This is a genomic window from Ruegeria sp. O11 (assembly GCF_056535285.1).
Genome location: NZ_JBQERS010000004.1, coordinates 54,772 through 280,063, shown reverse-complemented (window position 1 = coordinate 280,063; position 225,292 = coordinate 54,772). Strand labels below are relative to the sequence as shown.

At 56.7% G+C, this 225,292-nt stretch carries 234 protein-coding genes, 2 tRNA genes and 1 pseudogene (2 of these 237 running past the window's edge); 140 read left to right on the top strand and 97 right to left on the bottom strand.

The genetic code is table 11. The features are described from left to right. From ACRZ91_RS11470 to ACRZ91_RS11450, 5 genes are all read left to right on the top strand, one after another. A protein-coding gene (locus tag ACRZ91_RS11470) for a hypothetical protein (protein ID WP_480905360.1) crosses the window boundary here: on the top strand, positions 1-59 show its final stretch. The gene continues 616 nt to the left of window position 1, outside the view; the window shows 59 of its 675 coding nt (coding positions 617-675); its start codon lies beyond the left edge, outside the window; it ends in the stop codon at positions 57-59. Further along, the gene (locus ACRZ91_RS11465; RefSeq protein WP_480905357.1) at positions 52-1,242 is read left to right on the top strand and encodes a Gfo/Idh/MocA family protein; all 1,191 of its coding nucleotides are present in this window, start codon (positions 52-54) and stop codon (positions 1,240-1,242) included. Before ACRZ91_RS11470 ends, ACRZ91_RS11465 begins: the two co-directional genes overlap by 8 nt. 154 nt (positions 1,243-1,396) lie before the next feature. Then, positions 1,397-2,311 (top strand): sugar phosphate isomerase/epimerase family protein, encoded by a 915-nt coding sequence (locus ACRZ91_RS11460; protein ID WP_480716928.1) that lies wholly within the window; start codon positions 1,397-1,399, stop codon positions 2,309-2,311. Then, complete coding sequence (locus ACRZ91_RS11455) at positions 2,292-3,701, top strand: aldehyde dehydrogenase family protein (RefSeq protein ID WP_480905354.1); 1,410 nt, start codon at positions 2,292-2,294, stop codon at positions 3,699-3,701. Before ACRZ91_RS11460 ends, ACRZ91_RS11455 begins: the two co-directional genes overlap by 20 nt. After that, positions 3,701-5,482, top strand: coding sequence for a thiamine pyrophosphate-binding protein (locus tag ACRZ91_RS11450; RefSeq protein WP_480652605.1), 1,782 nt, complete (start codon positions 3,701-3,703; stop codon positions 5,480-5,482). The genes ACRZ91_RS11455 and ACRZ91_RS11450 overlap by 1 nt, the downstream gene beginning before the upstream one ends. A gap of 134 nt (positions 5,483-5,616) precedes the next feature. Here the strand turns inward: ACRZ91_RS11450 and ACRZ91_RS11445 are convergent. Further along, positions 5,617-6,324: pseudogene (locus tag ACRZ91_RS11445) on the bottom strand (IS5 family transposase); the annotation flags it as partial. A gap of 396 nt (positions 6,325-6,720) precedes the next feature. On the opposite strand from ACRZ91_RS11445, the gene ACRZ91_RS11440 reads away from it, so the two are divergent. From ACRZ91_RS11440 to ACRZ91_RS11390, 11 genes are all read left to right on the top strand, one after another. Then, positions 6,721-6,894 carry a Flp family type IVb pilin gene (locus ACRZ91_RS11440; protein ID WP_010443521.1) on the top strand — a complete coding sequence of 58 codons (174 nt, stop codon included), beginning with the start codon at positions 6,721-6,723 and terminating at the stop codon, positions 6,892-6,894. A 134-nt stretch (positions 6,895-7,028) separates the two neighbouring features. After that, complete coding sequence (gene cpaB, locus ACRZ91_RS11435; protein WP_170782040.1) at positions 7,029-7,844, top strand: Flp pilus assembly protein CpaB; 816 nt, start codon at positions 7,029-7,031, stop codon at positions 7,842-7,844. Positions 7,845-7,867: 23 nt separating this feature from the next. Beyond that, positions 7,868-9,436: a pilus assembly protein TadG-related protein gene (locus ACRZ91_RS11430; protein WP_480905349.1), complete on the top strand. Its 1,569-nt coding sequence runs from the start codon at positions 7,868-7,870 to the stop codon at positions 9,434-9,436. Between the two features lie 5 nt (positions 9,437-9,441). Then, positions 9,442-9,948: a TadE family protein gene (locus tag ACRZ91_RS11425; protein ID WP_170473871.1), complete on the top strand. Its 507-nt coding sequence runs from the start codon at positions 9,442-9,444 to the stop codon at positions 9,946-9,948. Next, a complete protein-coding gene (locus ACRZ91_RS11420) occupies positions 9,945-10,640 on the top strand; it encodes a TadE/TadG family type IV pilus assembly protein (protein ID WP_480905345.1) in 696 nt (231 codons plus the stop codon). The genes ACRZ91_RS11425 and ACRZ91_RS11420 overlap by 4 nt, the downstream gene beginning before the upstream one ends. Before the next feature lie 24 nt (positions 10,641-10,664). Next, entirely contained in the window at positions 10,665-11,873 is a 1,209-nt protein-coding gene (locus ACRZ91_RS11415; RefSeq protein WP_480905343.1) for a CpaE/TadZ family protein, read from the top strand. Between the two features lie 14 nt (positions 11,874-11,887). Beyond that, the gene (locus ACRZ91_RS11410) at positions 11,888-13,276 is read left to right on the top strand and encodes a TadA family conjugal transfer-associated ATPase (RefSeq protein WP_480905340.1); all 1,389 of its coding nucleotides are present in this window, start codon (positions 11,888-11,890) and stop codon (positions 13,274-13,276) included. A gap of 3 nt (positions 13,277-13,279) precedes the next feature. Beyond that, the gene (locus ACRZ91_RS11405; RefSeq protein WP_170703700.1) at positions 13,280-14,251 is read left to right on the top strand and encodes a type II secretion system F family protein; all 972 of its coding nucleotides are present in this window, start codon (positions 13,280-13,282) and stop codon (positions 14,249-14,251) included. Between the two features lie 10 nt (positions 14,252-14,261). Next, complete coding sequence (locus ACRZ91_RS11400; RefSeq protein ID WP_480905337.1) at positions 14,262-15,263, top strand: type II secretion system F family protein; 1,002 nt, start codon at positions 14,262-14,264, stop codon at positions 15,261-15,263. Between the two features lie 224 nt (positions 15,264-15,487). Then, positions 15,488-16,342 (top strand): helix-turn-helix transcriptional regulator, encoded by an 855-nt coding sequence (locus tag ACRZ91_RS11395; RefSeq protein WP_480905334.1) that lies wholly within the window; start codon positions 15,488-15,490, stop codon positions 16,340-16,342. Next, positions 16,332-16,817 carry a prepilin peptidase gene (locus tag ACRZ91_RS11390; RefSeq protein WP_480905331.1) on the top strand — a complete coding sequence of 162 codons (486 nt, stop codon included), beginning with the start codon at positions 16,332-16,334 and terminating at the stop codon, positions 16,815-16,817. Before ACRZ91_RS11395 ends, ACRZ91_RS11390 begins: the two co-directional genes overlap by 11 nt. 329 nt (positions 16,818-17,146) lie before the next feature. On the opposite strand, the gene ACRZ91_RS11385 is transcribed toward ACRZ91_RS11390, so the two are convergent. Together ACRZ91_RS11385 and ACRZ91_RS11380 are read right to left on the bottom strand one after the other, a co-directional pair. After that, positions 17,147-17,222, bottom strand: a tRNA-Ala gene (locus ACRZ91_RS11385). A 139-nt stretch (positions 17,223-17,361) separates the two neighbouring features. Continuing rightward, positions 17,362-17,685, bottom strand: a complete 324-nt coding sequence (locus tag ACRZ91_RS11380; protein WP_010443532.1) for a TIGR02300 family protein — start codon at positions 17,683-17,685, stop codon at positions 17,362-17,364. A 34-nt stretch (positions 17,686-17,719) separates the two neighbouring features. Between ACRZ91_RS11380 and ACRZ91_RS11375 the strand changes: the two genes are divergently transcribed. The 3 genes from ACRZ91_RS11375 (at position 17,720) to ACRZ91_RS11365 (ending at position 20,399) form a co-directional block, all read left to right on the top strand. Further along, positions 17,720-18,478, top strand: coding sequence for a M48 family metallopeptidase (locus ACRZ91_RS11375; RefSeq protein WP_480905327.1), 759 nt, complete (start codon positions 17,720-17,722; stop codon positions 18,476-18,478). Between the two features lie 30 nt (positions 18,479-18,508). Continuing rightward, positions 18,509-19,156, top strand: a complete 648-nt coding sequence (locus tag ACRZ91_RS11370) for a GntR family transcriptional regulator (protein WP_170547205.1) — start codon at positions 18,509-18,511, stop codon at positions 19,154-19,156. A 112-nt stretch (positions 19,157-19,268) separates the two neighbouring features. Beyond that, positions 19,269-20,399 carry a lytic murein transglycosylase gene (locus ACRZ91_RS11365; protein ID WP_480905324.1) on the top strand — a complete coding sequence of 377 codons (1,131 nt, stop codon included), beginning with the start codon at positions 19,269-19,271 and terminating at the stop codon, positions 20,397-20,399. 4 nt (positions 20,400-20,403) lie between these two features. Here ACRZ91_RS11365 and ACRZ91_RS11360 read toward each other — a convergent pair whose 3' ends face one another. Next, positions 20,404-21,366 carry an acetyl-CoA carboxylase carboxyltransferase subunit alpha gene (locus tag ACRZ91_RS11360; RefSeq protein WP_480905321.1) on the bottom strand — a complete coding sequence of 321 codons (963 nt, stop codon included), beginning with the start codon at positions 21,364-21,366 and terminating at the stop codon, positions 20,404-20,406. A gap of 122 nt (positions 21,367-21,488) precedes the next feature. On the opposite strand from ACRZ91_RS11360, the gene ACRZ91_RS11355 reads away from it, so the two are divergent. Beyond that, positions 21,489-22,322 (top strand): AraC family transcriptional regulator, encoded by an 834-nt coding sequence (locus ACRZ91_RS11355; RefSeq protein ID WP_480905318.1) that lies wholly within the window; start codon positions 21,489-21,491, stop codon positions 22,320-22,322. A 1-nt stretch (position 22,323) separates the two neighbouring features. Here ACRZ91_RS11355 and ACRZ91_RS11350 read toward each other — a convergent pair whose 3' ends face one another. Beyond that, complete coding sequence (locus ACRZ91_RS11350; RefSeq protein ID WP_170772170.1) at positions 22,324-22,920, bottom strand: LysE family translocator; 597 nt, start codon at positions 22,918-22,920, stop codon at positions 22,324-22,326. 73 nt (positions 22,921-22,993) lie between these two features. Between ACRZ91_RS11350 and ACRZ91_RS11345 the strand changes: the two genes are divergently transcribed. Together ACRZ91_RS11345 and ACRZ91_RS11340 are read left to right on the top strand one after the other, a co-directional pair. Then, a complete protein-coding gene (locus ACRZ91_RS11345) occupies positions 22,994-23,446 on the top strand; it encodes an Lrp/AsnC family transcriptional regulator (protein WP_480717104.1) in 453 nt (150 codons plus the stop codon). Between the two features lie 119 nt (positions 23,447-23,565). Further along, positions 23,566-24,144 carry a PA14 domain-containing protein gene (locus ACRZ91_RS11340; protein ID WP_480905313.1) on the top strand — a complete coding sequence of 193 codons (579 nt, stop codon included), beginning with the start codon at positions 23,566-23,568 and terminating at the stop codon, positions 24,142-24,144. A gap of 48 nt (positions 24,145-24,192) precedes the next feature. Here ACRZ91_RS11340 and ACRZ91_RS11335 read toward each other — a convergent pair whose 3' ends face one another. Continuing rightward, entirely contained in the window at positions 24,193-25,155 is a 963-nt protein-coding gene (locus ACRZ91_RS11335; RefSeq protein WP_480905310.1) for an L-malyl-CoA/beta-methylmalyl-CoA lyase, read from the bottom strand. Positions 25,156-25,451: 296 nt separating this feature from the next. Between ACRZ91_RS11335 and dgcN the strand changes: the two genes are divergently transcribed. The 3 genes from dgcN to ACRZ91_RS11320 all read left to right on the top strand — a co-directional run bounded on the left by dgcN (position 25,452) and on the right by ACRZ91_RS11320 (position 28,390). Then, positions 25,452-26,453: an N-acetyltransferase DgcN gene (gene dgcN, locus ACRZ91_RS11330; protein WP_170473935.1), complete on the top strand. Its 1,002-nt coding sequence runs from the start codon at positions 25,452-25,454 to the stop codon at positions 26,451-26,453. A gap of 75 nt (positions 26,454-26,528) precedes the next feature. Next, complete coding sequence (dgcA, locus tag ACRZ91_RS11325) at positions 26,529-27,494, top strand: N-acetyl-D-Glu racemase DgcA (protein ID WP_170473938.1); 966 nt, start codon at positions 26,529-26,531, stop codon at positions 27,492-27,494. A gap of 35 nt (positions 27,495-27,529) precedes the next feature. Beyond that, a complete protein-coding gene (locus ACRZ91_RS11320) occupies positions 27,530-28,390 on the top strand; it encodes a D-amino-acid transaminase (RefSeq protein ID WP_170473940.1) in 861 nt (286 codons plus the stop codon). Between the two features lie 266 nt (positions 28,391-28,656). Here the strand turns inward: ACRZ91_RS11320 and ACRZ91_RS11315 are convergent, their stop codons facing one another. The 3 genes from ACRZ91_RS11315 to ACRZ91_RS11305 all read right to left on the bottom strand — a co-directional run bounded on the left by ACRZ91_RS11315 (position 28,657) and on the right by ACRZ91_RS11305 (position 30,140). Beyond that, entirely contained in the window at positions 28,657-28,971 is a 315-nt protein-coding gene (locus ACRZ91_RS11315; RefSeq protein WP_010443546.1) for a DUF1244 domain-containing protein, read from the bottom strand. Positions 28,972-29,074: 103 nt separating this feature from the next. Further along, entirely contained in the window at positions 29,075-29,314 is a 240-nt protein-coding gene (locus ACRZ91_RS11310) for a DUF6868 family protein (protein WP_010443547.1), read from the bottom strand. Between the two features lie 88 nt (positions 29,315-29,402). Beyond that, a complete protein-coding gene (locus ACRZ91_RS11305; RefSeq protein ID WP_480905305.1) occupies positions 29,403-30,140 on the bottom strand; it encodes an N-formylglutamate amidohydrolase in 738 nt (245 codons plus the stop codon). A 118-nt stretch (positions 30,141-30,258) separates the two neighbouring features. Here ACRZ91_RS11305 and pyk point away from each other — a divergent pair, with 118 nt between their 5' ends. From pyk to rplT, 5 genes are all read left to right on the top strand, one after another. Continuing rightward, the gene (gene pyk, locus ACRZ91_RS11300; protein WP_170547240.1) at positions 30,259-31,704 is read left to right on the top strand and encodes a pyruvate kinase; all 1,446 of its coding nucleotides are present in this window, start codon (positions 30,259-30,261) and stop codon (positions 31,702-31,704) included. Positions 31,705-31,947: 243 nt separating this feature from the next. Then, positions 31,948-32,385, top strand: coding sequence for a universal stress protein (locus tag ACRZ91_RS11295; protein ID WP_010443550.1), 438 nt, complete (start codon positions 31,948-31,950; stop codon positions 32,383-32,385). Positions 32,386-32,399: 14 nt separating this feature from the next. Next, entirely contained in the window at positions 32,400-33,950 is a 1,551-nt protein-coding gene (locus ACRZ91_RS11290; protein WP_480905301.1) for an alanine/glycine:cation symporter family protein, read from the top strand. A 183-nt stretch (positions 33,951-34,133) separates the two neighbouring features. Further along, positions 34,134-34,334, top strand: a complete 201-nt coding sequence (gene rpmI, locus ACRZ91_RS11285) for a 50S ribosomal protein L35 (protein WP_010443552.1) — start codon at positions 34,134-34,136, stop codon at positions 34,332-34,334. Positions 34,335-34,349: 15 nt separating this feature from the next. Next, the gene (rplT, locus tag ACRZ91_RS11280; protein WP_010443553.1) at positions 34,350-34,715 is read left to right on the top strand and encodes a 50S ribosomal protein L20; all 366 of its coding nucleotides are present in this window, start codon (positions 34,350-34,352) and stop codon (positions 34,713-34,715) included. Between the two features lie 88 nt (positions 34,716-34,803). On the opposite strand, the gene ACRZ91_RS11275 is transcribed toward rplT, so the two are convergent. Continuing rightward, positions 34,804-35,718: a LysR family transcriptional regulator gene (locus ACRZ91_RS11275; protein WP_480905297.1), complete on the bottom strand. Its 915-nt coding sequence runs from the start codon at positions 35,716-35,718 to the stop codon at positions 34,804-34,806. A 122-nt stretch (positions 35,719-35,840) separates the two neighbouring features. Here ACRZ91_RS11275 and ACRZ91_RS11270 point away from each other — a divergent pair, with 122 nt between their 5' ends. The 6 genes from ACRZ91_RS11270 to ACRZ91_RS11245 are packed head-to-tail and all read left to right on the top strand — an operon-like array spanning position 35,841 to position 42,090. Continuing rightward, on the top strand, positions 35,841-36,896 hold the full coding sequence (locus tag ACRZ91_RS11270) for a dipeptidase (protein ID WP_480652639.1): 1,056 nt from the start codon (positions 35,841-35,843) through the stop codon (positions 36,894-36,896). Positions 36,897-36,931: 35 nt separating this feature from the next. Continuing rightward, positions 36,932-38,527 (top strand): ABC transporter substrate-binding protein, encoded by a 1,596-nt coding sequence (locus ACRZ91_RS11265; RefSeq protein ID WP_480905294.1) that lies wholly within the window; start codon positions 36,932-36,934, stop codon positions 38,525-38,527. Then, positions 38,528-39,586: an ABC transporter permease gene (locus ACRZ91_RS11260; protein ID WP_170782059.1), complete on the top strand. Its 1,059-nt coding sequence runs from the start codon at positions 38,528-38,530 to the stop codon at positions 39,584-39,586. Next, positions 39,583-40,494 carry an ABC transporter permease gene (locus ACRZ91_RS11255; RefSeq protein WP_010443558.1) on the top strand — a complete coding sequence of 304 codons (912 nt, stop codon included), beginning with the start codon at positions 39,583-39,585 and terminating at the stop codon, positions 40,492-40,494. Before ACRZ91_RS11260 ends, ACRZ91_RS11255 begins: the two co-directional genes overlap by 4 nt. Continuing rightward, positions 40,491-41,339, top strand: coding sequence for an ABC transporter ATP-binding protein (locus ACRZ91_RS11250; RefSeq protein ID WP_480905291.1), 849 nt, complete (start codon positions 40,491-40,493; stop codon positions 41,337-41,339). The genes ACRZ91_RS11255 and ACRZ91_RS11250 overlap by 4 nt, the downstream gene beginning before the upstream one ends. A gap of 1 nt (position 41,340) precedes the next feature. Beyond that, positions 41,341-42,090: an ABC transporter ATP-binding protein gene (locus ACRZ91_RS11245; protein ID WP_170772145.1), complete on the top strand. Its 750-nt coding sequence runs from the start codon at positions 41,341-41,343 to the stop codon at positions 42,088-42,090. 490 nt (positions 42,091-42,580) lie between these two features. Here the strand turns inward: ACRZ91_RS11245 and ACRZ91_RS11240 are convergent, their stop codons facing one another. Further along, the gene (locus tag ACRZ91_RS11240; protein ID WP_480905287.1) at positions 42,581-42,970 is read right to left on the bottom strand and encodes a MerR family transcriptional regulator; all 390 of its coding nucleotides are present in this window, start codon (positions 42,968-42,970) and stop codon (positions 42,581-42,583) included. 89 nt (positions 42,971-43,059) lie between these two features. Here ACRZ91_RS11240 and ACRZ91_RS11235 point away from each other — a divergent pair, with 89 nt between their 5' ends. Both ACRZ91_RS11235 and ACRZ91_RS11230 read left to right on the top strand, forming a co-directional pair. Beyond that, positions 43,060-43,383 carry a hypothetical protein gene (locus ACRZ91_RS11235; RefSeq protein WP_480905284.1) on the top strand — a complete coding sequence of 108 codons (324 nt, stop codon included), beginning with the start codon at positions 43,060-43,062 and terminating at the stop codon, positions 43,381-43,383. Between the two features lie 4 nt (positions 43,384-43,387). Further along, positions 43,388-43,606, top strand: coding sequence for a GDCCVxC domain-containing (seleno)protein (locus ACRZ91_RS11230; RefSeq protein ID WP_480905281.1), 219 nt, complete (start codon positions 43,388-43,390; stop codon positions 43,604-43,606). 515 nt (positions 43,607-44,121) lie between these two features. On the opposite strand, the gene ACRZ91_RS11225 is transcribed toward ACRZ91_RS11230, so the two are convergent. After that, a tRNA-Ser gene (locus tag ACRZ91_RS11225) sits at positions 44,122-44,211 on the bottom strand. A gap of 313 nt (positions 44,212-44,524) precedes the next feature. Between ACRZ91_RS11225 and ACRZ91_RS11220 the strand changes: the two genes are divergently transcribed. Further along, positions 44,525-44,749, top strand: coding sequence for a hypothetical protein (locus ACRZ91_RS11220; protein ID WP_480905435.1), 225 nt, complete (start codon positions 44,525-44,527; stop codon positions 44,747-44,749). Positions 44,750-44,752: 3 nt separating this feature from the next. Continuing rightward, positions 44,753-44,998: an NAD(P)-dependent oxidoreductase gene (locus ACRZ91_RS11215; protein ID WP_480905432.1), complete on the top strand. Its 246-nt coding sequence runs from the start codon at positions 44,753-44,755 to the stop codon at positions 44,996-44,998. A 58-nt stretch (positions 44,999-45,056) separates the two neighbouring features. Here the strand turns inward: ACRZ91_RS11215 and ACRZ91_RS11210 are convergent, their stop codons facing one another. Beyond that, a complete protein-coding gene (locus ACRZ91_RS11210) occupies positions 45,057-46,100 on the bottom strand; it encodes an AbrB family transcriptional regulator (protein ID WP_480905278.1) in 1,044 nt (347 codons plus the stop codon). 99 nt (positions 46,101-46,199) lie between these two features. Between ACRZ91_RS11210 and ACRZ91_RS11205 the strand changes: the two genes are divergently transcribed. The 4 genes from ACRZ91_RS11205 (at position 46,200) to ACRZ91_RS11190 (ending at position 51,350) form a co-directional block, all read left to right on the top strand. Next, entirely contained in the window at positions 46,200-46,880 is a 681-nt protein-coding gene (locus ACRZ91_RS11205) for a GntR family transcriptional regulator (protein ID WP_319546073.1), read from the top strand. Positions 46,881-47,608: 728 nt separating this feature from the next. Further along, entirely contained in the window at positions 47,609-47,791 is a 183-nt protein-coding gene (locus ACRZ91_RS11200; RefSeq protein ID WP_480905275.1) for a hypothetical protein, read from the top strand. A gap of 301 nt (positions 47,792-48,092) precedes the next feature. Further along, complete coding sequence (locus tag ACRZ91_RS11195) at positions 48,093-49,067, top strand: FecR domain-containing protein (protein ID WP_170474632.1); 975 nt, start codon at positions 48,093-48,095, stop codon at positions 49,065-49,067. Positions 49,068-49,115: 48 nt separating this feature from the next. Further along, on the top strand, positions 49,116-51,350 hold the full coding sequence (locus tag ACRZ91_RS11190) for a CHASE2 domain-containing protein (protein ID WP_480905272.1): 2,235 nt from the start codon (positions 49,116-49,118) through the stop codon (positions 51,348-51,350). A 236-nt stretch (positions 51,351-51,586) separates the two neighbouring features. On the opposite strand, the gene hemC is transcribed toward ACRZ91_RS11190, so the two are convergent. Beyond that, positions 51,587-52,543, bottom strand: coding sequence for a hydroxymethylbilane synthase (gene hemC, locus ACRZ91_RS11185; protein WP_170772100.1), 957 nt, complete (start codon positions 52,541-52,543; stop codon positions 51,587-51,589). 107 nt (positions 52,544-52,650) lie between these two features. Between hemC and hemE the strand changes: the two genes are divergently transcribed. Then, complete coding sequence (gene hemE / locus ACRZ91_RS11180) at positions 52,651-53,685, top strand: uroporphyrinogen decarboxylase (RefSeq protein ID WP_480905269.1); 1,035 nt, start codon at positions 52,651-52,653, stop codon at positions 53,683-53,685. A gap of 58 nt (positions 53,686-53,743) precedes the next feature. On the opposite strand, the gene ACRZ91_RS11175 is transcribed toward hemE, so the two are convergent. Continuing rightward, complete coding sequence (locus ACRZ91_RS11175; RefSeq protein WP_480905267.1) at positions 53,744-54,838, bottom strand: CaiB/BaiF CoA transferase family protein; 1,095 nt, start codon at positions 54,836-54,838, stop codon at positions 53,744-53,746. 144 nt (positions 54,839-54,982) lie between these two features. Here ACRZ91_RS11175 and ACRZ91_RS11170 point away from each other — a divergent pair, with 144 nt between their 5' ends. The 7 genes from ACRZ91_RS11170 to uvrC all read left to right on the top strand — a co-directional run bounded on the left by ACRZ91_RS11170 (position 54,983) and on the right by uvrC (position 62,278). Continuing rightward, on the top strand, positions 54,983-55,498 hold the full coding sequence (locus tag ACRZ91_RS11170) for an SRPBCC family protein (RefSeq protein WP_480905264.1): 516 nt from the start codon (positions 54,983-54,985) through the stop codon (positions 55,496-55,498). Positions 55,499-55,591: 93 nt separating this feature from the next. Further along, positions 55,592-56,521, top strand: coding sequence for an ABC transporter ATP-binding protein (locus tag ACRZ91_RS11165; protein ID WP_170474003.1), 930 nt, complete (start codon positions 55,592-55,594; stop codon positions 56,519-56,521). Next, the gene (locus ACRZ91_RS11160; RefSeq protein ID WP_170544834.1) at positions 56,518-57,279 is read left to right on the top strand and encodes an ABC transporter permease; all 762 of its coding nucleotides are present in this window, start codon (positions 56,518-56,520) and stop codon (positions 57,277-57,279) included. The genes ACRZ91_RS11165 and ACRZ91_RS11160 overlap by 4 nt, the downstream gene beginning before the upstream one ends. Before the next feature lie 104 nt (positions 57,280-57,383). After that, on the top strand, positions 57,384-58,181 hold the full coding sequence (locus tag ACRZ91_RS11155) for a S49 family peptidase (RefSeq protein WP_480905261.1): 798 nt from the start codon (positions 57,384-57,386) through the stop codon (positions 58,179-58,181). Between the two features lie 168 nt (positions 58,182-58,349). Beyond that, entirely contained in the window at positions 58,350-59,312 is a 963-nt protein-coding gene (locus ACRZ91_RS11150) for a calcium/sodium antiporter (protein WP_010443576.1), read from the top strand. A gap of 21 nt (positions 59,313-59,333) precedes the next feature. Then, complete coding sequence (locus ACRZ91_RS11145) at positions 59,334-60,113, top strand: SDR family oxidoreductase (RefSeq protein WP_010443577.1); 780 nt, start codon at positions 59,334-59,336, stop codon at positions 60,111-60,113. Between the two features lie 290 nt (positions 60,114-60,403). Continuing rightward, positions 60,404-62,278 (top strand): excinuclease ABC subunit UvrC, encoded by a 1,875-nt coding sequence (gene uvrC, locus ACRZ91_RS11140; RefSeq protein ID WP_480905429.1) that lies wholly within the window; start codon positions 60,404-60,406, stop codon positions 62,276-62,278. Here uvrC and ACRZ91_RS11135 read toward each other — a convergent pair. Beyond that, positions 62,275-63,159: a DMT family transporter gene (locus tag ACRZ91_RS11135; RefSeq protein ID WP_480905257.1), complete on the bottom strand. Its 885-nt coding sequence runs from the start codon at positions 63,157-63,159 to the stop codon at positions 62,275-62,277. The genes uvrC and ACRZ91_RS11135 overlap by 4 nt on opposite strands. Positions 63,160-63,349: 190 nt before the next feature. Here ACRZ91_RS11135 and pgsA point away from each other — a divergent pair, with 190 nt between their 5' ends. Genes pgsA through ACRZ91_RS11120 form a run of 3 tightly spaced genes read left to right on the top strand, consistent with a single transcriptional unit; the run spans position 63,350 to position 64,712 of the window. Beyond that, positions 63,350-64,018 (top strand): CDP-diacylglycerol--glycerol-3-phosphate 3-phosphatidyltransferase, encoded by a 669-nt coding sequence (gene pgsA / locus ACRZ91_RS11130; protein ID WP_170544821.1) that lies wholly within the window; start codon positions 63,350-63,352, stop codon positions 64,016-64,018. Positions 64,019-64,021: 3 nt separating this feature from the next. After that, positions 64,022-64,267 carry a molybdopterin converting factor subunit 1 gene (gene moaD, locus ACRZ91_RS11125; protein WP_010443581.1) on the top strand — a complete coding sequence of 82 codons (246 nt, stop codon included), beginning with the start codon at positions 64,022-64,024 and terminating at the stop codon, positions 64,265-64,267. Between the two features lies 1 nt (position 64,268). Then, complete coding sequence (locus ACRZ91_RS11120) at positions 64,269-64,712, top strand: molybdopterin synthase catalytic subunit (RefSeq protein ID WP_170544819.1); 444 nt, start codon at positions 64,269-64,271, stop codon at positions 64,710-64,712. 49 nt (positions 64,713-64,761) lie between these two features. On the opposite strand, the gene ACRZ91_RS11115 is transcribed toward ACRZ91_RS11120, so the two are convergent. From ACRZ91_RS11115 to ubiA, 4 genes are all read right to left on the bottom strand, one after another. Then, positions 64,762-65,292, bottom strand: a complete 531-nt coding sequence (locus ACRZ91_RS11115; protein WP_170544816.1) for a hypothetical protein — start codon at positions 65,290-65,292, stop codon at positions 64,762-64,764. Positions 65,293-65,455: 163 nt separating this feature from the next. After that, positions 65,456-65,776: a hypothetical protein gene (locus ACRZ91_RS11110; protein ID WP_170544813.1), complete on the bottom strand. Its 321-nt coding sequence runs from the start codon at positions 65,774-65,776 to the stop codon at positions 65,456-65,458. A gap of 1 nt (position 65,777) precedes the next feature. Continuing rightward, the gene (locus ACRZ91_RS11105; RefSeq protein ID WP_480905426.1) at positions 65,778-67,676 is read right to left on the bottom strand and encodes an OmpA family protein; all 1,899 of its coding nucleotides are present in this window, start codon (positions 67,674-67,676) and stop codon (positions 65,778-65,780) included. 66 nt (positions 67,677-67,742) lie between these two features. Next, positions 67,743-68,705, bottom strand: coding sequence for a 4-hydroxybenzoate octaprenyltransferase (gene ubiA, locus ACRZ91_RS11100; protein WP_480905253.1), 963 nt, complete (start codon positions 68,703-68,705; stop codon positions 67,743-67,745). Positions 68,706-68,717: 12 nt separating this feature from the next. Between ubiA and ACRZ91_RS11095 the strand changes: the two genes are divergently transcribed. From ACRZ91_RS11095 to ACRZ91_RS11055, 9 genes are all read left to right on the top strand, one after another. Further along, positions 68,718-69,443 carry a 16S rRNA (uracil(1498)-N(3))-methyltransferase gene (locus tag ACRZ91_RS11095; protein ID WP_480905250.1) on the top strand — a complete coding sequence of 242 codons (726 nt, stop codon included), beginning with the start codon at positions 68,718-68,720 and terminating at the stop codon, positions 69,441-69,443. Then, positions 69,443-70,288: a GNAT family N-acetyltransferase gene (locus ACRZ91_RS11090; RefSeq protein ID WP_480905247.1), complete on the top strand. Its 846-nt coding sequence runs from the start codon at positions 69,443-69,445 to the stop codon at positions 70,286-70,288. Before ACRZ91_RS11095 ends, ACRZ91_RS11090 begins: the two co-directional genes overlap by 1 nt. Continuing rightward, positions 70,285-70,812: a hypothetical protein gene (locus ACRZ91_RS11085; RefSeq protein WP_010443589.1), complete on the top strand. Its 528-nt coding sequence runs from the start codon at positions 70,285-70,287 to the stop codon at positions 70,810-70,812. The genes ACRZ91_RS11090 and ACRZ91_RS11085 overlap by 4 nt, the downstream gene beginning before the upstream one ends. A gap of 67 nt (positions 70,813-70,879) precedes the next feature. Continuing rightward, complete coding sequence (locus ACRZ91_RS11080) at positions 70,880-72,250, top strand: glutamate--cysteine ligase (RefSeq protein WP_480905244.1); 1,371 nt, start codon at positions 70,880-70,882, stop codon at positions 72,248-72,250. 70 nt (positions 72,251-72,320) lie between these two features. Next, on the top strand, positions 72,321-73,394 hold the full coding sequence (pheS, locus tag ACRZ91_RS11075; protein ID WP_010443591.1) for a phenylalanine--tRNA ligase subunit alpha: 1,074 nt from the start codon (positions 72,321-72,323) through the stop codon (positions 73,392-73,394). A 910-nt stretch (positions 73,395-74,304) separates the two neighbouring features. Further along, positions 74,305-75,108: a CE1 family esterase gene (locus tag ACRZ91_RS11070; RefSeq protein WP_480905241.1), complete on the top strand. Its 804-nt coding sequence runs from the start codon at positions 74,305-74,307 to the stop codon at positions 75,106-75,108. Positions 75,109-75,168: 60 nt separating this feature from the next. Further along, the gene (locus ACRZ91_RS11065; RefSeq protein ID WP_170544789.1) at positions 75,169-75,576 is read left to right on the top strand and encodes a cupin domain-containing protein; all 408 of its coding nucleotides are present in this window, start codon (positions 75,169-75,171) and stop codon (positions 75,574-75,576) included. A 77-nt stretch (positions 75,577-75,653) separates the two neighbouring features. Then, positions 75,654-78,050 carry a phenylalanine--tRNA ligase subunit beta gene (pheT, locus tag ACRZ91_RS11060; protein WP_480905238.1) on the top strand — a complete coding sequence of 799 codons (2,397 nt, stop codon included), beginning with the start codon at positions 75,654-75,656 and terminating at the stop codon, positions 78,048-78,050. 79 nt (positions 78,051-78,129) lie between these two features. After that, the gene (locus ACRZ91_RS11055; protein WP_170781289.1) at positions 78,130-78,576 is read left to right on the top strand and encodes a YtoQ family protein; all 447 of its coding nucleotides are present in this window, start codon (positions 78,130-78,132) and stop codon (positions 78,574-78,576) included. 49 nt (positions 78,577-78,625) lie between these two features. Here ACRZ91_RS11055 and ACRZ91_RS11050 read toward each other — a convergent pair whose 3' ends face one another. Further along, positions 78,626-79,324 carry a glutathione S-transferase family protein gene (locus ACRZ91_RS11050; protein WP_480617816.1) on the bottom strand — a complete coding sequence of 233 codons (699 nt, stop codon included), beginning with the start codon at positions 79,322-79,324 and terminating at the stop codon, positions 78,626-78,628. A 215-nt stretch (positions 79,325-79,539) separates the two neighbouring features. On the opposite strand from ACRZ91_RS11050, the gene ACRZ91_RS11045 reads away from it, so the two are divergent. Continuing rightward, a complete protein-coding gene (locus ACRZ91_RS11045; protein WP_170589946.1) occupies positions 79,540-80,346 on the top strand; it encodes a mechanosensitive ion channel domain-containing protein in 807 nt (268 codons plus the stop codon). A gap of 189 nt (positions 80,347-80,535) precedes the next feature. Here the strand turns inward: ACRZ91_RS11045 and ald are convergent, their stop codons facing one another. Continuing rightward, positions 80,536-81,651 (bottom strand): alanine dehydrogenase, encoded by a 1,116-nt coding sequence (gene ald, locus ACRZ91_RS11040; RefSeq protein WP_480905234.1) that lies wholly within the window; start codon positions 81,649-81,651, stop codon positions 80,536-80,538. Positions 81,652-81,786: 135 nt separating this feature from the next. Here ald and ACRZ91_RS11035 point away from each other — a divergent pair, with 135 nt between their 5' ends. Together ACRZ91_RS11035 and ppk2 are read left to right on the top strand one after the other, a co-directional pair. Continuing rightward, positions 81,787-82,245: an Lrp/AsnC family transcriptional regulator gene (locus tag ACRZ91_RS11035; protein ID WP_010443599.1), complete on the top strand. Its 459-nt coding sequence runs from the start codon at positions 81,787-81,789 to the stop codon at positions 82,243-82,245. A 170-nt stretch (positions 82,246-82,415) separates the two neighbouring features. After that, entirely contained in the window at positions 82,416-83,333 is a 918-nt protein-coding gene (ppk2, locus tag ACRZ91_RS11030; RefSeq protein WP_029622264.1) for a polyphosphate kinase 2, read from the top strand. A 52-nt stretch (positions 83,334-83,385) separates the two neighbouring features. Here ppk2 and ACRZ91_RS11025 read toward each other — a convergent pair whose 3' ends face one another. Next, positions 83,386-84,573, bottom strand: a complete 1,188-nt coding sequence (locus ACRZ91_RS11025) for a CAP domain-containing protein (RefSeq protein WP_480905231.1) — start codon at positions 84,571-84,573, stop codon at positions 83,386-83,388. 297 nt (positions 84,574-84,870) lie between these two features. Next, positions 84,871-85,077 (bottom strand): 30S ribosomal protein S21, encoded by a 207-nt coding sequence (gene rpsU, locus ACRZ91_RS11020; RefSeq protein ID WP_005614280.1) that lies wholly within the window; start codon positions 85,075-85,077, stop codon positions 84,871-84,873. A 112-nt stretch (positions 85,078-85,189) separates the two neighbouring features. Here rpsU and ACRZ91_RS11015 point away from each other — a divergent pair, with 112 nt between their 5' ends. After that, positions 85,190-85,882: a COQ9 family protein gene (locus ACRZ91_RS11015; RefSeq protein WP_170772056.1), complete on the top strand. Its 693-nt coding sequence runs from the start codon at positions 85,190-85,192 to the stop codon at positions 85,880-85,882. Positions 85,883-85,954: 72 nt separating this feature from the next. Next, complete coding sequence (locus tag ACRZ91_RS11010; RefSeq protein WP_480905227.1) at positions 85,955-86,941, top strand: NAD(P)H-quinone oxidoreductase; 987 nt, start codon at positions 85,955-85,957, stop codon at positions 86,939-86,941. Positions 86,942-86,956: 15 nt separating this feature from the next. Here ACRZ91_RS11010 and ACRZ91_RS11005 read toward each other — a convergent pair whose 3' ends face one another. Next, complete coding sequence (locus ACRZ91_RS11005) at positions 86,957-87,814, bottom strand: DUF2189 domain-containing protein (RefSeq protein ID WP_029622266.1); 858 nt, start codon at positions 87,812-87,814, stop codon at positions 86,957-86,959. A 215-nt stretch (positions 87,815-88,029) separates the two neighbouring features. Here ACRZ91_RS11005 and ACRZ91_RS11000 point away from each other — a divergent pair, with 215 nt between their 5' ends. Continuing rightward, positions 88,030-89,013, top strand: a complete 984-nt coding sequence (locus ACRZ91_RS11000; protein WP_480905224.1) for a quinone oxidoreductase family protein — start codon at positions 88,030-88,032, stop codon at positions 89,011-89,013. Positions 89,014-89,055: 42 nt separating this feature from the next. Here the strand turns inward: ACRZ91_RS11000 and ACRZ91_RS10995 are convergent, their stop codons facing one another. The 8 genes from ACRZ91_RS10995 to ACRZ91_RS10960 all read right to left on the bottom strand — a co-directional run bounded on the left by ACRZ91_RS10995 (position 89,056) and on the right by ACRZ91_RS10960 (position 94,474). Next, positions 89,056-89,589, bottom strand: coding sequence for an outer membrane protein (locus ACRZ91_RS10995; RefSeq protein WP_480905221.1), 534 nt, complete (start codon positions 89,587-89,589; stop codon positions 89,056-89,058). A 263-nt stretch (positions 89,590-89,852) separates the two neighbouring features. Next, a complete protein-coding gene (locus ACRZ91_RS10990; protein ID WP_010443607.1) occupies positions 89,853-90,326 on the bottom strand; it encodes a YHS domain-containing (seleno)protein in 474 nt (157 codons plus the stop codon). Positions 90,327-90,498: 172 nt separating this feature from the next. Next, positions 90,499-90,774 carry a hypothetical protein gene (locus ACRZ91_RS10985; protein ID WP_170544754.1) on the bottom strand — a complete coding sequence of 92 codons (276 nt, stop codon included), beginning with the start codon at positions 90,772-90,774 and terminating at the stop codon, positions 90,499-90,501. Further along, positions 90,771-91,376, bottom strand: a complete 606-nt coding sequence (plsY, locus tag ACRZ91_RS10980) for a glycerol-3-phosphate 1-O-acyltransferase PlsY (RefSeq protein ID WP_480652707.1) — start codon at positions 91,374-91,376, stop codon at positions 90,771-90,773. Before plsY ends, ACRZ91_RS10985 begins: the two co-directional genes overlap by 4 nt. After that, positions 91,376-92,656 carry a dihydroorotase gene (gene pyrC / locus ACRZ91_RS10975; protein ID WP_480905217.1) on the bottom strand — a complete coding sequence of 427 codons (1,281 nt, stop codon included), beginning with the start codon at positions 92,654-92,656 and terminating at the stop codon, positions 91,376-91,378. Before pyrC ends, plsY begins: the two co-directional genes overlap by 1 nt. After that, complete coding sequence (locus ACRZ91_RS10970) at positions 92,653-93,039, bottom strand: hypothetical protein (protein WP_480905214.1); 387 nt, start codon at positions 93,037-93,039, stop codon at positions 92,653-92,655. Before ACRZ91_RS10970 ends, pyrC begins: the two co-directional genes overlap by 4 nt. Then, the gene (locus ACRZ91_RS10965) at positions 93,024-93,542 is read right to left on the bottom strand and encodes a hypothetical protein (RefSeq protein WP_480905211.1); all 519 of its coding nucleotides are present in this window, start codon (positions 93,540-93,542) and stop codon (positions 93,024-93,026) included. The genes ACRZ91_RS10970 and ACRZ91_RS10965 overlap by 16 nt, the downstream gene beginning before the upstream one ends. Next, entirely contained in the window at positions 93,539-94,474 is a 936-nt protein-coding gene (locus ACRZ91_RS10960) for an aspartate carbamoyltransferase catalytic subunit (RefSeq protein WP_480905208.1), read from the bottom strand. The genes ACRZ91_RS10965 and ACRZ91_RS10960 overlap by 4 nt, the downstream gene beginning before the upstream one ends. A 758-nt stretch (positions 94,475-95,232) precedes the next feature. On the opposite strand from ACRZ91_RS10960, the gene ACRZ91_RS10955 reads away from it, so the two are divergent. From ACRZ91_RS10955 to ACRZ91_RS10930, 6 genes are all read left to right on the top strand, one after another. Beyond that, positions 95,233-95,997, top strand: coding sequence for a uracil-DNA glycosylase (locus ACRZ91_RS10955; RefSeq protein WP_480652719.1), 765 nt, complete (start codon positions 95,233-95,235; stop codon positions 95,995-95,997). Next, positions 95,994-96,593 (top strand): metallophosphoesterase family protein, encoded by a 600-nt coding sequence (locus ACRZ91_RS10950; RefSeq protein WP_480905205.1) that lies wholly within the window; start codon positions 95,994-95,996, stop codon positions 96,591-96,593. Before ACRZ91_RS10955 ends, ACRZ91_RS10950 begins: the two co-directional genes overlap by 4 nt. Next, positions 96,590-97,210, top strand: a complete 621-nt coding sequence (locus tag ACRZ91_RS10945; protein WP_480905202.1) for a LysE family translocator — start codon at positions 96,590-96,592, stop codon at positions 97,208-97,210. Before ACRZ91_RS10950 ends, ACRZ91_RS10945 begins: the two co-directional genes overlap by 4 nt. Before the next feature lie 6 nt (positions 97,211-97,216). Next, positions 97,217-97,759 (top strand): molybdenum cofactor biosynthesis protein B, encoded by a 543-nt coding sequence (gene moaB / locus ACRZ91_RS10940; protein ID WP_480905199.1) that lies wholly within the window; start codon positions 97,217-97,219, stop codon positions 97,757-97,759. A 105-nt stretch (positions 97,760-97,864) separates the two neighbouring features. Next, positions 97,865-99,322, top strand: coding sequence for an efflux RND transporter periplasmic adaptor subunit (locus ACRZ91_RS10935; RefSeq protein ID WP_480905197.1), 1,458 nt, complete (start codon positions 97,865-97,867; stop codon positions 99,320-99,322). A gap of 5 nt (positions 99,323-99,327) precedes the next feature. Next, on the top strand, positions 99,328-102,729 hold the full coding sequence (locus ACRZ91_RS10930; RefSeq protein WP_480905194.1) for an efflux RND transporter permease subunit: 3,402 nt from the start codon (positions 99,328-99,330) through the stop codon (positions 102,727-102,729). Here ACRZ91_RS10930 and ACRZ91_RS10925 read toward each other — a convergent pair. Next, complete coding sequence (locus ACRZ91_RS10925) at positions 102,709-103,143, bottom strand: NUDIX hydrolase (protein WP_480905191.1); 435 nt, start codon at positions 103,141-103,143, stop codon at positions 102,709-102,711. The genes ACRZ91_RS10930 and ACRZ91_RS10925 overlap by 21 nt on opposite strands. A 4-nt stretch (positions 103,144-103,147) precedes the next feature. Next, positions 103,148-103,960: a protein-disulfide reductase DsbD domain-containing protein gene (locus ACRZ91_RS10920; RefSeq protein ID WP_480905188.1), complete on the bottom strand. Its 813-nt coding sequence runs from the start codon at positions 103,958-103,960 to the stop codon at positions 103,148-103,150. Positions 103,961-104,108: 148 nt separating this feature from the next. Here ACRZ91_RS10920 and ACRZ91_RS10915 point away from each other — a divergent pair, with 148 nt between their 5' ends. Beyond that, complete coding sequence (locus ACRZ91_RS10915; RefSeq protein WP_170474645.1) at positions 104,109-104,663, top strand: YqgE/AlgH family protein; 555 nt, start codon at positions 104,109-104,111, stop codon at positions 104,661-104,663. On the opposite strand, the gene ACRZ91_RS10910 is transcribed toward ACRZ91_RS10915, so the two are convergent. Then, on the bottom strand, positions 104,660-105,607 hold the full coding sequence (locus ACRZ91_RS10910; protein ID WP_480905184.1) for an L-threonylcarbamoyladenylate synthase: 948 nt from the start codon (positions 105,605-105,607) through the stop codon (positions 104,660-104,662). The two genes, ACRZ91_RS10915 and ACRZ91_RS10910, sit on opposite strands and share 4 nt — an antisense overlap. Before the next feature lie 132 nt (positions 105,608-105,739). On the opposite strand from ACRZ91_RS10910, the gene ACRZ91_RS10905 reads away from it, so the two are divergent. The 7 genes from ACRZ91_RS10905 (at position 105,740) to ACRZ91_RS10875 (ending at position 112,246) form a co-directional block, all read left to right on the top strand. Continuing rightward, the gene (locus tag ACRZ91_RS10905) at positions 105,740-107,443 is read left to right on the top strand and encodes an acyl-CoA dehydrogenase family protein (RefSeq protein ID WP_480905181.1); all 1,704 of its coding nucleotides are present in this window, start codon (positions 105,740-105,742) and stop codon (positions 107,441-107,443) included. Next, positions 107,443-108,489 carry an MBL fold metallo-hydrolase gene (locus ACRZ91_RS10900; protein ID WP_480905178.1) on the top strand — a complete coding sequence of 349 codons (1,047 nt, stop codon included), beginning with the start codon at positions 107,443-107,445 and terminating at the stop codon, positions 108,487-108,489. The genes ACRZ91_RS10905 and ACRZ91_RS10900 overlap by 1 nt, the downstream gene beginning before the upstream one ends. A 4-nt stretch (positions 108,490-108,493) precedes the next feature. Further along, positions 108,494-108,943, top strand: coding sequence for a DUF6173 family protein (locus tag ACRZ91_RS10895; RefSeq protein ID WP_480905175.1), 450 nt, complete (start codon positions 108,494-108,496; stop codon positions 108,941-108,943). Positions 108,944-109,007: 64 nt separating this feature from the next. Beyond that, positions 109,008-110,846: a glycerophosphodiester phosphodiesterase gene (locus ACRZ91_RS10890; protein WP_480905172.1), complete on the top strand. Its 1,839-nt coding sequence runs from the start codon at positions 109,008-109,010 to the stop codon at positions 110,844-110,846. Further along, entirely contained in the window at positions 110,833-111,387 is a 555-nt protein-coding gene (locus ACRZ91_RS10885) for a hypothetical protein (RefSeq protein ID WP_170544715.1), read from the top strand. The genes ACRZ91_RS10890 and ACRZ91_RS10885 overlap by 14 nt, the downstream gene beginning before the upstream one ends. A 68-nt stretch (positions 111,388-111,455) precedes the next feature. After that, positions 111,456-111,590, top strand: a complete 135-nt coding sequence (locus ACRZ91_RS10880) for an aa3-type cytochrome c oxidase subunit IV (RefSeq protein WP_010443630.1) — start codon at positions 111,456-111,458, stop codon at positions 111,588-111,590. Positions 111,591-111,613: 23 nt separating this feature from the next. Beyond that, on the top strand, positions 111,614-112,246 hold the full coding sequence (locus ACRZ91_RS10875; RefSeq protein ID WP_010443631.1) for a hypothetical protein: 633 nt from the start codon (positions 111,614-111,616) through the stop codon (positions 112,244-112,246). Here ACRZ91_RS10875 and ACRZ91_RS10870 read toward each other — a convergent pair. After that, a complete protein-coding gene (locus ACRZ91_RS10870; RefSeq protein WP_010443632.1) occupies positions 112,235-112,567 on the bottom strand; it encodes an AzlD domain-containing protein in 333 nt (110 codons plus the stop codon). The two genes, ACRZ91_RS10875 and ACRZ91_RS10870, sit on opposite strands and share 12 nt — an antisense overlap. Further along, positions 112,564-113,274, bottom strand: coding sequence for an AzlC family ABC transporter permease (locus ACRZ91_RS10865; protein WP_260023996.1), 711 nt, complete (start codon positions 113,272-113,274; stop codon positions 112,564-112,566). Before ACRZ91_RS10865 ends, ACRZ91_RS10870 begins: the two co-directional genes overlap by 4 nt. Between ACRZ91_RS10865 and ACRZ91_RS10860 the strand changes: the two genes are divergently transcribed. From ACRZ91_RS10860 to ACRZ91_RS10845, 4 genes are read left to right on the top strand one after another with little or no spacing between them, the layout of a single operon-like run. Beyond that, the gene (locus tag ACRZ91_RS10860; protein WP_480716632.1) at positions 113,273-114,214 is read left to right on the top strand and encodes a formate dehydrogenase accessory sulfurtransferase FdhD; all 942 of its coding nucleotides are present in this window, start codon (positions 113,273-113,275) and stop codon (positions 114,212-114,214) included. The genes ACRZ91_RS10865 and ACRZ91_RS10860 overlap by 2 nt on opposite strands. After that, positions 114,207-114,863 carry a molybdenum cofactor guanylyltransferase MobA gene (gene mobA, locus ACRZ91_RS10855; RefSeq protein ID WP_480905166.1) on the top strand — a complete coding sequence of 219 codons (657 nt, stop codon included), beginning with the start codon at positions 114,207-114,209 and terminating at the stop codon, positions 114,861-114,863. Before ACRZ91_RS10860 ends, mobA begins: the two co-directional genes overlap by 8 nt. Beyond that, complete coding sequence (mobB, locus tag ACRZ91_RS10850; protein WP_170772003.1) at positions 114,860-115,351, top strand: molybdopterin-guanine dinucleotide biosynthesis protein B; 492 nt, start codon at positions 114,860-114,862, stop codon at positions 115,349-115,351. Before mobA ends, mobB begins: the two co-directional genes overlap by 4 nt. Continuing rightward, entirely contained in the window at positions 115,348-116,613 is a 1,266-nt protein-coding gene (locus ACRZ91_RS10845) for a molybdopterin-binding protein (protein ID WP_480905162.1), read from the top strand. Before mobB ends, ACRZ91_RS10845 begins: the two co-directional genes overlap by 4 nt. On the opposite strand, the gene ACRZ91_RS10840 is transcribed toward ACRZ91_RS10845, so the two are convergent. From ACRZ91_RS10840 to ACRZ91_RS10830, 3 genes are all read right to left on the bottom strand, one after another. Next, entirely contained in the window at positions 116,614-117,606 is a 993-nt protein-coding gene (locus ACRZ91_RS10840; protein WP_480905159.1) for a hypothetical protein, read from the bottom strand. A gap of 14 nt (positions 117,607-117,620) precedes the next feature. Beyond that, the gene (gene greA / locus ACRZ91_RS10835; protein ID WP_039540543.1) at positions 117,621-118,091 is read right to left on the bottom strand and encodes a transcription elongation factor GreA; all 471 of its coding nucleotides are present in this window, start codon (positions 118,089-118,091) and stop codon (positions 117,621-117,623) included. A 233-nt stretch (positions 118,092-118,324) separates the two neighbouring features. Continuing rightward, the gene (locus ACRZ91_RS10830; protein ID WP_170474136.1) at positions 118,325-118,705 is read right to left on the bottom strand and encodes a VOC family protein; all 381 of its coding nucleotides are present in this window, start codon (positions 118,703-118,705) and stop codon (positions 118,325-118,327) included. Between the two features lie 88 nt (positions 118,706-118,793). Here ACRZ91_RS10830 and soxR point away from each other — a divergent pair, with 88 nt between their 5' ends. The 4 genes from soxR to ACRZ91_RS10810 all read left to right on the top strand — a co-directional run bounded on the left by soxR (position 118,794) and on the right by ACRZ91_RS10810 (position 123,660). After that, positions 118,794-119,249: a redox-sensitive transcriptional activator SoxR gene (gene soxR, locus ACRZ91_RS10825; protein WP_010443641.1), complete on the top strand. Its 456-nt coding sequence runs from the start codon at positions 118,794-118,796 to the stop codon at positions 119,247-119,249. A 136-nt stretch (positions 119,250-119,385) separates the two neighbouring features. Then, entirely contained in the window at positions 119,386-121,032 is a 1,647-nt protein-coding gene (locus ACRZ91_RS10820) for an electron transfer flavoprotein-ubiquinone oxidoreductase (RefSeq protein WP_480905154.1), read from the top strand. Positions 121,033-121,136: 104 nt separating this feature from the next. Continuing rightward, on the top strand, positions 121,137-122,849 hold the full coding sequence (locus ACRZ91_RS10815; RefSeq protein ID WP_480905151.1) for a tetratricopeptide repeat protein: 1,713 nt from the start codon (positions 121,137-121,139) through the stop codon (positions 122,847-122,849). Beyond that, on the top strand, positions 122,839-123,660 hold the full coding sequence (locus ACRZ91_RS10810) for a 4-(cytidine 5'-diphospho)-2-C-methyl-D-erythritol kinase (protein WP_480905149.1): 822 nt from the start codon (positions 122,839-122,841) through the stop codon (positions 123,658-123,660). The genes ACRZ91_RS10815 and ACRZ91_RS10810 overlap by 11 nt, the downstream gene beginning before the upstream one ends. Here the strand turns inward: ACRZ91_RS10810 and ACRZ91_RS10805 are convergent. Then, positions 123,653-124,651 carry a polyprenyl synthetase family protein gene (locus ACRZ91_RS10805; RefSeq protein ID WP_480905146.1) on the bottom strand — a complete coding sequence of 333 codons (999 nt, stop codon included), beginning with the start codon at positions 124,649-124,651 and terminating at the stop codon, positions 123,653-123,655. The genes ACRZ91_RS10810 and ACRZ91_RS10805 overlap by 8 nt on opposite strands. A gap of 56 nt (positions 124,652-124,707) precedes the next feature. Here ACRZ91_RS10805 and ACRZ91_RS10800 point away from each other — a divergent pair, with 56 nt between their 5' ends. From ACRZ91_RS10800 to ACRZ91_RS10790, 3 genes are all read left to right on the top strand, one after another. After that, positions 124,708-124,923: a putative signal transducing protein gene (locus ACRZ91_RS10800; protein ID WP_008755664.1), complete on the top strand. Its 216-nt coding sequence runs from the start codon at positions 124,708-124,710 to the stop codon at positions 124,921-124,923. Then, positions 124,920-125,699: a tRNA1(Val) (adenine(37)-N6)-methyltransferase gene (locus ACRZ91_RS10795; protein WP_480905143.1), complete on the top strand. Its 780-nt coding sequence runs from the start codon at positions 124,920-124,922 to the stop codon at positions 125,697-125,699. Before ACRZ91_RS10800 ends, ACRZ91_RS10795 begins: the two co-directional genes overlap by 4 nt. A 115-nt stretch (positions 125,700-125,814) precedes the next feature. After that, a complete protein-coding gene (locus ACRZ91_RS10790; protein WP_010443648.1) occupies positions 125,815-125,979 on the top strand; it encodes a YdcH family protein in 165 nt (54 codons plus the stop codon). Here the strand turns inward: ACRZ91_RS10790 and yddG are convergent. The 10 genes from yddG to ACRZ91_RS10740 all read right to left on the bottom strand — a co-directional run bounded on the left by yddG (position 125,976) and on the right by ACRZ91_RS10740 (position 133,986). After that, positions 125,976-126,842 carry an aromatic amino acid exporter YddG gene (gene yddG / locus ACRZ91_RS10785; RefSeq protein ID WP_480905141.1) on the bottom strand — a complete coding sequence of 289 codons (867 nt, stop codon included), beginning with the start codon at positions 126,840-126,842 and terminating at the stop codon, positions 125,976-125,978. The two genes, ACRZ91_RS10790 and yddG, sit on opposite strands and share 4 nt — an antisense overlap. Further along, a complete protein-coding gene (locus ACRZ91_RS10780) occupies positions 126,839-127,786 on the bottom strand; it encodes a transcriptional regulator GcvA (RefSeq protein ID WP_170474163.1) in 948 nt (315 codons plus the stop codon). Before ACRZ91_RS10780 ends, yddG begins: the two co-directional genes overlap by 4 nt. A gap of 303 nt (positions 127,787-128,089) precedes the next feature. Further along, positions 128,090-128,812: an acetoacetyl-CoA reductase gene (phbB, locus tag ACRZ91_RS10775; protein ID WP_010443651.1), complete on the bottom strand. Its 723-nt coding sequence runs from the start codon at positions 128,810-128,812 to the stop codon at positions 128,090-128,092. 187 nt (positions 128,813-128,999) lie between these two features. Next, complete coding sequence (locus ACRZ91_RS10770) at positions 129,000-130,175, bottom strand: acetyl-CoA C-acetyltransferase (protein WP_170474166.1); 1,176 nt, start codon at positions 130,173-130,175, stop codon at positions 129,000-129,002. A 193-nt stretch (positions 130,176-130,368) separates the two neighbouring features. After that, positions 130,369-131,202, bottom strand: coding sequence for an EAL domain-containing protein (locus ACRZ91_RS10765; RefSeq protein ID WP_480905136.1), 834 nt, complete (start codon positions 131,200-131,202; stop codon positions 130,369-130,371). A gap of 112 nt (positions 131,203-131,314) precedes the next feature. Next, positions 131,315-131,503: a hypothetical protein gene (locus tag ACRZ91_RS10760; RefSeq protein WP_170703460.1), complete on the bottom strand. Its 189-nt coding sequence runs from the start codon at positions 131,501-131,503 to the stop codon at positions 131,315-131,317. Between the two features lie 90 nt (positions 131,504-131,593). Beyond that, complete coding sequence (locus ACRZ91_RS10755; protein ID WP_480905133.1) at positions 131,594-132,565, bottom strand: sterol desaturase family protein; 972 nt, start codon at positions 132,563-132,565, stop codon at positions 131,594-131,596. Further along, positions 132,562-132,948 carry a hypothetical protein gene (locus ACRZ91_RS10750; RefSeq protein ID WP_480905130.1) on the bottom strand — a complete coding sequence of 129 codons (387 nt, stop codon included), beginning with the start codon at positions 132,946-132,948 and terminating at the stop codon, positions 132,562-132,564. The genes ACRZ91_RS10755 and ACRZ91_RS10750 overlap by 4 nt, the downstream gene beginning before the upstream one ends. Positions 132,949-133,007: 59 nt before the next feature. Then, on the bottom strand, positions 133,008-133,337 hold the full coding sequence (locus ACRZ91_RS10745) for a hypothetical protein (RefSeq protein ID WP_170474183.1): 330 nt from the start codon (positions 133,335-133,337) through the stop codon (positions 133,008-133,010). A gap of 82 nt (positions 133,338-133,419) precedes the next feature. Further along, on the bottom strand, positions 133,420-133,986 hold the full coding sequence (locus tag ACRZ91_RS10740; protein WP_170474186.1) for a TlpA disulfide reductase family protein: 567 nt from the start codon (positions 133,984-133,986) through the stop codon (positions 133,420-133,422). Positions 133,987-134,007: 21 nt separating this feature from the next. On the opposite strand from ACRZ91_RS10740, the gene argH reads away from it, so the two are divergent. The 5 genes from argH to ACRZ91_RS10715 all read left to right on the top strand — a co-directional run bounded on the left by argH (position 134,008) and on the right by ACRZ91_RS10715 (position 139,729). Then, the gene (argH, locus tag ACRZ91_RS10735) at positions 134,008-135,396 is read left to right on the top strand and encodes an argininosuccinate lyase (RefSeq protein WP_480905126.1); all 1,389 of its coding nucleotides are present in this window, start codon (positions 134,008-134,010) and stop codon (positions 135,394-135,396) included. Further along, positions 135,396-135,578: an argininosuccinate lyase gene (locus ACRZ91_RS10730; protein ID WP_170771968.1), complete on the top strand. Its 183-nt coding sequence runs from the start codon at positions 135,396-135,398 to the stop codon at positions 135,576-135,578. The genes argH and ACRZ91_RS10730 overlap by 1 nt, the downstream gene beginning before the upstream one ends. Before the next feature lie 81 nt (positions 135,579-135,659). After that, the gene (locus ACRZ91_RS10725) at positions 135,660-135,809 is read left to right on the top strand and encodes a hypothetical protein (RefSeq protein ID WP_170474195.1); all 150 of its coding nucleotides are present in this window, start codon (positions 135,660-135,662) and stop codon (positions 135,807-135,809) included. 71 nt (positions 135,810-135,880) lie between these two features. Further along, a complete protein-coding gene (gene lysA, locus ACRZ91_RS10720; RefSeq protein ID WP_480905122.1) occupies positions 135,881-137,146 on the top strand; it encodes a diaminopimelate decarboxylase in 1,266 nt (421 codons plus the stop codon). 96 nt (positions 137,147-137,242) lie between these two features. After that, positions 137,243-139,729: a TIGR02302 family protein gene (locus tag ACRZ91_RS10715; RefSeq protein ID WP_480905421.1), complete on the top strand. Its 2,487-nt coding sequence runs from the start codon at positions 137,243-137,245 to the stop codon at positions 139,727-139,729. Here ACRZ91_RS10715 and ACRZ91_RS10710 read toward each other — a convergent pair. After that, on the bottom strand, positions 139,726-140,421 hold the full coding sequence (locus tag ACRZ91_RS10710) for a zinc-ribbon domain-containing protein (protein ID WP_480905119.1): 696 nt from the start codon (positions 140,419-140,421) through the stop codon (positions 139,726-139,728). The two genes, ACRZ91_RS10715 and ACRZ91_RS10710, sit on opposite strands and share 4 nt — an antisense overlap. Positions 140,422-140,603: 182 nt before the next feature. Between ACRZ91_RS10710 and ACRZ91_RS10705 the strand changes: the two genes are divergently transcribed. From ACRZ91_RS10705 to ACRZ91_RS10690, 4 genes are read left to right on the top strand one after another with little or no spacing between them, the layout of a single operon-like run. Beyond that, a complete protein-coding gene (locus tag ACRZ91_RS10705; RefSeq protein WP_010443679.1) occupies positions 140,604-141,281 on the top strand; it encodes a cell division ATP-binding protein FtsE in 678 nt (225 codons plus the stop codon). Next, positions 141,278-142,177, top strand: a complete 900-nt coding sequence (locus ACRZ91_RS10700; protein WP_480905115.1) for a cell division protein FtsX — start codon at positions 141,278-141,280, stop codon at positions 142,175-142,177. Before ACRZ91_RS10705 ends, ACRZ91_RS10700 begins: the two co-directional genes overlap by 4 nt. Beyond that, a complete protein-coding gene (locus ACRZ91_RS10695; RefSeq protein WP_480905112.1) occupies positions 142,177-142,917 on the top strand; it encodes a lysophospholipid acyltransferase family protein in 741 nt (246 codons plus the stop codon). Before ACRZ91_RS10700 ends, ACRZ91_RS10695 begins: the two co-directional genes overlap by 1 nt. After that, a complete protein-coding gene (locus tag ACRZ91_RS10690) occupies positions 142,904-143,509 on the top strand; it encodes a pyridoxamine 5'-phosphate oxidase family protein (RefSeq protein WP_480905109.1) in 606 nt (201 codons plus the stop codon). The genes ACRZ91_RS10695 and ACRZ91_RS10690 overlap by 14 nt, the downstream gene beginning before the upstream one ends. Positions 143,510-143,530: 21 nt before the next feature. On the opposite strand, the gene ACRZ91_RS10685 is transcribed toward ACRZ91_RS10690, so the two are convergent. Further along, on the bottom strand, positions 143,531-144,124 hold the full coding sequence (locus ACRZ91_RS10685) for an NAD(P)H-dependent oxidoreductase (RefSeq protein ID WP_170544633.1): 594 nt from the start codon (positions 144,122-144,124) through the stop codon (positions 143,531-143,533). A gap of 102 nt (positions 144,125-144,226) precedes the next feature. On the opposite strand from ACRZ91_RS10685, the gene ACRZ91_RS10680 reads away from it, so the two are divergent. Next, positions 144,227-144,805, top strand: coding sequence for a TetR/AcrR family transcriptional regulator (locus ACRZ91_RS10680; RefSeq protein ID WP_480905106.1), 579 nt, complete (start codon positions 144,227-144,229; stop codon positions 144,803-144,805). A 17-nt stretch (positions 144,806-144,822) separates the two neighbouring features. Here the strand turns inward: ACRZ91_RS10680 and lpdA are convergent, their stop codons facing one another. The 8 genes from lpdA to mdh form a co-directional block, all read right to left on the bottom strand. Further along, positions 144,823-146,211, bottom strand: coding sequence for a dihydrolipoyl dehydrogenase (lpdA, locus tag ACRZ91_RS10675; protein ID WP_480905103.1), 1,389 nt, complete (start codon positions 146,209-146,211; stop codon positions 144,823-144,825). 71 nt (positions 146,212-146,282) lie between these two features. Further along, on the bottom strand, positions 146,283-146,552 hold the full coding sequence (locus tag ACRZ91_RS10670) for a hypothetical protein (protein WP_010443693.1): 270 nt from the start codon (positions 146,550-146,552) through the stop codon (positions 146,283-146,285). Position 146,553: 1 nt separating this feature from the next. Continuing rightward, complete coding sequence (gene odhB, locus ACRZ91_RS10665; RefSeq protein ID WP_480905100.1) at positions 146,554-148,071, bottom strand: 2-oxoglutarate dehydrogenase complex dihydrolipoyllysine-residue succinyltransferase; 1,518 nt, start codon at positions 148,069-148,071, stop codon at positions 146,554-146,556. Positions 148,072-148,074: 3 nt separating this feature from the next. Further along, positions 148,075-151,032 (bottom strand): 2-oxoglutarate dehydrogenase E1 component, encoded by a 2,958-nt coding sequence (locus ACRZ91_RS10660; protein ID WP_480905097.1) that lies wholly within the window; start codon positions 151,030-151,032, stop codon positions 148,075-148,077. Further along, positions 151,029-151,568, bottom strand: a complete 540-nt coding sequence (locus ACRZ91_RS10655) for a DUF805 domain-containing protein (protein ID WP_480905094.1) — start codon at positions 151,566-151,568, stop codon at positions 151,029-151,031. Before ACRZ91_RS10655 ends, ACRZ91_RS10660 begins: the two co-directional genes overlap by 4 nt. 34 nt (positions 151,569-151,602) lie before the next feature. Beyond that, complete coding sequence (gene sucD / locus ACRZ91_RS10650; RefSeq protein WP_010443702.1) at positions 151,603-152,484, bottom strand: succinate--CoA ligase subunit alpha; 882 nt, start codon at positions 152,482-152,484, stop codon at positions 151,603-151,605. A gap of 83 nt (positions 152,485-152,567) precedes the next feature. After that, complete coding sequence (sucC, locus tag ACRZ91_RS10645; RefSeq protein ID WP_480905091.1) at positions 152,568-153,761, bottom strand: ADP-forming succinate--CoA ligase subunit beta; 1,194 nt, start codon at positions 153,759-153,761, stop codon at positions 152,568-152,570. 307 nt (positions 153,762-154,068) lie between these two features. Continuing rightward, positions 154,069-155,031 carry a malate dehydrogenase gene (mdh, locus tag ACRZ91_RS10640; protein WP_010442827.1) on the bottom strand — a complete coding sequence of 321 codons (963 nt, stop codon included), beginning with the start codon at positions 155,029-155,031 and terminating at the stop codon, positions 154,069-154,071. 161 nt (positions 155,032-155,192) lie between these two features. On the opposite strand from mdh, the gene ACRZ91_RS10635 reads away from it, so the two are divergent. Continuing rightward, positions 155,193-155,948 carry a sulfite exporter TauE/SafE family protein gene (locus tag ACRZ91_RS10635; RefSeq protein ID WP_480905088.1) on the top strand — a complete coding sequence of 252 codons (756 nt, stop codon included), beginning with the start codon at positions 155,193-155,195 and terminating at the stop codon, positions 155,946-155,948. Here ACRZ91_RS10635 and ACRZ91_RS10630 read toward each other — a convergent pair. Continuing rightward, positions 155,945-156,244 (bottom strand): hypothetical protein, encoded by a 300-nt coding sequence (locus ACRZ91_RS10630; RefSeq protein WP_480905085.1) that lies wholly within the window; start codon positions 156,242-156,244, stop codon positions 155,945-155,947. The two genes, ACRZ91_RS10635 and ACRZ91_RS10630, sit on opposite strands and share 4 nt — an antisense overlap. 177 nt (positions 156,245-156,421) lie before the next feature. Here ACRZ91_RS10630 and ACRZ91_RS10625 point away from each other — a divergent pair, with 177 nt between their 5' ends. The 11 genes from ACRZ91_RS10625 to ACRZ91_RS10575 all read left to right on the top strand — a co-directional run bounded on the left by ACRZ91_RS10625 (position 156,422) and on the right by ACRZ91_RS10575 (position 164,852). Next, complete coding sequence (locus ACRZ91_RS10625) at positions 156,422-157,279, top strand: HpcH/HpaI aldolase/citrate lyase family protein (RefSeq protein ID WP_480905082.1); 858 nt, start codon at positions 156,422-156,424, stop codon at positions 157,277-157,279. A gap of 6 nt (positions 157,280-157,285) precedes the next feature. Beyond that, positions 157,286-157,840, top strand: a complete 555-nt coding sequence (locus ACRZ91_RS10620) for an NnrU family protein (RefSeq protein WP_480905080.1) — start codon at positions 157,286-157,288, stop codon at positions 157,838-157,840. A 12-nt stretch (positions 157,841-157,852) separates the two neighbouring features. After that, a complete protein-coding gene (locus ACRZ91_RS10615; RefSeq protein WP_010442832.1) occupies positions 157,853-158,059 on the top strand; it encodes a DUF1737 domain-containing protein in 207 nt (68 codons plus the stop codon). Then, positions 158,059-159,087 (top strand): MaoC family dehydratase, encoded by a 1,029-nt coding sequence (locus tag ACRZ91_RS10610; protein WP_480905076.1) that lies wholly within the window; start codon positions 158,059-158,061, stop codon positions 159,085-159,087. Before ACRZ91_RS10615 ends, ACRZ91_RS10610 begins: the two co-directional genes overlap by 1 nt. Before the next feature lie 66 nt (positions 159,088-159,153). Continuing rightward, positions 159,154-159,828, top strand: coding sequence for a DUF1194 domain-containing protein (locus ACRZ91_RS10605; protein ID WP_480905073.1), 675 nt, complete (start codon positions 159,154-159,156; stop codon positions 159,826-159,828). Positions 159,829-160,032: 204 nt separating this feature from the next. Beyond that, positions 160,033-160,416, top strand: coding sequence for a succinate dehydrogenase, cytochrome b556 subunit (sdhC, locus tag ACRZ91_RS10600; protein WP_480905070.1), 384 nt, complete (start codon positions 160,033-160,035; stop codon positions 160,414-160,416). 12 nt (positions 160,417-160,428) lie between these two features. Further along, positions 160,429-160,812 (top strand): succinate dehydrogenase, hydrophobic membrane anchor protein, encoded by a 384-nt coding sequence (locus ACRZ91_RS10595; RefSeq protein WP_480905067.1) that lies wholly within the window; start codon positions 160,429-160,431, stop codon positions 160,810-160,812. A 12-nt stretch (positions 160,813-160,824) separates the two neighbouring features. Next, positions 160,825-162,633 (top strand): succinate dehydrogenase flavoprotein subunit, encoded by a 1,809-nt coding sequence (gene sdhA, locus ACRZ91_RS10590; protein WP_480905064.1) that lies wholly within the window; start codon positions 160,825-160,827, stop codon positions 162,631-162,633. Positions 162,634-162,645: 12 nt separating this feature from the next. After that, the gene (locus ACRZ91_RS10585) at positions 162,646-163,425 is read left to right on the top strand and encodes a succinate dehydrogenase iron-sulfur subunit (protein WP_480905061.1); all 780 of its coding nucleotides are present in this window, start codon (positions 162,646-162,648) and stop codon (positions 163,423-163,425) included. Positions 163,426-163,561: 136 nt separating this feature from the next. Further along, positions 163,562-163,702, top strand: coding sequence for a hypothetical protein (locus ACRZ91_RS10580; protein WP_170771933.1), 141 nt, complete (start codon positions 163,562-163,564; stop codon positions 163,700-163,702). Positions 163,703-163,988: 286 nt separating this feature from the next. Continuing rightward, entirely contained in the window at positions 163,989-164,852 is an 864-nt protein-coding gene (locus ACRZ91_RS10575; protein WP_480905058.1) for an urea carboxylase-associated family protein, read from the top strand. Between the two features lie 13 nt (positions 164,853-164,865). Here the strand turns inward: ACRZ91_RS10575 and deoD are convergent, their stop codons facing one another. The 3 genes from deoD to ACRZ91_RS10560 all read right to left on the bottom strand — a co-directional run bounded on the left by deoD (position 164,866) and on the right by ACRZ91_RS10560 (position 167,987). Beyond that, on the bottom strand, positions 164,866-165,576 hold the full coding sequence (gene deoD / locus ACRZ91_RS10570) for a purine-nucleoside phosphorylase (RefSeq protein ID WP_480905055.1): 711 nt from the start codon (positions 165,574-165,576) through the stop codon (positions 164,866-164,868). A 17-nt stretch (positions 165,577-165,593) separates the two neighbouring features. Then, positions 165,594-165,911, bottom strand: a complete 318-nt coding sequence (locus ACRZ91_RS10565; RefSeq protein WP_480905052.1) for an H-NS histone family protein — start codon at positions 165,909-165,911, stop codon at positions 165,594-165,596. Between the two features lie 108 nt (positions 165,912-166,019). Then, positions 166,020-167,987 (bottom strand): methylmalonyl-CoA mutase family protein, encoded by a 1,968-nt coding sequence (locus ACRZ91_RS10560; RefSeq protein WP_480905049.1) that lies wholly within the window; start codon positions 167,985-167,987, stop codon positions 166,020-166,022. 145 nt (positions 167,988-168,132) lie between these two features. On the opposite strand from ACRZ91_RS10560, the gene ACRZ91_RS10555 reads away from it, so the two are divergent. From ACRZ91_RS10555 to ACRZ91_RS10530, 6 genes are all read left to right on the top strand, one after another. Then, on the top strand, positions 168,133-169,515 hold the full coding sequence (locus ACRZ91_RS10555) for a 1-acyl-sn-glycerol-3-phosphate acyltransferase (protein ID WP_480905046.1): 1,383 nt from the start codon (positions 168,133-168,135) through the stop codon (positions 169,513-169,515). Positions 169,516-169,627: 112 nt separating this feature from the next. Continuing rightward, entirely contained in the window at positions 169,628-170,914 is a 1,287-nt protein-coding gene (gene ccrA, locus ACRZ91_RS10550; protein ID WP_170474288.1) for a crotonyl-CoA carboxylase/reductase, read from the top strand. 367 nt (positions 170,915-171,281) lie between these two features. After that, entirely contained in the window at positions 171,282-172,001 is a 720-nt protein-coding gene (locus tag ACRZ91_RS10545; RefSeq protein WP_170544573.1) for a helix-turn-helix transcriptional regulator, read from the top strand. An 83-nt stretch (positions 172,002-172,084) separates the two neighbouring features. After that, positions 172,085-172,723, top strand: coding sequence for an acyl-homoserine-lactone synthase (locus tag ACRZ91_RS10540; protein ID WP_480905042.1), 639 nt, complete (start codon positions 172,085-172,087; stop codon positions 172,721-172,723). Between the two features lie 60 nt (positions 172,724-172,783). Further along, positions 172,784-174,316: an ATP-dependent DNA helicase gene (locus tag ACRZ91_RS10535; protein ID WP_480905039.1), complete on the top strand. Its 1,533-nt coding sequence runs from the start codon at positions 172,784-172,786 to the stop codon at positions 174,314-174,316. Beyond that, complete coding sequence (locus ACRZ91_RS10530) at positions 174,313-175,041, top strand: SDR family oxidoreductase (protein ID WP_480905036.1); 729 nt, start codon at positions 174,313-174,315, stop codon at positions 175,039-175,041. The genes ACRZ91_RS10535 and ACRZ91_RS10530 overlap by 4 nt, the downstream gene beginning before the upstream one ends. A 2-nt stretch (positions 175,042-175,043) precedes the next feature. On the opposite strand, the gene ACRZ91_RS10525 is transcribed toward ACRZ91_RS10530, so the two are convergent. The 14 genes from ACRZ91_RS10525 to ACRZ91_RS10460 all read right to left on the bottom strand — a co-directional run bounded on the left by ACRZ91_RS10525 (position 175,044) and on the right by ACRZ91_RS10460 (position 186,809). Beyond that, entirely contained in the window at positions 175,044-175,808 is a 765-nt protein-coding gene (locus ACRZ91_RS10525; RefSeq protein ID WP_170544560.1) for a TIGR02186 family protein, read from the bottom strand. Position 175,809: 1 nt separating this feature from the next. Continuing rightward, positions 175,810-176,730: a sulfite exporter TauE/SafE family protein gene (locus tag ACRZ91_RS10520; protein ID WP_010442851.1), complete on the bottom strand. Its 921-nt coding sequence runs from the start codon at positions 176,728-176,730 to the stop codon at positions 175,810-175,812. Positions 176,731-176,821: 91 nt separating this feature from the next. Continuing rightward, entirely contained in the window at positions 176,822-177,745 is a 924-nt protein-coding gene (locus ACRZ91_RS10515; protein WP_480716591.1) for a sulfite exporter TauE/SafE family protein, read from the bottom strand. Positions 177,746-177,835: 90 nt separating this feature from the next. Further along, positions 177,836-178,804 carry an ABC transporter permease gene (locus ACRZ91_RS10510; protein WP_010442853.1) on the bottom strand — a complete coding sequence of 323 codons (969 nt, stop codon included), beginning with the start codon at positions 178,802-178,804 and terminating at the stop codon, positions 177,836-177,838. Continuing rightward, positions 178,804-179,898 (bottom strand): ABC transporter permease, encoded by a 1,095-nt coding sequence (locus ACRZ91_RS10505; protein WP_170544552.1) that lies wholly within the window; start codon positions 179,896-179,898, stop codon positions 178,804-178,806. Before ACRZ91_RS10505 ends, ACRZ91_RS10510 begins: the two co-directional genes overlap by 1 nt. Before the next feature lie 3 nt (positions 179,899-179,901). Beyond that, the gene (locus ACRZ91_RS10500) at positions 179,902-181,431 is read right to left on the bottom strand and encodes an ABC transporter ATP-binding protein (RefSeq protein ID WP_170474311.1); all 1,530 of its coding nucleotides are present in this window, start codon (positions 181,429-181,431) and stop codon (positions 179,902-179,904) included. An 88-nt stretch (positions 181,432-181,519) separates the two neighbouring features. Further along, a complete protein-coding gene (locus ACRZ91_RS10495; protein ID WP_010442856.1) occupies positions 181,520-182,518 on the bottom strand; it encodes a BMP family lipoprotein in 999 nt (332 codons plus the stop codon). Between the two features lie 147 nt (positions 182,519-182,665). Then, complete coding sequence (locus ACRZ91_RS10490; protein WP_480905029.1) at positions 182,666-183,070, bottom strand: GNAT family N-acetyltransferase; 405 nt, start codon at positions 183,068-183,070, stop codon at positions 182,666-182,668. An 11-nt stretch (positions 183,071-183,081) separates the two neighbouring features. Next, positions 183,082-183,672: a tRNA (adenosine(37)-N6)-threonylcarbamoyltransferase complex dimerization subunit type 1 TsaB gene (tsaB, locus tag ACRZ91_RS10485; protein ID WP_480716588.1), complete on the bottom strand. Its 591-nt coding sequence runs from the start codon at positions 183,670-183,672 to the stop codon at positions 183,082-183,084. Beyond that, positions 183,662-184,225 (bottom strand): NifU family protein, encoded by a 564-nt coding sequence (locus ACRZ91_RS10480; RefSeq protein WP_170474317.1) that lies wholly within the window; start codon positions 184,223-184,225, stop codon positions 183,662-183,664. The genes tsaB and ACRZ91_RS10480 overlap by 11 nt, the downstream gene beginning before the upstream one ends. A 69-nt stretch (positions 184,226-184,294) precedes the next feature. Continuing rightward, positions 184,295-184,888 (bottom strand): DsbA family protein, encoded by a 594-nt coding sequence (locus ACRZ91_RS10475; protein ID WP_480905025.1) that lies wholly within the window; start codon positions 184,886-184,888, stop codon positions 184,295-184,297. 8 nt (positions 184,889-184,896) lie between these two features. Further along, the gene (locus ACRZ91_RS10470; RefSeq protein WP_010442861.1) at positions 184,897-185,352 is read right to left on the bottom strand and encodes a universal stress protein; all 456 of its coding nucleotides are present in this window, start codon (positions 185,350-185,352) and stop codon (positions 184,897-184,899) included. A 73-nt stretch (positions 185,353-185,425) separates the two neighbouring features. Next, positions 185,426-186,289, bottom strand: coding sequence for a branched-chain amino acid aminotransferase (locus ACRZ91_RS10465; RefSeq protein WP_480905022.1), 864 nt, complete (start codon positions 186,287-186,289; stop codon positions 185,426-185,428). A gap of 67 nt (positions 186,290-186,356) precedes the next feature. Further along, positions 186,357-186,809, bottom strand: a complete 453-nt coding sequence (locus tag ACRZ91_RS10460; RefSeq protein WP_010442863.1) for an Lrp/AsnC family transcriptional regulator — start codon at positions 186,807-186,809, stop codon at positions 186,357-186,359. 129 nt (positions 186,810-186,938) lie between these two features. On the opposite strand from ACRZ91_RS10460, the gene ACRZ91_RS10455 reads away from it, so the two are divergent. Continuing rightward, complete coding sequence (locus ACRZ91_RS10455) at positions 186,939-187,988, top strand: Glu/Leu/Phe/Val family dehydrogenase (RefSeq protein WP_480905019.1); 1,050 nt, start codon at positions 186,939-186,941, stop codon at positions 187,986-187,988. A gap of 62 nt (positions 187,989-188,050) precedes the next feature. On the opposite strand, the gene trpS is transcribed toward ACRZ91_RS10455, so the two are convergent. Next, complete coding sequence (gene trpS, locus ACRZ91_RS10450) at positions 188,051-189,079, bottom strand: tryptophan--tRNA ligase (RefSeq protein WP_170474329.1); 1,029 nt, start codon at positions 189,077-189,079, stop codon at positions 188,051-188,053. Positions 189,080-189,165: 86 nt separating this feature from the next. Here trpS and ACRZ91_RS10445 point away from each other — a divergent pair, with 86 nt between their 5' ends. Beyond that, positions 189,166-189,852, top strand: coding sequence for a rhomboid family intramembrane serine protease (locus ACRZ91_RS10445; protein WP_170474333.1), 687 nt, complete (start codon positions 189,166-189,168; stop codon positions 189,850-189,852). A gap of 7 nt (positions 189,853-189,859) precedes the next feature. Here ACRZ91_RS10445 and murJ read toward each other — a convergent pair whose 3' ends face one another. Genes murJ through ACRZ91_RS10430 form a run of 3 tightly spaced genes read right to left on the bottom strand, consistent with a single transcriptional unit; the run spans position 189,860 to position 195,349 of the window. Beyond that, complete coding sequence (gene murJ, locus ACRZ91_RS10440) at positions 189,860-191,401, bottom strand: murein biosynthesis integral membrane protein MurJ (protein WP_480905015.1); 1,542 nt, start codon at positions 191,399-191,401, stop codon at positions 189,860-189,862. Further along, positions 191,398-194,217 carry a [protein-PII] uridylyltransferase gene (locus ACRZ91_RS10435; protein ID WP_480905012.1) on the bottom strand — a complete coding sequence of 940 codons (2,820 nt, stop codon included), beginning with the start codon at positions 194,215-194,217 and terminating at the stop codon, positions 191,398-191,400. The genes murJ and ACRZ91_RS10435 overlap by 4 nt, the downstream gene beginning before the upstream one ends. Then, positions 194,177-195,349: a penicillin-binding protein activator gene (locus ACRZ91_RS10430; RefSeq protein WP_480905010.1), complete on the bottom strand. Its 1,173-nt coding sequence runs from the start codon at positions 195,347-195,349 to the stop codon at positions 194,177-194,179. Before ACRZ91_RS10430 ends, ACRZ91_RS10435 begins: the two co-directional genes overlap by 41 nt. An 87-nt stretch (positions 195,350-195,436) precedes the next feature. Here ACRZ91_RS10430 and rsmI point away from each other — a divergent pair, with 87 nt between their 5' ends. The 3 genes from rsmI (at position 195,437) to gshB (ending at position 197,661) form a co-directional block, all read left to right on the top strand. Beyond that, complete coding sequence (gene rsmI / locus ACRZ91_RS10425) at positions 195,437-196,294, top strand: 16S rRNA (cytidine(1402)-2'-O)-methyltransferase (RefSeq protein ID WP_480905007.1); 858 nt, start codon at positions 195,437-195,439, stop codon at positions 196,292-196,294. A 4-nt stretch (positions 196,295-196,298) separates the two neighbouring features. Then, complete coding sequence (locus ACRZ91_RS10420; RefSeq protein WP_480905005.1) at positions 196,299-196,667, top strand: YraN family protein; 369 nt, start codon at positions 196,299-196,301, stop codon at positions 196,665-196,667. 61 nt (positions 196,668-196,728) lie between these two features. Further along, positions 196,729-197,661, top strand: coding sequence for a glutathione synthase (gene gshB, locus ACRZ91_RS10415; protein ID WP_480905004.1), 933 nt, complete (start codon positions 196,729-196,731; stop codon positions 197,659-197,661). Here gshB and ACRZ91_RS10410 read toward each other — a convergent pair. Genes ACRZ91_RS10410 through cobU form a run of 4 tightly spaced genes read right to left on the bottom strand, consistent with a single transcriptional unit; the run spans position 197,658 to position 201,260 of the window. Then, positions 197,658-199,172 (bottom strand): YifB family Mg chelatase-like AAA ATPase, encoded by a 1,515-nt coding sequence (locus tag ACRZ91_RS10410; RefSeq protein ID WP_480905001.1) that lies wholly within the window; start codon positions 199,170-199,172, stop codon positions 197,658-197,660. The two genes, gshB and ACRZ91_RS10410, sit on opposite strands and share 4 nt — an antisense overlap. A 48-nt stretch (positions 199,173-199,220) precedes the next feature. Continuing rightward, entirely contained in the window at positions 199,221-200,105 is an 885-nt protein-coding gene (locus ACRZ91_RS10405; protein WP_480904998.1) for a glutathione S-transferase, read from the bottom strand. Positions 200,106-200,163: 58 nt separating this feature from the next. After that, positions 200,164-200,742 carry a histidine phosphatase family protein gene (locus ACRZ91_RS10400; protein ID WP_480904995.1) on the bottom strand — a complete coding sequence of 193 codons (579 nt, stop codon included), beginning with the start codon at positions 200,740-200,742 and terminating at the stop codon, positions 200,164-200,166. After that, on the bottom strand, positions 200,739-201,260 hold the full coding sequence (gene cobU, locus ACRZ91_RS10395; protein WP_480904992.1) for a bifunctional adenosylcobinamide kinase/adenosylcobinamide-phosphate guanylyltransferase: 522 nt from the start codon (positions 201,258-201,260) through the stop codon (positions 200,739-200,741). Before cobU ends, ACRZ91_RS10400 begins: the two co-directional genes overlap by 4 nt. 101 nt (positions 201,261-201,361) lie before the next feature. On the opposite strand from cobU, the gene ACRZ91_RS10390 reads away from it, so the two are divergent. The 6 genes from ACRZ91_RS10390 (at position 201,362) to ACRZ91_RS10365 (ending at position 207,926) form a co-directional block, all read left to right on the top strand. Then, complete coding sequence (locus ACRZ91_RS10390) at positions 201,362-202,240, top strand: RNA polymerase factor sigma-32 (protein WP_480904989.1); 879 nt, start codon at positions 201,362-201,364, stop codon at positions 202,238-202,240. Continuing rightward, complete coding sequence (locus ACRZ91_RS10385) at positions 202,237-203,058, top strand: ChaN family lipoprotein (protein WP_480904986.1); 822 nt, start codon at positions 202,237-202,239, stop codon at positions 203,056-203,058. Before ACRZ91_RS10390 ends, ACRZ91_RS10385 begins: the two co-directional genes overlap by 4 nt. Positions 203,059-203,121: 63 nt before the next feature. Beyond that, on the top strand, positions 203,122-204,318 hold the full coding sequence (coaBC, locus tag ACRZ91_RS10380; protein WP_480904982.1) for a bifunctional phosphopantothenoylcysteine decarboxylase/phosphopantothenate--cysteine ligase CoaBC: 1,197 nt from the start codon (positions 203,122-203,124) through the stop codon (positions 204,316-204,318). A gap of 26 nt (positions 204,319-204,344) precedes the next feature. Continuing rightward, positions 204,345-204,800 (top strand): dUTP diphosphatase, encoded by a 456-nt coding sequence (dut, locus tag ACRZ91_RS10375; protein ID WP_170474373.1) that lies wholly within the window; start codon positions 204,345-204,347, stop codon positions 204,798-204,800. Further along, the gene (locus ACRZ91_RS10370) at positions 204,800-205,858 is read left to right on the top strand and encodes a HesA/MoeB/ThiF family protein (RefSeq protein ID WP_480904978.1); all 1,059 of its coding nucleotides are present in this window, start codon (positions 204,800-204,802) and stop codon (positions 205,856-205,858) included. Before dut ends, ACRZ91_RS10370 begins: the two co-directional genes overlap by 1 nt. Positions 205,859-205,910: 52 nt before the next feature. Then, complete coding sequence (locus ACRZ91_RS10365; RefSeq protein WP_480904975.1) at positions 205,911-207,926, top strand: M3 family metallopeptidase; 2,016 nt, start codon at positions 205,911-205,913, stop codon at positions 207,924-207,926. On the opposite strand, the gene ACRZ91_RS10360 is transcribed toward ACRZ91_RS10365, so the two are convergent. From ACRZ91_RS10360 to ACRZ91_RS10335, 6 genes are read right to left on the bottom strand one after another with little or no spacing between them, the layout of a single operon-like run. Then, positions 207,923-208,855, bottom strand: a complete 933-nt coding sequence (locus ACRZ91_RS10360; RefSeq protein WP_480904972.1) for a 2-hydroxyacid dehydrogenase — start codon at positions 208,853-208,855, stop codon at positions 207,923-207,925. The genes ACRZ91_RS10365 and ACRZ91_RS10360 overlap by 4 nt on opposite strands. Before the next feature lie 10 nt (positions 208,856-208,865). Beyond that, positions 208,866-210,005 (bottom strand): rod shape-determining protein RodA, encoded by a 1,140-nt coding sequence (rodA, locus tag ACRZ91_RS10355; protein ID WP_480904969.1) that lies wholly within the window; start codon positions 210,003-210,005, stop codon positions 208,866-208,868. Beyond that, a complete protein-coding gene (mrdA, locus tag ACRZ91_RS10350) occupies positions 210,002-211,951 on the bottom strand; it encodes a penicillin-binding protein 2 (protein WP_480904967.1) in 1,950 nt (649 codons plus the stop codon). Before mrdA ends, rodA begins: the two co-directional genes overlap by 4 nt. After that, the gene (locus tag ACRZ91_RS10345) at positions 211,948-212,484 is read right to left on the bottom strand and encodes a rod shape-determining protein MreD (protein WP_170474388.1); all 537 of its coding nucleotides are present in this window, start codon (positions 212,482-212,484) and stop codon (positions 211,948-211,950) included. Before ACRZ91_RS10345 ends, mrdA begins: the two co-directional genes overlap by 4 nt. Next, positions 212,477-213,379 carry a rod shape-determining protein MreC gene (gene mreC / locus ACRZ91_RS10340; protein ID WP_170474392.1) on the bottom strand — a complete coding sequence of 301 codons (903 nt, stop codon included), beginning with the start codon at positions 213,377-213,379 and terminating at the stop codon, positions 212,477-212,479. Before mreC ends, ACRZ91_RS10345 begins: the two co-directional genes overlap by 8 nt. A gap of 56 nt (positions 213,380-213,435) precedes the next feature. Then, positions 213,436-214,482: a rod shape-determining protein gene (locus ACRZ91_RS10335; protein WP_010442888.1), complete on the bottom strand. Its 1,047-nt coding sequence runs from the start codon at positions 214,480-214,482 to the stop codon at positions 213,436-213,438. A 154-nt stretch (positions 214,483-214,636) separates the two neighbouring features. On the opposite strand from ACRZ91_RS10335, the gene ACRZ91_RS10330 reads away from it, so the two are divergent. Next, positions 214,637-215,431, top strand: a complete 795-nt coding sequence (locus ACRZ91_RS10330; RefSeq protein ID WP_480904962.1) for a 23S rRNA (adenine(2030)-N(6))-methyltransferase RlmJ — start codon at positions 214,637-214,639, stop codon at positions 215,429-215,431. Positions 215,432-215,542: 111 nt separating this feature from the next. After that, entirely contained in the window at positions 215,543-217,282 is a 1,740-nt protein-coding gene (locus ACRZ91_RS10325; RefSeq protein ID WP_480904959.1) for an adenylate/guanylate cyclase domain-containing protein, read from the top strand. Positions 217,283-217,326: 44 nt separating this feature from the next. Here ACRZ91_RS10325 and ACRZ91_RS10320 read toward each other — a convergent pair whose 3' ends face one another. Next, the gene (locus ACRZ91_RS10320; RefSeq protein ID WP_480904956.1) at positions 217,327-218,895 is read right to left on the bottom strand and encodes a 2-isopropylmalate synthase; all 1,569 of its coding nucleotides are present in this window, start codon (positions 218,893-218,895) and stop codon (positions 217,327-217,329) included. 276 nt (positions 218,896-219,171) lie between these two features. On the opposite strand from ACRZ91_RS10320, the gene ACRZ91_RS10315 reads away from it, so the two are divergent. Then, positions 219,172-219,837, top strand: a complete 666-nt coding sequence (locus ACRZ91_RS10315; RefSeq protein ID WP_170474408.1) for an SDR family NAD(P)-dependent oxidoreductase — start codon at positions 219,172-219,174, stop codon at positions 219,835-219,837. A gap of 7 nt (positions 219,838-219,844) precedes the next feature. Here ACRZ91_RS10315 and ACRZ91_RS10310 read toward each other — a convergent pair whose 3' ends face one another. Continuing rightward, positions 219,845-221,335, bottom strand: coding sequence for an MORN repeat-containing protein (locus ACRZ91_RS10310; protein WP_480904953.1), 1,491 nt, complete (start codon positions 221,333-221,335; stop codon positions 219,845-219,847). A 147-nt stretch (positions 221,336-221,482) separates the two neighbouring features. Here ACRZ91_RS10310 and ACRZ91_RS10305 point away from each other — a divergent pair, with 147 nt between their 5' ends. The 3 genes from ACRZ91_RS10305 (at position 221,483) to ACRZ91_RS10295 (ending at position 225,179) form a co-directional block, all read left to right on the top strand. Next, on the top strand, positions 221,483-223,141 hold the full coding sequence (locus tag ACRZ91_RS10305) for an NAD+ synthase (protein ID WP_480904950.1): 1,659 nt from the start codon (positions 221,483-221,485) through the stop codon (positions 223,139-223,141). Positions 223,142-223,426: 285 nt separating this feature from the next. Beyond that, the gene (locus tag ACRZ91_RS10300; protein WP_480904947.1) at positions 223,427-223,699 is read left to right on the top strand and encodes a hypothetical protein; all 273 of its coding nucleotides are present in this window, start codon (positions 223,427-223,429) and stop codon (positions 223,697-223,699) included. A gap of 148 nt (positions 223,700-223,847) precedes the next feature. Next, entirely contained in the window at positions 223,848-225,179 is a 1,332-nt protein-coding gene (locus ACRZ91_RS10295; protein ID WP_480904944.1) for an NAD(P)/FAD-dependent oxidoreductase, read from the top strand. A gap of 3 nt (positions 225,180-225,182) precedes the next feature. Here ACRZ91_RS10295 and ACRZ91_RS10290 read toward each other — a convergent pair whose 3' ends face one another. Beyond that, positions 225,183-225,292, bottom strand: partial view of an MBL fold metallo-hydrolase gene (locus tag ACRZ91_RS10290; RefSeq protein WP_480904941.1) — the end only. The gene runs 823 nt beyond the window's last position; only the last 110 of its 933 coding nucleotides appear in the window; the start codon falls outside the window, past its right edge — the gene reads right to left on this strand; the stop codon is at positions 225,183-225,185.

The window sequence follows — 225,292 nt, the reverse complement described above, 5'->3', positions numbered from 1 at the left end:
CGGTGGAAATGCTGCCGGAAGGCGCGCGGGTCCCGGACATGGAGATTCAGAATGGCTGAGAGACTTTTACCCGAAGACCTGAACTTTGACGGACCTTTCCCCCGGTTGTCTCGCCGTTTGCGACTGGGCGTTGTTGGCGGCGGACGTATCTCTGTCACGCAGGCAACGGCTGCGCGGATGACCGACCGGTGGGAGGTCGCCGCAGGTGCGCTCAGTTCCGACGCTGCGCGCAGCAAGGCGCGCGGGGCTGAGTGGTTCCTGCCAGCAGACAGGTGCTATGCGTCCTTCGACGAGATGGCAAAGGCCGAGGCGGCGCGCCTGGATGGCGTGGATGCCGTGATGATCACTACCCCGAACCACGTTCATTTTGAAGCGGCCAAAGTGTTTCTTGAGGCGGGCATTGACGTACTGTGCGACAAACCCCTGACCAACGAAGTCGCCGAGGCCGAGGGGCTTGAGGAGATCACTGCGCGCACGGGGCAGGTCTTTGCGGTCGGCTATGCGATGTCGTGTTTTCCGGTGATCCGACAGGCGAAACAGATTTTGGCCGATGGCGGTATCGGCAAGATCAACCAAATCCATGTCGAGTTCATGCAAGACTGGATGACGCCCGACGATGTGGCTGATGCGCCCCATGTCAAATGGCGGCTGGACCCAAAGATTTCTGGCCCGACCAGCTGTGTCGGCGATATCGGTACTCATGCCGCGCATCTCGCCAGCTTTGTCTCGGGCCTGCCCTTGACCGACCTACGGGCCGAGTTTCATGTTTGCGGCGCGCCAAAGCCTTTGGAAGACACGGTGTTCATGTTCACCCGTTACCAAAATGAAGTCCCCGGAACCTTGATGGCAACACGCCTTGCCCCCGGAAATCGAGGTGGGTTGCGGTTGCGGATATTCGGGAACGAAGGAGGTCTCGAATGGGATCTGGAGAATTCGGAACAGTTGAAATTCAATCGGTTCGGTGAGTCGGATCGTATCATCAGCCGAGGTCACGGGCATGGCATCGGCCCCGGCGCAGAACGTCTGATCCGTACCGCGCGCGGCTTCCCCGAAGGGATTATTGAAGCCTGGGCCAATCTCTATACGGAATTTGCCATGGCCGTCGCCGCGCGTCGGGATGGCGTTACCGTTCCGGCCGATTGGCTCTCTTATCCCAGTGTCGATCAAGGCGCAGACGGTGTTCGATTCATTGATGCCTCTGTGCGCTCTCACCAGTCAGGAGGCGACTGGGTCACTATCTAAAGCTTTGCCAATACGAAGGTTAAGCACGCCCGGGCTATTGCCCGGGCATTTTCATTTCCTGCCCAGTATTAAAAGTTGATATTTTTAAAAACATCAGATATTTTTTACTACGTGTGATGAATTTTAGATTCGCAGACACGTGGAGCTGTCGTTCATGGTGAAACCCGAAGAGGCTGGCACAAGCCCCTCTCTCTATTCCTTGGCGCATCTGACGCTGATTGGCTGCACGCCGCCCGAGCTGGTCTATATCGCCGCGCGGGCCGGTTACGATGCCGTCAGCCCTCGGTTCATTCCGATGCATGTGCCCGGCGAATTCACCCAATCCCCGATCGACAAGGCGCAGGTGCAGGCCACCAAGACGGCTCTTTCGACAACCGGCCTAAAAGTCCTTGATGTTGAGATTGCGCGCATCACCGAAGACGTGGACCCGCGCAGCTTTGAGCGCTCGTTGGAAATCGGCGGGGAACTCGGCGCCAAACGCATGATCATGAGCGCGTGGACCAACACCCGCGACGATCGTGACTTTCTGATCGACGTCTATTCTGAGACCTGCGAACTGGCAGCACCCTATGGACTGACTGTGGACCTTGAGTTCCCAAGCTTTTCCCGCCTTCGTACTCTGGATGAGGCGCTGGATATTGTCCGCGCCTCTGATCAGCCGAATGGTGGTATTCTGGTCGACACGCTCTATCTGCACCTCAGCCGAGTGGATCTCGGGGAGCTTTTGCACGTCCCTTCGGACCTGTTTCACTTCCTGCACATCTCTGATTGCCTGCCCGGCATCGCTGATACGCGCGAGGGCATGATCCAATTGGCCCGCGATGCGCGGCTCTATCCCGGCGAAGGCTGGATTGATTTCACGGGCATCATCGAACGGATGCCGCCCGTCGATTATTCTATTGAACTGCCCAACCAAAGCCGCGTTGCCGAGTTGGGGTATGAAGAACATGCGCGTCGCTGTCTCAGCCACGCCAAGCGAACATTCGGCGAGGCGCGGTCACAGCGCCGTATGCCCGATGCAGCAATTCCAAAACACCAAGAGGATTATCATGGGCAAAGAGCTCACTGAAAACGACCGCAACATGGCGGCCGATATGCTGGCACGCGCCCGCGCTGCCATGGCCGAGATCGAGGATTGGGATCAGGGCAGGCTGGATCGCCTGTCTCAAGCCATCGCGTGGTATGCGGGGAACGAGAAAACCTTCACCCGCCTGGCCCAGCAAGGCGTGGACGAAAGCGGTATCGGAGATCGTGCGGGACGTCCGGCAAAGCGGTTCAAGATTCACATGGTGCTGCGTGATGTATTGCGCACACCATCGACCGGTATCGTCGAGGTGGATGAGGAAAAAGGACTGGTGAAATATGCCAAGCCTGCTGGCGTCATCGCATCCCTGATCCCGATGACCAATCCTGCGATGACACCACCGGTGACCGGCGTGTCCGCCGCGAACGCCAGGAATGCCGTCATCTTTAGCCCGCACCCGCGAACCGCCCATACCACCTTTGAGATGGTCGAGGTCATGCGCGCAGCATGCCGCGCCGCCGGTGCCCCCGAAGACCTGTTCCAGTCTATCCGCAAACCATCGATCCCGTTGACACAGCACCTTATGGAAATTTGTGACCTGACGCTGGCGACGGGCGGCAAGCCCATGGTTAAAGCGGCCTATAGTTCAGGGCGTCCGGCCTATGGCGTCGGCGCGGGCAATTCGTCCATTGTCATCGATGAGACCGCCGATCTGGACATCGCCGCGCAGAACACTCGCATCTCTAAGACCTCTGACTTTGGCTCGGGTTGTTCGGCCGACGGTAACATCATTATCCAGCGCTCGGTTTACGACGATATGGTCAAAGCGCTTGAAGCCGAGGGTGGGTACCTGTGTTCGGACGAAGAGAAGGTCATGCTCGAAGCGGCCATGTGGGATGAAAAGGGAACCCGCACGTTCCCGACCATCGCGTGCCCGCCGCAACAAACGGCCAAGGTCGCCGGTTTTAGCATCCCCGAAGATCGCAAGTTTCTGATGGTTGAAAATCAGGGGCAAATCGGACCGCAGCACAAGTTCTCCAAGGAAAAACTGACCACATTGATGGCGCTTTATCACTTCGACACGTTCGATGACGCGCTAGAAACGGTCCGCCAGATTTATAGCACCGGGGGCAAGGGCCATTCCTGCGGCATCTACAGCCACAATGACGATCATATCGATCGGCTCGCGCGTCTGGCTCCGGTCAGCCGAATGATGGTGCGACAGCCTCAGTCTAAGGCCAACGCGGGTGCGTGGACCAATGGCATGCCCATGACCAGCAGCCTAGGCTGTGGCATCTGGGGCGGCAACATCACCAATGAAAACGTCACCATGAAACATATGATGAACTACACCTGGGTCAGCCGCCCGATCCCCGAGGATCGCCCCTCGGAACCGGACCTGTTCGGAGAGTTCTACGGACAGGAGGTCGCGTGATGGACGGAGCGAAACTGGAAGGTAAAACCGTTGCCGAACATATCGTTGACTTTCTCGAACGCCGTAAGGTCAAGCACGTTTTCGGCCTGTGCGGACACACGAACATTGCGGTTCTGGCTGCGCTGGCGGAAAGTCCCATCGATTTTGTTACAGTACGACACGAACAAATCGCCAGCCACGCGGCGGATGCATATGCCCGCGTGACGGGCAAGGCCTCGGTGGTCTTGTCTCACCTCTCCCCAGGTTTGACAAACTGCGCCACCGGGGTCGCCAACGCGGCGCTGGACTGTATCCCCATGGTCGTGATCGCAGGTGACATTCCCACGCATTACTACGGCAAGCATCCGCATCAGGAGGTGAACCTGCACGCGGACGCTGCCCAGTGGGAGATCTATCGCCCCTTTGTCAAACGCGCCTGGCGGGTAGACCGGGCAGACTTGATGGCCGAGATACTGGAAAAGGCGTTTCATCTTGCCGAAAGCGGCCAGCCAGGACCGGTGCTGGTCAATGTGCCGATGGACATCTTCTCGGAAGTGATCCCCTCGGACAGCTTCGACCGTATCCGCGACAACACGCGCGCGCTCAAGAAGCCCTCGATTGACGACGAGACCGCGCGTGAAATCATTGAAGCACTGGCGCAGGCCGAAAAACCGGTTGCTTATGTCGGCGGCGGTATCCTTCTGGCACAAGCCAGTGAGGAATTGCGCGCATTCGTTGAGCATATGGGGCTGCCCGTTGCGCATTCACTGATGGGTAAAGGTGCGTTGCGGGACGACCATCCGCTAGTGTTAGGCATGACCGGGTTTTGGGGCACCGAATTGGTCAACCAGTCCTGCCTGAACGCGGACTATATCTTTGCCGTGGGTACCCGGTTCAAAGAGGCCGATTGCTCTAGCTGGTATCCCGGCTACACGTTCAACATTCCCGGATCTAAAGTCATTCACATCGACATCGAACCGCAAGAGATCGGCCGGAACTATCCCACCGAGATCGGTGTCGTTGCGGACGCCAAGGCCGCGTTGCGCGTCCTCAACCGGGTTGCCCGCGAGATGTATCCGAGCGGTTTCAAACGCCCAGCGCTTGAAAAGAAAATTGCTGAATTCCGGACTAACTTCAAAGCGCGTAACGTGGAAATGGCGACCTCATCTGCCTTTCCGATGATGCCTGAGCGTATTCTGGCGGATACCCGCAAGGCACTGCCTGAAGATGCGATCATCACTACTGACGTTGGATGGAACAAGAACGGAGTAGGGCAACAGTTCGATATCCTGACTCCCGGCTCGATCCTAACACCGGGCGGGTTCGCTACGATGGGTTTTGGACCTCCGGGTGCGATCGGTGCGAAACTGGCGGCACCTGATCGGGTGGTGCTTAGCTTGGTCGGCGATGGTGGGTTTGGTCAAAACCCGTCAATGCTGGCAACAGCTGTCGAACTTGATCTGGGCATCATCTGGCTTGTGATGAACAACAACGCGTTCGGGACCATCGCAGGACTGCAAAAAGCGCATTACGGCCTGACCTATGGAACGACCTTCCCCGGATCAGCCGAAGCGCCCGCAAACGGGCCGGGCTATGCCGACATAGCGCGGGCCTATGGTGCAGAAGGACACAGGCTCAGCGCTGCTGACGAGTTGTTGCCCGCATTGGAGGCGGCAATCGCCAGTGGCAAGCCAACGGTTTTGGATGTCCCGATGATCAACAACCCGACGCCAACAACCGGACATTGGAACATCTTGGATATTTATTCGCCGGACAAAGACGTTTCTCACGTCGCTACATAAATAGGCTGCGCGCGGCACACTCCATCGAGGGTTCCAGTTGACCCGCTAAGAAATGGTGCGGACTTGCTGCCACCAATTGCAGATGGCGAATAGCAACGCCACTCGAATGCGTCAGCAGTGCCGTTCTGCAAGTGGTGATACCCGCTCCACCGTTGCCAGATAGCGCGGCCCGGGTATCGAGATGCAGTGACCGCCTCATTTCGGGCAATAGCACAGGCGGATGTGGGGTTCCATGGCTTGGAGTTCTTGCGTGGCGGGATGATGGCGTGGGCATTGCGGGCGACAATCGCGCCGTAGCATTTGCGCGCGTCGTATGCCTCGTCTGCGGTCACTGACCCGATGTTCTGATCTAGTGGTTTTGATCAAGCAACTCGGGAAGTAATGGCGCGTGTCCGGCGTTGCTTGTGGTAACTTCAACGGCGTGCACTTCCAGTGTTTCCTCGTAGATGCCTACGTGTATTTTACGCCAAATGTGCCGCTTGGGGTTACCATGCTTGCGGGAATTTCTTTCTCCTTCGCCCTCAGATTTGATGCCGGTGCTGTCGATCAGCAGATGCAGCGGGCCGCATCCGCCACGATACGGAAGGCTCACGTTCAGCGTTCTTTTACGGCGGCACAGGGCACTGAAATCAGGCACGGCTCAGTCCACAAGCCAGTCAGCCGCAAGAGACTGCCCACGAAGCCTGTGGTTTGCCTAAGCCGCATCCCGAACAGAACAGGGTCAGACACGCTTGGATCACGGTGTCGCTGAAACTCTGGTGACGGCCGCGCCTGGCTGAAGGTGGCGGTGTCCAATCCATCTCAAGATCAAACCAGATCGAAAGCGATCCTCGTTCTTTCAATGCGGTATTGTACGAAGGCCAGTTCCCGGTCTTGTACTTCGTCCGGTTCCAACGGGTCGTGTCTCTCGGCTATCATGCTGGATTCATGAGGTGAATCCTTCAGTCCATTTGTGCAGCAAAGCCGCCGGGCACCGCAATTCGCGGCCCGTCAGTTGGGAAAGAATCACGGATCTGGCCATTCAGATTCCGTTAAGGAATCGGGCCAATTTGCGGCAAAGAACCGGCCAAACTGCCAAATCTTACAATCTTGACGTGTATTTCTCCGTGGTTTGGAGGATGCGGCGCCCTGATGGCGGGACCTAACCTTGTGGAAGGCTCCGTCCATATGGGGGGGTTAGAACGCCGCGAATTTGGGCGGCATCCATGAGTAACTAGTGAGTTAACTAGGAGAGTAAAATGTTGAAGCTTTATGTAAAGATGAAGACCATGGCACGCGACGAAAGCGGCGCGACCATCGTGGAATACGGCGTCGCCCTGACCATTGTCACGGCGATTGCAGTGGCCACTCTGACCGCTTTGGGCGCCGACGTTAACGGTCAGTTCACCAACGCGGAAACCCTGATTCCTTAATTAAGACAAAGCACGCGGTGCACCCAGCTCCGCGTGCTTATCGCCCAGGATAAATTTTTTGATCCGCTGGCAAAGTGCAACCGTTCAGATCGGTTCATTCGAAAAACGCCAGGAAATAGCTGAAGGAGCACCAGATGAGACTCTCTGCCATTTTCACTGCATTGACGGGCCTGGTCGTAGCCGGAGGATCGGTTTACGTCGCTCGGGATTACATTCAATTTGACGCTCAGTCCGCAAATGTCGAGGCCGAGAGCGAGATGGTGAGCGTGGTCGTTGCATCGCGCGATATTTCGTTCGGTGAAGAAATCGAGCCCGGCGCGCTGACAACCATTGACTGGCCCCGTGGTGCTGTACCCGCGGGCGTCTTTACAGATTACGACGACCTGATTGCGGCGGCCAGCATGCCGACCCGTCGCGCTCGTCGCGCAATTGCTCAGGGTGAACTGATCCTGAACAGCAAGGTTTCCGACTTTGGTGAAAAGGTCACCATCGTTCAGACGCTGGGCGCAGATCATCGCGCCATGGCCATTGAGGTTGATGCCGAAACCGCCGTAGGGGGCTTTGTCACCCCTGGTGATCGGGTCGATGTAGTAATGACCACTGGCGAAAAAAGAGACATGCACGCCGTCACAATTTTGCAAAACATCAGGGTCATTGGTGTTGATCAGGAATCTGACGAACAGACCGACCAACCCGTTGTTGCACGTACGGTTACTGTTGCCGTTACCCCGGATCAGGTCCAGCGCCTTGCTCTGGCGCAACGTGCCGGTCGGCTGAGCCTCACCTTGCGGTCTATTGATGACACCGAGGACAAGACGCTGACCATGACGCGACTTAACGATCTTCTGATTGATGAGCCGGTTGTTGCGCAGGACATCAAAGAACCGGTGCGTAAAACCATAGTCCGGGTCCGCCGCGGCACCGAAGTGACAGAATCCATCATCAACTGAATCGACCAAGGAAGGTTTCGACCGTGTCCCTCGCTCAATTCATACGTCAATTCCGTAGCTCCGAAGACGGCGCGATCCTGGTCTTTGTTGCGGTGGCCCTGTCGGTGATGGTCGGAATGGCCGCCCTTGCATTCGACATTGGTCGGGTGACCACCACTCAGTCGGAATTGCAGAGCTTTGCGGACAATGTTGCCCTTGCGGCTGCGGGGGAACTTGATGGTCGCCCGGATTCAATCACCCGCGCCACGAATGCGGCTGCAAACATGATCCGCGATCGTCAAAGCTTTGGCATTCGCAACAAGGATCAGCTGTTGTCCGGTGCAACGGATTACCAGCTGCGGTTTTACGAAAACCCGCCGACCACTGCAACCGATCCCGCTCAACCCGCGCAACTGCTGGACGCGACCGATCCTGCCAGCGGGCCGATTGCTGCATTCGTTCGGGTGATCGTCGATACGCACGAGGTCAGTACTCCGCTCGCAGCGGCAGCGGCGGCTTTGCTGGGCAATGCGCAGCCCTACTCCAGCGTTAATGCCGAGGCTGTGGCAGGGTTCACCTTGATGGCCTGCGACATCACCCCCATGTTCATCTGCCTGCCGCAGCCCAGCCTCGATCTAACCGAAGGGCAGTTGATCAGAATGGTAAGTCAGGGCGGCAATGGACAATGGGGTCCCGGAAACTTCGGTTTTCTGTCTTCCAATCAGAATCTGGCCATCGACACGTCCGGCGCCTGCGAACCTGCGCCAAACGGTCAGGAAGATTCATGTGCTCTGGCCGCGTCGCGCGCTGTATCCATGTGCTTCAGCCAAAGAGCCGTTGAAACCAGACCGGGTCTGAGCGTGGGCAACATGGTGGCGGGCTTTAACACACGTTTCGACCGATTTGAATCCAGCGCCAGGCAGTTCAGCAACGGCTCGCGCTACGACGTCGACAATTTCGCCTCTTCCCCGCATGTCCTGGACGGTTGGATCACTGCGGGTAATGGAAACAACTGCACCAGCCAGCTATCGCCCACTTATGATGCGAACGGGGTCCTTGATCCGGCCGCGACCGTTGGGCTGCCACTTGACGATTGTTTTGCCAGCGGCACTTGCCCGACACCTCGCATAGGCAATGGCGTCTTTACTACCGGGCTTACTGAGTATCTTACCATCAACTATGGCGCAGATTTCAGCGGCCCTCTCCCGACTGGCATTCCGCCTTGGTTCCCGACTGGTGGTACCCGGTACGACATTTATAATGCAGAAGTCACCAACCAGGCCACGCTGGAAGCTATCCTGACCGCAGGTGGCAAAGCAGAAAGCAGCATGCCTTCGTGCCAACCCCCTTCAGCCGGTCGTGCCGATCCCATGCGTCGTGTCATCACCGTAGCCGGTATCGATTGCGCGACTTTTCAGGATGAGCTGAACGGCGGGTCGGGCGCCATTCCGGTCACCAGTTTTATCGAGATGTTTCTGATCCGCCCCTCGGAATCCGGCAGCACCGGTGCCAACGCGGTCATCTATGGTGAGGTCATTCAGACCGTATCGGATGGCATCGGCGGCGCCGGAGTCGGCGGCATCGTTCACGATCTAGTTCAGCTTTACGAGTAATGATCATGTTTGGTGCCTCCCATCATATCAGCAATACCCTTAGCCGGTTCCGCAACGACCAGTCCGGCGCGGCGTTGGTCGAGTTTGCGATCCTTTTGCCAATCCTGTTAGTGACATTTGCCCTGATCGTCGAAGGGGGGCGGATTTTCTGGTCCTATCAAAATGCGATCACGGGGGTTCGGGACACTGCCCGTTATGTTGGCCGGATCGCCCCGTCGGACATGTGCACTGCCTCGCCAAGCGCTGCTATCGGCGATTTTCAAACCGCTGTCTCGAATACACTGACTTCGCTTTCGACCACTGACATTGCTGTTGGTCTGGACTCGCTGTCCCTCGAATGCGTTGGCAACGCAGGTGAATACCGCGTTTCGCCCACACCGGTTGCCGTACTGACCGCGTCACTGACAATTTCAAATCTGCCGTTTACGCCCCTGTTCCAACTGGTCGGAGGTTCGGCGACGGCGCAGATCCAAACCACCATCACAGATCGTAGCCGGGTGTTTGGACCATGACCCGCCGCATTCACAAGATAACCCGCGAAATGTCGCGACTTGGCCGTCACGAAGATGGGTCGACGGTCACAGAGCTTGCCTTTGTCCTGCCGTTGTTCCTTTTGATTTTCCTGGGCCTGATAGATTTCGGCAGATTGGCCTTCCACTATGTTGCTGCTGAAAAAACAGCACAGGTCGCTGCTCGGATGGCTGCAGTGATGCCACCCGCATGTGGCGGCGTTCCGACAACCAACAGCCGAGGCACCTATACCGATATCACCGGCCCGCGGTTTGGAACCAATTGCAGTTTCGCATCCGGCGTTTGTGTTGAACCGGCCACCACCATATGCACCGGAGCGGCGCCCGCGAATGCAGCGGCGCAGACCACCGTGACCGACATCTGGAACATGCTTCAGTTTGCCGTTCCCAACGATCCCACCGCAACTTTTGACGAAAGCAACATCACGTTCACTTACGACTTCGACCCGGAAATGAATTTCCTGGGTGGCCCTTATGTACCGATGGTCACAGTGACAATCGAAGAACTTCCGTTCCGGTTCGTCTCTCCGTTGGGTTCGATTGCAGCGCTGGTTGTGGGCGGCTCAACACCAGAAACCGATGCGCTGACCACCGCGACAACGGGCTTCAAAATTTTTTCCGACTTTAGCGCAACCCTTCCTGGCGAAGATCTCGCCAGTGGAGTCAACGGTTGAATTTCTAATCATGGGAGCTGAAAAATGACTCAAAAATCATTAGCCCTAATCTCTGATAATGAGGCGATTAAGGATTCAGTCGCCCAGGCCGTCGACCGGTTCGACGATCTTTCGCTAGAGACACATTTCGGGACCTTATCTTCGGTAAACGGTCGCGCCTGCGATCTGATGGGTGAAAATGACCTGCTGGTGTTCAGCTTTTCAGGCGAATTGGATCTGGAAACTGTCAGCGATCTTCGTCGTAGCACCGGTTCGCGCGGCACCTTGCTGGCACTTAGCGACCGTGACATCTCATTGACCGAAGCGCGTGCGCTGAACAAATCGGGAGTAGATGAGATTCTGCCCTATCCCATCGGGCAGGACGAACTGGCCGAACAGATTCAGCGTCTGACGGTCGACAAATCCTTGCTGCCGACAATTTATGCGCCGCAACCGCAGCGACTGGGGCAGATTATCAGCGTATGCCCGGCCCGTGGAGGCATCGGCGCGTCGACACTGTCCATCAACCTGGCGGACCAATTGCAGGGTTATTCCGGCATCTTCCGGAAAAGGACGCGAAACAAGGTCGCTGTCGTAGATCTGGATTTGCAATTTGGCACGGTCGCGACGTCCTTAGATTTGCAGCCTTCCTCGGGGCTTTTGAGAATGGCCCAGGATGGGGTAATGCCGGACCGGACTTTCCTTCAGCAATCTTTGGTGCAACATGCATCCGGTTTGGAAGTCCTGAGCGCGCCCGAAGAATTCATTCCTCTGGATGTTCTGACACGCGAACAGGTCAGCGCGCTGATCGAGACTTTGCGTCTGGAATTCGACTTTGTTGTTATCGATCTGCCACGTGTGCTGGTCGATTGGCTGGGCGCAGTTGTTGCTGCGTCAGACCGGATGCTGATGGTGGGTGACAGCTCGGTCTCTTCGGTGCGCCAAGCCTGCCGTTTGATCGAATTCTTCACAAAAGAGCGGCTCGAACCTCCGGTTGAGATCGTCATCAGCCAGGAAACGAAACCGACATTCCGGTCAAGCCAACATGTCGAAGCCCAAAAGGCGCTGGAACGCGAATTGCGCTTCTGGCTGCCAAGCGACGCGCGCCACGCAAAACAGGCGCTGGATCGGGGTCAATTGCTGTCGCAAGCCTCAGGCAGCTGTGCCTTGTCCAAGGCGATCCGCACGATGGGTCGGAAAATCATGAATGAAACAATGGTCGGCAAAACCGGCCTGAGAAACAACGCAGCCTAATTGGAGTCTAAGGGATGTTTGAAAAGTTTACACGCGCCGGGCGAACCAATGAGGCCGAAGTAATCCAGCTTAACCAGCATGCAGAGCAACTGGCCCGAGAAATTCAGCCTGAGACCACAGCAGAAGATACCGAACTGGCCGACTGGCTTGAGCTCAAAAGCACTTTGCACGAGGCTTTGCTGGAACGGTTGAACCTTTCGGTGATCGAAAAGGTTGAGAAAGACGTGCTGCGGCGCGAAGTCGCCGGGGTTGTTGGCGGTGCGTTGTCCCAAACCGGCAGGCCGCTGAATACCGAAGACTTCAACCGCATCGTCGAAGAACTTCTGGACGAAATTCTGGGTTTTGGCCCATTGGAGCCATTGCTGGCCGATCCAACGATCAACGACATTCTGGTTAACGGTTATCAGACGGTCTATGTCGAACGCTCTGGCCTGCTGGAGCGCGTGCCGGTGCGGTTCCGCGATGAAAAGCACCTGCTGCGGGTTATCGACAAGATCGTCAGCAAGATCGGGCGTCGTGTCGATGAACGGCAGCCTTGGGTGGATGCCCGGCTGGAAGATGGCAGCCGTGTCAACGCAATCATCCGCCCCTGTTCGATTGATGGTCCCAGTGTTTCAATTCGAAAATTCGCCCAGTCGAAGCTGACAATGGAAAAGCTGGTCGCAAATGGCGCTCTGAACGATGCCGCCGCGCGGTTCCTCCAATCGCTGGTATACGCGCGCCTGAACGTTCTGATCGCCGGCGGGACGGGATCGGGTAAGACAACGATGTTGAACGCCTTGTCTTCGTATATCGACCATGGCGAGCGTGTCGTCACCATTGAAGACGCAGCAGAACTGCAACTCCAGCAGGAGCATGTTGTGCGCTTGGAAACACGCCCGCCATCTCCGTCCGGCGACGGCCAGGTCATTCAGCGTGATCTGGTGCGCAACGCGCTGCGTATGCGCCCCGACAGGATCATTGTCGGTGAGGTTCGCGGAGCGGAGACTTTCGACATGCTTCAGGCCATGAATACGGGTCATGATGGCTCGATGACGACTGTACATGCGAACTCGGCGCGCGATTCATTGGGCCGCCTGGAACAGATGGTCACGATGACGGGTATCGAATTTCCCGCCGCAGCTATTCGATCCCAGATCGCGTCGGGGCTGCACTTTATTGTGCATCTGTCGCGGTTGGCGGATGGATCGCGCCGCGTCACCAGCATTTCGGAAATAACCGGGATGGAAGGTGAGATCATCACCATGCAGGACATCTTCGTGTTCCAGAAAAAGGGACGCGCGGAAAACGGCGAAGTGCTTGGTCAGTTTGTTCCCACCGGGATTCGTCCGAAATGCTATGACTTGCTCACAGCTGCTGGCGTCGATCTCGAACCCGAGACTTTCCGAGTATCAGGAGGCTGAGGCATGACCAGTATTAACACAGCCGAACTTCTTAACTATCTGACGCTGGCTTGCGTCTTCGTTGGAATTTTCATGCTGATTACCGGTGTGTTCCACTTTGCCCGTCGCGGTGAAAACCACGCCGAGGCTCGCAACCGCCGAATGCGCATGGTCCGGCAAGGCGTTACCGATGAAGATCGGCTCGCCTTGCTGCTTCCCGAGACCCAGACAGGGTTTTTTGCAAAGATCCCGTTTTTTGGGAACTTGCCGGATACGCTAGTTCAGGCGGGACTGCATGTTTCAGCGAAGAATTTTGTGCTGCTTTGCCTGTTTGGCACCTTGGCGATCGCAATCGCCGGTATGATGTTTCTGCCGCCCTGGCAGGCAGCCCCGATCGCACTCATCCTGGGTGTGCTTATGCCTGCTTTGGTGGTGAAATCGCGGCAGGCTGAACGCCAAAAAGCTTTGACCAGTCAGTTGCCCGATGCGCTAGAGCTGATGGCGCGTGGCCTGAAAATTGGTCACCCGGTCAACACCTCGATCAAAGCGGTCGCGGACGAGATGCAAGACCCTATCGGGTCCGAGTTCGGCATCATTTTCGACCAGATCAGTTTTGGCGACGAATTGCCCGACGCAGTTCAGGACTTTGCTGACCGGGTCGGTTCGGAAGATGCACAGTACCTGGCGGCAAGCATGGCAATCCAACACGGCACTGGTGGCGATCTGGAGCGGATCGTGTCCGTTCTGGCCACCGTGGTCAGACGGCGCATTGCATTGCGTGCGCGGATCAAGGCCATTTCCGCAGAAGGGCGCCTGTCCGGGTTTCTTCTGTCGATCATTCCGCTGGTGATCATGGGGTTAATGACGATCAACGCGCCTGGATATTACACCGACGTCAGTGACGATCCCGCATTCATCAAACTTGCAGTGTTGGTTGTCGTTCTGATGGTCTCGAACGTCATCATCCTGCACAAACTTGTCAATTTCCGTATCTGAGGGCAATTTCATGGAAAATATTCTGGAAATTATGTCGCTTCGTTTCGGGCTGCCAGCCGAAACAATTCTGCTGACCGTCTTTGGTCTTGGCGTTTTGCTGGTGTTCGTCGCCGTAACCTCGGCGCTAAGCCGCCGCCATCCAGCGGCTGTCCGTATCGCCAATCTGCGCGCCCAAAGGTATGAGGCCCGCAATGACCGTGGACTGTTGCGCGAAACTCTCGTCACCCCTAAAGGTCTTTTTAAGGCCGCACTGCCCAGTAGGGAAGCTGAGCGGCGCAAGATCGAGGATCAGCTGATTCAAGCCGGGCTGACAGGTCGAAATGCCCTGCGGATCTACACACTGACTCGGGTTTGGTTTGGGATTTTCGTGCCGATGATTGTGGGTCTGCTCATCGTTGCCTCAAGAACGCCTGGCATCCCCGTTCCCAGCGCGATTACGGGCATTTTTGAATCCATCAGCAAAGCCAACGCTATTCAGCTTATCGGTTTGCTGACGGCCGTCGGATATTTTGTTCCCGCGGCCTGGCTGAAGCATCGCCGCAAAGAACGTCAGCAGCGTATCCGCGATGCATTCCCAAATGCTCTCGACCTGCTGCAGATCTCGCTTCATGCTGGGCTGGGCTTTGATGCCGCTATGACACGGGTCGGGAACGAACTGGCGCTGGCCTCCCCTGACCTGGCGTTTGAGTTTCTGAACACTCAGCACGAGATTCAGGCCGGACGACCCCGCGCAACTGCGCTGTCTGACATGGCGCGGCGTACAGGGGTTGATGAAATCCAGTCCTTTGCCACGGTTGTCCAGCAATCCATACGCTACGGGACCAGTATGTCCGAAGCTCTGACTACCTATGCGTCTGAAATGCGGGACTCACGCGAAACACGGGCACAGGAACTGGCAAACCAGCTACCGGTAAAGATGTCCGCTGTTCTGGCCGCGCTGATGCTGCCGACGCTGATCATCATTACCGCCGCACCTTCGATGATTCGATACTTCCGGGGCTTTGGGGCGTAGAATTCCCGCCCGTATCCGCCGTAATTGCGTGTTCGGGCGGGTCATGTTTCCAAAACGAGGACAAACGGGCGTCTAGTTTCGGCAGATTTTGCCCAGTTTAGAGAGAAAAGAGTAAGCTTTTAGGTAGTTAAGTGGAGTCCGGCCACACAAAAAATCGCGACGCAATCGACGGGTGGGGGTGTCTGTCGAAAGGGTTGATCGGGTTTCGGTCAATGTTAAACGGTATGAATAGTTTGTTTTCGGCGCATCGTTTCGCGCCCGGTGCAGGGGCACCAACGTCAGAACTTCTAAAAGTCGTAGCTGTCCTTTGCCAGGCGACTCAGGGGAAAGTCCCACTGCTAAATGCACTGCGCGAAACAGCTCGCGCAATTGATGCGGAAGTCGTTTCAATCAGCCGGGTGGACCTGCACGGCAATCAGAATTCGGCAAAAGTGCTGAGCTACGACGCCAATCACAAGACGCCGGACAGCTTCAGTGGTTTCAATTTCTGCATCGCGCCTGCCATTTGCGGAAACAACATGAGCCGGGCCAAACTCGGGTCCGCTTGGTTCGGTGGACAGGATGACCTGTCCGAATACGAACATCTGTCAGAGTTCTATGCGTTCCGCAGGTTTTCCGAGTCAGTTTCCATTCTGCTGGAACGACAAAATGGTGTCGCCGACTTTCTGGAATTGCATTTCAGCCACCCCATCTCTTCAGCCGTGGTAGATATTCTGAGCGTTCTGGGCCCTGTTCTGTCGGATTGCTGGAAGAAAAGATCTCTTGGTCGGTTTTCCGAAGCGAAGCTGAAAAACACGCGCCGAAAGCTTATCAAGAAAGAACCAAAAAGCATTTTGTCTATGGACAACCCTTGTCGGCTGAGTCGCTCGGAATATCGGGTTTGCCTCTTATTGGCGCGGGGATTGAACAACAACGCCTTGTTGTCCGAGCTGTCGATTTCAATTTCGACACTGCGTACGCATCTTCGCAATATCTACGTCAAAACAGAAACGTCATCTCAACCCGAATTGATCCATGATTTGCTGACCCCGATGGTCAAGCGCCAATCGCTGAATGCGGGTAGCGAAAATGTCGCCTGAAGTCGCGCAGTTCGTCCCTTTGATCGTCATTACTCCGCTTTTGGCTGCAATGGCATGGAATGACCTGAAGAACCTCAGGATATCCAATAAGCTGGTGCTGATAATGCTCGCAGCTTTTGTTCTCTCCGCGCCCGTGTTTCTATCCTTCCACGAGACTGTATACCGCGTGGTCTTCGGCGTCGGCGTATTTGTCGTTGGTTTTCTTGGTTTCACGCTGCGCCTGTGGGGTGGAGGCGACGTAAAGGCAATCGCCGCGCTGACATTGTTTGTGCCCAGCTACTTTCTTTTGCTGTTCTTTTACACTTTCACCCTGTCCATGGTCGTTGGCATGCTGTTTGTGATCACAAGTCGCTCGATAATTGGATTTCCGGAATGCCGCTGGCTCGCATTGCGACCAAAAGCCAGCTATCCGATGGGTGTATCGATCGCCATGTCGGGTGTATTATTACCCATGGTTGCGATGGGCTTGGGGTAGTACTTCCAGGGTAGTCTTATGCCTCATGGCCAATACATAACGGTTGCTGGGGTGCTATGGTAAAAAGGAAGTCCTTATAGGTATCTGTCGTGGCAGGTGGTAACGCGTCTCCAGTCTTTCAACCGGCCAAACATGATCTGGGTGGTGTGTTGAGCACCACATCGCTTTATGAACCGCGAGGAAAATTCATTTTTGCGGTTTTCAGGTTGTTGGCGACATCGCTTAGGCGACTCTGATGTGTAAGAAAAATGAGCGTCCGCTGCGAACCCAAAGGAAATTTCTTTTGCCAAAAAGGAAGAACTATGGGTGTTGGATCATGAGGAGAAAAATGGTGGAGCCTAGGGGAGTCGAACCCCTGACCTCTTGCATGCCATGCAAGCGCTCTCCCAACTGAGCTAAGGCCCCATGCAGGTACCGTCAAAGCGGTGGACGGACGTTTATGAGACGTCGCCGTAGAGTGCAAGTCCAAAAATCGGATTCGGTGAAAAAGTGCGAACCAATCCTGTGGACTGGGATGAGGCAGCCGGGGCTGCCTCGAAACCCATCAATTTTCGTCTTCTGACGACATGTCCTTGATATCGTCCAGCGAAACGTTGTCGCTGTCGTCATCATCGTCCAGCAGATCGTCATCCAGTTCGACATCGACGTTGTCGTCATCATCCAATACGATATCTTCGTCCGACGAAGCTTCACGTGCTTTGACCGAAGCCGCATCTTCGGCATCTGCCGCGATCATCCGGCTTTTGCCGGTTTCCAGTTCTACGATCTCGCCGGTATAGGGGCTTACGATCGGGTCCTTGTTCAGGTCGTAAAAGCGTTTACCAGTGGTCGGGCAAACACGCTTTACGCCCCATTCTTCCTTGGGCATATCAAATCCCCTTGATATCAGGTGAATCTCATCAATGATTCAGGTCACCTGCCATAAGCGGCAGGCACTGTCAAAGCCTTTGCGCGAAGGAGATCGGCCCATGGGGCGACACGCATTGCCTGGAACCCCTCCGGTGCCGCTGACATTGCGCAAATCTGCGCAGGCAAGACGGATCAGTTTGCGGATTTCCCAATTGGATGGGCGGGTTACGCTGACCTACCCAAAAGGTGTCCCCGAAGCCGAGGCTTTGGATTTCGCGCATCAGAAAGAGGATTGGATTCGCGGTCATCTTCAGGACGGGCCAGACCAGGAAACCGTTGAGTTCGGTCAATCCATATCAATAGAGGGAAAAGCACGGCGAATCGTTCAAATCTCAGGTCGGCGGGTGCTGCTGAAAGGTGACGAGATCGGTGTTCCTGCCGGGGCGGAGGCGCGGAGACTCGCCCGGTTTCTCAAAGAACTTGCCCGCGATCGTTTGACCGGAGCGTGTGATGACTATGCCGCGATATTGGGTCGTTCGTATCGTAGCATTACGCTGCGTGATACGCGTTCGCGTTGGGGATCCTGCAGTTCTGCTGGTGCGTTGATGTTTTCATGGCGACTGATCCTCGCACCGCCTGAGGTGCTGCACTATGTGGCCGCTCATGAAGTGGCGCATCTGATCGAAATGAACCATTCTCCCGCCTTCTGGGCGCAGGTCGAGCGGATATTTGGCCCGTACAAAGAGGCCCGCCGCTGGTTGCGCGACAATGGGGCTGAATTGCACCGCTATCGCTTTGAATCCGCCGCTTGACGCCGGGAAATTTTGTGATCACATAAGCTCATGCTGACCACACGCCCCGCCGAGTCCCACACCGCCACCCATGATCGAGTATATCGAACACTCAGGTCTCGGATCATGCATGGTGAGATGGCTCCGGGGCAGGCGCTGACATTGCGCGGTATAGGCAAGGAATTCGGTGTGTCGATGACGCCTGCGCGCGAAGCAGTGCGGAGGCTGGCGGCGGAAGGCGCGCTGTCACTGTCCACCTCGGGTCGCGTGTCGACCCCTGAACTGACAAGGGATCGGATCGAGGAGTTGGCGGCATTGCGTGCGCTGCTTGAGGTTGAATTGGCCAGTCGTGCCCTGCCGCGCGCGCACATGGCACTGATTGACCGGCTGCAAAGCATCAACATGGCAGTCGCCGAGATGGTCACTAAACGCGACGCGGTTGGCTATATCCGTTCCAATCTGGAATTCCACCGGACGCTTTACCTGCGCGCACAGGCCCCCGCGATGCTTGCAATGGCCGAGACCGTTTGGCTGCAGCTTGGTCCCACGATGCGGGCACTTTATGGCCGGCTGCGACGAACTGAGCCGCCGCATTACCACCGTTTGATCATCGCAGCGCTCAAGGCTGGGGATGAGCCAGGTCTTAGATTGGCGGTGCGCTCGGACGTGACGCAGGGATTGCGCCTGCTCGTAACCTGAGCGGCTTGTTGCCCATCTCATTGACAGGTTGGTTTCAGATGCTGCTCTGCTGGTCTGAACGAGCGGGCTGCGTTATCCTGAAAGCAAATCACAACAAGAGCAGATTTCAATCATGATCAATCGAAGAACTTTTTCTATCGGGCTTGGGGCGACGCTGTTGGCAGCCTGTTCAACTGGCAGCGCACCAACCAGTGCTCCAGCGTCGCGAATGCGTGCTGTCCCGAACGCTGGATGGGATGCGTGGGTTGCTGGTTTCAAAGGCCGGGCAGCGTCGCAGGGCATCTCTCAATCTACCCTGAATCGCGCCTTTCAGGGTGCGGGATATTTGCCCGACGTGATCGAGCGCGACCGCAATCAGGTCGAGTTCAAGCGCTCGCTTGAGGATTATCTGGCCATCGCCGCGTCAGACGAACGGATCAGCACCGGCAAACAGATGCTTGTGCGGCACGCAGGGACTCTGTCGCAGATCGAAGCGCAATATGGCGTCGACAAGGAAATCATTGTCGCAGTGTGGGGGCTAGAAAGCCGCTATGGCGCGCGGCGCGGCGATGTGCCGGTGATCTCGGCGACCTCGACGCTGGCCTATGATGGGCGGCGCGGGGCGTTCTTTGAAAAGCAACTGGTGGCGGCGCTGAAGATCATTCAAGAGGGCGATACAACCCCAGCCAACATGAACGGCAGCTGGGCCGGAGCGATGGGACACACCCAGTTTATCCCTACCTCTTATCTAGCTTATGCCGTTGATTTCACCGGTGATGGACGTCGCGATATTTGGTCCGAAGATCCGGCAGATTCGTTGGCCTCAACCGCCGCGTATCTGTCGCGCGCCGGTTGGGTGCGGGGTCAGCCTTGGGGTGGGGAAGTCGGTACAGTCTCGGGCTCTCCGGTGGCTGTGTTACAACCGCAGACGCCCGGTCCACGCATAGCGGTGTTCCGCAATTTTCAAGTGATCAAGCGCTATAACAACTCGGACAGCTACGCGATTGGTGTTGGCCATCTTGCGGATCGGATCGCGGGCGGGGCACCGTTCCAGGCCTCATTCGGGCCGGACGCAACCGGGTTGACGCTTGACGATCGCAAAGAGCTACAGCGCCGCCTGACATCTGCGGGCTATGACACGCAGGGTGCAGATGGAGTGATCGGGAAAAACACCGAGGCCGCAATCAGCGCATATCAACGCGCCAACGCGCTGTCCGTAACCGGTCAGCCTTCAGTGGCGTTGTTGAAGAGTTTGGGAGGCTGACGGCTTAAGCCGCCAGCCCTTTTGAGCCGATATCCAGGAATTTCTGACGGCGGTCCTTGATCAGGGCTGCCGCATCTTTTCCGTCAAGCTCTTTCAGCATCGAAGCAATTGCAGTCCGCACGGATTCAACCGCTGCAGGGCGGTCGCGATGCGCCCCGCCTTTGGGTTCTGGAATGATGTGGTCACAGATACCCAGTTTGTGCAGGTCCTGAGCCGTCAGACGGAGCGCTTCGGCGGCTTCACGCATCTTCTCTGCATCCTTCCACAGGATCGAAGCGCAGCCCTCGGGCGAAATCACCGAGTAGACCGAATGCTCCAGCATCGCCACGCGGTTCGCTGTCGCAAACGCAACCGCGCCGCCCGATCCGCCTTCGCCGATGATGACAGAAACCAGTGGTACTCCAATCTTCAGGCACATCTCGGTTGAACGCGCGATGGCCTCGGACTGGCCGCGCTCTTCCGCTCCTTTGCCGGGATAGGCGCCTGCTGTATCGATCAGGGTGATCACTGGCAGGCCAAAGCGTCCCGCCATCTCCATCAATCGAACGGCTTTGCGATAGCCTTCGGGGCGGGCCATGCCGAAATTGCGCTCGATCCGCGATTTGGTGTCGCTGCCTTTTTCATGGCCAATCACCATCACCGGTTGATCGTTGAACCGCGCCAGACCGCCAATGACCGCCAGATCGTCGGCAAAGTTCCGGTCGCCGGCCAGAGGTGTGAATTCGGTGAGCAACGCATCTACGTAATCGTTGCAATGAGGCCGCTCAGGGTGCCGCGCGACCTGGCATTTCCTCCACGGCGTGAGGTCGCCATAAAGCTCGTCCAGCAGCTTGGCGGCTTTGGCATCCAGCGCGGCAGCTTCTTCGGCCACGTCCATCTCTTCATTGGCGCGGGCCAGCGCGCGCAGCTCTTCAGCTTTGCCTTCGATCTCGGCCAGTGGTTTTTCGAAATCCAGATACTGGGTCATGACGCCTCTCAACGCGGAAGTTCCCTGCTATATGACTAATGCTTGTCCCGGATGCAACTCAGCAAGATTTGTGGTTTCACAATATGCGACGACAGGCGGGCGAAGATTTAGGAAGGATACCGATGGTCGCCAGCTATGAAGATCGCGTGTTGCGCGTGTTGGCTTATATCCACGATCACCCCGCTGGGGATTTGTCGCTGGATGCCTTGGCCAACGTCGCGGCGATGTCACGATTTCATTGGCATCGCGTGTTTCGCGCAATCACCGGCGAGACCTGCGCGCAGGCTGTCCGCCGGATACGTCTGCACCGCGCCGCCTGTTGGTTGGTGCAGTCGGAAAGGCCTGTTGCGCAAATAGCGACCGATATTGGTTATCCGAACCTGAAATCTTTTGCGCGAGCCTTTTCTGAGGCCTACGGCAGCAGCCCCACCGTGTTTCGCAAGGCGGGGCAGATTCTGCCGGCTCATCCAAAATTCAAAACCGGAGAATACCCCATGCATCCCGTGACAACCCGCACCGAACCGTCCCGCCGTGTCGTAGCACTTCCGCATAAAGGGGCTTATGCCGAGATTGGCCGCAGTTTTGAGGCCTTTGGTGCCCTATGCGAATCCCGAAAACTGTGGCCACAGGTCGGCCCGATGATCGGGCTCTATCTCGACAGCCCCGAAGACGTGCAGGAAGATGAATTGCGCAGCTTTGCCGGGGCTCAATTCTGCGGCAAAGATATTCCGGAGGGGATGGAAGACCTCAGCATCCCTGGCGGCAAGACGGCGGTTCTGACCTACAAAGGCCCGTATTCCGGCATACACGCCGCCTATCAGACACTGTTCGGAAATTGGTTGCCCGATTCTGGCGAGGAGCCTGCGGATCAGCCTTGCTATGAAATCTATCTGAATGATCCGCGCGAAACTGCGCCCGAGGACCTGCTGACCGAAATCTGCCTACCGCTCAAATGACTTAGTGCGGCCAAAGAACAGGGTAGAGCGAGGCAACAAGAAGTACGGCCATTGTCCAGTTAAATATCAGCAAGCGGTGCGGGTTGGTCAGGACCCGCGCCATTTGTTGGCCCAGAACCGTCCACACGCTGACCGATGGCAGATTGATCGCTCCGAACACCAGCGCAACCAGTATGATGGCTTCAAGCGTTTGTCCCGGCGCATATGCTGCAGTTGCCGTAAGCGCCATGGCCCAGGCCTTTGGATTGACCCACTGAAAGCTGGCAGCCTGAAAAAACGTCATCGGCGTACCGCTTGCTGCTTGTCCCTTTACAGGCGCTGCATGTGCGATCTTCCATGCCAGATACAGCAGGTAAATTACGGATGCGATCTTAAGCACCGTATAACTAACCGGGAATCGGTCGAAAACCTGAACCAGCCCTGCGCCCACCAGCAGTACCATGAAGGTAAAGCCCAACCCGATACCCAACATATGTGGTATCGTTCGCCGGAAGCCAAAATTCGCGCCTGACGCCATGAGCATGAGGTTGTTTGGCCCGGGAGTTATCGATGACACAAGGGCGAACACGATCAGGGCCATCAGAATATCGTATGTCATGAACGCATTTTCTCGCCAATCGCGACGAATGAAATTGCTTTTTTGTGCGGCAATAGAATATTATTCACAACAAATGACGAAGATTGATCGAATTAATCAACATATATTGCGAGAAGTGTCGCAAGATGGTCGTATCAGCAACCTCGATCTTGCCGACCGCGTTGGCCTGTCGCCGTCTGCCTGTCTGCGTCGGGTGCAAGAGTTGGAGCGCGCGGGTGTTATATCGGGCTATCGCGCAGTTCTAAACCCGACAGCCTTGGGCATAGGCTTTGTTGCCTATATCGGCGTCGGGCTGGGTGAGCATACCAAGGCCGCCCAAGAAGGATTTGAAGAAGCGCTGCAGCAAGCGCCCGAGGTGGTCGAATGTCACAATATCACCGGCACGATCGAGTACCTTTTGCGGGTCGAATGTGCAGACCTCGCATCCTACAAAACCTTCCATACTGAGGTATTGGGAACGCTTCCGCATGTAACCTCGATTACCTCATACGTGGTAATGGGGTCGCCTAAGGATATGCGCGCGTAAAGGCCGAAAAAGTGAATTCTAACCACCTTGCAGGTCAAAAATTCACAGCCTAAGGTCTTTGCAACAGTGTCGCCGGCAGGGACTGATCCCCAAGCGGGCGCGAATTCAGGGAGAAGACCATGAAATTTTTCCGGACCGGAGCGCTTGTTGCCGTCTTAGCAGTTTTTGCGGGTGTGGCGACGGCTGCACCTTTGAAGTTAACGCCTGCAAATCCTCAACCCAGTCCAAAAGCGGGGTTGAATGCAAAGTATAGCTGGGAAGGTAATCCGCCTCGCAAAATCCAAAACCTCGCCAAAGTTAAACAACTATTGAGGAAGGCCAAGCCCGGCGCGCCACTTAGGGGACTGGACTACCGTGATACGAATGAGGGCGATCCTGTCCTGACTTTCAACGAAGCCTTCAATGTTGCCGCGGAAATCACGGGTTATATTCGTTTTGATTCACCCGGGATATACGAGCTTGAAACCTGGTCAAATGACGGGATCGATGCGTGGGTCGGTGGCCAGCAAATTGGATATGTTAATGGTCGCCAAGGCTGTGAGGCCAACCAACGGACCGAAGTCGAAGTACCGAAGGCCGGTTGGTATCCTCTCAACATTAAGTACTTTCAGAAATACGGTACGTCCTGCTTGATGATGAAATGGGGTAAACAGGGTGAGAGGATTACCTGGACACCCAACGACGTCTTCGGCCGCTGATCATATAAAATAAAAGGCGCTCGCTTGAGCGCCTTTCTTCGTCGTAGGTTAGCCGCCTGCCTCAATCAGTTCGGACTGCGCTACAATGACTTCGGCCTGCTTGATCGAGGCGATATCCACCAAACGTCCTTTGTAGACGGTTGCGCCTTCACCGTTGGCCTTTGCCTGTTCCATTGCGGCTAGAATTTCGCGCGCTTCGGACACCGCCTCATCTGACGGGGTGAAAACCTGATTAGCCAATGCAATCTGCTTGGGGTGGATGGCCCATTTGCCGACCATGCCCAGTGTGGCCGAGCGTTTGGCTTGCGCGATATATCCTTCATCATCCGAAAAATCGCCGAACGGGCCATCGACCGGCAGCACGCCATGGGTGCGGCAGGCGGCGACGATGGCGGCTTGCGCCCAGTGCCAGGGGTCGGACCAGTGCTTTTCACCTTCGCGCAGCATGTAATAGTTTTCCTGCGTGCCGCCAATGCCGGTTGTCTGCATCCCCATCGATGCTGCAAAATCCGCAGCGCCAAGGCTCATGGCTTGCATACGCGGAGATGATGCTGCGATCTCTTCGACATGCGCCAAGCCAGCGGCGGATTCGATGATCACCTCGAAAGAGATGGATTTGGTTCGGCCCTTGGTTCGCTCGATGGCAGTAACCAGCGCGTCCACCGCATAAACATCCGCCGCACACCCGACCTTGGGGATCATGATCTGATCCAGCCGATCGCCTGCCTGTTCCAGCACATCGACCACGTCGCGGTACCAATAGGGTGTATCCAGCCCATTGATCCGAACCGACATGTATTTGTTTCCCCAATCGACCGTATTGAGCGCCTCGATGACATTGGCGCGGGCGGTATCCTTGTCGGACGGGGCCACCGAGTCTTCCAGATCCAGGTTGATGACATCCGCTGCCGACGCGGCCATCTTGGGAAATAGCTTAGTATTCGAGCCCGGGCCAAACAGTTGACAGCGATTGGGGCGCGCCGGAGCGGCGGGTTGGATGCGGAAACTCATCTGAACCTCGTCTGAGTAATGAAATTGCGTTCTTTCCTGAGCCTGAGATATTAAATTGCGTGGCGCTGTGCAAGCTTGATTGTGCAGCTGCGGCAATGCGTGTGCAGAATGTTCGAATTTTAAACCGACAAAAGAATGCTCAAAGATTGATCAGTTTGAAAACTTCGAATAGTTTTGCGAGTTTTAAAATTATTGTGCAAGTTTATCCTGTCAGAAGGCGGATTGTAAGGAGAGTTTGAGAAATCCTCGTCAAATCGGTTCTCTAGCTTAGGCCAGAATCAAAGGAGTGCAGCGCGATGATCGAGACACCGTACCTATTGTTTTTGGGCGATGCGCCCGACTTGTTGGCGGCCAAAGTGGCTATTGGCATCCGGGACTGGCGTCCTGAGAATGCTGTTGGTCAAATCAAGCTGGAGGGTTGCAATGCCGACCTGGGCCTGACGGAAATGACCCTGGCCGAAGGTAAAGCGGCTGGTGCCAAGACACTCGTCATTGGTGTTGCAAACCGGGGCGGGATCATCAGCGAAGCTTGGAAAGAAGTTCTGATTGAAGCGTTGGAAATGGGCTATGATCTGGCATCTGGCCTGCACAACCTGCTGCGTGACGAAGGTGATTTGGTTGCGGCTGCCCAAACTCATGGTTGCACATTGCATGACGTTCGTGTGCCGACTGTTGGCTACCCGATTGCAAACGGCCGCAAGCGTACCGGCAAACGGTGTCTGGCAGTTGGAACAGATTGCTCTGCCGGTAAGATGTATACGGCGATGTCGATGGATGCCGAAATGCGCAAGCGCGGTATGAAATCCACGTTCCGTGCTACAGGTCAGACGGGCATTCTGGTCACGGGGCAGGGTGTACCGCTGGATGCCGTTATCGCGGATTTCATGGCAGGGTCGGTCGAGTACCTGACACCGGACAATGATCCGGATCACTGGGATCACATCGAAGGGCAGGGTTCCCTGTTCCACGTGTCTTATTCGGGCGTGACCATGGCGCTGATCCATGGTGGGCAACCCGATGCGCTGATCCTGTGCCACGAACCAACCCGGACCCATATGCGCGGACTGCCTGAATATTCACTGCCGACGCTGGAGCAGTTGCGTGACACAGCACTGCCGCTGGCGCGCGTGGCAAACCCAGAGTGTCAGGTTGCAGGCGTGTCGATCAACACCCAGCACCTGAGCGAAGAAGATGCGCTTGCCTATATCACTAAAGTTGAGACCGAGATGGGCATCCCGGCGACCGATCCCTACCGCTTTGGAGCCGGTAAACTAGTGGATGCGCTGGCCACACTGTGATCTAAGAACTCTCGCCGGAGGCGGAGCAATCCGCCGCCGGCGGGCGTATTTGTCAAAAAATAGAGGAGCAGGCGCGTGCAAATTGAAGTTTCTCGCGATGTGTTTCGATTGGCGCAGGTATTCACCATCTCGCGCGGCTCACGTACCGAGGCAAAAGTTTTGACTGTCCGTATCTCGGACGGTGTGCACCATGGTTGGGGCGAATGTGTACCTTATGCCCGCTATGACGAAACACTGGAGTCGGTCGAGGCCGAGATAGCCGGGCTACCCGATGTGTTTTCGCGCTATTCCCTGAGGGACCTTTTGCCTGCTGGCGCGGCGCGGAATGCGGTGGATTGTGCACTGTGGGATCTGGAAGCGAAACGCGCGGGCAAACGGGCATGGGAGCTTGCTGAAATCGCTGCGCCAGGGCCTGAAATAACAGCCTATACGCTGTCATTGGACACGCCCGAAGCGATGCGGGCCCAAGCGGCCGAGAACGCTTTCCGCCCCTTGCTGAAGATTAAGCTGGGAACACCCGATGATATGCCGAGGCTCGAGGCTGTCCGGGCTGGGGCGCCAAAGTCGAAAATCATCATCGACGCTAATGAAGGCTGGTCTGCCGAAGTCTATGCAGATCTTGCCCCGCATCTCGTGCGCCTGGGCGTGGCTCTGGTCGAACAGCCTTTACCAGCTGGTGAGGATGATGCCCTGATCGGGATGGATCGCCCTGTGCCAGTTTGTGCTGACGAATCCTGTCACGATCGGGCAAGCCTACCCGCACTCAAGGGCAAATATGATGTGGTGAACATCAAACTGGACAAGACCGGCGGTCTTACCGAGGCGCTAGAATTGCGCAAGGCCGCATTGGCTGAGGGCTATGATGTTATGGTTGGCTGCATGGTCGGAAGCTCGCTTGCGATGGCCCCGGCAACACTGGTGGCGCAGGGGGCGATGGTTACAGACCTTGACGGGCCGCTTCTGTTGGCCGAAGACCGCGATACACCGCTGATTTTTGACGATGCCGGAGTACACCCGCCCAAAGCGGCGCTCTGGGGGTAAGGAACGGGCGAAGCCCGGAAACAAAAGGAAATGACATGACCCGTACCGTCTATGTGAATGGCGAATACCTGCCTGAATCCGAAGCAAGTATTTCGATCTTTGACCGGGGTTTCCTGTTTGCGGATGCTGTGTACGAGGTGACCAGCGTGCTGGACGGCAAGCTGATCGACTTTGAAGGCCACGCCGTACGTCTGAAGCGCTCATTGGATGAACTCGATATCGTTCAGCCTTGCAGCATGGACGAATTGTTGGAAATCCACCGCAAACTGGTTGAATTGAACGGAATTGATGAGGGGCTGGTTTATCTGCAGGTCACTCGTGGCTCGGACGGGGACCGGGATTTTGTTTTCCCAGCCGTCGATACAAAGCCAAGCCTTGTTCTCTTTACCCAGAACAAACCAGGCCTTGCAGACAGTCCGGCAGCGAAGAAGGGTGCCAAGATCATCTCGATTGATGATATCCGCTGGGGCCGTCGTGACATCAAGACCGTGCAGCTGCTTTACCCTTCCATGGGCAAGATGATGGCCAAAAAGGCAGGCTGCGATGATGCGTGGCTGGTTGAAGATGGCTATGTGACCGAAGGCACCAGCAACAACGCCTATTTCGTCAAGAGCGGTAAGATCGTCACCCGTCCGCTGTCTAACGACATTCTGCACGGCATCACGCGCAAGGCGGTATTGCGCATGGCGGCCGAGGCGCAGATGGAGGTCGAAGAGCGCCTGTTCACCATCGACGAAGCAAAAGAAGCCGATGAGGCCTTCACCACTTCGGCCAGTGCTTTCGTTATGCCGGTGGTTGAGATCGATGGCGTTGCGCTGGGCGATGGCACACCGGGTCCGATCGCCAAACGTCTGCGCGAGATCTATCTGGACGAAAGCCGCAAGGCGGCGATCTAGAAGAGGTAGTTATATCTAGTCTCGTTGCCAGCAATGGTATGAACTCAAATGCGACGCGCGGCGCAATTTGCCGTTATTGCTGCACCCTCGCAAAATATTGCGAGGGTGTTGTCAGTTCACAGGATGTTGGTGCCGTGAACAAACCGTCATGTTGGGTTTTTACGGATCACTGAGGTGTCACTGATTGTGAACCCGTGTTCGAATGATCAGCATCATCCCCGGTGGAAGGTTTACACAGAGAAGGCGGTTTCTTCCGGCGTCGAGTGTCAGCTCTTCTTCGTCACATTCTCTTCAAACGCAACCTTGAATGCGGCCTGTTTTTCGGCGCTGGCATCGGTCTGATAGTTGGCCTTCCATTCATCCATGGACATGCCATAGAAAATCTCGCGCGCTTCGTCCTTGCCCATTTCAATGCCTTTTGCATTGGCGGCTTCCTGATACCAGCGCGACAGGCAATTGCGGCAAAACCCGGTCAGATTCATCATGTCGATGTTCTGGACGTCTGTGCGGTCTTTCATCAGGTGCTGCTGTAAACGACGGAACGCAGCGGCTTGCAGTTCGATTTCGGTTTGCTTGTCCATATTCTGGCTCCGAGTAGATGTTTTTACATTCTGAGGCTGAACTAGCAATCCGCAGGCTTCGATACAATGAATACAAAGGCCTTTGAATTGGCCGATCCGGTATTTAGGAGAGTTTCAGTGCCAACCATGGCACCAGGCAAAAAACCAGGGTCAGGATCTTGTAGTTCGCAAGATACCGGAAGTAAGCGCGTTTTATGTCGGCACGTTCCATCTGGAACATTCTGCCATGCACATCTGCAATCCAGTTTTGCAAAGCCAAGACCATCATGGTGCTGAAGAGCAAAACACCGATGTTCAGAACCGTCATCCAACCGAAGACAGTCGTCAGGAATTCCTGCGTCATAGTCGTCTCCTTTCGCCTGATATATGGGTATTGGCCAATGCGCTCCCAACATTAGGAGGAACAAAAAACAATCTGCGACGTCACTGTGTCACAGCCTGCTTTCGACGAGCGCGTCTTGTAGTGCAGCGGCCAGACGGTTGGCCCAATGGCGCTGCCCCTCGTGATCTGCAATCAGATCGTTGCGCAGCTCAATCAATGCATTGGGTCGACCGAATGCTGTGCAATGTTTGTCAATCGCATCACCGGGTAGAACGCCGGTATAGGGTTCATTTACACCGACGCACAGATCACTATCGGCATTCAGTCGGTTGATTAACGGACGTGAGAACCGCTCATCCGGAGTGTGTAGGACGCCGATATGCCAGGGTCGGGGATCGCGACCGCGTAGCTGGCGCGTAAAGGAGTGCATTGAGACGATAACCGCATGAGGCAGGCCTGCAAGCTGTGCCAGCGCATCATGATAAGGACGGTAGCACATGTTCAGGCGCCGCTCCTTCTCAACTGTATCGGCGTGGCGATTGCCGGGGATGATCGAACCATCATAGAGCTTCATCAGAAGCGTCGGATCATCCTCACCGCGATTGGGGTCGATCACCAAGCGCGAAAAATTGGCCGCGATAACTGGGGCGTTCAGCATCTCGCCCAGATGCTTCGACACCTCGTAGGCGCCCACATCGTAAGCGATGTGCCGTTCCATGTCTTCGCGCGGCAGTCCCAGGTCCCCGTCATTGATATCGGGTGGGACCATGTTGGTTGCATGGTCACAAGTAATTAGCCAACGCGACGGCCGATCCGCGCCGTGAACAAAAAACGGAGAATAAGTCATGAGCCTGTCATCTTGTTTGTCGCAGGTGTAGGACAGTTGCGTTGGAAAGGGAATTGCGCAATAAGCGGCCCAAGCAATGTTTGCGGTAACATTCGTGCGTTTAAGGAGAGCCTGATCAATGCGACGCCTGAGAAATGTGAAAATCGTGGCGACGCTGGGACCGGCGTCTAACGACTATGACACCATCCGCGCTCTGCACGAGGCAGGGGCCGATGTGTTTCGCCTGAACATGAGCCATGGCAGCCATGATGAAATCCGCGAACGGCATCGGATCATCCGGCAGATCGAAAAGGATCTGGATAGCCCGATTGCAATCTTGGCCGATCTTCAAGGGCCGAAGTTGCGCGTTGGTGTGTTTGCCAATGACGCAGAAGAGCTGGAAGAGGGCGCAGCGTTTCGTCTGGACCTTGATCCGGCAGCGGGGGATGTCACCCGGGTCTGTCTACCGCACCCCGAGATTTTTGCTGCTTTGGAGCCGGGTGCGCGCCTGCTGGTCAATGATGGCAAGATTCGTCTGATCGTGCAGGATTGCGGTCAGGATTTTGCCCACTGCACAGTGGAAGTAGGTGGCACGATCTCAAACCGAAAAGGTGTGAACGTTCCGGACGTGGTTCTGCCGCTGGCGGCGCTGTCTGACAAGGATCGCGACGATCTGGAATTTGTCTGCCAGTTGGGCGTGGACTGGCTGGCGCTCAGTTTCGTGCAACGTGCCAAGGACGTTTTCGAAGCACGTGCGCTGGCAGATGGTCGCGCATCGATCCTGTCCAAGATCGAAAAGCCTGCCGCAGTGGAAGCCTTTGATGACATCCTTGATGCCTCGGACGGGATCATGGTTGCACGTGGTGATCTGGGTGTTGAGTTGCCCGTTTCTGCTGTGCCGCCGATTCAGAAGCGTCTGGTGCGCAAGTGTCGTACTGCAGCGAAGCCCGTGATTGTTGCAACACAGATGTTGGAAAGCATGATCGAAAGTCCGATGCCAACGCGGGCCGAGGTTTCGGACGTGGCAACAGCCATCTATGAAGGCACCGATGCAATCATGCTTAGCGCTGAATCCGCGGCTGGATCCTATCCGATCGAAGCGGTCCAGACCATGAATAAGGTCGCCATCGAGGTTGAAGCGGATCCGACCTACCACCAGATCATTGCGGCCTCACGAACTGCCAAGGGCACGACCATCGCGGACGGAATCGTGGCAGCCGCGCGCGAAATTGCGGAAAAGACGGACATCAAGGCCATCTGCTGTTTCACTCAAAGTGGTACAACCGCGTTGCTTACTGCACGCGAGCGTCCCGGTGTGCCGATAATTGCGATGACTCCGGCCACTGGCACCGCACGCAGGCTTTGCTTGAGCTGGGGCTGCCATTGTGTTCTGACCCCCGAGCAGGAACGGTTTAAGGGCGCGGTGGTTAGTGCGGCTCGCGCGGCTCGTTCGGGTGGCTTTGCGGCCGAGACTGATCAGATCGTGGTCACCGCTGGCGTGCCGTTTAATGTCCCTGGAACGACCAACATCTTGCGTATCGCTCCGTGTGATGAACGGCTGATTTACAACACCGATCCGGGTTAAGTTGCGACCCAATATCAACAATTTATATTGATACCTTACAATCTGCCTAAAATTTAGGCGGAAATAAATTAGCAATTTCAACTAGATGAGCGATTGTTGGTTGCATTTCAAAATTACTTCTCTGTTTTTCCGTGTTTTTGGGGATACTTGCCTCTAGGGCAGTCTACTCAAACAAGTTCCAGGTTCCGGCTGCTCTGCCGGGGGCACGGGCCCCGGTCAAACAAACCACAACGGAGGAACGACATGACAACGAAAATTGTCATTGGACTGGACGGGACAGAAACCGGAGAACGCGCGATCGCCTTCGCCAAAGACTTGGCCGGACGTATCGGAGAATGCGAGCTGCTGGTTGTTTATGTCATCGAATGGTCGCCTTTCACATTCCAGACACCGGAAGAAAATGCTATGCGCCACAAGAGGCGCGAGGAAGAGGTAGAACTGGCTACATCGCGGATCATCGCGCCAGCGGTCGAAGCGCTAAAGGCAGCAGGATTCGAAGCCCAAGGTATCGTGCGTCACGGAGATGTCGCCGAAACACTGAACACGATCACGGTCGAAAACGGTGGATCACAGATCGTTGTTGGTCGGGCTTCGGCTGACGGGTTCAAGAAGCGCCTGTTTGGCAGCTCCACGCAGAACCTTGTCATGCATGCCGACGTTCCCGTCACGGTCGTGAATTGAGGGGAGAGTAGATGATGAGTATTCAAAACAAACTTGGTTTGGCTGCGCTTACCGCTCTGGCTGCGAGTCCTGCCGCCGCTCAGGAAGCGGTTGGGCTGGATGACAAGATCAATCAGGCATTTGCAGACTTCACCGGGCCATTTGTAAGTTTTATTTTTGCACCTTTCCCCGGGACAGGTTTCCCCTGGATCGTGGGATGGCTGGTTGTAGCGGCGACTGTGTTCACACTGTATTTTGCCTTCGTGCAGTTGCGCTTTTTCAGCCATGCGATCAGCCTGGTGAAAGGCGACTACTCTGACCCGAACGATGCGGGTGAGGTCAGCCACTTTCAAGCGCTCGCTACAGCCTTGTCCGGTACGGTTGGGCTTGGCAACATCGCCGGTGTTGCGGTTGCCGTTGGCATCGGCGGGCCGGGTGCGACTTTCTGGATGATCGTCGCGGGTCTGTTGGGCATGGCGTCGAAATTCACCGAATGTACGCTGGGCGTGAAGTATCGCAACGAATACGAGGACGGCACCGTTTCCGGTGGTCCGATGTATTACATGTCCAAAGGGTTCAACGAACTGGGCCTGCCGGGTGGTAAGATCCTTGCGGTTCTTTTCTCGATCTTCTGTATCCTCGGTGCCTTGGGCGGGGGCAACATGTTCCAGGCCAACCAGGCGCACCAGCAGATCGCAGGCATCGTTGGAGACTTTCCCGGTTGGATCACCGGTCTGGTGTTCGCGGGCATCGTGTTTGCAGTGATCGTGGGTGGCCTGAAATCTATCGCACGCGTGACCGAGAAAGTCGTGCCCTTTATGGGCGTGATGTATGTGGCTGCGGCGCTGGTAATCATCCTGATGAACGCGGATCAGATCGGGTGGGCCTTTGGCCAGATCTTCGCGGGAGCCTTCACTGGTCTCGGCGTGGCAGGTGGTATGGTCGGTGCGCTGATCCAAGGCTTCCGTCGTGCGGCGTTTTCGAACGAGGCAGGCGTCGGGTCTGCAGCGATTGCACACTCTGCTGTTCGGACCAAAGAGCCGATTACCGAGGGCTTTGTATCTCTGCTTGAGCCGTTCATCGATACGGTCGTGATCTGTACCATGACCGCGCTGGTGATCATCATCACCCAGCAGCTGATCGTTGATCCTGAAACCGGCAATTACATGCTGAACGAAGCGGGTAACGCGATTGCAACTGTTGATGGTAACACCGGTGTCAGCCTGACCTCGGCAGCCTTCGGCAGCGCGTTCAGCTGGTTCCCGTTCATTCTGGCCATTGCCGTGGTGCTGTTTGCTTTCTCCACCATGATCAGCTGGTCCTACTACGGCCTCAAGGCCTGGACTTACCTGTTCGGTGAGGGCCACACGAAGGAACTGGTGTTCAAGGTCATCTTCTGCATCTTCGTTGTCATTGGCGCTGCGGCCAACCTTGGGCCGGTCATCGACTTCTCGGATGCGGCGATCTTTGCGATGGCTGTTGTGAACGTCTTCGCGCTCTACTTCCTGATGAAAGTGGTGCGCCAGGAGCTGGCGTCCTACGCAGAACGGTTGAAGAGCGGTGAAATCCGCAAATTCGAACATTAAACCATACCACCGGGGCGGCGCGCGTCGCCCCGGTACTCAGTCTGCCCGTGAAAATCGCAGATTCTGACCCAAACCCCCTTGCCAGTATGACCGAACTTGCGTAAACGGCGCTTCTGATCGCGTGACCGGCCGAGATGGCATGCCGAGTCGCGTCTGAAACCGAACCCGGAAAAGGAGACGGAAATGCCTAAGATGAAGACCAAGTCGAGCGCCAAGAAGCGCTTTAAGGTGACTGCGACCGGTAAGGTCCTTGCTGGCCAGGCCGGCAAACGTCACGGCATGATCAAGCGGACCAAGAAATTCATCCGCGATGCCCGTGGCAACACCACCCTGTCCGCCCCCGACGCCAAGATCGTCAAGGGCTACATGCCCTACGACCGCTAAGAGGAGATTTGAGAGATGTCCCGCGTTAAAGGTGGAACCGTAACCCACGCCCGTCACAAGAAGATCATCAAAGCCGCAAAAGGCTATTATGGTCGTCGCAAGAGCACATTCAAAGTTGCGTCTCAGGCCGTTGACAAGGCCAACCAGTATGCAACCCGCGACCGCAAGAATCGCAAGCGCAACTTCCGCGCGCTGTGGATCCAGCGTATCAATGCTGCTGTGCGTTCGCATGACGAAGCACTGACATATTCCCGCTTCATCAATGGCCTGAACCTAGCCGGTATCGAAGTGGACCGCAAAGTTCTGGCTGACCTGGCCGTGCACGAACCGGAAGCGTTCGGCGCGATCGTCGCCAAAGCTCAGGCAGCCCTGGCCGCCTGATCCTCGTCTCAGAGACAGTGAAATCAAAGCCGCTCCTACAGGGAGCGGCTTTTTTGTTTTAACGAACCGGGTCGTAAGCCCAACCGCCTCACAAATTTTTATCGGAGAATGGGTCCGATGGCGTGTTTAGCCGAAGATGTCGCATGAATGCGCGGGCGATTCTAGGAACCGGCCTTTGATCCGAAATGACGAAGTGGCCACGATATCGCATGGGCGCTTCAAACGGGACAAAAGTCAGGTCCGGTGATCGATACATGTACACCGGAAAGGGATTGATCACAGCCAACCCAAGGCCCTCCCGAGCCATATCGGCTGCTGCGAACGAGGTCGAAACCTCGGCGACAATTCTGGGTTCCGCTCGTACCTGATGCAGTAATCGATCAAGCTGCCCGCGTCTGCCGTGGCGATATGTCAATGCAATCAGATCTTGTTCATGCAGATCTGCGGGGGTGAGCGCACTGCGTTGGGCAAGTGGATGTTCAGGTCGCATTACGCAAACTGCTGGCGATTCCCTGAACGGTATCAGTTTGATCCCCGCGCGGCTTTGCTCAATCCCGGTTACCGCCAAGTCGAAGCGGTTTTCCAATACGCCCAATGTCACCATGTCTGAGGTCGTCACCTCCAGGTTCACAAAAAAACCCGGATTTCCGCGTATGAAACTGGCGATGAGCGTGACGATATAGCGGTGGGCATAACTTGGAGGAGCGACAAGGCGTAACGTTTCCTGGACGGTTTCACCCGGTCCATCGATCCGGTCGAGAGCCTCGAACAAGGGGTCGAGACGCATATTCAATCGCACGGCCTCTTGCGTCGGGCGTAGTCTGCCCGCGTCCCTTTCAAACAGTATTTTCCCAAGTCGGGATTCAAGGCTGCCAACAGATCTGCTGACGGCTGATTGAGACAGGCCCAGTTGTCGTGCCGCGGCGGCAGTGGTTCCTGCCTGCATGAGGGCCCGCAAGGCTTGATACTCCGGTAGTGAGTGCCAGTTGCGTGTTTTCTTCATCGACTTGCACCCTCATGAATCCGACTAGCTCTATGAGTAAAACTCATTGAATTTTTTTACAATCATGACGATAACGTCTGTTAGCGTGTATCGGATTGATACTTAATTCGGGTGATACGGCTTTGAACACCTTCCCCCTCATTTTCGATGGGCACAATGATGTGTTGTCCAAATTGGCTTCGACCGGTGGTGTTTCAGAAGCGGGCCAATTTCTGAGCGGCCTGGAAGGCGCAATCGATCTGGTCAAATCCAAAGAGGGTGGGTTTGGCGGCGGGTTCTTTGCCGTGTGGGTGCCGTCGCCAATGGATGTCGACGCCAAGATGGAAGAGATGGTCCAGCCCAGATATGACCTGCCGCTTCCCGATCAGATAGATGCTGAAGACGCCTTCCCGGCAGCACTGAGCCAGATTGCCATATTGTTGGAACTGGAAAGGCTGGGCGCGTTGAGTGTTGCACGCTCAGTCGCAGATATCCGGGATTGTCTGGCGCAGGGTCGGATGGCAGCGATATTTCATATCGAAGGCGCCGAAGCGATTGATGCCGATCTGCATTCGCTCGACGTTTTTCATGCTGCGGGGCTGCGCTCGCTTGGTCCGGTCTGGAGCAGGCCAAACATTTTCGGGCACGGTGTGCCGTTCAGATATCCATCAGGGCCAGACACCGGCCCGGGGTTGACCGATTATGGTCTGCGACTTGTCCAACGCTGCAACGCGCTTGGTATCATGCTGGACTTGTCTCATCTCAATGAGAAAGGTTTTTGGGACGTTGCGCGATATTCAGATGCGCCTTTGGTAGCAACGCATTCGAATGCGCACGCCATTTGCCCGCACGCTCGAAATCTGACCGACGATCAGCTTCGCACAATCGCAGAAAGCGACGGGATGGTCGGACTGAATTTTGCCGCCGCCTTTCTGCGCGAGGATGGGCGAATGCTTTCTGACGTGCCGCTGACACAGGTTCTGAAGCACCTAGATCACCTGATCGGGATCTTGGGTGAGGACCGGGTCGGGCTTGGGTCGGACTATGACGGGGCCGTAGTTCCAGACGATGTGACCGACGTATCGATGCTGCCCCGATTGAGAGATGCCATGGAAACCCATGGATACGGCGAAGAGCTCATTAAGAAGCTCTGCCATGAAAACTGGTTGCGTGTACTTGAGAAGACTTGGGGATCGTAACCGTTAATGAATAACTTGATGACAGAGAGGACAAAATGAACGCATTTAATAGATTGCTTACCGGTGCGGCCCTGGGATTAGCGCTGGCTGTGACCTCGACTTCGGCAATCGCGGAAACGCCGCCAAACATGTTGGTGATCGCGAACCGTATTGACGACATCACAACACTGGACCCCGCGGAAAGCTTTGAATTCGCCGGGTCTGATGTCAGCCGCAATGTTTACCAAAAGCTTGTCAATTTTGACCCGCTGGATCTGGATGCAGGATATCAGCCGGACGTCGCGGAAAGCTGGGATGTTTCAGAGGACGGCAAGTCGATTACCTTCAACATCAGGGAAGGGTTGACCTTTCATTCCGGTAATCCGGTGACCGCCGAAGACGTTCAGTTTTCGCTGCGCCGTGCAATCATTCTGAATAAGACTCCGGCTTTCATCCTGACGCAGTTCGGGTTCACGCCGGAAAATGTCGAACAAACGATTGTTGCAGATGGCAACACTCTGACGATCACGACCGACAAGCCCTACGCGACATCCTTTGTTCTGAACTGTCTGACCGCGACCATCGGTGGCATCGTCGACAAGAAGACGGTGATGGAACACGACAAAGATGGTGATCTGGGCAACGAGTGGCTCAAGACCAACACGGCGGGCTCTGGTGCCTACAGCTTGGTGAGCTGGAAGCCCAATGAAAGCGTAACCCTAAAGTCCAACCCTGATTTCTATCTGGGTGCCCCGGCGATGGAGCGTGTTGTTGTCCGTCACGTTCAGGAAAGCGCCAGCCAGCGCCTATTGCTCGAGCGCGGGGATATCGACGTTGCTCGCAACCTGAACCCCGAAGACGTTGCAGGTGTCTCATCGGTCGCTGGCGTCAAGATTGCAGATGAGCTCAAGGGCCGTCTGATGTATGTCTCACTGAACCAAAAACACCCTGAGCTCAGCAAACCTCAGGTTCGTCAGGCATTCAAATACCTGATCGACTATGAAGGGATGCGCGACAGCTTCCTGAAAGGTCAGTACACAATTCACCAGAATTTCTTGCCGCAAACCTATCTTGGCGCATCGGATGAGAATCCGTTCAGCTTCGATGTTGAAAAAGCCAAAGCGCTGCTGGATGAAGCCGGTGTAAGTGGGCTGGAGATCGAAGTTGGCGTGCGCGAAGCGCAGGAACGTATTGAGATCGCTCAGTCACTTCAAAATGCACTGGGTCAGGTTGGTATCACGATGAATATTACTGTCGGTACTGCCAAACAAATTCTGGCGCGATATCGTGCACGGGAGCTCGACGTCTATCTTGGCGCATGGGGTCCGGACTATCCTGATCCGCAAACCAACGCGGGGACGTTTGCCTATAATCCTGACAACTCGGATGCGGCCAATGCAACTGGTCTGTTGGCGTGGCGGAATTCGTGGGATACCGGCGGGCTGACAGAGAAAACAGATGCGGCTGTGGTTGAGAATGACACCGTGAAACGTGCCGATATGTACAAGGAAATCCAGGCTGAGTTCCGTGAGACATCACCATTCGTCGTGATGTTCCAGCAAATCGAACAATCGGCATTGCGTGAGAACGTGACGGACTTCTCGACCGGTCAGGCGATCACATCGGCGTCGTATTGGCAGGTGACCAAGTAAATGGCTCTGGCCGAAAGACCATCTGAGGGGCGCCGCTCGGCGCCTCTTATTCATTGGATCAAGAGCATCCTGAAAACTCTTGGCACCATTGCAATCACGATGTTGGGTCTGCTGTTCGTGACCTTCATCATCGGCCGCGTCATGCCGATCGATCCGGTGCTGGCGATCGTCGGTGAGCGCGCCTCGCAATCGACCTATGATGCAGTTTATCAACAGCTTGGCCTCGATAAGCCGCTGCTGGTGCAGTTCGGTTACTATCTTTGGGATGTCCTGCACGGAGACTTTGGCAACTCGCTGCTGAATGCGCGCCCTGTATCCGAAGACATCGCACGCGTCTTCCCCGCCACACTGGAATTGGCGACTCTTGGTGTGATGATTGGCATCTTTCTAGGTGTTCCGCTGGGTGTGATTGCCGCCGTGAAACGGGGGTCCTGGATCGATCAGATCGCCCGTGTGGTCGCACTTGTTGGCTACTCAATGCCAATCTTCTGGCTGGGGCTCATGGGGCTGCTGGTCTTCTACGGAATACTAGGTTGGGTCGGTGGACCGGGTCGCCTGGACATCTTCTATGAGGACCTGGTTCCGACGCGAACGGGGCTCATATTGCTGGACAGCGCTATCGCCCAGGATTGGGATGTCTTCCGCAATGCGTTGTCTCACATCGTCCTGCCCGCTGCCTTGCTGGGGTACTACTCGCTGGCTTACATCAGCCGGATGACACGATCCTTTATGCTGGAACAGTTGTCGGCGGAATATGTCATTACCGCCCGCGTCAAAGGCCTGTCAGAACGGCAGGTGATCTGGCGTCACGCCTTCAAGAATATTCGCGTACAACTCATTACAGTCATCGCACTGAGCTACGCCAATCTGTTGGAAGGCTCGGTTCTGACCGAGATCATCTTTAGCTGGCCGGGGATCGGCAGCTACATCACGACCGCTTTGCTGAGTGCCGATATGAATGCAGTTCTCGGTGGAACCGTTGTGGTCGGGCTGATCTTTATCTGCCTGAACATATTCTCCGACCTTCTCTACCGTTTCTTTGATCCGAGGTCGAAATGAGCGACATGACTTTGCGTCAGTGGCTGCTGACCGACGAGCCCACATCCAGACGCCACGCCAGATTGGCTAGCTTGTATAAAGGTTGGCTGACACTGCGATCAAACTCGATGGCAATGGTTGGGTTGGCGATCCTAGTAATCCTCGTACTGACAGCGGTTTTTGCTCCTATCATCGCACCGCAAGATCCTTTTGTTCAGGATCTGTCCAGCCGACTGCTCCCTATCGGAGCCGAAGGGCACTTGCTGGGGACCGATAGTCTGGGGCGGGATATTCTGTCACGTTTGATTTATGGCGCGCGGATAACGCTGTACATTGTAGCGTTGGTGGCGCTTATCGCTCCGGTCGCGGGCCTTTTGGTAGGAACCGTCGCGGGATATGCCGGGGGATGGGCAGATGTGATCCTCATGCGCATCACCGATATCTTCCTCGCCTTTCCGCGCCTTGTTCTGGCATTGGCTTTTGTAGCAGCGCTCGGGGCAGGGATTGAAAACGCGGTTCTGGCGATCTCGCTGACAGCCTGGCCACCGTACGCGCGCATGGCGCGGGCAGAAACGCTGACGATCCGGTCAACCGACTATATCAATGCGATCCGGCTTCAAGGGGCCGGGCCACTGCGGATCATCACCCGGCATATCTGGCCGCTTTGTATCTCGTCACTGATTGTGCGGGTCACTCTGGACATGGCCGGGATCATTCTGGCTGCCGCGGGCCTGGGTTTCTTGGGCCTGGGCGCACAACCTCCAAGTCCGGAATGGGGTGCCATGATTTCCGAGGGGCGCAGGTTCATCCTTGATCATTGGTGGGTTGCCACGGTGCCGGGGCTTGCAATTTTCACGGTTTCGCTGGCCTTCAACCTGTTGGGTGACGGGCTAAGGGACGCGCTTGATCCAAAGGACGGTGGGCAATGAACTTACTCGACATCGAAGACCTGTGGGTTCGCTTCCCAACCCGTCAGGGCGTATTTGATGCGGTACGCGGTGTCTCGTTCTCGTTGAGGCGCGAACGATTGGGGATTGTGGGTGAAAGTGGATCCGGCAAGTCGATGACCGGGCGCGCCATCCTGCGCCTGATCCGAAAGCCCGGTATAGTCGAGGCCAACCACATCAATCTTGAAGGTCGTGACTTGCTGAAGCTTACAGAGCGCGAGATGCGCGAGGTACGCGGAAAGCAGATTTCCATGGTGATGCAGGACCCCAAGTTCTCTCTGAACCCAGTGGTCACGGTAGGCGAACAATTGATGGAGGCGTATCTTCAGCACAATTCCGGCTCTAAATCACGCGCCAAAAAAATGGCGATCGAAATGTTGGAGAGTGTTTCGATCCGTAGTCCCGAACGGGTGATGCGGGCATACCCGCATGAAGTGTCAGGAGGTATGGGGCAACGCATCATGATTGCGATGATGCTGATCCCGAACCCTAAGATCCTGATTGCGGATGAGCCGACCTCGGCGTTGGATGTCAGCGTGCAGCGGCAGGTGCTGAACATCATGGATGGATTGGTCAAAGAACGGGGCATGGGCCTGATCTTCATCAGTCATGATCTCAACCTGGTGTCCGAGTTTTGCGACCGTGTCCTCATCATGTACGCGGGACGGATTGTCGAAGTCTGCGAAGCAGATAAGCTGCACCAAGCGAAACACCCATACACTCAGGGGCTGCTGAACTCGCTTCCGCGTCTTGACGAGAAATGTACGCATTTGAGTGTTCTGACCCGCGATCCCGCCTGGTCAGACGCGCCCAGCGTGAGAGGTTGAAATGACCGCATTGGAAATCAACGATCTGAACGTCTGGTTTGGTCACGCGCATGACCGCGTAGATGCGGTCAAGGGTGCTTGTCTTAGTGTTAACCAGGGTGAGAGCTTTGGTCTTGTGGGTGAAAGCGGCTCGGGTAAATCTACCATCCTCCGCGCGATAACCGGTCTGGCACCTCAATGGTCTGGTGCTATCCGAGTCGAAGGTGAAGCGTTGTCCGGGGCTAAGCGAGATCGCAGGTTCTTTAGAGCCGTGCAGATGGTTTTTCAGGATCCATACGCTTCGCTTCACCCGCGGCACACCGTCGATCAGGTGCTCAGTGAAACTCTGCATCTGCACGGACTAGATAATATCGATCAAAGGGTCAAAGGTCTGCTGAACGATGTTGGGCTCGGTCAGCGCTTCCGGTTTCGGTATCCGCATCAGCTATCCGGGGGGCAGCGTCAGAGGGTCGCTATCGCTAGAGCGTTGGCAGGCGAGCCGGACATCCTGCTGCTGGATGAACCCACATCAGCTCTGGATGTCAGCGTTCAGGCAGAAGTATTGAACTTGTTGACGGATTTGCGAAGACAACGCGGGCTGACATATTTGATGGTATCCCATGATCTTCCAGTTGTCGCGCATATGTGCGATCAACTGGCAGTTATGCGAAATGGTGAGATCGTTGAGGTCATGTCCTCTGAAACGCTGCGTGTAGGCACACCTGAACACCCGTACTCGCAAGAATTGCTGCAGGCCTCGGTCGCCGTTTGACGAGATACGAACGCTGGTTGGCGTACATCTATCTGGCGAAGTGCTTTGAGTGTATTTGCGGCTGATTTCACACGACTTCTCAGAAACCTAAAGGGTCTTGATTGTCGTGTAGATTATGGCGGAGACGAAGGGATTCGAACCCTCGAGACGGTTTCCCGCCTACTCCCTTAGCAGAGGAATTATTCTGGCAAAAAAATACAATAAAAACAATAAGTTATAAGTTATTTCTACCCTGTTGTGTCGATTTTGTGCCAATTTTGCACGAAAAAACTTGCATCAGTTCAGTGTTTCGTTCGTTCGTCAGTCCAGTTCTCACTTCTTTTGTTTGAAACTCATACTGTTATTTGTCCGCTGGAATCTGCACGTTAAAAAGGTATCTGCCCAAAAAAATGGAGCAGAGTATGGATTGCAACTTCTTTGCTTTAAGCGAGTCTCAGAAGCATTCAAAAATGGACACTGCGTGGAAGGCTGTTTGGAGCCTAAAGTCCCTCTAGACGGTGCGCAGCTTTGATAACATCGGACAAGATACATTCCCGCTGTCGCAGTTGGCCGTGAGTTCGTTCAAGGCGGCTTCCAAGCGCCTAAGTTCGGCGATCTTCGCACGGACATTTAAGATATGAAGCTCCGCCAGCTCTTTCACGGATCGGCAATCCTCGCCGTCGCCTTCGGACAGATCGAGAAGCGTCTTTGCGTCGGCGAGCGGAAAGCCCAAATCACGGCATTTTTTAAGGAAGCGAAGCCTTCCAACATCGTGCGCAGAGTACATCCGCCGATTATTCGGTGCCCGTTCTGGTTTAGGCACGATCCCTTCGCGTTCATAGTAGCGGATCGTTTCGATGCCGACACCGCTTTGCCGGGATGCTTCCCCAATCGCAAACATGTGAGTTTTCCCGTCTTGATCCTGTAGCGACTACAGAAGTTATACAAGAATCTGTCATTTCGACTACTCCAACTAATCAAGGGAATGAGATGCAGAAGTACGTTAGCCTAAGTTATCTGGGATCACTGTCAGCACTTGGCGTCGCGACTTGCTGTGTGTTGCCCATGACAATGATGTTGCTGGGACTAGGGGGCAGCTGGCTGGCCATTTTTGGAAAGATCGCGGCAGCAAGCTACTACGTATTGGCGATTTCGACGGCGCTTGTCGCGATATCATGGTTTGTATCTTATCAGCGCGGTTCCCTACCAAAGTTGAAATGGTGGCTTCTAGGGACGACGGCAATCACAGGCTTTGCTTGGGTCGTCGTCTTTAACGAAGCCCGGATTAATGATTTCCTGATAATGCAGATGTGAGACTATGACAGAACAAACTGTAGTGCTTGAAAGCACCCTGACTTGCCCGAAATGCGGTCACAGCGAAACTGAAGTCATGCCGACGGATGCTTGCCAGTGGTTCTATGAGTGCAAGTCATGTAATGCAGTCTTGAAGCCGTTGCAGGGTGACTGTTGTGTCTACTGCTCCTATGCTACGGCACCCTGCCCACCAATTCAGCTAGGCGACAGTTGTTGCGGGTGAATGAAAGGGCGGCTTTATCAGCTATCTAGACTTTGAGTTTCTACATAAAGAGAGACTGCCCTATTTTGACTTGCGCGCAGCTTGCAGCTCTGCTGAGATCTAGAGCTGAAAAAACTGAGACCCGTGCGGTGGTCAGTTTAGAACTCGTGCCTGCGCCAAGAGCGAAGTAGGCGAATTTTCTGCGTTGCCACCGTTTTTCAGTTGCTTGCCTTGAAGCTCCGGACTGAGTTTTTGGGAAAGTGAGTTGTGACTGCTTGCTTCCGGTTCCGCAGGTTCTAAGCTTCGGTCGAACTAGTGCAAAATTCGCTTCTGCTGCAAGTGCAAAATAGAGTCTGAAAACTCCTTTACAAAAAATCGCGCCAACCCGATTCTGTGCCAAATTTGTGCTAGTTTTTTAGTGCTTCTTAAAAAATAGCGTTTTGAATCAATGTGAATTTCGTACAATCAAATATCAAAACCTGACTACCATTCTGCAGTGCGGCGTAAAAAAATTATCAATTATTATCAGAAGGTTATGGCGGAGACGAAGGGATTCGAACCCTCGAAACCATTCCTGGTTTACTCCCTTAGCAGGGGAGCGCCTTCGACCACTCGGCCACGTCTCCGCCGACGGGTATATCCTTGCAAGCGCCGGGAATACAAGGCGAAATTTCCTTTTTGTGTGTTACTCCGACAAAATTGGTGAACCCGTTGAAATCACGGTAAAACACACCGACTTACGTGGATTATGGGCAAGAATTGGATTTGTTTTCTGAACCAATTCCCAGCGACACACCACTCATCCACCAGGTTCGAAACTCCACAACACATCGAATCCCCGTTCGGCATCGCCGTGTCTGACGTCAGCGCCCATGGGACAGATTAGGTTGATTTGATAAGAGAGGGTTTTTGGCTCATCGTAGCCGCCAAGGAGTGGAGATGAGAAAGAAACCCGGAACCAAGCAGAGCCAGGGTGAGAAGGTCGTAAAAGACATCCGCCGCGCGATGCGCAATCAGTATTCTGCGGAAGAGAAGATCAGGATCGTTCTGGACGGCCGGGCGCGCGCCCGGGCGGATGGCGTGCAGGTTGCGCCCAGCCGCAATGCGTTTTTTGCCGACAGCGATATCTTCTCGGTCCATGTGCGCCTGAAACCGGACACGTAAGGGATCATTACCGCAGCGGATTTAGCACAGATGCAACCGGGCGCGCTGTTCGATAATACGTCACGGTCCGGGTTGATCACTCCAGGTGCCTTGCTTGGAGCGCTCAACGCCGGTCGCCCGGGCAGAGCCGCAATTGATGTGTTCGATACCGAACCACCAACCGACCCGAACGATCCGTTTCTGGCACATCCCAAGCTGATCGCGACGCCGCATATCGGTTTTGTGACCGAAGATGAGTTTGACCTGTAGTTTGCTGACATCTTCGATCAGGTAAACGCTTATACTGAAGGCGCGCCGATCCATATGATCAACGCCGAGGTTTAGACCAGCGCAGAATGAGATTTGCGGCGATGGGCGCACCGATGATCACCAACACGATCCTTGTCAGATGGTGAGTGATCACAAAGCCCAGATCCGCGCCTGAGACGATGGCCAGAACCGTCATTTCGGCCTGCCCGCCGGGTGCGAAGGCCAGAAACGCTTCGACCGGTTTGCCAAACCCCAACGTGGTTACAACAGCTGTGAAGGCCGCTGCCAGCACGGCCAGCACAACCACGTAAGCGCAGCCCGCGGCCACGACCTTGCGCAACTCCACCCAGGTAACACCGACAAACTTCACGCCAATTCCGCACCCAATGAAGAATTGTGCGGCCAGGATGGCCTCGCGCGGTGGTCGTGTATGGATGAAGTCCCAGAGCGACAAAGCAGCCGTCAGGATCATCGGCCCCAGGATCGATGCGCCGAATAGGCCAATACGCTCGCCACCCTTCCAGCCGATAAAGGCAGCCAGCACCATTAGGGCCAGCTCGTGCAGCGGCAGGTCGCGTGCGGGTTCTCCGATCGGGTTTGTCAGCTCGGCGCCGTAAAACATGGTCAGAAACAGCGGGGCCAGCGTCACGATGATCAGCACGCGCGTGCCATGGATCAGCGACAAAGTGCGCGGGTTGGCTCCAGCTTCGGTCCCAAAAATGATCATGTCCTGCAAGCCGCCGGGCATGGCGGCATAGAATGCGGTTGTCGTATCGAAACCCCAGACCCGGCGGAAGAATGGTACGCCGATCAGCGCGATCAACAGGATGAAAAATGGGACCAGTGCAATCGACGCGGCCATTTTAGGCAATTCTGCAAATAGGGCAGGTGTAATTGATGCGCCCACCGCCACACCCAGAATGGTGCGCGCTGCCACTGACACCTGTCCGAACCCCTCCATCGGCGCATGCGCGAGGGCCGCAATCAGACAGGCGCTCATCGGGCCAAACAGAAAGGGCAGCGGCAGATTCAACGTCCAGAAAGCTCCGGTGCCAAGAAGTGCAAGGCCGAGTGTTACGGCCCGCTTTGTCAGAAGAGGCATTGTGTTGATCAGCGTGGGCAAGGAACGTTTTCCAGCGTCATTGACTCGTTGTGTATTCAACTGTATACAATAGGATGCAATAAAACAAGTGAGCCTAATGTGACCATACAGGACGACCCCTTACAGCCCGGCCCGCAAGGCTATTCCGCGTACCAACGTCTTTTGGACGATATTCGCGAAGGCAATCTTCTGCCCGGTGAACGCCTGCGAGAAATAGAGTTGTCTGAACGATTGGGAGTTAGCCGCACCCCGGTGCGCGAGGCGATCCGTCAATTGGAGGCTGATGGATTGGTGACCCATGTTCCACGGCAGGGCGCAACAGTGCGCAGTCTGGATTATGCAGAGGTGATGGAGCTCTATGAAATGCGCGCGGTGCTTGAGGGGACAGCTGCCCGTTTGGCCGCCCGCGCTGCGTCAGGTGTCGAACTGGATGAGCTTGAGGTTCTGAATGATCGACTGGCGGAGGCAGGCACGGGCCCGGACGCTGTGCGGATCAATCGGATTTTTCATGCGACACTGCTGGATGCAGCCAAGAACCGGTTTCTGGCAAAGTCGATGTTATCCTTGCAAAAGGCTCTGCTGGTCCTTGGGCCATCTCAACTGTTGGAGGGTGACAGGGCCGAGGCTGCGGTGGCCGAGCATCGGCGCATTATGGCGGCTTTGAACGCTCGCGACGGTGCGGCAGCTGAGACGGAGATGCGTGCACATATTCAGGCCGCACAACGGATGCGCATCCGTGCATTGCAGGAACGCGACCGCAGGAGAGACGAAACCCAGTAGGTAATCTCGATATGGCCGCTCAAAACGAAGCTTGCGGTATCGCTTTGGTCGAGAGCGGGAACGCAGCTATCTGCGATGCGATGACAGTCGCAGAGGCAAGGGCGGGAATTTGATCCTCGAGACAGCACCGAAATGATATCGTGGTGGCAATACACGCTACACATTCTAATTTCTCGGCGCGCACTCCGGACCGCTGGGGCCTCTGACCGAGGAATACCACGAGCACGAATTTCTGTTTGATCTGTTGAAGGTCACTGACGGGAAAACTAACGAGCATCTGGCCCGCTCGGCGATCCGCGCGTCCGAGGGATGCCTGTCGTGGGTGGAGGAGCGGGTTGTCCGGTTCCAACGTTCGCTCTCTGGAACATTATCATTGTCCCGGAGCAACACGTTCTTCTTGGGGGGCGGTAAGTCTCTGGAGAATGCAGATTACCGGACCGCGGTTGGTCTGGCGGTAGATATTCGGTGTAAAGCCACTGTCACGCATTTGGAGCTGACTGACGATAAAATCCAATGGGTGGATTACACCTAAGTAGGGGAATCCCACCGGATTTCGCCAAAGGCTGTGATCGCTGTTTTGGGCGGTTTTCAGGCGGATACCAACTGGTTGATCCGCGTATGGGGCGAGCCTGCAAAGAACTTCCTGATCAACTGAACGCCTTATAACTGCGGCGTGGTATTGTCGACCTTACGAGTCAGGGCGTGGAAAGTGTAGGAGACCCAGCCCAATGACACGCTTTTGCCATCGACCGTCGCACGCCAAAATTCGCCGGGGGCATCGTCACCGCCTGGACTGCGTCCCGATTTCCATCGTCGCAAACAAGCACGCCCAGCGGTTCTATGACGAGGACGAGGATGTCTGGCCCAAGCATTGTGCGATCTGGGGATGTCTCGCCGATGCGCAGACGTGACCCCGCACATTTTGCGCCTGAAAAGTTGTTCTGAGAACTGTTGATCAAATCCAATGATGTGGCTGTACCGAGCCTTGGATAAGAGATTTCAAAACGCGGGAAACGCAGGCAAATACCCCGATGCTTGCCAAATGCACCGGTTTGAGCGCATATTTGTCTAAATTTAATGGGTTGAATAACTAATCAGATTTAGCTTTCTGAGGCGACAGATATCGGGCGAGGGGTGATTTAACATCCCAGTGGGTACCTTTTGGGGGAAGGGGACTTGGGTTTGGCCTGGTTAAGATTGTTTTTTGTTTTCATGGTTCTGGCTGCATTACCGGCATCGGTCACGGCCTCTATCGGAAAAGTATTGAGTGCCAAGCAGGGCGCCGATGTAGTTCGCGCTGGCAAAAAGATACGTCTGCGTGAAGGGATGGAGGTTGTTTCCGGAGATACCATTTCTACTGACCGATCCGGCGTCGTACAGTTGTTGTTCGTAGATGATACCAAGATCGCAATCGGCCCGAATGCACAAATGGTGCTGGATGTCTCAATGTTGCGCGGAAAAAAGAAAGCAAAATCTTTCGCGGTTCAGGCCTTGGGTGGAAGTTTTCGATTCATTTCGGGTAAAAGTAAGAAAAGAGCCTATTCCATACAAACCCCCACAGCGACCATGGCCGTTCGTGGCACAACCTTCGACATGTGGGTTGTCCCGGGTAAGCAAAGTGCCATGCTGGTATTGGAAGGTAAGGTCCGAATGTGCAGTCGATCGGGTAGGTGCCGCTCGACCGGGCGCCAGTGCAGCCTGTTCGCGACTTCACTGGGTGGGAATGTTGGTCGCCCCGTCGACCAGGAACAATATGAGTTGGCCCTTAAGAATGGCTTTCCATTCGTTCAGTCGCAAAGGGATCTGCTGAGTCCGCTTCAGGTCGATTTTGGCGGATGCGCTAGGGAATCTGTTCCTCTTGCGGTTCGGCAATCAGACATTCCGGTTCAACGAAGCGCGGCACCTCAAAGGGTCATTCAGACCCAAGTGGCGAGGGTGTCCAGAGCTGAAACTTCTGAACCGGAACCTGAGCCTGAACCTCCGACACCGGAACCCCCAGCGCCAGAGCCTGAACCAGACGTCAGCTCAAATCGTTCTGGCCAAGGAGACGGTTCAAATCCTGCTGGTCGAACCGGACCTTCAGGCGGAACAGGGAACCCTGGCAAAGGTAAAGGTCCCGGGCATGGCAAGGGGAATAGCGGTAGCCCGGGTGATAGAGGCAACGCGTCCGCAGCCGCAAACAGGTAGGTGAAGACATCGCAAGCCTACTTTTCCCCCAGCGCCAAGGAGGCGAATGTGGCGGGTAAGATCAAAGCCAGAATTAGTCGACGACTGGGTTTTCGCCTGGCTGGTTTGGCGCTGATCTTGTTGGGTTGCTTCATAAGAATTCTAGACCCCTACCCCGTACGTATGTCTCGCCTGATCTACTTCGACGTGCTTCAGCGCATCTCGCCAAGGGAATACAACCCCGAATTACCGGTTAAGGTTCTGGATATAGACGAGCAGTCATTGGCTAGCTGGGGTCAATGGCCCTGGCCGCGCACACTATTGGCGCAGATGGTTCAAAATCTAGGTGAAAACGGCGCGGCGGCCATAGCATTTGATATGCTGTTTGCCGAGCCTGACAGATATTCCCCCGCGCGATTGCTCAAAGACCCGTCGCTTGCAGGGGTTCTGACCGTTGAGAGTAATGCGCAAAAAACCGACTACGATGTTGTGTTTGGGCTAGAGGTTGCTCGTTGGCCAGTCGTACTGGGCACCGCCGCCCGAACCTCCCAGGAAGGAAGTCAGATCAGCTCCAAGGCCGGCATCGTCGAGATCGGAGAAAACCCGACCGCGGGGTTGGTCTCGGTGCCTTACTGGACACCAATTGCACCACCTCTTGACCGCAGCGCCGCGGGAATTGGCGGCGTTAATGTCTCACCGATTGGGGGAATGGGCGTCGTACGACGAGTTCCAGCCTTGTGGGGTGGACCAGACGGGGCGCTGCCGGGGTTGGGCATCGAAGCTTTGAGAGTTGCTTTGGATGCCCCTTACATTCTGGTCGAGGGCTCTTCTGAGGAAGAAGGGATCGTACTTGCGGTCGAAATCGGGGATTTTCGACTGCCAACAACTGAAGATGGCGAGGTTTGGGTCAGGTATCGAAAAGATCAGCCAGATTTATATCTGTCGGCAGATGCAATCATGCAAAACCCTGATGATCCGGCGCTTCGATCAGAAATCGAGGGCCATATCATACTGGTGGGCACGTCTGCGGCCGGTTTGTTCGATATGCACCAGACAGCGTTGGGTGAGTCCGTACCAGGCGTTTCGATCCACGCGCAGATTATCGAGCAGATATTAGTTGGTGATTTGCTCAGCAGATCTGATGTGACCGCCGCGCTGGAACTGGTGGCATTTGTGATTCTTGGCATTGTTGTCACCGTGGTGATGTCCAACTTTGGAGCGGTTGCATCATTTGTCACAGGCGGCGTAGCGGCAATGGTGGTGATCCTTATCAGCTGGCTTTCATTTCAGAATCAATCGGTTTTGTTTGATGCGACCTTCCCTTTGGCCGGAGGAATGGCAAATTTCGGGTTGTTGGCAGGCTACCTGTTTATCTCAACCGAACGGGAAAAGCGGGTGATCCGTCAAACCTTTTCGCATTACGTAGCGCCCGAGATTCTTGATGAGATGGAGGCCAATGGGCATCAACTGCAATTGGGTGGAGAATCTCAGGAGATCACAGTGATGTTCTCGGATATTCGAGGATTTACCCCCTTGTCCGAGTCGGTATCCGCCACAGATTTGGTGGCTTTGCTAAACGCGCTTTTTTCTGAAATCGGGGACCAGATTCTTGTCGAACGCGGAACCATCGATAAGTTTATCGGCGATGCGGTCATGGCCTTCTGGAATGCGCCACTGCCGGTCGATGATCATCCGTGTCGCGCTGCATTGGCCGCATTGAAAATGAGGGTGGCGTTAGAGAATTTTAACTCTTCCTCCATTATGCGCGATCGTCCTCCGATTGCCCTCGCCACCGGGTGCGCGACCGGAGCCGCCTGTGTCGGCAATATCGGTTCGCAGCGTCGTTTCAACTATACGGTTATCGGGGATGTGGTGAATGTGGCGGCGCGGATCGAGCAGAATTGCCGACATGTGGATTACGACATACTTGTCTCACACTCGATACAGCAGGCCACAAAATCTGATCTGGCACTGCTCGAGGCGGGATTTGTTGATCTGAAGGGCAAGAGTGAACCAGAACCAGTTTACCTTCTTGTCGGTGACAGGAATCTAGCGGGCAGCGCTGAGTTTAAAGCGTTGGAGGCTGCGCATTTTAGGCTATTAGAAGCCGTTCGATCGCGGGCGTCACAGTTTGACGTTGAGAACCTAAGCAAAGAATGCGCAGCGCTCGCTGCGACAGTCGAGCCGGGTCTGGCATCATTCTATGGCACATTACCCGGGCGAGTTGCGGATTTTCGGTCGGAGATGGTGCATGCGCAACCGGTATTCAGTCATCATAATGGCCTGCGCGAAAGCGCCAAATAGAATCATCACCCGATTACTTTGGAGAAAGAACGAGGCGCAGCTGATTTTCAACTGCGCCCCGCCAGAAAGATCAATCTCGCCCCCTCGAATACTATCTAAAACAAAAACGGGCTAAAACTTTCGATATATTCGAGACCGACCTTCCATCCTCATTGGAATAAACTCATATTTAGACAATCCAACAGAAGATACAGTGAAGAAGTTCACATTACCTTGAGGTTGTATAAATTTTTTTCTTATCGCCAATCGAAGAAACCTGGACCAGCTTGTTTCAGAAGAGATGTCGCCATTGACTGGCCCAGTTCGATCCCGTCATCGACCGATGCGGTTACCTCATCGTTGATGGCCTCGGACCCGTCCGGGCGCAGAACTTCGCCGCGCAGATGTAACTGGCCATCTCGGATTTCAGCCAATCCAGCTATCGGAGTTTCACATGAACCGTCCAGCCCGGCCAGCAAGCTGCGCTCGGCGGCGAGCCTCTGGCTGGTTTCAACGTGATGAATTGCGGCCAGCATTTCTGCAGCGCGCGTGTCATCGCTGCGTCTTTCAATGCCGATCGTGCCCTGAGCAATAGCGGGTAGCATGTCGACCGTGGAAATGGCGGTCGCTGGGACGTCTTTCATATCCAATCGGCGCAAACCGGCCATGGCCAGAAACGTACAATCGGCCACGCCATCGGCCAGTTTCTTCAACCGGGTTTGAACATTGCCGCGAAACTCAACCACGTTCAGATCGGGCCGACGGTTCAGCAATTGCGCCCGGCGGCGCAGCGAAGACGTCCCGACAACAGCGCCTTCGGGCAGATCGTGAATCGAGCTCAATGACGGCGAGATAAACGCATCGCGCACATCCTCGCGTGGCAGGAATGTATCCAGCACCAGCCCGTCAGGCTGTTCCACCGGCATGTCCTTGGTCGAATGCACGGCGATGTCGATCTCGCCTTTTAGCATCGCCTCTTCGATTTCCTTGGTGAACAGACCCTTGTTGCCAATCTCTTTCAGCGGTCGGTCTGCGTCGATCATGGCACGGTTGTCACCGGTCGTCTTGATCACCACGATCTCGAACGCGTCCTCAGGCAGGTCGAAAGCGGCACCAAGCCTCTGACGGGTTTCATAGGCCTGCGCCAGCGCCAGCGGGGATCCACGGGTACCGATTTTCAGAGGCGATGCGGGGGTAGGCAATATCAGACTCATGTGCACAGCTTTAGTCGCGTCACATTGCCCTGACAATGGGGGCAGAGCTTGACAAATTGCCACTGAGGGCCGACCCGTTGCACCAAACCGGAATACTGGGGGCACGAATGGCCGAGACAAAGAAAATACTGCGGGCGCTGGCGGGTGAGGTTCAGGACGTTCCACCGATCTGGATGATGCGGCAGGCCGGGCGGTATCTGCCCGAATATCGTGCCACGCGTGCGCAGGCCGGTGATTTCCTGTCCTTGTGCTATAATCCCGAGCTGGCCGCCGAGGTTACCCTTCAACCCATCCGCCGTTACGGATTTGATGCTGCGATCCTGTTTGCTGACATCCTGCTGGTGCCACAGGCGCTGGGCGCGGATTTGTGGTTTGTCACTGGTGAAGGGCCGCGTCTGTCTACGATCACGCAGCAATCAGATTTCGATGCGCTGAAGTCTGTTGATGCGATCCATGAAACTCTGTCTCCGGTTTATGAGACCGTGCGTATTCTTTCGCGTGAGCTTCCTTCTGAAACTACATTGATCGGATTTGCAGGCGCGCCCTGGACAGTGGCGACCTATATGATCGCCGGACGGGGCACCCCGGATCAGGGGCCAGCCCATGCGCTGCGCGAAGAAAATACTGCGCTGTTCGAGGCGCTTTTGGACAGGATCACTGCTGCGACGATTGAATACCTGTCAGCTCAGATCGAGGCCGGGGCCGAGGTTGTCAAAATCTTTGATAGTTGGGCAGGATCATTGAAGGGCGAAGCGTTTCAGAAATACGCTGTTGAACCCTGCCGCGTGATTACCGCAGCCATAAAGGCCCGTCACCCGGGCATACCCGTCATCGGGTTCCCGCGCGAAGCGGATCAGGGCTACATCGGGTTCGCCAAAGCCACCGGAGTGGATTGCGTCGCACTGGACAATTCTGTGTCGCCCGAATGGGCTGCAGCGAATGTACAAGTCGATGGGTGTGTGCAGGGCAATCTGGCCTCCTTGCATATGGTCACGGGTGGTCAGGCGCTGGTTGATGAGACACGTCGAATTGTTAAGGCCTTCTCGAAGGGGCCGCATATTTTTAATCTGGGACATGGGATCACACCGGATGCGGACCCGGAGAATGTTCAACTGATGATCGATACGGTACGCGGGCGGTAAGCCGGGCTAAGGGGCCAGCCCCCTCTTGGCCTTCGGCCGATTCACCCCCGAGATATTTTTAGCCAGATGAAGCGGGCGGGAGATCGTTCAGAATTTCATCTGTGTGCTCTCCGCGTTTTGGGCTGGATCGAGGGTGCCAATCGTAGGTTGAGAATCTTGGTGCGGCTGCGGCTTGACGTGTTTCGTCGTGGTCGATCCATGTTTGGCGAGCCGTGTTCATGGGGTGATCTAGCGCTTCTTGCGGGCTTAGGACCGGGGCAACGCAGGCGTCTGTATCTTGGAACAGCGCCGCCCATTCATCGCGAGGTTTCTCGGCAAATATTTTGCTCAGGCGTACCGTCAGGCCCGGCCACGCAGCTTGGTCATATTGCCGAGTGAATTCAGCATCATCGCCAAGCCCGAGGATATCCAGAAAGCAGCCGTAAAACTTTGGCTCCAGACATTGAACTGAGATGAAGCCACCGTCTGCGCACGTGTAAGTGCGGCTCCAATGCGGGCCGTCCAGCAGGCTTTCACCCCGAGTGTCGGACAGGTTGCCGGTCTGGCGCAGGCTCATCAGCAGATTCATCATATGGGCTGAACCATCGTAGATGGCGGCGTCCACCACCGTGCCTTTTCCTGTGCTTTGGGCATTCAGAAGCCCGGCTAGCAGACCTGCGACCAGATACAGTGCGCCACCGCCGATATCTCCGACGAGCGTTGCAGGCGTTAACGGTGGTTGGCCGGGTGGGGATGCGTAAGACAACGCCCCCGAAAGCGCGATATAGTTAAGATCATGGCCTGCAGTGTTGGACAAAGGGCTTTGCTGGCCCCAACCAGTCATTCGGCCATAGACCAGTTTCGGGTTGATCTGATGACAATCCTCAGGGCCCAGCCCAAGCTTTTCCATCACGCCAGGGCGAAAGCCTTCGATCAGCGCATCAGCGGTTGCGATCAGACGTTTCGCTATCTCTAATTCCTGTGGGTCCTTGAGATCCAGCGCAATGGATCGCTTGCCTCGGTCCAGAAGGGAACGCTCAGGCATTCCCGGTGTGACCGCAGATCCTTTGCGGTGAATAGTGATGACGTCCGCACCCATATCCGCCAGCAGCATGGCAGCGAAAGGGCCCGGGCCAAGCCCTTCGACTTCGATGATACGAATTCCGTTCAGCATGGTCCCTCCTGCGACGCAGGGTTTCTGCGTGGCGCAGCGAATGCAAGCGAAGAGTTTGTTTTGCCCCTGCAATTGGGTTGCCTGCATCGACAATTCAGGGCTAGGTCTATGTCGGTCTGCCGTAGGTATGAAAGAGGTTCTCAGATGCAGCTAAGCGATACACGCGAAATTCAGGCGTCACCCGCCGAAGTTTATTCTGCCCTGCTGGATCCTGAAGTGCTGAAAGCTTGCATCAGTGGTGCACAAGAAATCACTGGCGATCCGACTGAAGGATACCATGCGACCGTGGTGCAAAAGGTCGGCCCCGTGAAGGCGACCTTCAAAGGCACCGTTACCATGTCTGACATGGTTGAACCGGAACGTCTGACCATCGTGGGTGAGGGCAAGGGTGGGGCCGCAGGCTTTGCTAAGGGCAGTGCGAATGTAAGTTTCGAGCCAAGTGAGTCTGGTGGCACCCTTTTGACCTACGAAGTCGAGGCCAAAGTGGGGGGCAAGCTAGCGCAGTTGGGAAGCCGCCTGATTGATGGATTTGCCAAGAAGATGGCGGATCAGTTTTTTGCCAATTTGCAAGAGCACTTTGAAGGGCCACCACCGGAAGACGATGACGCCGAGGAAGAAAACAAAAAGGGTTGGCTAGGCCGTTTGACAGGGCGAGATTAAGCCCCCTGCATACATGCGCATGAGCCTGTGCGGAATTGGGCTGTTCCATGATGGTCCTCCGCGATAGGTTGCGGGGCCAGAACGAGGGAACGCATGACCACCATTTTGTCCATCCGCGATTTGCGGAAATCCTATGCCGATGGTTTTGAGGCGCTGAAAGGCGTGTCTCTGGACATTGAAGAAGGTGAGATTCTTGCGCTGTTGGGTCCGAATGGTGCTGGTAAAACAACGCTGATTTCCACCGTTTGCGGCATTACTACTCCGACATCAGGATCGGTTACCGTGGGGGGGCATGACATCCAGACCGAGTTTCGCGCGGCGCGAAAGATGATAGGACTGGTGCCGCAGGAGATCGCGCTGGAGCCGTTCGAGAAGGTTTGGAATACTGTTCGCTTCTCACGAGGGCTGTTCGGCCATGGGTCTGACAATGCCCGGATCGAAGAGATTTTGCGCAAGCTGTCCCTTTGGGACAAGCGCCGCAATTCAATCAAGGAGTTATCTGGCGGCATGAAGCGCCGCGTATTGATTGCCAAGGCTCTGGCGCATGAGCCGCGGGTGCTGTTTCTGGATGAACCCACCGCTGGCGTCGATGTCGAACTGCGTAAGGACATGTGGGAGATCGTGGCCGAGTTGAAACTGGCCGGTGTCACCATCATCCTGACCACCCACTATATCGAAGAAGCAGAGGCAATCGCCGACCGTGTCGGCGTCATCGATAAGGGTGAGCTTTTGCTGGTCCAGGATAAGGACACATTGATGGCGCAGATGGGTAAAAAACAGATCGAGGTAATGCTGACCGAGCCTGTATCGACCATTCCCGAAAGCTTGTCCGAGCATAACCTGACTTTGAATGGGGCCGGAGACTCGCTGATCTACACTTACGACACCCATGCCGATCGTACCGGGATCACCACTCTTCTCAATGATGTGGCGCAGGCTGGTCTGGTATTGCGCGACGTTCAGACCCGTCAGTCGAGCCTTGAAGAGATATTCGTTAACCTCGTATCCGGAGAGCCCGCATGAACTGGTCTGCAATTGCCGCAATCTACCGGTTCGAAATGGCCCGGTTCTTCCGTACGCTCGCACAGAGCTTTTTGTCGCCAGTGCTGTCGACCTCGCTTTACTTCGTGGTGTTTGGCACCGCGATCGGCAGTCGCATTCAAGAGATTGAGGGCGTTTCGTACGGCGCTTTCATTGTGCCGGGTCTCATCATGTTGTCTGTGGTGATGCTGTCGATCTCGAACGCATCTTTCGGAATCTATTTTCCGAAGTTTCTGGGCACGATTTATGAGCTGTTGTCGGCACCGATCAATTTCATTGAGATAGTGATCGGATATGTGGGTGCGGCGGCAACAAAGGCGCTTTTCGTCGGCCTTGTCATTCTGGCCACCGCAACGTTCTTCGTCGATATACGCATAGAACACCCCATTGCCATGGCGGCATTCCTAGTCCTGTCCTGTCTCAGCTTTTCGTTGCTGGGCTTTATCGTGGGTATCTGGGCCGGGAATTTTGAGCAGATGTCGTTGGTCCCTCAACTTGTCGTAACGCCCCTGATCTTTCTGGGCGGAACGTTCTACTCGATCTCGATGCTGCCGCCCCTCTGGCAAACGATCACGCTGTTCAACCCAGTGGTGTATCTGATTTCAGGCTTTCGCTGGTCATTCTACGGAATCGCCGATGTACCCATTTTTTGGAGCCTTCTGGCTATCCTTGCGTTCACCGGAATCTGCCTTGCAATCATTGGCTGGATCTTCAAAACCGGCTGGCGCATCCGTAGCTAGGGCGTTGCATTTTTGCCCATCAAGTGTGTGAAATTGGTTCACGTCGCGTTTATGGCGCTTCGGGTCTCTTGTTTACAGCCTCGGCGCCCTCTACATCGGCTTCCATGAAACTCAGCCTGCCCTTCTTGAAAAAGCAGCCCATGGTGGCCGTTGTTCGCCTGTCCGGTGCCATCGGAATGGCTGGGCGCGGGTCGATGAATGCCACCGCCTTGGCGCCGGTACTGGAAAAAGCTTTTCGCAAAGGCAAGCCTGCCGCCGTGGCGCTTGAGGTCAATTCTCCGGGTGGATCGCCTGTTCAAAGCTCATTGATTGGTGCTCGTATCCGGCGGCTGGCGGAAGAGCTTGATATTCCGGTCTATGCCTTCGTCGAAGATGTGGCCGCCTCAGGCGGATACTGGCTGGCGGCGTCGGCAGATGAGATTTGGGCCGATGACAGTTCGGTTCTGGGATCGATAGGCGTGATCTCTTCTGGCTTCGGCGCGCATGTTTTTCTGGCACGCCAGGGCTTTGAAAGACGTGTGCACACAGCGGGTCAGTCGAAATCGATGCTCGATCCGTTTGCCCCCGAAAAGAAAGACGACGTTGCACGGCTCAAAGTGCTGCTGGGCGATATCCACGAGAATTTCATTGATCACGTAAAGTCTCGCCGAGACGGCAAGCTGGATACCAGTGCTGATCTGTTCAATGGCGAGGTTTGGCTGGCGCGGCGTGCGCAAGAGTTGGGATTGATCGACGGGATTGCACATCTGAAGCCCAAAATGCAGGAGAAGTTTGGCGAAAAGGTCAAATTCCGCCGTTACGGCCTGCGCAAACCGATCTGGTCCCGTTTTGGGGCGACGATTGCGCAGGATGCCTTTGCCGGGCTTGAGGAGCGTGCTGCATACGCGCGTTTCGGGTTGTGACGTGATCATCAAAATAGTCACACTGTTTCTGGTTGCCATGGGTGTTCTGGCGATGTTCGGAAAGCTCCGCTTTCCGGGTCAGAAACGGTTGAGTTCTGCAAAATGTCCACGTTGTGGGCGGTTTCGGATCGGTAAAGGCCCCTGTCCTTGTGAAACAGGAGGCCGTGGATGAGCGCGTGGCTGTTCTCTGGCCTTGGATTGCTAATCCTGCTGTTGGCAGGTGATGCGCTGGTCCGCGGGGCCGTGAACCTCAGCCTGCGATTGGGTGTGCCTGCGCTGATAGTCAGCCTTACGATTGTTGCCTTTGGCACCTCGGCACCTGAATTGTTGATCGCGATCAGTGCGATCAAAGAAAATGCTCCGGGGATAGCGCTGGGCAATGTGGTGGGGTCGAACACGGCGAATATTCTGTTGGTCCTAGGGCTTCCGGCGCTTTTGGCGACGTTGCACACAAGCGAATGTGACAGCAGAAAAAACTATATCTTCATGCTGCTCGCTTCGGTTCTGTTTATCGGGTTGGCATTTTGCGGGGTCTTTAATCTGCTCAGTGGGGCGATCTTGCTGGCAGCTTTGGCTCTGGTTCTCGCCAATGCCTTTCGCGAGGCGCATGCCCACCGCAAAGCCTGTGGTGAAGCCTGTGCTGATGACGACGAGCTGGACGGTCTGGAGGAAGCAGACCCCGACATGCCTTATTGGAAGGTAGCGGTTTATTTGATCTTGGGCCTGATCGGTCTGCCAATGGGTGCCCATTTGTTGGTCGACAATGCAACCATCATCGCCCAGAGCTATGGCGTGAGCGAAACTGTGATCGGCCTGACCTTGATCGCGGTTGGCACATCCTTGCCGGAACTGGCGACTACGGTTATGGCGGCATTGCGTCGGCAGGCAGATGTGGCACTGGGTAATGTCATCGGATCGAACATGTTCAATCTGCTGGCCATTGTCGGTATCGCAACTCTGTTTGGGCGTATCCCGGTTGATCCTGAGTTTCTACGCTTTGATCTCTGGGTGATGCTGGGTGCATCGCTTTTGCTGGTCCCGTTTGTTTTCTTCAAAAAGGACATCACGCGGGTCTGGGGTTTGGTCCTGACGCTACTTTATGTGATCTATGTGGTTAGCCTTCTGGCCTGATCAGACCTGGGGAGAGAGCCCATGACCCAAGCATTGGTGACCGGAGCGGGAAAACGTCTTGGCCGCGCGATGGCACTATACCTGGCGCGGCGCGGGATGGATGTGGCTGTGCATTACGCAAGCTCGGAACGGGAAGCGCTTGAAACAGTGAATGAAGTGCAAGCGCTGGGGCGAAAGTCAGTCGCTCTGCAGGCAGATCTGCTTGACGAAGCTCAGGTCAGCTCGTTGCTGCCCCGCTCGGCCGAGGCGCTTGGCGGGCCGATAACTTGCCTCGTCAACAATGCCTCGATCTTTGAATATGACAATATTAATACCGCTACGCGCAACAGCTGGGATCGCCACCTCGACAGCAACCTGCGCGGGCCATTTGTTCTGACGCAGGCCATGGCCGCACAGGGATTGCAGCCGACTTTGGATGAACAGGGTGAGCCCCAGGCAGTGGGTCTGATTGTGAACATGGTGGACATGCGCGTTCGTAAACTGACGCCCGAGTTCATGTCGTATACGATCGCCAAGATGGGTCTATGGACCCTGACCCAAACCGCAGCTCAGGCATTGACACCAGCGATCCGCGTAAACGCAATCGGCCCGGGACCGACGATGCAGGGTCATCGACAAAGCGAAAAGCACTTTAACGCTCAACGCCGGAACACGATTCTTAAGCGCGGCGCGAATCCGTCAGATATCACTGCCGCGCTTGGCTATTTTCTGGATGCGCATTCGGTCACCGGTCAGCTTTTGTGCGTGGATGGCGGGCAGCATCTGGGCTGGCAGACACCGGATGTACTGGGCGTAGAATAGGTAAAACTGCGGTAAGTTTTGCACCGCTCTCATTTACGTTACATGCACGTTACAAAAATGTCTTAATTTTCATACACTTGTCTCACATCAGAAAAAGTATCGTTTGAAAACAAATAGTTAAAATACTGCCTATTTTTTGTGCAGATCAACGAATAGGCAATGATTCAAGGGAAAATCACGATGCCCCAAAAGTTATCTGCATACTTATCCACAGAAGTCGTGGATTTGTTTTCTCTTGATCTAAGGGGCTCAAGATTGCAGCCATGGTCAGAGAATCATATCTCAGAGCCATGACAGCCAGCACCGACCCCGATTCATCAACACAAGCCACCGGCTATGCCTGCATACAGCGCTATGTGAAAACGCTGGACAGCTCGCCGGGTGTTTACCGGATGCTGGATGCGGACAGTCGTGTTCTGTACGTGGGCAAAGCGCGCAACCTGAAGGCACGGGTGTCGAACTATACGCGACCCGGGCATTCGGGCCGGATCGAGAAGATGATTGCAGCGACCGCTTCGATGATGTTCCTGACTACGCGGACAGAGACCGAGGCACTGCTGCTGGAACAAAACCTGATCAAGCAGCTCAAGCCAAAATACAATGTGCTGCTGCGGGACGACAAAAGCTTTCCCAATATTTTGGTCGCCAAGGATCATGCCTTTCCGCAGATCAAGAAACATCGCGGGGCCAAGAAAGAAAAAGGCGCCTATTTCGGGCCATTCGCCAGTGCTGGAGCCGTAAACCGGACGCTGAACCAGTTGCAGAAAGCATTCCTGCTGCGGAATTGCTCTGACTCAATGTTTGATAGCCGCACGCGGCCTTGCTTGCTCTACCAGATCAAGCGTTGTTCTGGGCCATGTGTTGGGCTGATTTCCGATGCGGACTATCGTGAAAGCGTAAAGGACGCCGAACGGTTTCTATCTGGCAGATCCACCAAGGTGCAGGAAGATTTGGCCGATCAGATGATGGCCGCGTCCGAGGCGATGGAATTCGAGCGCGCCGCTGGTCTGCGCGACCGAATCCGGGCATTGACGCAGGTGCAGACCAGCCAGGGCATCAACCCGCGCGGTGTGGCTGAGGCGGATGTGATCGGCCTGTATATGGACGGCGGGCAGGCCTGCGTACAGGTGTTCTTTATCCGCGCCAATCAAAACTGGGGGAATAAGGACTTCTATCCGCGCGTTGGTGCGGACGTGTCTCCGGCAGAGGTGATGGAGGCGTTCCTGGGGCAATTCTACGACAATAAGGAACCGCCGCGTCAGTTGATCCTGTCTGATGCAATCGAAAACGCCGATCTGATGCAACAGGCGCTAACCGAAAAAGCCGGCCGTAAGGTTGAAATCAATGTGCCCCAGCGTGGCGAGAAACAGGAATTGGTGGCTGGTGCCTTACGCAATGCGCGTGAATCACTGGCCCGACGGATGTCAGAAAGTGCCACGCAGGCCAAATTGCTGCGGGGTGTGGCCGAGGCATTTGATCTGGACGCACCGCCGAACCGGATCGAGGTTTACGATAACTCTCACATACAAGGAACTAACGCAGTAGGGGGCATGATCGTCGCAGGTCCTGAAGGGTTCATGAAGAACGCTTACCGCAAGTTCAACATTCGTGGCGACGATCTGACCCCGGGTGATGATTTCGGCATGATGAAAGAGGTCCTGACCCGCCGTTTCACTCGCCTGCAAAAAGAAGACCCGGATCGAGATAAGGGACTATGGCCTGACCTGCTGTTGATAGATGGCGGAGCCGGACAGGTGAGTGCTGTGCACGAGATCATGCAGGTACATGGGGTCGAAGATATTCCAATGATCGGTGTCGCCAAAGGCGTGGATCGCGACCATGGCAAAGAAGAGTTTCATCGCATCGGCCAACGCCCCTTTGCCTTGAAACGCAATGACCCCGTATTGTACTTCGTCCAGCGCCTGAGGGACGAGGCCCACCGCTTTGCCATCGGGACGCACCGTGCGAAACGGGCCAAAGCGGTTGGTGCTACGCCCTTGGATGAAATTCCCGGTGTCGGAGCCGCACGCAAACGTGCTCTGTTGGCTCATTTTGGCAGCGCCAAAGCTGTAAGCCGAGCCAATTTGGCAGACCTAAAAGCTGTCGAAGGTATCTCAGCCGGGCTGGCGCAGAAGGTCTATGATTTCTTCCACGACAAGGGTTAGGCTTTTCGCCCGCGCCAGAGAATATAAAGACCGGAGGCCACGATCAGAGCGCTGCCAATCCACATTGTTTGATCCAATTGCTCTTTGAATAAGAACACACCCAGACCGATCCCGAACAGAAGCCGAGAATACCTAAAGGGTGTTACAGCTGAAACTTCGCCCGTCCGCATCGCTTTCATGAGTGACGCATAGGCCATCGTCCCAATCACCACTGCAGTCGCAATGTAGGCACCTGTGGTGCCCGTCATGGCTACCATCGGCGCACCCTCGTAGAATCTATAGGCGATCCCAGCAACCACGACAGAGAGGAACCCGTAGAACCCCAGCACGTCTGCCCCCAGTGTCGCGGGCGCGGCGCGGCTCGCCAGATCGCGACCCGCAAATCCCAACATCCCGAACACCGCCAGAAGTGACAGCATCGTAAAACTATCGCCTGTTGGTCGGATGATGATGACGACACCGACCAGACCAATTGCAATCGCGCTCCAGCGTCGCCAGCCGACGGTTTCCCCAAAGAACAGCGCCGCACCAGCAACCACGACCAGCGGCGTGGCCTGCAAAATCACTGTCGCAGATGAGAGTGGCGTCAGAGCGATTGCCAGCAAATAGAACATCCGTCCGAGGATCTCGAAAAAGACGCGAATTTTCATGGGCCGAGACAAGACATCGGGATGGAATATCCGCCCGCCGCGTAAGGTTGTGACGCAGGCAAAAATCATTGATCCGCCCATGCCAAACAGAAGCAAAACCTGCCAGATCGGCAAGTCAGCCGATGCGCCTTTTAGCAGCGCGTCTTCGATCGCGAACAAAGCCATGGCGGCGATCATCCAGGCGCTACCGATCAGGTTCGACCGGGGGTCGGTTTGGATATGCGGTGTCATGTGGGGTTCAGGTGCTTTCAGGTCGGGCCATCCGCCAATCTGACTTCAATGTCTTGCGATGCCAAGATGAATCTGAAGACTTCTCTACTGTTGCGACTCTGTGACGTGCCACGTGCCAAACGCTTGTGTACTGTGAGTTTTTCGCGACCTCATCTTTTATGTCCCGGGCCGGCGATGTAGGGTCCAAGCCATGAAATGGAACCTGCCGAATATTCTGACCGTCCTGCGCCTCGTGGCCGCGCCAGGTCTTGCCGTGATGTTTCTGTATTTCACGCGCCCCTATGCGGATTGGTTTGCGCTGATCCTGTTCCTGACTGCGGCCATCACTGATTGGTTCGACGGCTATCTTGCGCGGGCTTGGAAACAGGAAACCAAAATCGGGGCCATGCTGGACCCAATCGCTGATAAGGCTATGGTTGTGATCGCGTTGATGATCCTGGTGGGCTACTCGACCGAGCACTGGACGCCATGGCTGGTGCTGCCCGCAACGGTCATCCTGTTTCGTGAAGTCTTTGTTTCAGGTCTGCGGGAGTATCTGGGTGACGTGGCTGGGACGTTGAAGGTCACGAAACTGGCCAAGTGGAAAACGACGGCACAGATGGTGGCAATCGCGATCCTGTTTTCGCAGGGCATATTCGAACACCACTTCGTGATGGCCACGTTCGGAATGGACGCCACGACCATCGATCAGGTGTTGACCGGGCAGGTGGAGGATCTGGGCCACGTGCGCTGGCATCTTGAAGGCATGTTCTGGTCTGGCCGTATTGGTCTGTGGCTGCTGTGGATCGCTGCGACGCTGACATTGATCACCGGCTATGACTACCTACGTAAAGCCATGCCCCATCTGAAGGAGAGCTAAGCAATGGACGTGCTGTATTTCGCCTGGGTGCGTGAACGCATCGGTCTGCCGAAAGAAAAGGTTGAGACGCAGGCCGCAACGGTGTCTGATCTGGTCGCCGAGCTTAGCGCGCGAGAGGATCGCTATGCGGCGGCCTTTGCCGATCTGTCCGCGCTGCGGGTGGCTCTGGATCAGGAATTGTCAGATTTTGACGCGTCACTGGCGGGAGTGCGCGAGGTCGCGTTTTTCCCACCCATGACCGGTGGTTAAATTGCGCATCTCGGTTCAGGAAGAAGAGTTCGATCTGGGTGCCGAGGCCAGTGCTTTTGCCGCCGGAGATGACGCCAATGGGGCCATCGTGACCTTCACAGGCGTCGTCCGTGATCTTGCTTCGGGCGATCTGGACGTGATGGAGATCGAGCACTACCCCGGAATGACCGAGCGCGCCTTGACCAAGATCGCCGAAGAGGCTCAGAAACGCTGGTCTTTGGGGGATGTGCTGGTGATCCACCGCCATGGGCGGCTTGCGCCGGGCGACCGGATCATGATGGTGGCCACCGCTGCACGGCACCGCAAGGATGCGTTCGAGGCGGCGGAATACCTGATGGACTACCTGAAATCCCGCGCTCCATTCTGGAAAAAGGAAATCACCTCGGGCGGGGCCGAATGGGTCGCGGCCAAGGATGAGGACGAGGACGCGCTGACTCGGTGGTAAAGACTGGGTCCGGCACCCGTTGCCGGATGCCGAGATTGGGTTGATCGACTTAACTGCTTTGTTCCGTGTTGCAGGTCCGAGCAGCTTCGATCGCCTTCAGAGTGCCATCAAGGCTTACGGTGAATCCGGTTTCTTTTTCCGGGAAAACCGTCATCTCATATTTCTTCATGACGTCTTCGACAAATTGCGGATTGTTGGCCAGAATGTAGCCCCCTGTGTATCCTTCAGCGAGGTGCTTTGTCTTCTTGCGCGCTTCGGCCGAGTAAACGTTGCCGTCCAGCGATAGGATGATTTCCTCCTTTTTGCCTTTCAAGCCGATGTCGTTTTGTGTGAAGACGCCGAGATAACCCATCTCCTGATCTTTTGTCAGTCCCATCTGAACGACGTTGCTGTTACCGTCGACACGCTCGATCAGGCAGGACCCACGGGTTTCATCCACATAGATGGTCCAACCGGACTCTTCGCCCCATTTTGTAAAGGTGTCATTCTCTGACGGGATCACATCGCTTGAGGCGACTGCAGCGGTCGTCACAAACATCCCAAGGATTGCGGCGGTCTTAAAAGTTGGATTGAAAAACATAGTACACTCCAGTTTCTTGGATCGTGAACAGTTCAGTGCGCAGGCAAAAACACACCAATTCATATTATTGAATAAGTTGTGGAAATGAAGACAGTGCTCGCCTATCGGCCAAAATACGCCGATCTAAGCGTAGAAACAGGATTAGCTTTCTAGGTTGCCAAGATCAGTCTGCGTTGTTGATCCTACCACGCAGCTCTTCAGCCTCTTGCCTTGCGGCGCGCAATCCGTCCATGGCGGCGGCCAGTTCGGCCTCGGCCTGGGTCAGTTGGTTGGTCAGCTCCGCTTCGCGTTGCTGCAGATAGGTGATTGCTTGATCGCGCGTTTCCTCGGCCTCGTGCAACTCCTGGCTCATGCGATCCAGATCAGCCACGTCGCTTTGACGGACGCGCGACAGTCGATGTGCCAGCCAGTTCGCAAACCAGCCCATGCAGAAGGCAGCAAACAGGATGATAGCGGTGGCGATAACGAATTCGATTCTGTTCACTTTATTGGTCCTCTGAGCCTGCATCCTGGGCTTCGGCGTCCGGTGATTCTGCTTCTACGGCTTCAAGCCCGGTCTCAGTATCTGGCACAGGTTCAGGCCGGATCAGATGAAACTTGATGCGGCGGTTTATTTCACGGCCTTCTTCGGTGTCATTGTCCGCAATTGGCTGCGTCTCGCCATATCCGACCGCTGAAAAGCTTGAGGTCGGGACACGCCGACCACGTAGTTCGTTCAGGATAGATTGCGCACGCGCCTGGCTGAGTTGCTGGTTCATTTCCTCGCGACCCTGACTGTCGGTATGGCCCTGTATTTCCAATCGTATCGGGCCGCATTCGCGCAGGATGTCCGCGATCTGATTCAACGCATCGCGCGAGTCGGAGGCGACTGTCGCCGACCCTGGTTCGAAGGCGATTTTACTATTGCTTTGAACCTCGGCGATCTGTTCTTCGCAAACCTCCGGATCTGGCAGCGCATCTTGAGGCGCTGGTGGTTCAACATAGGTGATCGACAGGTTGAAATCCTGAGCATCGCCCAGCTTGTCCGATAGCAAACCAGCGATCCGCGCCTTTGCATCGGGATCGTGGCTGACCCCTGTCAGCGAAACGTCGTCTGGCGTTACAGTCAATGCTCCGTTGTGTAGATGCGACAAGGCATCGAGCCCGGCCAGAACCCGAACGGGCCAATCGGTTGGCAGATCCTGAACCACACGGGTGGCGGTGTAAACCTGCGTTGATCCAAAGGCGGCGCGGGCGAAACTGTCGGTCATGTCGCGTAGGGTCTCGTCACTGACACGGCCACGCAACTGCACCAGACCTTCAGGGCTGAGGGTGGCGTTGAATTCAATCGGTCCAGCGGGATCGTCGGGCTCGGGTTCGGGCAGTACTGCATGAAGGGCGAATACGTCGGGAAGCGCGTTTTCCAATTCCCCCACAACACGATCAAACAAGATGGGGCTGGTATCTTGGGCCGCTACCAACGTGATGTCGGCATCCGACATGGTGACCGACCCCTGTCCAATCTCGGCCAGTGCCAAGATGCTTAGCTGTGCAGCATTAGACCAGCGAGGCGAAGGAACCCCCAGCCCGATTGTACAGGAATATGGCCCGGTCAAACCAGCCTCGCGCGCGGTGGCGACGATCAGCTCCCGCGCGTCTTCACTCTGAGCAGAGCAGGCATCAAACTGTCCGCCGTTTTCATCTATCAGATAGCGGAGCGTAAACGGCGTGATAACGGGGCGGGGCGCCGAGATGGAAAGGCCGATTCGCAGTCCGGGCGGTGCGGCACGGCTCAGGTTTTGTTCCAGCCTGTCTTTCTCCTGCTGGCTATCGGCGATGGCGGTGATACGTACCAATCCAGGGCTGGCGGAAATCTTGGCACGGGGCAGGCCAGAAAGTGCCTCGATCGCATAATCTATGGCTTGATCCCATCCCTTGGGTTCGGCGTAGTCCGCGCTTTCCATCAGATCAGAAACGGATGAGTTCTGATCAAGTCGCTGCAACCTGTCGATCAGGTCGTCGCGATCCAAGCTCGCGGGCACGAGGCCGATGATTGTTATGCCGCTGTCATTGCGCAATATCTCGGCCGAAAAACGGGGCGGGGTCAGGTCGGCGGTGGGCGCGACCTCCATCTCATCGATTACACGCGAGGTATCAACTTCGGTTCCGGCGGCGGTCAGTGCGTTGAACCGGGTAGCTTCATCCGGGGCAGTACCAGTCAATACAACACGCAACCCATCGGATTGGACCTCGGCCCAGTCATGGCCCTTGAGATTCAAAGCCCGGCGTACTGCAAACTCCGATGCGTCTTCTATCTTTGTCACTGCGTAGCTCGCCGCCACCAGAGACAGCACGGCGGTCACCGCAAAGATCAACGCAACAGCAAGAGCGTAAGGCATGCGCATAGGTGGGATCGAAACTCCTCGGGCGGTTTGTTCCGGACTCATACAGAGCCCATCACGGAGGTGCAATCAGAGCAAAAGGGCGACGCAGAGGAAGATCAGCGGAATCAAGCCGGTGTCGCGATTGGCCCGAAACAGTTGCAGCAATTTGGCGTTGTCTTCCGTGTCCAACCCCCTCAGTTGCCAGGCAAGGTGCCATCCCATCGCCCAAGGCCCGCCAAGCGCAACGACCAATGCAAGGACCGACGCCACCGGCAATGCCGCATCGATAATCGCAAGTCCCATCAGACTGACCGTTCCTATCAGAAAATATTTGAGCCAACGCGCGGTATCGGTTCCGAACAGCCGCGCAGTGGATTTGATTCCGATCAGTTCGTCGTCCTCGGCATCCTGATGGGCATAGATCGTGTCATAAAACAGGGTCCAGGCAATGCCTGACAGATAGAGCATGATGGCGGGCCAGCCCACGGTGCCAGTATGCGCTGCCCATACCAGCAATGCGCCCCAGTTAAAGGCCAGCCCCAGAAAAATCTGTGGCCACCAGGTAAACCGTTTCGCGAATGGATAGATCGTGACGGGAAGCAACGATAAAACACCCATTGCTATGGCGGCCTGGTTGAAAGTCAGAAGAATCGCCAGTGCCAACAGGCATTGCAAAGCCATCCAGAACACCGCCTGGCGCACACTGACCTGACCCGATGGTATTGGGCGCGAGCGGGTGCGCTCAACCTTCCCGTCGAACTCCCGATCGGTGATGTCATTCCACGTACAGCCCGCGCCGCGCATCAGGAAAGCTCCGATGGCGCAACCGACGGCGATCCAAAGATCCTCCCATCGTGGTTGCCCGTCGCTGAGGATGGCCAGTGCCAGACCCCACCAGCAGGGAATCAGCAACAACCATGTGCCAATAGGCCGATCAGCCCGGCTGAGCCGCAGGTAAGGGCGCGCAAAGGTGGGTGCGTACGTGTCGACCCAGTTGCCGGTCGCGGCATCAGCGACCTGACCGTCTGGTGTTGGGGCATTGCCTTGCATATGTAGGGTCTCATGACTGCGAAGATCAGACTGTATGTAGAGCACCCTTTAGGTCCGGGGCAATCGGTTCCTTTGACGCGCGAACAGGCCCATTACCTGTTCGGTGTCATGCGCTTGTCGGTTGGCGGGCAGGTTGCCTTGTTCAACGGGCAGGATGGAGAGTGGCTGGCCGATGTCGCCGAGGCGAGCAAACGTGGCGGCCTACTGTCCTGTGCAGAGCAAACGAAGCCGCTGCAACTGCCGCCCGATCTGTGGCTACTCTTTGCGCCGATTAAAAAGGCGCGGACCGATTTTATCGTTGAAAAAGCAGCTGAAATGGGCGCTGCGCGGATTATGCCGGTGCAGACAGGGTTCACCAATTCCGAGCGAATTCGGCAGGATCGGCTGCAAGCGCATGCGGTGGAAGCAGCGGAACAATGTGGCGGGACCTTCGTGCCAGAGGTCACTGAAATGCAGCGACTGGATCGCGTGCTTAATGCATGGCCTGAAGATCGTCAGTTGATGTTCTGTGACGAGGCCGAGGTTGGCTCGGCCCTGCGATTGGCCGAAAGCGAACCAGGTCAGCCATGGGCCATCCTCATTGGCCCAGAGGGTGGTTTTTCCGACCAAGAACGCAAGCGGCTGAAGGCGTTGCCCTATGCTCATGTGGTCAGTCTCGGCCCCCGTATCCTGCGTGCCGATACGGCCGCTGTTGCTGCGATGACCATGTGGCAGCAGGCACTGGGGGATTGGTCTTGATGTGGCGGCCGGCACAGGAAACGGACCTGACGGATATTGACGCATTTCTATCCCAGCACATCCAGACATCCATGTTTCCCTTGGCTAATCTACGAGATTTCGGTCTGCGTAAAGCGCATCCCCGGTCGTTGAAAGCGTGGGTGCTTGGCGATCCGTTTCGCGCTGTCTTTGCCATCACAAACGAAGGTATGATCCTGTCACAATGCCCGAACTGTTCGGATGATGAGCTTGCTGAGGCCATAAGCCTGATCCGAAGGCACGCTCTGTTTGGCATAGCCTCGGAAGCCACGCAGGCGCGGCGGCTCATGAAACTTGGCGGCTGGGAAGACCGACCCGCGACGCTTAACAGTGATGAGCCGGGGTTTTCGCTGGAGCTGGATCAGCTTCGCATGCCAGACGTTTCAGGCGCCCGTCTGGTTCCTCTGGATGAAGTCGACAGGGCAATCACCGAGAACTGGCGGCGCGACTATCTGATCGAGGCCATGGATTTTGTTCCCGACAGGGCAAAAACACAGGCAGGCGAAGATTTCGAAGCTTATTGCACGCGCGATTCCCACCGGGTTCTTCTGATCAACGATCGGCCCGTCGCCATGACAGGCTTCAATGCGCGCCTGCCCGAGATCGTACAGATCGGAGGGGTCTACACACCCCCTGAATTGCGTGGCCGAGGTTATGCGCGTTTCGCTGTTGCCTTGCATCTGACCGAGGCACGGAGCGCAGGGGTTTCACGTTCAGTTCTGTTTGCCGCTTCCGATTCCGCCGCGCGTGCTTATATGGCTATTGGGTTCCAACCAGCGGGCTATTTCTCGCTGATCTTGTTCACAAACCCGGAGGACACAGCATGAGTTTCATCCGACCAGAAGCCAAACTGGCCATGTGGCGCTGGCGCGAAGTGCTGGTTGCTGGATTTGTCCTGCTGCTGGGCCTGAGCTGGATCAACGGACCCGGTGGATTGCTGGGCTGGTTGGGTTGGATTCTGGTGGTCGTTTCGATTGCTCTGGCCGTAATCGGATTACAGCGTGCGCGCTTTCGCACCGGTGCAGGTGGTCCGGGAGTTGTGACCATCGATGAAGGCCAGATCACCTATCTTGGCCCTTTAGATGGCGGGATCGTTGCTGCGCGCGAAATCGAACGACTTGCGCTGGACCCAACCGCACGCCCAGCTCTTTGGGTTCTGGATCAGCCGGGGCAACCGACTCTTCACATTCCGGTGAACGCCGAAGGGGCTGAGGCTCTGTTTGATGTGTTTTCGAACCTGCCAGGGTTGAAAACTGAACAAATGCTGTCGGAACTCAACGGTGGATCAGCGCATCCTGTCGTGATTTGGGAACGCACGCCCTCGCGCCCGGCTCATCTCAGGCTGCATTGACACTGGCGCGGTTTGCGCTCAGGACTGACCTTCAAGACAGACAAATCAGGATCGGAGCACGGGTAACATGTCCATCCCCCAGTCCGGCGGCGGACCGATCGAACGCCATGAGCAACTGGCCGAATATCTGGAATCGGGCTGCAAGCCCAAGGATGATTGGCGTATTGGCACCGAGCATGAGAAGTTCGGATATTGTAAAGACACGCTGAAACCGCTGCCGTTTGAAGGCAAACGGTCCATCGTGGCTGTGCTGGAAGGCCTGCGCGACCGTCATGGTTGGGCCGAGGTGCGCGAAGCCGGGCATCTGATAGGGCTTGAGAAGGATGGTGCGAACGTCAGCTTGGAGCCGGGTGGCGCGTTGGAGTTGTCGGGTGCCCCGCTTGAGACGATCCATGAGACCTGCGATGAGGTGAATATCCACCTGCGTGAGGTGAAGGATATAGCTGATGAGATCGGCGTAGGATTTATCGGTTTGGGTGCCGCCCCGATCTGGACTCATGACGAGATGCCGTTGATGCCCAAGGGCCGTTACCGGCTGATGAACGATTACATGGAAAAAGTCGGCACCATGGGCCGCGCGATGATGCGGCGCACTTGCACGGTTCAGGTCAATATCGACTTTGGGTCCGAGGCAGACATGGTGCAGAAACTGCGTGTCGCGCTGGCATTGCAGCCGGTAGCCACTGCGCTGTTCGCGAACTCTCCGTTTTTTGAGGGCAAGGTGAACGGCCAGAAAAGCTGGCGCAGCTATATCTGGCGGCACCTCGATGATGCGCGGACGGGCATGCTGCACTTTGTGTTCGAAGAGGGCTTCGGGTTCGAACGCTATGTGCAATATGCGCTCGATGTACCGATGTATTTCGTCTATCGCGACGGGCAATATATCAACGCTCTGGGCATGTCCTTCCGCGACTTCCTGCAGGGCAAACTGCCTGCACTGCCCGGTGAGACGCCGACTCTGTCCGATTGGGCCGATCACCTGACTACGGCCTTCCCCGAGGCGCGGATTAAGAAATTCATGGAGATGCGTGGCGCCGATGGTGGCCCATGGCGCCGCCTGTGTGCGCTGCCGGCCTTCTGGGTCGGTCTGACCTATGATCAAACCGCGCTGGATGCCGCTTGGGATCTGGTCAAAGGCTGGGATGCCGAGACGCGCGAAGCACTACGGGTTGAGGCTGCCAAGGATGGTCTGCAGGCGCAGGTTGGCAACATCAATATGCATGATCTGGCGCGCGAAGTGGTCTCGATCGCCGAGGCTGGTCTGGCCTCCCGCGCGCGCCCCGGTGCGGGTGGTCTGGTTCAGGACGAGACGCATTTCCTGAACGCGCTCAAGGACAGCATCGATACCGGTAAGGTTCCGGCGGATGAGTTGCTGGATCACTACAATGGCGACTGGAATGGCGACCTGACCCGGATTTATCCCGAATACAGCTATTGATCCCTACCGTCCCGCTTGCATTCGCGGGGCGGGGCCGATAGCAGGTTGGCGACCAAATTCAGAGGGCGTCATGGACGATCTTAAGGCAAAATATCTGGGCCAAATCGCCGAAGCAGGCGATGAAAACGCACTTGAGGCGATCCGTGTCGCTGCCGTGGGCAAAAAAGGCGAGGTCGCGCTGAAAATGCGCGAGCTCGGCAAGATGACCCCCGAAGAGCGTCAGGTCGCAGGCCCCGCGCTGAACGCCCTGAAGGATGAGATCAACTCGGCGCTTTCCGCCAAGAAGGCGGCGCTTGCCGATGCCGCGCTGGATGAGCGTCTGCGCACCGAATGGCTGGACGTCACCCTGCCGACTCGCGCGCGCCGTCAGGGTTCGATCCACCCGGTCAGCCAGGCGACCGAGGAATTGACCGCGATCTTTGCCGAACTGGGTTTCTCGGTGGCCGAAGGGCCGCGGATCGAGACCGACTGGCACAACTTTGACGCCCTGAACATCCCCGGCCACCACCCTGCACGGGCCGAGATGGACACGTTCTACATGCACCGTGCCGAGGGCGATAACCGCCCGCCGCATGTGCTGCGCACGCATACCTCACCGGTCCAGATCCGCTCGATGGAGCTGCAGGGCGCACCGATCCGCGTCATCTGTCCGGGCGGCGTCTACCGCGCCGACTATGACCAGACCCACACGCCGATGTTCCATCAGGTCGAAGGGCTGGCCATCGACAAGGACATCTCGATGGCGAACCTGAAATGGGTTCTGGAAGAGTTCGTGAAGGCGTTCTTTGAGGTCGATGACGTCGAACTGCGCTTCCGCGCCTCGCACTTCCCATTCACCGAGCCATCAGCCGAGGTCGACATCCGCTGTTCCTGGGACAACGGCCAGCTGAAGATCGGCGAGGGCGACGACTGGATGGAGATTCTGGGCTCCGGCATGGTCCACCCCAAAGTAATCGCCGCCGGTGGAATTGATCCTGAGGTCTATCAGGGCTTTGCCTTTGGCATCGGCATCGACCGTCTGGCGATGCTGAAATACGGCATTCCCGACCTGCGGGCGTTCTTTGATTCAGATTTGCGGTGGCTGCGTCATTATGGGTTTGCGGCATTGGATATGCCGAACTTGCATGGTGGTTTGTCGCGGTAGAGAGATCATTGGACGACTGGCTGACGTTATATCGTGATTGGTGGAAGCTTAGGGTTTCCAAACAGCCGCTTCTTTGGTTCATATGTTTGTTTTTCGCGGTGTTTATTCCACCAACACTTTTATCTTGGGTGTGGGAAAGTTCATCGACAGCAGTCTTGATTGCTTTTGTAGTCTCAGCAATTTTGTTTCTGCCGGGACTACTCGTTGCTGGGCTCGAATTTTTGCGGCCCGGTGCTTTTCAAGTGCGAGATAGGCTGCAAAGAGACAAAACCTTAGACCTAATCCAAAAAACGGAATTCCAGTTTTTGGAATTGGTGGTAAGACTTGTACCTGTTCAGCATATATCTCGCTAAGTATTATGACTGGTCCTATTCGTTTTCCAGCCGTCACCGTCGGTGGGTTGGACTTGCGATACTCTTCGCGTGGTATTGGGTATTTGTTGGAATTGTTAGCTTACTTCCGGGTTTGGTTGCTGGCTTAGCTTTACTCATATCCGCGCCATTCTCGGGCCTGTTCATGATTGCGCATCATCGCGTCTGGAAAAAAAGAGATGAAAGCGCGCGCGATCAACAATCTCAGTTGTGGAAAACCAAGAAACTCATTGATCGATTCAAGAAGTAAGTGCGGAGCAAAGGCCGATAGGCCGCCGCGCTACCGCCAGACCGCCCGCACGGACTGGCGATTTGTCTCCGTTAGCGCTCCGTTTGAGTGTTTCGCGGATTTGGCTGGCATAAAGTGCCCACCACAACCCCTTGATCGCCACCCCGCGGTCTGGCGATCGCGCGGCTTTGTGAATTGATCCAGTGTAGGGTGGGGTTTCACCCCACCGTGTGGCGGTTAGTGGGGTGAAACCCCACCCTACACCAATATGTTATGTGACAGTGCGGCAGACGTCGCTAGGCTCCGGCCTATGATCTATCGACTGCTTTTTCTTCTACTGACCGCGACTCCGGCCTTTGCGATGGGGCCGTGGAAATCTGACTGCCACGGCGATAACGCCTGTGAGATCGGCGACCGCTCATACCATGTGCTGGAACCTGATGGTTGGGATGGCGAAACGCTTCTGCCGGTGCTGTTGCATTTCCATGGCTGGGCGCGGCAGGGCGATGTGGTGGTGAACCATGAACGCATCGCCGGGGCGACCAAGCTGCGCGATGTGCTGTTGGTGGCTCCGAACGGGTTGGGCAAAAGCTGGAACTTCTGGACCGCTGACACCGCAGACGTGCCATTCGCCGATCGGGTGTTAGAGGATGTTGCCAAGCACTATCCCATTGATCCTCAGCACATCTATGTCTCGGGCTATTCCTATGGCGGCGCGATGGCATGGCGCTTTGTCTGCCAGTCGGGCAATGACATCGCGGCACTGCTGGCCGTTGCGGGATCAATTCGCCAGACCGAGGACTGCCCGGAAGCCCCACGCGAGGTGCGCCATGTGCATGGGCTTGATGACACCGTGATGGATTTCCCGCTTGGGCCAGACGGGGATACGACCTATCCGGTGGCGCTGTGGAAGGCCAAGTTCGACTGCAACGGCGCCACTCCGCGCGGGGATTGGAGCGTGAAGCCGTTTCTGACGCTCAGCCGGATAGAGTGGACCGATTGCGCGCAGGGGCAGGTCACGCTGGATACGCATCCGGGCGGGCATTTCATTCCTCACGGCTGGATCGGCTGGCAGTTGGACGAGCTTTTGGGCCGAACGCCAACTTATCCATAACCGTTGACTTCGCTGCCGCAGCGCGATCACTTGCCAGAGCACAATCATAGGAGACGACTCGTGAAACCGCTTCTGCTGGGTGCACTGATCCTTGCCGCCACTAATGCCCAGGCAAAGGATACATACCCGCCGGTTGAATTGCTGTTGCAGACCGATACCTCGATCATCGGCGAGCCACTGGAATATCCGACAGGGCAGGCTGAAATCACTATGGCGATCGTCACCATGCAACCGGGACAGCAGACAGGCGACCACCGTCATGATGCACCGTTGGCGGCCTATGTTCTTGAGGGTGAGATCACCGTTGACTATGGCGACGCTGGTACGCGTGTCTACAGAACCGGGGATGCCTTTGTCGAAGCCTTCCGCTCGACCCATGCCGGGGTGAATACGGGTAGCGGGATCGCGCGTATTCTGGCTGTTTTTGCCGGGTCGGACGCTGTTTCGAACACGGTTGCCGAAGACTAGGCCAACGGCCTCTTTCCCCTGTGTACAATATCCGCTACATGCGGTCTGACCCGAGATTTACTGGCGGATGACGACCGATGAAATTCACTCTTTCCTGGCTGAAAGACCACCTCGATACTGACGCTTCGGTGGATGAGATTGCCGAGGCGCTGACCGACCTCGGACTTGAGGTCGAAGATATCGTCAATCCGGCGGACCGGCTGGCAGGCTTTACGTTGGGCCATGTGAAACATGCCGAGAAACACCCCGACGCCGACAAGCTTCGAGTTTGTACGGTTGAGACCGACGAGGGCGACCTGCAGATCATCTGTGGCGCACCCAACGCGCGCGAAGGCATCACTGTCGTCGTGTGTAAGCCGGGCATGTATATCCCCGGTCTGGATATCACCATCAGCGTTGGCAAGATTCGAGGTGTCGAAAGCTTTGGCATGATGGCGTCCGAACGCGAGTTGGAGCTGTCGGACGAGCATGACGGAATTATCGAGCTGCCTTCGGGCGAGGTCGGTGACAAGTTTATCGACTGGCTGGCCGAGAACGAGCCGTCGAAGGTTGACCCGATGATCGAGATTGCGATCACGCCAAACCGCCCGGATGCGCTGGGTGTTGAGGGGATTGCGCGCGATCTGGCTGCTCGTGGTTTGGGCACGCTGAAGGTGCGCGACTATGTGCCGGTGCCAGGTGATTTCGAAAGCCCGATCAAGGTGTCGATCGACGAGGATACGCTGGACGGCGCACCGCATTTCACCGGTCGGCTTATCAAGGGTGTTAAGAACGGTCCTAGCCCGCAATGGCTGCAGGATCAGCTGAAGGCGATTGGTCTGCGCCCGATCTCGGCTCTGGTGGATATCACCAACTATATGACCTTCGATCACAACCGCCCGCTGCACGTGTTCGACGCCGACAAAGTGCAGGGCAACCTGTGCGTTCACCGTGCCAAAGGCGGCGAGAAGCTGGTGGCACTGGATGAGAAGGAATACACACTTCAGCCTGGCATGATGGTGATTTCGGACGACAAAGGCCCGGAATCAATCGCCGGTATCATGGGCGGTGAGGAAACCGGCTGCACCGAGGAGACGGTGAACGTCTTCCTTGAAAGCGCGTTCTGGGACCATGTGCAGATCGCCCTGACGGGCCGTGCGCTGAAAATCAATTCGGATGCGCGCTATCGCTTCGAACGTGGGGTCGACCCGGAATACACCCGCGAAGGGTTGGAGCACGCGACGCAGATGATCCTAGATATCTGCGGCGGTGAAGCCTCGAACGTGGTTGAGGCGGGCAATGCGCCGAACCACGCGCGGGCCTACAAGCTGGATGCGGCGCGAGTGCAGTCTCTGGTCGGGATGGAAATCCCGGAAAGCGAGCAGCGGCAGACGCTGACCCGTTTGGGCTTCCGTCTGGATGGAGAGATGGCGCACGTGCCCAGCTGGCGACCAGACATCATGGGGGAAGCTGATCTGGTGGAAGAGGTTGCGCGGATTGCTTCGCTGACCAAGCTGCAGGGTATTCCTCTGCCACGCACCACGGCAGGTATCCCCAAACCGGTCATGACGCCGACGCAGCGCCGCCAGTCGATGGCGCGCCGGACCTGTGCCGCGCTGGGGTATAATGAATGTGTATCCTACACCTTCATAGATCAGGCCTCGGCTGCGCTGTTTGGCGGTGGCGACGCGGCAACCATGCTGGAAAACCCAATCTCGTCCGAGATGAGCCATATGCGCCCTGATCTGCTGCCTGGTCTGCTGCAGGCGGCGGCGCGTAATCAGGCGCGGGGTTACGCAGATCTTGCTCTGTTCGAGGTCGGTCCGGTGTTCCACGATGGCGAGCCGGGGGATCAGCAGACGCAAATCACCGGCCTGTTGGTTGGGCGCAGCGGCCCCAAGGATGTGCACGGTGCGTCCCGCCCGGTTGACCTGTTTGATGCGAAGGCTGACGCCGAGGCGGTGCTGGCCGCAATTGGCGCGCCAGCTAAGGTACAAATTCTGCGTGGTGGCGATGCCTGGTGGCACCCGGGTCGTCACGGCAAGATTTGCCTTGGCCCGAAAAAGGTTCTGGGTGTCTTTGGTGAGTTGCACCCTCGCGTCTTGCAGGCCATGGACATCAAGGGTCCGGCAATGGCGTTCACCATTTGGCCGGATCAGGTTCCGATGCCGCGTAAATCCGGAGCAACCCGTTCCGCCTTGGAACTGCGTGACCTGCAGGCGGTTGAGCGTGATTTTGCGTTTGTCGTTGATGCCAATATCGAGGCGTTAACGCTGGTTAATGCAGCTGCAGGGGCTGACAAGGCACTGATTGAAGGCGTTCGGGTATTTGACGAATTCATCGGGGGTAGCCTTGGTGAAGGGAAGAAATCTCTGGCCATTACCGTACGGCTGCAGCCATCTGACTCGACCCTCAAGGAAAAGGACATCGAAGCGGTCAGTGCAAAGATCGTTGAGAAAGTGGCGAAAGCGACTGGTGGCGTGCTGCGCGGCTGAGGATGTTTCCACCCAGGGTGGGACATATATGATATCACGAAGGGGCGGGCGCGCCCCTTTTTTGTGGGAGGAATAGGTCATGTTAAAAGTTTATCTTTCGGGTGAGATTCACACGGATTGGCGGGAACAGATTATCGCAGGTGCCGAGGGGCTGGACATAGAGTTTAGTAGCCCAGTGACAGATCATGATGCGTCGGATGATTGTGGCGTCGCGATTTTGGGGGCAGAGCCAAATAAGTATTGGCATGACCACAAGGGTGCGATGGTGAACGCGATCCGAACCCGCAAGGGGATTTCAGACGCTGATGTGGTCGTTGTACGCTTCGGGGACAAATACAAGCAGTGGAATGCAGCCTTTGATGCCGGTTATGCGGCGGCCTTGGGCAAATCGATCATCGTGTTACACGGACCCGATCATCAACACGCTTTGAAAGAGGTGGACGCGGCCGCGCTGGCGGTGGCGGAAGAGCCCGCGCAGGTTGTCGAGATTTTGCGTTACGTGGAGACAGGCCGATTGCCAGGCTGAAGGGCCTAAGGGCGTGCGGCACTTTGGTGCCGCCGCCCTGTGGTTCAAGTTAATCTCGGGGCGGGATGGTCAGGCCCTTCTGAACTGCAGGCCTTTCCAGAAAACGGTCGAGATAGGCCACTACATTGCTGTAGTTGTCCCAACCGAGGACCTCTTTGACGCCATAATAGTCGAGACCACGTAGCCAGGGCGCGATGGCTATGTCCGCGATCGAATAGTCTCCGGCGATCCAATCCTGGCCGTTCAGCTGTGTTTCCAGGACGTTCAACAAGCGTTTGCCCTCGTTCACATAGCGTTCGCGGGGACGGGGGTCTTCGATCTCGCTGCCAGCGAACTTGTGGAAATACCCCAACTGACCGAACATCGGCCCAACGCCGCCCATCTGGAACATCAGCCATTGGGTGACTAAATGTTTGTCCGCCTTGCTCTGCCCCAGCAGCATGCCGCTTTTCTCGCCCAGATACAGCAGGATCGCTCCGCTTTCGAAAAGCCCCATCGGGACCCCATCGGGCCCGTTCGGATCAATGAGAGCCGGGATCTTGTTATTGGGATTTAGCGACAGAAATTCGGGACTTTTGACATCCGCATCTGCCAGCGTAACCAGATGTGCCTCGTAGGGCAGTCCGGTTTCCTCCAGCATGATCGACGCTTTGACCCCGTTGGGCGTTGCAAAGGAATAAAGTTGGATGCGATCAGGAAATTGCGGTGGCCATTTGGCCATGATCGGGAATGAGGTGGTGTCCAGCATGATATGCTCCTGCGAGTTATAGGTCTCAATGTGGTGGCATGAGCGCAGATTGTCAGGTGTTTGAGTGTGCAGGACCGGACAGTGGCTGTTTGCTGGGGAACAGCAGGGGGAAAACTCGGAAATCCTGCACCTAGACCTGAGCGTAAATATGTCCCAAACTTTCAGTGATCCCGCGCCAACAGCGCGGGTTTGCTGTTGGTGCAAAGGAGAAGCACGTGGAAGACGTCGTAACACAGGTGGGCGCATTTGGTCCGCTGATCATGAGCGCGATCAAAGCGCTGATCGTTCTGGTATTGGGTTGGATCGTCGCCGGAGCCATAAGTGGTCTGGTGCGGCGGCGGATCAACGCGACACCGCATATCGACCCGACTTTGGGGAATTTTGTTGCGAGCTTGGTGAAATGGGTGCTGCTGGCGATAGTCTTTGTTGCCGTGCTGGGCATCTTCGGTATCGAGGCGACCAGCATCGTGGCCATTCTGGGTGCCGCATCCTTGGCCATCGGTTTGGCGCTGCAGGGAACACTCAGTGATTTAGCCGCAGGCGTGATGCTGGTCGTGTTCCGGCCTTATAAGTTGGGCCAGTATGTCGATATTGGTGGCACTGCAGGTACGGTGAAAGACCTGAACCTGTTCACGACTGAGCTGGTGACGCCTGATAACGTACAGATCATCGTGCCAAACGGTCAGGCTTGGGGTTCGGTGATCACAAACTACTCCGCCCATGACACGCGCCGAGTCGATCTGGTGTTCGGCATCGACTATGGCGACAGCGCGGATGAGGCGATGAACATCATTCTGGATGTGGCCAAGGCCGACAGTCGTATCATGGCTGATCCTGAGCCTTGGGTGCGCGTGACAAACCTTGGAGACAGCTCAGTTGATCTGACAGCGCGCCTGTGGTGTGCGGCGGCTGACTATTGGGATGTGAAGTTCGAACTTACCAAAGCGATCAAAGAAGCGTTTGACGCCAAGGGCGTATCCATCCCGTATCCGCATTCAGTGGAGATTCACAAAGAGGCGTAAGCCTCCCGCCCGTCGCTCGGGCATTGAATTGCCCTCCTCCGGTTGGGCCGGGCACCGCGCCAAAGTGCGGTGCCTTTTTTGCGCGACCGTTGGTCAAGAAAACAACAGCGCCGCGCTTTTGGCGCGGCGCCAGGCCCAAGTCTGTAAAGCGTCCTTTGGAAAAGGACGCTTTCAGAGGCGGGAGTACTCTTAGTTCAGCAGAGTTGCCGGATCGACCGAGTCGATGTTGAGGGCGGTACCTACCGCTTCGTAAGTCAGCTTGCCGGCGTGGACGTTCAGACCTGCCAGCAGGTGTGCGTCGTCCTTACAGGCCTGCTTCCAGCCCTTGCTTGCCAGCGAAAGCATGAACGGCATGGTCGCGTTACCCAGTGCGATAGTAGAAGTCCGGGCAACCGCGCCGGGCATGTTGGCGACGCAATAGTGCATGATGCCGTCAACTTCGTAAACCGGATCGGCGTGGGTGGTGGCTTTCGATGTCTCAAAGCAGCCGCCCTGATCGATCGCAACGTCTACCAGAGCCGCGCCGGGCTTCATGGTCGACAGTTGTGCGCGCGAGATCAGCTTCGGAGCTGCTGCACCCGGGATCAGAACCGCACCGATGACCAGATCGGCATCCTGGATCAGTTCAGCGGTGGCGCCAGCTGTCGAATATTGGTTCTTGAACCTTCCGCCGAATACATCGTCCAGATACCGAAGACGCGGCAACGAGCGGTCCAGCACGGTGACATCTGCGCCCATGCCCGCTGCGATCTTGGCAGCGTGGGTACCAACCACACCGCCACCAATGACGATCACTTTGGCAGGGCCAACACCCGGAACGCCGCCCATCAGAACGCCGCGGCCACCGTTGGCCTTCTGCAAAGTCCAGGACCCGACTTGTGGTGCCAAACGACCGGCAACTTCCGACATCGGGGCCAGCAGAGGCAGGCCGCCGTTCGCGTCGGTGACAGTTTCATACGCAATCGCGGTACAACCGGATGCCAGCAGGTCATGGGTCTGGTCTGGGTCGGGTGCCAGGTGCAGATAGGTGAACAGCAACTGACCTTCGCGCAGCATTTTACGCTCGACCGCCTGAGGTTCCTTGACCTTGACGATCATGTCGGCGGTGGCGAACACCTCTTCTGCAGTGTCGACGATGCGAGCTCCTGCCGCGACGTAGGCATCATTGTCAAAGCCCGAGCCCATCCCGGCACCTGTTTCAATGATGACTTCGTGACCACGGGCCACAGCCTCGCCAGCCGCGTTCGGGGTCATCCCGACGCGGAACTCCTGGGGTTTGATTTCCTTGGGGCAGCCGATTTTCATGTGAGACTCCATTCATAAACTGCCTAAATTATGGGCATTATGCTGTGCAATTTTTGTGAAACCCTGCTTGCCAAATGGTAGAATTGTAGGAAATTATCCGAAGATAGTTAAATACTACGCAATGGATGTGCGCCGATGATGATAGATGCGACCGATCGAAAGATTCTGGCAGCCCTTCAGCGCAAAGGCCGGATGTCTAATTCAGAGCTATCCGAACAGGCCAACCTGTCACCATCGGCGTGCCACCGCCGTGTTCAACGGCTTGAGGCAGAAGGTTATATCAAAGATTACGTTGCATTGCTGGATGCACGTAAAATGAATGTGCCAACAACTGTGTTTGTCGAGATTACTTTGCAGGGACAAGCGGAAGAGGTGCTTGAATCCTTCGAAAAGGCAGTAGCCCGAATTCCCGATGTACTAGAATGTCATCTGATGGCCGGAACAGCGGATTATATTCTGAAGGTGGTTGCTGAAAATACCGAAGATTTCGCGCGCATACATCGGCAGTACCTGTCTCGCTTGCCCGGCGTGGCGCAGATGCAAAGCTCTTTTGCTTTGCGCACTGTTTTCAAAACCACGGCCCTGCCAGTTTGAACTCTTCCGCACCCGATGGCCGCGTTTCATCCTGACCGCTTGTATCTGCCTTCAGACCGGTTCAAAATCTATAGTTCCGACCATAAGTGAAACATTGGCAATGCGCGCTGACATCCGATGGTTACACTGGCCCTGTATGGTCCGAACCCGAAGACGATAAGGAGCAGACTTTGGTTTACGAACATGACAGCACCCCTAAAGATTGGCTGGAAGCCGAACTGGAAGATTCGCTGGATGAAGATTTCGAGATCGAATTCAGCGAACCAATGCTTTCGGTCGAGGTGCGTAAGATCTACAAGGATCAGCATCCTGATATGCTGGATCGCAAGGTCTATTTTCGTAACCTTTTGCGTCTGCAGGCTGAACTTATCAGGGTACAGGATTGGGTGGTTCACACCGGGGCCAAGGTTTGCATCCTGTTCGAAGGCCGCGACAGTGCTGGCAAGGGTGGGGTGATCAAACGCATAACACAGCGCTTGAACCCGCGGGTCGCGCGCGTGGTCGCCTTGCCTGCGCCTAGCAGACGGGAACAAAGCCAGTGGTATTTTCAGCGCTATGTGCCCCATTTGCCTGCGGCGGGTGAGATCGTGTTCTTCGATCGGTCCTGGTACAACCGAGCGGGTGTGGAACGCGTGATGGGGTTTGCCAACGAAGATCAGGTTGAACAGTTTTTTCAGGACGTTCCCGAATTCGAGCGGATGCTGGTGCGGTCGGGGATTATTCTGCTTAAGTACTGGTTCTCGATCACAGACGAAGAACAGCAATTGCGATTCCTGATGCGCATTCACGATCCGATGAAGCAGTGGAAACTGTCACCCATGGATCTGGAGTCTCGCATCCGGTGGGAGGCATACACCAAGGCCAAAGAGGATATGTTCTTTCGCACCAACATTTCTGAGGCGCCATGGTATATCGTTGAAGGCAATGACAAAAAGCGCGAACGGCTCAATTGTATCGAGCATCTGCTAACCAAGATCCCCTACGAGGATGTGCCGCAAGAAAAGGTCAATTTGCCGGATCGGCGCTATAATCCCGAATACGAACGGCGTATTCTGCCGGATGAGCTGCACGTGCCAAAGATTTACTGATTTGGCAGGCATGTGGTGCGGGAGAGTGATCCCCCGCACCTGAACGGTTTGATTAGCCCCAATCAAATCCGCAGTTCATTTCGAAAACAAACATGCCGCACATATCGTCATTCATGTCTTCGACTGTGGTTTCAACGGTTTCAATCATGTCGTTAGCGACGTCGGTGTCGAACACAAGATCGAAATCATCCATTTCCGGGGTCGTATCGGCCTGCTGCACCTGAGACCAATCGAACTGGTCAAAATGGGCCTGCAGTGCGTTAACAAACGCTTCGATCCCGGCAAGGAAGGCCTGAACGTCAAAGCAGTCCGCGCCCGGTGCACCATTGTCAACGACAACCTCAGGTAATTCTGGCTCTTCGACCTCGGTGACGTCGGTATCCGGCACTTCAGGTTCCGGGTCTTCAACTTCAGTCACATCGGTATCAGGCGTTTCCGGCTCTTCAGTTTCGGTGACATCAGTTTCCGGTGTCTCCTCGACTGGGTCGTCGGTCTCAGTGACGTCAGTGTCCGGCGTTTCGTCCGCAGGTCCCTCGGTCTCTGTCACATCGGTGTCCGGAGTTTCGTCCGTTGGTTCTTCGGTTTCAGTAACGTCCTCGTCCGGGGTCTCCTCAGCCGGTTCCTCGGTTTCCGGAACTTCCGCAACCGGTGTTTCGTCAACCGGTTCGTCAGTCTCGGTGACGTCGGTATCCGGCACTTCAGGTTCGGTCGGAGTGGTAACCTCCTCTTCCGGTTCCGCAACCTCTTCAACCGGAGGGGTCACGGGTGGGGTGATGCCGCCGTTATCAAGGTCGACCTCGCCTTGTGTCGCAGCAAAGTTCTGCGTCACCATGACTGCATCGAACCCCTGCATGTCGCCTTCTTCGATCCCGATGCCGATATACTTAAATTCGGGGTTCAGAATGTTGGCTCGGTGGCCGGGGCTGTTCATCAGGTTCTGGTGCAGTTGCGCGACATCATCGCTGATGCCTGGTGCGCCGCGCTCGGATTGCCAGGCGATGTTTTCTCCGGTGCGCCAGCTGCCGGACAGGTCAAATCCTGCGGCTTGCATCCGTTGAGTTGCAGATGAGCCGCCCTGCCCGGTGTGGCTGAACCGGTCGGTGTCCAGCATCCAGGTGCTGTGGTCCTCGGATGATTCATTCAGGTTGCGTTCAAGTTCCAGGGGATCAAGACCGCGGGATGTGCGCTCTTGGTTGATCAGCGCCAGCATTTCGCGCTCAACCGTACTTGCTGTCGACATCAGTGCCTCCGTTTTTGGTTATGTCTGAGTGGACGGCCTCACTTACAGACGATCAAAGAACGCTGAACAGGGTAGGTACGGTGTTGGGCGATTTTCGGCGGCAGAATGCAACCGAGCGGCGATTCGCTGCGCTGTAAAATGCCGACTTAGGCGATCGCATCAAAATCGGCAGGTTGCCGCGAGGGTAAAGCCGGGAATGGGCGAGAATATCCGCCCTAAAAAACGACAAACCCCCGGGCGGGGCCTCGGGGGTCGTCAAATAGTGTCATCCAAAGCTGGACGAGTCGCGGTAGGCTCTTAGAGCAAACCTTCGCGCTGTGCTTTCTTACGTGCCAGTTTACGGGCACGGCGGATCGCTTCAGCTTTCTCGCGCGCTTTTTTCTCGGACGGTTTCTCGAAATGTTGCTTCAGCTTCATTTCACGGAACACGCCTTCGCGCTGCAGCTTTTTCTTCAGGGCACGAAGCGCCTGATCGACGTTATTGTCGCGAACACTAACCTGCATGTGGTTGTCACCACCTTTCTAGATAGAGTTGCAAGGAAATTGCAGGAGGTGGCCGTATAGCAAAGCGCGCCTAACTTGTCTAGTACTGGACCCGCAGCCTCGGAGAGCCGAAATGACCGCTACCTATGAAGATACCAAAGAACAACTTCTGAACGCGATTCTCGACCATGTGCCATTTGACGGTTGGTCGGAAACAAGCTTTCGCGCAGCGATTTCCGATTGCGGTCTGGATGCCGGACTGGCCCGCGCCATCTGCCCGCGCGGCGCTGTCGATCTGGCACTGGCCTTCCATGCGCGCGGTGATGCGGCAATGCTGGATCGTATCAATACTGAGGATCTAAGCGGGCTGAAGTTTCGTGACAAGATCGCCGCCGCTGTCCGCTTTCGTTTACAGGCAGTCGAAGACAAAGAGGCCGTGCGCCGGGGTGTGACTCTGTTCGCGTTGCCAATCTATGCCGCAGATGGGGCCAAGGCGGTCTGGGGCACCTGTGACCAGATCTGGACAGCGCTTGGCGATACTTCGGATGACGTGAACTGGTACACCAAACGTGCCACTTTGTCGGGAGTCTATTCTTCAACACTGTTGTATTGGCTGGGCGATGACAGTCCGGATTATCAGGCGACATGGGAATTCCTCGATCGCCGGATCGAGGGCGTGATGCAGTTCGAAAAGCTCAAGGCGCAGGTGAATGACAATCCGCTGCTGAAGCCGTTTCTGGCTGTGCCCAACTGGCTTGCGGGTCAGGTGAAGGCTCCGGTGAAGATGTCAGACAACTTGCCCGGTTCGCTGTCATCTGGGAAATAGTCGCAACGTTTCCACTTGTTGCTGGGCCTCTGCGCTACTGACTGCTAGGCAAGAGGCAAAGGAGATATGCCCATGACCCAGACGATGCGCGCTGTTGAGATTACCGAAGCGGGTGGCCCGGACGTTCTGCAATTGACCGAACGCCCGATACCGGAACCGGCGGAGGGTCAGGTGGTTCTGAAAGTAGCCTATGCCGGGGTGAACCGTCCTGATGCGCTGCAACGGGCGGGGGCGTATGATCCACCTCCCGGCGCGAGCGATCTGCCAGGGCTGGAAGCCTCGGGCGAGGTCGTCGCCATCGGTTCAGGTGTCGAAGGTCTGGCCGTGGGCGATCAGGTTTGCGCCTTGTTGCCCGGCGGCGGCTATGCCAAATATGTCGCCACACCCGCCGCGCATTGCTTGCCTATACCTGCAGGCATGGGAATGAAAGAGGCCGCCTGCCTGCCCGAGACCTTCTTTACCGTCTGGTCCAATGTATTTACGCGGGGTGGCCTGAAAGCGGGGGAACGTTTTCTGGTCCATGGTGGTTCAAGCGGGATTGGCACGACCGCGATTCAGTTGGCCAATGCATTTGGCGCTCGGGTTTTTGCCACGGCCGGATCGGCTGAGAAATGTGCGGCTTGTGTCGAATTGGGGGCTGAGAAGGCGATCAATTATCGCGACGAAGACTTCGTGGCTGCGATGCGCGCCGAAGGCGGGGCGAACCTGATCCTCGACATGGTCGGCGGCGATTACATCCCGCGCAACGTCAAAGCGCTGGCCGAAGATGGTCGTTTGGTTCAAATCGCATTCCTGCAAGGTCCGGTGGTCGAACTGAACTTTGCGCTGATGATGGTGAAGCGTCTGACCCTGACCGGCAGCACTCTGCGTCCGCAAAGCGATCTGGCGAAGGCGCGCATTGCGCAAGACTTGCGTGAAGCCGTCTGGCCTTTGCTTGAGGCCGGGAAGGTAGCGCCTGTGATGGATTCCGAATTCGATCTGGCTGATGCCGCCGCCGCGCATGCGCGGATGGAAGGATCGGGCCACATCGGCAAGATCGTTCTTAAAGTCTCCGGCTAAGCTGACGCCGCGCGGTCAGGCGACCGCCCGGCGATACAGATGCCAAGTGGCGTGACCCAGAATGGGCATCACTACGATCAAGCCCAGCAGAATCGGTATGGCGCCCAATATCAGAAGCGTCGCCACGATCGCACCCCAAGTCAGGATCACGCCCGGGTTTTGACGCAAGACCCGAACCGAGGTCACCACGGCCACTGGAACGCCCACTTTGCGATCAAGCAATAATGGAAAGCTGACCACGCTCAGCGCCAACGCGACCAGTGCGAACAGGAAGCCGATGGCGGTGCCGATGATGATCATGCTCCAGCCAGCTCCAGTGGTGAATACCTCGGTGATAAAGGCTGTTGCCGAGGCTGGGGGCTCTGGCCCAAGTGTCTGCGCGTAGATTCCTTGCGCTACCATCAGCCAGATCAACAACAGCATGACCAGATAAAAGCCCAGTGCCAATATCGCGCCGAAGGAAGGCGAGCGGAACACGCCAAACGCATCCAGCCAATGTACGTCTCCGCCCTGTTCCCGCTTGCGACTGATCTCATAAAGCCCAACGGCGGCGACAGGCCCGATCAGGGCAAAGCCCATGACGAGCGGGGCCAGCAAAGGCACCATGTCTTTGTTGAGCCCAATACCGAACATCAGAAGGCCTGCGATCGGGTAGATCAGAACGATAAAGATCGCATCGGCTCGAGTTTCGAGAAAATCGTTATATCCGGCTTTCAGGCATTCGCGCAGATCCTGCAGGGTCAGCGTGTGCACTGTTGGCAGGGTGCGGACATCCGCGCTGCCGATTTCGGATACTGATTCCGACACATGATCGCTGGTCGCCCGCAGATTACGGGCGACCCAGGTAATTGGGTTACCGATTGTCTTGTCCATGTTCATCCCCTTCTCTGGCGTGGGTGCGCCGCGGGATGCATCCGGTACGGCAAATTCGTGTGACCGGATCAGCCGGCAACGTCTGCCCATTTACAACGTCCACCCGCATTATAGCACATATTGCAAAATCTTGCCCGAACATGCTTGAGGGATAACAAAGATTGCCCTGTCGAACAGGCATGTTAGCTTTGTTTCAACAGGCAACGGAGGGTATCATGCAGCAAACAGCGCGCACTGTCGTCATTCACGAACACGGCGGGCCGGAGGCCCTGCGGATTGAGGATCGTCCGCTTGGGGATCCGGGGCCGGGAGAAGTACGCATTCGCCACCATGCCTGCGGATTGAATTTCATTGATGTTTATCAGCGCACCGGTCTCTATCCGCTTGAATTGCCTCACGCATTAGGGATGGAGGCAGCCGGTGTGATTGAGGCTGTGGGCGAAGGTGTCACGCACCTTTCCAATGGCCAACGCGCGGCCTATGCCGCTGGCCCGTCCGGGGCTTATTGCGAAGCGCGCGTGATGCCTGCCGCACAGGTATGTCCGCTGCCCGAGAGTATCTCATTCCGCACCGCAGCGGCGATGATGCTGAAGGGCATGACGGTCGAATACCTGTTTCACCGCACAACGCCTTTGCGGCGCGGGGACACCGTTTTGTTTCACGCCGCTGCAGGCGGGGTTGGTCTGATCGCCTGCCAATGGGCCAAATCCGAAGGCATCAAACTGATCGGAACAGCGGGAACGGATGAAAAATGCAGCCTGGCGCAGTTCAACGGCGCGTCGCATTGCATCAACTACCGAACCGAGAACTTTGTCGAACGTGTCGCTGAGATCACCGGCGGCAAAGGGGTCGATGTGGTGATGGACTCCATCGGCGCGGACACGTTTGAGGGATCGCTGGATTGCCTGAAACCCTTGGGCATGATGATTTCATTCGGAAACGCGTCGGGGCCAGTGCCACCTGTCGATCTGGGAATGTTGGCGCAGCGGGGATCTTTGAAGATCACCCGCCCAACCCTGTTCACCCATATCTCGGATCACGCTACTTGTCAGGCAATGGCGCGGCGTCTGTTTGGCAAAGTGGATGGGCGCGAGGCTAAGATCCACGTCGATCAGGAGTTTCCGCTGGATCAGGTTGCCGATGCACATCGCGCATTGGAAGCACGTCAGACCACTGGCAGTACAATCTTGGTGCCCTAAAAGGAGAGGCCCGGTAATGACTACCGGGCCTGTTGTATCTGCTTAGAACCGGTAAGCGACACGCAACTGGAGCGTCGTGGCATCAACATCGACGCCCGATGAATTGAAATCATCAAACTCATGATACAAAAGTTCGCCGCCTACGCTGATGTTGGGGGCGACGATCTGTTCATAGCCAGCACCAATAAACCAGCCATTGTCGCTGCCTAGATTGTTTGTGTCTGCGTCGGCATAACCAGCGGTACCATACAACAGACCCTGTGGGTTCACCTTGTAGCCAGCGCGTGCTTTGATGCGCCAGACCTTCTCGACCGTGGCGGCGCTACCCAGGTCGATGTCGCTCCAGTCATAGTCAAAGCCACCGCCAAAAACCCAGTCGCCCAGATCATAGTCATATCCCAGGATGATACCGCCAATGGCGCCATCCCCGTCTACGCCTGAGATGTTGGTATCGATATCAGCATAGCCGATCTGTGCACCGCCGTAAAAGCCGGTCCAGCTGCCCGAGGATTGTGCCATCGCTGAACCCGCCGCTAGCGTCACGACAGAGGTGAAAAGTGCAAGTTTACCCGTCATCTTCTGTTTCCTTTCGCTCGAGATCCGCTGACCGGTAATCGGCTAGCAGCCTTATGCCTGGCGCTACAAACCAGCCCAAAAGCCGGATCAGTGATGCTTTGTCTATTCCGAACCATACTGGTGGCTAGCCGGTGTCCGCGGCGAGGGCCCATTTTATCTGGGCACTTGTCTGAGCTTATAAATAGGTCGCGGCACGACGCCTTCAAACGACGATCGGCGGCAGATACGATCCGCCGCCGATATACAAAGGTCTTGTCAGCGAATTATTGCTGCAGTTCAGCCGGGTCTTTGTCGGCGATGTCTTCCCAGTTTGCGCTGGCTTGCTCAACAAAGCCCGGAATGTCGCCTTCCCAACGCTCCTGAATGTCCTGAGACAGGTTCAGGTACAGCTTGTTGTCGACGATTTTCCAGTAGTTCGGGTCACCATCGAATTTGAAGCCCATTGCGGTGCCAAATGCGCAGTAGCCACCGTAAGCGGGCAGGTATGCCTCAGGGTTGGCTTCAAAGGCGGCTTTGTTTTCTTCCGACGCGAAACGGTACAGCGCGTCGTTGTGCAGGGTGGAAATGCGGTAGTCGCCTTTGGTGGCTTCACCAACGGTAAAATAGGCAACCGGGTCATAGCCCTGCATTGCCAAGCCGGTTGAGCTTGCGTTGATTTCAACACCTGCGGCCATGGCCGAACTTGCAATGGCAACAGACAGCGCGACTCCGCTGATTATGGATTTGAACTTGTTCATGACTTCACCTTTCGTGAATAGGCTCGCTTAAGAGCACGGTAATTTTGCCCGGGCGAACCGGATTTGATTGTCGCGACGCCGGTAATTGGCCGTCACAAAATCCCAGTTGGGGAATGGCCTGTTCACGTTCAAAGCAATCAATTGTGATTGTGCGGTCACAAAGACCTGTTGTTCATTCCTGCACGTCAGGCACGAGCGCCAGAACAAAGGCAACCACTTTCTCAGCGGGCATCTCACAGGGGCGCAGCAGCGCACCGCTCTTGCGGGTGAGATAAAGGTTTAAGCTGATATAGTCCGGTCCGCCCAGTTGATAGGCCACGAGCTTGTGTGATTTCCCACCTGCCATGATCTGATGCGAAACCAAATATCTGCGCGGGCCAGCGGCCCCCGTGAATGTGCCGATGGGCAGATCATCGATCGCCTTCAGGAAAGCGCTGGACGCCGTCACGATTTTCCGATTTTTGGCTCGGTTCCTGCCTTGATACGCGCGAGGTTGGCGCTGTGCCGCCAGTAGACCAGTAAGGTCAAAGCAATCCCGAGGAAAAACGTACTGCCATCTGTCAAAACCATAATCCAAGTTGTGGACAGAGCGGCGGCGGCCAGCGCCCCAACAGATGAAATACGCCAGATCAGCACTGCAACCAGCCATGTCAAACAACAGGCGACACCCACGCGCCAGTCAAGCGCGAGCCAAAGGCCCAGAAAGGTTGCTACGCCTTTGCCGCCTTTGAAGCCCAGCCAGACCGGGAAGCAATGACCAAGAAATGCGGCAAGCGCTGCGATTTGCGCAGCGTCTTCTCCGGCCAATGCCCGTGCAAGCAGAACGGCAACGGCACCTTTGGCTGCATCAAACAGCAACGTCAGCGCCGCCGCCGCCTTGTTCCCGGTGCGCAGGACGTTGGTTGCCCCGATATTGCCCGACCCGATTTGCCGCAGGTTTCCCAGACCCATCACGCGCGCGACGATCATGCCAAACGGGATTGACCCAAGCAGGTATCCCAGCGCGGCCCACAGGATGAGCTGAGTTATTGTGCTGTCGATCAAGGGCATCAGGCTCTCCGGTACACTTCTTGTCCAGCGACATAGGTTGCGGTGACCTTACCCTGCATCCGCTGGCCGTCAAACGGTGTGTTCTGCGATTTCGATTTCAGCGTAAAGCGGTCCAGAACAAAGGGAACATCCGGGTCGAACAGTACCAGATCAGCGGGCGCGCCTTGGGACAGGCGACCACTCTCCAAGCTCAGCCGTTTGGCCGGGTTCAGGGCCATGGCGCGGAACAGGGTCGGCAAGTCCAGCTGTTCGGAATGGTATAGGCGCAGCGCCGCAGGCAGCAGCGTTTCCAGCGCCACCGCGCCCGAGGCCGCCTCTTCAAACGGCAGGCGCTTGCTTTCCTCATCCTGCGGGGTGTGCATGGAGCTGATCGTGTCTATCAGACCGGTTCGCACTGCATCGATCACGGCTTGCCGGTCATCTTCGGATCGCAGTGGGGGCTTGATTTTGAAGAAGGTGCGATAATCGGACACGTCCAATTCGTTCAGTGTCAAATGGTGGATCGAAGTGCCTGCCGTGATGTCCAGCCCGTTGCGCTTGGCGCGTTTCAGTGCGGGCAGGGCGCGGGCCGTGGTGATCTGATCGGCGTGATAGGCGGCTCCGGTCATTTCAAGCAAGGCGATGTCACGATCCAGTCCCATCCGCTCAGCCATAGGCGATACGGCGGGCAAGCCTCGCAGAGCGGCGAACTTGCCGCTGGTGGCTGCAGCCCCAGCGCTGAGCCCCGGCTCCTGCGGATGCGCAAGGACCAGTGCGCCGCAGGATTTAGTGTAAGTCAGAGCACGAGAAAACACCTTGGTGTTGGTCACGACATGATCGCAATCGGTAAACGCCACGGCGCCTGCGTCCTGCAGGAACCCGATCTCGGTCATCTCACGCCCTTCGCGTCCTTTGGTCAGGGCGGCCATCGGCAGGACGTTGACCGGAGCGTCCGCTTGCGCGCGGCGGGTGGCAAACTCCAGCGTTTCGGGTGTGTCGACGGCAGGTAGGGTATCAGGGCGCGTGACGATGGTTGTCACACCCCCTGCGGCTGCTGCAAGACCTGCAGATTTATAGCTTTCCTTGTGCCGTTCACCGGGCTCGCACACCTTGACGCCAATGTCGACAATGCCGGGGGCAAGGCATTGCCCACCGCAATCGACCACCTGCGTGTCAGCGTCTGGGGCCGCGCCTTCACCAAGCGCCGCGATCCTACCGTCGGCAACCTTCAGCCAGCCGATGCTATCTGTGTCCGCTTCGGGGTCGATCAGGCGGGCATTGGTGAAAATCAGATTGCTCATGCCATGGCCCTTTCGATTGCGGCTTTGGTGGCGGCGGGGTCCGCCTGGTATTTGATAAGGTGTTTGTCGCCGCCTTTGGTGACGATCTGGACAAAGCTGCCAATCGTGTTGACCGCCTGAATCTGGTTCAGCGCCACCTTGCGCGAACCGGGCCCGGTGAGTGTGGAGTCTGTCATTTCCCACGTGGCGACCAGTTCTTCCGAGGCCAAATACCACGCGCGGATCCCGATGGCAGCCAACCCGGCAGGCGCGCCGGTCCAGACGTAGGGATTGCCGATCAACCATAGCACGACCATCGCGGCCACCATTGCAAAGGCGGCGAGCCATGCATTGGTGCGGACATAAGCGCCTTTGTCCGAGGAGAATGTCACAGGATCAGCCACAAGGCACCTCCGATGGCGATCAGAATCAGCAAGGCAATGACCGCTGATCCGATGCGGTTTGGTTTGGTATCCGCTGGCGGGCTTTGCGGGGCCGAGTATGGCTTTGCGCTTTCCGTCGCGATCACGTCGCCGGTCCAGTTCGTGGCCTCTTCTGTGAACAGGCCAATCAGATGCAGGCGTGGATCGGGTGAAAGGGTTACTGATCGATCGCCGAAAGCCGCGCTGCGCAGGACCATCACCCAGCCTTCGATGGCCTCCAATTTCGTGCGGTCTAACTGGTCTACCGAGACACCGCAACCTTCGCTGAGATAGCCATAAAGCCCAAGGTCTTCGAGGTCGGATACTGGAAAAATGTCGATCTGTTCGGGGTCCAGCCCTTCGACTCCAAGTACCTGATCAACAGCCCCCGGTTCGTGCAGGAATTTCGCCTCTTCCGGGCGCATATCCAGCGAGAACAGGCGGATCACGCCGCGCTCATGGGGGGCGATGATCAGATCGTTCATGCGGCTTCTCGCACGTTGCGCGCCAGCAGGTCCATGGCGGCCATGCGGACGGCAACGCCCATCTCGACCTGTTCCTGAATGACGGACCGGTTGATGTCATCGGCCAGAGTGCCGTCGATCTCGACCCCTCGGTTCATGGGGCCGGGGTGCATGACGATGGCGTCGGACTTTGCCAGCGCGAGTTTCGCGGCATCCAGCCCATAGCGGTGGTAGTATTCGCGCTCTGAGGGGATGAAACCGCCGTCCATGCGTTCTTTCTGAAGGCGCAGCATCATGACTACGTCGACGTCTTTCAGGCCTTCGTTCATGTCGTCATAGATTTCGGCCCCGAATTCGGCGAAATGAGACGGTACCAGCGTCGGCGGGCCGATCAGGCGGATACGGTTTTCCATCTTGCCCAGCAGGATCAGGTTCGAGCGCGCGACGCGCGAATGCGCCACGTCTCCGCAGATCGCGATGTTCAGCCGGTGCAGCCGGCCCTTGGCCCGGCGGATGGTCAGCGCGTCCAGAAGGGCTTGTGTCGGGTGCTCATGCCGCCCGTCGCCCGCGTTCAGCACGGCGCAGTTTACCTTCTGCGCCAGCAGGTCCACCGCGCCGGAATGAGGATGCCGTACTACAAGCAGATCGGGATGCATCGCGTTCAACGTCATCGCCGTATCGATCAGTGTCTCGCCCTTTTTGATCGAACTGGCCTGCATCGCCATGTTCATCACATCGGCCCCCAACCGCTTGCCCGCCAGTTCAAAACTGGCCTGCGTGCGGGTTGAGTTTTCAAAGAACATGTTGATCTGTGTCAGGCCCGACAGCACGTCCGAGTGCTTAGTCGATTGCCGGTTCAGATCGACATAGGTTTCGGCCAGATCAAGGATAGCAGTGATATCGGATTGCGACAGATGCTCGATGCCAAGAAGGTGACGATGGGCGAAACGCATGGGCGGGCTCCTGTCTGACAATCGGACCGCTTATAGGAAGCCATGCAGGCCAAGGCAACCTAAGGTTCCGACCCTTCGGGCAGTTTCTCGCATCCACCTTCGGGCAGGCATTGTTCGCCGGGTTTGCACCACTTGCCATAGCCGCAATCGATAGCCTTGATCGGCACGCAGCCCTGATGAGCCGAGCATTTAAAGCCGGGCCGGCATTGCGAACCGGTTTCCTCACACAGAAACCAGCCGGGGCGTGAGCATCCGCCGCCCGGCAAGCAGGAAGAGCCCGCTCCGCAGGACCGGCCATCCGCGCAGGTTGTGGATGGAGCTGGGACCAAATCTGGTCTGCTGCGCTCGCATTCCCCGCGCCCGTTGCAGAAGCTGCCACCTGGGCAATCCAGACGCGAGGTGCACTTGTTCGCCCCCGCCGGGGCGCAACGGGTTCCTCCTGCCGCGCAACGCTCGAACGGGCCGCAGGTGCGTCCGCCTCCACAATAGGTGTGCCCCGGCGGGATGCAGCGGCCATCAAAGCTGCAGCGCTGGCCTGCGGGGCAGCAACCGCGCCCGCATTGCAAATGTCCGGGGCGGCATTGAGTATTCCGGTCAAACAGCTGCGCACTCGCCAAACCGCCAGAGGTTGCCAGCAATAGAGCAATCAGAAGGAATCGTAGAAATGACAGCATGACCCCGCCATGGTCAGTGCGACCCTGTGCCTTGGCAAGGTCTATTCGCTTTCCCTCGGTCAAAAGCTGGTTAGATTGAGGGTTATGGAATCGGGCTTGGACCATCATACCGCGCGGGCGCTGCTGGAATGGCAGATCGAGCTGGGCGCAACCGAGGCGATCGGCGATGCGCCGGTGGATCGCTATGCGTTGCCGGACAAAGCGTCCAAGGCGAAGAAACCCTCTGCGGCTGAACCTGCGAAAAAGCCTGAACCCGTCGATGCCGCAGCTGTTGCGAAACAGGCGGCAAAGACCGCCGGATCGCTCGTCGATTTGCGTGCGGCGATGGAAGCGTTTGATCTTTGCGACCTCAAACGCGGCGCGCGGCAGTTAGTGTTTGCCGACGGCACCCCCGGCGCACGGGTAATGATCATCGGCGAAGCGCCAGGCCGTGATGAGGATCGCGAAGGCAAGCCCTTTGTCGGGCGCGCTGGGCAATTGCTGGACCGGATGCTGGCCGCGATTGGTCTGGATCGACGCGAGAATGTCTACATTACCAACGTGCTGCCGTGGCGCCCTCCGCAAAACCGCGATCCCAAGCCAGAAGAAATAGGCATGATGAAGCCGTTTCTGGAACAGCATGTGACCTTGGCCAAACCCGAGGTGCTGGTGGTGATGGGCAATATCAGCTGTCAGGCCGTGCTGGGCAAACGCGGTATCACGCGGCTGCGAGGGAAATGGGATCAGGCGCTGAACCTGCCGGTCATCCCGATGTTTCACCCGGCCTACCTGCTGCGTCAACCGCAGATGAAGCGACAGGCCTGGGCCGATCTGCTGGACCTGCAAGCGCGGCTGAGGGGCGGGGCATGAGGGTGCTGGCGTTCTCTGACCTGCACATGGCGCGCAACCGCGCCTCCGACTTGGTGGCCGCCAGTGCCGAGGCTGATCTGGTCATTGGGGCCGGAGACTTTTGCAATGCGCGACGGGGATTGAATGAAGCGATGCAGATGCTTTCGGGCATTGCGGCTCCGCTGGTTCTGGTGCCGGGCAATGCGGAAAGCGCCGAGGAACTGACAGAAGCCGCGCCTGATGGTGTGCATGTTCTGCACGGGACAGGCATGACACTTGATGGTCTGCGCCTGTTTGGGCTGGGCTATGGCGTGCCGGTCACGCCTTTTGGCGATTGGTCCTGCGACCTGACCGAGCCTGAGGCCGCAGAACTGCTGGATCGGTGCGAGGCCACAGATATCCTGATCGTGCATTCTCCACCCAAAGGGCATGGCGATACTACCTCGCAAGGCCAATCGGTTGGCTCAGTCGCTGTTCGAGACGCAGTCGAACGGCTTCAGCCCAAATTCGCCTTTTGCGGGCATATCCATGACAGCTGGGGTTACCGAGGCACCATCGGCCGTACACAGATAGCCAATCTGGGGCCCAAAGTGCATTGGTTCGAGGTGAGTTCATGATCGACACGGTAACGCTGCTGGCTTTTATCCCGGCGGCGCTGGCGCTGAATTTCACACCCGGCGCGGATATGATGTTCTGTTTTGGTCAAGGCTTGCGCGCAGGTCCGCGCCCTGCGATTGCCGCAAGTGCCGGGGTCTCTGCAGGCGGTATGATGCACGTTCTGATTGCCGGTCTCGGCCTTGGCGCGGCGGTCGCTACCCTGCCGTGGCTGTTCGATGTGATCCGCTGGGTCGGGGTGGGTTATCTGCTTTATCTCGCATGGGGTGCGATCAGGAATGGTGCAGTCGCCGCCGACGCACCGAACAGACCCACCCGTTACGCGTTTCGGGACGGGATGCTAGTCAACCTGACCAATCCCAAAGTCATTCTGTTCGTGCTCGCTTTCATCCCGCAATTTATCGATCCAGGGAAGGGTTCGGTATTGGCGCAGTTCCTGATCTATGGCGCAATTCTTGGTGTCGGCGGGTTTGTAGTGAATGGGCTGGTCGGCATTTTTGCTGGCGGCGCAGGTCGGATTCTAATCGGCAATCCGCGTGCCTCGCGTATTCTAGGTTGGGTGTCAGGGGGGATCTTCACCGCTTTGGCCCTCCGGCTTGCTATTATGGAAAGGGCCTGACACCGCATGTCACGCATTGACGAAAGCAAGAAGTTCATTCCCGTCCGGATCGCTGTCCTGACTGTTTCTGACACGCGGTCTCTGGACGAGGATCGCTCGGGCCAGACGTTGATGGATCGGATCGAAAAAGCGGGCCACTCAGTGGCGGATCGCAGGATTATACAAGATGAGCGCGCTGAGATAGCAAAACAATTGCGTGCTTGGATCTCTGATCCTGAGATCGACGTTGTGATCTCGACCGGCGGCACAGGTCTGACGGGTCGCGATGTTACAGTCGAGGCACATCGGGATGTTTATGAAAAAGAGATCGAGGCGTTTGGCACGGTGTTCACCATCGTGTCTATGGAAAAGATAGGTACTTCTGCCGTGCAGTCCCGCGCCACAGGCGGTGTGGCGGGCGGAACCTATCTGTTTGCGCTGCCGGGCAGCCCGGGCGCGTGTAAAGACGCGTGGGATGCGATTTTGGAGAAACAGTTCGATTATCGCCACCGCCCCTGCAATTTCGTGGAAATAATGCCCAGATTGGACGAACATCTGCGACGGAAGTAGACTGGTCCTGCGTTTAACGCATCATAACCGCTTTGTGGCTTGGCATTTTTTGCGACCCGGCTACCTTTGCGGAAGACAGCATGTGCGACCAAAGGTGAGTGACCGATGCGATTTCTGCGGCAAAGCCTTGTAGGTGTGTTCCTGGCGTTTCTGACGCTGGGCCTGTTGATCGTGGCTGTACAGATGATCTCGGGTGCGGTGCAGGATGTGCTGACGCGGGACAATCAGACCCCCGAGGCGCGGGAACGCATTTTCGCCGTCAGTGTCCGCGCCGCCGAACCAGAAACCGTTACGCCCTATCTGGAGGCATTTGGTCAGATCCAAAGTCGCCGTCGGCTAGAGCTGCGCGCAGCCTTGGGCGGGCGCGTTGTGTCGCTGGCGGATGACTTTGAAGACGGTGGCACCGTGACGGCTGGTGAGTTGCTGGTTGAGTTGGATCCAGCTGATATGCAGTCAGCCTTGGACCGCGCCAAATCCGATCTTCTGGATGCCCAATTTGAAGAACGAGACGCAGAACGCTCGCTGCTGCTGGCGCAGGATGAATTGAAATCAGCCGAAGCGCAGGCCGAGCTACGCGACCGGGCTCTTCAGCGTCAACAAGACCTACAGACACGAGGCGTTGGCGCGGCTGCCAGTGTTGAAGAGGCGGAACTGGCTGCAACATCTGCTCATCAGGCAGTTCTGGCGCGCAGGATTGCGTTGGCGCAGGCTGAGTCTCGGGTTGATCAGGCCACCACACTGTTTGCCCGCGCCCGCATCGCGCTGGAAGGGGCCGAGCGTGATTTGGAAGACATGACGATCCACGCCGGCTTTGACGGCACGTTGACCGAAGTCACACTGGTCGAAGGCCGGTTGGTCGCTGCCAATGAAAAGCTGGCTGAACTTGTGGACCCCAACGCGCTTGAGGTCGCGTTCCGGGTCTCGACCGCGCAATATGTGCGATTGTTGGACGCGCAAGGCGGCTTGATTTCCGCACCAGTCACCGTGTCGCTAGAGGTCACTGGGACCGATCTGATCGCGAAGGGCCAAATCAGTCGCGACAGCGGAGCTGCGGGTGAAGGGCAGACCGGGCGTCTGATCTATGCCCGCCTCGATGATGCGCCAGGTTTCAAACCAGGGGATTTCGTCACCGTTTCGGTTGAGGAACAACCGCTGGAGAATGTTGTGCGCCTGCCTTCCTCTGTTCTGGATGCAGCGGGCAACGTGCTGGTGCTTGGTCCGGACGATCGGTTGGAGCCTTTGGCAGTACAACTGGTCCGTCGTCAAGGAGATGAAGTATTGCTGCGCGGTGAAGGTCTGGAGGGTCGAGAAGTAGTGATCGGACGGACGCCTCTGTTGGGTTCGGGCGTTCGCGTCCGGCCTCTGCGGGTTGAAGCCAGCACCGAAGTTGATCCCGGCATGGTCGAACTCTCCGACGAAAAGCGGGCTCAACTTGTCGCGCAGGTAGAGGCCAGCGATGGGATGTCACAAGCGGATAAGGACCAGGTATTGGGTCAACTGAGCGAGGCAAAAGTACCTGCCGCTCTAGTACGCCGTCTTGATGACAATCGGGCCGGGGGTTAGGAGCCATGATCCGCGAAATTCCCAGCGCGGCAGGCGGTATCCTGAGTTATTTCACCAGGCATCGGACAGCGGCCAATCTGTTGCTGCTGGTCATGTTGGTGTTGGGCATCGCGGCGATCCCCAACATGCGGGCGCAGTTCTTTCCTGATGTGATCCTTGAACGCGTCGATGTGAATGTGGAATGGGAGGGCGCCGGCCCCGAGGATGTCGACAATGGCATCATCCAACTGCTCGAACCGGCGCTATTGGCCGTCGAAGGTGTAGCAAGTACCGAATCAACCTCGCGCGAAGGATCGGCACAGGTCCGGCTGGAATTTGAACCAAACTGGGATATGTCCCGCGCAGTCGAAGAGGTTAGGACGGCAGTCGACAGTGTCACCAACCTGCCCGAAGACGCCGAAGAGCCGACAATTCGGCGCGGGGCCTGGCGTGATCGTGTCACGGATGTGGTCATCACTGGCCCCATCGAGGCCGAGCAATTGGCTAAGTTCACCGATGAACTGATCAGCCGCCTCTTTGCCGCCGGGGTCACGCGCACTACGATCCGCGGCTTGGCCGCACCGCGCGTGGTGGTCGAGGTGCCCACAGTACAGCTGATCGCCAATGACATTTCACTCTCGGATATCGCGGCGGCCATCGCTGCCGAAGTCACGGCTAACCCTGCAGGCGATGTCTCGGGCGCCAACGCGCGCATCCGAACGGGGGTAGAAAAACGCACCCCGGAAGAAATTGAGGGCATCGCCCTACGCAATTTCGCAGACGGCTCAAAGCTTGTTGTAGGGGATGTGGCTGAAATCAGGGTCGAGGGCGTTACGCGCAATCGCAGCTATTTCGTGGGTGAAAATCCTGCAATGTCGATCCGCGTAGATCGTTCCAATCTTGGCGACGCCATTGGCATCCAGCGCGATGTTGAGGATGTGGTGGCCCAGATGCAGGCGAGCCTGCCCGAAGGCATCACGATTGAGCTGATCCGCACACGGGCGCAAGCCATCACCGACCGTCTGGATATTCTGGTGGACAACGGTCTGTTGGGCCTGGGACTGGTGGTGTGCCTGCTCTTCCTGTTCCTCAACGCGAGGATCGCTTTTTGGGTGGCCGCCGGCATTCCGGTTGCGATGTCAGCGGCTATTGCTCTGATGTATCTGGGTGGGCTGTCACTGAACATGGTGTCTCTGTTTGGTCTCATCATCACGCTGGGCATCGTGGTCGATGACGCCATTGTGGTGGGCGAACATGCCGATTTTCGTGCTCGCCGGCTGGGCGAAGCGCCGATGGTCGCTGCCGAACGCGCAGCCCGGCGCATGGCGATGCCGGTGTTTGCCGCAACCGTCACAACCGTCATCGCATTCTTTGGACTAACCGCGATCGGTGGCCGGTTCGGAGAGTTGATCCGCGACATTCCGTTCACCGTTATTGCGGTCCTGATTGCCTCATTGATCGAGTGTTTTTTGATCCTGCCGAACCACATGGCGCATGCCATCGCACATTCGGCAAAGGAACACTGGTATGACTGGCCAAACCGGGTCGTGAATAGAGGTTTCCGCTGGGTGCGGGATCATTTGTTCCGCCCACTGGTTGCGTGGGTGATCTGGGCGCGCTACGTGGTGGTTGCGTTGATGGTTGTCGTTCTGGCCAGCCAGATCGCTCTGTTCATACGGGGGGATGTGAACTGGCGTTTCTTCAATGCGCCAGAACGCGGCTCGGTCACCGGCAATTTCATCATGGTTGAAGGTGCCACACGCGCCGAGACGCTTGAAATGATGCACATGGTCCAGCGGGCCACCGAAGAACTGGGCCAGATCTACGAAGAGCGTCATGGCCGCAATCCCATCGATTATGTTCTGGCAGAAGTAGGTGGATCGGCCGGATGGGGGTTGCGTGCGGCGGATGGGAAGGACAGCGATCTGCTGGGCGGTATCTCGATTGAGTTGATTGATGCCGACCTGCGCCCCTATTCCAGTTTTGAGTTTGTGGGTGAGCTTCAGGACTTTGTCCCCCGCCATCCGAAGGTCGAATTGCTCAGTTTCCGCGGCTGGCGCTCGGGCCCCGGTGGCGATGCAATTGACGTGCAATTCTACGGCGCCGATGTGAACACGTTGAAATCCGCGTCCGAAGATTTGCAGGCCGCGCTGTCGAAATATACTGAAGTTTCGGCGCTTGAGGATAATCTGGCGTATGACAAGGAAGAGTTCATTCTGGATCTGACGGCACAGGGCCAGGCGCTGGGTTTCCGCATCGAAACACTTGGCCGCGTATTGCGAAACCGACTGAACGGGATCGAGGCCGCTACTTTCCCGGATGGACCGCGCAGCACCGAGATTCGGATCGAACTGCCCGAGGGCGAACTGACAGCTGATTTTTTGGAACGCACGCTGATGCGGACGCCCGATGGTGTCTACGTTCCGCTGGCCGATATTGTCTCGGTCGAGCGAAAGTCGGGGTTCTCGACGGTCCGGCGCGAAAATGGCCTGCGCGTGATCTCGGTGAACGGCGACATTTCCGAGGATGATCCGGCGCAAGCCGCCGAGATTGCTCGTGCGATGCAGGAGGAAATCCTGCCCAACATTGCCTCCGAACGTCAGGTTGAATGGCGCATGGCAGGTCTGAGCGAACAGGAGGATGAGTTCCTCTCGGAGGCGCGCACCGGGCTAATCCTTTGTCTGACCGGGATTTATCTGGTTCTGGCATGGGTCTTTGCCAGCTGGACGCGGCCTTTGGTGGTCATGGCGATCATACCCTTTGGTCTCGTGGGCGCGATTTGGGGGCATTACCTTTGGGATGTGCCGCTGAGTATGTTCACCGTTGTTGGCTTGTTGGGCATGACCGGGATCATCATCAACGACTCGATTGTGTTGGTGACTACGATCGATGGGTATCAACAGGAACGTGGGCTGGTACCGTCGATCGTTGAAGGCACCGCAGACCGGCTGCGACCGGTGATGCTGACCACCTTGACCACTGTGCTGGGCTTGACGCCTTTGATGTACGAAAGCTCGCAGCAGGCGCAGTTTTTGAAGCCAACCGTGATCACGCTGGTCTACGGGCTGGGCTTCGGGATGGTGCTGATCCTGTTGCTGGTTCCCGCGCTGCTGGCGATCTTGAACGATGTCTCGCGTCCGATGACTGCGATGCGGCGCGCCCTACGAGCGCCGGATCGAGTGGTGCGCATAGCCGTTCGCGCAACAGGCGCAGCGCTGGCGGTTTGGTTAGGGGTATCAATGATCTGGCCTGCCGTTACGGGTGAACCGATGGTGCTGCTTTCAGACTTCTACCCAACCCCGGATGGGCCAATTGTGTTGCAATTGGGCTTTGGCGTCTTTGCCGCCGGAGCGACGGTGATCCTGTTGTTGGGAGTGCTGCTGTCGAGCTTGTTATACGCACGATTGTCAGGTCGCGCCGAGGCTTGATCGCAAGATCGCAAGCTGCAGCAGGTCGGGTACGCGGCTACTCATGGGAAGGTCACGGGCTTTGATCTGATCGACGGGGAACCACTGCGCGTCCCGCGCGTCATCTGCAGCAACCGGCGTACCCGAAGTGTATCGACACGCGACACCAACCAACAGATAATGCGCCCGGATCAGCCCTTCGCCGTCGCGCAGAAGCAAATCCAGATTATCGATATACTCCATCGGTTCGGCAATCACGCTCGTCTCTTCCCGCAGCTCACGGGCGGCGGCGGCCAAAACGGTTTCACCCCATTCCACATGGCCACCGGGAAAACCCCACAACCCTGCGTCGGGTTGCTTGTTGCGCTGAACCAACAGCACCTGATTTTCATGAACAACTACGGCCAACGCGCCAATCTTAGGAGTTTGACTCATCCGGTCAGCCTGCGCTGCATCCCTGTATGTCTACAGCGTGGTTTGCCCCAAGCACCGTGATCCTCACCTCAGACCGATCCAGCGCAAACGGCCCACCCGAGGCGCTGACGACCTCTGAACTTGTGATTAAGGTTTTGCCCTGACGATGTGTTTCGGGTTGCGAAGCCCAGAGCGTCGGGTTGCCCGGTTCGATTATGGCGAATTCGGACCCGCCTGCAGAGGGCATGGTGATATGCGCTTCGATCCGCATCCCGTCCGAAGTGGGCGTCAGGTGGCAGGTTGCGATCACCACGCCAGCCTCACGCTCGGAAAACGGGCGCTGGGCAAGGGCTGCTGCTATAGCCGGATTGCGACCGGCTTTTGCATCCAGTGTGTGGTCAAAATCCAGCTTACCCGGTACACAGACATCTTTGCAGACACCCAAATCCATCTCACCGCGCAAACGAACGGGTTTTGCAGGGTTCTCGGGCGTGATCTCAACGGGAAGTACCAGTTGATCCTCATACCCGACCGAGCGCAGTCCATTTTGATCGAACACATGCGGTGCAGGCCACGTGATCGCGATATCCGCGATGTTGCCAGAGCCTGTCCAATTGAACTGCGGCGGAATGCCCGCATCACCCGGCGCACGCCAATAGGTTTTCCAGCCTTCCTTCAGCGTCAGATGCAAAGCGCCTTGATAGGTGCCCTTGGCGGTCCGACCACCGTCCAGAACCTCAAGCTGCACCAGGTTACCAACCCCTTGAGCAATCGCAGGCAAGCCAAAGCAAAAAGTGGCCGTCAGACCGGCTGCGGCGGATTTCGAAAGCAGTTTCATGTGCAGAACATGCGCATTCTGAGCGTAAATGCCAAGTCACGATCCGGTCACTTAGGTGAAATGCCCAGAAATCCCAGCTGGTCCCTTGCCATTCCCCGGCATGCAGGTTCATTCTGGTGTCATCCGATGGCGCAAGAGAAGTTTGCTGATGGACCTTACGGGAAAACTGTTGATTGCTATGCCCGGCATGGGCGATCCACGATTCGAACATTCGGTCGTCTATATCTGCAGCCACGGCGAAGATGGCGCGATGGGTTTGATTGTCAACAAGCCTTCAGATCTGCGGATCAAGACCTTGCTGGAACAGCTCAACATCCCGTGCCGCATTCCGGTTGTTGGGGAGCGTCTGGTTCAATTCGGCGGTCCGGTCGAGATGTCGCGTGGCTTTGTGCTGCACAGCGCGGACTACGATGCGAATCTGCATTCGATGCAAATTGCGGAAGATTTCAGCATGACCGCAACGCTCGATGTGCTTGAAGATCTGGCATCAGGCAAGGGACCGCTGAATTCGATGCTGACTCTGGGCTATTCTGGTTGGGGGCCGGATCAGCTTGAGGATGAGATCGCCATGAATGGCTGGTTGACGACCGAAGCGTCCTCGAAACTTGTTTTCGATGTTCCGGATGACGAGAAATGGGAGGCCGCTTTGGCCACGCTGGGGGTTGATCCACTGACGCTCTCTGCCAGCGCAGGCCGCGCCTAATCGCGGGGGGCCGCCGCGCGGCGAAGGCGGTCGTTGATGGCTGCACCCAACCCATGATCTGGGATCGGTGAAACAGCAATCGGTCGGCCTGTTGCATTCAGCTTGTGTAGCGCCGCGAACAGGTTGGCGGCGGCTTCGGCAAGATCGCTGCTATCTGAAAGGTTCAGATCACAGGTGACATCTCCGAATCCCAGCAATACTTCGGCGCCTTGCGTGGCTTGTGCGTTCAGGCGAACGGGCGCATCCGGCGCGTAGTGGGATTGCAATTGCCCCGGCGCAGTCAGCAGATCACCCGGCTGGTGATGATGCAACTCCGTTTGCAAAACCTCTTCGATTCGTTCCAGCGCCACACCACCTGGCCGCAGCAGAGCAGGGGCTCCGGCCAGACCGACAATGGTGGATTCAAGCCCAACCCCGCAGGGCCCATCGTCCAGAATGGCAGCGATGCGCCCCTCCAGCCCGGTTCGGACATGGGCCGCTGTGGTTGGGCTGATCTGCCCAGACGGGTTAGCCGAGGGGGCGGCCACTGGGCCATCAAACGCCGCCAGCAAGGCGCGTGCGGTGGGATGGGCGGGCACCCGAACAGCCAAAGTATCCAGCCCCGCCGTGACGAGTGATGAAATCCCGTGATCATCCTGCAAGGGGAGAACCATTGTAAGTGGACCGGGCCAGAAGGCTTGTGCCAATTGCTTGGCCTGATCGGTCCATTCAACAAACCTTTTTGCTGTTTCGGTTGAGGCTACATGGGCGATCAGCGGGTTGAAGCTGGGCCGCCCCTTGGCCTCATAGATCGCAGCCACAGCCTCGCCATTCCGCGCATCGCCGCCCAGACCATAGACAGTCTCGGTCGGGAAGGCGACCAGCAGCCCTTGCCGCAACAGGTCGGCGGCCTTAGCGATGCCGTCGGCATCTGCTGATAAGTCTTGAGTGCCGAGAATGGTCATAGGTCGTGACGCCGCGTTTTGGTTGCTTGCAGTTCAGGTCACGGTAGGTAATCGTGCCAGCCCAGATGAATACCGGCGTGGGGCCGGGATTCCAACCCCACGCTGACAAACTGCCAGACTCAGAGGGAAACCATGCCCTATCGTGCCCCGATCTCAGACTATGAATTCCTGTTTCGCAACGTGATCGGTTTTGACCAGATCGCCGCGACCGAGAAATTCTCGGAGGCCAGCGATGACGTTGTCAGCGCCATTCTGACCGAGGCCGGGAGAATGTGCGAAGAGATCATGGCCCCGCTTCAACGTCCGGGCGATCTGGAACCCGCGCGGTTGGAGAACGGCGTATTGCGGACGTCTCCGGGTTATGCAGAGGGGTGGAAAGCGATTGCCGAAGGCGGATGGATCGGGATGAGCGGCGATCCCGAATATGGTGGTATGGGCCTGCCCATGACCATGACCACCGCCGTGAATGAGATGATGAGCGCGGCCTGCCTGTCGTTGCAACTAGCACCCCTGATGACTCAGGGCCAGATCGAGGCGCTGGAGCATCACGCGAGCGATGCGTTGAAGGCGCTCTATCTGCCCAAGATGATGGCGGGCGAATGGTCGGGCACCATGAACCTTACCGAACCACAGGCCGGATCGGATGTGGGCGCGCTGACTTCGAAGGCCGAGGATAATGGCGATGGCACATATTCGGTGACCGGCCAGAAGATCTATATCTCATGGGGCGACAACGACTTTGCCAAGAATGTTTGCCATCTGGTTCTGGCCCGTCTGCCGGACGGTGTGCCGGGGACGAAGGGGATTTCGCTGTTTCTGGTGCCGAAATACATCCCCGATGAAAATGGCAATCCTGGCGTTGCCAACGATTTGAAAGTCGTCTCGCTGGAACACAAGATGGGCCTGCACGGGTCCCCCACCTGCGTGATGCAGTATGACGGTGCCAGAGGCTGGCTGGTCGGCAAAGAACATGGCGGGATGGCCGCGATGTTCACCATGATGAACAACGCACGTCTGGGCGTTGGTGGTGAGGGCGTCGGTGTGGCCGAAGGGGCCTATCAGCACGCGCTTGCCTATGCGTTGGAACGCAAGCAAGGCAAGACGCCCTCGGGTACGATCATCGATCACGCGGATGTACGGCGGATGCTGATGTCAATGCGCGCGGATGTATTTGCCGCGCGAGCAATCATGCTGGCCAATGCAGCTGCGATCGACATGGCGCAGGCCACGGGTGAGGCCGATTGGGCTGCAAGGGCCGCTTTGCTGACGCCAATCTGCAAGGCCTTCGGGACGGAAACCGGGATGCGCGTGTCCGAGACCGGTGTTCAAGTCCATGGTGGCATGGGCTTCATCGAAGAAACCGGCGCTGCGCAATACTATCGCGATGTCCGCGTGACCGCGATCTATGAGGGCACCAATGGCATTCAAGCCATGGACCTTGTGGCGCGCAAGATGATGGATGGGGGTGAGGCGGCTTCGAACCTGCTGGATGAGATCGAGGATCAGGCCGAAAAAGCTCGCGCCACAATGCCCGAGCTTGCCGGCCCGGTGTGGGAGGCATCTGAGTCACTGCGTGAAGCCACCGAGTGGATCGTCGCGCAATCAGACATGAATAACCGCTTTGCCGGGGCGTCAGCCTATCTCAAGGCCTTTGCGCGGGTGCTGGGCGGGCATTACCACCTGTCGGCGGCTCTGGCCGATCCCGATGGATCGCGCGCAAAACTGGCGCGCTACTACATCAACGCGCTGCTGCCCGAGCATACAGGCTTGCTGGCACAGGCGCAGAACGGGGCTGATGACCTTTATGCGCTCAGCGCTGAGGAGTTGGCGGTTTGATGGATGGCGAGGGGCCTCAGGTGATGCGTTATCCGTGGGTTGAACCGCCTGCACCCGGCGAATGGGTCGAGGTTGCAGAAGGTGTTCTGTGGATCAGGCTGCCTTTGCCCATGGCGCTGGATCATGTGAATGTATATGCGCTGGATGATGGCGATGGCTGGACGATAGTCGACACCGGGCTTTCGTCGAAGAAAACACGTGCCATCTGGCAGACCCTGATGGAAGGGCCTCTGGCCGGAAAGCCAGTACACCGGGTTGTGGTCACCCATCATCACCCCGACCACGTCGGCAATGCAGGCTGGTTCCAGACCGAACACGGGGCCGAGCTTGTGACCAGCCGCACCGCTTGGTTGTTCGCCCGAATGCTGACGCTGGATGTGCAGGAGAACTGGCCGAAGGAAACGCTCGATTACTACCGCAGCGCCGGGATGGATGCGGATGTGCTGGCGGGCCGGATGGCTGAACGTCCCTTCAACTTTGCCGACACCGTCTACCCCATGCCGCTGGGCTTTACCCGTGTCAAACAAGGCGACGTGATCCGCATGGGCGGGCGCGACTGGGACGTTCACATGGGCAACGGTCATGCCCCTGAACATTGCACCTTCTGGAGTTGCGACGACCATCTGGTGCTGACTGGCGATCAGATCCTCAGCTCCATCAGTTCCAACCTTGGCGTCTATGCGACTGAACCAATGGCCGATCCCGTCGCCGATTGGCTTGAAGCCTGTGAACGCCTGCAACCTTTGGCCCGTCCCGACCATCTGGTTCTGGGCGGGCACAAACTGCCCTTCACGGGATTGCCCATTCGGATGCGTCAACTGATCGATAATCACCATGGCGCGCTCGAACGTTTGCAAAGCGATCTAGATCAGCCCAAGACCGCAGCCGAGTGCTTTGCCCCGCTGTTCAAACGTCAGATCAAAGGCGGCGAATACGGCCTCGCGCTGGTCGAGGCGGTTGCACATATGAACCATCTCTACCACATTGGAGCGGTCACCCGGACGCGCCGCGCGGACGGGGCGTGGGAATATCAGCGCAAAGGGTAAAGCAATGGACAAGATCGAAACATCGGCGGAAGCCGCCGAATCCGCAGCATTACCCCGTTGCTATGAGGTACACGCCGACCCCGATGCGGCATCGGGTAACAAAGATTTGCCAAAGCCGTTGCAAAAGCCGGTCGAAACCAAGAGCCCTGCTCAATGGGCCTATGAGCGGCTGATCATGTATATCCAGAATTTCGAAAAGACGTTGGATGGCGATCACGAGGTTGCCATGGGCTTTACCGGGGGCGACGCGGGTGTCATGCGGATCGAGGGCATGGGCTACTTTGATCCCGATATCATCACCTTTTATGGCTCGGACGGCGGCGGGGCCAAAACCCAGCTGGTTCAGCATGTCAGCCAGTTGAATGTGATGCTGCGCGCATTGCCCAAGACGGTCGAAGACAAACCGGCCAATCGCATCGGATTCCGGCTGGCGGCTGATCTGGAAGACAGCTAACGCGCACCCTTGCAATTCACGCTTTCGCAGCCTTGAATGAGTTCACCATTCAGGAGGGCGCCGCGTGACCAATTTCTCAGCCGTAACAACCGCCTATCGCGGCGCTTGGGCCCAGCGGCGTGTTTTTGTGCCTGTCTATGTTGCTGTGCGGTTGTTGCTGGTTGCATTGATCGCCCCCGGCGTTGCCATTGCCGTCAATCTGGCCGTTTCACTGTCGGATCAATCCGCATTGACAGACCAGGACATTGCTATGTTTTTGCTGTCGCCTGCAGGGTTCATCGCGGCGGTTGCGGTGCTCAGCCTGTTCCTGCTTGCTGAAGTCTTTGTTTTCTCTGTTATGGCAGGATCGCTGCGAATGGGTGAGAACGACCCGTGGCGTGCGGGCAGCGCTTCGATTCGCCTGATTTTGACGCGCGTACCTGCGCTTTTCGGATTTGCTGCGCGGTTCATTCTGCGTGTGCTGGTTCTGGCGCTGCCCTTCGTCGCTGTGGCAGGCGTGATCGCGTGGTGGACGCTGACGGAATACGACATCAACTATTACCTCACCTTCCATCCGCCCTCATTCTGGGTTGCAGTGGTGCTGATCGGCTTTGTGGTGCTCTGCCTAGCCTGGGTTCTGATCCGCAGGCTTTCTGCTTGGGCGCTGGCTCTGCATCTGGTGTTGTTTGAAGATTGCAAACCTGCCGAAGCCTTCGCGACTAGTACCGATCGGATGGAGGGCAAACGCGGCCGCCTTAAGATCGAACTGGCCCTTTGGCTTGCGATCCGTCTGGTCATTGCGGCGCTCATCGCGGGTGCCGCCGGGGTGCTGTTTGATCTCGTGCCGTTGCAAGAAAGCGCGAACCTGCGTTTTGCGCTGATTTTCAGCTTCATTGTCGCGGGCTTGTGGTCATTAGCAGGGCTTGTGCTCGCTGCAATTGCGCTGGGTGCACTGGCGGTATTGTTGGATGGGTTCTTCGAAACGCAAGCCAACGAGCTTCCCCACCCGGAGCCGGGCAACCTACGCGCACCGCTCTATGCGGTTGTGGGTGGCGCAACTATTGCTTTGCTGATCGGCCTATGGTCCGGGCAGGAATTGCTCGAGCGTATTCAAGCGCCCGACCATGCCGATGTCATCGGGCATCGGGGCGCGGCGGCGATACGGCCGGAAAACACCATGGCTGCGGTGTTGAAGGCGATCGAAGATGGCGCCGACTGGGTCGAGATCGATGTTCAGGAAACAGCAGACGGTGTGGTTATCATCGCGCATGACAGTGATTTCATGAAATTGGCCGGTGTGCCGCTCAAGGTCTGGGATGCGACGATGGAGGATGTGGCCGAGATCGATATCGGCAGTTGGTTCGGCCCGGAATACGCCTCGGAACGGACGCCGACGCTGTATGATGTGCTTGAGGCTGCCAAAGGTAAGTCCAAAGTCATTATCGAGCTGAAATACTACGGCCATGACGTCGATCTGGAAAACCGCGTCGCTGCGATTGTCGAAGAACTTGAGATGCAGGACGATATCGCCACCATGTCCCTGAAGTATCCTGCGGTGCAGAAAATGAAAGCGCTGCGCCCGGATTGGCGCGCAGGAGTATTGGCCGCCACCGCGATTGGCAATTTGTCGGGGCTTGAGGGCGATTTTGTAGCTGTGAACGCAGCAACGGTTTCGCCGGGTCTGATCCGATCGGTCCACGATGCGGGCAAGGATATCTATGTCTGGACGGTGAACGACCCATTGCAAATGTCGGCCATGGCCTCGATGGGGGTCGACGGGCTGATTACCGACCGTCCCGCGATGGCCCGCGAAGTGTTGCGCGTCCGCGCTGAAATGGGGCCGGGGGAGCGGTTGATGTTGTGGCTGGCAACGGCCTTTGGCCTTTCGATCGAAACCTCTGAGATGCGCGATGCAAACCCATAGACTCGCCGCCCTTTTGGCCTGCTGCGTACTTCCCGCCAATGCGCAGGACTTGATGCGCAGCGTTGAAATGCCCGCGCACAGGGCGTTAGTCGAGTCGATGGAAGGCGCTGAGTTGACCCCGTTTGAAACCGATGGCTGCTCGGGTGGATTATCATCAAGTTGGCGACTAGTCGCTGAGACCTTCCCCAAGTTCAGCTTGCTGTACGAAGAGCATCCTCCGTGGGAGTATTGCTGCGTCACACATGATCGCGCCTATCACAACGCGGGTGGTGCATCACAGGCCGAAGTCAGTTTTGATGCGCGTCTTGCTGCTGATGAAGGACTGCGCCTTTGCGTCGAAGCCCACGGTGATACCCATGCCGCGGACTATGCTGAGCGCTATGATATGACGCCGGATCAGATTCGCTCGGTCCATTCGATTACGTCCGAGGCAATGTTCCTTGCAGTACGCTTTGGTGGTGGTCCGTGCAGCGGTCTGCCCTGGCGCTGGGGATTTGGTTATCCCGGCTGCACGATCTTTGGTCCAACTGCGCGCGAATGACGTCGTGACAGGCCCCGATTTTTGCATTATTCAGCATTCCAAACACGCGAATTGGGATTCTTTGAAACATGGCTGAACATAAGCACGGCGAGATGGACATCACCGTTCAAACCAAAACCTTCGACGGGTTCATCAAATTCACCACCTGGTTTGTGGTGGCATGTATCTTCCTTTGTATTTTCCTGGCGGTATTTGCGGCCTGATCATTTTCTGCGGCGTACCACCCATGTTCAGGATTTTGATAGCCTGTCTGCTTGCGGTGACAGTTGCTGGGTGCGCTGGTTCACAGCGCCCGCAGGCAGAGTCCTTTGAAATCGTATCCCGGTCTTATCGTGATCCGGGGCCATCGACACTGACGCTCTATACAATGATCAGCACGCGCACCGGGTCGGGGGCGCATACGTCGCTGATGATCAGTGGTAGCGAGAGGGTGATTTTTGATCCTGCGGGATCCTTCCGTGCCGACGTAGTACCGATTAAGAATGATGTGCTTTACGGCATTACGCCAAATGTCGAGCGTGCCTATCGCAGCAGTCACGCGCGCGAGACGCATTATGCCCGTATCCAAACTATCCAAGTGACGCCACAACAGGCGGAAATTGCGCTTCAACTGGCCAAACAGATGGGCCCAGTTGCCGGGGCATTCTGCGCGAATTCAACGGCACAGCTTTTGCAGCAGGTTCCAGGGTTCGAGCAGATAAGCACCACATTCTACCCGGTGAAACTGTCCGACCAGTTTGGCCAGATACCGGGTGTTGTCACGACGGAGTATCGCGAAAATGACTCGGCCGATCTGCAGCAGGGTCTAGCCGAAAATAACGCGCGCCTGAACCAGATTGAAGCAGCCTCAAGCAACTAGGTAGAGCAAACCATAAAGCGTGGCGGCGCCCGTAAAAATCGCGGCCAGAACGTTCTTCGTGACGTACCCAACTGTTAACGCAACAGCAGCAGCTGACATGCGCGGCAAATCAGGCTGGCCGTCAGTGGCGGATGGCCAGACCACAAGTGGCGCAATCAGGGCAGGAATAATCGCCACTGCCGTATAGCGCAGGTGGCGCAGCAGCCAGGGCGGCATCGGGCGATCCCCAACCAGACCGATAAATGTGAATCTTAGAAGGTAGCTGCCAATCGCAAGGCCGATGATTATGATCCAGATGGTGGTGCTATCGATCTGCGTCATGACTTATTCCGTTCCAGCATCAGTTCGACCTGTGCACCGGCGGCCATTCCTGCGGCACCTGCGATTAGAAGGCCTAGATTGAAGGGCACAGCAACCGTCAGCAAGGCCACCACGATCGCAACCAATGCCGCAACCACATGGGCCAACGTGCGCATCATTGGTCCGATCATGGCCAGAAAGGTGATTGGCAAAGCGAAATCCAAGGCCCAACTATCTGGTATCTGCGTTCCCAGAACCGCGCCCAGATACGTTCCCAAGACCCAAAGCGGCGTAATCGGTGTGACCGAGCCAAAGAAATAGATCATGCGCTGTGGCACGGTCATATCGGGTTCTTTTTCAAATCGGATCATCGAGCAGGCATAGGATTGATCGACGATCAGATAGGCCGCGCAGGCGCGCTGCCACAGTGGCGCTGCGCCCAGATAGGGCGTTAGCGAGGCCGAATACATTGCAACCCTCAAATTCACCGCCAGTGCAGAAATCAGGACGATCACGGTGGGTGTATTGTCCTGCAGCAATTGCAATGCGGTGAATTGCGCAGCACCCGCAAACACGGTGGCGGAAAAGGCCATGGTCTGAATGATGTTCAACCCCGCCTCGGTAGCAAAGACCCCGAACAGCAGGCCGAACGGCATGGCGACGAAGACGAATGGTGCCCCGTCGCGAAAACCTTTCCAGAAGTATGACTTGGGTGTGGCAGAGGCCATGGCTAAATCCTATGGTGTTGCGAGCAGCAGTAGCCGTCTTGGGAAGGGGTTGCAATTGGCCAAGGAATTCGACCTGTCAGACTACCTTATTGCCCCTGATCCGGGTGCGGCGCGACTGACCCGCGCGGTGGAAGGCGTAGATCAGAATGGAGAGGTCAGCCAGATCTCGGTAGTCGAGGAGCGCCCGTTGACGATCTTTCTGAATTCGCAGGAAATCGTGACCGCGATGACCATCGGAGACTACCCCGAATATCTCGCACTGGGGTTTCTGCGTAATCAGGGCATGCTGCTGGCCGATGATCAGATCACGCGGGTCGACTACGACGATGATCTGGAAACCGTTGTCGTGCGCACAGCGCGTGAGACTTCGTATGAGGACAAACTAAAGAAGAAGACGCGGACAAGTGGCTGCGCAGTGGGTACCGTTTTTGGCGACATGATGGAGGGGTTGGAGGACGTGCTTTTGCCGCAGGTCTCGGTGCGCACCTCGTGGCTCTATGATCTGGCATCCAAGATCAATCGCACGCCGTCGCTGTATCTTGAGGCCGGGGCGATCCATGGCACCGTGCTGTGCCGTGAGAGCCGCCCGCTAGTCTATATGGAGGATGTGGGCCGTCACAACGCCGTCGACAAGATCGCGGGCTGGATGTTGTCCGAGGGAGAGGGCGCCGCAGACAAGATCCTCTATACAACCGGTCGCCTGACCTCGGAGATGGTGATCAAAACGGCAATGATGGGGATCCCGGTACTCGCTTCGCGGTCGGGCTTCACCGCCTGGGGCGTTGAAATCGCGCGAGAGGTCGGCCTGACGCTGATCGGTCGCATGCGCGGGCAGCGGTTTGTATGTTTGTCTGGCGAAGACCGTTTGGTACGTGACGTTGATCCCGCATCCGTGGCTGCCGAGGACACGAAGCATCGCAGGAAAAGTGCCAATGGCTGAACGGACACCAAAACTATTGGGCGTTATTTTGGCAGGTGGCCTGGCGACCCGCATGGGGGGAGGCGACAAGGGGTTGTTGCAGATCGGTGGGGTTAGCTTGCTGGATCGTGTGATCAATAGGTTCTCGCCTCAGGTCGAGGCTCTGGCTCTGAATGCCAACGGGGATGCATTGCGATTCAATGAACTGGGATTGCCTGTGATTGCGGATTCGATCGATGGCTTTGCGGGACCACTTGCCGGTGTTCTCGCTGGACTTGATTGGGCTGCAGAACAGGGTGCCCAGTCCATTGTGACAGTCGCCGCTGATACACCGTTCTTTCCGCGAGATCTGGTGGCGCAACTGGTGCGGGCTTCCGAAGGGCAAAAGCACCCTCTTGTTCTGGCAACCACTCCGCGAATTGGCGAAGAGGCCTTGAAATCGGGCGGGTCCAGGCGAGTGAACAGGCACCCGACATTTGGTCTCTGGCCTGTTGCGTTGCGCGATGATCTGCGGGCGGCACTTGAGGGTGGTTTGCGCAAGGTTGTCCTTTGGACTGACCAGCATGACGGGCGAGAAGCGCTGTTTTCGGCCCAGCCGTTTGATCCCTTCTTCAACGTCAACACACCCGATGATCTGGCCCGCGCTGAAACTCTGTTGGAGCTGGCATGAGACTCTACGGCGTCATCGGTTGGAAAAACGCGGGCAAAACCGGGCTGGTGGAGCGACTGGTGGTCGAAATCACTGGACGTGGTTTCACCGTCTCTACCGTTAAACATGCCCACCACAGTGTCGATGTCGACCAGCCGGGAACAGACAGCCACCGGCATCGCGTGGCTGGGGCGTCCGAAGTGCTTTTGGCATCGGGTCAGCGTGTTGCTCTGATGCAGGAATTGCGCGGAGCACCAGAGCCAAAACTGGATATCTTGTTGGCACGCTTGTCTCCGGTTGATCTGGTGCTGATTGAAGGGTTCAAGCGTGAACACCACCCCAAAGTGGAGGCATTTCGTACAGCGCCTGGAAACCCGCTGATCGCGACGGAAGATGACTCGATCCGTGCGGTTGCCAGTGATACGCCATTGAAGCTGGATCGCCCTGTTTTTGATTTGAACGATACGGCGGCAATTGCTGATTTCATTCTTGGGGAGGTCGGACTTTGAGCAAGCCAGACATATCGCCTCCACCCCTGCGCAATGATTGCTTTGCCTTGCCCGCCGGGGTGAACTGGACGCCGGTCGACGACGCACTGGCATTGCTCCGGGACAGATTGACCGTGGTAACAGGGGTCGAAAGCGCGCCGCTGATGCAGGCCGCCGGTCGCATTCTGGCAGAAGATGTGCAGGCCAAACGTTCAAACCCACCACAGCCCAACACCGCTGTTGATGGATACGGATTTGCCGGACCAGTGGCGGATGGCCCTTGTGTCTTGCCTTTGGTTGAAGGTCGCGCAGCGGCCGGTGTTCCGTTTGGCGGTAAGGTTCCCTCGGGCCATGCCGTACGCGTGTTGACCGGGGCGGCGCTTCCGGAGGGTGTTGATACGGTTATTCTGGAAGAGGATGTGACCCTCGATCAGGGTCACATTGCGTTCCGAGGTCCATTGAAAAAAGGTGCAAACGCACGAAAGGCTGGCGAAGACTTGGTCGAAGGTGCGCTGGCCTTACCTGCCGGGCGACGGCTGACACCCGCTGATTTGGCGCTTTTGTCGGCAATTGGGTTGGCCGAAGTGTCCGTATACAAAGTGCTGCGCGTCGGGGTGCTGTCGACCGGGGACGAATTGGTCGAACCGGGTCACATTGCCGGACCAGGGCAAATTTACGATGCCAACCGTCCGATGCTGTTATCGCTGGTCGAACGAATGGGGTTTGAACCGGTTGATCTTGGCCATGCCGAGGATGACCGAGAGGCTTTGGAGCATCGTCTGAATCATGCCGCTCGGCAGGTGGATGCGATCCTGACCAGCGGTGGGGCCTCTGCCGGGGATGAAGATCATGTCTCAGCCCTGTTGCAAGAGGCTGGGGCGATGCAGGAATGGCGCATCGCACTGAAACCCGGACGGCCTTTGGCGTTGGGCATGTGGGATCAAACGCCGGTGTTCGGCCTGCCCGGCAATCCGGTGGCCGCAATGGTCTGCACGTTGGTATTCGCCCGCCCCGCGCTGAGCTTGATGGCCGGAGCAGGTTGGCGGGAACCGCAAGGGTTCGACGTGCCTGCCGCATTTGAAAAGCGCAAGAAACCGGGTCGCCGCGAATATCTGCGCGCCCGCATCCGTGAAGGACGGGCCGAGGTGTTTCATTCAGAAGGGTCCGGCCGGATAAGCGGGCTGAGCTGGGCCGAAGGGCTGGTTGAAATCGAGGACGGTGCCCGCGATATCCAGCCGGGTGATCCAGTACGATTTATCCCCTACGGAAGCTTTGGGCTCTAATTAGTCGAACGTCCCTGCAACCCGTCCCAGCAGCATAAAAGCGCGCGCTGTGCGCGTCTCACCCAATGCGTTCAGTTCGGCGTCGCTGGCTTCGGGTTCGAACTCAACGATCATGTGATCGAAGCGCCGCAGGAAATGGTGTGCCGCATCGCGAAAGATCGGATCCTGTTTCATCCGCGCCGCTGTCAGCGCCAGCGAAGACCGATCCCGGATACCGCCCAACGCAGCCACCGAACGCCCGCGGGCGCCTTGCGCAAACTGCCGCCAGATCTCGGGCCGGGCCATATCGGGGCGCAGGTCATCCATATAGATGCCTTCCTGACTAAGCAGGGTCAGAACATCCTGTGAGGCCTGAACAAGTTGCGATGCCTTGCGATCCTTCAACGCAAGACGCAGCGCGTCGAAACCCGCCTCATCGCTCTGCGTTTCGGGGAAGTTCAGGGCGCGGATGAAGATGTTGGTTGGCAACGGGGCCGCAATCTCTTCCGCAGGCGTGCCAAGTTCCAAGGTGGTTTGATTTGCAGGTTCGGATGCAGGCTTGCTGGCGCGTGCAGGTTCACTGCGATTGGTTGAGAATGTGGCTAATGCGCTCTCGGTCTTTTTGGCACTTTCGGCGATTTCATCCAGTTTCTTGCCGACCATCGGTTCATAGGTGCTGGTCGCGCGCTGTTGTTGCACCACATAGCTGTTGCGGATTGCGTCGATAGCGGTTTGCAGACGCGCACTTTCTTCGCGCATAACGCGACTGGCGCGCATCGCCAACGCTGCAACCCAGATCATCGCTACCGGCATAAACACCGCCAGAAATGTGACGATAAATCCGCCTTCCTGTGCCCCGGGTAGCACCAGAAATACTACTGACACCACCAGCCAGATCAGGCTGAGCACAACAGCCGCGATCTCGATCTCGGTAATCGAGGGATGCGCGGGCCGATCGTAGATTCCCAGCGAGGTCGGTTTCTCGGGTTCTTGCTCGGGCTCAGACCCTGACATGATAAATGCTCCGGTCAGGCGTATTCGATACTCAGAACTTCGTAGGAGCGTACACCGCCGGGGGTGCGAACCTCGACACTGTCGCCTTCTTCTTTGCCGATCAGGGCGCGGGCGATCGGGGATTTGATGTTCAGGAGGCCATTTTCAATATTGGCTTCATACTCACCGACGATCTGCCAGGTCTTTTCTTCGTCGGTATCTTCATCAACCAATGTCACCTTGGCGCCAAACTTGATCGCACCCGACAGCTTGGCGGGATCGATGACGTCGGCAAGCGACAGGATGCCCTCAAGCTCTTTGATGCGGCCCTCGATAAAGCCCTGCTTTTCACGAGCGGAATGGTATTCCGCGTTCTCTTTAAGGTCACCGAGTTCGCGGGCTGAGGCAATCGCCTCGATGATCGCCGGGCGCTCGACGGACTTCAGGTTTTTCAGCTCTGCCTCGAGCGCGGCATTGCCCGAAGGCGTCATGGGGATCTTTTCCATAGTCTTGTCGTCCACGCATAAATGTTACGCCCCGCCGCACAAAAGCGTCGGGGCGAAGGATGGGTTGGCAATTACCTGACCCAAATGGAGCGTGAATTGCAAGAGGGGAGGCGCGGGTTGTCAGTAAACTCGCAACTTAGCGCCGCCGTTTAGGAGGTTGATTGCGCCGGTGGCGCTGCCCCAACAGCTCCCCGCGTCGCCAACGGCTGGCATCGTGCCCAAGCCACAACATCTCAATCATACTGAACCACCTCGAATTCGATGCCGTTGTCGTCGCGGAAATAGAAGCGCCGCCCGGGCTCATAATCAGCGTGATTGTGAGGTTTGAACCCTGCTTTGCGAACCTTTTCTTCGGTGGCTTCGATATCTTCGACCAGCACGCCCACATGGTTCAATCCACCCACGATATCATAGCTGCTTTCACTTAATGGCTTAGGATCATCGGGGGCGTAGAGTGCCAGATAGGTGTGAGCGCTGCCCACATGCACTGTGTAGCCACCGGCAATGGCCGGGCCTTCCCAGCGTGTTTTCCAGTCAAAGACTTTCTGCATCCACGCCGCAGATGCCTTTGGGTCGCGGACCGTGAAGTTGGTATGTTCCAGAGTCGCCATCATAGGATCTCCTTCCTGATTTAAGGCTTGTCCCGACTCACCGTAATTTCTAAACCTAACTTTAGGTCAAGGGACTTTTTTGGAGAATGTTATGGCTGTTTCCGAAGGATTGGCGATTGGTGCTTTGGCTCGACGGACGGGGTTAGCTGTGTCGGCGATCCGGTACTATGAAGCGCAGGGTTTGATATCTCCGTGGCGAAACGCGGGTGGGCAGCGACGGTATCAGCGTGCCGATATTCGACGGCTAAGTTTTGTGATGATCGCACAGCAGTTCGGCCTGACCCTGCCAGAAATACGGGAAGTGCTTTTGGAACTGCCCGGTAATCGAACACCGACGCCGCAGGACTGGAAAAACATCAGCGAAGGGTTGCGCACCCGGCTGGATCAGCGAATCGATACGCTGATGCGGTTGCGCGACAATCTGGACGGCTGTATCGGCTGCGGCTGTCTCAGCTTGCCTAAATGTAAGCTTTACAACCCCGATGACAGGGCAAAATCCCATGGTAGCGGTCCCAGATACCTGATGGGCGATGCGCCAGAGGCTTGATGTGTCGAATAGCGTCATTGTTACGCCGTGTTTCGATTGACCAAAGTCTTTCCGACCATGTAATCAGCCGTGAAACAATATTGCGCCGACCAAGCGGTGAAAGCGCCAATTCGGAAAGTTAGCTAAGGAGCCCGCGATGGCCGAGATTGAACGCGAAGCGATGGAATACGACGTGGTGATCGTGGGTGCAGGCCCCGCGGGCCTGTCGGCGGCCATCCGTCTGAAACAGCTGGATGCCGACCTGAATGTCGTGGTTCTGGAGAAGGGCTCGGAAGTGGGCGCGCATATCCTGTCGGGTGCGGTTCTGGATCCGTGTGGCCTGGATGCTCTTATCCCCGATTGGAAGGAAAAGGGTGCCCCGCTGAACGTGCCGGTTGAGGAAGACAATTTCTACATGCTGGGCGAAGCCGGTCAGATTCGCATCCCCAACTTCCCCATGCCGCCGCTGATGAACAACCATGGCAACTACATCGTTTCGATGGGCAATGTCTGCCGCTGGATGGCAGAGCAAGCTGAAGAGTTGGGTGTTGAAATATTCCCCGGCATGGCCTGTTCCGAGCTGGTCTACGGCGAAAACGGCGAAGTCAAAGGCGTCGTGGCTGGTGTCTTTGGTCTGGAAGCTGACGGCTCCTACGGTCCGAGCACCGAACCGGGCATGGAGCTGCACGGCAAATACGTCTTCCTGTCGGAAGGCGTGCGCGGTTCACTGTCCAAGGAAGTCATTGCCAAATACGACCTGTCTGCCGGTAAAGAGCCGCAGAAATACGGCGTTGGCATGAAAGAGATCTGGGAGATTGACCCAGCCAAGCACAAGGAAGGCTCGGTTACACACACGATGGGCTGGCCGCTGGGCAGCAACGCGGGCGGTGGGTCGTTCATCTACCACCTGGAAAACAATCAGGTCTATGTCGGTTTCGTGGTTCACCTGAACTACAAGAACCCGCACCTGTATCCCTACATGGAATTCCAGCGCTTCAAGCATCACCCGATGGTCGCCGAGCTGCTGAAAGGCGGCAAGCGCGTGGCTTATGGCGCACGTGCGATCACCGAGGGCGGTTATCAGTCGATGCCGAAGCTGGTCGCGCCGGGCGTGGCGCTGCTGGGTTGCTCGGCAGGCATGGTCAATGTGCCGCGCATCAAGGGCAACCACAACGCCATGCTGTCGGGCAAAGCAGCGGCTGAGGCCGCTTATGACGCCATCAAGGCCGAGCGTTCGGGCGATGAGTTGACCGCCTATGAGGCTGACGTTCGTGAAGGCGCAATTGGCGCCGACCTGAAGAAGGTGCGGAATGTCAAGCCGCTGTGGTCGAAATATGGCCTGACTGCCAGCCTGGTGCTGGGTGGCATGGACATGTGGACCAACACGCTGGGCTTTTCGCTGCTGGGCACGCTGGGCCACGGTAAGAACGACGCGGAATCGACGGAAGATGCCAGCAAGCATCAACCGATCGATTATCCGAAACCAGACGGTACACTTTCCTTTGATCGCCTGACGAATGTATCGTTTGCGGCCACCAATCACGAGGAAAGCCAGCCTTGCCATCTGAAACTGGCCGACCCGGAAATACCGGTGAAGGTCAACCTGCCTAAATTTGATGAACCGGCGCAACGTTATTGCCCCGCAGGCGTCTATGAAATGGTCGAGGATGAAAACGGTCCGCGATTCGTCATCAATTTCCAGAACTGTGTTCACTGTAAGACCTGCGACATCAAGGATCCCAGCCAGAACATCACTTGGACAACGCCGCAAGGCGGCGACGGACCGAACTACCCCAATATGTAGGCAAGAACATGGGCGTTGGCAGGGTCGTGAAGGCTCTGCCATTGCCCTTCGCCCACCAAAGCCCTAGCTTATCCTTCAGTCAACGACAGTAAGGCAGGCAATCGGTGGTTTCCCTGGTAAGACGTACGGCATTGGCCGTCATTCTCATCTCAGCAATAACGCTCCCGGCGGCAGCCGATACCGGGTCGGGGTCGTATCTGGCGGGGCGGCAGGCGATTTATCAAAGCGACTATCCAGCCGCCGAGCGCTATTATTCGCAGGCGCTTCAAGCAGATCCTAAAAACGCAAAACTGTTAGAAAACGTTGTTGTAGCGCGGTTGGCTCTGGGTGAAATCGAGCGTGCCTTGCCGGTTGCGAATGCCATCGAAGAACAAGATTTACCCAGCCAGGCTGCCCGGATGGTGATCTCGGCGAATTTGCTTGCAAGCGGAGAGCTGGATGAATTTCTGGCCCGTGACCCTGAGACACAGGGGGTTGGTCCTTTGGTCGATGGTCTGTTGATCGCCTGGACACACATGGCGCAGGGTGCCATGTCCAAGGCGATGGAAGAATTTGATGCGGTTTCCACGCAGGAAGGGCTTAAAGAATTTGCGCTCTACCATAAGGCTATGGCCTTGGCATCGGTCGGGGATTTCGAAGGGTCCGAAGCGATTTTTGAGGCCGATAATGGTGCTGTTGCCCGCTTCTCGCGCCGCGCGGCGTTGTCGCGAACCGAAGTTTTGTCGCAACTCGACCGCAACGAAGATGCGCTTCAATTCCTTGATGATGTGTTCGCTGCAGGAAGTGACCCGACCATTGAAGGGTATGTAAGTCGCCTGGCTAACGGCGAAACGTTGCCGTTTACACATGTGCGATCTGCACAGGACGGCATGGCCGAAGTGTTCTATTCAGTGGGTGCGGCACTGAGCGCCGAGGCCGCGCCCGACTATGTACTCCTCTATATTAGGGCCGCGACGTTCCTGCGCTCGGACCACATCGACGCCATCCTGTTGAGCGCAGAGCTGCTGGACGGGCTGGAGCAATATGATCTCGCCGTCGATGTCTATCGGCAGGTGCCGCCGACAAGCAGCGACTATCACGCTGCCGAGTTGGGGCGCGCCGAAGTGCTCAGCCGTTCCGATCGCAAAGATGCGGCCGCTGAAGTGTTGCAAAACCTCGCAGCGCAGAGCCCCGATTTGCCGGGTGTACATGTGGCTTTGGCAGACCTTCGGCGTCAGCAGGAAGATTATGCGGCGGCGGTTACGTCATATGACAAGGCCATTGCTTTGACTGAGGAAGGTGCAGGCAGCAACTGGTTCCTGCACTATGCACGCGGGATATCCCATGAACGTCTCAGGAACTGGGAGATGGCCGAGGCCGATTTCCGACGCGCGCTTGAGTTAAACCCGGATCAACCGCAGGTGCTGAATTACTTGGGGTATTCGTTGGTTGAACGAAAAGAGAAGCTGGATGAAGCGCTGGAGATGATAGAACGCGCGGTCGCTGCGCGGCCGGACAGCGGCTATATTGTCGACAGTCTTGGGTGGGTGTTGTTCCGCCTGGGCCGGTATGACGAGGCGGTTGATCACATGGAGCGAGCCGTTGAGCTGATGCCTGTCGATCCGGTGGTGAATGATCATCTGGGCGATGTTTATTGGGCTGTAGGTCGTGCTCGCGAGGCGGAGTTTCAGTGGAAACGTGCCCTGTCCTTCATCGACCCCGAAGACACCGATGGAGAGGCCGATCCTGAGCGTATTCGTCGTAAGATTGAGGTAGGGCTGGATACTGTCTTGCGCGAAGAGGGCGCTGAGCCATTGAAAGTCGCCAATGAAGGCTGAGGCATTCGCCCCCGCCAAAATCAACCTGACCCTACATGTAACCGGCCAGCGAGACGATGGCTATCATATGCTGGATTCATTGGTTGCCTTCGCAGATGTCGGGGATCGACTTAGCTTTTCTTCGGGACCCAAGCTGGCGTTGTCGGTAGAAGGCGAGTTCTCGAACGGTGTGCCAATCGACCATAGCAATCTGGTCTGGCAGGCTGCCGAGGCGGCTGGCTGGACCGGCAGCATTCTTCTAGACAAGCAACTGCCCCATGGCGGCGGTATCGGAGGCGGGTCTTCGGACGCAGCCGCGGTCCTGCGCACGGCGACGACTCAGGGGTCCATAAACGCCAATGATATTGCCTTGTCGCTGGGGGCAGATGTCCCGGCATGCCTATACGCTGCTGCGGCGCGAATGCGAGGTATAGGTGAGCAGATCGAACCGATTAATTTGCCGCCATTGCCAGCTCTTCTTGTTAATCCGGGGATCGCAGTTCCAACCGGACCTGTGTTTTCTGCGCTTCAAAGTCGAGAGAACGCGCCGATGCCAGCGAGAATTCCTACGTTCAAAACGCCAGAAGATTGCGCGGCGTGGCTACGGAATCAGCGCAATGACCTTGAAGCGCCCGCGATGACGGTAGCGCCGGGAATTGCAGCTGTCCTTGATGCACTGAGCGATACGCGCGGCGTGTTACTGACCCGCATGTCAGGTTCAGGCTCTACCTGTATCGCGCTCTATCCAACCCTGAAAGCGGCCCAGTTCGCCGCCTACGAGATCGGAGCCGCGCAACCCAACTGGTGGTGCCGCGCGACAATGCTTAGTTGAGGCGCGAAACAACATAGTCCGCCAGATCGCCTAGCAATGTGCGGATTTCGTGATCAGGAACGTCTTCCAATGACGCCTTTGCCTTGGCTGCCCAGCCGAACGCATCTGCGCGGGTAGCTTCCAGCGTGCGGTATTTGGCCATCAGCGATAGGGCGTAGTCCAGATCGCCTTCTTCCTGACGTCCGCGCCCTATCGTGCGTTCCCAGAAAGCATGTTCATCCGCTGTGGCTTGCGCCACAGCTTTGATGACGGGCAGTGTTAGCTTTCGCTCGCGGAAGTCATCACCGACATTCTTGCCGGTGACCGCGCTATCACCTTGATAATCCAAAAGATCATCAGCGATTTGGAAGGCAACCCCAAGCGCATCACCATAATCATAAAGCGCTTTGACTTGAGCATCGTTTGCGCCGGCAATGACACCACCAACTTCGGTTGCAGCCGAGAAAAGCGCAGCAGTCTTCCCGCGTACAACTTGCAGATAGACACCCTCATCCGTGCCCAGATCGGTGGCTGCTGTCATCTGCAGCACTTCACCTTCCGCGATCGTGGCCGACGCGTTAGCCAGAATATCCAGAACCCGTAGCGAGCCCGTTTCAACCATCAGCTGGAAACTGCGGGAAAACAGATAGTCGCCAACCAGAACGCTGGATTTATTGTCCCATAGCAAGTTTGCGGTGGGCCGCCCACGCCGCTGTCCGCTTTCGTCCACGACGTCGTCGTGCAAAAGGGTCGCGGTGTGGATGAATTCGACAGTCGCGGCCAGCTTAACGTGATGGTCGCCGGAATAGCCAAATAACTGTGCAGCAGCCAGCGTCAGCATTGGGCGCAGGCGTTTGCCACCTGCCTCAACCAGATGTGCAGTCACTTCGGGGATGCGTGGGGCATGTTCCGACGCCATTCGGGTCCGAATCAGCGTATTCACCGCTGCCATTTCACCCGCCAACATCTCAGACAGACGCTCATGCGGTTTCGAGATCGTGCTGACGCTCATCACACTCCTGATACAAGGCTCGACATCCCAGTCACCTTGCCCTTACATCCATCCCCATGAAAGAACTATTGCGCAGCACCGATCCGACAATCCTGGCTTTTGCAACGGCTCTCCTTGAGGGCGAGGATATAGACTGCTTTCAGATGGACGTAAATATGAGCATCCTCGAAGGGGGCATAGGAATTTTCCCTCGTCGCTTGATGGTGCGCGCCGATGACCTGACCCGCGCCGAGCGCGTTATGCGTGATAACGAGATACCGCTGGGGCGATGAGCTTGTTTTCCGACAATGAGCTGACGCTGAATGAATTTCTGGGTGGTCGTGTGCGATTATGGCAACCAAAGACTGGGTATCGCGCGGGCGTTGATCCTGTCTTGCTGGCCGCTTCGGTTACTGCCCTCAAGGGTCAGTCGGTGTTAGAGCTCGGATGTGGCGCGGGAGCCGCTATTTTGTGTTTGTTGGCGCGTGTTCCACAATTGCAGGCGACAGGGATCGAACTGCAACCCGCTTATGCGGAACTGGCGCGTCGAAATGCCACTCAGAACGCTATGGACCTGTCGGTGGTCGAGGCTGATTTGAGCGCGCTACCCAAAGACCTGAAACAAGCACAGTTTGATCATGTCATCGCTAATCCGCCTTATTACAGGCCGGATGCACATAGCCCATCGGCCGATCCGGGACGGCAGATTGCTTTAGGTGAAAACACCCCACTAACTGCGTGGATAGATGTCGCGGCCCGGCGGTTAGCACCACGAGGATACTTGCACATGATCCAGAAAGCGGATCGCTTGCCAGACATACTGGCTGCATGCATTGGCCGTTTGGGGTCGGCCGAAGTGTTGCCTCTTTCTGCACGCGTGGGCCGCCCGGCCGAGTTGGTGATTCTACGAGCTCGTAAGGGAGGTCGCGCCAGCTTTCGGTTACAATCTCCGCTGATAATGCATCAGGGGGATCGGCACCTCAAAGATGGTGAAAGCTATACTCCAGAGGTTTCGGCGGTGCTGCGCGATGGCGCCGCATTGGCCGGATTCGCTTCAGATCGGCAATGACCAGCCGAATTTGTCGGATTTATTACAGATTCTGTGCGTCTGCAGCGTGACAGTCTGGAAATGATGTGATCAACTTCTTACGTCATACTTACCAAACCAGAGAAGGAGGACCGCCATGAGCGTGAGCGCGCATCTGACGGAGTTGAAGAAAAAACACGAAATTCTCGGTCTTGAAGTAGAAGAAGCTCAACGCTCACCTGGTATTGACGATCTCCATATTGCACAGCTCAAGAAGCAGAAACTGAAGCTGAAAGAAGAGATCGAGCGCCTGTCGGCCTAAGCCTTCAGGCTGGCGCGGGCAGCGATTGCAGCGCCACCGGTGACAAGCAAGGCCGCGATCGCCAATCCCCACGACGGGGCGGCGATCCCGGCCAGAACCAATACAAGCGTCGATAGCAAAGGTGCCGCGTATGAGGCGGTGCCGAGGATTTGAATGTCCCCGCGTTTAACTCCGATATCCCAAACATAGAACGCCAGCCCGACCGGGCCCAAACCCAAGGCGAGGGTTGAGGCCCAGCCTATTGCGCCCTTCGGCCAGACTGTTTCTTCAATTGCAAAATGCAGCGTCCAAGAGGCTATTGCTGTGATGATGCAGAACACCGCAACCGAACTTGTTGGTACATCGCCCAACCTTCGCGACAGAACCGAATAGCTTGACCAAGTCAGCGCACACAAAAGGGCCAACCCATAACCGGGCAGATGTTGCGCCTGAAACCCTGCACTGCTGCCACCAGTAATGATCACTGCAGCCCCGGCAAAGCCAAGGCTAGCGCCGATCAGGTGGCCAGGTTTCAGGTGTTCGCCGGGGAGCAAGCCGGACAGCAAAACAATGAGCAAAGGCCAGAGATAAGCAATCAGCCCTGCCTCAGCGGCGGGTGCCATGCGCAGGGCTGAGAAATACAGAGCGTGATATCCGAAAAGCCCAATTGCACCGAACAGATACGTGGTCCATGCGATCTGCCCCAACTGCCTCAGGCCTCCATTTGCTATAGTCCAGATCAGGCCCAAAGTTCCACCGATCGTAAAACAAATTGCGTTCAGCAACAGAGGTGGTGTGGGGGCTGAGCCCACGGTAAACAAGGCCAGCAGAGACCACAGCAAGACGGCGACAAAGCCGATTGCGGTCGCACGGGAACGAGTCATGGGCGTCCAAGTTCCTTTTCTGGGATGATCTCAAAGTCGTCCCACATATGCGCGGTTTTTTCGATCTCTGCAAAGAACCATTCTCGGAAAGCTGCTATTTGTGGGCGGTCTTTGGCTTCGGGCAGGCAAATGAATCGGAACCGCGCTTCGGTCTGCACCGCCACTTTGAACGGGGCGACAAGTCGGCCTTCGCTCACATCCTTGATGATCAAAGGCCGCCGCCCCAGTGCAACCCCCAACCCGGCGCAGGCTGCATCAATCGCGTGATCAGGTTGAGAAAAATGGGTGCCCGTTGCAGGTGAATATGACATACCAACGGCGCGGAACCAGGACGGCCAATCGCAACCAGGGGCGACCTTGAAGAGGGAATCATCAAATATCAGCGGTGCGTCACGCAGCGATTCCGGTGTCTGGAACCTCTCATGCAATTCAGGTGTCATAATAGGCGTCACCCAATCTGGTCTGGCGGCGTAGGAAGCTAGGTCAGCGTCGTCAGATATTCCAAATCGGATCGCCGCATCCACATCATCCCGCCGCAAATCGACAACCTTTAGTGATGCGGATAGCCGCAGTTCGATGTCCGGATGTAATCGTGCAAACTCGAACAAGCGGGGGGCCAACCACTTCGCGGTCAAGGCTGGTCCGGCAGTGAGAGTCAGCGTCCCGCTGCTTTGCAACCTTCGTGTTGCAGCCCATGCTGTCTGTAGAGTCGTAAATCCCTCTGCCGCGCCGGGTGCTAATGTGCGACCGGCCTCGGTTAGTTCAACGGCGCGGTTCAGGCGGCGAAACAGCGGTTGCCCGAGGTGCTCCTCAAGCGATTTGATCTGAAAGGACAGTGCAGCGGGGGTGACGTGTAGCTCTTCCGCGGCCTTGGCAAAAGACATGTGCCGCGCGGCGGCATCAAAGGCACGCAATGCGGTCAATGGTGGCAGGCGGTCGCTCATCCAGTTAAAATTTCCTTAACTGAATATACGAAAAAGCTCGTTTGTAGGCCAGATAAATATGCCTCATCATCGGAGCAAGTCAAATGAAACTGATCTGAGAAAGAGGCAAACATGATTGAGATGACAACCCATCCTTCGGTTCAACGTGCCTTTCAAAAGGCGCATTGCGAGCGCGGTAAAGCGGTCAGGAGCATCTGGCGAATGATTTTTGGTTCCCGCTGACCGCAGCGCGCGCGGACTTACGGGATAAAAGAAGGGCCGGTCCTTGATGGACCGGCCCGTTTTCGTTCCAATGCCGTTGGTTCAGACGAAGAACTGAGCACCGTTGGCCGAAATGGTCGAGCCGTTGATGAACTGCGAATCGTCCGAGGCAAGAAAGGCGACGCAACGCGCAATCTCTTCCGGCTCACCCAGGCGACCCGCGGGGATCTGGCCAATGATCGATTCGCGCACTTTTTCCGGCACTGCCATGACCATTTCGGTCGCGATATAGCCGGGGCAGATTGCATTGGCTGTAATACCGGCCCGCGCGCCTTCCTGTGCCAGCGATTTTACAATACCCAGATCGCCTGCTTTTGTTGCGGCATAATTCACCTGGGCGAACTGACCTTTCTGGCCGTTGATTGAGCTGATCACGATGATCCGGCCGAACTTACGCTCGCGCATGCCCGGCCATACCGGGTGAACGGTGTTGAAGACACCCGTCAGGTTCGTGTCGATCACCTGATGCCATTGCTCAGGCGTCATCTTGTGGAACGGCGCATCGCGGGTGATACCTGCGTTGGCGACCACAATGTCGATCGGGCCGACCTCGGCCTCGACTTTTTCGATGCCCGCTTTGGATTCGTCGTAATCCGCAACATTCCATTTATAGGTGTTGATACCGGTTTCTTCGGTGAACTTTGCGGCGGCTTCGTCATTGCCTGCATAAGTGGCGGCAACATTATATCCTTCGGCCTTCAACGCCTTGGAAATTGCTGCGCCGATGCCGCGGGAACCGCCGGTTACGAGTGCTGTACGTGCCATTTAGGACTCCTCCAAATTTAGTCGTCTTGGTAATTCTGTTACTCTGAGAGTTGCGGGTGCGCAATATCGTTTCGTGATCGAATTAATCTTTCTGTCCGGCGATATTGTCGCATCTAAGGGATATGATCCGATTGTAACAAAAAAGGGCGCCCTGTGGACGCCCTTTTATAATTAGTTTTCAGCGCAATTAGTCGCGCTCCACGCACAATGCGACACCCATGCCACCACCAATGCAAAGGGTCGCAAGACCCTTCTTCGCGTCGCGGCGTTTCATTTCGAATAGCAGGGTGTTCAGAACCCGACAGCCCGAGGCACCAATCGGGTGACCGATAGCAATTGCACCGCCGTTGACGTTCACAATCGACGGATCCCAGCCCATGTCTTTGTTCACGGCGCAGGCCTGTGCAGCAAATGCTTCGTTGGCCTCGACCAGATCCAGATCGTCAACCGACCAGCCCGCTTTTTCCAGCGCTTTGCGCGAAGCGTAGATCGGGCCGACACCCATGATTGACGGGTCCAGGCCGGCGGTCGCGTATGAGGCGATACGGGCCAGAGGCTCAATTCCGCGCTTTTCGGCATTCTCGACCGACATCAGCAGGGTGGCTGCGGCACCATCGTTCAGGCCCGAAGCATTTGCCGCCGTGACCGAGCCATCCTTGGTGAAAGCCGGGCGCAGTTTGGCCATCGCCTCCATGGTCGCGCCATGGCGGATGTATTCGTCCTTATCCATCACGATGTCGCCTTTGCGGGTCTTGATGGTGAAGGGCACGATCTCGTCGGCGAATTTTCCAGCGTTTTGGGCTGCTTCGGCCTTGTTCTGCGAAGCAACAGCGAATTCGTCCTGCATGTCGCGGCTGATCTGCCATTTCTCGGCCACGTTTTCGGCGGTCTGACCCATGTGATAGCCGTTGAAGGCATCCCACAGACCATCGCGGATCATAGTGTCGATGTATTTCATGTCACCCATCTTGTGACCGGCGCGTAGGGCGGCGGCGTGGGGTGATAGGGTCATGTTTTCTTGTCCACCTGCAGCCACGATCTCGGCATCGCCCAACTGGATGTGCTGAGCGCCCAGAGCGACAGCGCGCAGACCCGAACCGCAAACCTGATTGATGCCCCATGCCGCGCTTTCTTGCGGCAGACCTGCATTGATATGCGCCTGACGGGCGGGGTTCTGCCCTTGTGCGGCGGTCAGGACCTGACCCATGATGGTTTCGCTTACCTCACCCTTGTCGACCCCGGCGCGCTCGACAACGGCCTCCAGGACGGCAGCGCCCAAATCATGTGCGGGGGTGTTCGCAAACGAACCGCTAAAGCTACCGACGCCCGTACGTGCGGCGGATGCGATTACTACGTTGGTCATACAGTCAATCCTTTACCGTCATGGTCTTGTGGGAAATCTGACGGCGCAGGTCGTGGAGAGGCTTTCTCCGGATACAAGAGCGCCTCGTGTTCCCCGCTCCAGCACCTTCTGCAATACCGCAATGCTGCATCTGCAGCAACGGGCAGCTTGTCTCAGAGTTGACTGCGGTGTACCTTTGCGCGGCTTCTTTCTATCAACTGCCTGTTTTTGAGGATTTTTCTTTGACCCAAGGTGGGGAGACCGAAGGTGCGCCGTACAAGAAGCCCTGCAGGCAATCGACCCCATTTTCGACCAGAAAAGCAGCATCTTCAGCGATCTCGACCGATTCGGCGGTCACGAGAATTTCAAATTCACGTGCTACGGCGATCAGCGCGCGCACCAGCGCCTGATTGTCAGAGTTGTTACTGACGCCACGTATGAACTGCCCGTCGATCTTGGCGGCGTCGAACAGAAACTCGCGAAAATGGCGAAAGCTGAAGTTGCTGGCTCCGAAGTCATCCAGCGCGAAGGCGATCCCGCGGGCTTGTTGCTGATCCATGAAGTCAACCACCAGCTCGGGAACCTGCATGGCTGACGCTTCGGAGATTTCCAGAATCAACCTCTCGCCCAGGCTTGCGTCTTTTTTCAGGAACCTATCCAGTACACGCGACCAGTTGGAATAACCGATGGATCGGGCGGACATGTTGATGGACAAGCGAATGCCGGGATTTCGGATCAGGGTGCGCAATCCCATCTCGAGCGCTATGCAATCCAGATCACGACCGATAGGCGTGTTTTCTACCTGTGGCATGAACTCGCGTGCGGGTATGACGCGACCGGTTTCATCCAATACGCGGATGAACCCTTCGTAAAAGGCGATCCCTTGCGGGGGGTGAGCCTGAATAACGGGTTGAAACGCCAGCCTGCATTGCTTGTGCTTTACCGCTTCAGTGGCCATCTGAACGACGGATTGGTCCCGAGAGGTGACGGCGGCGCTCAACGGGTTGTCCGACCCTTCAGGCAGGTCCGCGCGCTTCCTGTTTCCCATGTTCTACCATTCCTCTGATCCCGACGATTACGGTCCGGACAACAGTTTCAGGCAAGACAGGTAAAACCGGAGTTAATGAGCGTGTATTTATCTGCAGGTGTTGCGCCGGTGATCAGTGTGTGGACTGCCGGGCATGCCGCAGCGAAGCCGCCGCGCCAACCAGAGCTCCGAACAGTCCAAGCGCAGCCATGACAAACCCGAGACCCAAAATTGTCGGGACAGCTCCGTTGAGCGCAGCGGCCATGGTGATGACAAGACCCAGCAAACCAGTAACGGTAGAAATTCTCAGCAATTTTGACATGCGGGTCTCCGGAGAATGCTTACTTAAATCACCTTTCGGATATGGAGCAGCTGTGCCAAAAATCAAGCAGAGAAAAGGTCTTTTTGAGACTTAGGCCCGCTTTGGCGCGGTGGCGGACGCCTGCGGGTCGAATTGCTCAAACCCCGGTGTTCCGCAATCTTCCGGATGGCGGACAAGATGTTTGGCCTTGATCTGCTCGGAATTGTCTCGGCTACCATCATGGCTGTAGCCCGGAGGCGCAAAACAATACGCTAATCGCTGGCGCAATGTCAGCCCAGGCTGGGTGGCATCCTTCCAAATTCCGACCCATTCATGAAACGCCACGCGCAGTGGATTGAAGGTGCCGATATTGTGTACGAGGCCATAGTCGACCTTGTCATCTGCTTGCTCGGGAACAAATGTGCCAAACAGCCTGTCCCAGATGATGAATACACCGGCATAATTGCAATCCAGATAGCGTGCATTGCGTCCGTGATGGGCACGGTGGTGGCTGGGGGTGTTCATCACGGCCTCGAACCAGCGGGGCATTTTGCCAATGGCTTCGGTGTGAATCCAGAACTGATAGATCAGGTTCAAGCCGCCGACAAACAGCACCATTGCGGGGTGAAAGCCCAGCAGGATCAACGGCGCACGCACCACCATCATGAAGGTGAACGTATAGGTCCAGGTTTGCCGCAGCGCTGTGGTAAGGTTGTAATGTTGCGAGCTGTGGTGGTTCACGTGGCTGGCCCAGACCCAGCGGATACGGTGCCCGAACCGGTGGACCCAATAATAGCGCAGATCATCCAGCACAAAGCAGAGGATGATGACCGGGATCGAAGTGCCCAGGTTCAGCGGCGTGATTTGCCACAGCCACATGAAAAACGCATACGCGATGAAGCCCAGCAAAAAGCCTGAGGCAATGTTGCCCGCCCCCATGATCAACGAAGTCACGGCATCGCGCGTCTCATACCGACCGCCCTGACCTTTGACGGCGATCCATAGAAATTCCGCCAGAATGGCGGCGATGAAGAACGGTACGGCCCATTGCACCGCGTCGGGAAAGCTTACGTAATCAGTCATGCGGGTTCCATCAGATGTTGCCAGTGGCGGCACTCGGTTTCGTCGAGATGGATGAGTACGCGCGGAGTGCTGAAATCGTGAAATTGAACCTCAAACCCATCGGGATGGTCGATCCTGTCGAAATTCAGCAGATGCCGGGCTACCGTGTCAGCCCCGAAGGACCACAGCAACCCGGCGCCTGTCTCGGTTCGTACAAGGGCGGCATGACCGTCATGGGCGACCGTGACATCAATGACTGTGTCATCAGGGAAGTGTCGAAGCCATTGGATTTGTGCGGTTTCAGGCGTCAGTAGGCGCAAACGAGATCTGCCCGTCAGATGCAACAATAGCGTGATCCCGGCAATGCCGCCGACGACAAGTCCCAACAGAATTTCCAGCGGCATTCGATCCTCCTGCGGACAAACTGCAAGAGGTCGAATTGCCTGTCAAAGGTGGCGTGGCGTCAGCCGTGCTCCAGGCCGTCCAGAACTTCGTGCTGCACCACCCGTTCGACGAAAGGCACCAAACCCTCAGGGCCCGATGTGCGATCTTTTAGATGGATACAGATATCAGGACGGCGCGCGGCAATGATGCCGACCATTTCACCTCGTATGTTGTCGTCCAGACCGGCGCCCATGATGGCGCAGGCGATGCGGGGTTCGGTGTCCAGTTGTCGCCGGACCTCATTCTGATCATGTGCGCCTAGCCATTGGATAGGTAAATGATCCAACTGCCGTGCAACGTCACCGATTACATTCGGCAAACGGCCGATCAGTAATACTACTGGCTTCATATGGCCTCCATTTCGCTGATCACAAACGAAAACCGGCCCAACGGGGCCGGTTTCAGTCTAACACAAAATGAAGCGGGCGGCTTTAGCTATTGGCCTCAACCAGAGTCGATATGATTGACTTCGCGCTTTCCGAGTTCCATTCCGCATCGCCGATCAGGCGCGCAATTTCCTGCCCTTCGGGGTTCAGAATGACGGTAATCGGCAGAGCGATGACACCGAATTCGCGTGCGGCGGCAGAGTTGGGGTCCTGATGGCGTGGCAGGTTGTCGATGCCGTTCTCGTCAAAGAACTTCTTGATCCCGGCAGGCGTGTTACGGCCAGTGGCCAAGGTCAGCACCTGGAACTTGTCGCCGCCAAATTCTTCCTGAAGCTCGGCAATCTGCGGCATTTCCTTGCGGCAGGGGGCGCACCATGTGGCCCAGAAGTTCACCAACACGTATTTGCCAGCATAGTCTTCCAGCGTGCCGACACCGCCATCGTCTTCCAACTGAAACTCTATGGTCTTGGCGGGTTTTGGTTCCTTATGCAGGATCAGCCGTTTCAACGTGCCATCGCGCAGCGCGCCCAGAGTCTCGGCATCCGTTGCCAAAGCGGCGTTTGCACCCAGCGCAAGGGCCATATAAAGGGGGATCAGACGAAATAGGCGCATATCAACTCCGGGTTTTCTTACATGACCGATCAATCCTCGAACCAGATGTGGGGCGGCCGCTTTGCCGCCGGTCCAGACGCGATCATGGAGGCAATCAATGCCTCGATCGGGTTCGATCAGCGGATGGCAGCCCAGGACATCGCAGGCTCGCGCGCCCATGCCGCCATGCTGGCTGCCACAGGCGTTATTACTGATAGTGATGCGCAGGCAATTCGGGAAGGGCTGCTCACCGTTTTGTCAGAAATCCAGAACGGTACGTTTCAGTTTTCGACCGCGCTGGAAGACATTCATATGAATGTCGAGGCGCGGTTGAAAGAGGTGATCGGAGAACCAGCAGGTCGTTTACACACGGGTCGTAGCCGGAATGATCAGGTCGCGACCGATTTCAAACTGTGGGTCCGTGACCAACTGGACGCAGCGGAAACTGGCCTGCTGGCCCTGATCCGCGCGCTTTTGGCGCAGGCCGAAGCTGGTGCCGATTGGGTCATGCCGGGCTTTACCCATCTTCAAACCGCGCAGCCAGTGACCTGGGGCCACCATATGATGGCCTATGTCGAGATGTTTGGCCGCGACCTATCCCGCGTCCGCGATGCGCGTGCACGGATGAACGAATCCCCCTTGGGCGCTGCTGCGCTAGCAGGGACCTCTTTCCCAATTGATCGACACATGACCGCCGAAGCGCTGGGCTTTGATCGCCCCGCAGCCAACTCGCTGGATGCCGTCAGCGACCGCGATTTCGCGCTGGAGTTCCTGTCGACAGCTTCAATCTGTGCGGTCCACCTGTCGCGCTTCGCCGAGGAACTGGTGATCTGGTCTTCGGCCCAATTCCGTTTTGTCACTTTGTCCGATCGGTTCTCGACCGGCTCGTCAATCATGCCGCAGAAAAAGAACCCCGATGCCGCGGAATTGATCCGCGCCAAAGTGGGTCGCATTTACGGCGCCAATACAGCGTTGATGATGGTGATGAAGGGCTTGCCGCTGGCCTATTCCAAGGACATGCAGGAAGACAAGGAACAGGTCTTTGATGCCGCCGACAACTGGATGCTGGCGCTTGCCGCAATGGAAGGGATGGTCAACGACATGACCGCCAACCGCGAAAGTCTTGCAGCTGCTGCAGGCTCCGGTTTCTCAACTGCAACTGATCTGGCCGACTGGCTTGTCCGTGTGCTAGGCCTGCCGTTCCGCGATGCGCACCACGTAACCGGTTCGCTGGTTGCCATGGCCGAAAGCAAAGGCTGCGACCTGCCTGACTTGACGCTTGAGGACATGCAGTCGGTTCATGCTGACATCACTGATGATGTCTATTCTGTTCTTACGGTCGAAAATTCGGTAAACTCGCGCCAGTCCTATGGAGGCACCGCACCGGATCAGGTGCGAGCCCAGATCAAGCGATGGAAGGCGCTGGTGTAATGCATATACGACGCGTGGTGCTGTTGATTTCGGTTGCAGCGGCTCTGGCTGGCTGCGGCGCTGATGGCGAACCCATCCAACCCACCATGAGCGCAAGTGTTGGCGTTGGCAGCAGCGGCACTTATGGCGGTGTCGGGGTTGGTGTGCGTCGCGGTGGTCTGGGCGTATTTCTGGGGCTCTGAGGCATTGCCATTCGTATTTGTCATTCCCATGTGAGCAGAACAACCGGCTGCACGCTGCTCCTCTGGACGTAAGGTGGCAACATGAAATTCTTTGGCCTGATCTTGGCACTTGTTATTCTTGCAGCTTGCGACCCGGCATACAAACCACAACCCAAACCTGAGCCCGAAGCCCGCTCGACAGGAATTTCGGTATCTGGATATGCGCGGATCGGTGCATCGAAGACCTTCTAGATAGCGATGGGATTTCTGCAGATGGCTGGAATCATTTGATCCACATGCCTCTTTTGGTCTAAGCGCGCGGTATGGATCATTTTCTCTACCGCGACGGCGCGCTTTTCGCCGAGGATGTGCCAATCTCCGAAATCGCAGCCGCGGTCGGAACCCCGTTTTATGTTTATTCGACGGCTACTTTGCTGCGGCATTTCAAGCTGTTTGATGACGCGCTTGAGGGCACCGACCACCTTGTCTGCTACGCGATGAAAGCGGCCAGCAATCAGGCCATCCTGAAGACGCTGGCTCAGGCAGGTGCGGGGATGGATGTGGTTTCTGGTGGAGAGTACCTGCGTGCCAAGGCTGCAGGCGTGCCCGGTGACAAGATTGTCTTCTCGGGCGTTGGCAAAACTGCAGATGAGATTCGCACGGCATTGACTGGCGGAATTCGGCAATTCAACGTCGAATCCGAGCCTGAAATGCAGGTGATCAATGCGGTCGCGCTAGAATTGGGCGTGAATGCGCCGATCACCGTTCGGGTGAACCCGGATGTGGACGCCAAGACCCATGCCAAGATTGCTACTGGAAAGTCCGAGAATAAGTTTGGCATCCCGATCTCGCGCGCTTCCGAGGTTTATGCGTTGGCTGCAAGCCTGCCGGGCCTCGAAGTGATCGGGATCGACGTCCATATCGGCTCGCAACTGACCGAATTGGAGCCGTTCGAGTTGGCATATGACAAGGTCGCGGAACTCACTGAGCGTTTGCGCTCCGAAGGGCACAATATTCGGCGCCTTGATCTTGGGGGTGGATTGGGCATTCCCTATACGCGTTCCAATGACGCGCCGCCCTTGCCAGTTGAATATGGCGCGATGATCAAGAAAACGCTTGGCCATCTGGGCTGTGAAATCGAGATCGAGCCCGGCCGACTGATTGCGGGTAATGCGGGTCTGATGGTGTCCAAGGTCATCTACGTCAAATCCGGTGAAGACCGCGATTTCCTGATCCTTGACGGGGCGATGAACGACCTGATCCGCCCCGCTATGTATGAAGCGCATCATGATATAGTCGCCGTCGACGAACCTGCTGCAGGGGTCGAACAAAGGCCCTATGACATTGTCGGTCCTGTTTGCGAATCCGGCGATACATTTGCCAAGCAGCGCAACATGCCGCCGCTGAAATCAGGTGATCTGATCGCTTTCCGCAGCGCGGGGGCCTATGGCGCGGTCATGTCCAGCGAGTACAATACGCGCCCCCTGATCCCTGAAGTTCTGGTGAACGGGGATCAATTTGCCGTAATTCGTGAACGCCCAAGCTTTGACGAAATCATAAACCGCGATACCATACCAGAGTGGCTCTGACGCGATAGGCGCGCGGGCCGGATCAGGAGGCCCGCCTTGCGCGAGAACCAGACCCTGCCGATTCCAAGACTGTCCCTGTGGCTGACGCATGGGGGCATGCTGGCCGAGCAGGTGATGCGCGCCTTCTGGCCGCTCTTTTCTATTCTCATGGCGCTGCTGGCGGCCCTGATGCTGGGGCTGCACGATCTTGTGCCCATCGAAACCGTTTGGATTTCTGCAGCTGTCGGATTGGTTGCGTTGATTGCTACCGCGATCTTAGGGATCAGGCGGTTTCACCTGCCAACCCGGTCTGAGGCGTTGGTTCGGCTGGATGAGACCCTGCCCGGTCGCCCGATTCAGGCATTGATGGATGATCAGGCAATCGGTGCGATGGATGCGGATTCGGTGGGGCTGTGGCAAGCACACCAGGCGCGCATGGCAGACCGTGCTTCACATGCCGATCCGGTGAAACCCGACTTGCGGCTGGCCTCTCGCGATCCCTATGCGCTTCGCTATGCTGCATTGTTGGCGCTCGTCGTTGCAGCTCTGTTTGGTTCGTTCTGGCGGATTGGCTCGGTGGCGGACATGACGCCGGGGACCGCGCAGGCCGGGCAGGGCCCGACCTGGGAAGGCTGGGTTGAACCGCCACGTTACACGGGCTTGCCGACGCTTTACCTTGCTGATCAAACTGATCCAACACTTACGGTGCCCAAAGGCAGCCGCATCACGCTGCGGTTCTACGGGGAGATTGGTGCACACAGCCTTACCGAGACGACGACGCCGCTTGGAACCGAGGCCGCAACCGAGCCAGAGCAGGATTTTGTCGCCGATCGCTCGGGTCAATTGCGGATCGAAGGTCCGGCTGGACGCGATTGGGCGCTGGACATACTCGCGGACACAAAACCACAGATCGAGGTGGCGGGCGCTGCTGAGGCCGAAGCTGGCGGACAGATGAAACTACCGTTCGCGGCGTCCGACGACTATGGCATCATTTCAGGCACGGCTCGGATCGAGTTGAATCTGCCTGCTGTGAATCGCGAATTTGGCCTGGCAACTGAACCGGAGCCGCGCGAGATCATCACGGTTGAGCTTCCGATGCCGATCACCGGCGACAGGACGGATTTTACCGAAGACCTGATCGAAGATTTCTCGCAGCACCCCTGGGCGCATTTGCCGGTGAAAATTACCCTCTTGGCCGTTGATGCGGCAGATCAGGAATCGGTGGCCGAACCTTATTTTGCCGATCTGCCTGCCCGGCGTTTCTTTGATCCACTGGCCGCTGCGGTCGCTGAACAACGGCGCGATTTACTCTGGTCGCGCGACAATTCACTGCGCGTTGCACAATTGTTGCGTGCCGTCTCGCATCTACCCGAAGATTTGTTCCGCTCGGACACCGCCTACTTGCGCCTGAGGGTGATCTTGCGTCGGTTGGAAACCTTTGATCGGCACGGTGCGCTAAACCTCAAACAGCAGGAAGAGATCGCGCAGGCGCTATGGGATCTCGCTGTTCTGATCGAGGACGGAACACTGGCTGACGCTTTGGAGCGGATGCGCCGCGCGCAAGAGCGTTTGACCGAAGCAATGCAGAACGGTGCCAGCGATGAGGAAATCGCTGAGTTGATGCAAGAGCTGCGCGAAGCAACGCAGGATTATATGCGACAGCTTCAGCGCCTCGCCCAAGAAAACGGCGAAGATGGTCAGAACCAACAAGGCCAGAACGGCGAAACGCTGCAGATGACGCAAGATGACCTGCAGCGGATGATGGATCGCATTCAGGAGCTGATGGAACAGGGCCGCATGGCCGAAGCGCAGCAGGCGCTGGAAGAGTTCCAACAGATGATGGAAAACATGCGCGTCACGCAGGGCCAGGGTCAGGGTGGCCAATCCGAAGGTCAGCAGGCCATGGAGGGGCTGGCGGAAACTCTGCGGGAACAGCAAGGGTTGAGCGATCAGGCCTTCCGAGATCTACAAGAACAGTTCAATCCGGGAGCCCAATCTGGCGAAAGTCAGGGCAATGAAGGCAGCAGCGGCGGTCTCGGGCGTGGGCAGAGCCACGAAGGTCAGGGCGGTCAGGGCCAGGGTCAGGATCAGGCAGGTGAGGGGCAGCAGGGTCAGGGATCTCTGGCGGATCGTCAGCAAGCGCTGCGAGATGAACTGGGTCGGCAGGAACAAAGCCTGCCGGGTGGCGGCACGCCTGAAGGTGACGCCGCACGTGAGGCGCTTGGCCGTGCAGGGCGAGCGATGGACGAGGCCGAAGACGCCCTGCGCAGCGATGATCTGGCCGAGGCGATCGACCGGCAGTCCGAAGCGATGGAAGCGCTGCGCGAGGGGATGCGATCACTGGGTGAGGCCATGGCGCAGAACCAGCAAAACCAGCCGGGGCAGGGTACGGAAGCGGGTGATATGCAAGCCAACAACCGCGACCCGCTGGGCCGCGCGCCGGGATCGGCAGGGTCGATCTCGACCGATGATAATCTGTTGCAAGGCGAAGACGTCTATCGCCGGGCGCGCGAGCTATTGGACGAAATCCGTCGCCGCACTGGCGAACAGGATCGGCCTCAGATTGAGCTGGAGTACCTCAAGCGCTTGCTCGAAAGGTTTTAGTTTTGCCCTGCGCCACCGGTCTGTGATTCTAACCACAGACGCGCCTGATCGACCATTGATACATAAGATTTCAGCACCGGATCAGCTTGCGGTACCGCTTCGCTGATCTGGCTAGCATTGCCATAGATCAGAAACAGAATAACGCCGATGATTAGTATCAGCGCGAAGCCACGTAGAAATCCACCGGATTTGCGAGTTGGTGCATCTGTTTCAGCCTCGTCCGAGCTGAGATCGCTGCGCAGGCCGGAATTGATTGCCTCAACATCAGGTAGCTCATCGCGCTGACCTGCATCGGCTGCTGACTCAGTGGCGGAAGGTCTATTGGGTTTGACCTTTGGCTCTTCGGGTGGGTCAAGGGCCAGATCAGGCTGGCTTTCTAGACTACTGCCTTCACGCTCTCGCAGATCAGCCTCGCGCGCGGCTTCTTCCTTTAGGATGTTAGAAACCGCGGGATCTATGTTGCTGGCACTCTCATCATGAGACGCTTCGGCCGCTGTTTTGACCTCTTCAGGATCTGGCGAGTCTATTTCCTGCGTTGCCTCGGCCTCTGGCTCTGTTTCGCCGGCGGCAGGGTGTTTTTCCTGAAACCAGGTCTTTTCGCAATTGGAGCATTGCACTTCGCGCCCGTCTTCTGGGATCACCTCGTCCGGGACTTCGTACTGGGCGCTGCAATTCGGACACGTTAAACGCATTCTGCCTCCTGGCCTTCAAGGCTGGCCTGATAATAGTTTTTTCAGGGATGATATTCCGTTAAGACCCAACAGCAAAGCGTGTTTTCGGTTTCGCGGGCCAAGTGTCGCCAATTGGCCCCGCCCGAGGCATTGAATCCAGCGCTGCGCTCGGGCAAGAGGTGAGCAGAACAATGGGGGCAGGCGTGATCGAGCTGGACAATATCAGCTATACCTACGGCGGCGGCGAATTGCTGAGCGATGTTTCGCTGCAGTTGCAGCCGGGTTCGTTCCACTTCCTGACCGGCCCTTCCGGCGCGGGCAAGACCACATTGCTGAAACTCTGCTATGGCGCGTTGCTGCCAACCTCGGGCAAGTTGATGGCCTTTGGCGAAGATATCGCCAGCATGGACCGTGACCAGATGGCGCTGCTGCGCCGTCGGATCGGCGTGGTGCATCAGGATTGCCGCTTTCTGGATCACATGACGCTGGCCGAAAATGTCGCGCTGCCGCTTATGGTCTCGGGGCGCTCAGAAAATGGACAGCAAGACGACCTGACCGAGCTGCTGAGCTGGGTCGGACTTGGAAGCAGACTCGAAGCACACCCGCCCGAATTGTCGGGTGGGGAACGCCAGCGTGCCGCCTTGGCCCGCGCGGTCATTTTGTCGCCTGACGTGGTGCTTGCGGATGAGCCCACCGGCAACGTGGATTGGGAGATGTCTCAACGTCTGCTGCGCCTGCTGATCGAACTGAACCGGATGGGTAAAACCGTGCTGATCGCCACCCATGACCTAAGCCTGATCCGGGCCGCCAAAAGCCAGGTGCAGGCGCGTGTACTGCGCATCGCGCAGCGTCGGGTGCAGCTTGCGGGGGCGGATCTATGAGCAAGGGCACGATCCGCAATCTGCTGCGCCGTGACACCCGTGCTGATCGCGTTGTGCCGCCCACTGGTTTCACTGCTCAGCTGACCCTGTTTGTCTCGGGCGCGATGGCATTTCTCGCAGTATTTGCACTGGCCCTGTCGCTGGCCTCGGGCCGGGTGGCAGATCGCTGGGCCTCGGAACTGGCAGGGGCTGCGACCTTGCGGATCAATGCCCCTGCAGATCAACGCGCGGCGCAAACCGAGGCAGCTTTGAACGTTCTCCAACAGACGCCGGGGGTCGCTTCGGCCCGCGCGTTGACGAGCGAAGAACAGGCCACACTGCTGTCGCCCTGGTTCGGACCGGACTTGCCTCTGGACACATTGCCAATCCCGCAGCTGATCGAGATTATCGAAGGGGAGCCCGGCCTGGATGCGGCTGGTCTGCGCCTGAGATTGGGGGCAGAAGTGCCGGGTGCGGTGCTGGATGATCACACCCGCTGGCGCGAGCCATTGGTTGATGCGGCCAATTCACTGCGGCGTCTGGGCTGGATTTCGATCCTGCTGATTGGTGGCGCTACTGCCGCTATGATCACCCTAGCCGCCAACGCCTCACTTGCCGCCAATGCGCAGATTATCGAGGTACTGCGTCAGGTCGGCGCGCGGGATCGGTTCATCGCCAGAGCTTTTGTGCGGCGCTTTACCTTCCGCGCGCTTTTCGGGGCGGCCGTCGGAACCCTGTTAGGTATGTCTGGTTTTTTACTGCTACCCGAGGCCTCGGACACTGGTGGATTTCTTACTGGGCTTGGGTTTCAAGGGATTGGATGGCTACTGCCGGTGCTGATACCAGTTTTGGGGGCCGCCGTTGCATTTCTGGCCACATGGTCGGCAGCACAGCGCAAGTTAAAGGAGCTTTCGTGATGTTCATGGCCATTCAATGGGTCCGATCGCTGATCTTCATGATCACTATCTACGCCTGGATGCTGGTCCTCGGGATCATCTTTGCCCCCTATGCGCTGTTTGCCAAAAGTGGCGCTTTGCGCGCCTGTAAGACCTATGCGCGGACGACCAAATGGTTGGCCCGCTGGATGGTTGGCATTCGTTGTGAAGTGCGCGGAGAGGTGCCTCATGGTGAGGTTGTGATCGGCGCCAAGCACCAGTCGTTTCTGGACATCATCATAATCTTCGACGCCATCCCGCACGGCAAATTCATCATGAAGCGCGAGCTTTTGTGGACGCCGGTCATTGGCATGTATGCGCGCCGTCTGGGCTGTATCCCGGTCAATCGCGGCAAACGAGGGGCGGCGGTGGCCAAGATGGTCAAAGATGTTGCGCGCGAGTTCAGCGAACCCGGACAGTTGGTGATCTACCCGCAGGGAACGCGCGTCGCGCCGGGTGTGCACAAGCCCTACAAGGTCGGAACGGCGGTTCTGTATGAAGGCCTCGGGTTCCCGTGCGTGCCCGTTGCCACCAATGCGGGCGTCTTCTGGCCCAGAACCGGTGTCATGCGCAAGCCGGGCAACGCGATTGTCGATTTCCTTAATCCAATCGAGCCCGGCGTCGCACGAAATGACTTTCTTGAGCGGCTGGAAAACGTGATCGAGACTCGGTCGAACGCATTGATGCAGGAAGTGGGATTTGATCCGGATGAAGTTCATTAAGGACATCGCTACGCTCGAGGCGCTCTACGGGACGCCCGGTGCGCCATCTATACGCAAGGTGGCGCGGCAACTTACCCCGCTCTATCGCAAGTGGATCATGGCCTCGCGCCTGTGCATTCTTAGCACCGTCGGCCCCGAAGGTGTCGATGGCAGCCCGCGCGGAGACGACGGATCAGTCGTATTGGAACTGAATCCGGGCACTTTGGCCCTGCCGGATTGGCGAGGAAACAACCGTCTGGATTCACTGCGAAACATCGTTCAGGATCCCCGAGTGTCGCTGATGTTTTTGGTGCCCGGCTCGAACAACGTGGTTCGGGTAAATGGGAATGCTCAGTTGACCGATGACGACGACCTGCGCGCCCGTTTCGAGAAAAACGGAAAGCGCCCTGCGACCGTGATTTTGATTGAGTTATCCGAGGTCTACACCCAATGCGCCCGCGCCCTGATCCGAGCCGGAACCTGGAGCGGTCGTGATGAAACCGATGGCCTTCCGAGTGTCGGCGAGATTCTGTCTGAAATGACATCGGGTGAAGAGGGCGGCGCACAATATGATCAGGAATGGGGTGCCCGCGCCGCAAAGACTATGTGGTAGCAGCTTTGCCGCATAGTAACTTCAAAGCGCGGCGGCTCCCATTCTGGCCACTTTGCCGATCCAACGTTCAACGCTTCCGGGTTTCGGATAGCTTGCGCTGGCAAAATAGGTAAAGCGGGTAGGCTTGAACCCAACAAAGCCCAGAACCTGATCGCGAAGCTGCCGCAGCAGCGCCTGCCGATAGATTAAACGCATGAACCAGCCTGGCGTATCTGACGTCAGGATCACCCTTGCGGTGCGTCCGCTCAGCATCGGTGCTGGCAAACCGATCTTTGTTGTGTTCCGCGTATCGAACGTCCGTCCTGGGATGAATGTCCGGTCGATCAGGCCCTTCAGCTTGGCTGGCAGACCGCCCCACCACATCGGTGTCGTCAGGACCAGGTGCTCGCTCCACTCGATGTCCTGCAATACCTGTTCAAGCACGGGCTCAAGCGGTTTGAAATCCTCATAACTTCCCTGGCCAAAGTCGTGATCGAACTGCAGATCGCTCAGATGCACCATGCGAACCTTGTGACCTTTGGCAATGGCTGCGTCTGCATAGGTTTGTGCAAAGGTGCGCGACAGGCTGCTTTCGGCAGGGTGCCCATTGAGGACGAGTATCTTCTTAGCTGGCATTGCGAATCTCCAAAAATTGACCATGGTCACTTTGTAAGCGCGGAAAATGACCGCGGTCAATAATAAATTTGACCATGGTCAAAAAATATGCAAGCAAGCTCTATGCAAAGACCAATTCAAAAACGAACTCTTAAAACCAGAGCACGCCTGATCTCAGCCGCCGAGGACGTAATTCAGAAGGGCGGGTACGAAGCTCTGCGCGTGGAAGAGGTGGTTCAGGCTGCAGGCGTGGCCAAGGGGACATTCTTTGCGCATTTTCGCGACAAAGACGCGCTAATGGAAATCCTGCTGGCGGAAAAACTGAATGCCTGCCTTGATCAGGCAGAGGCCGGAAAGCCCCCAAAATCAGTGCCACAAATCATCGCGGCCCTAGAATCCGTGCACAACTTCATGACGGTTGAACGCTATGTATTCGACCTGCTCATCAGGTATTCCGGCGCAACGGCAATAGCCGAGATTGGTCCAATCGCATATTTCTTTGAACGATACTTCCGTGTCGTGATGATGTGGCTCGAAGATGCGAATGTTCGCCAGGACGTTCCTTCGGAGCTTTTGGCCGAAGGAGTGCAGGCATTTGCAATTCAGACCATGTCGCTAAAGTTTTGTGCGCTGCATGCCTCAACAAGCTTCAGCGACAGGCTTAAGGTTTATCTTGAGGCGTGGTTGACCCCGGCGAGATAACCACCGGGGTCGTTTATTCAGCTATGAATTGGTCCGTCACCACAGGCGAGCGCTGCCTCGCGCACCGCTTCGGAATAGGTCGGGTGCGCATGGCAGGTTAGGGCCAGATCTTCGGCTGAGGCGCCGAATTCCATGGCGACGCAGACCTCGTGGATTAGGTCTCCGGCCGCGGGGCCGATGATATGTGCGCCCAGAATGCGATCAGTTTCTTTGTCTGCCAGAATCTTGACGAATCCGTCGGCCGCAAAATTCGCCTTGGCCCGGCCATTGCCCATGAACATGAACTTGCCGACCTTGTAGGCGCGGCCCTGTTCCTTGAGTGTCGCTTCGGTCTCACCCACATTGGCCACCTCGGGCCAGGTGTAGATGACACCTGGAATGACGCCATAGTTTACGTGACCGTGATTACCCGCGACCTGTTCGGCTGCAGCCATGCCCTCGTCTTCAGCCTTGTGCGCCAGCATCGGGCCTTCGGTCACGTCGCCGATGGCGTAGATGCCCGGCACGTTGGTCTGCCAATCACTACCAACCTTGATCTGGCCGCGCGGCGTCATCTCAACACCCAGAGCGTCCAGCCCCAGCCCATCCGAATACGGCTTGCGCCCGGTTGCCACCAGCACGGTATCGGCGTCGATCACATGCTCGCTGTCATCCTTCAGCAGCTTGTACGTCACCTTGGCTTTGGTCTTGGTCGCTTCGGTCTTTTGCACCGCAGCGCCCATGACGAATTTCAAACCCTGTTTCTTAAGAATACGCTGAAAGGTCTTCTGCACCTCCGGGTCCATGCCCGGCGTGATTTCCTTGAGGAATTCGATCACCGTCACCTCGGCGCCCAAACGGCTGTAGACCGAACCCAGCTCAAGCCCGATCACACCGGCACCGATCACAATCATTTTCTTGGGAACTTTGCCCAGAGACAGCGCTCCGGTCGAAGTCACTACGACCTTTTCGTCAACCTCGACGCCGGGCAGCGCCGATGGCTCAGAGCCCGACGCGATGATGATGTTCTTGGCCTCATGTACCTCATCGCCAACCTTGATCTTGCCCGCAGCGGGGATCGAGCCCCAACCTTTCAGCCAATCGATCTTGTTCTTCTTGAACAAGAACTCGATGCCCTTGGTGTTGCCATCGATGACTTCATCCTTATAGGCCTGCATTTGCTTCCAATCGACCGAAGGCGATTTCCCCTTAAGGCCCATCTTTGCAAAGTTATGTTCGGCTTCGTGCAACTGATGGCTGGCATGCAGCAAAGCTTTCGAGGGGATGCAGCCCACGTTAAGACAGGTCCCGCCCAGCGTCTCGCGCCCTTCGACCACAGCGGTCTTTAGACCCAGTTGAGCGCAGCGAATTGCGCAGACATAGCCGCCGGGCCCGGCGCCGATTACGATGACGTCATAATTTGCCATTACATTCTCCTAAATCGACCGGTCGCCCGGCACTTCCCCGACCCGATTTCGTGGGTCAGAAATATCTTTTGTCAAACGGGTTCCAGCAGCTTGATCGAGATATGCGCAATCCCACCACGCTCGTGATGCATCGCCAGTTCCTCGGACCCGAAAAAGGCACGGGCCTTGTCTAGGTTCACGACCTCGAACATTGCAATCGCATGGTCCTTCTGATCGGGATCACGCCAGACATGCAGGTCGCGGATACCCGCGGCCTTACGCATCGGCATATCCTCGCGGAACACTTTTAGCCAGGCGTCGAAATCGGCCACATCGGCCTGCCAGAGTACATGTGTCGCCATCTTATAGATCCATCAACAGGCGGCGTGGGTCTTCAAGCGCTTCTTTCACGCGAACCAGGAATGTCACCGCACCCTTGCCGTCAACAATACGGTGGTCATAGGACAGAGCCAGATACATCATCGGGCGGATCTTGATTTCGCCATTGATGACCATCGGACGGTCCTGAATCTTGTGCATGCCCAGAATGCCGGACTGCGGGGGGTTCAGGATCGGTGAGGACATCAACGAGCCATAGACACCACCGTTCGAGATCGTGAACGTACCGCCCTGCATTTCAGCCATCGACAGCTTACCGTCACGGGCGCGTTTGCCCTTTTCAGCAATGGCTTTCTCGATCGCTGCGAAGGACATGCTGTCGGCGTCACGGATCACCGGAACCACCAGTCCCTGAGGCGTACCAGCGGCGACGCCCATATGCACAAAGTTCTTATAGACAATGTCAGTGCCGTCGATCTCGGCATTCACCTCGGGCACTTCTTTCAGCGCGTGACAGCAGGCCTTGGTGAAGAAGGACATAAAGCCCAGACGCACGCCGTGCTTTTTCTCGAACTGGTCTTTGTATTGATTACGCAAGGCCATCACCTCGGTCATGTCCACCTCGTTATAGGTGGTCAGGATGGCCGCTGTATTTTGCGCATCCTTCAGGCGCTTGGCGATGGTCTGGCGCAGACGGGTCATGCGCACGCGCTCTTCGCGGCTCTCATCCTCGGCAGCCAAAGGAGCGCGTGGAGCTTGCGCCGCGGGAGCGGGGGCAGCCGCCGCAGGCGCTGGGGCTGTAGCTGCTGCAGCAACTGCCTTTGCCACGTCTTCTTTCATGATACGCCCATCGCGACCGGTGCCGGTGACCTGATCGGCGGTCAGACCGGCTTCGGCCATCGCTTTCTCAGCTGATGGTGCGTTGGACACGTCTTTACCTGTGTTGGCAGCAGTCGGAGCGGCAGCGGCCGCAACCGGAGCGCTTGCCACACCTGCGGCCGAGCCCGAGATCACCGCCAGCTTGGCAGACGCATCGACCGTGCTGCCTTCGGGTGCAACGATCTCTGCCAGAACGCCTGCCGCCGGGGCCGGAACTTCGACCGAGACCTTGTCGGTTTCCAATTCGCACAGCATCTCATCCTGTGCGACGTTGTCACCAACCTGTTTGAACCATGTCGAAACGGTTGCCTCGGTCACGGATTCGCCCAGCGTCGGCACCATTACGTCCACGCTGCCACCTGCCGCAGCCGGCGCTGCTGCAGCTGGGGCCGGGGCCGCCGCTGCCGGAGCAGGCGCTGCCCCTTCGCCAGCGGTGATGGTGGCCAGCAATGCATCGACACCCACCGTCTCACCTTCGGCAGCGACAATCTCGCCCATCACACCTGCGGTAGGCGAGGGCACTTCGACCGTCACCTTGTCAGTTTCCAGCTCACACAGCATTTCATCAACTGCAACGGCGTCGCCGGGTTTCTTGAACCATGTCGCAACGGTGGCTTCGGTGACAGACTCGCCCAGCGTGGGAACACGAACTTCAATCGTCATCGTTTACTTTCCTTCAATGCTCAGCGCTTCGTTCACCAGCGCTTCTTGTTGGGCTTTGTGTTGGCTGGCCAGACCCGTTGCAGGCGAGGCCGAGGTTGCGCGACCGGCATAGACCGGACGGGTGTGTTTTGCGCCAATGCGGGTCAGAACCCATTCGATATTGGGTTCGATAAAGGTCCAGGCCCCCTGGTTCTTGGGCTCTTCCTGACACCAGACCATCTCGGCACCTTTGAAACGCTCAAGTTCGTTGATCAGCGAATGCGCAGGGAAGGGATAGTATTGCTCGATTCGCATCAGGTAGATGTCATCGATGCCGCGCGCATCGCGTTCTTCCAGCAAGTCAAAGTAAACCTTGCCCGAACACATCACCACACGCTTGATCTTGTCATCCGCCACCAGCTTGGCGTCTGAATTTCCCTTCTGCGCGTCATCCCACAGCACCCGGTGGAAGCTGGAGCCTGTGGTGAAGTCATCCGCCGTGCTGACCGCCAGTTTATGACGCAGCAGCGACTTTGGCGTCACCAGGATCAGAGGCTTGCGGAAAGTCCGGTGCAGCTGACGGCGCAGGATGTGGAAATAGTTCGCAGGTGTTGTACAGTTCGCCACGATCCAGTTGTCCTGACCGCACATCTGCAGGAACCTTTCCAGGCGCGCGGATGAGTGTTCTGGGCCTTGCCCCTCGAAACCATGCGGCAGCAACGTGACCAGACCGGACATCCGCAGCCACTTGCTTTCACCCGAGCTGATGAACTGATCGAACATGATCTGCGCCCCGTTGGCGAAGTCGCCAAACTGTGCTTCCCAAAGGACCAGCGCGTTTGGCTCGGCCAGAGAGTATCCGTACTCGAAACCCAAGACCGCATACTCGCTGAGCATCGAGTCAATCACGTCATAATGAGATTGACCCTTGCGGATGTTGTTCAGCGGGTAGTAGCGCTCTTCGGTTTCCTGATGGACAAATCCGGAATGGCGTTGGCTGAATGTACCTCGCGTCGCGTCCTGTCCGGCCAGTCGCACTGGGTAGCCCTCGGTCAGCAGCGAGCCAAACGCCAGAGCCTCGCCAGTTGCCCAGTCAAATCCGGTCCCGTTTTCGAACATCTGTTTCTTGTGTTCCAGCAATCGTCCGACGGTTTTATGCATCGCAAAACCTTCGGGCGCTGTGGTCAGGGCGGTCCCGATCTCGGCCAGCGTATCCGCTGAGATCGCGGTTTCGCCGCGCATGTATTCTTCTTTGTTCTTGTCCAGATGCGACCAGCGCCCATCCAGCCAATCGGCTTTGTTGGGCTTATAGTCTCTCCCGGCGTCGAACTCTTCGTTCAGATGGGCCTGAAAGGCGGCCTTCATATCCTCGATCTCACCTTCGGGGATCAGGCCGTCTTTGACCAGACGTTCCGTGTACAGCGACAGCGTAGTCTTATGCGTCTTGATTTTCTTGTACATGATCGGGTTGGTGAACATGGGCTCATCGCCCTCGTTATGACCAAACCGGCGGTAGCAGAAGATATCCAGCACCACGTCCTTGTGGAACTTCTGACGGAATTCGGTCGCCACCTTGGCGGCATGCACCACCGCCTCGGGGTCGTCGCCGTTCACATGGAAGATCGGCGCTTCGACCATCAGCGCGATATCTGTTGGATAGGGGCTGGAGCGGCTGAAATGTGGCGCGGTGGTAAAGCCGATCTGGTTGTTCACCACGATATGCATTGTACCGCCGGTCTTGTGCCCTTTCAGACCCGACAGGCCGAACCCTTCAGCCACCACACCTTGTCCGGCAAAGGCCGCATCGCCGTGCAGCAGAATGCCCATAACCTTGGTGCGGTCTTCGTCGTTCAACTGATCCTGCTTGGCGCGAACCTTGCCCAGAACCACCGGGTTCACCGCCTCAAGGTGCGAGGGGTTGGCGGTCAGCGATAAGTGCACTGAGTTGCCGTCAAACTCCCGGTCACTGGATGCACCGAGGTGATACTTCACGTCACCCGATCCATCCACATCCTCAGGCTTGAAGCTGCCGCCCTGGAATTCGTTGAATATGGCGCGATAGGGCTTGCCCATCACATTGGCCAAAATATTCAGACGCCCCCGGTGCGGCATCCCGATGACGATGTCCTGCAATCCCAGCGCACCGCCGCGCTTGATGATCTGTTCCATTGCAGGGATCAGGCTTTCACCACCGTCTAAACCGAACCGCTTGGTGCCCATGTACTTGACATGCAGAAATTTCTCGAAGCCCTCGGCCTGGACCATCTTATTCAGGATCGCCTTGCGGCCCTCTTTGGTAAAGGCGATTTCCTTGCCGTACCCTTCGATCCTTTCCTTCAGCCAAGCGGCCTCTTCAGGGTTCGAGATATGCATATATTGCAGCGCGAATGTGCCACAGTAAGTCCGCTTCACGATCTCGACGATCTGGCGCATGCTGGCCATCTGCAGGCCCAGGACGTTGTCGATAAAGATCGGGCGGTCCATATCCGCATCGGTGAAGCCGTAGGTCTTTGGATCCAGTTCAGGATGGGTACTTGCGGCGCGCATCCCCAGCGGATCCAGATCCGCAGCCAGGTGGCCCCGGATGCGATAGGCCCGGATCAGCATCAGCGCCCGCAAACTGTCCAGCACCGCGCGCTTGATCTGGTCTTCGCTGACCTCAACGCCCTTGGCCGCGGCCTTGTCCTTGATCTTCTTGCCCGCCGCCTTGGCATCGATCTCGGCCCATTCCCCAGTCAACGCACCCGTCAGATCATCCGCTGGCATCGGAGGCCAATCACTGCGCGCCCACGATGGCCCCTCGGCCTCGCGCTGCACATCCGGCGCGTCATCGCCCATGGCCTTGAAAAATTCGACCCAGGCGGCGTCTACCGCGCCGGGGTTCTTGGTGTACTGGGCATAAAGCTGCTCCAGATATTCGGCATTATGCCCCTGCATGAAGCTGGAGGCATGAAAGGCTGAGTTGGGCGAGTGTTCGGTCATTGGGCTACCTCATATGGGTTGGGACCGTATTGGTTGGTGCCTAGTTCGCTGGGGCGGGTCAGCCACCACAGAACCAGGAGGGGCGACACAAACAGGACAAGAAGTGTCGGAATGACGATAAGAAGAGTTGCGCGGGTGAACAGGATATCCAACGTGCCGCCATGGAATTGGTTGGCAAGGCCGATGCCAAAGATCAGAACAGCCAGCGCAGCGAGGATCAGCAAGATCGGCAACAAGGCATAAAGCCCGCTGCGCCCAGTATCATGCATCCGCCGCCACGCGACAGCCAGATGCGGGAGGAAGACAATCAGGCTGACGATGCTTTGGACCGGGCCTGTCGAAGTGGCCGTAACGGATTTGGATGTTTCGGTTTCGGTCACTGCGACCTGAGTGAAGAACTGCCAGTCAATGATCCCGGCAATAATGCTCCAGATCACGATGAACAGGAAAAAAAACCAGTATTCGGGCCGCGAGGCACGGCCCGAAAAGGTGAAAAACTTGGAGAAACAGGTTTTAATGGCTTCGCCGAAAGTCATGTTTACCGCTCCTCCCAAAGCAGTCAAATTCTGGTCAACCGATGGCTTCCAGCACAGCCTCACCCAGCTGCGCCGGGCTTTCGGCCACGACAATACCGGCCGAGCGCATGGCTTCGATCTTGTCTTCGGCGCCACCTTTGCCGCCGGCGACAATCGCGCCCGCGTGACCCATGCGGCGGCCCGGAGGGGCGGTGCGACCTGCTATGAAACCAGCGGTCGGCTTTTTGCGCCCCTTCTTGGCCTCGTCCGCCAGGAACTGCGCAGCCTCTTCCTCGGCTGAGCCACCGATCTCACCAATCATGATAATCGATTCGGTTTCGTCATCGGCCAGGAACCACTCCAGCACGTCGATATGCTCGGTGCCTTTGATCGGGTCGCCGCCGATGCCCACGCAGGTGGACTGGCCTAGACCCACATCGGTGGTCTGCTTGACGGCCTCATAGGTCAGGGTGCCCGAACGGGACACAACGCCGACCGAGCCGCGCTTGTGAATGTGGCCGGGCATGATGCCGATCTTGCAGGCATCAGGCGTGATGACACCGGGGCAGTTCGGCCCGATCAAGCGCGAGTTCGAGCCTTCCAGCGCACGCTTCACCTTCATCATGTCCAGAACCGGAATGCCTTCGGTGATGCAGACGATCACCTCCATCTCGGCATCAATCGCCTCAAGGATCGAGTCAGCCGCAAACGGCGGCGGAACATAGATCACCGAGGCATTGGCTTCGGTCACATGCTTGGCCTCGTGGACCGAGTTGAACACGGGCAGGTCAAGATGTGTCATCCCGCCTTTGCCGGGCGTCACGCCGCCTACCATCTTGGTGCCATAAGCAATGGCTTGTTCGGAGTGGAATGTGCCCTGCGAGCCGGTAAAGCCCTGACAGATCACTTTGGTATTTTCGTCGATGAGGACTGCCATCTGGCGTTCTCCTTTGTAGGGCGGGCTTCAGCCCGCCAAAATCTTGGGAAAGGTGGGCTGATGCCCACCCTACGGGATGACACTCAGCCTTTGACGGCCTTCACGATCTTCTCGGCACCGTCTTTCAGGTTGTCCGCCGCGATCACGTCCAGGCCAGAGGTGTTGATGATCTCTTTGCCTTTCTCAACGTTTGTGCCTTCCAGACGCACGACTAGCGGCACCTGCAGGCCGACCTCTTTCACCGCTGCGACTACGCCTTCGGCGATGACGTCACAGCGCATGATGCCGCCGAAGATGTTGACCAGGATGCCTTTGACCTGCGGGTCGCTGGTGATGATCTTGAACGCCTCGGTAACTTTCTCTTTGGTCGCACCGCCGCCGACGTCTAGGAAGTTGGCAGGCTCGGCTCCATAAAGCTTGATGATATCCATCGTCGCCATCGCCAGACCAGCACCGTTAACCATGCAGCCGATCTCACCATCCAGGGCGATGTAGTTCAGGTCGTATTTCGACGCTTCCAGTTCCTTGGGGTCTTCCTCGGTCGTGTCACGCAGTTCGGCGATATCCGGGTGGCGGTAGACCGCGTTGCCATCAAAGCCGACTTTCGCGTCCAGCACTTTCAGGTCGCCACTGTCGGAAACGATCAGCGGGTTGATCTCCAGCATCTCCATGTCTTTCTCGACGAAGGCGGCGTAGAGCTGGCTCATCAGCTTGACGCATTGCTTGACCTGCACCCCTTGCAGACCCAGCGAAAAGGCGATGCGGCGGCCGTGATAAGCCTGATAGCCGGTCGCAGGATCCACCGAGAAGGACAGGATTTTCTCTGGCGTGGCAGCGGCCACTTCTTCGATGTCCATGCCGCCTTCGGTCGAGCAGACAAACGAGATGCGGCTAGTCTGGCGATCCACCAGCAGGGCCAGATACAGCTCGCGTTCGATGCCGGACCCGGCCTCGATATAGATCCGGTTGACTTGTTTGCCTACGGGGCCGGTCTGATGTGTGACCAGCGTGCGGCCTAGCATCTTTTTGGCTTCTTCGGCGGCCTCTTCCACCGACTTGGTCAGACGGACACCGCCCTTTTCACCGGCGTCGGCTTCTTTGAAGCTGCCTTTCCCGCGCCCACCTGCGTGGATTTGTGCTTTTACAACCCATAAAGGGCCATCCAGTTCACCGGCTGCGGTTTTGGCTTCCTCGGCGCGCAAAACCGCGCGACCGTCGGAGACCGGAGCGCCATAGCTGCGCAAAAGAGCTTTGGCCTGATATTCGTGAATGTTCATCGAAATTGTCCCGTCTGACTACGATTACCCTGTTATAGGCGTGTCTAAGCGCCAAAATTAAAGAGTTTTTTGACGTGTCACGGGAAATTGTCGAAGATTTTCAGGATTTGTGATCACAGGTTTTTGGGGTGTGATCACAAAGTTTGAGCAAAGCGTAAGCTTGATTCGATGATGCAGGTTCGCGCGAAGAAAACACATTCATACACGAGACTTTCGGCGTTTGCGCCAACATCTCTGGCTCATGATGTATGGCATAAAAGAAAACCGGCCCACCAAGAGCCGGTTTCAAATTATTCACTGCTGACGATTAGGCCAGCGAGCTATCGATGCCTTTGCAAGCTTCGATCAAACCCTTCACAGCATTCACCGAGTTGTCGAAACCTGCCTGCTCTTCTTCGTTCAGCTTGATGTTGACGACCCGTTCGACGCCGCCGGCACCGATCACGGTAGGAACGCCGACATACATGCCTTCTACTCCAAGCTCGCCATCGCAATAAGCGGCGCAAGGCAGAACACGTTTCTGGTCTTTCAGATAGGCCTCGGCCATTTCAATCGCCGAAGTGGCGGGCGCGTAGAAGGCTGAACCGGTTTTCAACAGGCCGACGATTTCAGCACCGCCGTCACGGGTGCGCTGAACGATGGCGTCCAGTTTCTCTTGTGTGGTCCAGCCCATCTCAACCAGATCAGGCAGCGGGATACCGGCGACGGTCGAGTAACGAACCGACGGCACCATGGTGTCGCCGTGGCCACCCAGAACAAACGCTGTGACGTCGCGCATCGAGACGTTGAACTCTTCCGATAGGAAGTGCGCAAAACGGCCCGAATCCAGAACGCCCGCCATGCCGCAAACTTTGTTATGCGGCAGGCCCGAGAATTCACGTAAGGCCCAGACCATCGCGTCCAGCGGGTTGGTGATGCAGATGACGAACGCGTCAGGCGCATTGGCGGCGATGCCTTCGCCAACCGATTTCATGACTTTCAGATTGATGCCCAGCAGATCATCGCGGCTCATGCCCGGTTTGCGTGGCACACCAGCGGTGACGATGCAAACGTCTGCGCCTGCGATATCTTCATAGGACTGGGTGCCTTTCAGCTTGGCATCAAAGCCTTCCGAGGGGCCGGATTCGGCGATATCCAGCGCCTTGCCTTCCGGGGTGCCTTCGGCGATGTCGAACAGGACAACGTCACCGAGTTCCTTCATTGCAGCGAGGTGGGCGAGCGTGCCGCCGATCTGACCTGCGCCGATCAGCGCGATCTTGGGTCTGGCCATTTGGAATATCTCCGATGGGTTTTGAAATCGCGGTTTTGCTAGTCGTAAATGCGGCGTCGCGCAAGCCTCCTGCGACGCGGCATGCCACCGCATACCGTTTGCATGTCATGTGCTGATTGCGCTAAACCGCTTGTGACTCATGCATATTTCCGGGGCGCCAGATGTTCGAGATGAACCTGATGTTTTTTGCCGTGGCGATCCCGGCAGTGATCTTCGCGGGTATCTCGAAAGGTGGGTTCGGCTCGGGCGCCGCCTTTGCGTCCTCGTCGATTCTGGCGCTGATCCTGACGCCTGGGCAGGCGTTGGCGTTGATGCTTCCGATCCTCATGGTGATCGATGTCGCCACGTTAAAGCCCTACTGGAAACGCTGGAGCTGGCCGGATTCGCGTCTGCTGATTCTGGGTGCAGTGCCCGGCATTGCGTTGGGCGCGTGGCTCTATCGTGTCACCGATGACGATCTGCTGCGTCTGCTGATTGGTGGGATATCGGTCGGCTTTGTGATCTGGCATGTTGCCCAGACAAGGGGCTGGGTGCGCGGCTTTGCCAACCGCCTGCCGCCTTCGGCAGGATTGTTTGCCGGGCTGGTTGCCGGGTTCACCAGCTTTGTCAGCCATGCAGGCGGTCCGCCCGCCGCCGTCTATCTGCTGTCCCAACGCCTGACGAAAACCGAATTTCAGGCCTCAACCGTACTGGTCTTCTGGGTGATCAATGCCGTGAAATTCGTGCCGTTCGCCTATCTGGGTCTATTCACATGGCACACGGCACTAGCCGATCTGTTGCTAACCCCGTTTGCGATCCTCGGGGCCTGGCTCGGCGTCCGGGCACATTTCATGCTGTCCGAACGCCTGTTCTTTGGCATCGCCTATGTCCTGCTAACACTGACTGGCAGTAAATTGATCTGGGACGCATTGGTCTAAGCGTTGGGCGGCAATGCCTCAGCCAGCGCCTCAAAGGATTGGCCCGAGGCGATCAGGCAGGTCACTCCCTCGGGCAAGGTCACAACAATGGTCCAACTGCCGGTTCGATCCGAGGCAAAAACCTCCATCACCGCCCCCTGACGCCCAATCCCGATGCCGCGCCGGGTTTCGCCATAGGTCTTTGCCAAACGCTTGATCACATCCACGCGCGGCGCGCAGTTCTGAGCGCTGATCTGTTGCGCAGCCAACACCATGATGCCCAACCCGTTCGTCAAATTCAGCAATATCGTCTTCATCAGTCACCCCTTTCGATTCCTTCTTGAAAACAGCGTGCTGCAGGCTGAAAGAAATCGCGTTAAGGCAACGAGCGTTGCGTCACGATGCTAGAATGCTGCGCTGCGGCGATTTTGGGCTTGAACTTTCCGTCAAAAAATGCCCCATTCTGCGCAACATTATTTCAATGGGAGAGTCCCGTGGATCCGCGCCAACGCCCTTATCGTTCCGTTCTCTATATCCCCGGCTCGCGTGATCGGGCGCTGGATAAAGCGCGCATGCTGCCGGTGGATGCCATCATCTTTGATCTTGAGGACGCGGTGGCAGCTGATGAGAAAGAGAACGCGCGTGAAACGCTCAAGGAGGCCTTGGCCGCCGGAGGGTACGGCGCGCGGGTCAAGATCGTGCGGATCAACAGCTTGGATACCGAATGGGGTCGCGCCGATGCCGAAGCTGTGCGTGAGATGGATGCGGACGCCGTTCTTCTGCCCAAGGTAAACTCGGCTGCGGATGTGGATGCGCTGGCGGTGATCACCGGTGATCTGCCGATCTGGGCCATGATGGAAACCCCGCGCGGCATGTTGAACGCGGCCGAAATTGCCGCACATCCGCTGATGGCGGGCTTCGTCATGGGGACCAACGATCTGGCGAAAGAGCTGCAGACGCGTTTCCGCCCCGACCGACTGCCGATGATGACCTCGCTGGGCCTGTGCCTGCTGGCCGCAAAGGCCGAAGGGCTGATCATCGTGGATGGCGTCTATAATGCGTTCAAGGACACTGACGGTCTGGCAGCCGAATGTGCCCAGGGCCGCGATATGGGCTTCGATGGCAAGACTCTGATCCACCCCGCGCAGGTCGAGATTGCGAATACTGCCTTTGCGCCTTCGGACACCGAGATAGAATTAGCCCGCCGCCAGATCGCAGCCTTTGAAGAGACCGAGGCACAAGGTCAGGGGGTCGCTGTTGTCGATGGCAAGATTGTCGAAAACCTACACGTTGTAACTGCCCGCGAAACTCTGGCAAAAGCAGAGGCGATATTAGCTTTGCAAGCGGGGTAAGCCAGCATGGGCTTTGTTCTTCTGATTCTTGGTGTGGCGTTGTGGTGGGCCGCACATCTCTTCAAGCGCGTGATGCCGGAACGCCGTGCCGCCATGGGCGATGCGGGCAAGGGCGTCGTGGCGCTAGCTTTGGCGGGTGCGATCCTTCTAATGATTTTCGGCTATCGCATGACCGATTTCATCTATGTCTGGGCGCCGCCGACCTTCCTGATCCACATTAACAACCTGCTGGTGTTGATTGCGTTCTACTTGATGAGCCCGGCAGGACAGAAAGGCCGTCTTCTGAATAGAGTGCGCCACCCGATGCTGGGCGGCTTCAAGCTTTGGGCCATTGCGCATTTGCTGGTAAATGGCGATCTGGCCTCGATCGTGCTGTTTGGTGGCCTGCTGGCCTGGGCGATCGTCGAAGTCATCGTGATCAACAAGTCCGAGCCAGACTGGACCCCGGGTGAACCCGGCACCTATGGCAAAGACGTGATGTTTTTTGTGGGATCCATCGTGCTGTTGGGCATTGTTGGCTATATTCACGGGCTGGTTGGCCCATCTCCGTTCGGTGGCTAAGGGACCAAATCAATGGCGAAACTTTATCGTTTGTTGACCGAGGAAGACACGTCAGCCTTCTGCCACAAGGTCTCGGACGCGCTGGCGAAAGGGTGGGAGCTGTATGGCGATCCCTCTTACGCCTTTGACGCAGCCAACAACGTGATGCGCTGCGCGCAGGCCGTGACGAAAGAAGTCGACGCCGACTATTCCCCCGACATGAAACTGGGACAGCAATAATGGCAAAAACCAATCCGGGTAACTTTTTCGAGGATTATTCCGTCGGGCAGGTGCTGCATCACGCAGTGCCCCGCACTGTGACAGATGGTGAACGCGCGCTGTATCACGCGCTCTACCCGGCGCGCCATGCGCTCTATTCCTCGGATGAATTCGCCCGGAATTGCGGCCTGCCGCAAAGCCCGATTGACGATCTGGCTGCGTTTCATGTGGTGTTCGGCAAAACGGTTCCCGATATCTCGCTGAACGCCGTGGCCAATCTGGGCTATGCCGAGGGTCGCTGGCTGCGACCGGTCTATCCCGGCGATACGCTGCGCGCTGAATCTGAGGTGATTGGCCTTAAGCAGAACTCAAACGGCAAAACCGGAGTGGTTTGGGTGCGTACGCTCGGTTTGAACCAGCGCGACGAAGTGGTGATCGAATATGTGCGCTGGGTGATGGTGCGCAAATCTAACCTAGATGCGCCCGCGCCTGAGTCCGTTGTGCCCGACCTGAAGAAGGTGCTGGATGTTGGCGATCTGGTCGTGCCGCAGGGCCTCGATTTCTCGAAATACGATTTTGTACAATCCGGCGAAAACCACCGCTGGGATGCGTACAACACGGGAGAAACGATAGATCATGTCGATGGCGTGACCATCGAAGAGGCCGAGCATATGCTTGCCACGCGCCTTTGGCAGAACACGGCCAAAGTGCATTTCGATCTCACCTTCCGCCCCGAGGGCCGACTGATCTATGGCGGCCACGTGATCTCGATGGCGCGTGCCTTGTCGTTTAATGGATTGGCGAACGCTCAGATGATCGTCGGTCTGAACGGCGGCGCCCACGCCAACCCCTGTTTTGCGGGCGACACGATCAAGACCTGGTCCGAGGTTCTGGATAAGGCCGAGACCGGAACACCGGGAATCGGTGCACTACGATTGCGGCTTGTGGCGACCAAGGGCGGGGAGCCATTTGAGCTGCGCAATGAGGATGGGAAGTACCTGCCCAACGTGCTATTGGATCTGGATTACTGGGCCTTGATGCCCATGTAAGTCGGGCTGCCCGATTGCTGACATTGAAGTGATCGCGGTCGGTGAAATCCGTGCTAGGCTCGGCGTATGACGATGTTACGCGCACTCATGGTCAGTTTGTTTCTGGCACCGCAAGCATTTGCCTGTGATCTTGCTCTTGCTCTGGCCGTCGATGTGTCAGGCTCGGTGGATTCCGAGGAATACCGCATCCAGATGGTCGGCCTTGCCGCTGGGCTGCGTGATCCCATTGTTTCCGAGGCGCTGGTGCGCGGGCAGGCCCGGCTTATGCTGGTTCAATGGACTGGGAGTTCGCGCCAGAGGATCACGATCCCATGGACCCGGATCGACAGCTTTGCCACTTTGGACGATTTTGCCGAACAGGTCGCTGCTGATCCGCGTGTCTGGCGTAATTTCTCTACAGCAATTGGTGAAGCGCTTGAGATGACCGTGACAAGCTTCGACGAGGTGCGCGATTGCAAAAGACATCTGATTGATCTTTCAGGTGACGGAATTTCGAATGAAGGTATCGAACCTTCGACGATCCACGCCAAATTGCGTGAGAGTGGAATCACAGTGAACGCGATTGCTATAGAAGAAAGCGAACCGGACCTGACAGCCTATTTCTTCGAGAATGTTATCGTGGGTGAGGGGGCCTTTGTCGTCTCTGCCGCGGGCTTTGCTGATTACCCTGAGCGTATTCGCAAAAAGCTTTTGCGCGAGGTGACGCAGCAGACTGCAGGGCTGTCTCAAACTCAGCCATAGATTCGTGATCACATTGCTTTTCCGTTGAAAACGCTAACATTGGTGGTATCGAATGTATTTTGTGATCACGAGATTATTTTGTGTGATCACAAATACTGCTTATAAGCGATTTTGCGTCAAATTTACTGGATTTTGCACCTGCAGCGCGTGACAGAGTCGTAAAAAACAGTAAAACGTTCGGTAGCCAACCGAAAAGGAGCCAACATGGCCGATGTAAATCGGGGCAACCGCCCGCTCTCTCCGCATTTGACGATCTATCGTCCGCAGATGACGTCCATTTCTTCGATTATGGTGCGCATCACGGGTCTAGCGTCCTTTGGTTTGGCTTTGTTGGTCGTTTGGTGGTTGCTGGCGTCAGCCACATCGGCAGGCGCCTATGACCTGATCAATGGTCTGATGACCAGTTTCCTGGGTGATCTGGTCATGTTCGGCGCAGCGTGGGCAATTTTCTATCACATGCTGGGCCGTTTGCGGCATGTCATCTGGGATCTCGGATATTGCGTGAATGTCGAAGTGTCCGAGAAGATGGGCATTGGCATGTTTGTTCTGGCGACGGTTCTCGCCTTGATCACAGCCGTGGCGCTTTAGAGGGAGGCTGGTATGCAGTTTCTAACAGACCGTAAACGCGCACAGGGCATGGGAGCCGGACGCGCAGGTACACATCATCATTGGCAGATGATGCTCAGCTCAGCGGCGCTGGTCATTCTTGTTCCGCTGTTTGTATTCACCTTCGGGCGCGCGTTGGGTGGCACCTACGAAGAAGCTCTGGCGTATTACAGCCGACCATTCCCGGCGATTGTCATGGGTCTGACATTGGTTGTTGTCGTCCCGCATCTGCTGCGCGAAGCGCAGGAGGCGATTGAGGACTACGTGCACGGCGTTGCAGAAAAGCTGGCGCTGATGGCCGCACGGGCGTTTGCCTACACACTGATTGCTGCGGGTCTTTTTGCTCTCGCTCGGCTTGCCCTCGATTATGCGCAGTAAGGAACAAGAACAATGACAGCAGCATATGAATACGAAACCCACGAATATGACGTGGTTGTTGTTGGTGCCGGCGGCGCGGGTTTGCGCGCGACTTTGGGCATGGCGGAACAGGGTCTGCGCACCGCTTGTGTGACGAAGGTATTCCCGACCCGTTCACACACCGTGGCGGCGCAGGGCGGCATCGCGGCGTCCTTGTCGAATATGGGGCCAGACCATTGGCAGTGGCATATGTATGACACCGTCAAAGGCTCGGATTGGCTGGGCGATACGGATGCGATGGAATATCTCGCGCGCGAGGCTCCAAAGGCCGTCTATGAGCTGGAACATTATGGTGTGCCATTCAGCCGGACCGAAGAAGGCAAGATCTATCAGCGCCCATTTGGTGGCCACACCACCGAATTTGGCGAAGGCCCCGCCGTGCAGCGGACCTGTGCCGCCGCCGACCGGACGGGCCATGCGATTCTGCATACGCTCTATGGTCAGTCGCTGAAGAACAATGCCGAGTTCTACATCGAGTATTTCGCAATCGACTTGATCATGTCCGAAGACGGGCAATGTCAGGGCGTCGTCTGCTGGAAGCTGGATGATGGTACCATGCACGTCTTCAACGCCAAGATGGTGGTGCTGGCGACTGGTGGTTATGGTCGAGCATATTTCAGCGCGACCTCGGCACACACCTGCACTGGCGACGGCGGGGGCATGGTGGCCCGCGCAGGGCTGGCGCTTCAGGATATGGAGTTTGTGCAGTTTCACCCGACCGGTATCTATGGTTCGGGTTGCCTGATCACCGAAGGCGCGCGCGGCGAGGGCGGTTATCTGACCAACTCGGAAGGCGAGCGGTTCATGGAGCGCTATGCGCCCCAGTACAAAGACCTAGCACCGCGCGACTATGTCAGCCGTTCGATGACCATGGAAATCCGCGAAGGGCGCGGCGTTGGTGGCGAAGGGGATCACATCCACCTGAACCTGAGCCACTTGCCCGCTGAAGCTCTGGCGGAACGACTGCCGGGCATTTCGGAATCGGCCAAGATTTTCGCAGGCGTGGACGTCACCAAAGAGCCGATCCCGGTTCTGCCCACCGTGCACTACAACATGGGCGGTATCCCGACGAACTATTGGGGCGAGGTTCTGAACCCAACTGCTGATGATCCGACCGCCGTTGTGCCGGGTCTGATGGCTGTGGGTGAGGCCGGTTGTGCCTCGGTGCACGGCGCAAACCGGTTGGGCTCAAACTCTCTGATAGACCTCGTTGTCTTTGGTCGTGCGGCAGCTATCCGCGCGGGTAAGGTCGTGGATGCAGAGGCTCCGAACCCGGTGCTGAACCAAGTATCGGTCGACAAGGCGTTTGACCGCTTCGATGCGGCGCGTAACGCCAGCGGTGCGATCCCAACTGCTGATTTGCGGCTTGAGATGCAAAAAACCATGCAGGCGGACGCGGCTGTTTTCCGCACCGCGAAGACGATGGCCGAAGGCGTTGAAAGGATGACCGCGATCGCTGCCAAGATGGATGATCTGCAAGTCACCGACCGTTCGCTGGTTTGGAACAGCGACCTGATGGAAACGCTGGAACTGGCGAACCTTATGCCCAACGCTCTGGCTACTATCGTTGGCGCTGAGGCGCGCAAGGAAAGCCGTGGAGCCCACGCACACGAAGACTTTTCAGAGCGTGACGATGAAAACTGGCGCGTTCACACGGTGTCTCGCGTCGACGGAACGCAGGTCGATCTCAGTTATCGCCCAGTGATCGTCGACCCGCTGAGCACCGAGGCCGAAGGCGGCATCAGCCTGAAGAAAATCGCGCCCAAAGCGCGGACGTTCTAAGGAGAGGAACCCATGGTACAATTGACCCTCCCCAAGAATTCCCGGATCACCACCGGCAAGACATGGCCCAAGCCCGATGGCGCGACCAATGTCCGCAAGTTCCATATTTATCGCTGGAACCCGGATGATGGCCAGAACCCGCGTGTCGATACCTATTTCGTCGACATGGACACTTGCGGTCCGATGGTTCTGGATGCGCTGATCAAGATCAAGAACGAGATCGACCCGACACTGACTTTCCGCCGGTCCTGCCGCGAGGGCATCTGTGGCTCCTGCGCGATGAATATCGATGGTATCAACACGCTGGCCTGTATCTATGGCATGGATGAGATCAAGGGCGACGTGAAAATCTATCCACTGCCGCATATGCCGGTAGTTAAGGATCTGATCCCGGATCTCACGCATTTCTATGCCCAGCATGCCTCGATCATGCCGTGGTTGGAAACCAAAACCAACCGTCCTGCGAAGGAATGGAAGCAGTCGATTGAGGATCGCAAAAAGCTGGATGGTCTCTACGAATGTGTGATGTGCGCCAGCTGCTCGACCTCGTGCCCCAGCTACTGGTGGAACGGTGACCGCTATCTCGGCCCTGCAGCGCTGCTACACGCCTATCGCTGGATCATTGACAGCCGCGATGAAGCAACGGGTGAGCGTCTGGATGAGTTGGAAGATCCGTTCAAACTGTATCGCTGCCACACCATCATGAACTGTGCCAAGACCTGCCCCAAGGGTCTGAATCCGGCTAAGGCGATTGCTGAAATCAAGAAGATGATGATCGATCGCGCGGTCTGATCGCGCACCAAACCAAAGCACTTGCCGGTTTGCGGCAAGTGCATGACGCCTCTGCAAAACTATGCGATGCGTTTGCCGCTGAGCGGATTTAAGTTTCGCATAGGGAGGAGTGATAAATCGAATAGAGGTCACTCCAATGAGCAAACAAACCCAAAAATGCGATGCAGCCGAAGCGCTCAGGTTATTGGAACAGGCTTGGGCCTATTATTCGCCCGAACCGGTCGTTCCGAACAAAAACGAAACTCCCGAACTGTTTGAGTACGCAAACGCGGCCTGACCGTCTTACACGGGCTTGAAAACTTTGGTGCAATCGGCAAAGCAGTGACATGCCTATTCTCCTGCTTCTGCTTGCCGCTGGTGTGTTCGCCTATTTCCATTGGCGGTCCCGCACGTCTTCACTGTCGCGAGACTGCAGATGGCGGCAGCACCGAAGCGAGGGCAATTGGCGTTGTGCCTTTTGCGGCGCGGTTTCGCAATCTGATGCCGAACCGAAACAATGCCAGAAAGGGCAATGATAAAAGTTTGGGGTTTCCCGCCTGGATGAACTGAGCCAGTCTCGGCCCATGACAGAATCCCAGACCACTCCCCGACCTCCCGCTGATGCAGATGCCCGCCGCGCGATTGCACCAGTGATTTGCTACCCGAATGAAGGGCTGCCCCAACCTAGTCTTGAGCTTTATCAAAATGCCCGCGCAGGTGCTCAGAAAACAGGTGAGGTTTTGGTTCCACCGCGCGACGCACGATGCTTTGAGGTGCCTGCCGGACATTTCTTTCGGATCACGTCTGTCGAGGGGGCTCAGGTTGGTGATCTCAACATGTGGAGCCTCACTGATCTGTCGGAACGGTTTTACTCTGGCAAGACGCGCGCGCTGCACGGTACGCACCTCACAACGGGTGAGCGAATGTGGTCGAGCTTTCCACATATGCGGCCCATGGCGACCATCATTGCCGATACGCTGGGCTGGTATGGAATCGATGAATTTGGCGGATCGGTCCATGATGTGATCGGAACGCGTTGCGACCCCTACACCGGCAATCTTCTATCCGGAACGCAGTACCATCACTGTTGTCATTCAAACCTTACACGCGCGTTGGCGGATCATTTAGGCATCTCGTTGGCCGAAGCTGAGCCCGCCGTGCATGATGTGTTGAATGTGTTCATGTGCACCGGGTTCACGCGGGACACGGGTCAATACTTCATGAAGGCGTCACCCGTGCGTCCTGGTGATTATCTTGAGTTTTTTGCCGAGATCGACTTGCTTGGAAATCTCAGCGCGTGCCCCGGCGGCGATTGCTCGTCGGAGCACTCATCGGATACAGCGGCGTGTTATCCCTTGCTAGTGGAAACATTCGCCCCAGCTGAAGGTGCCTTGGAAGGATGGAGCAGCCCTGCGTGCAACGGATATGATGGCACGCATGGGCGTTAAGCTCTGGGATTGTTCAACCCTCTGGAAACGCTGCTTGAAGCGCAATCTCAACCATTTCGCCAAAGCTGCTCTCCCGATCCGAGGAGGGCAGGGCTTCGCCGGTCAGCAAGTGGTCTGAAACTGTGAGCACCGCCAACGCCCGGCATTTGTGACGCGCAGCGAGGATATAAAGCTCGGCCGCTTCCATCTCGACCCCTAAAATGCCGTGGCGAACCATTTGTTCGTTCAGGTCTGGACGCTCATCGTAGAAAATATCTGACGAATAGATGCCGCCCACATGGGTCGGTGTACTTTTGGATTGCGCCGCCTGCGCCGCGGCCTGCAGCAATCCCCAATCGGCGCAAGGGGCGAAGTTCATCTCTTTCATGATGCCGCGCGACGGCGTGCTGAGCGTGGTCGAAGTCATCGCCAGAATGACATCACGCACATTCACGCTTTCCTGCATGCCACCACAAGAACCGATCCGGATCAGTGTTTTTGCACCATAGTCGCGGATTAGTTCGTTCACATAGATTGACAGGGAAGGCATCCCCATGCCGCTGCCTTGAATCGTAACACGGTTTCCTTTCCAGGTGCCGGTAAATCCCAGCATGCCGCGTACTTCGTTGACCAGCTTAACATCATCCAGAAATGTCTCAGCCGCCCATTTCGCGCGATAGGGATCGCCGGGCAAAAGAACAGTTTCGGCGATATCCCCTGTTTTGGCTCCAATATGAATTGTCATTTTGGCATTACCTCAACTCAGATCTCGAGGTCTGAAATATCGATGCCTGCATTCAGAGCGTCGTGAACCCATTGCGGTTTACGACCGCGTCCTGTCCAGGTTTGCGTTGGGTCGTTAGGGTTTTGGTACTTTGGCTTTGCCTTAGAGCCTTTCGCCGGTTTTGAACCATCGCCCGACAATTCAGAAAGCGAGAAGCCAAACTCGGCTGCAGCCTCTTGGGCCGCCTTCAACGCCGCTTTTCGCTCTCGCGCTTCAGCGGTTTTGAGCGCCTTTTCGACCTGGTCGCGCAGTTTGAGCAATTCTTTTCGCGACATTTTCTCTAGATCGATTGCCATTTATCTCTCCAATCCGGTTATTCCGCTGCAAAACGCAATGGGAATTCAATTTATCCGAATATCTCTATTCCATCCAATTGGGAATTAGAATTGGGAGTTCATTTTTTTCTACTCAGCCGCGATTTCCTTGGGGTCAACCAAGGTCACAATATCACCCATGATCAAATTCAATTCGAAGTTCTTTGGCGTATAGATTTTGGCCACGCCCATGGAACGCAATTGCTCTGCATCTTCATCGGGAATAATACCGCCTACGATGACAGGTATGTCGCTCAGACCCGCTTCGGTCAGACGCGTCATCACGTCCTTGACCAGCGGCAAGTGGCTGCCCGAAAGAATGGACAGACCAATCACATGTGCATTGGTCTCTTGGACTGCTGACACAATTTCTTCGGGTGTCAGGCGAATACCTTCATAACTGATATCCATTCCACAATCGCGTGCGCGGAAAGCAATCTGTTCAGCTCCGTTCGAGTGGCCGTCCAAGCCGGGCTTGCCGACAAGGAACTTCAAGCGGCGTCCAAGACGGTCGCTGACCGCATCAACGGCGGCGCGCAATTCCTCCAACCCTTCGGTTTTGTTCGAAACTGAACCGGAAACACCTGTCGGCCCACGATAGGTGCCGTATGCTTTACGCATCTCTTCGGCCCATTCACCGGTTGTAACCCCGGCCTTGGCCGCGGCGATTGAAGGTTCCATCACATTAGCACTTGATTGCGCCGCTTCGCGTAAGGCCTGCAGCGCGGCGCTAACCGCAGCGTTATCCCGCACTGTCCGCCAGTCATTGAGCCGCCCGATCTGTTCCTGTTCAACCGCCGGGTCGACAACCATGATGCCGCCATCTTCAGTTTGCAGGGGTGAGGCTTCACCCTCGATCCATTTATTGACCCCAACAACAACGGTCTCGTTGCGTTCAATCCGGTTCAGGCGTTCGGCGTTGGATTCGACGAGGCGGGATTTCATGTATTCGATCGATGCAACAGCGCCACCCATCGACTCGAGGTTGGCCAATTCGGCCCGCGCACCATTCTTGAGTTCTTCGACTTTGGCATCGACTACCGGGTTGCCATCAAACAGATCGCCATACTCCAGCAGGTCGGTTTCATAGGCAAGAATCTGTTGCATCCGCATCGACCATTGCTGATCCCAAGGGCGCGGCAGACCCAGCGCTTCATTCCAGGCGGGCAATTGAACCGCACGGGCGCGGGCGCGTTTTGACAGGGTGACCGCCAGCATTTCGATCAGAATGCGATAGACGTTGTTTTCCGGCTGCTGTTCAGTCAACCCCAGCGAGTTCACCTGAACGCCGTAGCGAAAGCGGCGGAACTTGGGGTCTTCGACACCATAGCGTCGCTGCAGAATCTCATCCCAAAGATCCACAAATGCGCGCATTTTGCACATTTCGGTGACAAACCGGATACCCGCATTCACAAAAAACGAAATCCGTCCGCAGAGTGCGGGGAAGTCTTCCGCTGGAACGCGCGGGCGCAGTTCGTCCAGAACCGCGATGGCGGTGGCCAGCGCATAGGCCAGCTCTTGCTCGGGTGTCGCGCCTGCCTCTTGCAAATGGTAGGAACACACGTTCATCGGGTTCCATTTGGGCACGTTTTCGTAGCAATACTCGGCCACGTCCGCGATCATCTTCAGGGATGGCTTGGGCGGGCATACATAGGTGCCGCGGCTCAGATATTCCTTGATCAGATCGTTCTGTACTGTGCCCTGCAGTTTAGAGACATCAGCACCCTGTTCCTCGGCCACCGCGATATAAAGCGCCAAAAGCCATGGGGCCGTGGCGTTGATCGTCATCGAGGTGTTCATCTGTTCCAGCGGGATTTGATCGAACAGATTCCGCATATCCCCCAGATGGCAGATCGGCACACCGACCTTACCAACCTCTCCACGTGCCAACGTATGGTCGCTGTCATATCCGGTTTGGGTTGGCAGATCGAAAGCCACAGATAGTCCGGTCTGGCCTTTAGCCAGGTTTGCACGATAAAGCGCGTTTGACGCTTTGGCCGTCGAGTGACCGGCATAGGTACGGATGAGCCAGGGGCGGTCTTTCTGCAACTGCGTCATGGGTCGGGCCTCGCGGATCGGTGGGTAACAAAATTACGCTCTATAGGCATAAATCGCAATTTTCGGTATATGTCAATTCGCTGCGTTGCGGCATCGCAAGTTTCTTCAGATTGTGGGTGTTTGCGATTGATGGCACTGTGCCCAAATGATGCAGACTGTGGAAATACCGATTTGGTTGTTTGTGCTGATTGTGCTGTTTGCCACGGTCACCTTTGCCTCGCATTTCTTATTTCCTTCAGTGCGGTGGTTTTTCCGCCGCCGCCTTGAACGTGCTGTTGCGCGGCTGAACAAACGCCTGCAGCGTCCGATCCAGCCGTTCAAACTGGCCGGGCGCCACGATATGATTCAGAGGCTTATCTATGACCCTCAAGTCAGCAAGGCCGTACAGAAGCATGCCAAAGAGGAGGGTGTGCCCGATGCCGTCGCCTCGGAACAGGCCCAACGCTATGCACGAGAGATCGCCCCGTCTTTTTCAACAGTTGCGTATTTCAGCATAGCCATTCGATTTGCGCGAATGCTCAGCAACGCGTTCTACAAGGTCCAGTTGGGGTATGAGGACAAGTCGGCCCTAGACGATATCGATCCCGAAGCGACAGTCGTTTACGTCATGAACCACCGCAGCAATATGGACTATGTGCTTGTTACCTATCTGGCGGCGGATCATTCGACACTTTCCTACGCTGTGGGCGAATGGGCCCGTGTTTGGCCGCTGAGTCGTTTGATACGTGCAATGGGGGCCTACTTCATTCGACGTAAATCGGGCAGCGATTTGTATCGTCAGGTGCTGGCAAGCTATGTGCGTCACGCGACCGAAGCGGGTGTTACACAGGCCATGTTCCCAGAGGGCGGGTTGAGCCTGACAGGTAAACTGGGCCGCCCTAAGCTGGGTTTGCTTAAATACATCATCGATGGCGTGGATCCGAAGGGGCGGGATGTTGTATTCGTACCTGTCGCCCTGAATTACGATCGCGTTTTGGAAGATACAGTCCTGACGGCTGCGGCGCAGGACAGTGAACGCCGGTTTCGTGCACGTATTGGGGTCATCACGCGCTGGACACTAAAGCAAATCTGGCGGCGTCTTGTTGGGCGTTACAAAAAGTTTGGGATTGCATCAGTCCAATATGCAACGCCGATATCCTTAAAGGAATTTCGCGCTTCGCATGAGCGGGATTTGACGACTGATTTGGCGCGCGAGCTCATGCGTAGAATCGGCGCTGCGATACCCTTTGTGCCGGTCCCCGCAGCATGTCGGCTGCTGCAGGACGAAGGGCAGATGTCAGAAGAGGACCTGAAATCTCGATTGCTGGAAATGGGTGGTAAAGCTGTCGCCAACGGCGAAGGTGAGGCAATTGATGATGCGATCAACCAGTTAGTTGAGCGCCGGATATTGCGGCGAGAAAGTGGAGTGCTGCGCCCTTCAGGCGAGCGGGCCGAGTTGCTTGCATATTATGCGGCTGCGTCCGAACCTGTTGATCGCGCAGGGCATGATGCAGTTGCAGAAAATAATTCTGCGACTGCTGGGTCATAAAATTACAAAAATACATCAAAAACGGTTGCAATATTACTCAGGGATCAATATTCCATCTGAGGAAAGCCGCGATTCTGCGGCGCGGCAATAGATAAGAACAAAGGAGGCCAACATGGCTTTGGATGTCGATAGCGGTATCGCGTCGTATGAGGCACCGGAAAAGGACCTCTATGAAATGGGTGAAATCCCTCCAATGGGATTTGTACCCAAGCAAATGTATGCTTGGGCCATCCGGAAAGAGCGTCATGGCGAGCCAGACACGGCAATGCAGCTCGAGGTGGTTGATGTCCCCAAGCTGGACAGCCACGAAGTTCTGGTTCTCGTTATGGCGGCGGGTGTGAACTATAACGGTGTCTGGGCCTCGTTGGGCAAGCCCATCAGCCCGTTTGACGGACACAAAGCCCCTTACCATATTGCGGGCTCGGATGCTTCGGGCATCGTCTGGGCCGTGGGTGAGAAGGTCACACGCTGGAAGGTTGGCGACGAAGTGGTCATTCATTGCAACCAGGATGATGGTGATGATGAGCACTGTAACGGCGGCGATCCGATGTACTCGGACAGCCAGCGCATCTGGGGATATGAGACACCAGATGGGTCGTTCGCGCAGTTTACAAATGTACAGGCACAGCAGCTGATGCCGCGCCCCAAGCACCTGACTTGGGAAGAAAGCGCCTGCTACACTTTGACCCTGGCAACGGCTTATCGGATGCTGTTCGGTCACGAACCGCATGACTTGAAACCTGGCCAGAACGTACTGGTCTGGGGCGCGTCGGGCGGTCTGGGCTCTTACGCAATCCAGCTGATCAATACGGCGGGAGCTAACGCGATCGGCGTGATCTCGGACGAAAGCAAACGTGACTTTGTTATGGGGCTGGGTGCCAAAGGCGTTCTGAACCGCAAGGACTTCAACTGCTGGGGCCAGTTGCCCACGGTCAATACGCCTGAATATGCCGAATGGTTCAAAGAGGCCCGCAAGTTCGGCAAGGCCATCTGGGATATCACCGGCAAAGGTGTGAACGTCGACATGGTGTTCGAGCATCCGGGTGAAAGCACATTCCCGGTATCGACCTTTGTGGTGAAAAAAGGCGGCATGGTCGTGATTTGTGCCGGGACCACTGGCTATAATCTGACCTTCGACGTGCGCTATATGTGGATGCATCAGAAACGTTTGCAGGGCTCGCACTTCGCTCATCTCAAGCAAGCCGCCGCAGCGAATAAGCTGATGGTAGAACGCCGATTGGATCCATGCATGTCCGAGGTGTTTACCTGGAAGGAGCTGCCCGAGGCGCATATGAAGATGATGCGAAATGAACACAAGCCGGGCAATATGTCGGTGTTAGTTCAGGCTCCGTATACGGGTATGCGCACCCTTGAGGAAGTATTAGCCGCCCGCGACTAACGGTCTCAGTTTTTTGAACAGCTTCATCACCCGCAAGGCATAGCTTCGTCCTTGCGGGTGATTTGCGATTCCCGGTTATCAATTTTTTTCAATACGTTAGAGATCTAGCCCTCACTATTTCTGGGGAGTAGAAAGCAGTGAATAGGCCGAAATAGACTGCACATGTTATGGTTGTGTTAACCCTTCGTTAACTATTTCGGAGACACCCTAATGGCGCAGAATGAGTGGATATTGGACGTATTGTCGGATCTCAACGCCTTTGCGGTGGCAAATGGGTTGAGCGCACTTGCCGAGCAGCTTGATGATACAAGGCTAATCGCAGCGGCCGAGATTGCGTCCTCAAAGGATGAGGCTTGCGCGCCCGCGAATGGGAACAAAGTTCGATTTGAGTCAGATCCTCGAGGATTTGGAAAGCACCAGCACGCTTGAAGAGCTTGCGACTATACTCATCCAGCTGCGTGACACGCTGCGCATCGACCATGTAACCTATCACTGGGTCGATGGTGCCGGTGACCAATATGGGTTTACGACATATTCGGATGCCTGGGACAAGCAGTATCGCGATAAAAACTACCACCGGATTGATCCGGTTATCCTGGGTTGTTTTCAGCGCTTCCATGCAGTGGATTGGAAACAACTGAATTGGTCGGGCAAAGCCGTCAGAGCTTTCTTGGAAGACGCGCAGGATCATGGTGTTGGAAATCAGGGATACTCGATCCCATTGCGCGGACCCAGCGGGCAGTTCGCATTGTTCACCGTGAATAACACGTGCGACGATGCGGCCTGGCAGACGTTCAAAGACGCCCATGGTCGCGATCTGATTTTAGTGGCGCATTTTCTTAACCGAAAAGCACTGGAATTTGCCAAAAATCGACAACCGGAAACGACGCGCGGGCTTTCACCTCGCGAGATAGATGCGATGACACTGCTGGCGCTGGGTTACAGTAGGGCGCAAGTGGCACATTCGCTTTCGATCTCGGAGCATACGCTCAGGGCCTATATCGAAAGTGCGCGTTCGAAACTCGGAGCGCAGAACACGACTCATGCAATCGCCACCGCGCTCAGCAGAGGATTAATAGTGGTTTAACCACCGTACGGTGACCTCATTTAAAATTAACCACGTGTTTGTACCCCTTTTGTTCCAGATATGGACGACAAGGGGAATACATCATGTTGCGTTATCTTTATGCTGATGAGCTGCATAAATTTCCGGCATTGGCCGAAGGAATGTTCAGAGATCGCGCCGATCAATTCAAAACTCGGCTTGGTTGGGATGTAAAGCTTAACGAAAGGGGGGAAGAGCGGGATCAATACGATGACCTCAATCCGCTCTATGTGATCTGGGAAGAAGCGGATGGCAGTCACGGAGGGTCGATGCGGATATTGCCGACGACCGGTCCGGTTATGGTGAACGACGTTTTTGGCCATCTCACCGGGGGCAGCCCGATCAGTAGCCCGCTTATTTGGGAGGTCACGCGCTTTTGCCTTTCTCGAACTGCCAGCGCCTATACCGCCGGGGCTATCATGCTAAGTGGGGGCGAGGTTATGGAGGGATTTGGACTAACCCATATCGCTGGCGTTTTTGATGCCCGTATGATCCGGATTTACCGAATGATTGGGTCATCACCCGTGGTTCTGGGATCAGAAGGCAAAGGTCGTGATCAGATTTTGGTAGGCCTATGGCCTTATTCCGCAGAGGATTGCAACCGAGTCGCTGCCCGTGCTGGCATCCCGAGAGAGTTATCGCGCTTGTGGTTCAATACCGCATTTGGGAAGGGGAAGCAGCATCGGTTCGCTCTCTCTGCCTGACAGCGCGGAAATCGTATTCCGCCTCTGGTGGCGCACGGCGCGTCCTTGTAGGGTCGCGCCATGTCTCTACCTCAAGTCACCTTTTCCGATGATCAAGCCACCGCTTTCGACAACATTGCCGAGATGTTGCGCTCGGCCGGAGTTGATCTTGAGGATGACGCTCTGTTGAAACTTCCCGGAAACGGGAAATCGGGTGTCATGGCCGTGGTTGGCAAGGCGGGATCTGGTAAAACCCTTTTGCTGGCGGAACTTTACAAGGCTCTGGCCGAAACTGGAGTCAACCTGATCTCGGGCGATTTTGAAAGCCGCAAGTCCCGCGACAAACGCAGCCTTGCGATCCTTGCTCCGACGAACAAGGCAGCCAGTGTTTTAAGATTGCGTGGAGTGCCTGCAACAACGATCCACCGTATCCTTTATACACCCGTTTATGACCCGGAATATGAGCGGATTGCCGAATGGCTGGCGGGCAATGACGAACGACCCGAGATTGAAGGGTTGACCGACGAAGCGCTGGACCGGGCGGCGGCGTTTTATGCCAATAACAAATCCATTCCAGGCGCTCTGGCCGCTGCTGGTCTGCGTGGATCTGACTTTATTACTGGCTGGAAACGCCGCGATGAACCCCTCGATATTGGCTTTGTGGACGAAGCCTCGATGCTGGATGACCGCCAATTTGAAGATCTGAAAGAAATCTTCCCGACGCTGTTGCTGTTTGGTGATCCGGCGCAGTTGGCACCAGTCAATCAATCGGGTTCGATGGTTTTTGACGGGTTGTCAGAGCCGCGTAAGCAGATCTTGCATCGTGTACATAGGCAGACGGCTGATAACCCAATACTTGATCTAGCCCACGCTCTATCCGATCCCGCCATGGGCTTTGAGGATTTTGAGCGTCTGATTGAGGACACCGCCCACAAGGATGATCGCGTTGTCTGGGGCCAGCGGGTCGAAGTTGATCTGATGTCGCGTAGTCCGGTCCTGGTCTGGCGCAACGCGACCCGCATCCGTTTGATACAGGCGTTCCGCAGCGTGCATGGTGCGCCGGAAACTGAGCTGCTGGAAGGTGAACCGCTGATCTGTGACGGCATTGAATTGCCATTGAAGCACCGCAAGAAACGGCTGGATCTTGAAGCGCGCGGGCTAATCAAAGGGGCACAGGTTATCTACCTTGGCCCTGGTCGCAAACCCGGATTTTCGCGCTTACATGTTATGGGAGCTGAGGACCCGCAGGTCTCGGCTGCATCAATTGTGCAAATCGAAAAGCCTGATGAGGAAGAGCCGTTCATTCCCTTTGCTGCGCGGATGGGGGCGACGTTTCTGCACGGTGCTGCGGTGACAATTCACAAGGCGCAGGGCTCTCAATGGGACACCGTCCAGGTGTTCGCACCGGATATTTTTGCCGCCGCGCGTATGGGACGGACCGAGGCGGGGCAGCCGCTTTGGAAGCGTCTTGCCTATGTGGCTATTACCCGTGCGCAGGAGCGATTGATCTGGGTGGTGCGGAACAGATTGTCAAAGCCAACACATCCCTTAAGGGTAGATGACCTGCGGGCCGTCGCGGCGCCGTCGCTGACATTGGAGTCGGAAGTGACATGAAGACAATCATCGTAACTGGCGCAAGTTCGGGCATTGGTCGCGCGACCGCCGAGTTGTTTCTGGCAGAAGGTTGGACAGTTGGTCTATTGGCCCGCAGCGCCGACACACTTGAAGCAATGGCGCAGGGCAGCGACAAGGCGATCCCGTTGGTTGCTGATGTGACCGACGCAGAAGCGGTCGCTCAAGCGTTCACCAACTTTGTAAAACAAATCGGCCGTCTGGATGTCCTGTTCAACAACGCCGGCATTTTTGCGCCGGGCGGCACGATTGATGAGATCGCGCTTGAGGATTGGTACAACTCGGTCAATGTGAATCTGAACGGGATGTTCCATTGTGCGCGCGCCGCGTTTGCCACGATGCGATCGCAGAAGCCGCAGGGCGGGCGGATCATCAACAATGGATCAATCGCGGCCCATGTACCGCGCCCGAATTCGGTACACTACTCGGCAACAAAACATGCGATCACGGGCCTGACACGCAGCTTGTCGCTGGATGGGCGGGATTTTGGAATCGCCTGTGGGCAGATTGATATCGGCAACGCCCGCACGCCCATGGTGCAAGAGCTGGTCGAGAACGCCATCGCTGATGGTCTTCAGCCCGATCCGACGATGGCTGTTGGCGATGCCGCCCGGTCTGTTTTGCATATGGCTCAGCTACCGCTAGAAGCAAATGTGCAGTTCATGACCGTGATGGCGACAAAGATGCCCTATATCGGCCGCGGCTGAGCCTAGTTTTCGCGCAACAGTCGGAAAGCGGTCGATGCACCCCACCCTGCTGCAATCGCTATCGCCAGCGACATAAGCCCGTACCAGATCGGCTGTTCGCGGGACATGCTGTAGAGGAACCTTTCCAGCCCGACCTTGCGTACATCAATAGATGTTTCGAAAGTTGAGACAACCATACCACCCCGCGTCAGGAAAATACGGGCGGCATAGCTACCTTCTGTAAGGTCTGACGGCATTTCGATCGAAGTTCGGAACAGAGTTTGTTCGTCAACCGCCACAGTGTCTTCACGGATGGAATACAAACCTTCATCCTCTCGGATGCGAATGACGGCTTCGGAAAAGTCCTGAGCGCCCTGAATATTCATATCGGCACCCACCGAGCGGATGGCGCGTTCGATTGAAACCTTGTACCGCAGATCTTCGGTTTGAGTCAGTACTTCACCGAACGGGGCGCTCGTGGCTACGGCATAAAAACTAGGGGCCAGATCAACAACCAGGCTATCGGTGTTTACCCAGATGCCAAATCGCTTTTCCTTGCGCCGAACGGTTACGGGTTCGGATGGACCAGCGACAGCGACAACAACCTCAAGCGGGGGGCCTTCCGGTATGGGGGCTTCGCGTTTTACAGCTCCGAATACCAGAATCTCGGAGCCGTCGAAATTGGCCGTGATTGATACGCGATCCTGGCTTAATCCCAGAACAACTTGTTCTTCGGCGGCAAAAGCGGGCAGGCAAATCAGAGATAGAAGGACAATCAAACGCAACATCTTAGTGTCCTCCATCCGTGCCCAGCGAGTACAGCTCGGAAGGTTGTAGCAACAAATCAAGCGCCAGCTTGCCGCAGACGACAAGCACAAGCGCGGCAAGCAGAACTCGCAGCTGCTCGGCTGGCATCCGAGCCCCGATAACAGTTCCCACCTGGGCTCCGACCACGCCACCGACCAGCAGCAGAACGGCCAGCACGACGTCAACCGTATAGTTGGTCGTGGCATGCAGCATGGTGGTGAAGGCGGTTACGAAGATGATCTGAAACAGGGAAGTTCCTACAACCACCTTGGTTGGCATGCCCAAAAGGTAGATCATCGCAGGCACCATAATAAACCCGCCGCCAACCCCCATAATGGCTGACAAGACACCGACGAACAGACCAACGATCACTGGTGGAATGACCGAGATATACAGACCCGAAGTCCGGAATCGCATCTTGAACGGCATGGCATGAACCCATCCACGCTGGCGCCGCTTCGGAGGAGGTGTACCGCCTTTTCGGGTTTTGCGAATTGCATTCAGGCTTTCGACGAACATCAGGCTGCCGATGATGCCCAGAAAGATAACGTAACAAAGTTTGACCAGCAAATCGACCTGACCAAGACTTTTGAGATAATTAAAGACGACGACGCCCAATGCAGCACCTGCCAACCCGCCAACCAATAGGACTGTCCCCATTCTCAGATCAACGGTTCGGCGTCTGAAATGCGCCAGAACCCCTGAGAATGAAGAGGCAACAATTTGGTTGGCTTCGGTAGCAACCGCCACGGCGGGAGGAATGCCGATAAAGAACAGCAAAGGGGTCATCAGGAAACCGCCCCCAACGCCGAACATCCCCGACAAAATGCCGACCATTCCGCCCAGTCCCAACAACAGGAAGGCGTTTACGGAGACTTCGGCTATGGGCAGGTAAATATGCATGATACCGTCACGTTATTACTGGCGTTACCGGGCTTGGACCGGCCCGTTCTCTTGCGGTCGGGGTGGCTTGCGGGCAGAGCTTGCAACACGGCTAAACTCCTCCGGGTTCTGAGAGAGAAAAATAGTCAGGCGGCGTCAGGAGCAGGTCAAACCCGATTTTTGCAGCAACTGCAATGACCAAAAGAGCCAACAGAATGCGTAATTGCTCGGCCTTCAAACGTGCGCCGATTTGGGTGCCCAATTGTGCGCCCACAACCCCCCCGATCAAAAGAAGAACCGCAAGAAGCACATCGACGCTGTAGTTTGTCGAGGCGTGTATCATCGTCGTGAACCCAGCCACAAATATGATCTGAAACAGGGATGTGCCGATCACGACTTTTGTGGGCATACCAAGGATATAGATCATCGCAGGCACCATGATAAACCCGCCGCCAACTCCCATGATCGCTGACAGGATACCAACGCCGAACCCGACCAGTGCGGGTGGGATCACTGAAATATAAAGGCTCGAAGCACGAAAGCGCATTTTGAAGGGTAACGCGTGGACCCATGTCCGTTGCCGGCGCTTGGCGACCGGGATACTTCCTGACTGCCTTGCGCGACGGATAGCGTTCAAGCTTTCGACAAACATCAAGCTGCCGATCACGCCTAGGAACACGACATAACAAAGCTGCACCGCCAGATCGACCTGGCCAAGATGTTTCAGAAAGTTAAAAACAACCATTCCCAAGGCCGCACCGAGCAGCCCTCCGCCAAGCAGGACGGTGCCCATCTCAAGGTCAACGGTCTTGCGTTTCAGGTGCGCCATCAGCCCAGAGAACGATGAGGCCACAACCTGATTGGCCGATGTGGCCACCGCCACAGCCGGGGGTATGCCGATGAAAAAAAGCATAGGGGTGATCAGGAACCCCCCGCCCACGCCAAACATACCGGACAAAACACCAACCAACCCGCCAATTCCAAGCAGCAGGAAAGGGTTGACCGAAACTTCGGCTATGGGGAGGTATACGTGCATACCCCCTTAGAACGGTTGCGACATACAAAATCAACTCTGTATGCCGCTCTGCAGCAAACAGGACTGAGGAGCAGTCCTGAACTGGCTCTATCAGCGTTCTTTGACGTAGGGTTCACCCCCCGCGCGTGGTGGAATGGCTTTGCCAACAAAACCTGCAAGAATCACCACGGTCAGAATGTAGGGCAGGGCGTCCATCACCTGGACCGGGATTACGACCCCACCCAGATCGATGTTCTGGAACCGCAGCGCAATTGCCTGCAACAACCCGAACAACAGACAGGCCCACATCGCGTGCCAAGGGCGCCACTTTGCGAAGATTAGCGCGGCCAATGCGATGAAACCGCGACCCGCTGTCATTTCTTTTACAAATCCGGCTTGCAAGGCTGTCGCCAGATACGCACCGGCAATACCGCAGAGAATGCCGCAGATGGCCACGGCTGCAAATCGCAGACCAACGACCGAGACCCCGGCTGTGTCAACCGCCGCAGGATTTTCGCCTACCGCACGCAAGCGCAGCCCGAACCGAGTGCGGAACAAGATCCACCAGGTGAGTGGTACGAACAGGAACGCCACATAGACGAGGATTGAATGGCCTGACAGCAGCTCGGAATATATCGGGCCGATGAATGGCACACCTTCCAGCGCTTCTGCGAAGGGGAAGTTGATCGGCTCAAACCGGCCGCCGCCAAACAGAGACGGAGTGCGTCCACCCTGTTGGAACCAGCTTTGCGCGATCAGAACCGTCATACCGGACGCGAGGAAATTGATGGCGACACCCGAGATCAGTTGATTGCCCCGAAACGTGATCGAAGCCAGTCCGTGCAGTGCTGACAAAACCAGAGACGCTCCGATCCCAGCCAGAAGCCCTAACCAGACCGAACCCGTTACTGCGGCGATAGCAGCCGAGAAGAAAGCCGCCATAAGCATCTTGCCTTCAAGCCCAATGTCAAAAATACCAGCGCGTTCGGAATACAAACCCGCCAGACAAGCCAGCAACAGTGGCGTGGCCAGTCGAACTGTAGAATCGAGGACCTGAATGAGGGTAACGAAAAATTCCATCACTCTGCCCCCTTCCGGAAACTCAGGAAGATCTTTTCAAGCGGCATGCGCACCATATTATCGAGCGCGCCGGTAAATAGGATGACCAGCGCCTGAATGACCACGATTAGTTCACGTGGGATCGACGTCCACAACGCCAATTCAGCGCCACCCTGGTACAGAAATCCGAACAGGATCGCGGCAAGGAAAACACCGAACGGATGGGAACGACCCATAAGAGCCACGGCAATCCCAATAAATCCGGCACCCTCGGTCGAATTGAGGACAAGTCGTTCTGCTTCGCCCATGACATTGTTGATAGCCATCATGCCTGCAAGGGCACCCGAGATCAGCATTGCGATGATCGTGATGCGCACGGGTGAGATACCGGCATAGACGGCTCCCGTTTCCGAATGGCCATAGGCGCGGATTTCGTATCCCAGTCGCGTGCGCCAGATCAGGGCCCAAACCACGATGCAGGCAAGTATCGCTACGAAGAACGAAATATTCGCGGGCGCCCCCCGGAATACGATGTTTTCAGCGCTTGAGAACATCGACTGGAATGTTGGCAAGTGTACTGCCTCGGGGAACCGGGCGGTCGCCGGGTCTTGCGACCCCTGCGGGCGCATCACATTGACCAGCATGTAGTTCAGGAAGGCAGCGGCGATGAAATTGAACATGATCGTGGTGATAACGATATGGCTGCCCCGCTTGGCTTGCAGATAGGCCGGGATTGCAGCCCAAGCTGCCCCAAAGATCATCGAAGCTGCGCAGGCAGCCAACAAAGCAATGGTCCAATGCGGCCATGGGACTGATAGACAGACAATGGCAACGCCCAGTCCGCCCAACATGGCCTGCCCCTCACCACCGATATTGAACAGGCGCGCATGAAAGGCGACTGCAACTGCGAGACCGGTGAAGATGAAGTTTGTCGCGTAATAGAGCGTATAACCCCAGCCATAGGTTGAACCCAAGGCCCCTGTGACCATCAGGTTGACCGCCTCGATCGGGTTTTCCCCAATGGCCAGAATAACGATTGCCGAAAGGATTGTGGCCAACAGCAGGCTGATGATTGGGATCAGCACCACATCGGCCCATTTGGGCATTTTTTCCATGGTTCAGGCGGCCTCTCCTGCAACACCGGCCATCAGTAGGCCCAGTTCTTTTTCATCCGTCTCGGCGGGCAGACGCTCGCCCATGATATGTCCGTCAAACATCACGGCGATCCGGTCGGACAGCGAGAAGATCTCTTCCAGTTCGACCGAAACCAGCAGAATCGCCTTACCCTGATCACGCAGGGCAACGATCTGTTTATGAATGAATTCGATGGCACCGATATCCACACCGCGTGTGGGTTGGCCCACCAGCAGCAGGTCCGGGTTCCGCTCAATCTCGCGCGCGACGACGATCTTCTGCTGGTTGCCACCCGAGAAGCTTTTGGCGGTCAGCCAGCCATTGGGCGGGCGTACGTCGAATTTCTCAATCTTGGCTTCGGTGTCGGCGCGCAGTGCGGCATTGTCCATGAACAGCCCGCGCTTATACGCAGGATCGCGGTGATAGCCGAAGGCCACATTCTCCCACGCGTAAAAATCCATGATCAAGCCTTCGCGCTGGCGATCCTCGGGCACATGCGCGATGTGTTGCGCGCGCCGTGCCTGACCGTCCGAGCCGGGGCCGTGCAATGGCAGAGGTTCTCCGTTCAATTTGATTGATCCCTGTCCGGGACGCATCCCGCCCAGAACCTCCAGCAGTTCCGATTGCCCGTTTCCTGCAACGCCAGCAATCCCCACGATTTCACCTGCGCGAACAGTCAGGTCGATGCCTTTCACGCGCTCGACACCTGCCGAATCGGTGACGCTGAGCTTTTCGATCTCCAGAACCGGTTTGCCCGGTTGCGCGGGCACCTTGTCGACCTGGAGCAGAACTTTGCGGCCCACCATAAGTTCGGCCAGTTCCTGTGGGTTGGTCTCAGCGGTTTTGACTGTCGCGGTCATCTCACCGCGGCGCATCACCGAGACGGTATCAGTATTTTCCATGATCTCGCGCAGCTTGTGCGTGATCACGATGATCGTTTTGCCCTCGGACCGCAGCCGGTCAAGTATGCGGAACAATTGATCCGCCTCGGCGGGGGTCAGCACTCCGGTCGGCTCGTCGAGAATTAGAATTTCTGCCTTGCGATAGAGCGCTTTGAGGATCTCAACCCGCTGCTGCATGCCAACGCCAATTTCGTCGATGCGCTTATCGGGGTCCACGAACAGTTCGTATTCTTCTTCAAGCTCTTTCAGCTCTTTGCGGGCTTTCGCCAATGATGGGGCCAGCAGTCCGCCATCCTCGGCACCCAGAACGATGTTTTCCAGTACGGTGAAGTTTTCGACCAGTTTGAAATGCTGGAAAACCATCCCGATGCCTGCTGCAATCGCAGCCTGACTATCGGGGATGTCGGTCTTAGATCCGTTGATCCAGATCTCACCTTTGTCGGCCTTGTAGAAGCCGTAGAGAATGCTCATCAGCGTGGATTTGCCCGCACCGTTTTCTCCGATGATCCCATGGATCGTTCCGGGGGCTACGCTGATGGAAATGTCTTTGTTGGCCTGAACCGGCCCAAAGGCTTTGGAAATCCCTTTGAGCTCAATGGCGGGGACGGTCATGTCTTGTCCTCAATTGCCGAAAGGACCGCGATCAGTATCGCGGCAGAGTGCATTCGGGGCGAAGTTTGACCCTTCGCCCCGTGTGTTATCAGAACTGCAGTGCCGGGCAGCTGTCGTTCTCATAGTAGCTGACAACCGAAACATTGCCGTCGATGATGTCCTGACGAGCTTTGTCAACCGCAGCTTTCATATCGTCGGAAACCAGCGGCGCGTTGTTCTCGTCCATAGCATAGCCAACGCCATCTTCGGACAGGCCCATGACGAATACGCCGGTTTCGACGTCCTCACCCGCTTTCATCGCTTCATAAACGGCGACGTCAACGCGCTTGAGCATCGAAGTCAGAACTTTACCTGGGTGTAGGTGGTTCTGGTTGCTGTCAACGCCGATCGACAGGATGCCTTCGTCTGCGGCGGTCTGCAGAACACCAACGCCAGTGCCGCCAGCTGCGGCGTAAACCACGTCAGCACCTTGGCTGATTTGTGCTTTGGTTAGCTCAGAGCCTTTTACCGGGTCGTTCCACGCTGCCGGAGTTGTACCAGTCATGTTGGCAACAACATTGATGTCGGGGTTCACGGCTTTGGCACCTTGTGCGTATCCGCAACCAAAGTGGCGGATAAGTGGCACGTCCATACCGCCGATGAAGCCGACAGTGCCGGTCTTCGATGCCATCGCTGCCATCATGCCAACTAGGTATGAGCCTTCATGCTCGGCAAAGCCAACCTGACGCAGGTTCGGGGCGTCCAGCCATGTCACGTCAACTACCACAAAGGTTGTGTCAGGGTAGTCAGCTGCAACCGCGGCCAGCGGGTCAGCCATGCCAAAGCCCATGGTGATGATCGGGTTCGAGCCGGCTTCGGCGAAACGACGCAGGGCCTGTTCGCGCTGTGCTTCGGACTGCATCTCAATCTCGCGGTATGTACCGCCCGTTTCTTCGGCCCAGCGAGACGCGCCGTTATGGGCCGCTTCGTTGAATGACTTGTCGAACTTACCGCCCAGATCAAAGATCAGGGCCGGTTCTGCAAGGGCTGCGCCTGCCGTCAGTGCAACCGCAGCGGCTGCGCCCATCAAAGATTTCATAAGGGTCATTTGTTACTCCCGTTGGCTATTATCGGTCCGGGGCTGAATCCCCCGATACCCACTCAGAGCGAGCATACATGTTGTGATGGCGGGAATTGAAGCTGTTTGCAACAGCTTCGGTCAATAGAAATTTGACCATATGGTCTAAAAAAGTGATTAATTGCCGTGAAAACGACATTCCATGACGATTGCGTCGACGTTTGGACCGTTCTCGCGCAGGTAATAGCGCTTGCGTGTGCCGCATGCTTCGTATCCACATGCTTCGTAAAGAGCGATTGCCGCGTCATTGTCCGAGGCAACATCCAGAAACGCCCGCGAAGCCCCAGCCTGATCCGCGTAGGCGTGGAATTCTACCATTATCTTTCGCGCCAATCCCTTCCTTTGGTGATCTGGATGGGTTGCTATCGTCAGTAGTTCCGCTTCGCCGGCAATCACTTGAACCAACGCAAATGATCTTGTGTCCCCAATTGCATGGATGAAGCGATTTGCCAAAAGCTCGGCAAACTCATCTGCAACCCAAGGGCGGCTCTGATGGAACGCGGCGGCATGGATATGAGCCATTTCCTGTGGCGTCATTCGTCAAGCAAGACCGGAGGTACGTCGCGCGAAGGCGCGGCATCTGCAGGGCGAACATATAAAGGTGCGGGTGGAGTGGGCGTCGAGGCCAAACGCCGCGACGCCAATCGAGCAATAGTGCGAACCTGCCGATCAGGCTGATCGCAAAGATATAGTCTGCCCAATGATTCTGCGTCGTGTCGCGCGACCAGTCGCGCTTCTGCTCCATCCGGCATCAAATAAACTTGGTCGCGAGGAGCGGGAATCGCAGGTAAGTGGCCTTTGGGGGCCAACTCGGCCAAGGCATCGAAGCCCGATACACCGACTGCGGGAACGTCCAGACCAAGCGCCAGTCCTCGGGCAGCCGAGACCGAGATTCGAATCCCGGTGAAGTTTCCGGGGCCAACCCCGACACCAATCGCGTCCAGATCTCGCCAGTTGCATTCGTTCTCTTCCAACAACTCTTCCAGTAAAGGCATCAACCTCTCAGCCTGCCCGCGCGACATGGGCTCAACGCAGGACGCAACAATCACACCGTTTTGCAACAAAGCGGCCGCGCAATGCGCGGCCGATGTGTCGAATGCCAGGATGGTTGGATCAGATCGCAACGGGGCGAACCTCGATCACTTCCGGGATGTAATGCCGTAGCAGGTTTTCGATACCCATTTTCAGAGTGATCGTGGAGGATGGACATCCCGCACAGGCCCCTTGCATGTGAAGATAAACAATCCCCTTGTCGAAGCCATGGAATGTTATGTCGCCGCCATCCTGTGCCACGGCAGGCCGCACTCGGCTATCCAATAAGTCTTTGATTTGGTGTACAATTTCAGCGTCTTCACCGGTATGTTCGGCGTGCCCTGCGCCTGCATCAACGTTTGCGCCCATGACGGGCTGACCGGATTGGTAATGCTCCATTACAGCGCCGAGGATGGCGGGTTTGATGTGATCCCATTGGACATCATCGGATTTTGTCACCGTGACAAAATCATTGCCAAAGAACACTCCCGTCACACCCGCGACGCCAAAGATACGAGTGGCGAGCGGAGATTTCTCGGCAGCCTCAGCGTTTGGAAAATCTGCAGTGCCGGCTTCCAGAACCGTCTGACCGGGCAAAAACTTCAGAGTTGCCGGGTTGGGTGTGGATTCAGTTTGGATAAACATGGCGCGGCTCCGTTTAAGGTGTATCTGATATGCGTGTCCGGACGGGGGAAGTCAAGATTTGGAATCGTTCTAAATTGATGCGGCAAAGGAAATCGCGTCATCCAATCGGTCGTCACCCCAGAACAATTCATCTTTGGCGATAAAGCTTGGTGCGCCGAAGATGTGCAGAGCCTTGGCCTGAGCGACCTGTTCGAACAGCGCGGATTTGATCTGGGGGCTACCAATCTGTTCCATCACATCTTGCGAAACGCCTGACATGCCAAGGCATTCCGCCAGAACCGTGAGGTCCGAGATGTCTTGTCCCGCTCCGAATTGTGCAGAATAGACAGCGCGTACAAATGCACCACGTTCATTAGTTGATCCGATTGCCATTGCCAGACGCGCCGCTTGCAGGCTGTTTTGTGGAAAATTTTTGGGCTGCTGAAATGGTAGATCGCGCGCTGCACAAAGCCGTTCCATATCCCGCCACATGTACCGGCCCTTTGCGGGATACAGATTGAACGGCGAGTTGTTCCATCCCTGTTCAGCAAAGATCGGGCCCAGAAGAAATGGGTGCCATTCCACGGCGACTCTCTTTTCTGCGGCCGCCTGTTGGATGCGCATAGCGCTGAGATAGGAATAGGTCGACGCGAAATCGAACCAAAATTGCAATGTTGCTGGCATAATGTGCCTCAGGTGATGGCTTCCAGCTTTTCCTTGCTTAAGTCGCCGGGCACAATAGTGACCGGAATAGGCAGACTGCCAGAGTTCCGGGTTAGCTGGGTTACCAATGGTCCGGGGCCCTTCTTGTCAGTGCCAGCGCCCAGCACCAACACGCCAATTTCAGAGTCGGACTGGACGTGTTCGATGATTTGAGGAACCGGGTCGCCTTCGCGAATGGCCAATTCGGGCTCGACACCCTGCTTGTCACGCATCCATTTGGCGAACACTTCAAAATGCGCGTGAATACGCTCGCGCGCCTCTTCGCGCATCACCTCGGCAACACCGATCCAATGGTTGAACTCATCCGGCGGAATTACCGAAAGAACCGTTACCCCGCCGCCCGTATGGGCCGCGCGCATTGCGGCAAAGCGCATGGCGTTTAGGCATTCACGGCTGTCGTCAAGAACGACTAGGAACTTGCGCATGTTTGTCCTCGTTTGTTTTCGGGATCATGCCCCACAGGATGCGCAGAGGCAACTGAAACGGGCAGGGTGTCGATCAGCGATTGCTTGCAGCCCAATCCCAGTACATCTCGCGTGCGCGACGGGCAATTGGACCCACCTGATACTGGGTGTCATCCAGCGCGGTGATTGGGGTCACTTTGCTCATGTTACCGGTCATGAATACTTCGTCAGCATCGTGAAAGTCCTCAAAGCTCAGCACAGATTCATGCACTTTCACCCCATCGGCGCGCAGATTCTTGATGTGTCGCGCCCGGGTGATGCCGGCAAGGAACGTTCCATTGGGAATCGGGGTGAAAACTTCTCCATCGCGAACCATGAAAATATTGGCGGTCGCGGTTTCCGCCACGTGCCCCATGGCATCGGCAACCAACGCGTTTGAGAAACCTTTGCCACGCGCCTCCTGCAACATCCGGGCGTTGTTCGGATAGAGGCAGCCCGCTTTAGCGTTAACCACGGCAGATTCCAGAACGGGGCGACGGAAGCGGGTTGTCGTCAGCGTGGCCGAGGCGGATTTGGGCGCCATCGGGATTTCTTCCAGGCAAATGGCGAAGCCAGTGCTGTCTTCCTGGGGGATGATTGCGGTTGGGTCTCCGTCAATGCCCCAATACATAGGGCGAATGTAAACTGCAGTATCTGTTGGATAACTTTGTAGCCCCTCCTGAACCAGTTCAACCATCTGTTCCGTAGTCACCGAAGGCGTTAGCATCAGAGCTTCGGCCGAGCGATTGACCCGAGCGCAATGGGCATCCAGATCCGGGGTCATCCCATCAAAGAAGCGGGCGCCGTCAAATACAGACGAGCCAAGCCATGCGCCATGGTCGGCTGCACGCATGATCGGGGCGTCCCCATCATGCCATTGACCTTCGAAATAGGTGCGGATGTTTTTGCCGACTGCCATTGCGCCCTCCCTCAAGCTTCGGGAAACCTAGGTTGGGGCTGAGGCAAGGTCCAGCAGATTATCCGCGTTACAGAGGCAGCGACTCACGTTTGACCATGGTGCGCAAGGCAAAGTTTGAACGCAGATTTCTGATGCCTTGTATTTTCATCAGTCGGTTTTCTAAGAAGGCGTCAAATGCGTTGAGGTCTTTGGCCACGACGCGCAGCAAGATGTCACGCGAGCCTGTCATGAGATAGCACTCCATCACCTCATCACACCGCCGAATTGCCTTTTCAAAGGAATCGATGGCGCTGCGATCCTGTTTCTCCAACTCGACAGAGACAAAAATCGTAACGCCGAAGCCAAGCTGCTCGGGGTCTACCTGAGCGGCGTACCCGGTGATAATCCCATCTCGTTGCAATCGATCCAAGCGCCGCGCGCAAGGTGTCGGGGACAGCCCGACATGGTCTGCCAGATCGATAACAGTCATGCGGCCATCATTCTGGAGGGCACGGATTATCTTGGAGTCGATGTCATCCATAGTGAAAAACTCCATCATTTTCGAGTTGTTTGAAGAATACCTCTAAAATACTTCTGCTGGTAGCGATAAATAGGTGAAATTCACTCGTCGACAGATGGCAAACTCCACTGGGTAGCCCGGAGGAGAAGAATGGACATCACCATCATAGACGCGCCAGATTACGAGCGCGTGGTCGAATTCAAGGACAGCGCACTTGGTCTATTGGGCTATATTGCAGTTCACTCGACGCAACGCGGTCCTGCGGCTGGCGGTGTGCGGATGCGCCCCTATGGACATGCTGCAGAGGCATTGAATGATGCCTTGCAATTGGCGCGGGGCATGACCTTCAAGAACGCTGCAGCTGATCTTCCTCTAGGGGGTGGCAAGGCCGTTATTATTGGTGACCCGCACATCGATAAATCACCTGATCTTCTGCGTGCCTTCGGTCAAGTCGTGCAAAGCCTGAGCGGTCAGTACTGGACCGCAGAAGACATGGGTATGACGCCCGCTGACATGGCCCATATCGGGTCCCGGACTGACTTTGTGGCAGGGCTGGCAGACGGGGAATTTGCGAGCGGTGATCCATCCCCCATCACGGCACGCGGAATATTCAACGCGATCCGGTTGGCTGCGCAGCACCGTTTTGGGCGAACTGATCTGGATGGCCTGACCGTATCGGTTCAGGGGCTTGGCCATGTAGGCGCGCATTTGTGTCGGTTGCTTCATGATGCAGGCGCACGGCTGATCGTCACAGATATCGATGCCCGCCAATCGGCACGTGTTGCTGAACAGTGTGCGGCTCAGGCTGTGGCCCCCGACATGATTTATGGTGTTGAGGCCGACATATTTGCCCCCTGCGCCATCGGGGGTATCCTTAACGAAACAAGCATTCCATTGTTGCAGGTCGGCGCCGTGGCTGGGGGCGCAAACAACCAGTTGGCCAGTGCTGGCGATGCGCGGTTGCTTCACCAGCGCGGCATTCTTTACGCACCCGACTTTGTCGCTAACGGGGGTGGCATCATAAATGTGGCAACAGAAATCCTGCGCGTAGAAGAGCGTGAAGCTTGGGTCGCTGATAGATTAAAGGCGCTTGAGCAGACGATGGATCGCATCCTGACGAGGGCCAAGATCGAAGCGGTTAGCCCGCATGAGGTCGCTGAATCCATTGTGCATGAAATGCTGCGCCCCAAGGCCGCATAATGGGCTGCCAAACAAAAAACGCCGCCCGGACTGGGCGGCGTTTCTAGATCGGGTTCTGATCATCAGGACTTGCCTGCTCCGACCATGCCCACAATCTCGTAGGTTTTTTGCAAGATCGGGGAGGCAAGCGCACGCGCCCGTTCAGCCCCGCGGGCAAGTATCTGGTCGATCTCAGCCTCTTCTCCCATCAGACGTGCCATCTCGGAGGAGATGGGTGACAGCTTCTCAACCGCCAATTCAGCCAGCATCGGCTTGAACTCGCCGAATTGTTTGCCACCGACCTCTGCCAAAACCTGCTCGGCAGTCTGATCGCTAAGAGCAGCGTAGATGTTCACCAGATTTCGTGCCTCGGGCCGCTCTTCAAGCCCCTTCACTTCCGAGGGCAGTGCATCCGGGTCAGTCTTGGCCTTGCGGATCTTCTTGGCGATGGCGTCGGCATCGTCAGTCATATTGATCCGCGTCATATCGGACGGGTCAGAGGATGACATCTTACGCGACCCGTCGCGCAGGTTCATCACGCGCGGCGCTGGGCCACCGATGACCGGTTCGGTCACGGGGAAGAAATCGACGCCATAGTCATGGTTGAACTTGATTGCGATGTCGCGCGTCAGTTCGAGATGCTGCTTCTGGTCTTCACCGACCGGCACATGGGTCGCGTGATACACCAGTATGTCCGCAGCCATCAGTGCGGGATAAGCGAACAGACCCAACGACGCGTTTTGCGCATTCTTCCCGGCCTTGTCCTTGAATTGCGTCATACGCTGCATCCAACCGATTCGGGCGATGCAGTTGAAGATCCAGGCCAACTGCGTGTGCTCGGGCACCTGGCTCTGATTGAACAGGATGGATTTCTCAGGGTCGAGACCGGCGGCAATGAATCCAGCGCAAACTTCACGAGTCTTCTCACGCAGGCGATCCGGGTCTTGCCAGACAGTAATCGCGTGGAGGTCAACCATGCAGTAGACGGTCTCATACTCCGGCCCCTGCATATCCACGAAACGTTTGAGTGCACCCAGATAGTTACCCAAGTGCAGGTTTCCTGAAGGCTGGATGCCGGAAAACACGCGCGGCGTGAATTGGGTCTCGGTCATCGAAGGAAACTCCTGTCTGGAAAAATCAGCCCCCGTCGCTTACCCATGAGGCAAAGGGACGTCAACAGCCGCGAAAGGCCAGCCCAATGAGCAGTGAGCATTATACACCGCCCGTGAACCCTCTGCCGCCGGTCGTGGTGGCATTAGTTCTGTTCATCATGGGGATCGAGCTGGCTTTTATGCTTGGCGGCCGCGGGCTGGTCGGAGGTCCAACTGCGGTTGGATGGCGGCTGGACGCGTTGCAGCAATACACGTTCTCGCCTGATATCTTCGACTGGATGGTGCAGAACGGGCGTTGGCCGTTCGAACATGTGATCCGCTTTGTGACCTATCCCTTTGTCCAGGCCAATTTTACGCAAGCGATATTTGTTTGCGTGTTTGTACTGGCAATGGGGAAAATGGTTGCCGAGGTGTTTGGCAGCATCGCCATGCTAATCATCTTTGTGGTGTCTGGCGTGGGCGGAGCGCTGGCCTATGCCGTTTTGCTGAACCCGCCCTATCCTCTGGTTGGGGGGTTTCCGCCTGTCTACGGGTTGATCGGTGCGTTCACATGGTTGTTGTGGCGTAAGCTTTCACTGGTCGGCGAAAACCAATCCCGCGCTTTCAGCCTGATCGCGGTGCTAATGGGGATTCAGCTGCTCTTCGGTTTGATCTTCGGCGGCACGTCGGATTGGGTTGCCGATCTGGGTGGATTTGCCACCGGGTTTGGTTTGTCTTTCTTTCTCGCTCCGGGCGGTTGGGCGCGCATTCTCAGCAAAACAAGGCGTGATTAGTGCAAATTCAGCCTCGTTTTAGTGCATTTCGGAATTCTGAAAGCCTAAACGCGCCGAAGACGTGGCCCAACAAGAAATAGGCAATTGCTGCGGTAACGATGAGCATCAATAGCGCCAGGTAGCGCCAGCCGGGTATGCCAAACGCCCATCCAAACAAGTGGATCGTAGCAAACAACACAACGCCCATGCCCGCCGAGGCGGCCACGATCCGCCAGATTCTCTGTTTGAATCGATCGTCAAACCGTGCCTCGTCCCCCATCTTCCGCGCGCCGATTGCCAGCAAAGCTACCATCGCCCAACCAGCGGTCGAGGCTGCGATCGCGGGCGCAATCCAACCGGCGACGGGGTACAGGCCAAAGGCAAGCCCGGCATTCACCGCCATCGCAAACACGGCGTATCTAAACGGTGATTTTGTATCCTCGCGGGCGAAGAACAGCGGCTGTAACAGTTTTTGTAACATGAACGCAGGCAACCCGATGCCATAGATAGCGACGGCAAGAGCGGTCGCTGCCGTATCCTCGGCGCTGAACTGGCCGCGTTGGAACAGAACCGAGACCAATGGGCCAGGAATGATGAGAAAGGCAACCGTTGCGGGTAGCGTCAAAAGCAATGTGAATTCACCGGCCCGAGAAAACGCGTTGCGGGCACCGTCTTTGTCATCTGCGCGCAAACGGCGCGATAGGTCAGGCAATAAAACGATGCCAACTGCGATTCCGACCACTCCCAAAGGCAGCTGATACAAACGATCCGCTGCAAATAACCAACTGATGGCTTTTTCGGTTTTGGAAGCTACAAGCTGCCCCACTACCAAATTGACCTGCGTCACCCCCATGGCCAGCGCCGCTGGCACAGCGATCCGCACCATACGCCGCATTTCTGGGCTAAGCGTCGGCCAACCCGGCCGTATACAAATATCGGCGCGCTCAGTGGCAACCCAGACCAGAGCAAGCTGTGCGACACCAGCGACTGGGATGACTGCGATCAGCCAGCGGATCACGTCCCCTCCCGACATGGCTCCAAAAATCAATGCGAAACTGGCGAAGATGTTCAGCAACACTGGTGCTGCAGCGGCGGCCGCAAATCGGCCAGTCGCGTTTAAAACACCGGAAAACAACGCGGCAAGAGACATGAATAGGATGTAGGGGAACACGACGTATCCATAGTCCACTGCCAGATCAAAGCGCTCGTCTCCGTAAAAACCTTCAGCGGTAATCCAGACCAAGCCGGGCATAAAAACCATCGCCAACCCGACCAAGGCCAGCACAGCCACCGCCAACAGATTGAATGCGTCCTGCGCAAAGCCCTCTGCGTTCTCATCGCCCTCCAGGCGTTTCGAGAACATCGGGACAAAGGCTGCATTAAATGCCCCTTCAGCAAAGAAGCGGCGGAACATGTTGGGCAGGCGGAACGCTGCGACAAAGGCATCCATAACCGGGCCCGGGCCGATTAAGGCGGTCAGCAGAATCTCCCTCAGGAAACCCAGTATACGGCTGGCGAGGGTCCAGAAGCCAACGGTGAAAAAGCCCGAGATCAGGCGGATCGGCTTCATGAGGCGGCCCGCTCCGCACCTTCGGCAATGGCATTACGAAGCTTGGCCTCCAAGCCACGCTGCTTGGCTTCAGAATGGTATTTCAGACCAAACATATCCTTGACGTAGAATGTATCAACCACCTGTTCGCCATAGGTCGCGATCACTGCATTTGCGATGTAAACATTGGCCGCCGCCAATGTTCGGGCCAGATCATAAAGCAGCCCGGGCCGATCACGCGTGTCGACCTCGATGATCGTGTAGATTTCCGAGCCTTCATTGTCGAAGGTGACGTGTGTTGGGACGTTGAAGGCGCGCTCACGTTTTTTGATCTTGTCGCGTGACTTTAGGGCGTCCCTTGCCACCACTTCACCCTTCAGCGTCTTGTGGATCATCTGGGTCAGACGCGGAAGGCGAGATGCTTCGAACGGATGGCCTTCGGCGTCCTGTATCCAGAATGCGTCCGTCACATAACCGTCTTTTGTCGTATAGCTGCGTGCATCCACAACGTTGGCCCCAACCAGAGCCAGCGCCCCGGCAATCCGAGAAAAGATACCCGGGTGGTCGCCCATGGCAAAGCAAGCGCGGGTCGCGTCGCGATCTTCATCCGGATGCAATCGGATCTCGACCGCCGCGGGGTCACCGCTGTCTTCGAGAGATTTCAGCATCTCCGCAAATTCGACATGGGTCGCAAGGTTCAACCCTTGCCAATAAGGATCGTAGTGTCGCCCGGTTTCAGTCTTCAGATCGGCTTTGGACCAGTTTTCCAACTCGGCGCGCAACTGCTTTTTCGCCTCTGCGCCACGGTTGGCACGATTGAGAACCTCCATGCCGGATTCCAGTGCGCGCTTGGTGTCTGCGTGCAAGGCACGCAGCAATGTAGCTTTCCAGTTGTTCCAGGTATTCGGCCCGACACCGCGAATGTCGCAGACCGTCAGCACCGTAAGCAAATCCAATCGCTTTACTGTTTCAACCGCTTTGGCGAAGTCGCGGATCGTGCGCAGATCAGAAATATCGCGCTTTTGCGCCATATCGGACATCAACAGATGGTATCGCACCAGCCATTCCACGGTTTCGGAATCTGCCTTGTTCAGTCCCAGGCGCGGCGCCACCTTGCGAGCGATTTGAGCGCCGAGGATCGAGTGATCTTCAGGCCGCCCCTTCCCGATATCGTGTAGCAGCAAGGCAACGTATAAGACCTTGCGATTGACACTTCGCTCAAGGATCGAGGACGCCAGCGGCAGCTCTTCGATTAGCTCTCCGCGTTCGATCTGGGCCAGATTTACGATGCACTGGATCGTGTGTTCGTCCACCGTATAGCTGTGATACATATTGAACTGCATCATTGCTACGATGTGTTCGAACTCGGGCAGGAAGGCCGACAATACACCCAACTCGTTCATTCGGCGCAGGGCCCGTTCGGGGTTGCCGTGTTTCAGCATCAGATCAAGGAAAATGCGCCGCGCCTCTTTGTCGTTGCGCATGTCTTCGTCGATCAGGTTCAGGTTTGCCGTAACCAAACGCATGGCGTCAGGGTGGATCAACATGCCTGTGCGCAGGCCTTCCTCAAACAGCCGCAGCAGATTGACTTTGTCTGACAGGAATTTGTCGGGGTCCGCGATATCCAGACGGCCATGAACAACCCTGTACCCGGCCTTGATCCGACGCCGACGGCGAAAAATGCGTTCTAGCAACGGCGCGCCCTTCATATGGGCCGCCTCCAGCTTTGTCAGGAATATGCGGGTCAACTCGCCCACACGTGTCGCCTCGCGGAAGTACCGCTGCATGAATACTTCGACGGCCCGCCGACCCGCGCGGTCTTCGTAGCCCATGCGATCCGCCACCTCGACCTGCAGATCGAAAGTCAGCTGTTCTGTCGCGCGACCGGTCACCAGATGCAGATGCGACCGGACAGCCCAAAGGAATTCTTCGGCCTGAACGAATTCACCGAACTCTTCCGGTGTGAACAAACCCATCGGGACCAGTTCGGCAACATCTTTCACGCTGTAGATGTATTTTGCGATCCAGTAGAGCGATTGCAGGTCGCGCAGGCCGCCTTTGCCTTCTTTGACATTGGGCTCAACCATATAGCGCTCACCTTGTTTCAGGTGCCGCTCATCCCGTTCCTTCAGCTTGGCTTCGATAAATTCCCGCTCAGTACCCTTGAACAGCTCGCTTTTCAGATGTTCCTCTAGCTCTTGCGCAAGCGTCTGATCCCCGACGAGATAACGCTGCTCTAGCATGGCGGTGCGAATGGTGAAATCATCTGCACCCAAGCGCAAACAGTCTTTGATCGTACGCGAAGAATGCCCGACCTTCAGTCGCAAATCCCAGAGGATGTAGAGCATGGATTCGATCACGCTCTCGGCCCAGGCGGTGATTTTGTAGGGCGTCAGAAACAGCAGGTCCACGTCAGAGGAGGGAGCCATTTCACCCCGGCCATAGCCTCCGACCGCCAATACGGCGATTTTTTCCCCACGAGTAGGATTGGCGAGCGGGTGCAAATGCTCGGTTGCGACCCGCATTGCGGTCCGCACCATCTGATCCGTCAGATAGGTATAGGAATGTGCCAGAGGGCGTGCATCGAATGGGCGCTGTGAAAATGAATCGGAAATCGCCTCGCGCCCAGCCTTTTGGGCGTCTCGCAGAATACGCACTGTTTCTGCGCGCAACGCTGCGTTGTCCGAGCTGTTTTTAATTGCATCGGACAATCTGGCATCGACGGAAACGCTGTCAAAAATCTCGTCGGCTGAACAGATCAGGTCGTCTTTAGACGCGGTGGCCAGCGCCAGTCGCTCAGAATCCGGCGCCAGAGAAGCTTTGTGGGGCAGGGTCAATCACAACCACCTGTTTGTTCTGGATCGTGGCAACCGCCAGACCGCGTTCATTCGTACCGTTAGGTCGCAGGCGGAAGATACCACCTACACCCTGAAATCCGGCGTTTTGGGTCAGAGCCGCCCCAGTCAGGGCATCGGATTTGCCTTGGCTCACCAACGCGCCAATGGCGGCAACCCCATCGTAGGCAAGCCCGCTGATCGGGTGCGGTGCTTCGCCATATGTATTATTGTACCGCTGGCGATAGGCCTGTGCCTTTGCAGGATCAGGTAGCGCGAACCATCCGCCTTGGACACCTGGTAATTCCAACGTCTGTGCCGGGATGTCCCAGCGCGTCAGGCCGATATATTGCGTTGTTGCCGGTGAAACGCCTGCCTCTGGTAGCAATTGGCTGTAGAGGGGCAGTGCGCCCGCCGTCGTTGCAGTCAAGAAGATCGAATCCGCGCCAGTTGAGTCGACTGTCGCCTTGATGGTCGGAACCGAATCGATCACTCCCTGCTGAGACCGGTCATATCCAACGGTACCCGCATTATTGACGCGGCTGTTGCTGAGCGCGGTGGCAATGGCAGACCGGCCCAACTGGCCCGCCGAGTCATTGCTATGCACTATGACAGTATTGTTCTTGCCCTGCTGTCCGGCGTAGTTCACGAGCCTGTTGGCCGTGTTTTGGAATGTGGGCCCGAGCACATAAACATTGCCGCCCGCAATGCTGGTGTTGTTCGAGAAGGACAGCACGTTGACGTTGTTGTTTAGAACAGCAAGGCCCGCAGCATTGGCCGCCTGCGCATATACTGGACCAAGAATGATCTTAGCCCCATCCGCAACGGCTTGCTGTGCGACACTTGATGCTGTTCCTGCATTTCCAGCCGTGTCATATACTCGCAGGTCAATCTTGACGTTCGGCAAATCCGCGATCGCCAGACGTGCGGCATTCTCAAGGCTTCGCGCAAGGGCGGCATCACCAGATTGAGGCGATCCGCTTGGCACCAGAAGCGCAACCGGGACCGGGTCTGAGGCGTCGATCGAAGGACCTCCACCCAAGCCTCCGGTATCACAAGCAGCGAGGAATGCGGCCGTAGCCAGAGCGATGGCGGATTTCGCCAGTTTGCGTGCGGGCTTGCAAACGGTAAACATCTAAAAGAAAACTCCCTGATCCGGCGTCTGAGGGCACCTTGGTCTATTGATCCGCGATAATAAACGTCACGCTGTGAGGGTCCAGCTTTGAATTTCCAAAAGATCAGATTGGCCGCAGGGCTGTATTTTGTTGCCTCTCCAATCGGGACAGCGCGCGACATTACGCTCAGGGCTTTGGATGTGCTGGCCTCGGCAGACATGATCGCTGCCGAGGATACCCGTAGCCTGCGTCGGTTGATGGAAATTCATGGCGTGCCGCTCGAGGGGCGTCGTATTTTGGCCTATCACGATCACAGCGGAGCTGGCGCACGTGGCAAGATCCTTGATGCGCTCGCGCAGGGGCAATCGGTTGCCTATGCATCCGAGGCCGGAATGCCCCTGATTGCCGATCCCGGTTATGATCTGGGGCGTCAAGCATCCGAGGCCGGGCATAACGTGACCTGTGCACCGGGCCCATCTGCCGTATTGACCGCACTGACATTGGCCGGTCTACCGACCGACGCCTTTTTCTTTGCCGGTTTCCTGCCCAATGCTTCTGGCGCGCGGCGTTCGCGAATCGAGGCGCTGCGTAGTGTCCCCGGAACGCTGGTTTTCTACGAATCGCCGAAGCGTGTGGGGGGTTGTCTCGCGGACCTGGCCGCAGTGCTGGGTGGCGAGCGCCAGGCGGCGCTCTGCCGTGAACTGACGAAGAAGTTTGAAGAAACCCGAAGAGGGACGTTGGCGGATCTTGCCTCCGAGTATCAGGGTGCGTCCGTCAAGGGCGAAGTTGTCTTGCTTGTAGATCGCGCCCATTCGCGATCTGTTAAGGAAACCGACGTAGAAGAGGCCTTGAGAAGAGCCTTGGAAACGCATTCGGTACGGGATGCAGCAGATCTGGTATCAGAGATGTTCAGCCTGCCGCGCCGTCCGATTTATCAGAAGGCCCTGAAACTGGGAAAAGGATGAAAGCATGCGGCGATCTGTTCGGGGTTCGGTTTCATATCACGCCGGACGTTCGGCAGAGATTAGCGTTGCCACTGAATACCAGCGCCGAGGGTATTCAATCGCACAGCGCAGATGGCGCGGCGCAGGTGGCGAGATTGATTTGATTGCGCGCAATGCGGATGGGTTGGTCTTCGTTGAGGTCAAGAAAAGCCGCAGTTTTGAAGCTGCCGCCGCTCGCATCAACCGTCGACAGATGGATCGAATTTGTGCATCTGCTGCGCAGTATCTTGAACAGGAACCCGGCGGGCAGTTGACAAACACGCGTTTTGACGCCGCTTTGGTGGATGATACCGGAACTGTTCAAATCATCGAAAACGCCTTCGGTATGAACTGATCACCATTGAACCCGTCGAGTCTCTGCGCCATGTATCAGGCGAGGAATTGAAGGATAGACCATGAAAATCGCCTTTCAGATGGACCCGATCGGGGCCGTGGACATCAATGCCGACAGCTCGTTTCGTTTGGCAGAAGAGGCTCAGGCCCGCGGCCACCAGCTTTTTTTCTATGGCCCGGATCAATTGGCGTATCAGGAGGGCAAAGTTACTGCGCGCGGGCACGACATGACAGTGCAAAGGGTCGCTGGTGACCCGGCTGTTCTGGGGCCAGAACGCGAAGTGGATCTAGCTGATTTCGATGTGGTCTGGTTGCGGCAAGACCCTCCGTTCGACATGCACTACATCACTTCGACCCATTTGCTGGACCGTCTCCGGGGGCAGACCTTGGTGGTGAATGACCCGTTTTGGGTGCGAAACTATCCGGAAAAGCTGCTGGTTTTGGACTTTCCTGAACTGACGCCGCCCACCACAATTGCGCGGGATCTGCACACCATCAAAGCGTTCAAAGAGAAACACGGCGATATCATCCTCAAGCCACTCTATGGCAATGGGGGCGCTGGTGTGTTCCGCCTTGATGTGAATGATCGCAACCTGACATCGCTGCATGAGTTATTCACGGGTTTCTCGCGTGAGCCGTTGATTGCACAGAAGTTTTTGCCGGATGTAAGAAACGGCGACAAACGTGTCATCCTCGTGGATGGCGAGCCAGTGGGGGCCATCAACCGCGTTCCAGCCGAGGGTGAAACCCGCTCGAACATGCATGTGGGTGGTCGCCCTGAGAAAATCGGCCTGTCTGACCGCGATATGGAAATCTGCGCTGCAATTGGGCCGTTGTTGAAAGAACGTGGACAGGTCTTTGTCGGAATCGATGTGATTGGCGACTACCTGACCGAGATCAATGTCACGTCACCCACCGGCATTCAGGAGCTTGAGCGATTCAACGGTTTGAATATCGCCGAGAAAATCTGGCAGGCGATTGAGGCCAAGTTTTAAGCCCCTGCCTTTGCGCTGATGCGAAAGCTCAGCGCCTCGGCGACATGGGGGCGGCGCACGTCCGGCTCTCCATCGAGATCGGCGATGGTGCGGGCGACCCGCAGGATACGGTGGAAGGCGCGGGCCGAAAGGCCGAAACGCTCGGCAGCTTTTAGAAGCAACTTCTTGCCTTCGGAATCTGGCGCGGCGATTTCTTCCAATAGGTTACCTTCGACATCCGCGTTTTGATGGGTCTCGGGGGTGTCGCGGAACCGGTCAGCTTGAACAGCGCGCGCAGCTTCAACTCGCGCAGCCACAGCGGCTGAACTATCGCCCGAAGGTGGCAAATCGAGATCGGTAAACCCTACAGGGGGTACTTCGATACGCAGGTCGAACCGGTCCATTAGTGGCCCTGAGATGCGGCCCAGATAATCCTCGCCACAAGCCGGTGCGCGCGAGCAGGCACGGGACGGATCAGTCAGGTATCCACATTTACAGGGGTTGGCAGCGGCCACCAGCATAAACCTGCATGGGTATTTCACATGGGCGTTGGCGCGGGCGACCATGACTTCGCCGGTCTCAATCGGTTGTCGCAAGGTTTCCAGAACGGTGCGCGGGAATTCGGGAAACTCGTCCATGAAAAGAACGCCGTTATGTGCCAATGAGATTTCACCGGGTTTTGCACCTTTCCCCCCACCGACGATAGCCGCCATTGAGGCGGTGTGATGCGGCTCTCGAAACGGTCTGGCGCGGCTGATGCCGCCTTCGTCCAACAACCCACAAAGCGATTGGATCATCGAAGTTTCCAGCGCTTCGACCGGCGTCAGCGGTGGCAATATTCCTGGCAGGCACGCCGCCAGCATGGATTTGCCCGAACCGGGTGTCCCGATCATGATCAGGTGATGCCGCCCCGCGGCGGCGATTTCCAAGGCCCGTTTAGCGCGTTCCTGCCCTTTTACGTCTCGCAAATCACGCGCGCTGGGCGAAAGACTGACCTCGCCCTGCGTCGCGGCGGGCAACGCGGATTGGCCGGTGAAGTGCCGCACCACATCTCCTAATGAGCCAGCACCGATCACTTGTGTGGCATCTACCCAAGCGGCTTCCGAGCTAGAGGCGCTGGGGCAAAGCAAGCTACGATCTTCAGCAGCAGCAGTCATGGCGGCAGGCAACGCTCCGACAACCGGAACAAGCGAGCCGTCCAACGACAATTCTCCCAAAGCGACGGCACCCTCTGCGGCGTCCGCAGGAATGATCTCTAGCGCAGTAAGCAAGGCAACTGCGATAGGCAGGTCGAAATGGCTGCCTTCTTTGGGCAAATCGGCGGGCGACAGGTTGATTGTGATCCGTTTCGAGGGCAGCGCGATGGCCATCGCGCTCAGTGCGCTGCGCACCCGATCCCGCGCCTCAGAGACTGCCTTGTCCGGTAATCCAACGATGGAAAACGCAGGAAGGCCCGGAGAAACGGCGCATTGCACTTCGACCGGGCGGGCATCGACCCCTTGAAAAGCGACGGTGTGGGCGCGGGCGACCATGGCAATCCTGTTTTTTGGTTAACAGGACGTTGCTGCCATGGCTGCGGTTTAGGAATCGTTAACGCCACCGATCATCGCAGTAAATTTTGGCCAAGCACCAGGGTCGGCAACAGTTTTGTTCCGACAAAACGGGTTGCAAAAGCCCCAAACCTTGCCTTCGAGTTCAAGATAATCCCTCACTGGTTTTCCGGAGTAGGGACATGCGGAGTTAATGGATGGACCGGTACTGACGGTTGCCGCTTTCGAGTTCTCGCCAATCGGCCAGTTTTGGGCGGTAAGGTTTTGTGGATAGGGAAAGGGATCATACTCAATGGTCATGCCCATGGCACGCCATTGCCGAACGGAAATGTCTGAAAGCAGGTCCATGCAGTAGGTGCGATTGGCCTCAGTCACGGGTAGGTCGTAGCCGATAATCCGTGCTGCAACCGGAGTATAGAAGACATCAGCCAACGAGTACGCACCAAACAGAGGGCCCGACTCGGCACCCGAAATACTCCGAGCATGAGCCCAGAGTGTTTCGATCCGCTGCAGATCCACCAGCGTATCTTTAGAGGGGGTGAAACCTTCCCAGCGATATTTCAACTGCATGGGGCATTGCCCCCGCAGAGCTGTGAAACCGGCGACCATCTCAGCACAAAGCCACCGGGCCGTTGCACGAGCTGCCGGCTTTGTTGGCCAAAGTCCGGCGTCAGGGTGATGTTCGGCCAAAGTCTCTGCCATGGCGAGGCTTTCACCGACCACAGTTCCATCGGGTAGCCGCAATGCTGGTACCAGACGTGCTGGTGCCAGTGGCTTCATATCCGCTGCCATCGTCCCGGAGTAGAGGCCAATCATGTGGGTGCGGTAGGGCAGGCCGAATTTTTCGAGCATCAGCCATCCGCGCAAGGACCAGCTTGAAAACAACCGGTCGCCGATAAAGAGGTCATGGGTCATGCGCCGACGATGCAGGGTCGATGCGCGTTCGTAAATCAGTGATTTGTGCGCAGTCCTATCACGGACGGTGATTGATCCGCCCCACCGACCAGCCAGTTTCGTGGCGTGTAATCTCGGTAACCGAAAGATTATCGATTCGGTGACTGAACGCCTCTTGCGCATCCACGTCCAAGGCACGTTGGATTTGAGTCAGGATTACGCCGAAATGCGCAACCACTACCAAATCGCGTCCTGAATTGTCGGCAATCAAGGTATCAACTACCGCATCGACCCGCGCGCGGACTTCATTCCAGCTTTCCCCATCTGGGGGTCTGACATCTCCGGGATTGTCCCAGTATGCAAAGCAAAGCTCGGGGTCTTCAGCCTCGATCTCAGCAAATGGGCGCAACTCCCATGTGCCAAAATTGATTTCGCGAAGATCAGCATGGTGCGGCAGACGCTGGCGTATGCCTTGAATTGCACTGGCGGTGTCGGCGGCGCGTGACAAATCCGATGAAATAACGACGGCTTCGGAGGGAAGGTGCGTTTCGAGACGGCTGATTGCGGCGTGATCGCTCAAGTCAGCGGGCAGATCGGACCAGCCTACCATGGTTTTGGCATGTGTCGGGCCGTGCCGTACCAAATGTAGCCGGGTCACAGAGGTGGTCCCTTTAGAACCAATGGTAGCCCGGCCGTGACCTGCACCACCCGATCCGCCTGCGCAGCCAGTGCTATGTTCAGGCGCCCCTGTGCCTCGCGGAACCGACGGGACAGGGCATTGTCAGGCACGATGCCGTGGCCGACTTCGTTCGAAACGATAACGATTTGCGCTGCACAGGTTTTCAACGCGTTCAGCAGTTTGGATTGCGCTTCGTGAAGATTGCTCTCCGCGAGCAGGTGGTTGGTCAGCCACATGGTTGCACAGTCGATCAGGCAAATCTGATGCCGCGTCAGCTGTGCGAGTTCTGGCGACAGATCAAATGGTGTTTCAATCGTCGTCCACCCGCTGCCTCGTTGTGCAATATGTTGCCTGATTTTTTGACGCATCTCATCATCAAACACTTGTGATGTTGCGAGGTAAATACGATTTTTACCTGTAGAAACAACAGTTTGTTCCGCAAAAAGGGATTTTCCGGATGCAGCGCCGCCCAAGATAAAGGTTAAATCGGCATGCACTTTTATTACCTTTCTGGTGATCCAACCGGTTTTGCCCTGCGTATCGACCCTGAGTCGGCAAAGCAAGCCCGGCCAATCGCCTGTAAAAAAGGGAGATTTGCATGGCACTTGATAACGCACATGATTTTTCGATGTCCCGGCAGGCAATGAAAGCCGAATTGCTGGACGCAGAGACAGAATTGAAGCTGGCATATGCCTGGCGTGATGAACGCGATGAGAAAGCTCTGCACCGCCTGATCACGGCCTATATGCGGCTGGCAATTTCAATGGCAGCAAAATTCAAACGCTACGGCGCGCCGATGAACGATCTGATTCAAGAGGCGGGACTGGGTTTGATGAAAGCCGCCGACAAGTTTGATCCGGACCGGGGCGTTCGCTTTTCAACCTATGCGGTGTGGTGGATCAAGGCGAGCATTCAGGACTATGTGATGCGTAACTGGTCAATGGTGCGCACCGGTTCGACTTCTTCCCAGAAATCTCTCTTCTTCAATATGCGAAGGGTTCAGGCGCGTCTTGAACGTGAAGCGGCGACCGAAGGCATGGATTTGGATCGCCACCAGTTGCACCAGATGATCGCGGCTGAAATCGGTGTACCGTTGCGTGACGTCGAGATGATGGAAGGGCGGCTCGCCGGGTCCGATTTCTCACTGAATGCGATTCAGTCGACAGATGAAGATGGGCGCGAGTGGATAGATGCGTTGGAAGATGACAGTGAACAAGCCGCCGAAGCGGTCGAGAACAATCATGATAGGCAGCAATTGCGCGAATGGTTGGTTACAGCCATGCAGTCTTTGAACGAGCGTGAGAGATTCATTGTGCGAGAACGAAAGTTGCGCGAACCCGCTCGGACTTTGGAAAGCCTCGGTCAGGAGCTTGGTCTGTCGAAAGAACGTGTGCGTCAGCTCGAGGCAGCAGCATTCATAAAAATGCGCAAGAACCTTGAAGCTCAATCGCGCGAGGTGCAACACTTCTTCGCATGAAAGCACTTGCGATTCTTACAGCTTTTGTGTTGCTCGCCGCACTACCTCAGTCGGGCAGCGCCGATGATTATATACCTCAGGATGTCTTGGACGACATGCAAGCGGCGGATGTCGTCATTCTGGGTGAAATACATGACAACCCGCGGCATCATCTCGTGCAGGCCGAAGCGGTTGCAGCAATTGCGCCATCTGCGGTTGTCTGGGAAATGGTGACCGAAGAAAGCGCACAGCGACTGGCGCAGAAAGCGGCGAGTAATCCAGAAGAGCTGTCCAAAATTCTGCGCTGGGCCGAGTCTGGTTGGCCCCCACTCAGCATGTATTACCCGGTTTTTCGCGCGGCCAATGTGCCCGTTTATGGCGCGATGTTGCCTCGAGCTGCCGCGCGTGCAGCTATGGAGCGCGGAGCAGCGACCACTTTAGGGGCGGACGCAGCCAGATATGGGCTGACAGTGCCCTTGCCTGAGGATGATCAGGCCGCGCGTGAGGCGGATCAGCTTGCGGCCCATTGCGATGCTTTGCCTGCCGAGGTCCTGCCGCAGATGGTTGCAATTCAGCGCTTGCGGGACGCGGTGCTCACGCGCGCCATATTACGGGCCGCAGATGAAACTGGCGGGCCGATTGCAGTGATCACGGGCAACGGCCATGCACGCAAAGATCGCGGGATACCAACTTTTTTGACGCGTTTGCGGCCCGGACTGAAAGTCTTTGTGCTCGGGCAATCTGAGGATGGGCTTATCGACGGAGACTTCGACGCCGTGGTTGATAGCCCTGCTGCAGAACGTGAAGATCCCTGCAAGGCCTTCGAGGCACAGAATTAACCGCTGGAACTGACCGGCGGCGTTGCCTAATGTCAGGGCCGATCGGGACGGGAAGGGCAATACATGCTGTCATCCAAACGCATTCTGCTGATTATTGGTGGTGGGATCGCCGCTTATAAATCGCTGGATCTGATCCGGCGGCTGCGTGAACGCGGTGCCGCAGTGACGCCTGTATTAACGCGCGCCGCGGAGGAGTTCGTGACTCCCTTGTCCGTATCCGCATTGGCCGGTGAGAAGGTTTACAGGGACCTTTTTGATCTGACCGACGAAGCCGAGATGGGTCATATCCAACTGTCGCGTTCGGCAGATCTGATCGTGGTTGCGCCCGCGACCGCTGATATGATGGGCAAGATGGCAGGTGGTTTGGCGAATGATTTGGCCTCAACGCTGTTGTTGGCAACCGATACACTCGTTCTGTGTGCACCCGCGATGAATGTTCGCATGTGGGAGCATCCAGCGACCCAACGCAACCTCGCGCAACTTGAAGCCGATGGTGTGCGATTTGTCGGCCCGAACGAGGGTGACATGGCTTGCGGAGAATATGGCCCGGGCCGCATGTCGGAACCGCTGGAGATCGTTGCTTCGATTGAGGCGCAATTTTCGGCCGGCCCATTGACTGGTAAGCGTATTTTGGTGACTTCGGGCCCGACACATGAACCGATTGATCCTGTGCGTTACATCGCAAACCGCTCGTCAGGTGCACAGGGCACGGCTGTGGCGCGTGCACTGGCAGCGCTGGGGGCCGAGGTTATTTTTGTTACAGGTCCGGCTGACGTTTCGCCACCTGAAAGGGTGAATGTTGTACGGATTGAGACGGCGCAGCAGATGTCAGATGCGGTGGACGCTGCGCTTCCTGTTGATGCTGGTGTATTCGCAGCCGCTGTGGCCGATTGGCGGGTATCTAGCGCCTCGGACAAGAAGCTAAAGAAAAGTCGTGATGGCCTGCCTGCACTTGAATTCGCTGAGAACCCAGACATCCTGAAGCGCATTGCTCATATGGAAGATGGCCGACCCCTGTTGGTGGTGGGTTTTGCGGCTGAGACGGACAATGTGATCGAACATGCCACTGCAAAACGCGCCCGTAAGGGCTGTGACTGGATTGTTGCGAATGATGTCAGTCCCGCGACGGGCATCATGGGCGGATCCGAAAATGCCGTGATCGTGATTTCGGAAGAGGGTGCCGAAGAATGGCCGCGCATGGGTAAAGACGAAGTGGCAAAGCGGTTGGCGGTTAAGATCGCTGGCGCGCTGACCAAATAGTAGTCGTTGAAATCTGAGGTGCAGTGATGGTGGCAATTCGTGTGATCCGAGAGGAAGGGGCTGATCATTCGGTGCCGTTACCCTCTTATGAAACGTCTGGTGCGGCTGGTGCGGATGTACGGGCCAACTTGCCAAATGGTACGCCAATAATATTAGCTCCAGGTGAGCGCACCCTTGTGCCAACGGGCCTTAGGATCGAGATCCCGCTTGGTTTCGAAGTTCAGGTGCGGCCCCGCTCGGGCCTTGCGCTTAAACACGGGATCACCTTGCCGAATACCCCGGGTACGATCGACAGCGATTATCGCGGCCCGTTGGGGGTGATTGTGCTGAATGCGGGGCAGGAGCCTTTCGAAATCACCCATGGCGAACGTATTGCACAACTGATTGTCGCGCCTGTGGTACAGGCCATTTTTCAGGACGTTGAGGTTCTGAGTGAGACCGACCGTGGTGCAGGCGGTTTCGGCTCGACCGGGCGGGGCTGATGCTTCTGGTTCTGATCCTGGCTGCCGCGCTATGGGGCGTAGGATATATCGCCGGTGTGTCGCGCGCCGCGCGTCTGGTTTCTGTTGGCGCACTGCTAACGGGGGTGATCATTGCTCAGCTTGTGCTGCCGGAGGGAAATCCGTTGCGTGAGGCGACTGGCGGGTCTGCAGCGATGTGGCTGATCCTCTCTGGCGTGGTTCTGCTAGCTCTGCTTTATGGGCGGGGCATCAAGGCGTTACGTAGTCGCGCTGCTCCCAGCCCAATGTCGGAACCTGCCATGCCATCCGATCAGTTCAGCGAAACCGAACTTGAACGCTATGCCCGCCATATCGTTCTGCGCGAACTTGGCGGACCGGGTCAAAAGCGGATGAAACAGGCGCGCGTGCTGGTGATCGGGGCCGGGGGCCTCGGCGCACCCGCTTTGCAATATCTCGCTGCCGCCGGAGTTGGCACCATTGGTGTGATCGATGATGACGCGGTCGAGAATGCGAACCTGCAGCGGCAGGTGATCCACCGCGATGCGGATATCGGGATGCCCAAGGTGTTTTCAGCCCAGCAAGCCATGGTGGCGCAGAACCCCAATGTCGTGGTTCTGCCCTATCATCGCCGCCTGACTGAAGAGATTGCTGCTGAACTGTTTGCTGATTTTGATCTGATCCTTGATGGTACAGACAATTTCGACACCCGCTATCTGGCCAACCGGACGGCTGTGGCGCTGGGCAAGCCGTTGATCTCGGGAGCGTTGTCGCAATGGGAAGGGCAACTGAGCGTGTTCGACCCAGCCACTTCCGGCCCGTGCTATCAGTGTATATTTCCTGAAGCCCCGGCCCCTGGTCTGGCGCCCTCTTGTGCCGAGGCAGGCGTAATCGGGCCGTTGCCCGGTGTCGTCGGCTCGATGATGGCGGTTGAGGCGATCAAGGTGATCACCGGTGCCGGGCAGGCGTTGCGGGGTGAGATGTTAATCTACGACGCGCTTTACAGCGAAAGCCGCAAGATCACCTTGGCGCACCGCACAGATTGTCCGATTTGCGGGTCAGGAGCTCAAAGTTCAGACTAGCTCTGGATCATTGCGTCGGGCGGTCTTAGCTATGAGGTCAAAGGAGACCTCAATGACCAACCCGATCCTGTCCGACTGGAATACGCCCTTCGAAATTGCCCCATTTGCGACGATCTCGGATGATGATTTCACTCCTGCGCTGGAGCAGGCGATGCAAGCGCATGATGCTGAGATCGATGCGATTGCGGCAAATCCGGACACGCCCACATTCGCCAATACGATTGAAGCACTTGAAGCCGCCGGTGAGCAGATGGACAAAGTCTTGTCGGTGTTCTTCACCGTCGCAGGCGCTGACAGCAACCCCAAGCGCGAGGAACTCCAACGCGCGTTTTCACCGAAACTCGCCGCACATTACTCACGCATTTCTTCGAACAAATCCCTATTTCAGCGGGTGGCTGATCTGTGGGATCGGCGCGACGAATTGGGTCTGACCGACGAACAGGCGCGCGTTCTGATGTTATCCCATCGAGGATTAGTGCGGGCTGGGGCCGCGTTGACCGGAGATGACGATGCGAGGATGCAAGAGCTCAAGGCCCGTCTGGCCTCATTGGGCACGTCTTTCACGCAGAATCTGTTGGCAGATGAGCGGGATTGGTTCATGGAACTCGCCGAAGAAGATCTGCAGGGATTGCCCGGTTTTGTCGTCGATACAGCCCGGGCAGCCGGACAGGAAAAGGGCGCGGATGGGCCGGTGGTGACGCTGTCGCGATCACTTATTGTGCCGTTTCTGCAGTTTTCACCTCGCCGGGATCTAAGAGAAAAAGCCTATCGTGCGTGGACGGCGCGTGGCGCAAATGGCGGTGAGACTGACAATCGCGAGATTGCTGCCGAAATCCTGAAACTGCGTGAAGAACGCGCCAAGCTGCTCGGCTATGACAGCTTTGCCGAATACAAGCTGGAAACCGAGATGGCACGGACACCTGATCGGGTGCGCGACCTTCTCATGCAGGTCTGGGAACCTGCGAAAAAGCGAGCAGATGCAGACGCCGATGAGTTGACACAAATGATGCAAGAGGACGGCATCAACGGCCCATTGGAAGCCTGGGACTGGCGTTACTATGCCGAGAAACGGCGCAAAGCCGAACATGATCTGGATGAGGCGGCGCTGAAGCCCTATCTGCAACTGGATCGGATGATTGAGGCCTCGTTTGCCTGCGCCAATCGGCTGTTCGGGCTGGAATTTGCTCCGTTGGATGTGCCTCTCTACCATCCTGATTGTCGTGCGTGGGAGGTAACCCGGAACGGCGAACATGTTGCGGTCTTCATCGGAGACTACTTTGCACGTGGATCGAAACGATCAGGCGCATGGTGCAGCGCAATGCGGGGGCAGGCAAAGTTTCCGAAGGTACAGGCGCCTGTCGTTATCAATGTGTGCAACTTCGCCAAGGGTGACCCGGCACTGCTGTCTTATGACGATGCGCGAACACTGTTCCACGAATTCGGCCACGCCCTGCACCAGATGTTGTCCAATGTGACCTATGAAAGCATTTCTGGCACCTCAGTGGCGCGTGATTTTGTCGAGCTGCCCAGCCAGCTTTACGAACACTGGCTGGAAGTGCCCGAGGTATTGGCCGAGTTCGCCACGCACGCGGATACCGATGAGCCGATGCCGCAGGAAATGCTGAAAAAGGTTCTGAAAGCGGCCAATTTTGACCAGGGCTTTCAGACGGTGGAATATGTTGCCTCGGCGCTAGTTGATCTGGCGTTCCACGATGGGGCAGCGCCCGCTAACCCGATGGAGAAACAGGTTGAGGTTCTTGCGGAAATAGGGATGCCTTCTGCTATTGGCATGCGCCATGCGACCCCGCATTTCGCCCACGTCTTCGCGGGAGACGGCTATAGCTCGGGCTACTACAGCTATATGTGGTCCGAGGTCATGGACGCAGATGCCTTTGCCGCCTTTGAAGAGGCAGGTGGGGCGTTCGATCCTGAACGCGCTAAGGCGCTGGAGGACAATATCCTGTCTACGGGTGGATCACGCGAGGCTGAAGATCTCTATCTGGCCTTCCGTGGTCGCCTGCCCGGCGTCGAAGCCTTGCTTAAAGGTCGCGGTTTGATTGCTGCCTAGTAACCGAGGTCTCTATCGACGAGGTGCAGGAAGGGCTCTCCTGCCTCACCTCGTCGGATGTTTTCGGATATCACCTGTGCTGCTGTGACGGGGCGCGTTTCCGAGGCAATGTGCGGTGTGACAGTTACATTAGGATGCACCCAGTACGGATGGTTGACCGGGAGCGGTTCGATCCGGAATACATCCAGTGTGGCATGTCCGATCTGTCCCGAATTCAGCGCATGCAGCAAGGCGTCGTCATCAATCAAAGGCCCACGCCCCGGATTAACGATCTGTGCGCCTTTGGGAAGCAGGGCGAGCGTGTCTGCATTCAAGATGTTTTCGGTGGCAGGTGTATCGGGCAACAGGAGCACAGCGATTTCTGCCTGCGACAGCGCTTCTCGCAACCCATCCTGCCCGTGCAGGCAGGTCACTCCGGGGATATCTTTTGCGGTACGGCTCCAGCCGATGACATGAAAATTCAATGCGGCCAGAGCGAGGGCAGCGGCTTCACCCAATGCGCCCAATCCCAAAATGCAGACCGTGCGCTGAGAGGCCAGCGGTGGAGCATCCGGTGTCCACGTGCCATCCTGCTGCGTGATGTGACGGTCCATGCCAAGGTGATAGCGCAGTACGTGCCCAACCACCCATTCGGTCATGCCCTGCGTCAATCCACCATCGACCATCCGCGCCAGCGGAACTGTGAGGGTTTCATTGCCCGAGATCTTCTCAACCCCTGCCCAGAGGCTCAGCACCGCTTTGAGCTGCGAGAAGGGAGTGAAATCCTGTACCCCTCCGTTCGGGGCATAGACGATGTAGTCAACCTGATCCGCTGGGATGTCTTTGGCTAAGTGAAAATCCAGCCCCGCGTCGGTCAGGTATTGGCGCATCAGAGGCTCATACTCTGGCCACAACTCAGGGCGCGCGGAAAACAGGATATTCACGGGCATGGTAAACCTTTCAGCGGGGGCGGTGGATATGAGCGCTTTGGACAATGCCAAAGGCGGCCATCAGGACCAGCATGGCAGAACCGCCATAACTGACCATTGGCAGAGGCACGCCAACAACCGGGGCAAGCCCCATCACCATCGACATGTTGACGGCAAAAAACAGGAAGAAGTTCAGCGCAATGCCCAGCGTTACCAGCGACGAGAACCGATCCTTGGTCGAAAGGGCAGTGACCATACAGAAGATCAGGATCAGGCCATATAGGATCAGCAGGGTTATGCCGCCGACAAAGCCGAACTCTTCAGCCAGAGTAGTAAAGATGAAATCGGTGTGTTTCTCGGGTAGAAAATTCAGGCGTGACTGCGTGCCCTGCATAAAGCCTCGCCCGTTCCAGCCGCCTGACCCAAGCGCGATCTTCGACTGCGTGATGTGGTATCCCGCCCCGAGCGGGTCGGTGGAAGGATCGAGGAAGGTGTCGATACGTCGGAACTGGTAGTCTTTGAGAAGTTGCCATTCCGTCCCACGGCTGTTGAACACCGTGGCAATCAGTCCAATCCCCGCCGCGATGACGGCGGCGAAATAGGCCCAATGGACACCGGCCAGAAACATAAGACCTCCGCCAGCGGCAAGCAGCAGAATTGATGTGCCGAGATCGGGTTGTTTCAGAACCATAAAGGTCGGAATCAGGATCAGAAGGACTGGGATAATCACCCACAGCGGTCGCGAGGTTTTATGGGCAGGCAACCAATCGTAATAGGCAGCGAGGACCATCACCAACGCGACTTTCATGACCTCGGAAGGCTGGAGCCGCATGAACCCCAGATCAATCCAGCGCTGCGCGCCCATGCCGATGGTACCGAACAGTTCCACCACAATCAGCAATCCTATGGATCCCAGATAGGCTACGACCGACATATTGCGCCAGAACCAGATAGGAACGATGGCGACGATGAACATTGCCGCCAACCCCAGGCCAAAACGCTCCATCTGAGGTTCGGCCCATGGCATCCAAGACCCGCCCGCCACCGAATACAGCATCAGGAAACCGGCGCTGGCGACGCTGATCAAAAGTAATGTCAGCGGCCAGTTCATATAAAGGAACTTGCGGAATCCCGAAGGCGTGGATTTGACGGCATATTCAAGATAGCTCATGCGCGGTCCTTTTCATCAGGACGCGCTTTGGGGCGGCGATCCCCCTCAAGTCGCTTTTGTTGTTCCTTGATACGCTCGCGGTCACCAGCCGGGTAGGCTTCGAGCGGTGGAGTGCCGCTGTAAAGTGCCTGTAGCATGATGTCGCGCGCCACCGGTGCGGCTGCTTTGGAGCCACCGCCGCCATGTTCCACCACCACGGCCACTGCGTATTTCGGATTGTCGTAGGGCGCGAAGCTTACGAACAGCGCGTGGTCCCGACGCTCCCACGGCAGGTCTTCGTTGCGGATTACCCCTGCGGCGCGCTCGGCTTTGGTGATGTTGCGCACCTGACTCGTACCCGTCTTACCGGCCATGCGGAACTCATCAGCGATGATCCGACTGCGGTATGCCGTGCCGCGCCGATTATTCGAGACCGAGAACATTGCCTTGCGCACTTGCTCAAGATTGTTGCGATTAACGGCCAGCGGTTCGCCTGCTCCCGAGGGCTGCTCGATCCCGTCAACCGAGCGCACCAGCCGTGGTTTTACCGCACGACCGGTCGCCAGTCGTGCAGTCATGACTGCCAGTTGGAGTGGTGATGCGAGCATGAAACCCTGACCGATTGAGGCATTCGCGGTGTCACCCACCAACCAGTCCTGCCCGTGGATGCGTTGCTTCCATTCCTGATTAGGGGCAAGCCCCGCAGCTACCGCAGACATCGGGATGTCATGTTTGATACCCAACCCGAAAGTGTTTGCCATCTCGGAAATCTTGTCGATCCCAACGCGGATTGCCACGTCATAGTAGAATACATCGCAGCTACGCTTCAGCGATGTTTCAAGGTCAACTGACCCGTGCCCTCCGCGTTTCCAACAGTGGAAGCGGCGGCTGCCGACTTTCATGTGACCGGGGCAGTACACCGTGTTGGAGGGGCTGATTACTCCGGCCTCAAGCGCGGCCATGGCAGTGATCATCTTGAAGGTTGATCCCGGTGGATAGGTGCCCTGTACCGTTTTGTTGGCCAGCGGACGGTATTTGTCATTCGTCAAAGTACGATAGTCGGCCACTGAAATGCCGCGCACGAACAAGTTCGGATCAAAACTCGGGGCCGAGCTGATGGCGCGGATGTCGCCAGTTTCGCAGTCCATCACGACGGCTGCAGCACTTTCGCCAGCCAGACGGGCCTGAGCATATTGCTGAAGATCGGCATCAACAGATAGTTGCAGATCGGCCCCGGCAAGACCCTCTTGCCGGTCCAGTTCACGCATGACGCGGCCTGTGGCATTGACCTCGACCCGTTTTGCGCCTGCCTTGCCGCGCAAGCTGATTTCTTGCTTGGCTTCTAAACCAACCTTGCCAATCTGGAACCGTGGGATACGCAGAACCGGTTCGGGGTCTTCGATTTGGCTCAGGTCATAATCGCTGACCGGGCCCACATAACCGACGACATGGGCGAAATCCTCATAGCGCGGGTACTGGCGCGTAGAGCCTACCTCGGGAGTGACACCAGGCAAAGCCGGAGCGTTGACGGCAACTTTTGAGATATCCTCCCACGTTACTTGGTCAGCCAATGTAACTGGCAAGAACGGGGCAGAGCGACGCATTTCCGTCTTGGCACGTTCAATTTCATCTACGGTCAGCGGGATCAGTTCCGAGAGTTTGGAAATGACTTTGTCGATGTCGCCCGCATCCTCACGCACGATGACGATGCGATAAGACGGTGAGTTTTGCCCAATGATCTGCCCGTTTCGGTCGTAGATCCGGCCCCGGGTCGGTGGAATCAGGCGAATATTGATACGGTTTTCTTCGGCCAGCAAGCGATACTCATCAGCCTGATCAACCTGCATGAACCGCATTCGGGCAGCGAGGCCACCAACAAAGGCCGCTTGCAATCCACCTAAAATCAAGGCGCGGCGCGGCAGCCGCTTGTATGCCAGACCCTGAGGTTTTGGTTTTCTTTGTTTCATGACCGCACTCGGGGCATTGTGCTGTCCGCGACCGATTTTCGTCGCACACCAAAGGCACTTTGGCTCATCAGGACAATTAAGGGATAGATTGCGATTGTCAGTACCACTTGCACTACCACTGGCCCCAATGACGCCTGTTGCACTGACAGGATAGCAAGAAGGAGGCGGTTAAGTACAAAAACAACTGTGATTACGGCTCCGACAGTCGTCCATTCGCCTATAAATCCCAAATCTTTCATACCAACGGAGGCGGAATGGAGATAGGCGGCCCCTAATACCACCAATGCAGCCAGCAGACCGGGCGGGCGCTGTAACAACAAATCAGCCATGAACATGACAACGGCAATCGTCAGGATTGGAACGTATTCGGGTCGCCGCAATACCCACGCATAGGTAAGCGCGATCATGATATCCGGAAACGGTAGCCGATCAGGTTTCGTGTCCAGCGGCAATAAGTGCAGGAACATCACTATAATCGCCAAGGCGACATACAAGCTGCGTTTAGCCCAAAGTGAGGAGACAGACTTATCCATCGTTGACCCCTTGTGTGGTCAAAGCTGCCTCGGGCTGGCGCGGACCGACTATGTCTCCTGAATCGCTAATTGGTGGTGCGGACTGATAGCGTAGAACACGCAAGAATTCGAGACGCTCGAAATCGGCGGAAAGACGTACGCGTAACCTGCCGCCCGGATCAACGCTGATCTGTCCAATCAACAGGCCGCCGGGGAATACTCCCCCATCGCCGGATGTCACAACACGGTCGCCGGGTCGAACCAGTTCCCGGTTTTCGAGAAATTCGACAGCGGGTGTAGAGGTATTATCACCGGTAATCAATGCAGTCTGACCCGATGGTTGTATGGTGGCGGGGATTGCGCTTGAGGCATCGGTCAACAGGATCACGCGCGAAGTATCGGACCCAACACCCGAGATGCGCCCGACCACGCCTATCCCATCCATCGTAGCCCAGCCATCCACGATACCATCCCGCTCGCCGACATTCAGCAGAACTGATTGCCGGAATGGTGATCCGCTATCAGCCATTACGACGCCGGTAACGTAGGTCAGTCGCGGATCGAGGCGTACATTATTCAAATCCAGCAGGCGGGCATTTTCCTGCTCCAGCTGTAATGCGGCCTCTTTCCAGGCGCGCATCAGGCGTAATTCGCTGCGTAGTTCCTGGTTTTGTTCGCTAAGGCGCTGGTAGCTTTGGAAATCACGCGACAGGTTGATCAACGCGGTAACCGGCACCATCGCCCACTCCATCGAAGGTACAACAGTGTCTACCACCTGAGCACGGAAACGTTCGACCCGCGGGCTGTCGATGCGCCAGACCAAGAATATACCCAGCAGGCATAAAACAACGATCCCCACAAGCAATCGGCGCAGGGGTGTCGTGTATTCGTCGCGCTGTGATCGGTCCTTTGCCACAGGTTACCTTCCCGTGCTGCTCGTGCCCGAGTTTTCGTACCCTAAGGGTGCGCGCCTTAGCTTTCGTAGTCAATCGCGTGGCGCAGTTGTTTTTCGTATTCCAGCGCTTTGCCGGTGCCCAAAGCCACACAATTCAGGCTTTCATCAGCGATTGAAACGGCCAGCCCGGTCTGTTCGCGGAGAGCCAGATCCAAATCGCCCAACAGCGCACCGCCACCGGTCAGCATGACGCCGCGGTCGACGATATCAGCCGCCAGATCGGGCGGTGTGGTTTCCAGCGCGGTCATCACCGCCTCGCAGATCGCCTGAACGGGCTCGGACAGTGCTTCGGCCACCTGAGCCTGACTGATCTCAATTTCCTTAGGCACGCCGTTCAACAGATCGCGGCCTCGGATATGCATCGACTGCCCACGCCCATCATCGGGCATCCGTGCAGTGCCGATTGTGGTCTTGATGCGCTCAGCGGTCGATTCACCGACCAACAGGTTCTGCTGGCGACGCAGATACGAGATGATGGCCTCGTCCATGCGGTCACCACCCACGCGGACCGAACGCGCATAAACGATGTCACCCAGCGACAGAACCGCGACCTCGGTGGTGCCGCCGCCGATATCAACGACCATGTTGCCCGTCGGGTCGGTGATTGGCATGCCCGCACCGATCGCAGCTGCAATCGGTTCGGCAATCAGGCCCGCGCGTCGCGCGCCTGCAGACAGAACAGATTGACGGATCGCGCGTTTTTCAACGGGTGTCGCGCCATGGGGGACACAGACGATGATCTTGGGTTTCGAGAAAGTTGAGCGTTTGTGCACTTTGCGGATAAAGTGTTTGATCATCTCTTCCGCGGTGTCGAAGTCAGCGATGACGCCCTCTCGCATCGGGCGGATCGCTTCGATCGAGCCTGGCGTTCGACCCAACATCAATTTGGCGTCCTCGCCGACGGCCAGAACCTTCTTCACGCCATCCTTGACGTGGTAGGCAACAACTGACGGTTCGGACAGGATCACACCGCGCCCTTTGACGTAAACAAGCGTGTTCGCTGTTCCGAGGTCTATAGCCATGTCCGCTGTGAACAGGCCGCCCAGAGTGCCAAAGATGCCCATATTTCCCTGATCCCGTTTGTCCGAATTTCCACTGCCCGCGACTCGACGGTTCCGGGACGGATGCCTTATAGGGTGCCAACTCGTCCGGTTAAAGGGCTGATTCCGCGATAGTCAGCACCTTTCCGCCTTATTGGTAGGGACTTTAGAAGGCAAAATGCTCTCATATCAACATATTTACCACGCTGGAAATCTGGCTGATGTACAAAAGCACGCTTTATTGGCGTGGACGCTGCGGTATCTGACCCAAAAGGACAAGCCGATCAGTTATGTCGAGACGCATTCGGGGCGTGGTCTGTATGAGCTTGACGCGGCCGAGGCGATCCGAACGGGAGAAGCGGCTGCCGGTATCGCGCGTGCGCAGCGTGAGGGTTGGTTTGATCCGGATCACCCAATGATGCAGGTGCTGGGGACTATGCAGGCCCGATATGGCGCGCCTGCTTATCCCGGTTCCCCACTAATCGCTGCAAATCTGCTCAGAGAACAGGACAGTTTGCACCTTGCTGAGTTGCATCCTCAGGAACATGCGGCACTGGCTACTGCACTGTCGCCGTACAGGGCCAAGGTTTACCGGCAAGACGGGTTCGAACTTGCGCAATCTCTGCTGCCACCAACGCCCCGGCGTGGGATGATGCTGATCGATCCCAGTTATGAATTGAAGGCAGACTATGACCGGTTGCCTGGGGTGATCGCGAAATTGCATCGCAAGTGGAATGTGGGGGTGATCGCGCTCTGGTATCCAATCCTGACGGATGCGCGACACAAGGCTATGATTTCATCACTGAAATCCGCCGGATATCCCAAAACGATTTGCCATGAGGTGCGGTTTCCTGCTGCGCGGGAAGGTCATCATATGATCGGGTCTGGCATGTTTGTCGTGAACGCTCCGTTTGGGTTTGCGGACGAGGCGCGCAGGTTGGATGCAATATTTGCGGGGCTGGGTCACAGGTAACACATGTTCAAGGCGCATTGAGCGTGTCCGACTACACGTCCTGGCTGTGTCTGCAAAATTTCTTGTTCCAAAAGGACCACCGGCCCTAAACTTACAGCAGGGAGGGGTGCCATGAAACGCCGACTTGCTACGGTTTTGGCCGCCGATATGGTGGGTTATAGCCGATTGATGGAAATTGACGAGCAAGGCACGCTGGCGCGGCTGCGCACGCACCGGATTGAGCTTATCGACCCTTCGATCGAGAAAAACCACGGAAAGATTATCAAGACCACCGGCGACGGAATGCTTGTCGAATTTCCCAGCGCAAGCGACGCCGTAACCTGCGCCGTCGAAGTTCAGAACCGAATGTTGCGTAGGAATGCGGATGTTCCGCAAGATCAGCGCATTCAGTTTCGCATAGGCATCAACCTTGATGAAATCATCTTTGAAGACGGGGACATCTTTGGCAGTGGTGTCAACATTGCCGCCCGGTTGGAACAATCAGCACAAGCAGGCGAAGTGCTGATTTCCGGCGCTGTCCACGAACAGGTATCCAGTCGGTTGGAGCTACAGTTTCACGATGTAGGGGACCTGTCACTCAAGAACCTGTCGCAACCTGTTCGCGCGTACAGGGTCGGATTAGATGCGCCGGCCGGCGAGGCCGAGCAGAACCTTACCGGGCAAGAAGGGACAAGAGTCGTCAAACCCTCGATCGCGGTTCTTCCATTTGAGAACATGAGTGGTGATCCAGAGCAGGAGTTCTTTGCCGACGGTCTGACCGAAGATCTTCTGACTGAGCTGAGCCGCAGGCACGAACTGTTCGTGATCTCGCGCAATTCCTGCTTTGTCTACAAAGGGCAGGCGGTGAACGTCCGTGATGTTGGTGATAAACTGGGTGCGCGCTACATAGTCGAAGGCAGCGTTCGCAAGGCGGGAAATCGGGTGCGCGTTACGGTTCAGTTGATCGACAGTGAATGCGATGGCCATGTCTGGGCCGAGAAATATGACCGTGACCTTGACGATATTTTCACCATTCAGGACGAGGTGATTTCAGCTGTGGTTGCGACTCTGCCGGGGAGGATCGAAGCGTCCCAGCAAGAAGGGCTGGCGCGCAAAAAACCATCGAGTTTCGCCGCGTACGAATGTGTTCTGGCCGCCAAGGTCCTGCATCATCGCAGCACGTACGAAGATAATGCCGAGGCCACCAAGCTGATCGACCGCGCCATCGAGCTTGACCCCGACTATGCCCACGCCCACGCCTGGAGCGGTTGCATCCGGGGGCAAGCCTGGGGCTATGGCTGGTGTGATGACAGCGACGCCATGATGGCGTCCTGCGAAGAGGCGATCCTGAAGGCGGCCTCGATGGATGACAACGACGCGGATGTTCATCGTTTGATGGGGGCCGTCGAGATATTGCGGAACAATCTGGCGCGTGCGCGTTACCATCAGGAACGGGCGTTGTCGCTGAACCCGAACTACGATCTGGTTGTCGTCCAGATGGGAGAGTTGCTGACCTGGTCAGGCCGACCCGACGAAGGCGCTGAGTGGATTCAGAAAGCCATGCGCCTGAATCCGCATCATCCTGCACGTTTCTGGAGCCATCTGGGAAAGGCGCGGTTTGGTGGAAAGCATTATGATCAGGCGATTGACGATTTTGCCCATTTGCCAACGCTAGACTCTGTGCAAAATGCCTATGTCGCGGCGTGCTTCGCGTGGCTGGGGGATGATGCCAAGGCCCGAAAACATGTGGAGGCTATTTATTCTGCGCAGCCCGATACCGAGATCAAAGACCTGGTTGCGACGCTGCATTACGCCCGGGACGAAGATCTGCAGCATTTTGTTGGTGGAGTAAGAAAGGCCGGATTGTCCTGACCTTCCAAGCGAAAAACGGCCCGCGACAACGGGCCGATTTTATCTCAGGTCAGATCCTTATAGCTGATCTCACGCGTGTCCGCGCCTGGACCTGTTTTTTCACGGCGCATGATCAGGCGGTTCAGCGCGTGGATATAAGCTTTGGCCGAGGCAACAACGGTATCCGTATTTGCTGACTGACCGGTGGCAATCATGCCATCCTCTTCCAGCCGTACAGAAACCGTGGCTTGCGCGTCCGTACCTTCGGTCACTGCATGGACCTGATACAACTGCAGATGCGCCTTGTTCGGGTAAATAGCTCGGATCGCTTTGAAAGTCGCGTCCACCGGTCCGTCGCCATGCTCGGTGGCGATAACATCTTTGCCATCGAACTCAAGCTCTACCGTCGATTCAGCCTGACCGCCTGTACCGCAGGTCACTTTCATCGACACCAGTTGCAAACGATCGTCGTCGTCGTCCAGAGACATCAAGGCGATCAGATCGTCGTCAAAGACCTCTTTCTTGCGATCTGCAAGATCCTTGAAGCGCACAAAGATATCCTTGAGCTGGTTGTCTCCGACCTCAAAGCCCAGCGTCTCAAGCTTGTCGCGCAGTGCAGCCCGGCCGGAGTGCTTGCCCAGCGGCAACGACGTGCCCGAAAGGCCGATATCCTCGGGCCGCATGATCTCAAAATTCTCGCGGTTTTTCAGCATTCCGTCTTGGTGAATACCGCTTTCATGGGCGAAAGCATTTTTACCCACGATGGCCTTGTTGAACTGGACAGGAAAGCCCGCCACGGTCGCCACTCTGCGGGAGATGTGCATGATCTTGGTGGTATCTATCCCAGTATGCCAAGGCATGATGTCGTTACGGGTGCGCAACGCCATGACAACTTCTTCCAACGCGGTGTTGCCGGCGCGTTCGCCGAGTCCGTTGATGGTGCATTCGATCTGACGCGCCCCACCCGCGACTGCGGCCAATGAGTTCGCGGTTGCCATGCCAAGGTCGTTATGGCAATGCGTTGCAAAGACCACCTCATCTGCACCGGGGACCGTTTCAATCAGGCGTTTGATCAGGTCGGCAGACTCGACCGGGGCAGTGTAGCCGACAGTATCGGGAATGTTGATTGTGGTCGCACCCGCTTTGATCGCAATCTCGATGACGCGGCACAGATAATCCCATTCGGTCCGCGTTGCATCCATCGGCGACCACTGCACGTTTTCGCACAGGTTGCGCGCATGGCTGACTGTTTCGTGGATCTTGTCGGCCATCTCGTCCATCGTCAGGTTCGGTATGGCGCGATGCAGTGGAGAGGTGCCGATGAACGTATGAATCCGGTTCTTCTCGGCGTGTTTCACGGCCTCCCAACAGCGGTCGATATCGGCAAAATTGGCGCGGGCCAGACCGCAGATGCGGCTGTTCTTCGACCGTTCGGCGATCTCGGATACTGCCTTGAAATCGCCTTCCGATGCGATCGGAAATCCTGCTTCAATGATATCGACGCCCATCTCATCCAAAAGCTCGGCAATCTCGAGCTTTTCGTTGTGGGTCATAGTCGCGCCCGGGCTTTGCTCGCCGTCGCGCAATGTGGTGTCGAAGATCACGACGCGGTCTTGGTCGGTCACGTTTGTCATGGGGTTCTCTTTCTTCTTCTGTCCTAAAGCCTCTTGGCGCGCGGGCGTCCTCCTCTGAGCGGGCGCGCCGGATGGCACGCTCAGAGGCGGATTAGGATCAGTAGACCACGCAGCGATGCACCGCAGGATGCGGCGTCGGCAAAAGCGATATCTGCGCGGTTGATCATGGGCTTCAGCTTATACAGGGCGCATGGCGAATGAAAAGCGGGAAAATGAACCCTAGTTGAAATTGATTGAGCTGTTGAAGGGACTTGGTTTCCTTCTAGCTCTGAAGTCATGGAAACCGCTTTAATCATAGGTGCATCTGGTGGAATTGGGCGCGCGCTGAGCGATTTGTTGCAAGCGCGGGGCGTTGAGGTGACGCGATTGTCACGGTCTGTGGATGGGTTTGATCTGACGGACCCTGATGTGGTTGCGCGGATTTTGAATACTCTCTCTGATCCGTTCGATCTGATTATCGTTGCATCTGGCGCGCTTGAGATAAACGGGGCTGAACCTGAGAAGTCGATGCGCGCCGTGTCAGCCCGCGCGATGATGGACCAGTTTGCCCTGAATGCTATTGGCCCTGCATTGGTCCTCAAACAGGCTCACAGGCTGTTACCACGTGACCGGAAGGCAGCCTTCGTTGTGTTGTCGGCGCGCGTCGGGTCAATTGAAGACAATCGACTTGGTGGTTGGGTAAGCTATCGTGCATCGAAGGCTGCGGTGAACCAGATCGTGCATACAGCCGCGATTGAGCTGGCGCGCACGCATAAACAAGCTGCGTGTGTTGTGATGCATCCCGGCACGGTTAAGACCGCATTTACGAAGAAATATCTCGGTCGCCACCCTGCAGTCGAGCCCGAAGAGGCGGCGGAAAATTTGCTTGCCGTTATCGCAGGGCTATCACCAACCGACACGGGCGGGTTTTTTGACTGGGCTGGCAAGCGCGTGCCTTGGTAGGGCTTTTTTAGCCGTCACTCGTATCTGCGTTATCTGTATCGGTTTGAGGTTCTGAAGGTTCGGCCTCTGGTTCTGGATCAGGTATCTCAGCAGGGGTATCTGTTTCACGCGCCAGGGTGTCATTTTCCCAGATCCCAGATTCAACTTCACCACCGGCGAAACGCATTGTGCCTTCACCGTGACGCTTATTGTTCAGAAAATTGCCTTCGTAGACGTCGCCTGTTTCATAGGTTGCTATGCCAGCACCGTTGATTTTTCCGTCAGACCATTCGCCCGTATAACTGAAACCGCCGGGGCGAGTGAGCGTTCCTAGTCCGTGGCGTTTGCCATCCTTAAACTCGCCTTCATATATAATACCGTCCGGGAACGTGGCTTTGCCTTTCCCTTGCCGGACACCATCGACCCAATCTCCGTCATAACGATAGCCGTTGGCGAAGGTCAGAACTCCTTTGCCATGACTGCGCGCGTTTCTAAACTGCCCCGAATAGACGGTTCCATTTGGATAGGTCGCTGTTCCGGTGCCTTCAAATACGCCTGCAACCCAGTCGCCGTCATAAACAGTGCCGTTTGGATAGGTCGTCCGCCCTTTGCCGTGCTGCAGGTCATCCAGAAAGTCACCGACATATACGGAACCATCCGCATAGGTTACCTCGCCCAATCCCGCGATCTGACCATCTGACCATTCGCCGGTATAGCGAAAGCCGTCAGTGCCGGTGAATGTGCCCTGTCCCTGACGCAGGTCGTCGGCGAAATTACCTTCATAGACCGCGCCACTGGCGTACGTGACTTTGCCTTCGCCCTGACGCCGCCCATTGATCAGCGCGCCTTCGTAGACGTCACCATTGGGGTGTGTGAGCCGACCGGTTCCGGTCATATTGTCATCAAGCCAGTCACCGGTATAGGTCAATCCGCCAGTCAGATTCAGAGTGCCTGTGCCAGCACGTTTCCCGGCTTTGACATCGCCATCATAAGTGCTGCCGTCAGCGTAGGTGATCTTGGCCTTGCCTTCTTTTTGGCCGTCCACCCAATCACCATCGTAGATATATCCGTCGGCACTGGTCAGCACGCCCTGACCGTGGCGCTTAGCTTCCTTGAACGTGCCCTCGTACCGCATGCCATTGGTGTACTCGGCAATACCGTCGCCATTGATCGCACCTTTGGACCATTCACCTTCATAGGTTTGCCCGTCGGCATAAACGATCTTCCCGAGTCCTTCAGGTTGGCCTTTTACGAAATCGCCTTCGTAGACCGAACCATTGGCGTATCGTGCCGTACCCTTACCCTGAATCTCTCCTTCGACCCACTCACCGGAATATTCGAATCCGCTGGGCAGCCGATAAGTGCCTGTGCCGTGCCGCAGGCCGTTTTCGAATGTGCCTTCGTAAACACCTCCGACGTCGTCGTCGGCTATGATGATCTGATCATTTTGCTGGGCCGCTGCAATTTGCGTCAGCATGGCGAATGTAGCAGCGGTAAGGGATGTGCGGATCGCGTTCATATTTGTACCTGCCTGCGGCTCTTATGAGATGTTGGCGCAAAACTAGGATACCGCAGGGGGCAGAGCAACGGGTTTTGCCGCATTTGCCTTTCACTCGCGCTGTGATCTGCTAAATCCCTGAAGGACTGACGAGGGCAAGAGGGCAAAATGGCCGACCGTTTCCGCATCACTCTGGCGCAACTGAACCCAACCGTTGGGGATATCGAAGGGAATGCCGCAAAGGCTGCTGCGGCCTGGCAGCAAGGGCGCGCGGCGCAGGCTGATCTGGTGGCGCTGCCTGAGATGTTCATCACCGGTTACAATACTCAGGACCTGGTGATGAAGCCTGTGTTTCATCGTGCGGCGATGCAAGCTGTGCAGGCGCTGGCGGAAGACTGCGCCGAGGGCCCTGCGCTGGCAATCGGAGGTCCTTGGGTCGAGGAAGACAAGCTTTATAACGCGTATCTGATCCTCAAAGGTGGGAAGATAGTAAGCAAGGTTCTCAAGCATCACTTGCCAAATGAAACCGTCTTTGACGAGGTTCGGCTCTATGACGCAGGTCCAATGGGTGGGCCCTATGCGGTCGGTAACGTCCGGGTGGGGAGTCCGATTTGCGAGGATGGCTGGCACGAGGATGTTGCCGAAACGCTCGAGGAAACCGGGGCTGAGTTCCTGTTAATCCCCAATGGGTCGCCCTATTTCCGAGACAAATACGACATCCGGCTGAACCATATGGTGGCGCGTACGGTCGAGACAGGCTTGCCAGTGATCTATCTGAACATGGTCGGCGGCCAGGATGATCAGGTTTTTGATGGTGCCACTTTTGGTCTGAACCCCGGCGGAGAGCTTGCATTCCGTATGCCGGTCTTTGATGAAGCGGTGCAAAACATCGATCTGATGCGCACCGACGACGGCTGGCGAATCGATCTTGCAGAGGTGGTGCCGCAGCCAGATGCATGGGAGCAGGACTATCGCGCTATGGTGCAGTCCCTGCGCGACTACATGGCTAAAACCGGCTTTAAAAAGGCGGTGCTTGGTATGTCAGGGGGCGTTGACTCAGCATTGGTTGCAACGATTGCGGTAGATGCCATCGGGGCGAACAATGTGCGCTGCGTTATGTTGCCATCGGAATATACCAGCCAAAGCTCTCTGGATGATGCCGAAGCCGTCGCGAAGGCGTTGGGAGTTCACTATGATTTTGTTCCGATTTCCGAAGGTCGGACAGCAGTGACCAACACGCTTGCCCCGCTATTTGCCGGGCGCGAGGAAGATTTGACCGAAGAAAACGTTCAGTCCCGCCTACGTGGTCTGCTGTTGATGGCGATCTCGAACAAGTTTGGCGAGATGCTGCTGACGACCGGCAACAAGTCCGAGGTCGCGGTAGGATATGCTACTATTTATGGCGACATGAACGGAGGCTACAATCCGATCAAAGACCTGTACAAAACCCGCGTGTTCGAGACCTGTCGCTGGCGCAATGCCAATCACCGCGATTGGATGATGGGCCCCGAAGGAGAGGTCATCCGTCCCTCGGTCATCGATAAGCCACCGAGCGCTGAATTGCGTGAAGATCAGAAAGACAGCGACAGCCTGCCGGATTACCCGGTTCTGGACGCCATTCTTGATATATTGGTGGATCAGGATGGCTCGATCGCCGATTGCGTAGAGGCGGGTTTTGATGAAGGCGACGCGCGGCGCGTTGAGCACCTGATTTACATCAGTGAGTACAAGCGCTTTCAATCGGCGCCGGGCACACGGCTGACCCCGCGGGCCTTCTGGTTGGATCGTCGTTACCCGATTGTAAATCGCTGGCGCGATCAGAATTAAGACCCGGATCAGTTTCTATCGCTATGATTGTTTCCAATTCGTCGGCAGTTGGCTACGGTCATCATAATTGTTCATACATGGCAAATGGTTATGGAGATCTGGCGCACGTTCAGCTTGTAATTGGGTCCTTTTTTTGCCACATTTATGTCAGGAGTTCGCCTTGTGTGAGGCGAATGTGACGTAATCCGGTAAGCCGCTCTGCTATTTCAGAAACTGCGACCGTGATTGTTGATCTGAGTTGGGGCATCCGTGTTTTTGGGTGTCGGTAAAGGTGATGGTGGTCAAATGACGAATGGATATGACAAATCGCTTCATGCTCCATTGCAATGGAAAACAATGGAGTCTGAGCCGCGCAAGCTGGATGAAGAAAGGCTTGATGCTTCGATTGCAGAAGTTCTGAACAAAGAGGATCTTGCACCGCCGCCGGTTACAGACAATGAGCCGACGCGACCGGAATTTCCATCCTTGAAGTCGCAAGAAGTTCTTGCTGCAAAGCCTGATACTGGCCGCAAATCTTTTCTGCGCCAAACATGGGCGCAACTGTCCGGCGCTGCCTGATTTAGAATAGCCAGTGCCGCGCGGTGCGTAATGTGCTGGCTGATAGGCAACAGGTTGTTGCATTCAGTTGACCTACCTCCGTTTCTCATTGCCAGAATACGCGTTCTCGGGCTGGATACCGCTTCGATAAACAACTTCCGAGCGGTTGATGCCAGGTCCTTCTCCGACTCCCGTCGAATCTGATATTACCCTTCCTAAATCGGTGGATGTCGTCGTTATCGGTGGCGGAATAATTGGTGTCTCGACCGCTTTGGAGTTGGCCGAGCGTGGCGTTTCCGTCCTGTTGTGCGAAAAGGGCCGGATCGCCGGTGAACAGAGTTCGCGTAACTGGGGTTGGGTCCGGCTTGGGATGCGCGACCCACGCGAGATCCCATTGATGCAGGAAGCTCTGCGCATCTGGCGTGGGTTGGATGAACGCCTTGGGCGGAGCACGGGCTATGTTCAGTCGGGGATCGTATTTGGCGCATCAGGCACACGCGACGTTGGTAACTTGACGCGGTGGTTGGAGCATGTTGAAGGGCAGCAGACAGGTGCCCGTATGGTATCGCACGCTGAGTTGGCCTCACTATTTCCAAACTCCACCATGAAACCGCAGACTGGGCTCTATATGCCGCAAGACGGACGGGCTGAGCCGCAATGGGCGGCCCCCGCAATGACCGAGGCGGCCCGCAATAGTGGGGCCGCGATCATGACACAATGCGCAGTGCGCAGCGTCGATCTCGAGGCAGGTCGGATTGCAGGTGTCTTCACCGAACGTGGGCGAGTTCGTTGCAGTCAGGTGGTGTTGGCGGGTGGGGCATGGTCGCGTCTTTTTGCAGGGAACGCAGGTATCGCTCTGCCCCAACTCAAGGTGCTGAATACAGTCATGCGGACCTCACCGTTAGAATCCGGGCAGGAGGTATCGCTTTGGAGTGATGATTTCGCCATTCGCAAACGTGCGGACGGGGGTTACACGATTGCGTCGGGTCACGAGAATACCGTGGATATTGTTCCTGACAGTTTTCGACTCGGCCTTCAGTTCTTGCCAGCGTTTCGGCAAGAGTGGCGTTCCTTGCGGTTTCGCCTGTCGCGCCGCTGGATGGTCGAGGCAAAAGAGGACAGAATTTGGCTGCCCACCGATGTGACGCCGTTTGAGCACTGCCGGGTGCTGGATCCCGAGCCCTCTCGAAAAGTGTTGCGACAGGCCTGGTCCAACGCTCGCAAAGCGATGCCAGTACTTGAGGAGGCAGAGATCGTCCAAAGCTGGGCCGGGCTGATCGATGTGACCCCGGATGCGATTCCAGTTATCTCAAAAGTAGACGAATTCCCGGGTCTGCATATCGCAACCGGGTTTTCCGGCCATGGTTTTGGGATTGGGCCAGGCGCAGGTCGGCTGATGGCGGATATTGTCACCGATAGCACGCCCTGCGTTGATCCAGCCGCCTTTCGCCTGTCCCGTTTCACGGATGGTTCAAAAGTACGGCCAGATCCTGGTTATTAGGCCCTAGCCCATCATTTGATAGCTGACCGGTACGAACCGGAACCCCTCGCCGCGTGTTCCAACGTACCCGGCAGCTGGGAAAGGCATGTGATAGCCGATCATGGGTATTTTAT

Coding starts and splice junctions, on each gene's coding strand:
- ACRZ91_RS11465 (WP_480905357.1), top strand. CDS start 52: ATGGCTGAGAGACTTTTACCCGAAGACCTGAACTTTGACGGACCTTTC.
- ACRZ91_RS11460 (WP_480716928.1), top strand. CDS start 1,397: ATGGTGAAACCCGAAGAGGCTGGCACAAGCCCCTCTCTCTATTCCTTG.
- ACRZ91_RS11455 (WP_480905354.1), top strand. CDS start 2,292: ATGGGCAAAGAGCTCACTGAAAACGACCGCAACATGGCGGCCGATATG.
- ACRZ91_RS11450 (WP_480652605.1), top strand. CDS start 3,701: ATGGACGGAGCGAAACTGGAAGGTAAAACCGTTGCCGAACATATCGTT.
- ACRZ91_RS11440 (WP_010443521.1), top strand. CDS start 6,721: ATGTTGAAGCTTTATGTAAAGATGAAGACCATGGCACGCGACGAAAGC.
- cpaB (WP_170782040.1), top strand. CDS start 7,029: ATGAGACTCTCTGCCATTTTCACTGCATTGACGGGCCTGGTCGTAGCC.
- ACRZ91_RS11425 (WP_170473871.1), top strand. CDS start 9,442: ATGTTTGGTGCCTCCCATCATATCAGCAATACCCTTAGCCGGTTCCGC.
- ACRZ91_RS11420 (WP_480905345.1), top strand. CDS start 9,945: ATGACCCGCCGCATTCACAAGATAACCCGCGAAATGTCGCGACTTGGC.
- ACRZ91_RS11415 (WP_480905343.1), top strand. CDS start 10,665: ATGACTCAAAAATCATTAGCCCTAATCTCTGATAATGAGGCGATTAAG.
- ACRZ91_RS11410 (WP_480905340.1), top strand. CDS start 11,888: ATGTTTGAAAAGTTTACACGCGCCGGGCGAACCAATGAGGCCGAAGTA.
- ACRZ91_RS11405 (WP_170703700.1), top strand. CDS start 13,280: ATGACCAGTATTAACACAGCCGAACTTCTTAACTATCTGACGCTGGCT.
- ACRZ91_RS11400 (WP_480905337.1), top strand. CDS start 14,262: ATGGAAAATATTCTGGAAATTATGTCGCTTCGTTTCGGGCTGCCAGCC.
- ACRZ91_RS11395 (WP_480905334.1), top strand. CDS start 15,488: ATGAATAGTTTGTTTTCGGCGCATCGTTTCGCGCCCGGTGCAGGGGCA.
- ACRZ91_RS11390 (WP_480905331.1), top strand. CDS start 16,332: ATGTCGCCTGAAGTCGCGCAGTTCGTCCCTTTGATCGTCATTACTCCG.
- ACRZ91_RS11380 (WP_010443532.1), bottom strand. CDS start 17,685: ATGCCCAAGGAAGAATGGGGCGTAAAGCGTGTTTGCCCGACCACTGGT.
- ACRZ91_RS11375 (WP_480905327.1), top strand. CDS start 17,720: ATGATTCAGGTCACCTGCCATAAGCGGCAGGCACTGTCAAAGCCTTTG.
- ACRZ91_RS11370 (WP_170547205.1), top strand. CDS start 18,509: ATGCTGACCACACGCCCCGCCGAGTCCCACACCGCCACCCATGATCGA.
- ACRZ91_RS11365 (WP_480905324.1), top strand. CDS start 19,269: ATGATCAATCGAAGAACTTTTTCTATCGGGCTTGGGGCGACGCTGTTG.
- ACRZ91_RS11360 (WP_480905321.1), bottom strand. CDS start 21,366: ATGACCCAGTATCTGGATTTCGAAAAACCACTGGCCGAGATCGAAGGC.
- ACRZ91_RS11355 (WP_480905318.1), top strand. CDS start 21,489: ATGGTCGCCAGCTATGAAGATCGCGTGTTGCGCGTGTTGGCTTATATC.
- ACRZ91_RS11350 (WP_170772170.1), bottom strand. CDS start 22,920: ATGACATACGATATTCTGATGGCCCTGATCGTGTTCGCCCTTGTGTCA.
- ACRZ91_RS11345 (WP_480717104.1), top strand. CDS start 22,994: ATGACGAAGATTGATCGAATTAATCAACATATATTGCGAGAAGTGTCG.
- ACRZ91_RS11340 (WP_480905313.1), top strand. CDS start 23,566: ATGAAATTTTTCCGGACCGGAGCGCTTGTTGCCGTCTTAGCAGTTTTT.
- ACRZ91_RS11335 (WP_480905310.1), bottom strand. CDS start 25,155: ATGAGTTTCCGCATCCAACCCGCCGCTCCGGCGCGCCCCAATCGCTGT.
- dgcN (WP_170473935.1), top strand. CDS start 25,452: ATGATCGAGACACCGTACCTATTGTTTTTGGGCGATGCGCCCGACTTG.
- ACRZ91_RS11320 (WP_170473940.1), top strand. CDS start 27,530: ATGACCCGTACCGTCTATGTGAATGGCGAATACCTGCCTGAATCCGAA.
- ACRZ91_RS11315 (WP_010443546.1), bottom strand. CDS start 28,971: ATGGACAAGCAAACCGAAATCGAACTGCAAGCCGCTGCGTTCCGTCGT.
- ACRZ91_RS11310 (WP_010443547.1), bottom strand. CDS start 29,314: ATGACGCAGGAATTCCTGACGACTGTCTTCGGTTGGATGACGGTTCTG.
- ACRZ91_RS11305 (WP_480905305.1), bottom strand. CDS start 30,140: ATGACTTATTCTCCGTTTTTTGTTCACGGCGCGGATCGGCCGTCGCGT.
- pyk (WP_170547240.1), top strand. CDS start 30,259: ATGCGACGCCTGAGAAATGTGAAAATCGTGGCGACGCTGGGACCGGCG.
- ACRZ91_RS11295 (WP_010443550.1), top strand. CDS start 31,948: ATGACAACGAAAATTGTCATTGGACTGGACGGGACAGAAACCGGAGAA.
- ACRZ91_RS11290 (WP_480905301.1), top strand. CDS start 32,400: ATGAGTATTCAAAACAAACTTGGTTTGGCTGCGCTTACCGCTCTGGCT.
- rpmI (WP_010443552.1), top strand. CDS start 34,134: ATGCCTAAGATGAAGACCAAGTCGAGCGCCAAGAAGCGCTTTAAGGTG.
- rplT (WP_010443553.1), top strand. CDS start 34,350: ATGTCCCGCGTTAAAGGTGGAACCGTAACCCACGCCCGTCACAAGAAG.
- ACRZ91_RS11275 (WP_480905297.1), bottom strand. CDS start 35,718: ATGAAGAAAACACGCAACTGGCACTCACTACCGGAGTATCAAGCCTTG.
- ACRZ91_RS11265 (WP_480905294.1), top strand. CDS start 36,932: ATGAACGCATTTAATAGATTGCTTACCGGTGCGGCCCTGGGATTAGCG.
- ACRZ91_RS11260 (WP_170782059.1), top strand. CDS start 38,528: ATGGCTCTGGCCGAAAGACCATCTGAGGGGCGCCGCTCGGCGCCTCTT.
- ACRZ91_RS11255 (WP_010443558.1), top strand. CDS start 39,583: ATGAGCGACATGACTTTGCGTCAGTGGCTGCTGACCGACGAGCCCACA.
- ACRZ91_RS11250 (WP_480905291.1), top strand. CDS start 40,491: ATGAACTTACTCGACATCGAAGACCTGTGGGTTCGCTTCCCAACCCGT.
- ACRZ91_RS11245 (WP_170772145.1), top strand. CDS start 41,341: ATGACCGCATTGGAAATCAACGATCTGAACGTCTGGTTTGGTCACGCG.
- ACRZ91_RS11240 (WP_480905287.1), bottom strand. CDS start 42,970: ATGTTTGCGATTGGGGAAGCATCCCGGCAAAGCGGTGTCGGCATCGAA.
- ACRZ91_RS11235 (WP_480905284.1), top strand. CDS start 43,060: ATGCAGAAGTACGTTAGCCTAAGTTATCTGGGATCACTGTCAGCACTT.
- ACRZ91_RS11230 (WP_480905281.1), top strand. CDS start 43,388: ATGACAGAACAAACTGTAGTGCTTGAAAGCACCCTGACTTGCCCGAAA.
- ACRZ91_RS11220 (WP_480905435.1), top strand. CDS start 44,525: ATGAGAAAGAAACCCGGAACCAAGCAGAGCCAGGGTGAGAAGGTCGTA.
- ACRZ91_RS11210 (WP_480905278.1), bottom strand. CDS start 46,100: ATGCCTCTTCTGACAAAGCGGGCCGTAACACTCGGCCTTGCACTTCTT.
- ACRZ91_RS11200 (WP_480905275.1), top strand. CDS start 47,609: ATGACACGCTTTTGCCATCGACCGTCGCACGCCAAAATTCGCCGGGGG.
- ACRZ91_RS11195 (WP_170474632.1), top strand. CDS start 48,093: ATGGTTCTGGCTGCATTACCGGCATCGGTCACGGCCTCTATCGGAAAA.
- hemC (WP_170772100.1), bottom strand. CDS start 52,543: ATGAGTCTGATATTGCCTACCCCCGCATCGCCTCTGAAAATCGGTACC.
- hemE (WP_480905269.1), top strand. CDS start 52,651: ATGGCCGAGACAAAGAAAATACTGCGGGCGCTGGCGGGTGAGGTTCAG.
- ACRZ91_RS11175 (WP_480905267.1), bottom strand. CDS start 54,838: ATGCTGAACGGAATTCGTATCATCGAAGTCGAAGGGCTTGGCCCGGGC.
- ACRZ91_RS11170 (WP_480905264.1), top strand. CDS start 54,983: ATGCAGCTAAGCGATACACGCGAAATTCAGGCGTCACCCGCCGAAGTT.
- ACRZ91_RS11165 (WP_170474003.1), top strand. CDS start 55,592: ATGACCACCATTTTGTCCATCCGCGATTTGCGGAAATCCTATGCCGAT.
- ACRZ91_RS11160 (WP_170544834.1), top strand. CDS start 56,518: ATGAACTGGTCTGCAATTGCCGCAATCTACCGGTTCGAAATGGCCCGG.
- ACRZ91_RS11155 (WP_480905261.1), top strand. CDS start 57,384: ATGAAACTCAGCCTGCCCTTCTTGAAAAAGCAGCCCATGGTGGCCGTT.
- ACRZ91_RS11150 (WP_010443576.1), top strand. CDS start 58,350: ATGAGCGCGTGGCTGTTCTCTGGCCTTGGATTGCTAATCCTGCTGTTG.
- ACRZ91_RS11145 (WP_010443577.1), top strand. CDS start 59,334: ATGACCCAAGCATTGGTGACCGGAGCGGGAAAACGTCTTGGCCGCGCG.
- uvrC (WP_480905429.1), top strand. CDS start 60,404: ATGACAGCCAGCACCGACCCCGATTCATCAACACAAGCCACCGGCTAT.
- ACRZ91_RS11135 (WP_480905257.1), bottom strand. CDS start 63,159: ATGACACCGCATATCCAAACCGACCCCCGGTCGAACCTGATCGGTAGC.
- pgsA (WP_170544821.1), top strand. CDS start 63,350: ATGAAATGGAACCTGCCGAATATTCTGACCGTCCTGCGCCTCGTGGCC.
- moaD (WP_010443581.1), top strand. CDS start 64,022: ATGGACGTGCTGTATTTCGCCTGGGTGCGTGAACGCATCGGTCTGCCG.
- ACRZ91_RS11115 (WP_170544816.1), bottom strand. CDS start 65,292: ATGTTTTTCAATCCAACTTTTAAGACCGCCGCAATCCTTGGGATGTTT.
- ACRZ91_RS11105 (WP_480905426.1), bottom strand. CDS start 67,676: ATGCGCATGCCTTACGCTCTTGCTGTTGCGTTGATCTTTGCGGTGACC.
- ubiA (WP_480905253.1), bottom strand. CDS start 68,705: ATGCAAGGCAATGCCCCAACACCAGACGGTCAGGTCGCTGATGCCGCG.
- ACRZ91_RS11095 (WP_480905250.1), top strand. CDS start 68,718: ATGACTGCGAAGATCAGACTGTATGTAGAGCACCCTTTAGGTCCGGGG.
- ACRZ91_RS11090 (WP_480905247.1), top strand. CDS start 69,443: ATGTGGCGGCCGGCACAGGAAACGGACCTGACGGATATTGACGCATTT.
- ACRZ91_RS11085 (WP_010443589.1), top strand. CDS start 70,285: ATGAGTTTCATCCGACCAGAAGCCAAACTGGCCATGTGGCGCTGGCGC.
- ACRZ91_RS11080 (WP_480905244.1), top strand. CDS start 70,880: ATGTCCATCCCCCAGTCCGGCGGCGGACCGATCGAACGCCATGAGCAA.
- pheS (WP_010443591.1), top strand. CDS start 72,321: ATGGACGATCTTAAGGCAAAATATCTGGGCCAAATCGCCGAAGCAGGC.
- ACRZ91_RS11070 (WP_480905241.1), top strand. CDS start 74,305: ATGATCTATCGACTGCTTTTTCTTCTACTGACCGCGACTCCGGCCTTT.
- pheT (WP_480905238.1), top strand. CDS start 75,654: ATGAAATTCACTCTTTCCTGGCTGAAAGACCACCTCGATACTGACGCT.
- ACRZ91_RS11055 (WP_170781289.1), top strand. CDS start 78,130: ATGTTAAAAGTTTATCTTTCGGGTGAGATTCACACGGATTGGCGGGAA.
- ACRZ91_RS11050 (WP_480617816.1), bottom strand. CDS start 79,324: ATGCTGGACACCACCTCATTCCCGATCATGGCCAAATGGCCACCGCAA.
- ald (WP_480905234.1), bottom strand. CDS start 81,651: ATGAAAATCGGCTGCCCCAAGGAAATCAAACCCCAGGAGTTCCGCGTC.
- ACRZ91_RS11035 (WP_010443599.1), top strand. CDS start 81,787: ATGATGATAGATGCGACCGATCGAAAGATTCTGGCAGCCCTTCAGCGC.
- ACRZ91_RS11025 (WP_480905231.1), bottom strand. CDS start 84,573: ATGTCGACAGCAAGTACGGTTGAGCGCGAAATGCTGGCGCTGATCAAC.
- rpsU (WP_005614280.1), bottom strand. CDS start 85,077: ATGCAGGTTAGTGTTCGCGACAATAACGTCGATCAGGCGCTTCGTGCC.
- ACRZ91_RS11015 (WP_170772056.1), top strand. CDS start 85,190: ATGACCGCTACCTATGAAGATACCAAAGAACAACTTCTGAACGCGATT.
- ACRZ91_RS11010 (WP_480905227.1), top strand. CDS start 85,955: ATGACCCAGACGATGCGCGCTGTTGAGATTACCGAAGCGGGTGGCCCG.
- ACRZ91_RS11005 (WP_029622266.1), bottom strand. CDS start 87,814: ATGGACAAGACAATCGGTAACCCAATTACCTGGGTCGCCCGTAATCTG.
- ACRZ91_RS11000 (WP_480905224.1), top strand. CDS start 88,030: ATGCAGCAAACAGCGCGCACTGTCGTCATTCACGAACACGGCGGGCCG.
- ACRZ91_RS10995 (WP_480905221.1), bottom strand. CDS start 89,589: ATGACGGGTAAACTTGCACTTTTCACCTCTGTCGTGACGCTAGCGGCG.
- ACRZ91_RS10990 (WP_010443607.1), bottom strand. CDS start 90,326: ATGAACAAGTTCAAATCCATAATCAGCGGAGTCGCGCTGTCTGTTGCC.
- plsY (WP_480652707.1), bottom strand. CDS start 91,376: ATGCCCTTGATCGACAGCACAATAACTCAGCTCATCCTGTGGGCCGCG.
- pyrC (WP_480905217.1), bottom strand. CDS start 92,656: ATGAGCAATCTGATTTTCACCAATGCCCGCCTGATCGACCCCGAAGCG.
- ACRZ91_RS10965 (WP_480905211.1), bottom strand. CDS start 93,542: ATGAACGATCTGATCATCGCCCCCCATGAGCGCGGCGTGATCCGCCTG.
- ACRZ91_RS10960 (WP_480905208.1), bottom strand. CDS start 94,474: ATGCGTTTCGCCCATCGTCACCTTCTTGGCATCGAGCATCTGTCGCAA.
- ACRZ91_RS10955 (WP_480652719.1), top strand. CDS start 95,233: ATGGAATCGGGCTTGGACCATCATACCGCGCGGGCGCTGCTGGAATGG.
- ACRZ91_RS10950 (WP_480905205.1), top strand. CDS start 95,994: ATGAGGGTGCTGGCGTTCTCTGACCTGCACATGGCGCGCAACCGCGCC.
- ACRZ91_RS10945 (WP_480905202.1), top strand. CDS start 96,590: ATGATCGACACGGTAACGCTGCTGGCTTTTATCCCGGCGGCGCTGGCG.
- moaB (WP_480905199.1), top strand. CDS start 97,217: ATGTCACGCATTGACGAAAGCAAGAAGTTCATTCCCGTCCGGATCGCT.
- ACRZ91_RS10935 (WP_480905197.1), top strand. CDS start 97,865: ATGCGATTTCTGCGGCAAAGCCTTGTAGGTGTGTTCCTGGCGTTTCTG.
- ACRZ91_RS10930 (WP_480905194.1), top strand. CDS start 99,328: ATGATCCGCGAAATTCCCAGCGCGGCAGGCGGTATCCTGAGTTATTTC.
- ACRZ91_RS10925 (WP_480905191.1), bottom strand. CDS start 103,143: ATGAGTCAAACTCCTAAGATTGGCGCGTTGGCCGTAGTTGTTCATGAA.
- ACRZ91_RS10920 (WP_480905188.1), bottom strand. CDS start 103,960: ATGAAACTGCTTTCGAAATCCGCCGCAGCCGGTCTGACGGCCACTTTT.
- ACRZ91_RS10915 (WP_170474645.1), top strand. CDS start 104,109: ATGGACCTTACGGGAAAACTGTTGATTGCTATGCCCGGCATGGGCGAT.
- ACRZ91_RS10910 (WP_480905184.1), bottom strand. CDS start 105,607: ATGACCATTCTCGGCACTCAAGACTTATCAGCAGATGCCGACGGCATC.
- ACRZ91_RS10905 (WP_480905181.1), top strand. CDS start 105,740: ATGCCCTATCGTGCCCCGATCTCAGACTATGAATTCCTGTTTCGCAAC.
- ACRZ91_RS10900 (WP_480905178.1), top strand. CDS start 107,443: ATGGATGGCGAGGGGCCTCAGGTGATGCGTTATCCGTGGGTTGAACCG.
- ACRZ91_RS10895 (WP_480905175.1), top strand. CDS start 108,494: ATGGACAAGATCGAAACATCGGCGGAAGCCGCCGAATCCGCAGCATTA.
- ACRZ91_RS10885 (WP_170544715.1), top strand. CDS start 110,833: ATGCAAACCCATAGACTCGCCGCCCTTTTGGCCTGCTGCGTACTTCCC.
- ACRZ91_RS10880 (WP_010443630.1), top strand. CDS start 111,456: ATGGCTGAACATAAGCACGGCGAGATGGACATCACCGTTCAAACCAAA.
- ACRZ91_RS10875 (WP_010443631.1), top strand. CDS start 111,614: ATGTTCAGGATTTTGATAGCCTGTCTGCTTGCGGTGACAGTTGCTGGG.
- ACRZ91_RS10870 (WP_010443632.1), bottom strand. CDS start 112,567: ATGACGCAGATCGATAGCACCACCATCTGGATCATAATCATCGGCCTT.
- ACRZ91_RS10860 (WP_480716632.1), top strand. CDS start 113,273: ATGGCTAAATCCTATGGTGTTGCGAGCAGCAGTAGCCGTCTTGGGAAG.
- ACRZ91_RS10865 (WP_260023996.1), bottom strand. CDS start 113,274: ATGGCCTCTGCCACACCCAAGTCATACTTCTGGAAAGGTTTTCGCGAC.
- mobA (WP_480905166.1), top strand. CDS start 114,207: ATGGCTGAACGGACACCAAAACTATTGGGCGTTATTTTGGCAGGTGGC.
- mobB (WP_170772003.1), top strand. CDS start 114,860: ATGAGACTCTACGGCGTCATCGGTTGGAAAAACGCGGGCAAAACCGGG.
- ACRZ91_RS10840 (WP_480905159.1), bottom strand. CDS start 117,606: ATGTCAGGGTCTGAGCCCGAGCAAGAACCCGAGAAACCGACCTCGCTG.
- greA (WP_039540543.1), bottom strand. CDS start 118,091: ATGGAAAAGATCCCCATGACGCCTTCGGGCAATGCCGCGCTCGAGGCA.
- ACRZ91_RS10830 (WP_170474136.1), bottom strand. CDS start 118,705: ATGATGGCGACTCTGGAACATACCAACTTCACGGTCCGCGACCCAAAG.
- soxR (WP_010443641.1), top strand. CDS start 118,794: ATGGCTGTTTCCGAAGGATTGGCGATTGGTGCTTTGGCTCGACGGACG.
- ACRZ91_RS10820 (WP_480905154.1), top strand. CDS start 119,386: ATGGCCGAGATTGAACGCGAAGCGATGGAATACGACGTGGTGATCGTG.
- ACRZ91_RS10810 (WP_480905149.1), top strand. CDS start 122,839: ATGAAGGCTGAGGCATTCGCCCCCGCCAAAATCAACCTGACCCTACAT.
- ACRZ91_RS10805 (WP_480905146.1), bottom strand. CDS start 124,651: ATGAGCGTCAGCACGATCTCGAAACCGCATGAGCGTCTGTCTGAGATG.
- ACRZ91_RS10800 (WP_008755664.1), top strand. CDS start 124,708: ATGAAAGAACTATTGCGCAGCACCGATCCGACAATCCTGGCTTTTGCA.
- ACRZ91_RS10795 (WP_480905143.1), top strand. CDS start 124,920: ATGAGCTTGTTTTCCGACAATGAGCTGACGCTGAATGAATTTCTGGGT.
- ACRZ91_RS10790 (WP_010443648.1), top strand. CDS start 125,815: ATGAGCGTGAGCGCGCATCTGACGGAGTTGAAGAAAAAACACGAAATT.
- yddG (WP_480905141.1), bottom strand. CDS start 126,842: ATGACTCGTTCCCGTGCGACCGCAATCGGCTTTGTCGCCGTCTTGCTG.
- ACRZ91_RS10780 (WP_170474163.1), bottom strand. CDS start 127,786: ATGAGCGACCGCCTGCCACCATTGACCGCATTGCGTGCCTTTGATGCC.
- phbB (WP_010443651.1), bottom strand. CDS start 128,812: ATGGCACGTACAGCACTCGTAACCGGCGGTTCCCGCGGCATCGGCGCA.
- ACRZ91_RS10770 (WP_170474166.1), bottom strand. CDS start 130,175: ATGACCAACGTAGTAATCGCATCCGCCGCACGTACGGGCGTCGGTAGC.
- ACRZ91_RS10765 (WP_480905136.1), bottom strand. CDS start 131,202: ATGGGAAACAGGAAGCGCGCGGACCTGCCTGAAGGGTCGGACAACCCG.
- ACRZ91_RS10760 (WP_170703460.1), bottom strand. CDS start 131,503: ATGTCAAAATTGCTGAGAATTTCTACCGTTACTGGTTTGCTGGGTCTT.
- ACRZ91_RS10755 (WP_480905133.1), bottom strand. CDS start 132,565: ATGACTGATTACGTAAGCTTTCCCGACGCGGTGCAATGGGCCGTACCG.
- ACRZ91_RS10750 (WP_480905130.1), bottom strand. CDS start 132,948: ATGCCGCTGGAAATTCTGTTGGGACTTGTCGTCGGCGGCATTGCCGGG.
- ACRZ91_RS10745 (WP_170474183.1), bottom strand. CDS start 133,337: ATGAAGCCAGTAGTATTACTGATCGGCCGTTTGCCGAATGTAATCGGT.
- ACRZ91_RS10740 (WP_170474186.1), bottom strand. CDS start 133,986: ATGCGCCTATTTCGTCTGATCCCCCTTTATATGGCCCTTGCGCTGGGT.
- argH (WP_480905126.1), top strand. CDS start 134,008: ATGACCGATCAATCCTCGAACCAGATGTGGGGCGGCCGCTTTGCCGCC.
- ACRZ91_RS10730 (WP_170771968.1), top strand. CDS start 135,396: ATGCATATACGACGCGTGGTGCTGTTGATTTCGGTTGCAGCGGCTCTG.
- ACRZ91_RS10725 (WP_170474195.1), top strand. CDS start 135,660: ATGAAATTCTTTGGCCTGATCTTGGCACTTGTTATTCTTGCAGCTTGC.
- lysA (WP_480905122.1), top strand. CDS start 135,881: ATGGATCATTTTCTCTACCGCGACGGCGCGCTTTTCGCCGAGGATGTG.
- ACRZ91_RS10715 (WP_480905421.1), top strand. CDS start 137,243: ATGCTGGCCGAGCAGGTGATGCGCGCCTTCTGGCCGCTCTTTTCTATT.
- ACRZ91_RS10710 (WP_480905119.1), bottom strand. CDS start 140,421: ATGCGTTTAACGTGTCCGAATTGCAGCGCCCAGTACGAAGTCCCGGAC.
- ACRZ91_RS10700 (WP_480905115.1), top strand. CDS start 141,278: ATGAGCAAGGGCACGATCCGCAATCTGCTGCGCCGTGACACCCGTGCT.
- ACRZ91_RS10695 (WP_480905112.1), top strand. CDS start 142,177: ATGTTCATGGCCATTCAATGGGTCCGATCGCTGATCTTCATGATCACT.
- ACRZ91_RS10690 (WP_480905109.1), top strand. CDS start 142,904: ATGAAGTTCATTAAGGACATCGCTACGCTCGAGGCGCTCTACGGGACG.
- ACRZ91_RS10685 (WP_170544633.1), bottom strand. CDS start 144,124: ATGCCAGCTAAGAAGATACTCGTCCTCAATGGGCACCCTGCCGAAAGC.
- ACRZ91_RS10680 (WP_480905106.1), top strand. CDS start 144,227: ATGCAAAGACCAATTCAAAAACGAACTCTTAAAACCAGAGCACGCCTG.
- lpdA (WP_480905103.1), bottom strand. CDS start 146,211: ATGGCAAATTATGACGTCATCGTAATCGGCGCCGGGCCCGGCGGCTAT.
- ACRZ91_RS10670 (WP_010443693.1), bottom strand. CDS start 146,552: ATGGCGACACATGTACTCTGGCAGGCCGATGTGGCCGATTTCGACGCC.
- odhB (WP_480905100.1), bottom strand. CDS start 148,071: ATGACGATTGAAGTTCGTGTTCCCACGCTGGGCGAGTCTGTCACCGAA.
- ACRZ91_RS10660 (WP_480905097.1), bottom strand. CDS start 151,032: ATGACCGAACACTCGCCCAACTCAGCCTTTCATGCCTCCAGCTTCATG.
- ACRZ91_RS10655 (WP_480905094.1), bottom strand. CDS start 151,568: ATGACTTTCGGCGAAGCCATTAAAACCTGTTTCTCCAAGTTTTTCACC.
- sucD (WP_010443702.1), bottom strand. CDS start 152,484: ATGGCAGTCCTCATCGACGAAAATACCAAAGTGATCTGTCAGGGCTTT.
- sucC (WP_480905091.1), bottom strand. CDS start 153,761: ATGAACATTCACGAATATCAGGCCAAAGCTCTTTTGCGCAGCTATGGC.
- mdh (WP_010442827.1), bottom strand. CDS start 155,031: ATGGCCAGACCCAAGATCGCGCTGATCGGCGCAGGTCAGATCGGCGGC.
- ACRZ91_RS10635 (WP_480905088.1), top strand. CDS start 155,193: ATGTTCGAGATGAACCTGATGTTTTTTGCCGTGGCGATCCCGGCAGTG.
- ACRZ91_RS10630 (WP_480905085.1), bottom strand. CDS start 156,244: ATGAAGACGATATTGCTGAATTTGACGAACGGGTTGGGCATCATGGTG.
- ACRZ91_RS10620 (WP_480905080.1), top strand. CDS start 157,286: ATGGGCTTTGTTCTTCTGATTCTTGGTGTGGCGTTGTGGTGGGCCGCA.
- ACRZ91_RS10615 (WP_010442832.1), top strand. CDS start 157,853: ATGGCGAAACTTTATCGTTTGTTGACCGAGGAAGACACGTCAGCCTTC.
- ACRZ91_RS10610 (WP_480905076.1), top strand. CDS start 158,059: ATGGCAAAAACCAATCCGGGTAACTTTTTCGAGGATTATTCCGTCGGG.
- ACRZ91_RS10605 (WP_480905073.1), top strand. CDS start 159,154: ATGACGATGTTACGCGCACTCATGGTCAGTTTGTTTCTGGCACCGCAA.
- sdhC (WP_480905070.1), top strand. CDS start 160,033: ATGGCCGATGTAAATCGGGGCAACCGCCCGCTCTCTCCGCATTTGACG.
- ACRZ91_RS10595 (WP_480905067.1), top strand. CDS start 160,429: ATGCAGTTTCTAACAGACCGTAAACGCGCACAGGGCATGGGAGCCGGA.
- sdhA (WP_480905064.1), top strand. CDS start 160,825: ATGACAGCAGCATATGAATACGAAACCCACGAATATGACGTGGTTGTT.
- ACRZ91_RS10585 (WP_480905061.1), top strand. CDS start 162,646: ATGGTACAATTGACCCTCCCCAAGAATTCCCGGATCACCACCGGCAAG.
- ACRZ91_RS10580 (WP_170771933.1), top strand. CDS start 163,562: ATGAGCAAACAAACCCAAAAATGCGATGCAGCCGAAGCGCTCAGGTTA.
- ACRZ91_RS10575 (WP_480905058.1), top strand. CDS start 163,989: ATGACAGAATCCCAGACCACTCCCCGACCTCCCGCTGATGCAGATGCC.
- deoD (WP_480905055.1), bottom strand. CDS start 165,576: ATGACAATTCATATTGGAGCCAAAACAGGGGATATCGCCGAAACTGTT.
- ACRZ91_RS10565 (WP_480905052.1), bottom strand. CDS start 165,911: ATGGCAATCGATCTAGAGAAAATGTCGCGAAAAGAATTGCTCAAACTG.
- ACRZ91_RS10560 (WP_480905049.1), bottom strand. CDS start 167,987: ATGACGCAGTTGCAGAAAGACCGCCCCTGGCTCATCCGTACCTATGCC.
- ACRZ91_RS10555 (WP_480905046.1), top strand. CDS start 168,133: ATGATGCAGACTGTGGAAATACCGATTTGGTTGTTTGTGCTGATTGTG.
- ccrA (WP_170474288.1), top strand. CDS start 169,628: ATGGCTTTGGATGTCGATAGCGGTATCGCGTCGTATGAGGCACCGGAA.
- ACRZ91_RS10545 (WP_170544573.1), top strand. CDS start 171,282: ATGGGAACAAAGTTCGATTTGAGTCAGATCCTCGAGGATTTGGAAAGC.
- ACRZ91_RS10540 (WP_480905042.1), top strand. CDS start 172,085: ATGTTGCGTTATCTTTATGCTGATGAGCTGCATAAATTTCCGGCATTG.
- ACRZ91_RS10535 (WP_480905039.1), top strand. CDS start 172,784: ATGTCTCTACCTCAAGTCACCTTTTCCGATGATCAAGCCACCGCTTTC.
- ACRZ91_RS10530 (WP_480905036.1), top strand. CDS start 174,313: ATGAAGACAATCATCGTAACTGGCGCAAGTTCGGGCATTGGTCGCGCG.
- ACRZ91_RS10525 (WP_170544560.1), bottom strand. CDS start 175,808: ATGTTGCGTTTGATTGTCCTTCTATCTCTGATTTGCCTGCCCGCTTTT.
- ACRZ91_RS10520 (WP_010442851.1), bottom strand. CDS start 176,730: ATGCATATTTACCTGCCCATAGCCGAAGTCTCCGTAAACGCCTTCCTG.
- ACRZ91_RS10515 (WP_480716591.1), bottom strand. CDS start 177,745: ATGCACGTATACCTCCCCATAGCCGAAGTTTCGGTCAACCCTTTCCTG.
- ACRZ91_RS10510 (WP_010442853.1), bottom strand. CDS start 178,804: ATGGAATTTTTCGTTACCCTCATTCAGGTCCTCGATTCTACAGTTCGA.
- ACRZ91_RS10505 (WP_170544552.1), bottom strand. CDS start 179,898: ATGGAAAAAATGCCCAAATGGGCCGATGTGGTGCTGATCCCAATCATC.
- ACRZ91_RS10500 (WP_170474311.1), bottom strand. CDS start 181,431: ATGACCGTCCCCGCCATTGAGCTCAAAGGGATTTCCAAAGCCTTTGGG.
- ACRZ91_RS10495 (WP_010442856.1), bottom strand. CDS start 182,518: ATGACCCTTATGAAATCTTTGATGGGCGCAGCCGCTGCGGTTGCACTG.
- ACRZ91_RS10490 (WP_480905029.1), bottom strand. CDS start 183,070: ATGGCTCATATCCATGCCGCCGCGTTCCATCAGAGCCGCCCTTGGGTT.
- ACRZ91_RS10480 (WP_170474317.1), bottom strand. CDS start 184,225: ATGTTTATCCAAACTGAATCCACACCCAACCCGGCAACTCTGAAGTTT.
- ACRZ91_RS10475 (WP_480905025.1), bottom strand. CDS start 184,888: ATGCCAGCAACATTGCAATTTTGGTTCGATTTCGCGTCGACCTATTCC.
- ACRZ91_RS10470 (WP_010442861.1), bottom strand. CDS start 185,352: ATGCGCAAGTTCCTAGTCGTTCTTGACGACAGCCGTGAATGCCTAAAC.
- ACRZ91_RS10465 (WP_480905022.1), bottom strand. CDS start 186,289: ATGGCAGTCGGCAAAAACATCCGCACCTATTTCGAAGGTCAATGGCAT.
- ACRZ91_RS10460 (WP_010442863.1), bottom strand. CDS start 186,809: ATGGATGACATCGACTCCAAGATAATCCGTGCCCTCCAGAATGATGGC.
- ACRZ91_RS10455 (WP_480905019.1), top strand. CDS start 186,939: ATGGACATCACCATCATAGACGCGCCAGATTACGAGCGCGTGGTCGAA.
- trpS (WP_170474329.1), bottom strand. CDS start 189,079: ATGACCGAGACCCAATTCACGCCGCGCGTGTTTTCCGGCATCCAGCCT.
- ACRZ91_RS10445 (WP_170474333.1), top strand. CDS start 189,166: ATGAGCAGTGAGCATTATACACCGCCCGTGAACCCTCTGCCGCCGGTC.
- murJ (WP_480905015.1), bottom strand. CDS start 191,401: ATGAAGCCGATCCGCCTGATCTCGGGCTTTTTCACCGTTGGCTTCTGG.
- ACRZ91_RS10430 (WP_480905010.1), bottom strand. CDS start 195,349: ATGTTTACCGTTTGCAAGCCCGCACGCAAACTGGCGAAATCCGCCATC.
- ACRZ91_RS10420 (WP_480905005.1), top strand. CDS start 196,299: ATGCGGCGATCTGTTCGGGGTTCGGTTTCATATCACGCCGGACGTTCG.
- gshB (WP_480905004.1), top strand. CDS start 196,729: ATGAAAATCGCCTTTCAGATGGACCCGATCGGGGCCGTGGACATCAAT.
- ACRZ91_RS10410 (WP_480905001.1), bottom strand. CDS start 199,172: ATGGTCGCCCGCGCCCACACCGTCGCTTTTCAAGGGGTCGATGCCCGC.
- ACRZ91_RS10405 (WP_480904998.1), bottom strand. CDS start 200,105: ATGACCCATGACCTCTTTATCGGCGACCGGTTGTTTTCAAGCTGGTCC.
- ACRZ91_RS10390 (WP_480904989.1), top strand. CDS start 201,362: ATGGCACTTGATAACGCACATGATTTTTCGATGTCCCGGCAGGCAATG.
- ACRZ91_RS10385 (WP_480904986.1), top strand. CDS start 202,237: ATGAAAGCACTTGCGATTCTTACAGCTTTTGTGTTGCTCGCCGCACTA.
- coaBC (WP_480904982.1), top strand. CDS start 203,122: ATGCTGTCATCCAAACGCATTCTGCTGATTATTGGTGGTGGGATCGCC.
- dut (WP_170474373.1), top strand. CDS start 204,345: ATGGTGGCAATTCGTGTGATCCGAGAGGAAGGGGCTGATCATTCGGTG.
- ACRZ91_RS10370 (WP_480904978.1), top strand. CDS start 204,800: ATGCTTCTGGTTCTGATCCTGGCTGCCGCGCTATGGGGCGTAGGATAT.
- ACRZ91_RS10365 (WP_480904975.1), top strand. CDS start 205,911: ATGACCAACCCGATCCTGTCCGACTGGAATACGCCCTTCGAAATTGCC.
- ACRZ91_RS10360 (WP_480904972.1), bottom strand. CDS start 208,855: ATGCCCGTGAATATCCTGTTTTCCGCGCGCCCTGAGTTGTGGCCAGAG.
- rodA (WP_480904969.1), bottom strand. CDS start 210,005: ATGAGCTATCTTGAATATGCCGTCAAATCCACGCCTTCGGGATTCCGC.
- mrdA (WP_480904967.1), bottom strand. CDS start 211,951: ATGAAACAAAGAAAACCAAAACCTCAGGGTCTGGCATACAAGCGGCTG.
- ACRZ91_RS10345 (WP_170474388.1), bottom strand. CDS start 212,484: ATGGATAAGTCTGTCTCCTCACTTTGGGCTAAACGCAGCTTGTATGTC.
- ACRZ91_RS10335 (WP_010442888.1), bottom strand. CDS start 214,482: ATGGGCATCTTTGGCACTCTGGGCGGCCTGTTCACAGCGGACATGGCT.
- ACRZ91_RS10330 (WP_480904962.1), top strand. CDS start 214,637: ATGCTCTCATATCAACATATTTACCACGCTGGAAATCTGGCTGATGTA.
- ACRZ91_RS10325 (WP_480904959.1), top strand. CDS start 215,543: ATGAAACGCCGACTTGCTACGGTTTTGGCCGCCGATATGGTGGGTTAT.
- ACRZ91_RS10320 (WP_480904956.1), bottom strand. CDS start 218,895: ATGACAAACGTGACCGACCAAGACCGCGTCGTGATCTTCGACACCACA.
- ACRZ91_RS10315 (WP_170474408.1), top strand. CDS start 219,172: ATGGAAACCGCTTTAATCATAGGTGCATCTGGTGGAATTGGGCGCGCG.
- ACRZ91_RS10310 (WP_480904953.1), bottom strand. CDS start 221,335: ATGAACGCGATCCGCACATCCCTTACCGCTGCTACATTCGCCATGCTG.
- ACRZ91_RS10305 (WP_480904950.1), top strand. CDS start 221,483: ATGGCCGACCGTTTCCGCATCACTCTGGCGCAACTGAACCCAACCGTT.
- ACRZ91_RS10300 (WP_480904947.1), top strand. CDS start 223,427: ATGACGAATGGATATGACAAATCGCTTCATGCTCCATTGCAATGGAAA.
- ACRZ91_RS10295 (WP_480904944.1), top strand. CDS start 223,848: ATGCCAGGTCCTTCTCCGACTCCCGTCGAATCTGATATTACCCTTCCT.